Source organism: Streptomyces sp. ICC4, from assembly GCF_003287915.1.
Classification (GTDB): domain Bacteria; phylum Actinomycetota; class Actinomycetes; order Streptomycetales; family Streptomycetaceae; genus Streptomyces; species Streptomyces tritrimontium.
The window spans coordinates 4,354,627-4,581,676 of the sequence record NZ_CP030286.1 but is presented as its reverse complement, the minus strand read 5'-3'; the positions used below and the strand labels follow the sequence as shown (position 1 = coordinate 4,581,676).

The window sequence follows — 227,050 nt, the reverse complement described above, 5'->3', positions numbered from 1 at the left end:
GTAGGCGGCATCGTTGAACGACTGGTCGCCGCGGCCACCGATGTCGTACGCGATGGCGGCGCTGGGCTCCTTCGAAGAGGAATCCGAGGACGACTTTCCGCCACAGGCGGTGGCCGAGAGGGCCAGCGCGGAGGCTGCGATGCCCACGGTGGCGATCCTGGTGATCCGGCGCAAGGGGAGGCTCCTTCAAAACCTGACCGAAGCGCCACGGCCGGCGCTGGTTTCGCGGCGATCGTAACGCGCGTAGATGTCAGTTAAAGGCCCGTTCATGAGTCGTTATCGGATCGTCGTGAACCAGACAGTGACCGGCCGGTAACTCGCGACGCGTCCAGCCCTTGCGTACCAAGGGCTGGACGTACCCGCCGGATCATCCGCCGATGCGGTAGGGATTCCTACCCCGCGGACCCGGCCGGCCCCGCGGACCTGGCGCGCCGCCCTTCGAACGGCGCGCCGTCGAGCAGGGCCGCGGCCGTGAAGAACTCCACGCCGACCCCGATCGCGGCCTCGTCCACATCGAAGTCGCCCCGGTGCAGATCGCGCTTGGCCGTGTCGCCGGGGGTACGGACACCCAGGCGCGCCATGGCTCCGGGCACGTGCTCCAGGTACCAGGAGAAGTCCTCCCCGCCCAGGCTCTGCTCGGTGTCCTCGACCGAGTCGGAGCCGCGCCGGGCGCCCATCGCCTCGCGCAGCAGTTCGGTGACCACCGGATCGTTGACGACCGGGGGGACCCCGCGGACGTAGGTGATCTCCGATTTGGCGCGGTGCATCGAGGCGATCTCGTCGATGACGGCGTGGATCTGGTCCGGGGCCTCGTGCCAGGAGGCCAGGTCCAGGCACCGAACGGTTCCGGACAGCTCCGCGTGCATCGGGATGACGTTGCAGGCGTGCCCGGCCTCGATCCGGCCCCAGGTGACCGACATGCCCGAGCGGGCGTCCATCCGCCGGGCCAGCACGGCCGGCAGGTCGAGGGCGAGCCGGGCGGCGGCCGTCACCAGGTCGGTGGTCAGGTGCGGGCGGGCGGTGTGCCCGCCCGGGCCCTCGAGGGTGACCTCCAGGCGGTCGCAGGCCGAGGTGATGGGCCCGCTGCGCAGGCCGATCCGGCCCGCGTCGACCCGCGGGTCGCAGTGCACCGCGACGATCTTGCCCACGCCGTCCAGCACCGCGGAGTCGATGGCCTCGGTGGCGCCGCCCGGCAGCACCTCCTCGGCGGGCTGGAAGAGCAGCCGCACCGGGCGGGGCAGCAGCCCCTGGCGGTCGAGCTCGGCGAGGACCAGGCCGGCACCGAGGACGACGGCGGTGTGCACGTCGTGGCCGCAGGCGTGGGCGCGGTCCGGGACGGTCGAGCGGTACGAGACGTGCGTCTTGGCGTCCGGGATGGGCAGGGCGTCGATGTCCGCGCGCAGGGCCAGCATGGGGCGCACGCCGTCCCAGGTCCCCACGTCACAGATGAGTCCGGTGCCCGACTTCAGCACCTTCGGGCGCAGGCCCGCTTTCTCCAGCCGGGCCTTGATCGCCGCCGTCGTGCGGAACTCCTGGTGTCCTAGCTCGGGATGCATGTGCAAGTCCCGGCGGAAGGCGATCAGTTCGGCACGCAGGTGGTCCGGAAGCTTGCCGGGCAGCTCGGGCCGGTCGGGCGCGGCGGGCTGGGCGGTCTGGGACTCGCGGGACATCAACTGGTTCACCCGTTTAAGGGTAGGCCCACCCATGGCTCAACTGGCCGGAGATCACCAAAAGTTCATGCCGTTAGGGGAAAGAAACCCGGCCTCTGGACGCATGACCGGATGAGCCCGGGGGTAAACTCGCGCGCTCATCCGGCCGCAGGAGCCGCCTGAGCAGGAAGTCTGTGCGCGTCACGGGCGGTGTCGGTGACCCCGGCGAGGAAACCGCGGGCCCGGTCCGAGGCGGACGGCGTGAGCCAGCCCGGATCCACATCGCATACGGCCACCCTGACGCCCGTGCCGATCAGGGCGTACGGCAGCGTGTGGACGACCGTGGACGGGAAGCTGACGATCGTGCGGCCGACCGGGCCGCGCCGGGCGATCAGCTCCAGCGGCAGGTCCGGACGGACGATTTCCAGCCCGGTGGCCTCGCTCAGGGCGCGCAGCTTCTCCGGGGACTCCCGCCGGTGCGCGAAGTAGCGGGTGGCGCCGTGCTCCAGGGCCAGGGCGCGCACCGCGTCCAGATAGCGGTCCGGGTCGACCACGCCCGTCTCCACCAGCGAGGTCCCGACCAGGTCGGTGCCCTTGGTCAGGCGGGGCGGGCCGAAGCGGGCCCGGGTCCAGGCGAAGTCGTTGAGCCGGACGGTCATCGTGCCGTGCGCGGTGACCGGCATCGAGGTGAACACCTCGACGCGGCGGCCGGTCGCGGGGCCCGGGGTGAACCGGCGCCGGGCGGTCGCCGAGACCGGCGCGTACGCCAGCTCGCGCAGCCGGCCCGGCAGTCCGCCGCCGCCGGCCCGGTGCCAGCGCACGAGGCGCTCGCCGCGGGCCGTCTGGGCGACGAACTCCATGGTGGCGGTGCCGTCGTCCACGACGACGAGCTCCTCGGCCCGGACGAGAGTGAGCAGGAGCTGTACGTAGCGGGAGAACGGATCCCCTATGACCACCCGCCGGGCCGACCGCACGTCACGGGCGAGCGCGGCGAGCGCCTTGAGCGGTGCGAGCCGGCCGCCGCGCGCCTCCTGCCACCGGACCTCGTGGCCCTCGTCCCGGGCCAGGCCCGCCATCCGGCGCAGTTGGCCCCGGGACATGGGGTCGGTGGGCGGGAGCACGACGATCCGCAGGGCGGAGGGCTCCGCCGCGACCGCCGCCGGACCGGTGCCGCCGCCGCGGGCGGGCTGGCGCGGAACGGTTCCGAGGAGCCGGCCCCCGCCTTGGGCGTACGACCACTCCAGGACGTTGAGGAGCTGGACCGGGCTCTCCACGAAAGCCAGGGTCGGGGGCGGGGGGGGGGCCGGGTCAACGGGACCGCGCCGCCGCGCTCCTCGACCCGAGCTGGGGCGACGACCACATCAGGCCCGCCCTCTAGGGATGCCGTCGCGTCGGCTCCTGCCGTCCGCCCGCTGCCGTCCGCCCCCTTGGTTCCGCCGTGCGAAGTGCGAAGTGCGAGGTCGTAGAGCGTGTCATCACTGCCCGAGACTCCGTCCCGGTCCCTCACCGGGCCGCGGCGGACACGCGCGGAAGGTCCCGCGGACCTGGCGCTGCTGCCCGATCTGGTACGCGCCGTCCTCGCGCGGGACACGGCCGGCGCGGCGGGGGACCGGGACCGGGGCGGGGCCGCGGCCGGCTGGGCCGTGGAACCGGGCGCGTTCTGGTGCCACGTCCGGCCGGGGGACGCCGTCCGCCGCACCCAGGGGTGGAAGCTCCACGTCTCGGCCACCCCGCTCTCGGCCCCGCTGGTGCTGGCTCGGGCCGCCGAGGTGCTGACCGCCCACCGGGCGCCGTTCAAGTTCGCGGCGAGCCCCGCACGGGTGGCCGCCCTGGTCTCGGGGCGCTTCGCCCGGGGCGGGGCCGGCAAGTTCATCACGGTCTACCCGGTCGACGACGCCCAGTTCCGGCTGCTTGCCGAGGAGTTGCACCGGGCCACCGTGGGGCTGCCCGGACCCGCGGTCCTCTCCGACCGGCGCTACCTGCCGGACAGTCAGGTCTACTACCGCTACGGGGTGTTCGCGGCGGCCCCCGAACTCACGGCCGACGGAGCCTTCGCCGCCCGCCTGACCGACCCCGAGGGCCGGCCGGTGTCCGACGAGCGCAACGCCTGGTACAGCCCGCCGTCCTGGGCGGGCGAGCCGTTCCCGGGCCGCCCGGTCGCTCCGGCCCGCAGCACGGCCACCGCGAAGCCCGTGCTGCTGAACGGGCGCTACCTCGTGCGCGGGGCGATCCAGCACTCCAACAAGGGGGGCGTCTTCCGGGCCGAGGACACCGCCACCGGCGACCGGGTGGTCGTCAAGCAGGCCCGCCCCCATGTGGGCGCCGGCCTCGAAGGGCTGGACGTACGGGACCTGCTGCGCCGGGAGGCGGCCCTGCTGGACCACTTCGGCCGGCGGTTCCCCGACCGGGTTCCCCGGCTCGTCGAGGTGTTCGAGCAGCAGGGCAGCGCCTTCCTGGTCGCCGAGTCGGTGCCGGGGGCGACCCTGCGCCGGACCGTCGCCGAGCGGCTGGTCCGGGAGGGCTCCGCCTGCCCCGACGGGCCGACCGCCGGCCCCCTGGTCCGACAACTGCTCGAACTGGTCGCCACCGCCCACGAACTCGGCGTCACCCTGCACGACTTCAACCCGAACAACGTCATGGTCACCCCCGACGGGCAGCTGCGGCTGATCGACCTGGAGATGGCCGCCGCGCAGGGCGAGCGCTGGGTGCTCGGCGCCACCCGCGGCTATACCGCCCCCGAACTGCGCGCCGCCGACCCGGTGGCTCCCGCGTTCGGGCCCGCCGTGGACCTGTACGCCCTGGGCGCCACCATCCTGCACGCCCTGACCGGCGCCGATCCGCTCTTCGCGGCGGACCGGCCCGCAGCGGGGGCCCGCCCGGACGAGGAGCGGCTGTCCCGGCTCCTGGACCTGCTGGCCCGCGACCAGCCGCTCGTACGACGGTACGGGCCGCTGGTCCGGGGGCTGATGCGCGACGCGCCCGAGGACCGCTGGACCCTGGAGCGGGCCCGGGAGGCCCTCGACGGCGGCCCGGCGCCGACGACGGCACCCGGAGGCCCCGCGGGGTCCACGGGGTCCACCGGGTCCACGCGGTCCGCCGGGTCCACGGGGTCCGCCGGGTCCACGGACGCGGCGCGGGTGCGCGCACGGCTGCTGCACGACGGCATCGCCCACCTGCTGGCCACCATGCGCCCGGCGGACCCCGACCGGCTCTGGGCCGCGGACTCCTTCGGCGAGACCTGCGACCCGGTGGCCCTCCAGCACGGCTCGGCGGGCGGAGTGGGCGTGCTCGCCCGGGCCCTGCGCCACGCGGACGACCTCGCGGCCGGATCCCCGTACGCGACCGCCCCCGGCACCCGGGACGGCACCCGGGACGGCTCCCAGGACGGCTCCGGGGACGGCTCCGCGCGTGACTCCGCGTACGGGCCGCCCGTCACCCGGGAGGCCCTGCGCGCGGGGCTGCGTACGGCCGCGCTGTGGACGGCGGACCGGCAGGAGGCGCTGCCCGGCAACCTGCCCGGACTCCACTTCGGCCGGTCGGGCACGGCCTGGGCCCTGCTCGACGCCGCCCGGGCGCTGGGGGACGCGGCGCTCACCGAACGCGCCCTCGCCCTCGCCCTGGCGCTGCCCCTGGAGTGGCCCAACCCGGATGTCTGCCACGGCGCGGCCGGCGCCGGCCTGACCCAGCTGCACTTCTGGCGCACCACGGGGGACCGGCGCTTCCTCGACCGCGCCGTGCAGGCCGCCGAAGGGCTGCTGGCAGCGGCGCGGAGCACGCCCGAGGGCGTCTTCTGGCCGGTGCCCGAGGACTTCGACTCCGGTCTCGCGGGCGCCTGGCACTACGGGTTCGCGCACGGGGTGGCCGGTGTCGGCACCTTCCTGCTCCTGGCCTGGGAGGCGACGGGCGACGAGCGGCTGCGCGCCGCGGCCGTGGCGGCGGGCTCCACCCTGGCGGCGGCCGCCCGCCGCGGACCGGCGGGCACGCTGTGGCCGGTGGACCGGGCGCGGCACCTGTCGGGCTCCCCGGACCTGGCCAGGCACTGGTGCAGCGGCTCCTCGGGCGTGGGCACCTTCCTGGTCCGGCTCCGGTCCGCCGCCGGCCCCGGCGGCGAGGGCCTCGCCGACCTGGTGGAGGGCGCGGCCGCCGCCGTGCGGGCGGGCAGGGTGACCGATACGGCCGCCACCTGCCACGGGCTCGCGGGCAACGCCGAGTTCCTGCTCGACGCCGCCGAGCTGACGGGCGACGCGCGCCACCGGGCCGGAGCCGAGCTGCTGGTCGAGCACATGGCGGCCCAGGCGGTGCTGCGCGACGGCCGGCTGCTGGTGCCCGACGAGAACCGCACGTCCGTACTGGCCGAGTACGCCACCGGTCTGGCCGGGAGCCTCTCGCTGCTGCTGCGCCTGCGGTACGGCGGCCCGCGGGCCTGGCTGCCCGAGGGCGGACCGGGCCACCCATGAGTGTCCGGTGGCCGTCGGCCACCGGCTGCCGGACCCCTCCGGGGCCGGCGTTCCATCCGCAGTTCCATCCGCACAGAAGGAGACCGCCATGGCGGAGTTCGACATCGATGCCCTCCAGGTCCTGCCCGAGGACGTCCGTACCGAGGACGCCCGCGGCGAGGAGCACGCCGCCGCACTGATCACGGCCTGCCGCTGGCACACCAGCGGCTGCTGATCGCCCGCTGAACCGGCGGCGACCCCTGACGCCGCCCCAGGAGGGGACCGGAGCCTCACACCGGTCCCCTCCTCCGCGTCGCGGGCGTCGCGGGCGCCGCGGGATCCGGCGGGATCCGGCCGGGATGCCCTAACGGACCAGGGCGAAGGTGGCGGCCGCGACGGCCGCGCCCAGGGCGGCGCCCGCGATCACCTGGGCGACCGTGTGGTCCTTCAGCTCGATCCGGGACCAGCCGACGACGGCGACCACGGGGGAGGCGAGCAGGACCCAGGGCCCGTACGTCATCGCGAGCATGGCGAGGCTTCCGCACGACACCGCGGCGTGCACGCTGATCTTCCAGGCCCGGGTCACGGCGAGGAGCGCGGCGAGGGTGGCCAGCATGGCCGCGATCAGCGCGATCATGGTCCGGGGGGCGTCGAAGGCCCACAGCAGCAGGATGCCGGTGGCGACCGAGAAGATGATGAAGGTCATCACGACGAGGCGCTGCTGCCGCTGGCCGACGTGCCGGTCGGCCCAACGGCCGCGGCGGATGCCGTACTTGATGAAGGCCAGCGGGATGGCCGCGGCGAACAGGCAGCCGAGGAGGCCCCAGCCGATCCCGGCGAGGCGGCCGGTGTGCCAGCCGATGAGAACGGTGTCGGCGATGATCCACGTCTTGGGATCGAGCCCGTCGGTGACCAGGCGCGCGGCCCGGGACTCCTCCGACCGGATGAGCGTGGTCGTCACGCCGTGGCCTCCTGGCTGGTGGTGGTGAGGAACTCGTCGGCCACGGCGGAGTGGTAGATCCGCGCGATCTGGATGAGCTTGTCGACCTCGGTGGCGAAGTCGAGGTCGTCGATGCCCTCGGTGGCCGGCTCCTGCGTGCTCGCGACCGGCAGGGTGCCGCGGGCCTTGCCTTCGCGCGCGGCCCGCATCCAGAGGGCTTCGGCCGCGGGGCTCGTCGCCGGGTCGAAGCCCGCCCGCAGCGCGGCGCTCCGCGCCCGCTCGCGGATGTCGTCGGCGGCGTAGGCGTCGAGCGCCAGGGAGGCGTCACGGATCTCGATCACCCTGCGGTACAGCCGCAGGCGCGGGCTGCGCAGGAGTCCGGTCCTGAGGACGATGTCGGGGGTGACCGCGGTCAGGTCCTGCCAGAGCGGCTGGAGCCGGCGGAAGTGCCGGCCGTCCTGGACGGTCCGCCAGGCCACGCCGAACGCCGGGATGCTGCTTCCGACGAGGATGAAGCCGATCGCCATGTACTTCAGGGCGTCGGTGGCGTTGTCGACCGCGATGTCGCTGGTGCTGTCCGTGAGTCCGATGAGACGGGTCGTCATGTACCCGAACCGCAGCAGGGTGTAGAGCACGCCGACGGCGGTTCCGATGCCCATGAGCCGTACGCCGGTCCGCAGCCACCGGGCGCTGGCGTGCCGGGCGCTGCCCCAGAAGAGCCAGGTGGCGGTGGCCATGGCGATGCCGAGGTAGACGATGAAGACGAGGTAGTAGGCCGTCGCCCAACCGTTCCCCGCGTTCTTCTCGAAGAAGTCGGTCACTTCGCGGGGCCGCGGGACGAAGAAGAAGAACAGCACCGCCATGACCGCCATCGCCGTGAGGGCGACGTAGTGGCGGGTGCGCAGCCGGCGGCCGGTCTCCGGCCGGGCGATGGCGACGACGAAGTCGACGACCGCGCCGGCCGCGATCATGCCCAGCCAGTGTTTGACGAGGGTGGACAGGTTGTTGACCCCCGCCCATTCGTCCAGGGCGCGCATCACCCCGGGCAGACGGAGCGTCATGGAGAGCGTCAGGGCGGCGAACGCGGTCCACAGGGCCCGCTGCTTGACGGAGCGGACGGCTGAGGGAACCCGCCAGACCGTCACGGCCCAGAGCATGGTCAGGACGGCGATCTCGAGGTGTTTCACTTCACGACCAGGTGTTTCGAACGGGGTGCCCGAGGGCGTCATGGAGGCGCGCGAGGCGGTCCTCGGCCTCGCTGGAGATCGACTGCGTCGTGTAGCGGCCGGCCCGTTCGTGGATGAGCGTGGCCAGGGTCTCCGCCTGCCGTTCCTGCGGGCTCGCGAACTTGCTCCGCCCCATGAGGTGCGCGAGGCGGTTGACGTCGAGGCCGAGTTCCTCGTCGATGGACTCGGTCTCGCGGGCCACGCTCCTGATCCGGGCCGCCTCGGCGCGGATGATCGAGGCCACGGGAAGATCGGGGCTGTCGAGACCGGAGACGGCCGTCTGCGTGCGCGCCAGCAGGCGCTGGAAGTGCTCGGAGGCGCGGGCGATCTCGCGCTCCGACGGCTGCTCCGGCATCTCGAGCTCGGGGGCGACGTGTCCGAGCAGCATGTGCGATATCTCGTGCAGGACGATCTGCACCTTGAGGATCTCGGCGGCGACGGCGTCGTAGAACACGAGGTCGGCGACGTCCAGGCCGAGCCAGATCCCGCACGGCAGGGCCGGGTCTACAGGCCCGTCGAGGGGCAGCAGGATCAGGGGACGGCCGCGTTTCTCGGCTATGCCCTCACAGAAGGCCTCGAGGTCGAATGGCTGGGGGATGACGAGCTGGTCTGCGACGGCGGCGCACTCCGCATCGGCGCGCTTCCACCACCGCATGGTCGCCCTCCCCGCCCGTCGGCTCTCCGCGGCTCTCTGCGGCTCTGCGGCGCGAAGCCCAACTGCCCCATGCCGTCCGCCCATTTCGCACGCCTGAACGCTTGAGGGTAACCGGAAGCCTCACGGGCGGCCGGAAGACGTGTGCTGACAGGCCGAAACACCGTGGTCCACGCGAGTAGCATGACTGGTTTGCGCCTCAGGATCCCTTCCGGACTCCTCTCGGGGCTCCCCTCAGGGCTCCCTTCAGGATTCCTTGCGGCGGCGACGGCGCGGGTTCACGTCCGGAAGCCCTTCGGCCTTGCGGAGCTGCTTGATCAGGCCGGTGACGGACCTCATGGACCCGGCGGACAGCCCGCTGAGGCGGAAGGCGGCGGCTTTGACCTGCTCGTCCTCCAGGACCTGGGCGAACTCGTCGGCCGCGGCGGCCTTGCCCATCTCCTCGCGCAGCCGCGAGATCCGCTCCTCGATCCGCTGCTCGATCGCTTCGGCGTTCTCGCCGTCGGCGAGGTAGCCGACCGTGACGCCGAAGAAGTTGGCGATCGCGCGGATCGAGTCGATGCCGGGGTTCGGATTGTTGTTCAAGCGGATGGTCTGGACCGTGCCGTGCGAGACGGAGGGGCCGGGCAGGTTCCTGGTGCCCTCGGCGATCTCCTGGTACGTGTACGGACCGCGGCTCGCCGGGTGGATCGTCTCGATCAAGAAGCCGAGGCGGGCGCCCATGGTGTCCCGCCCGTCGGTGGGGGTCCCCTCACCCATCACCGTCACCGCTCCTGTCTACCGCTGGATCCCGTGACCGACCGCTGCACCGACCACCACCTGCATTATCTACTGGCCTAGACGGCTCTCACCACACAATGCAACGAACTGCATCTACCCGGCTAGCGGACACCGGCGAAAGTGACCCACGCCACTTCACCGGATGATCACCTCTCCGTTGCTTGACAGGGCACACGTGGGACGACGTATGTTCATCCCGTCATCTAGCCCACTAGATGCGCCGGTGCCCGACTTCTGGACGGTTCACGTCTAGCTTGCTGAGCTCCGGGGCTGCTGGGAGAGAAGGGCGCGGGGGAGGGGCGGTGATGCTGCGACAGCGTCGGGCGCCCCTGCGGCGGGGGCCGTGTTCGGAGGTTCCGGACCCCCCGGACGAACGGGGCGCGCCCGCTTTTCGGGGGTGCGGTGCAACGGGGGCCGGGTCGCCCCGGTCCCGTGGGCTGGGGCACGGGGGTGCTCGGCGCACGGGACCGGGGAGCTCGCCGGCGGGCCCGGACCCGGCCGATGGTCGGCCTCGGACCGGCCGTGAGTCCGGAACGTTCCCTTTCCGGCCGGCCCGTGCTAGAACTGGAATCCGCAGCCATTGGTCTAGACCGGATGGCGTACGTGCGGTGGACCGCATGACGGCACCGCACACATGAAATCGCAGTGGGAGTCAACGAAGACCAGCCAGGACCCTGCCACCCCAGGAACGCGCAATGTACTCTCCCGCACCTCCTCCGCAGCGCCGGATCGTCAGGTCGGCCCCCCGCTGGCACCTCTCCGCATGCAGGGAGTCCCCCCGTGCGGCGCGCCGGCAGGTGGTGGCGACGCTGACGACCTGGGACCTGGAGAACCTGGTCGACGACGCCGCTCTCGTCATCTCGGAACTCGTCACCAACGCCGCCACGCACGGCCTCGGCCCCATCTGGCACAAGGCTGGCCACGGTCACCCTCGACGACGCCACCACGGCCGTGCACATGGTCGTCGGCGACTCGGGCCCCGGATGGCGCGGCCGTGAACCGGGCCGCGCGACCTCACGGGACACGTCCGGTCGCGGACTCGACATCGTCGACGCGCTCGCCGCCCTCTGGGGCGCCGCCCACACGGCGGCCGGCCACCAGGTCTGGGCCGAACTGCCCACCCCGACGACCGGACTCCGAGAACCCGGCCGCGCCCGCCCGGGAGGGCGGATCGCCGCCGAACGGGAGCCCGTACAGGGTGTCGGGACGGGCTGCGCGGCGTAGCGCGGGCGAGTCGGAGCAGCGGTGGTCCGGCCGCCGTCTGTGACACGGTTGAACCTGTCGATGACCGGCGGCGCGAAGGGGGATGGCGTGCGACTGTCACGGGAGGTCACCGGGTGGGCGTTCATCGCCGAGGTGGAGGGGACCCGCCGGGCCGGCCTGGCGGTCGGCCTGGCCGACATCAGCCCCTTCACCGCGGGTGGCGGGGCCGGAGGCAGCCTGTTCGCGCGCGCGTACGCGCGGGGCCTCCCGGCGCTCCTCTCACTGGACGCGCTGCCGTTCGGCCGCCCCGCCGACCCCCGGTGGTGCGTCACGCAGGACGCGGGGGGTGTCCTGTCCGTCCTCGACCCCGATGGCGCGCCCTTCGCCCACGACCTCGACCTGGAAAGGCCGCCGGGGTGGCGCGAGGCGGCGGAGGCCTCGGGCTCGGTCATGCTGATCGTGTCCCACGTACTCCCCGCCACCGGCGATCCCCTGGACGCGCTGGTCTTCGAAACGGGGCGGGGGATGGTGTGCGCCGGCTCCGTGCGCTTCGGTGAGCCCGCCCGCGCGGCGGACGATCCGCCGACGGTCACGTTCGTCATCGACCCGGTCGGCGTGCTCATGGACCTGGCGCAGTACGTGTGCGATCGGATCATCTCCTTGGACGAGGCGAAGCGACGGGCGCGCCAAGTGGAGGAGACACGGCGGGCCTTGGCGGAGCACCACGCGCTGTCCGCCGGGGCGATGGTGGATCCGCTGTTCGGGGACGGGTTCCCCGAGCACGGCGGCCCGGCGGAGTTCATGTACGTCTACTGGCGACTGGTCGCCGAACTCGCCGACGCCTGCGGGAGGGAGGCCGCCTGGCGGGTCGCGGCGTTCCGGACCGTCGAGGCGGGCGTCCGACTGGTGGCGGACCGGTCCGACCGCGCCGTGTTCGAGGAGTCCGCAGCGGTGGCGGCCCGCCTGATCGACAGCCTGGGCGGCTCCGCCGGCCCGGAAGCCGGCCCGGAAGCCGGCCTGGTGGCCGCGCTGCTGGCCGCCGCCCGGTTGCGGCTGGCCACCCGCGGACCGGAGGACCTGGCCGCCGACGCGTACGCGCGCGAGCTGCTGACCACCTGGTTCGCCCGGCTGACCGCTGACCTGTACCGCACGTGGTCCACCGAAGAGGAGCCCTTCCAGAGGGAGTCCGCCCGGCTGGTGGCGGAAGCGGGACAGCTGGTGGTGCGGGCGCTGGAGCTGGACGGCGGCTCGATGAGGCCCCGACTGCTGGCGGTACTCGCGCAGATCCTCGCGGACGGGGAGGGAGTTCACCGTGACGCCGCCGACGCCGCGCTGTCGGCATGGAGTGCCGCGCCGGGCGCCGACGAGCCGGACCTCGCGCTGTTCCTTCTGCGGACGACGAGCAGGGTGTCCCCGGAGACGGCCGCCGGGCTGCTCGCGGGGGTGTTCGGGAGGCCGCTGGCCGATTTCGTCGCCGCCCACGGCACGACGATGACCGCGAAGGTGATCAACCAAGGCGTCAACCTGGCCCGGGAACGCGCCGACCGGCCGCTGCTGCGCACCGTGTTGGACTGGGCGGACCAGCTCGACGTCCAGTGGGCCCCCACCCACCGCAGGCAGCTGATCGAGGCCCGGCTCCACGCGCTGCCCGACGACCCGAGCGAGTGCCCGCGTCCCGGCCAGCCGCTCCCGGTGTCGTTCCCGGAGTCCTGGACGGCGGCGCAGCGATCCGCGGCTCTGCTGCACGCGGCCGCGCACGCCCGCGACCGGCGGCAGCCGGCGTGGGGGCTCACCCTGCTGCGGCAGGCGGGCAACGGCCTGAGCGAGGAAGTCCGGCTGCTCACGGCGGATCTGTACTACCAGGCGACGACGGCGGACGAGCCGCCCCCGGGCCCCGTCCCGTTCCCGTGGGGCTACTACACGTACGCGGCACTCGGCTACGCATCGCTCGGCTTCGAGGAACTGGCGCGGGCGAGCCTGGTGCCGTTCGTGATGCGGATCGGCAACCTGCACGGCGGCGAACTCGTCGACGCACTGCGCGCGATCATCGTGGACGCGCCGAACTTCGACACGAGCAGCTCGCCCGAACTCGGCGGGCTCCTGCGCGACCTCGTGCACTCGGCGGTCTGGCAGATCGTCTCCGAAAGCGAGACGCTGCCCATGGGCCTCCTCCTCGGCCTGCACCATGCGGGCAAGGGATCGGAGCTCGGCGCGTGGTGGCGCATTGACGGCCCGCTCGAACTCCCCGCGCACATCCAGCACTTCATCGCCAAACTGCGCGACCTGGAGGAGCCGGCCACCGACGGCGCCTTGCCGAACCCGCCGAACCTGCTGAACGTGATGGACACGGACCGCCGACCGAGCGGCCACGACAACGCGCAGATCGCCCGGAACCTGCGGTGGCGCATCTCGTCGTTCATCGACGACGAGCTGCGTCGCCGCTCGGCACCGCTCACCGACGACCAGCACATCTGGGCCAAGGTGCCCGATCTGCTGGACGATCGAACGGTGCTGCTGACGTGGTTCCTGCCCGCGGCGATGAACGGCGCGGCCGTGCTGCTCGCCGTCACCAGGCAGGGCCAGGAACTCGTGGTACGCCTAGGCGAGCGCGAGCAGGAGCAGTCGAACGAGAACGAGAACGAGAACGAGCAGGGGCAGGGGCAGGGGCAGGGGCAGGACGACCGGCACCCGGTGGCGGACCGGGTCGAGGCGATCCGGTCGGAGGTCGAACGCGACCCGCTGTTCGCCGATGTGACGCCGGAGGGCAGCCGGCTGCTGGAGTCGGCCGGCCTGCCGCTCAGCGGCAGCGAGCGGTGGGCCGAGTGGCGCGTCCAGGGCAAGGACCGCATCCTGGCCTGGCCGCACGGCGCCCTGCACTACCTGCCCCTCCCGCTGTGCCGCACGGGCGGCCGCCTGCTCGCCGACGACTGGACGGTCACCACGATCGCGGGCCTCGAAGCCCTGGCACCCGTCGAGGTCCCCGCGCGTGCGCGCCGCACCGCCGTACTGGCCTCCGCCGCCGGGGGCGTCCCCTTCGGCCTGCGGGCGGAGCCGGCGCTGGAGGAGCACGCGCGGAAGGTCGCCGGGGCGGTGGGCGCCGAAGCCCTCACCGGTCCCGCGGCCACGCGCGACAGGCTGCGCGCGGAGATGTCCACGGCGGACGTCGTCCACATCGCCGCACACGGGACACTGGACGAGGACGCACCGTGGATGCACTGCCTCTACCTCACGCAGGACGGCGACGACGACGGCCGCGTATTCGCCTACGACTTCCTCGACGTCGACCTGCGCGGCGTCCGCCTCGTCACGCTCGCCGCCTGCGAGTCGGCGCTGGGCCGGTTCGACCGCGGGGACAACATCCGCGGCATCCCGTCGGCACTGATCACCGCCGGGGCGCAGGCCGTCGTCGGGTGCCTGTGGCCCGTACGACCGGAGCCCGCCACGTACTTCTACCACCACCTGCACCAGGGGGTCGCGCGCGGCGCGGAACCGGAGCGAGCCTTCCGCGGCGCCCAACTCGCCACGCGCACGACGTATCCCCATTACCGTGACTGGGGAGCGTTCACCTACGTGCACGGCAGGAGCAAGGGAGCCGCCGCATGACCGAGATTCGACTGCACGACGTCGAACTCGTGCCGGAGCGTACGCTCGGCAGCCCGGCGGACGACGCACCGCTGCGCGGCAGGCTCACTTTCGGCTGGGACCTCCTGCCCGCCGACCGTGCGGGCGCGCCGGCCGACTGGCTTTCCTACCTCGGCGCCACACCAGACCGGGAGTTCCGGCACCTGCTGATGGTGTGCTCGTTCCGCCCGGAGACTCCGACGAGCAAAGGCGTCTTCCGCCACGCCTCCCTGGGCGTCGCACTGTCCACACCGGAGCCCGGCGTACAGCCGATGGCGCGCCTGATCGACCCGGGCGAGCGCACCCGTCCGGTCGCCGGACTCGGGACGGGTTTGAGCTTCACGGTCACGACGGGCGTGCTGGACGTGGGGGTGGAGAAGCCGGCTGGAGCCGGACCGGCGAGGGAGGAGTGGACCGTCCGGGGCCACGGGGCTTCCCAGCCGAACCCGCAGTGGGAGTTCCGACGGGTCAAGGGTTTCCCACTGGTCGGCGATCACCCGGTGGCCGCACTGGTGGAGCTCGTGCCCGGCCGCGTGAACACGGCCGAGGTACGGGTCGCGGCGGAACTGGAGCACCGCAACTGGGGCCTCCGCCGCTACCGCGCACAACTCGCGCCGACACCGCACACCATCGCACTGTCAGACTGACCCGCCCCGGGGGCCGTTCGCGAAGCTCGCCCGGATGTCGCTGTTCAGCTCTTGCGGGCCAACGGTTGCCCGGCGAAGCTCACCCCGTCCAGGCCATGGGCCATGAGGTTGCGAATGTTGCCGTGGTCGGTGTCGTTCGGCGTCGCCAGCACACCGCGATAGTGCTCACCGAACGCCAGCAGCGCTTCCTGGTCGCTCAGCCCTTCCAGCAGGGCCAGCCCCAGCGTCTTGCAGGAACCCTCGTTCGCACCTGCGGCATTTTCCAGTTCCCCGTTGCGGAACGCCTGCGGCTGATACTCGTAATGCGCGGCGATGAAGGCCAAGGTGTCGGCGAACTCGTGCTCACCTGACGCAAGGCTCGCCCGCAGCGAGTTCAGATCAGTCATGTGGGTTCCCCTGGGTTGAACAGACGATCCGATTGCCGTCCGTGACCGGACGACATTACCCCCTCGCGACACGTCGGAACGAGCAGCATCTCCGCAGGTCACGCTGTGCGCTTATGCGACCCATGGGGGCCGGTTCCGAAAGTTCGCAGGATCTAGTTGATCAAGGGCGTCGATGTGCCGGCTACAGCCAGTCGCGCTTCTTGAAGATGATGTACAGGCTGACGCAGACCACTGCCATCAGGAGGATGGCGAAGGGGTAGCCGCCGGCCCACTTCAACTCCGGCATGTCTTCGAAGTTCATGCCGTAGATGGTTCCCACGAGTGTGGGTGCAAACAGGATGGCGGCCCGCGAGGAGATTTTTTTGAAGTTGTCGTTCTCAACGCGTTGACCTGCGCGGATCGCTGCATGAGGCGTGCTGACCTGCGGCGTTACGTGTTTCCGATGCTTTCACGGTGACGCCGAATTGTGCGGTCGATTCTCCCCAGCCGCTCCCCAGCGCTGCTCATTCTCCCCAGATTCTCCCCAGCCGCAGCGGGTTCTCGACGGTGCTTCCGCTGGTGAGGCGGCCTTCCTGGGGCTTGCTGAGCCGCTTCGCACAGTATCGGAAGGGGCGTGCTCCGGGCCGCGCGGCGTCAGATCGTGCGTGACGATCTTGACGACCTCATCACGGACCTCGACAAGATCCACGGCCCGGCGGACCTGGAGGCGGTGGCGACGAAGCGGGCCAGGCTGACGGATCCCGAGCCCGGGGCCGAGGCGGCTGCGTGTGGGCTGAGGAGGCGATTCACGGGCCCCGCGTACGTGTCACCTCTCGGTCTGCTGCCAGACGGAGGTGAGCGCCGTGACGGGGTCGGTGTCGGCCGGCGCTGCCGGCCACCAGTCGCCGTCGTCATCCTGGAGGTAGGGGTACCAGCGGGTGTCGGGGCCCAGGCGCACCTGGATGCCGTGGCCGGTGAGAGTGAGGCGGTTGCGCCAGGCCCTGAGGGCGACCGGGGTGGTGGTCATTTCGGTGAGGGCCTCGGTCAGGGCGCTGCGGGCTGCTCTCATCGCCGTCGGGTCGGGGGTGTGGGGCTGTTCGGCGACGGTGATGCCGGTTGGGCCGCCATATCGCCAGGCGCGGGTGAGGCGGGCGAACGCGGTCGGTTCGGTACCGGTGTTCTGGATGAGGTGGTGGAACCACTCGGGTCCGCAGTTGCTCGCGGCGATCCGTGCCGCGTCCTCGCGCTGGGTCAGGTGCAGGCTGGTGGTGTCGCCCGTGAGCAGTCGGGCAGCGCGTGCGGCGGTGTCCGTCATGAGGCGTTCGAGGTCCGCGGTGGACAGACCGGTGCCGGGTGGCGGGGCGGCGGGCAGTGCGGCGGTGTGGGGGGCCGGTTCGGGGAGCTCCGGAAGGGGTGGAGGGTGTTCGGCCAGGGCAGCCCAGGCCGCATAGGCGCCGACGGCCGGGAGGCCGGCTGGGGCCGGTGGGGTGGAGGCCGCTTGGGCGGCCGCACGGCGGGCGCGCAGCTGGGCGAGGACCTCCTCCCGTCCGCGGCCGCGCAGCGCGAACACCACGAAGGGGTCGGCGTCGATGGTGGAGGCGATGGCGTAGCAGAGCGCGGCGGCGTGTTTGCAGGGGTAGCCCCAGTCGGGGCAGGAGCATTCGGGGTCGAGTTCGGTGGGCTGCGGGAGCAGGGGGATGCCAGCGTGGCGGGCGTCGTCGACGAGTTCGGCGGGCATATCGCCGTCGAGGAGTGCGGCGAGATGCCCGGCCCGGGCTGAGATGGTGTCGAGGAGGGTGTCCCACTGGGCGTCGGTGAGGACGGGCAGGTGGACGGCGGAGCGGTAGGGGCGGGGCCTGCTGCCCCTGACGGCTGCTTTGACCTGGCCGGGGGCGATCGCGGTCGGGCCTACCATGCCCTGGCGGGCGTAGGTGCGTCCGCGGGACAGGCGTCCCGAGTCCAGGGTGGAGTCCTCCAGGGCCGTCACCCATGCCTGGCCCCACCAGGTCGTGGCGAAGGCACGCCTGCCGCGGGCGGGCGTGCGGCGCGGGCCGGGGATCGAGGGGCTCATTCCTGCCTCCCCAGCGCTACGAGTTCGGCGAGATCGGCGTCGGACAGTTCGGTCAGAGCCGCCTCACCGGAGCCGACCACGGCGTCGGCGAGCGCGCGCTTGGATTCGAGAAGCTTCGCCACCTTGTCCTCCACGGTCCCCTCCGCGATGAGTTTGTGGACCTGTACCGGTCTATCCTGGCCGATGCGGTAGGCGCGGTCGGTGGCCTGGTCCTCAACCGCCGGGTTCCACCAGCGGTCGTAGTGCACGACATGGGTGGCACGGGTGAGGTTCAGGCCGGTGCCCGCGGCCTTCAGGGAGAGCAGGAACACCGGCACCTCGCCGCGCTGGAAGCGGTCCACCATCTCCTCGCGCGCGGTGACGGGGGTGCCGCCGTGTAGGAAGAGGGTGGGGACGCCTCGTTCCGCGAGGTGCTTCTCCAGCAGGCTCGCCATCTGCTTGTACTGGGTGAAGACCAACACCGACTCGCCTTCGGCGGTGATGGTGTCGACCAGTTCGTCGAGCAACGCCAGTTTGCCGGAGCGGCCGTGCAGCGGTGTGGACTGGCGCAGGCTGTGCTCTTTCAAATATTGGGCGGGGTGGTTGCAGATCTGCTTCAGTGCGGTGAGGAGCTTCAGGATCAGGCCGCGGCGGGCGATGCCCTCGGCTTCGTTGATCTTCGCCATGGTTTCGCGGACCACCGCCTCGTACAGACTTGCCTGCTCGGCGGTCAGCGGCACGACGCGGTCGGTCTCGGTCTTGGCGGGCAGTTCGGGGGCGATGCCCGGGTCGGACTTCCTGCGGCGCAGCAGGAACGGGCGGACGAGACGGGACAGCCGTTCGACGGCCTGCGGGTCCTCGCCCGACTCGATCGCGCGGGCGTGGCGGTCGCGGAAGGCGGTGAGCGGTCCGAGGAGTCCGGGAGTGGTCCAGTCGAGGAGCGCCCACAGTTCGGAGAGGTTGTTCTCCACGGGAGTGCCGGTGAGGGCGACGCGGGCGCGGGTGGGCAGGGCGCGCAGCTCGCGGGCGGTGACGGCGTAGGGGTTCTTGACGTGCTGGGCCTCGTCGGCGGCGATCAGCGACCAGGCGTTCTCGGCGAGGGTCTCCCGGTCGCGGCGCAGGACCCCGTAGGTGACCAGGACGATCTCGTCGTCGGCGAGGTCTTTCAGGTGGCGGTCGCCGCCGTGGTAGCGGCGCACGGGGGTGGACGGTGCGAACCTGGCTGCCTCGCGCTGCCAGTTGCCGAGCAGCGAGGCGGGGCAGACGACGAGCGTGGGGCCCGCGGTGGCGGGGTCGGTCTGGCGGTGCAGGTGCAGAGCGAGCAGGGTGATGGTCTTGCCCAGGCCCATGTCGTCGGCGAGGCAGCCGCCGAGACCGAGCTCGCACATCTCGGCCAGCCAGGCGAGGCCCCGTTTCTGGTAGTCGCGCAGCGTGGCCTTCAGTGCGGAGGGCTGCGGGGCGGGGGTGCGGGATTCGGGGTCGCGGACACGGGCGACGAGGCCGCCGAGCGCACCGACCGCCGTGCAGCGAAAGGTCTCCCCGTCCCGCTCCGCTTCGCCGGTCAGCGCGGCGCCCAGCGCCTCCATGGGAGTGAGCGGTTCCATCCGGCGGCGCCGGGCGCGGGCCACCAGCTTCGGGTCGGCGACCACCCACTGGTCGCGCAGCCGGACGAGGGGGCGACGCGTCTCCGCGAGGGCGTCCATCTCGGCCTCGGTAAGCGGGTCTCCGCCGAGCGAGAGCTGCCAGCGGAAGTCGAGGAGGGTGTCGGCGTCGAGCATGCCGCCCGTGCTGGAGCCGGGCGCGGTGCGTTGCCCGATCTCCGCGGTCGCGGTCAGTGCCTTGACGAGCTCGCGCGGCCAGTGCACGTCGACACCGGCGGCGCGCAGCGTGTCGGTGGCGTCGCCCAGCAGGTCGAAGGCTTCGTCGTCGGTCAGCCGCAGCTGGTCCGGAGCGGCGTCCTTCAGCAGCCGGTCGAGCGGTGGCCAGACGTGGGCGCCGCGGCGCAGTGCGAGCAGCGTCTCGGTTTCGGCGCGCGGGCCGAGCAGGCGCTCGGTCTCGGCCGGCTCGCTCCACAGCTGTGCGGCCTCCACGACGAGCGCCGGATCCGCAGCGGTGTGCAGCTGGAGGACGGCCCGGAAGTGCCGGCGGCGTCCCTCGGGTACGTCGACCCGCAGCGAGATCCGGACGTCGGCGGTGAACGCGGCGGCGGTCTCCTCGGCCCACTCGTGCAGGGTGGGCACGGCACGCGTCTCGCGCCAGGCGTACGGCAGGGTTCCCATGGCGAGCGGAGCGGCGGGGGTACGGACCAGGGCATCGGCGACCGCGTCGCAGAACCGGCGCACCAGCGCGGCCGGTTCGGCGATCCGCAGCGGGGCAGGACCCGGCTCCGGCAGGCAGTGGCCGTGGGGCGGGAAGGCGGCGGCGAGGGCGTCCAGCGTCCGACGCTGGGCTGCGGTGAAGGGGCCCGCCTGCCAGGTGTCGTAGCCGGCGGGGGTGAGGGCCGGGTGGAGGCGGCCGTCGGCGAGCAGCCGGAGCGCGAAGCGGGCGGCGGCCTGCCAGGCGGCGGCGGATGGATGTGGTGGCTGTGCCCCGGACAGCGCGGCGACAGCGAGGGCGACGGGCAGCGCGTAACCCTCCGCCCTGCGCCGTCTGACCGAGCGGCCGTGCGGCAGCACGAGCTCCGCCGCCTCGGCCTCGACGCCCGCGGGTGCCGTGCCCTCGGCGGCGGCTGCCCCGGCGGGCTGCCAGAGCAGCAACCGGCCGAGGCGGGCGGGCTCGCCGGGCAGGAAGACCGCCGCCCAGCCGTCGTCGAGCAGACTCCGGGCCCAGGCCGCCGACTCCGGTGTGGCCAATGGCGGCACGCTCCTCGTGCCCGTGCCCTGCTCCCGTACGAGGACTCGTGCCACTCTCTTTTTCGCCTCACCGTCGTCCAGGCGGTCTTCACCGCGTCTTCTTCCACCAGCAGGTTTCGCCCCTGCCGTCACCGGCGGGAGTGGGCCTTGTTCGCCGCGGTACGCATGCGTTTGGCCAGCCGCTTGTCGACGCCGCGCAGGCCCTCACCCAGTTCGGCGAGCACTTGGGCGGTGGCTGGGTGCTCCACTCGCCACAGCTCGTCCACCCGCTGTTCGAGCGCCTCCGGCGCCGTGTTCCAGTTCTCCAGGAAGCCGCGGGTCAGTTCCTCGCTCTCCTGAGCACCGGCGAGGATCGACAGTCCGTCGATGAGCAGCCACAGTCCGGCCTCCTCCGCCCGCTCCGGGTCCACGCGCGCTTCTGCCCCAAGGCGTGCGCCCAGGGTCGTGGTGGCCACCTGGCGGCACCCCTCGACGTCGGAGTCCGCTGCCTTGCGCAGCACGCGCAGTGCCCGGGGGTCGTCGAGGTCGGCCAGCACCAGTTGGGCCACGGCGCGCTTCGACGCTGCCTCGGAGCCGTCTCCCGCGCATGCGTCGAGCAGCCCTACCGCGGCATCCGTCGCCGAACGGTGTGCCAGCCACCCTTCGACCTCCCGGCGCATCTCGTCGGGGGAGTAGCCCAGGAGCCCCTGGAGCAGAGCGTCGGCGTCCGCTTCGGCGTACTCGCCGAGCAGCGGCGCGGGCACACCGCACTCCATCAGGTACGCGCGGAGCCCGTAGCGGCCGAGTGGGGTGAGCCGCATGCGGTGCCCGCGCTGGTCGTCCCACGACGGGGCCGACGCTGCCGTCGAGGTTCCCGAACCGCCGCCCAGCTCCTCTCCGACCATGGCGTTCAGGAATGTGCGCAGCGTCTCCTCGGCCGAATCGTCCCCGTCACCGGGCTCGTACTCCACCGCGCCCAGCAGGGCGAGCCTTTCCCCGAGTCCCTGGAAGGACGCCGCGAACATCGCCTGGAAGAGATCGAACTCCGGCCCGTTCTCGCCCACCTCGCGGGCCTTCGCACGCAGGTCGTCGACATCCACCCAGGCGTCGTCCGGGTCGTCGTACAGCAGGCCGACCAGTCCGTCGGCGATCTCGGCCGTCAGCTCGCCCAACTCACCGTGCCACCCGTTCAGCACCCCCGTCTCACCGATCTCCTCCAGCAGATCGCCCATCGTGGCGGCCCAGAAATCCAGGAGGCCCTCACCGGTGAAGTCGGTTGCCGCGCCACCCCACGCGCGGCCACCGCTGATCGTGATCATTCCGCCATCCACGGCGAGCCACCACGGATCATCGAGAACGGCCACGTCCTTGGCGCTGCGCAGCGATTTCAACGCACGAGCCCTCGCGACGGCATCGGCATACGGCGAGTCGTCGCCGGCCAGTTTCCACAGCTGGATCTCCTCGACGGCCTCACGGGCGAGCGCGGGCCGCAGTACCCGGCCAGCGGTGACCTGCCGTCCCTCGCGGCACCAGGCGGCGAGCCGCAGCGCAGCGTCGAAGAGCGGAACACCCCGCACGGCAGCGACAAGGTTCTCCCGCGGAGCCAGCGTCACCGGGCGCAGCACGGGCACATCCTCGGCCGGTCCGTCGACTCCGGCATCGACGGGATCGCCCACCCCGCACTGCCCACAGGTACACAACGCCACGTCCTCGGCGGTCAGCCGACGGACACCGCCGCGCCCGGCCCCTTCACCGGTCGGCGGCTTCGCATTGCCGGACACCGTGTCCGGCGTCAGCCGGGCCAGCCGCGCGGTGATCCCGTCCCGGTCGAAGGCCGCCGGATCGTAACCGGCCGCCCGCAGCTCGGCGACAAGCTCGCCGTACGGGCCATCCCCTGCCCCGTCCGGGGTGCCGAGGAACTCCAGCACCTCAGCCAGCCCCCGCACGCCGCCGATGTCCTCGGCCGGTACGTCGGCGCGACGGCCGCCGACGCAGCGCACCGCCCGCTCCGCGTCGACCGGGCACGGCAGTGTCTTCTCCAGCGTGATCCCGTGCTCCCAGTCGTCGCCGAAGTCGTAGACGTAGCGCAGCCGTGCCTTCTCCTCGGCCAGCACGTCGCCGAGCGCGGTGGCGTCCTCGTCGCCGACCTCGTGGCCGAAGCCGAGGTCGATGCCGGTGAGTCGGGCCGCATCGCCGTACCCCCGGCCGAACTCGTCGGTGAAGAGATGCAGATGGCCACCGTGCCATCCGAAGGCGACCTGGATGGCGTCGTGCAGCGTCCCGAGCGAGGTATCGGACGGCAGCACGAGGCGCCGCCACAGGGGCGGTCTTGTGCCGTGCAGCACGATCTTCAGCTGGAGATCGGACGGGGCCGTCTTCCCGTCTCGCCGCATCTGCTGCTCCTACCGCACCGGGGCCACTCGAACGGCCCCATCATGGCGCTGCCGGTATGCCCGGCTCAAACCCGGTTGTGGCGGCCACCGTCCTTCGGGGCACACACGGTCCCGACGCCGCCCGCAGCAGGTATCCTCTGCCCTCGCGACCTTTCGCGGGGCGGCAAAGGCGCTCGGGAGCGCATGGCCCTACCGGCCACGGCTGTCGCAGCCCTCGACATGTGCGGACGCGGCGTGATGCCGGGTTTCGTAGCCCGTCCGGGTGTCTGAGCCGCGTGAGTCGGAGCTCTCGGGGCTGGTCGGTCTCGTCGGCAGCCTGCAGATGCGGTCTCGTCCGGATTCGATCAGTCGATGTCCGGATCATCGGACTCTTCGGGGAGTCGGGCCGCGAGGTCATCGGCCCACTCCACGGCCCAGGTACGAAGGGCGGCGATGGTGGTCTCGTCCAGGCCGTAGGCGGCGAAGGCTTCGTCGTCGGTCCACTCGGCGCCCGTGAGGTTCGCCTGCAGGTCCTCGCGCTCGAAGCGGCCACGGGCGTGGCGGCGGCCGAACTCCTCAAGCTCGGTATTGGTCCAGCGGCGGGAGGCAGCGAACACGTCGATCAGGTCGCGGGGCGCTCCGCGGTCGGCGAGGGCGCGAACCTTGGTCCCGATCACGTCCTCCTCCGCGAGGACGGGCCCGTACGGGCTCTGGGAGACGGGCCGCCAGAAGACTTCCTTCAGGATGTCGACTTCACAGTCCTGCCCGGTGACCGGGTCGGTCACGGTGAAGCGAGCGGACAGCGGGGCAGTTTCCAGTGCATGCACTTTCCAGCCCCGAGCCTCGAGGCCGCGACAGACTGCGGCCGCGATGTCGGCCATGGGCGCCGGGTTCTCCGTGGCGACATCGAGGTCCTGGCTGGGACGGTTCACGAGGCGGTGCGCCCTCACGGCATACCCGCCGGTGAGGACTAAGGGATACGGCGAGCCGAGGGCAATCACATCCGCCAGGAGCCGCATGTGCAGATCCGGCATGTCCGTCACGCGGCTGCCCGGGTGCGGGAGGCGAGCTGGGGGAAGGCGTCCTCCCACACGGTGCGCACGGTGCGACCGACGAGGGTGCGCAGCACGGGCCACAGCTGGAGGAGCAGATCCTGATTGAGGTAGAGGGGCAGGTCGTCGTGCAGGCCCTCGTGCAGGACGGTGCGGTACAGGCCCATGCGCTGGCGAGGCTTGCCCAGGTCGTACGAGGTCATCCCGGACCAGGCCAGGTGCAGCGGCAGCTCTACGACACCGCGCGCCGGCCCATGCAGCTCGTCCAGCGATTCCGGCAGACGGCGCCGGAACTTCTCCCGGTACAGCGCGAGGTCCTCGGCTTCCGCGCCGGAGAGGCCCCTCGGCGCGGGCGCAGGATGCTGTGGGCTGGAGGACATGCCTCCATTATGGCGGCCGAAGAAGTGATGCGGGCCACGATGTGCGAGCCCGCGCCCGGAGTGAGTAGCGGCGGTGCGCCGGCTGTCGCAGCCCGTTCTTGCCCTGAGCAGGAGGCACGGGCTGTCGGCCGCTTGTGTATGAGACCTGGACGCGCAGACGCTGGGCTGACCTGAACACCACTCGTCACCACCAGCACTTCCCGCTTCATCCGGCCTCGCATCGACGAACGCCACCGATGGTGTCCTCGGCGGGACACCATCGGGTAGCAGACCACTCCGACAGACATGCTGACGTCGGCGGCCTTTGCGGGTGGTGGGTGGGGCCGGTTCAGCGCCGACAACGGGAGGCGTACAGAGCGGGCCGATGGTGCCGCCGTTCAGCAGCAATGCCACTGTCTGTGATCCGTTGCGGGTGCAGCAAGGGCCACGCTGAGATGTTGACCAGGAAAGCGGACAGGGCGAAACCGCAGACGCAGGACCTGGGTCGTCAGCCGATTCTCCCCGGATTCTCCCCAGCGACGTCAGGAGGGTAAAAGTCCTGTTCAGGGCCTTGCCGGAGGCAGGTAGACGAGATCACTTGCATCACTTCTCCCCAGGGGCTCCCCAGCGCCTCATACTAGTACCCATTCCGGAGATGCAACAGCAAACTATGTACGCTGCGCTGGTGGAGCCGGTCGACCCCTAGAGCCAGTCCCGACGCTTGAAAATCATGTACAAACTTACGCAAACCACGCCCATCAAGCCGACTGCGAAGGGGTAGCCGCCCGCCCACTTCAGCTCCGGCATGTCTTCGAAGTTCATGCCGTAGATGGTTCCCACGAGTGTGGGTGCAAAGAGGATGGCGGCCCACGAGGAGATTTTTTTGATTTCTTCGTTCTGTTCGAAGCCCGCTTCGGCCAATGCGCGCATTTCGGCGTTCTGTTGTTGGGACACCAGGGTGGCGTTGACCGTCAGGATTTCCGTGAGGGCCTGGCGGAAGCCGTCCACGCGTTCGCTGGTGTGGGTGACGTGGTCCGCCACGTCGCGGAGGTAGCGCTGGAGTTCCTCGTCCGTGCCGTACTTCGCGAAGCCCGCCATCAGGCTGTGGAGCATGCCGACCAGGGGGCGGGTGGCACGCTGGAACTCGACCATTTCGCGGGAGAGTTCGTAGATGCGGCGGGAGACCTCCGGGTCGCCGCTGAAGACCTCGGTCTCGATCTCGTCCATGTCGATCTGGACGCCCTCGACGACCGGGGCGTAGCCGTCGACCACCGCGTCGAGGATGGCGTAGAGGGCGGCCTCAGGGCCGAGGGAGAGGAGTTCGGGGGACTTCTCCATTCGCCGGCGGACGGCCGAGAGGTCCGGGGCGGCGCCGTGGCGGACCGTGATCAGGAAGTCGGGGCCCACGAAGATGTGGAGCTCGCCGAAGTCGACCTCCTCCAGTGCGTCCAGGTAGCGGGCGGCGCGCAGGACGACGAAGAGGGTGTCTCCGTAGCGCTCCAGTTTGGGGCGCTGGTGGGCCTCCAGGGCGTCTTCGATGGAGAGCGGGTGGAGGTTGAACTCGGCTGCCAGGGAGTGGAGTTCGGATTCCGTCGGGCGGTGCAGGCCGATCCAGGCCATGCCGTCCGGCTGTTCGCGGAGTTGGCGGAAGGTGTCGGCGAGGGTGACGGGGGAGGCGATGCGCACGCCGTCGCGGTAGACGGCGGAGTCGATCACGCTGCGGTGGTCGGCGGGGGTGCGGACCACCGAAGTACGTCCAGTACAAGCGGCGGCCCTCCGCCCGGGGGCCCCTCCCAGCGGTAGCTGGGGGAGATGCACCGCACCGGACACCGCGACCCGGCAAACCTTCCCGGCCACAGCACTAGTTCTGCGACCGGCACGCCGGGGCGTGGGGCAACTCCCGCACGCGGGAAAGCGCGTGTACGTTGGCCGGACCGGCGGATCCTGCGCGGGATCGGCCGAGCAGTCGACGAGACCGTGATCGAGATCGGGGTAGCAAGTGACGCATCGCGTACGAGGGGTCATCGCACGGAGCAAGGGCGCGCCGGTGGAGACCACGACGATCCTCGTGCCCGACCCGGGGCCCGGCGAGGTGCTCGTACGGGTCCAGGCCTGCGGGGTCTGCCACACCGACCTGCACTACCGCGAGGGCGGGATCAACGACGAGTTCCCCTTCCTGCTCGGCCACGAGGCGGCCGGGGTCGTCGAATCGGTCGGACCGGACGTCGCCTCCGTGGCCCCCGGTGACTTCGTCGTCCTCAACTGGCGTGCGGTGTGCGGCAATTGTCGGGCCTGCAAGCGCGGCCGCCCCTGGTACTGCTTCGCCACGCACAACGCCACCCAGTCCATGACCCTGGAGGACGGCACCCCGCTCTCCCCGGCGCTGGGCATCGGTGCCTTCGCCGAGAAGACCCTGGTCGCCGCCGGCCAGTGCACCAAGGTGGACCCGGCCGCCTCGCCGGCCGCCGCGGGACTGCTCGGCTGCGGGGTGATGGCCGGTCTCGGCGCGGCCCTGAACACCGGCAACGTCGGGCGCGGCGACTCCGTCGCCGTCATCGGCTGCGGGGGAGTGGGCAACGCCGCCGTGGCCGGGGCCCGGCTGGCCGGAGCCTCGCGGATCATCGCCGTGGACCTCGACGACCGGAAGCTCGAATGGGCGCGGGGCCTCGGCGCCACGCACACCGTCAACGGCGCGGCCGTGGACGTGGTCAAGGCCATCCAGGAGCTCACCGGCGGGAACGGCGCCGACGTGGTCATCGATGCCGTCGGCCGCCCCGAGACGTACCGCCAGGCGTTCTACGCGCGCGACCTGGCCGGCACGGTGGTCCTGGTCGGCGTCCCGACGCCGGAGATGCGCCTCGAACTCCCTCTGCTCGACGTCTTCGGGCGCGGCGGCGCCCTGAAGTCCTCCTGGTACGGGGACTGCCTGCCCGAGCGGGACTTCCCGCTGCTCGTCGACCTCTACCTCCAGGGGCGCCTCGACCTCGACGCGTTCGTCTCCGAACGGATCGCGCTCGACGGGGTCGAGGAGGCCTTCGCGCGGATGGAGCGGGGCGAGGTGCTCCGCTCGGTGGTCGAGTTCTGACCGAGCCCGGCGCCGGGACCCGGACCCGGCGCCAGGCGGCGGGGAGAGCCGAAGCAAGGGCCAGGATTCCCTGACGGTCCGTACTAGTGCTGTGACCGGAAAGGTTCACCGGACCACGGCGGTACGTCCAGTACGAGCCGCGGCCCTCCGCCCGGGGGCCCCTCCCAGCGGTAGCTGGGGGAGATGCACCGCACCGGACACCGCGACCCGGCAAACCTTTCCGGCCACAGCACTAGACTCGGCGGCACCGCCAATCCGCACCCCGGCCGCGACCCGGCCCGGGCAGAGGTACCCGAGGGGCCGTCCGTGACCGCCAGTGCCAGCTACCGCCAGCCCGGTGTCGTCCTCACCGACCACCGCTTCACCGTCCCGCTCGACCACGCCCGCCCCGACGGCGAGCGGATCGAGCTGTACGCGCGCGAGCTGGTCGCCGCCGGCAAGGACCCGGAATCCCTGCCCTGGCTGCTCTACCTGGAGGGCGGTCCCGGCTTCGGCGCGCGCCGGTTCATCGGCCGGCAGGCCTGGCTGGAGCGGGCCCTGTCCGAGTACCGGGTGCTGCTCCTGGACCAGCGCGGGACCGGCCGCTCCACCCCGGTCAACCGGCAGACCCTGCCGCTGCGCGGAACCCCGGAGCAGCAGGCCGAGTACCTCGTCCACTTCCGGGCCGACTCCATCGTGCGCGACGCCGAGACCATCCGGCCCCTCCTCACCGGCGGCAAGCCCTGGACGGTCCTCGGGCAGAGCTTCGGCGGGTTCTGCGTCACCCACTACCTCTGCGCCGCCCCCGAGGGGCTGACCGCGGCCCTCATCACCGGCGGGCTGCCGTCCCTCGACGCGACGGCGGCCGAGGTCTACGAAGCCGCGTACCCCCGCATGGAGCGCAAGAACCGCGCGCACTACGCCCGTTACCCCATGGACGTGGAGCGCGCCCGGCGGATCGCCGCCCACCTGAGCGAGCAGCCCGCGCGGCTCCCCGGCGGCTACCGGCTGACGGTCGAGGCCTTCCAGTCCCTCGGGATCCTCCTCGGCGGCTCGGACGGCAGCCACCAGCTGCACTACCTGCTGGAGGACGCCTTCGTCCCCACGCAGGCCGGGCCCGCTCTCTCCGACGCCTTCCTCGAGGCCGTCCACGCGCAGCTCTCCTTCGCCGGGCACCCGCTCTACGCCCTGGTCCACGAGGCGATCTACGCCCAGGACCCGGGCGCGCCCCTCGGCTGGGCCGCCGAGCGGGTGCGCGCGGACCACCCGCGCTTCGACGCCGCGAAGACCCTCGCGGGCGACGAGGCGATGTACTTCACCGGCGAGACCGTCCACCCCTGGCACTTCACCTGCGATCCGGCGCTCGCCCCGCTGCGCGAGACCGCCGAGCTGCTGGCCGCCCGTACCGGCTGGACGCCGCTGTACGACCGGGCGCGGCTCGCCGCGAACGAGGTGCCGGTGGCCGCCGCCGTCTACCACGACGACATGTACGTGGACACCGCCCACTCCCTGGCCACGGCCCGGGCGGTCCGGGGGCTGAAGACCTGGGTGACGGACGAGTTCGAACACGACGGCGTCCGGGCCGGCGGCCCCCGCGTCCTGGACCGGCTGCTGGCACTCGTGCGCGACGAGGTCTAGACGATCCCCTGACAGGCCGGATCCCGCGGTACGGCCGGCTCCACGAAGGCCCGGGTCAGGTGCGCGGTGGCCAGGAGGGCGCCGCGGCGCGCCGCCAGGGCCAGCAGCTCCTCCCGGGAGGCGCGGGCGGCGGCCCGGTCGCGCTCGTGGGAGTACGGGACGGCCGTATCGGCCAGCTGTACGGCGTGGACGAGCACGTCACCGGTGACCAGCACGTCCCGGACCCCGCCGCCCGCGCCGGACCCCTCCACCAGCACCGACTGGTGGCCCGGGGTGTGCCCGGGCGTCGGGAGCAGGGTCAGGCCGGGGGCGAGCCGGTGGACCCCGGACACCTCGTGCAGCTGCCCCGTGGCCCGCAGCGGTGCGACGACCCAGTCCCACACGGGATCCGCCCGGTCCAGGGCCGCGACCTCCGCGCCCTGTACGAGGTACCGCGCGGCCGGGAAGAACGGCAGGCCTGCCCGGTCCAGGGTCCAGCCCGTGTGGTCCTCGTGCAGATGCGTCAGGACCACCGCCTCCACGTCGCCCGGCGCGATCCCGGCCTCCTCGAGCGCGGCGGGCAGCCGGCCCGGGACCGGGGCCCAGCCGGCCGCGGGCCCGTGCGCCGGGCCGACCCCGGCGTCGACGAGCACCCAGCGGCCGTGCGGCCGGGCCACGGCGAAGCACCGGAAGTCCAGCAGCCAGGAGCCGTCGGGACCGGCGGCGCCGGGGTCCACGAGCGCGGCCGCCGCCCAGGCGGCGGCGCCCGCTCCGGGGAACGCCGTGCGGGCGGGCTCGAAGAACGCCCCGGAGGCGTCGAGCAGGGCCACTACCGGCCCTTGTCTGTCCATGCGCCTATTGTGCGAGACATGACTGAACAACTGGACGGGCCCGCGCCCTTGGAGCCCATGCCCACCGACTGGACGCGCGCGCTCGCCGTGGTGGCCCACCCCGACGACCTCGAGTACGGCTGCGCGGCGGCCATCGCGGACTGGACGGACGGCGGCCGGGAGGTCGTCTACCTGCTCGCCACGCGCGGCGAGGCGGGGATCGACGGAATCGCCCCCGCCGAGTGCGCCCCGCTGCGCGAAGCCGAACAGCGCGCGAGCGCGGCCGTCGTCGGAGTGTCCGCCGTGGAGTTCCTCGACCACCGCGACGGGGTGCTCGAGTACGGCCTCGACCTGCGCCGGGACATCGCGGCCGCCATCCGCCGGCACCGCCCCGAGCTGGTCGTCACCATGAACCACCGCGACACGTGGGGCGGGGCCGAGGGCGGCGGCTGGTGGAACACCCCGGACCACAAGGCGGTCGGCCGGGCCACCCTGGACGCTGCGGGGGACGCCGGCAACCGCTGGATCTTCCCCGAACTCCTCACGGAGCAGGGCCTGGAGCCGTGGAACGGGGTCCGCTGGGTCGCGGTGTCCGGAACCACGACGCCGACGCACGCGGCGGACGCCGGTCCGGGCATGGAGCGCTCGGTGAAGTCCCTGATGGAGCACAAGGCGTACATCGACGCGCTGACGGACGAGGACCCCGAGACGTACGTGCGCGGCTTCCTGACGGGCAACGCCCGGATGGCGGCGGCCCGGTTCGGCGGCCGCCCGGCGGTGGCGTTCGAGGTCTTCCCGCGTTGACGGGTGCGCCCTAGGGTGTCCGCGTGATCGACACCATCAGCACGGAGATCGCGGAGGGTGAGGAACGGATCCGGCTGCACGTGGCGGACGGGATCGCGGAACTCACCCTTTGCCGGCCGGACAAGCTCAACGGCTGGAGCTGGGAGTCCACGCGTCAGCTGGGCCTGCTGGCGGACCGGATCCGCTTCGACCCGGACGTGCGCGCGGTGCTGCTGCGGGCCGAGGGCCGGGCCTTCTGCGCGGGCATCGACGTGACCGCCCCCGGCGGGGCGATCACGGGGGAGTCGGCGGCGGGGCGCAACCGCAACTACTACGAGGGCATCCGCTGGGTCCACGAGCGCTTCGCGGTCCTGGCCCGCCTGCCGCAGCCGGTGGTGGCGGCGGTGCAGGGCTACTGCCTGGGATTCGGCTTCGAGCTGGCGCTGATGGCCGACATCCGGGTGGCGGCGCGGGACGCCGTCTTCGCGCTGCCCGAGGCCCAGTTGGGCGTCGCGGTGGACGCGGGCGGAGACCTGCGCATCGCCCGCGAGACGGGCGCGGGCTGGGCGAAGTACCTCGCCCTGACGGGCCGTCGCATCGACGCGGAGACGGCGCACCGGCTGAACCTGGTCCAAGAGGTCGTCCCGCCCGGGGAGCTGGAGGGCACCGCACGGGCCCTCGCTGCGGAGATCGCCGCGAACGCCCCGCTGGCCGTCCAGGGCATCAAACGCGCGATCGACTCCTACGCGGACGCCGCCCTCCCAGCGGCCCTGGACCGCGTCGCGATGACGGCGGCGCTCACCCTCACCTCGGAGGACGCGCGCGAGGGCTACAGCGCCAAGGCGGCGCGCCGGCCCCCGCGTTTCACGGGGGGCTGAAGGGGGCTGGAGGCGCTTGAGGGGATCGCGGGGCGGGCCGGGCCGTGAGCCCTGCCTACTGCGCCAGGCGCAGGAGGGCGAGGGCCCGGGCCGAGACGGCCGGCAGGGGCTCGTGGCCGCCTTCCGCCGCCCAGTGCTCGAGGGCGACCGTGACCGCGTCGATGAGGCAGGCCGCCAGGACACGGGTCTCCAGGGCGGATTCGGGCCGCCCCGTACGGGCCGCGAGGACCGGGACGAGCCGGTCCTGCATCGCGCGGGCGGCCGCGAGCCAGCGCAGGCGGATCTCCGGGACACGGCTCATCACCTGGATCAGCCGGACCGTCTGCCCCGGCTCCTCGTAGCGCGCGCCCGCCGTCGCGGTGGTGAAGGCGGCCTGGACCGCCTCGGTGACCGGCTCCGAGGCGGGGCGCAGGGCGAGCTCCTCGACCAGGGTGGCCACCCCGGCCGTCAGCACCGGGGTCATCGCGTCCTCCTTGGCCGGGCAGTACCGGTAGAAGGTGCGCAGCGAGATGCCGGCCGCCCGGGCGATGTCGTCGACCGTCGTGGCCTCGAACCCCCGCTCGGAGAACAGTGCGGCGGCGGCCTCCGCGATCTCGTAGCTCGTGGCCTCCCTGCGTCGCTGCGTCAGCGACGGACGTCCCGTACCGGCCGCGCCCGCCGTGCCGCCTGCGCCCGCCGTGCCGCCAGTGTCCGCCGTGCTGGCCGTACTCACCGTGCTCACCGCGGCACCTCCGGGGTCGTGGGGCTCACGTGGCCAATGTGCCACAAGACCACATCGTGGCGTGAGGTGCCATGGAGGCGCCCCCTGCCGTCGACCGTGTCACGCGGTGAACGGCCCGCGACCCAACTGCTCGCGGACCGGCACCACTTCGGGGTTGACCAGCGCCCGGCGCTGCCAGTTCGCGCCGTCCACCACCAGGGTGTGGCCGGTGATGAAGCGGGCGTAGGGCGAGGCGAGGAAGGTGGCGGCCCAGCCCAGTTCGCGCGGCGCGCCGACCCGCAGGGCGGGCTGCCGGGCGTCCTTGTCGTCCGGGGCGGCCCGCTCCAGGCCGCCCCGGATGTCCGCGGTCATGTCCGCGTGCGGCATGAGCCCGGGCACCAGGCCGTTGATCTGGATGCCGTACGGGCCCCACTCGACGGCGAGGGTCTCCACGAGGTTCTTCACCCCGGCCTTGGCGGCGGCGCTGTGCGCGAACCCCGGACCGCCCGTCCAGGCGTACGAGGCGCCGATGTTCACGATGGACCCGGCGGTGCCGGCCGCGAGGTGGCGGCGGCCGAACTCACGGGTCACGAACCAGGTGCCGGTCAGGGTGATGTCGACCACCGCCCGCCAGGCGTTGGGGGACAGGTCCTCGGCCGGACAGGGGAAATTGGCGGCCGCGTTGTTGACCAGCACGTCCGGCGTCCGGCCGCACGCGGCCTCGGCCGCGTCGAACACCTCCGCGACCCGCTCCGGGTCCCGGATGTCACAGACCGCGGCCGTCACCCGTCCCGCGCCGGGCACGGCCGCCAGTTCCTCCTGGCCGGCCTTCAGCTGCTCGATCCGGCGGCCCGCGATCACCAGGTCCGCTCCGAGCCGCGCGAATTCGGTGGCGATGGCCTTGCCCAGCCCGGTGCCGCCGCCGGTGACGAGCACCGCCCGGCCGGCGAAGGTACCGGGCGGCAGGGCGGCGGAGCCGAGGGGCGGCGGCGCGGGCAGCCCGCGCGAGTGGTTCTCCATGCGGCCCATCGATAGCGTGCGGACGCGCAGATCGCCATGCCCGCGCCGGTAACCGTGTCCTCCGACAGGTTCCCAGGAATGCAAGCGACCGCTTAGTATGCCCGCGAGGCGTGGTTCCCCGTCGGCGGCTGGAGGCCCCTGATGCAGGCATGGCGAGTACACACCCCCGGCGAGCCCCGCGAGGCCATGCGCCTCGAAGAGGTGCCCGAACCGGTGCCCGGCGAGGGCGAGGTGAGGCTCAAGGTGCTCGCCGCCAACGTCAACTTCCCCGACGCGCTGCTCGTGCGCGGCCAGTACCAGATCCGCCCCCCGCTGCCCTTCACCCCCGGCGTGGAGATCTGCGGCGAGACCGACGACGGCCGCCGCGTCATCGCCAATCCGAGCCTGCCCAACGGCGGTTTCGCCGAGTACGTCACCGCCCCCGCGCGGGCCCTGCTCCCCGCCCCGGACACCCTCGACGACGCCGAGGCGGCCGCACTGCACATCGGCTACCAGACGGGCTGGTTCGGCCTGCACCGCCGGGCACGCCTCCAGGCGGGCGAGACCCTCCTCGTGCACGCCGCCGCCGGCGGGGTCGGCAGCGCCGCCGTCCAGCTCGGCAAGGCCGCCGGAGCCACCGTCATCGGAGTCGTCGGCGGCAAGGCCAAGGCGGCCACCGCCGAGGAGCTCGGCTGCGACCTGGTCGTCGACCGCACGACGGAGGACATCGTCGCCCGCGTCAAGGAGTTCACCGCGGGACGCGGCGCCGACGTCGTCTACGACCCGGTCGGCGGCGACGCCTACACCGCCTCGGCCAAGTGCGTGGCCTTCGAGGGCCGCATCGTCGTCGTGGGCTTCGCGAGCGGAACCATCCCCGCCCCGGCACTGAACCACGCCCTGGTGAAGAACTACGCGATCCTCGGCCTGCACTGGGGCCTGTACGCCACCAAGGAGCCCGCCGCCATCGCCGCCTGCCACGCGGAGCTCACCCGCCTCGCCGCCGAAGGCACCGTCAGGCCGCTGGTCAGCGAGCGCGTCCCGCTCGCCGGTGCCGCCGACGCCGTACAGCGCCTCGCCGACGGGACCACCACCGGCCGGCTGGTCGTCGTACCGGCCCGGGACGGGGGCCGGCGATGACGGCCGCCGCGGTCACCGCCGCACAACTGCTCCTGCGCACACGGGAACTGCTCGCCGCGCACCCGCCCGCCACCACCGCGCGCGAGGACTTCCTGCGCGCCCGCTTCGACGCCGGACTCGCCTGGGTGCACTACCCCGAGGGCCTCGGCGGACTCGGCGCGCCCCGCACCCTCCAGGCCGTCGTCGACGCCGAACTGGAGGCCGCCGCGGCCCCCGACAACGACCCGCGCCGGATCGGCATCGGCCTGGGCATGGCCGCGCCCACGATCCTCGCGTACGGCACCGAGGAGCAGAAGCGGCGCTTCCTGCGCCCCCTGTGGATCGGGGAGGAGGTCTGGTGCCAGCTCTTCAGCGAGCCCGGCGCCGGCTCCGACCTGGCCGCACTCGGCACCCGTGCGGTCCGCGCCGCCGACGGGGACGGAGACTGGGTGGTGGACGGCCAGAAGGTGTGGACCTCCAGCGCCCACACCGCCCGCTGGGCGATCCTGATCGCCCGCACCGATCCCGCGCTGCCCAAGCACCAGGGCATCACCTACTTCCTGTGCGACATGCACGCCCCCGGCGTGGAAGTGCGCCCGCTGCGCCAGATCACCGGCGAGGCCGAGTTCAACGAGGTCTTCCTCACCGGCGTCAAGATCCCCGACGCCCACCGGCTCGGCGAGGTGGGCCAGGGCTGGGCCGTCGCCCGCACCACCCTGATGAACGAGCGGGTCTCCATCGGCGGCATGCGCATCCCCCGCGAGGGCGGCATGATCGCCCCGGTCGCCGCCGCCTGGCGCGGGCGCCCTGAGCTGCGCACGCACTCCCTGCACCAGCGGCTGCTGGAGCTGTGGGTCGAGGCGGAGGTCGCCCGCCTCACCGGGGAGCGGCTGCGCCAGCAGCTCGCCGCCGGAGCGCCCGGCCCGGAAGGCTCGGGGATGAAGCTCGCCTTCGCCCGCCTCAACCAGGAGATCAGCGGCCTGGAGGTGGAACTCCTCGGCGAGGAAGGGCTGCTGTACGAGGACTGGACCCTGCGCCGCCCCGAGATCGTCGATTTCACCGGCCGCGACGCCGGCTACCGCTACCTGCGCGCCAAGGGCAACAGCATCGAGGGCGGCACCAGCGAAATCCTCCTCAACATCGTCGCCGAACGCGTCCTCGGCCTGCCCGCCGAACCGCGCGACGACAAGGACCTCGCCTGGAAGGACCTGGCCCGATGAGCGCACCGAACCCCCCGAGCGCGGCCCCCCTGGACCTGCTGTACTCCGAGGCGGAGGAGGAACTCCGCACGGCCGTACGCTCCCTGCTCGCCTCCCGCTGCGACGCCGCCGCCGTCCTGGCCCGGATCGAGGGCGGCGCCCCGCACGACCCGGTGCTGTGGCGGGTGCTCGCCGCGGACATCGGCGCCGCGGGACTGCTCGTACCGGAGAAGCTGGGCGGCCAGGGCGCGAGCCACCGGGAGGCGGCCGTGGTCCTGGAGGAGCTCGGCCGGGCCGCCGCCCCGGTCCCCTACCTCACCAGCGCCGTCCTGGCGACGGAGATCCTGCTCGGCTGCGACGGCGCGGACTGTGCCGACCTCCTGCGGGAGCTCGCGGCGGGCCGGCGGGTCTGCGCGCCCGCGCTGCCCCTGACCCTGGCCCCCGGCGCACCCCTGCCGGCGCCGGTCCGGGACACCGGCGCGGGCCCCGGCGGCGGGACGGGCCCCGGCGGCGGCCACGGCGGCGGGACGGGCACGCGGACGCTGAGCGGCAGCGTCACCTCCGTCGCGGACGCGGCCGGCGCCGACGTGCTGCTGGTCCTCGCCGACACCGGGTTGTACGCCGTCCAGGCCGACTCGCCGGGGGTCTCTCGGACCCCCCTCGTGGCGCTGGACCTGACCCGCCCCCTGGCCACCGTCACCCTCGACGGGGCCGCCGGGACCCGGCTCGCCGACCCGGCCACCGCCCGCGCGGCCATCGCCGGGGCACTGCTCTCCGGGGCCGGACTGCTCGCCTCGGAACAGCTCGGGCTCGCCGAATGGTGCCTGGCGCAGACGGTGGCGCACCTGCGCACCCGCCACCAGTTCAACCGGCCCCTCGGCTCCTTCCAGGCCCTCAAGCACCGCCTCGCCCGGCTCTGGCTCGACGTGGCCTCCGCCCGGGCCGCGGCCCGGGCCGCCGCGGACGCCCTCGCGACCGGCGCCCCCGACGCGCCGCTCACGGTCGCCGTGGCCCAGGCCTACTGCTCGGGAGTCGCGGTCAAGGCGGCCGAGGAGTGCGTACAGCTGCACGGCGGCATCGGCATGACCTGGGAACACCCCGCCCACCTCTACCTCAAGCGGGCCAAGGCCGACTCCCTGGCCCTCGGCACGGCCGGCCACCACCGCGGCCTGGTAGCGGACTTCGCGGAACTCCCGTCCCCCTAGGCCGTCCCCCTAGTGCCGTGACCGGAAAGGTCCACCGGGTCGCGGCGCCCGGCACGGCACCTCGCCGCGTTGTCGGACCACGCGAGTACGTCCAGTACGCGACGTGATCCTCCGCCCGGGGGCCCCTCCCAGCGGTAGCTGGGGGAGATGCACCGCACCGGACACCGCGACCCGGCAAACCTTTCCGGTCACGGCACTAGCCGATGCCCGCCCGGTGCTGCTCCCGGCCCGTGCCCTCGACGCCGGCGGGGCTGGAAAACCCAGCCCCGCCGGCGTCGGGGCGCGGGGTACGGGCGTGATCCCACGGGGAGTGCCGGCCGAACGGCCGATGCGGTCGGCGCCGGGGCTGCGGCAGCCTTGACGGATTCCCCGTCGACCCCGCCCCGCGAAGGGAGCCGCGTCATGCTGCACGCCCTCTACCTGCTCGGCATAGCCGCCTTCGCCGCCTCCGGCGTCCTCGCCGCGCACCGCGCGAACATGGACCCCTTCGGCGGGCTCGTCCTCGCCTTCGCGGCCGCCATCTCCGGCGGGACCCTGCGCGACCTCATCCTCGACCGGCATCCGCTCTACTGGACGCACGACTGGCTGCTGCTCGTCCTCATCGCGTCCGTCGCCGTCGCCACCATGCTCTACCTGCGCCGCCGGGAGCTCCCGCACCGCTCCCTGATGGTCGTCGACGCCGTCGGCCTCTCCGTCGTCACCGTGATCGGCGCCCGCGCCGCCATCGACGCGCACGTCACCCCGGTCGCCGTGCTCATCCTCGCCGTCCTGACGGGAGTCACCGGCGAGGTCGTCCGCGACGTGCTCTGCGGGGAGTTCCCGCCCCTGCTGCTGCGCGAGGAGGTGTACGCGACGGCCGCGCTCGCCGGGGCGGTCTCCTACCTCGGCCTGCACCGGGCCGGAGCCCCGGACACCGTCAACATCGCCGTGTCCGCCGCCCTGGTCTTCGCCCTGCGCATGACCGCGGTCTTCCGCGACCTGCACCTGCCCCGCCTCCAGCGCGCCACCGGCTGATCCCTATCCTCGGCGGATGAGCGCTTCCATCACCCGGATCGACGCCGCCGATCTGTTCGCGTACCGCGACGAACTGGCCTCCCTCCTCCTGCGCGTGGTCCGCGACGGTGCCTCACTGGGCTTCCTCGCCGACATCGACCACGAGGCCGCCGTCGCCTGGTGGGAATCCCTGCTCCCCGCCGTGGAGGAGGGCTCCCTCGCCCTGTGGGTGTCGAGGGGGCCGGACGACTGGATCGACGGCACCGTCAGCTGGAGCCGGGAGACGAAGCCCAACGGCCGCCACCGCGCCGAGGTGCGCAAGCTCATGGTCCACCCCGGGGCCCGCGGCCGCGGCACGGGCCGCGCCCTCCTCGCCGAAGCCGAGGCGGCCGCCGCCCGCGCCGGGGTGGTGCTCCTGTTCCTGGACACCGAGAGCGGCAGCGGGGCCGAGCGGGTGTACCGGACCGCCGGCTGGACCGAGGCGGGCTCCATCCCCGACTACGCCGCCGATCCGGCCGGCCGCCTGGTGGCGACCACCTTCTACTACAAGCACACGGGGCAGTAGGGGGCTTCTCGGTGACCTCGTCCGCCGCGCCGCGTTAGACCCGTAGGCACCGGCCACCGAGCGAGGGAGACCGTATGTACGCAGTACCCGCCGCCGCACCACTCACCCGCCGCGCGGCCCTTCGTACGGCATTCACCGCGGCCCTGTTCGCCGGCACGGCCGCGGCCCTGGCCCCCGTACTGCGCGCCCGCCGGCCCCGGCAGACCCTCACCCCGGCCCCGCTCGCCGAGGAGACGTACCGCGGCCGCCACATCGCGGTGGACCTCGCCGGGGTCCGCATCGACGGCCGGGCGCTGCACGTCATGCGCCGAGCCGACGGCAGCTACCTCAGCGGGATCAACCACTTCCAGTCCTACGCCACCCCGCTGGAGCTCGCCCGCGCCGCCGTCGACGAACTGGGCACCAACCAGCTGGCCTTCGCGGCGTCCCACCACGGCGGACAGGAGTAGCGGGCCTTGTACACCCGACAGAACCAGAAGAACCTGACCAGCGCGCAGAAGAAGCGGTTCACGGCGGCCGTGCTGGAGCTCAAGCGCAACGGCACCTACGACGCCTTCGTGCGCACCCACGACAAGTACTTCGTCCCCGACCGCGACCGCAAGCTGCGCGTCGGGCACATGTCGCCGTCCTTCTTCCCCTGGCACCGGCGCTACCTGCTGGAGTTCGAGCGGCAGCTGCAGGGCGTCGACCCCGGCGTCTCCATCCCGTACTGGGACTGGACCACCGACACCAGCCCGGTCTCCTCCCTGTGGGCCGACGACTTCCTCGGCGGGACCGGCCGCGCGAGCGACCGCCAGGTGATGACCGGCCCGTTCGCCCACGACAAGGGCAACTGGACGGTGACGGTGGGCATCACGGAGGCCCGCTTCCTCACCCGCAACCTGGGCCGGCCGCAGAACCCGATCACCCTGCCGACCGCGGCCGAGCTCCAGTGGGCCATCGACGACCCGGTGTACGACACCTCGCCCTGGGACTCGACGGCCGCCGGCGGCGGCTTCCGCAACAAGCTGGAGGGCTGGGCCGCGCCGAAGAGCGAGAAGTGGCGCAACCACAACAAGGTCCACCAGTGGATCGGCGGCCACATGACGGGCGGCACCGCGCCCAACGACCCGGCGTTCTGGCTGCACCACGCCTTCGTCGACCTGCTCTGGGACCGCTGGCAGCAGCGGCACCCGGCATCGGGCTACCTGCCCGCCGCCCCGCTCGCACTCGGCGACCTCCAGCGGGGCAGGGTGATCGCCCTCGACGAGCCGATGCCGCCGTGGGACGTCACCCCGCGCCAGATGCTCGGCCACCAGGGCTCCTACCGCTACGAGTGACCCCGCCGGCCCGGGCGCACGGGCGCACGGGGAAGGGCCCCCGCCAAGTGGCGGGGGCCCTTCGTGGCACCGGGCGATCAGCCGCCGTAGTTGCCCTCGGTGTGGTGGCCGCCGCCGTGGCCCGACGCGTTGACGCAGGTGTTGCCGAACGCCGGGTTCAGCAGGCCGATCACGTTGACGGTGTTGCCGCAGACGTTGACCGGGACGTGCACCGGAACCTGGAGCAGGTTGCCCGACAGGACACCGGGGGAGCCGACCGCCGCACCGTGCGCTCCGGCATCGGCAGCCGCCAGACCCGCACCGGCGGCCAGGGCGCTACCGGCGGCAGCGGTGATGACGAATGCCTTCGCGATACGCGACATCAAGATCTCCTCGTGAGGATCGGGGTGCCGCAGAAACTGGAAGCTGCGGCGTTTGACATGGCATACAACGCGGGGACCGCCCAAGGGTCACGGCCGCTGGGCCGCCGGTGGTCCCGGACTACCCGGTGATCCCGAACCGGGCGGAGGCGAAGTACGGACGCACCGGCGTGACGGCTCCCGGCGCGAGCACCTGCACCGGGGAGCCCGCGCAGCCGGGCTCCCGGTAGAGCGCCACCGGGCCCCGGGTCTTGTTCGTCACGGCGCGCCCGCCGCCGCCCTTCGCGGCCAGGCAGCCCTTGGGGGCGGTGAAGCCGTGCGGCCGGTCGTCCGTGCCCAGGTACTGGAACTCGGGCCCGACGGCCGACGGGGTCCCGAGGGCGGCGGTCGGGCCGTCGGCGGCGTGGGCGCCGCTGCCGGCCGCCGCGGCGGCCGTGGCCGCCAGCAGCAGGGCCGGGACCGAGCCGGCCCGCAGGACGCTCCGAACGGTGTCGTGGAGAGAGAGGGATCGCATGCCCGGCCCAACCCGGCCCGACCCGGACGGGGTCACGCCTTGTCACCCGTCGCGTGCCTGTGCGACGGTGCGACCGGACGGAGCGCGGAACCCCGGATACCGGCGACCGGGCCGTCCTTGGCGGACCCGGCAGGCCGTCTCCGACGGACCCAGGAGGACACGATGCCCGCAGCGGCGAGCGACGCCCAGGACCGTGCCCGACCCCGGGCCCGGACGGCGCACGGAGTGGTCGAGGGCCGCAGCGGCCCCGGCGGCATCGCCGTCTTCCGCGGCATCCCCTACGCCGCCCCGCCCGTCGGCGCCCGCCGGTTCGCCGCGCCCGCGCCCCCCGAGCCGTGGGACGGCGTACGCGACGCGGGTGCGTACGGTCCCACCGCGCCCAAGGTGCCCTACCCCGACCCGTTCGCCGCGCTGCTGCCCGATCCGGACGTCCCCGGCGACGACTGCCTCAACCTGAACGTGTGGACCCCGGACCCCGCGGCCGGGCGGACGCCCGGGGCCCGGCTCCCGGTCATGGTCTGGATCCACGGCGGGGCCCTCACCCGGGGCTCCTCCGCCGTCCCCGTCTACGACGGCTCCGCCTTCGCCCGCGACGGCGTGGTGCTCGTCTCCGTCAACTACCGCCTCGGCGTCCTCGGCTACGGGCTCTTCCCCGACGCCCCCGCCAACCGCGGGCTGCTCGACCAGATCGCCGCCCTGACCTGGGTCCGGGAGAACATCGAGGCCTTCGGCGGAGACCCCGGGCGGGTGACCGTCTTCGGCGAGTCCGCCGGGGCCATCAGCATCGGCGCCCTCCTCGCCGCGCCCCGGGCCGCCGGGCTCTTCCACCGGGCCGCCCTGCAGAGCGGGCCTCCCGAGGCCCTGCCGTGCGAGCGGGTGCGCGCCATGGTCCGGCGGATGGCCGCGCTGCTCAAGGTCCCCGCCACCGCCGGGGCATTCGCCGCCGTCGCCCTGACCGACCTGCTCGCCGCCCAGGCCGCCGTGCTGCGCCGGTCCTCGCCGCTGGTCGGCGGCCCGGCCTTCGGGCTGGTCACCGACCCGGACACGCTGCCGGCGGACCCGCTCGAAGCCGCGGCGGCCGCGGCCGCGGACATGCCGCTGCTGCTGGGCTGGACCGCCGAGGAGCACCGGCTCTGGCTGGCCCCGACCGGCGGGATGCGGCTGCTGGACCGGCTGGGCCCGCTCGCCGTGGCCCTGGGCCGGATCCGCGGCGGCAAGGACCGCGGCGCCGTACGGGCGCTGCGCGCCGAGCGGCCCGGCGCCGGCCCCGCCGACCTCGCCGGGCACCTGCTCACCGACCGGCTGCTGCGCGACCCGCTGCGCGCCCTGGCCGGGGCGCCGGGGCGGGGCGCGCCGAGCTTCGTCTACGAGTTCGCGTGGCCGTCCGGGATCCCGGGCCTCGGGTCCTGCCACGCGCTGGAGCTGGGCTTCGTCTTCGACACCCTGGCCGTCCCCGAGGCGTCGTGGCTGGCCGGGCCCCACGCCCCGCAGGAACTGGCCGAGGAGATGCACGCGGCCTGGGTGCGCTTCGCCGTGGACGGGGACCCCGGCTGGGCGCCCTGGAACGGCGACGGCCCGCCGAAGGTGTTCGGCGGGCCGAAGCAGGTGGAAGCGCGGCTGGTTACTCCACGGGCCCTTCCATGACCTTGCTGATGTACTGGATCGGCCCCTCGCCCATGTTGGGGACGTAGGTCTTCGCGTTGTGCTGGCCGCCCTGGATGATCTTCAGCTCGGTGTGGACCGGCCCCTTGCCGTAGGCGGCGATGAACTTCTCCACGTTCGGTAGGGTGTTCTTGTTGGACTCGTTGGTGCCGACCTGGAAGGCCAGGTAGACGTCCGGGCCCTTCTTGTCGATCAGCGCCTTGGCCAGCAGCTCGGGGTTGTTCTCCGCCTTCTCCTTGTCGTGGCCCCTCCACAGCGAGGAGTCGGGCACGATGTCCGGGCCCGAGCAGATCGCGGCCTTGAACTTGTCCGGGTGCTTCAGCACGGCCTTCAGGCTGGCGAAGCCACCGGTCGAGGAGCCCATGTAGGCCCAGCCGTCACGGGACTTGACCGTGCGGAAGTTCGCGCGCACCAGGTCCGGGACGTCGTCGGTGAGCCAGGTGCCCATCTTGGGCTGGTCCGGGATGTCGGACCCGTCCCAGTAGACGCCCTTGTCGTCCGGACCCGGGTTCAGCACCGGCATGGCGAGGATGAAGGGCTTGCTCTTGCCCTCGGCGTACCACTTGCTGATGCTGGTCTGCAGGCCCAGGTCGGTGCCCATCCAGTAGTTGTTCGGGTAGCCGGCGCCGCCCGGGAGCGCGATCATGACCGGGAAGCCGCTCTTGGCGAACTTCGGGTCGTCGTACTCCTTGGGAGCCCAGACCCAGACCTTGCCCTTGAAGCCCGACTTCTTGCCGTCCAGCGTGGTGACGGCCACGTGCGTGCCGTCGGGCAGGGTCATCGAGTTCTTGAAATCGGCCTTCGGGCCCGTGGGCATCGACATCTTCGAGTTCGCCGGCGGTTTGACGGCCTCACCGGAGTCACCGGTGTGCGGCTTCCCGAACGAGACGGCCTCGCCCTTGTCCGTGAAGGGCGGTATCTCGTAGTGGTTCATCACGAGCGCCGCGACACCCGCCAGCGCGAGCACGGAGGCGCCCGCGATCACCCACCGCCGGACCCGCGAAGGCCGCCGCGGCTCACCGTGGGGGGGCTGCCCCTGCGGCGGGTGGGGAGGGTACGGCTGCTGCCCCTGCGGCGGGTACGGCTGCTGCTGGTAGGGCCCTTCCGACCGGTACGGCTGCTGCTGTCCGTCGGGTGAGTGCGACATGTGCGGTTGCTCTCCGGCTTGGTGCTGACCCCGTTGGGGCGGGGTGGGACTGCTTTCGATCAAAAGAGGAGCCTACGTGCTCACAGGTTCCGGATTTTTCCGACTCTTTGGGTTCCCGAGAGGAGGACATTGCCCGACGTCGAAACGGTCGGCGGAGTTCCCGATCTGTTCGCCGAGTATCTCTGGCCCCTGCACATGCCGATCGGTACGGTACCTCCGCGCCGCCCCAAGCCCCTGCCCGGAGGTAATTCCCGTGCCCGGCATGCCACTTCCACGGTCCCGTCGCAAGACCGCCCTCGCCACTGCCCGCGCCACCGCCTTCGGCGTCTCCACCGTCGGCGCCGCGCTGTGGGCGGGCATCGCCGCCGCCCAGCCGGGGGGAGTCAACCTCACCAACTCCTACGGCATCACGCACCCGAGCCGGCCCAACTGCCTGCAACTCTTCTCGGGCTCCCACCAGGGCGTGACCGGCGACAGCTGCTACACGCCGGGCTTCAGCTCCGCGCCCAACCTGGCCTCCGAGCTGATCGCCGCCCCGGGCACCCGCCCCGGGCGACGCGGTGCTCGTGCTACCGCGCCGGACGCCGCAGCCGTCTGATCCCACCCGCCGATCCCGAAAGGCCCCGCCCGTGCCCCTGAAGCGCCGGATCCTGATCCTCGTCTCCGCCGTCGTCCTGCTCGCCGCGATCGGGGCGCTCGCCGTCGTGCGGGCCTCCTCGCGCGCCGACGAGAAGGACCGGGCCCGGGCCGGCGGGCCGGCGATCACCCCGGGCGCGGTGTCCCTCGCCCCGGGCGACGGCGGCCGGCGGATCGTGTTCCGGAACATGGTCTGGGGGCCGCACCGCGACGAGCTGGCCACCGCACCGGCCGACGCGCCCGAAGGGCCCCGTACCGCCTCCGGGGTCAGCTGCCTGCGCTTCCACTCCGCCGCCGGCACGGGGGTCTGCCTCCAAGCCGACAAGGGCGGGGTGCAGGACAGCTACAAGGCCGTCGTCCTCGATGCCCGGCTCGAGGAGGTCTCCAGCCACCCGCTGGCCGGCATCCCGACCCGGGCGAGGGTCTCGCCCGGCGGCCGTCTGGCCGCCTGGACGGTCTTCGTGGGCGGGGACTCGTACGCGGGCACGAACTTCTCGACCCGGACCTCGCTGCTGGACCTGCGCACCGGGAAGTACGACGCCTCCCTGGAGGACTTCACGATCCACAAGGACGGCAAGGCGTACCGCAACGCCGACGTCAACTTCTGGGGAGTCACCTTCACCGCCGACGAGCAGGGCTTCTACGCCACGCTCGCGACCGGGGGCCAGACCTACCTGGTCCGCGGCGACCTCGCGGCACGCACGGTGACCACGCTGCGCGAGAACCTCGAATGCCCGTCCCTGTCGCCCGACGGGACCCGGCTGGTGTTCAAGAAGCGGGTGCCCGGCCTGTCGCCGGACGCGCCCTGGCGGCTGTACGTCCTGGACCTGGCCTCGATGGCGGAGGCCCCGCTCGCCGAGGAGCGCAGCGTCGACGACCAGGTGGTGTGGACGGACGACAAGACGGTCGTCTACTCCCTGCCCGGGGACTTCGGCGCAGACCTCTACTCCCTGCCCGCCGACGGCAGCGGCGCCCCGGCCCGGCTCATGACGTCGGCCCTCGCCCCCGCCTTCCTCGGCTGACACCGGGGAAGTGGGGGCGGGAGCCGCCCGCCGTCCGAACGGAAGGGCAGGGTGCGGCAGCGCAGAAGGACCGTTACGCCGGGATGAGCGTCTTGCGCCGCCGCTTGCGCTGCGCGGCCGCCGACAGCCTGAGCTCGATGACCGACCGCACGGTCGGCCACTCCTCGTCGAGGATCGAGTAGAAGGCCGTACTGCGGACCGCCCCGTCGAGGCCCCTCGAATGGGCCCGGCGGACCCCCTCGCTGGTGAACCCGAGCCGTTCCATGGCGGCGCGCGAGCGGCCGTTGCGGGCATCGGCGCGCAGCGAGATGCGCCGGACGCCCCAGGTCTCGAAGGCATGGCGCAGCAGGAGGAGCTTCGCCTCGGTGTTGATGCCGGTTCCCTGGGCCTGCGGGGACAGCCAGGTATTGCCGATCTCGGCGGCATCGGGGATCGCCGTCGCCGGATCGCCGAACGGGACCCCCGGCACGGCGGGCCACACCAGCGGCCCCTGCCAGTAGTCGAGTTCCAGGAACCGGGTCGAACCGACCACCCGGCCGTCGGTGGCTCTGACCACCGCGAACGGGAGCGATCGACCCGCCGCCTGATCGGCGAGGGCACGGTCGATGTACTCGTGTGACGCCTGCAACCCGTGGGGCACGGGAGTGAAGGCGTAAGTCGTACGATCCTCGGCCCCGGCCATGGCCAAGGCCTCGGTGTGGTGGGGGGCGAGGGGCTCAAGCCGCACGGAGCGGCCGGCGAGGAGTACGGGTACGGGCACGGAGCCTTCGGTCCTTCTGGGCGGTGGGGTGGTTGCACAGTCTGCGTCCCTGACGTCGCCCCCCGTGCAAAACACGGGTGAAAGGCAACGGGCTGTCAGGTGAACGCGAGTGGCTCAATGTAGCCCCTTAGAGTCCTCTCATGAACCCCCAAATTGGCAATGGCGTGACACTCTTTTTCGAGGACTTGGGTCCCCGTGACGGAGCCCCCGTAATCCTGATCCACGGACATCCGTTCAACCGCACGATATGGGACCCCCAGACGGCCGCCCTGACCGCGGCCGGTTACCGTGTCATCGCCCCTGACCTGCGGGGATACGGTCAAAGCCCGGTGGTTCCCGGCAAGACCCTGCTCGCCGCCTTCGCCGACGACCTGGCCGCCCTGCTCGACCGCCTGGGCGTCGAACAAGCGGTCGTCGGCGGTGTGTCCATGGGCGGGCAGATCGCCATGGAGATGCGGCTGCGCCACCCGGGTCTGGTACGGGCCCTCGTCCTGTCCGACAGCTCCTCCCCGGCGGAGACCGAGGACGGCAAGGCCTTCCGCCTGAACCTCGCCGAGCGGCTGCTGCGGGAGGGGATGAAGCCCTACACCGACGAGGTCATCGACAAGATGCTCGCGCCGTACAACGTGACCGGAATGCCCGAGGCCGCCGCCAAGGTGACCGCGATGATGTACGCGACCGCACCCGAGGGCGCGGCCGCAGCGCTGCGCGGGCGGGCCGAGCGGCCCGACTACGCCCCGGTGCTCGCGGCGCTGCCCGCCGAGGTGCCCTGCCTGATCATCGTCGGCCGGGACGACGTGTACACCCCGGTCGCCGAGGCCGAGTCCCTGCACGCACTGGTCCCGCACTCGGTGCTCACCGTCGTGGAGCGGGCCGGACACCTGCCGGGCGTGGAGCAGCCGGAGGCCTTCAACGCGGCGCTGCTGGAGTTCCTCGCGGCGCTCTGACAGCAGTACCGGGCCCCGCGACCGCCGCGCACCGTGGAGCCTCCGCTCCGGGGGTTTCCCGAAGCGGCGGCGGGCCCGGCGTGGGGCGCAGTTCGGTCGTAGGAGCCGGCCAAGGGTACGAGCAGCGGCCCGCCTGAGCAGGGGCGTCGCGGCGGGGCCCTTCGGCGGGCCGGCGGGTGCCGAAGGGCGCTACCGCGCGGCCGGACGGCGGTGTCAGTCTGTCTGCAGAGTGGTGCGCAGCCGGTAGCGGTCGCCGCTGTACTCCACGGTGGACAGCAGGAGCGGCCGCTGGTCGCGCGTGAACACGGTCTGGTCGAGGACGAGCACGGGCGCGCCCTCGGCGATGCCGAGGTGCCCGGCGAGTTCCCCGTCGGCCGTGCGCGCCTCGATCGTGGCCTCGGCGCGGTCGGGCTCGACGCCCCAGCGGCGCAGCTCCTCGAAGAGCGAGGTCTCGCGGAAGTCGGTGCGGGCGAGGTCGGGCGCGAGTTCGACGACGACGAGCGTCCGGTCGAGGGCGATCCGGACGTCGTTGAGCAGCCGGACCCGCTCCAGGAGCAGCAGCGGGGTGCCGGCGGGCACGCCGAGGCGGTCCGCATCGTCCAGGGACGCCGTGACCGTGTCGTGCCGCAGGACGACCGAGCTGGCGCGCATGTGCTTGCGGCGCGCGGTGGCGGTGAAGGACTCCAGGTCTTTGGGCCACTCGCGGGCGGGCGCGGGCGCCACGGGCGCCGCGACGAACCAGCCGCGCCCGTGGGAGGCGGTGACCAGGCCCTGCTCGACGAGGCGGCCGAGCGCGCGGCGCAGGGTGACGCGGGAGACGTCCAGCCGGGTGCACAGCTCGCGCTCGGGCGGCAGCTTGCTGCCGGCGGTCAGGCCGCGGCGCGCGATCTCCTCGCGGATCCGGTCCGCGGCCTGGGCCCACAGGGGGTCGGCGGCACGGACGACGGAGGAGGAGGTGGCGGCGTCGTCGGTGGCAGGATCGTCGATCATGGGATGAACCATACCACTTGCTACCACTTTGTTGTGGCTTCCGACCTCGGGATGGCGAGACCTTCGGCCTCATCTTGATGTTTTCCGTAAGACCACAAGAGACCACCGTTGACCAATCCAAAACCACTGGTTACCTTCGAGTCGTCCCCACCACCCGCTCGACGAGGAGTACCTGCGATGAGTACGGCCACAGCCCCGGCCACCGCACCGGCCGCCGGAAAGAAGCCGGGCCGGATCATGCCGGTCATGCAGCGCATCGGCCGCAGCCTGATGCTGCCCGTGGCCACGCTGCCGGCCGCCGCCCTGCTGACCCGGCTCGGCGGCCACGACCTGCTGGGCCGTGAGAACTTCCCGCTGATCGTGCAGAAGCTCGCGATGGTGCTGGCGGCCGCCGGTGACACGGTCTTCGCCAACCTGCCGCTGCTCTTCGCGGTCGGCGTGGCCATCGGCTTCGCCAAGAAGTCCGACGGCTCAACCGCCCTGGCGGCCGTGGTCGGCTACCTCGTCTTCAAGGCGGTGCTCGCCAGCCCGGCCTTCCCCAAGGGCGTGGACGGCGAGCCGCTCGACGCCAAGGTCCTCGGCGGCATCGTGATGGGCCTGGTCGCGGCCCTCCTCTACCAGCGCTTCAGCCGGACCAAGCTGCCCGAATGGCTCGGCTTCTTCGGCGGCCGCCGGCTCGTGCCGATCCTGAGCGCCTTCGCCGGCGTCGGCATCGGAGTGGTATTCGGAGTGGTCTGGCCGACCGTCGGCGGCTGGTTCTTCCACTTCGGCGAGTGGCTGGTCGGCACCGGCGCCTGGGGCGCGGGCCTCTTCGGCCTCGTCGTCCGGGCCCTCATCCCGATCGGGATGCACCACTTCTTCTCGGTCTTCCCCTGGTTCGAGGCCGGCTCCTTCGTGAACCCGACCACCGGCACCGAGGTGCACGGCGACATCGCCCGCTTCCTCGCCGGCGACCCGACCGCGGGCCAGTTCATGACCGGCGGCTTCCCGATCTACATGTTCGCCCTCCCGGCCGCCGCCATGGCCATCGCGCACACCGCACGCCCCGAGAACCGCACCATGGTCAAGGGCATGATGATCTCCGTCGCCCTGACCTCCTTCGTCACCGGCGTGACCGAGCCCATCGAGTTCGCCTTCATGTTCGTGGCCCCGGTCCTCTACGCGATCCACGCCTTCCTCTTCGGCGTCTCGATGGCCGTCTGCTACGCCCTCGGCATCCGTGACGGCTTCGGCTTCTCCTCCGGCGCCATCGACTACATCGTCAACTACGGCATCGCCACCAAGCCCTGGATGCTCATACCGATCGGCCTGGCCTTCGCCGCCATCTACTACGTGCTCTTCCGCTGGGCGATCGTGAAGTTCGACCTCCCCACCCCGGGCCGGGAACGCGACGAGGACGCGGAACGGAAGCCGGGAGCCAAGGCCGGAGCCTCCGCCTGATCCCGCCGCACCGCTCCGTCCGCTCGGACCGCTCACCCCGCACCACCTGTACCGCCCGCACCGCCCCGGCGCCGCGAAAAAGGGAGGGGGTCGGCGGCGGAGGCAGATGGGTATGAGAGACAGGGTGTGGAGATCGGCATGTTCGGCTCTCTCGCAGGTCACAGGACCCTTCCACCGTGCCCCGGGCCGGGCCGTGAGACCTCGGCCGGAGGTACGGAAGGCCCGCGCCGGCTCCATCTTTCGGACGACCCCGCGTCAGGGCGGGCTCAGCCGTCCCACCAGCCACTCCAGCGCCGGCGGGACCTCGCGGCCCCACGTCTCGTAGTGGTGCCCGCCGCTGCCCAGGACGATCGACGACACCCGCGCGGGCGCCCGCACCGCATCGATGAACTCCATCGTCCGCGGGTACTGGTGCTCGCCCTTCCGGCTGCTCGCCACCAGCAGCGACACCGGCGGCTGCGGCAGGTTCCGCAGCCGCCACAGCAGGTCCCTCTCCCGCCGCAGGCCCGCGTCGCCGCCGAACAGGTCGCCGGTGTCGGCGTCCCGCGCCGCCCCGTACGATGCCGAGAGCCCGGCAGCCGCCCGATAGGCGTCCGGCCCGCGCAGGGCCAGCTTCAGCGCGCAGTACCCGCCCACCGAGTTGCCCATCACGCCCCACCCCCGGGCGTCGCGCGTGAGCCCGTAGTGCGAGGCCACCGCCGCCCGCAGGTCGTGCGCGAAGAAGGTCTCCGCCTGCGGCCCGCCCGGCACGTCCACGCACTCCGTGTCCCGCGGGGGCGCCACCGTCGGCGTCATCAGCACCAGCACCGCCGGCCGCATCCGCCCCGCCCGCACCGCCTCCAGCGCCCTCTGCGGATACCGGAGCAGGTCGAGCAGCACCCGCGGCGTACTGGGGAACCCGCTCAGCGCCAGCACCACCGGGAACTCCTCCCGGCGCCGCGCCGTCGCGTACGCGTACTGCGGCGGCAGGTAGACGTACGCCTGCGCCGACAGCCCGCTGCGCGCCCCCCGCACCGTGACCGCCTCGATCCGGCCGACCGCCTCCGGATCGCCGGAGCCCCCGTACCGCCACGAGTGCGTGCCCCGCACCCGCAGGCCGTCCCGCCCCGACGGGTCCGCGCCCGAGGTGTCCGTGCCCGCCGGGATCGGATCGTCGCGGCGCAGGGACAGCAGATCGCCCCAGGAGCCGTAGAAGCCGTAGGAGGAGTTCGCCGCGAGCAGCAGCGGCACCGCCATCGTCAGGGTGATCGCCAGCTGCAGGGCGGACCGCCCCAGCACCGCCCCCGGCCCGCGCACCGAGAGCCGGGGCCACAGCAGCACCGTGCCCGCGAACACCGCGGTCGCCAGGAGGACGGCGAGGAGCAGCGCCGGGGCGCCGTCGATGCCGAGGGACACGGCCGCCGGGCCCGGATCAGCCGACCGGACCGCGCGGGGCGGCGGGCACCGCGCCGCTCTCCCAGGCCCAGGCGGCGATCTCCACCCGGTTGCGCAGCCCCAATTTGGCCTGCACCGAGACCAGGTGCGTCTTGACCGTGGACAGCGAGATGAACAGCCCGTCGGCGATCTCCTGATTGGTCAGCCCGCGCGCGACCAGCCGCACGACGTCCATCTCGCGCTCCGACACCGGCGGTTCGCCGGCGAACGCCCCCGGCGTCCCCGGCGGTGCGGGCTGCTCGCCGAGCCGCTCCAGCAGCCGCAGCGTCACGGCGGGGGAGACGAGCGCGTCCCCGCGCGCGGCCGCCCGTACGGCTTCCACCAGCAGGTTCGGCCCGGCGTCCTTGAGCAGGAAGCCGCTGGCGCCGCCGCGCAGCGCCCCGTACAGGTAGTCGTCCTGGTCGAAGGTGGTCACGATCACCACCCGCAGCGGGTCGGCGACCCCCGGCCCGGCGAGCAGCCGGGTCACCTCCAGCCCGTCGAGCCTGGGCATCCGTACGTCGACCAGGCACACGTCCGGGCGCAGCCGCCGGGCCAGTTCCACGCACTGCGCGCCGTCCGTGGCCTCGCCGACCACCTCGATGTCCGGTTGGGCGCCCAGGATCAGCGCGAAGCCGGTGCGGACCATTTCCTGGTCGTCGGCGATGAGGACGCGGATGTCGCTTTTCATACGTTCGATCCTGCCAGGCCGCCGCCGGGGCCGCCGTCGCCGCGGCCGCCGCCGTCCAGCAGCGGGAAGACTCCGGTCACCCGCCAGCCGCCGTCCGGCAGCGGGCCCGCGGCGAGCCGGCCGTCCACGGCCTCGACCCGTTCGCGCAGCCCGATCAGCCCGAGGCCGCCGCGGCCGCCGGGCGGGACGTGGCCGCGCCGGTGCCCGGGGTCGTGCGCGGGGCCGTTGTCGACCTCCACCGTCAGGCGTACTCCGTCGGTGGCCAGCCTCACCCGTGTGGCCCGCGCGCCCGGAGCGTGCCGCGTCACATTGGTCAGGGCCTCCTGCACCAGCCGGTGCACCGAGGTCTCCACTTCCGGCGCCAGCCGCACCCGCCGTACCGGTTCGGCCAGCTCCAGGGCGGCCCCCGGCCGGCCGGCCACCAGCAGGGCCAGCTCCGCGAGCAGGTCCTGCGGCCGCACCGACCCCGAGTCCTGCTCGCGCAGGACGCGGACCAGGCGCCGCATGGAGTCCAGCGTCTCGCCGCCGGCCCGCTCGATGGAGCGCAGCAGCGGCTCGAGCCGCTCGGGCGCGGTCTCCCGGATGGCCTGGGCGGCCTGCGCCTGGACGACGATGCCGGTGACGTGGTGGGCCACGAAGTCGTGCAGGTCGCGGGCGAGTTCGTGGCGCTCGTGCTCCCGTACGGCCACGACCGCTCGGGCCCGGCGCTGGTCCAGGATGCGCAGGTAGCCGCCGAATCCGGCGGCCCCGGCGGCCGCCAGGGTCAGCGCGAAGGCGGCGGTCTCGGCGGCGGCGTCGCTGGGCATCCGCAGCGGGGCCGCGGCGGCCGCCGCCCACAGCAGCAGTCCCAGCGGCACCACCCGGGGCGGGTCGGTGTGCCGGGCGCACCGGGCCAGCAGCACCAGCAGGGCGGCGGACTCCAGCAGCCCCCAACTCCCGCCGGTGCCCCGGTCCGGCAGCAGCATCGCGCCGGTGGCGGCGAGGGAGAGCGGGGCGGCGAGCAGCGCGCGGCCGTCGAGGGGGAGCCGGACCGCGCGGGCGGGCAGCAGGGCGATCGCGCCGACGACGGCGCCGCAGACGAGGACGGCCCAGGCGCGCGGCGGCTCCACCGTGATCCAGTCGAGGGCCCACACGAGGACACAGCCCGCCGCCACCAGCAGCGCGGGGAATCTCTCTCGGCGCATCGCATTTCCGCGGATCGGGGGAAGGGGGGCGGGAGGCACGGGGCAGACGGACGGGCGGACGGGCAGAAACGGGAAAACCCGTGGGGGGTACGAGGAAACCTCGTACCCCCCACGGGATCAACAGGGTGAGTGACGGGACTTGAACCCGCGGCCACCTGGACCACAACCAGGTGCTCTACCAACTGAGCTACACCCACCACGAAGGGTGGCGGACCACCCGTTCGACGTGCAAGCACAGCATAGCCGATCGGCGGGGTGCTCCCGCGACGTGTTTGTCGCGCGACGGCAGGTGGGAGGCGGGAGGCAACCCCGGCGCCGCGATCGCCCTCCCTCTCCTTATGGGAGCAAACCGTCTCACCGGGTTGGACGCCGCCCGCGGCGCCGCCGTCCTCGGCATGTTCGCCGTCCACGTCGGACCGCCGCCCGTGCCCGAGGGCGCGGGCTGGCTGCTGGTCGCCGCCGACGGCCGCGCGCCCGCCGTCTTCACGCTCATCGCCGGCTTCTCCCTCGCGCTCGCCCGCTCCCGTGCCGCGGGGCCGCCGCCGCTGCGGGCCACCCTGACCCGCTGCGCGATCCTCGCCGGGCTCGGCCTGTGCCTCGCCGCGCTCTCACCCGGGATCCTGGTGATCCTGGCCTTCTACGCCGTCTACTTCCTGGCAGCCGAACCCTTCACCCGGCTGCGCACCCGCACCCTGGCGGCCGCCGCGGGCGCCGCCGTCGTCCTGGGTCCGGTCCTCTCCTACACCCTGGGCCGGGCCGCGGGGCTGCGCACCGGCGGGCGCGGGGGCACACCGGTCCCGGCCGACCTGTTGAGCTGGAGCGGCGCCGCCGGGACGGTGCGGGAACTGCTGCTCTCGGGCGCGTACCCGCTGCTCACCTACTTCCCCTACATCCTGGTGGGCATGGCGCTGGGCCGCCTCGCCGACCTGCGGAGCAAGCGGTCGCTCGGACTGCTGGCCGGCGCCGGGGCGGCCGCCGCCGTCGCCGGGTACGGCGCCTCCTGGCTCGCGATGGGCCCGGGCGGCCGGCGCGCGTCCCTGCTGGACGCCGTCGCACGGGAGCACCCGTGGGCCGCCGCGGAGCCCGATCCGGTCGCCGCGGTGCTGGCCGAGCAGTTCGGCGCGATCCCCAGCACCTCCTGGGACTGGCTGCTGCTGGCCGGCCCCTACAGCCAGACCCCGCTGGAGACCCTCGGCAACGCCGGGACCGGGGCCGCCCTCCTCGGCCTGCTCGCCCTCGCCGCGCGGGTCGGGCGGGTGGCGAGGGCGCTGCGGCCGCTCGCCGCCGTCGGAGCGATGGCCCTGTCGGTGTACGTCGTGCACGCGGTGGCGCTGGCGATGTTCCTGCGCGGCTGGACCGGTTGGGACGCGCTGGCGGGGTTCTCGGCCTGCGCGATGGCCGGCTGCCTGGTCTGGGACCACTTCCTGCGCGGTACGCGGCTGGGCCGCGGGCCGCTGGAATGGGCCCTGCGGGCGGTGACGCCGGCGTGACGCGGAGCCCTGCGGTAGCCCTGCGGGGCCTTGCGGGGCCCGTCCCCGAGCCACCCTTCCTCCGTTCCCCGGGCTGCGCCCGGACCCGCCCGGGGCGGGTTCGACCGGCGCGGCCCCTGACTTCGGGGGGCGGGGCGCGGGAGGATCCCCGCATGGACCACGACTCCGCTCACGACGCCGATCCCTTCACGGCCGCCGACTACGCCGCACGGATGGCCGCCGCCGCGCGGTCCGCCGCCGACGCGGGCCTGGCCGGCCTGCTGATCGCCCCCGGGCCCGACCTCGCCCACCTCACCGGCTACCGCCCCGTGGACACCGAGCGGCTGACCCTGCTCGTCCTCGCGGCCGGGCAGGACCCCGTCCTCGTCGTCCCCTCGCTGGAAGCCCCCGACGCGGCGAAGGCCCCCGGCGCGGGCGCGCTGACCCTGCGGGACTGGGCCGACGGGAAGAACCCGTACACCGCGGCCGCCCCGCTGCTGGACGCCGCCGGCCGCTTCGGCGTCAGCGACAACACCTGGGCGCTGCACCTGCTGGGCCTGCAACGGGAGTTGCCGACGACCTCCTACGCCCCGCTGACCGACGTGCTGCCGATGCTGCGCGCCGTCAAGGACGAGCGCGAGCTCGCCCGGCTCGCGGCCGCCGGGGAAGCCGCCGACGCCGCGTACGCGCAGATCCTGCACGTCCCCTTCGCCGGCCGCCGGGAGAGCGACGTCGCCGCCGACCTCGCCGCGCTGCTGCGCGTACACGGCCACTCCCAGGTCGACTTCACCGTCGTCGGCTCCGGCCCCAACGGGGCCAATCCGCACCACGAGGCCGGCGACCGGGTCATCGAGAACGGCGACATGGTGGTCCTGGACTTCGGAGGGCTCAAGCACGGCTACGGATCCGACATCTCCCGGACCGTCCACGTCGGCGAGCCCACGGACGAGGAGCAGCGCGTCCACGACATCGTCCGCGAGGCCCAGCTGGCGGGCGTGGCGGCGGCCCGGGCGGGCGCCGCCTGCCAGGACGTGGACCGCGCGGCCCGCGCGGTGATCACCGAGTTCGGCTACGGCGAGCAGTTCATCCACCGCACCGGCCACGGCATCGGAGTCACCACGCACGAGCCGCCGTACATGGTGGAGGGGGAGGAGCAGGTCCTCGTCCCCGGCATGTGCTTCTCCGTGGAGCCGGGGATCTACCTCCCGGGGCGGTTCGGCGTCCGCATCGAGGACATCGTCACGGTCACCGAGACCGGCTGCCGCAGCTTCAACAACGCCTCGCGGGAACTGGCGATCGTCGAGTAGGCCCGTCCGTGCCCGCGCCGCTACGGGCCCAGGACCACCGCCGATTCGGCCGGCACGTGGATCCGCCCGTCCGCGTCGGGATGGTTCGCGGGGATCCAGGAGGCCAGAACCCGCATGCCGTTGCGGCCCAGCGCGATGGTCGTCGGCTCCGCGGAGAAGTTCACCACCACCCGGATGTCGCCCCGGCGGAACGTCAGCCAGCGCCGCTCCTCGTCGTGGGCGGTCCGGACCGAGGCCAGATCGGGATCGCGCAGGTCCGGATGGGTGCGGCGGAGCCCGACCAGGGTGCGGTACCACTCCAGCAGGCGGGCGTGGGGGTCCCGTGCGGGCTCGGCCCAGTCCAGGCAGGAGCGGTCCCGGGTCGCGGGGTCCTGGGGGTCGGGGATCTCCTCGGCCTTCCAGCCGTGTTCCGCGAACTCCCGCCGCCGGCCCGTGCGCACGGCCTCGGCGAGGGCGGGGTCGGGATGGTCGGTGAAGTACTGCCAGGGCGTTCCGGCCCCCCACTCCTCGCCCATGAACAGCATCGGCACGAACGGCCCGGTCAGCGCCACCGCCGCCGCGCACGCCAGCAGGCCGGGGGAGAGGGAGGCGGCGAGCCGGTCGCCCAGCGCCCGGTTGCCGATCTGGTCGTGGGTCTGGGTGTAGCCGAGGAACCGGTGCGCGGGGGTGCGGACGCGGTCCACCGGGCGGCCGTGGTGGCGGCCGCGGAAGGAGGACCAGGTCCCGTCGTGGAAGAAGGCCCGGGTCATCGTCTTGGTGAGGGCGCCGAGCGGGGCGGCCGCGAAGTCCGCGTAGTAGCCCTGGGATTCGCCCGTGAGCGTGCAGTGCAGGGCGTGGTGGAAGTCGTCGTTCCACTGCGCGTGCAGTCCGGTGCCGCCGGCGGGGCGGGGCGCGGTGGTGCGCGGATCGCACAGGTCGGACTCGGCGATCAGGAACAGCGGCCGTCCGCTCTCGGCCGCCAGGGCGTCGACCGCGCCGGCCAGCTCCTCCAGGAAGGTCAGCGCCCGGCCGTCGGCGAGGGCGTGCACCGCGTCCAGGCGCAGCCCGTCGATCCGGTAGTCGCGCAGCCAGGCGAGCGCGCTGGCGAGGAGGTAGGCGCGCACCTCGTCGGAGCCCGGCGCGTCCAGGTTCACCGCCGCGCCCCAGGGCGTGTGGTGGGTGTCGGTGAAGTACGGCCCGAAGGCGGGCAGGTGGTTGCCGGAGGGGCCGAGGTGGTTGTGCACCACGTCCAGTACGACGCCGAGTCCGGCGCCGTGCGCCGCCTCCACGAAGCGGACCAGCCCGGCCGGGCCCCCGTACGGCTCGTGCACGGACCAGGGCGCGACCCCGTCGTACCCCCAGCCGTGGCGGCCGGGGAAGGAGCACACCGGCATCAGCTCGACGTGGGTGACGCCGAGCGCGGTCAGGTGGCCGAGGCGGGCCGCGGCCGCGTCGAAGGTCCCCTCGGGGGTGAAGGTGCCGATGTGCAGCTCGTACAGGACGGCTTCCTGGAGCGGGACGCGCGGGGCGGGGGCCGGCTCCCCGGGGGTGAGGGCCGCGAAGTCGACGACCGCCGAGAGGCCGTCCGGGCCGTCGGGCAGGCGCCGCCCGCGCGGATCGGGGCGTACGGGCCCCTGGAGATCGCCCCCGGGCCCGTCCGGGCCGCCTCCCAGCAGGTATCCGTACCGGGAGCCGTCGGCGGCCGGGGCCTCGGCGAGCCACCAGCCGGGCCGCTCCGGATCGGGCGCCATCTCGTACGCGGCCTCGTCAAGTCGCAGCGCGACCCGACCTGTCAGCGGTGCCCACACCTCGAACTGCACGGACGGTCCCCTCGTCTTGCGGCGGTACCCCAACCTGCGTGACCGGCCCATCATCTCCGGCTCGGCGCGGGAGTTCTGGACACTCTGCCCCTGACGGGCCGACAATCACCCTGTGACGTCCAGTTTCGAGTTCCCCGCCTATCCCGCCCCGCGGCTGTCCGACGCCGAGCGCGACCGGGCGCTGGGCCAGCTCCGGGAGGGCGCTGCCCTCGGGAAGTTGTCGCACGACACCTTCCTGCGCCGTATGGAGCTCGCCCTTGTGGCCCGGCGCACCGAGGACCTCGCGGTGCTCACCGCGGACCTGCAGGGCCGGGAGGGCGCCGAAAGCCCTTGGACCCGTCGGCTGTTCGGCTGGGTGGGGCGGGCCTCGGCCGTGTCGGTGGGCGTGCGGCGGGCCTGGGCCGCCGAGAAGCTGCCCAAGCTGCTGCTTCCGCACCCCGGCGCCGGACCGCTGCGGATCGGCCGCGACCCCGGCAACGGGCTGCGGCTCAGCCACGAGACCGTCTCCCGGGCGCACGCGGAGCTCAGCACGCGCGACGGGGTGTGGGTGATCACGGACCTCGGCTCGACCAACGGGACCACGGTGAACGGGCGCCGGGTCACCGGCTCGGCCGTGGTGCGGGACGGGGACCAGATCGGCTTCGGACGGATGTCGTTCCGGCTGTCGGCGAGCTGAGAGCGGGCAGGTCCGGGGCGGGCTCGGCCGGTCCGGGGACCGGAGCCGAAGCCGTGGCCGGAGCCGAAGCCGGGACCGCGGCCGGGAGACCCCGCTGCGCGCCGGAGCGGGGGCACACGGAGGATGGGCCCATGGAACACCTCTCCGCCGCCCCCGTCGTACGGCCCGCACGCCCCGAGGACATGCCGCGCCTGGTCGGCCTCATGCGCGAGCACCAGGAGTACGAGAAGTCCGAGCCCCGCCCCGCTGGCCCCCTCGCCGACCGGCTCGGCCCGCAGCTCTTCGCCGATGACGCCCGGCTCTGGGTGCTGCTGGCCGAGACCCCGGACGGCGCGGTCGCCGGGTACGCCGCCTGCTCGGCCGAGTTCTCCTTCTGGGACGCCCGCCACCACCTCCACATGGACTGCCTCTACCTCGCCGCGGAGGCTCGCGGACACGGCCTGGGAGCCGCCCTGGTGGAGGGCGTGCGCGCACTCGCCCGGACCCTCGGCCTCGGCCACGTCGAATGGCAGACCCCCGACTGGAACGAGGGCGCGATCCGCTTCTACGACCGGCTCGGCGCGACCGGCCGCCCGAAGATCCGCTACGCGCTGGCGACGGAGCGGCCCGCCGGCCCGTCGTGATCTACCGGCCGGCCGCCACGAGCCGTTCGTACGCCGCCAGGACGACCCGGGACTGGTGTTCCACCTGGGTGGCCACCGGGACCCAGCGGGCCTCGAAGCGGGCCGCGAACTCCTCGCACCAGCCCGCGACGAGCCGGTCCACGGCCGGGGCCGTCGGATGGCCCTGGGCGCGCAGGACCCGCAGCAGCATCGCGGCGGCGCGCAGCGAGAGGCGCCGGCCGAAGGCGTCGATGCTCCCGATGTAGGCCGCCGTGGCCTCGGCGGGCGCCTCGGCGCCCGTCCACTCGACGGCGATCCGGGGGATCAGCGCGAGCGTCCAGTCGACCGCGCGCAGCAGCGCCGAGGCGGCCGGATCCGTGCCGGCGGCCGCGACCTCCCGCAGCCGCGCGACCCGCGCCGCGTCGGCGGTGAGCCGCCCGGCCAGCAGGCGCAGGGCGGCGCGCGGGTCCGGATGCGGTGCCGGATCGTCCACCAGGTCCGAGGCCCACATCGGGACTTCGATGATCGCGGTGGTCCCGGCGTGGCGGTGGGCGTGGTACCAGGTGCTGAGCCGGGTGTCCTCCGGGTGGAAGGCTCCGCCGGCCGCGGGCCCCGGCTCGGGCATCACGAAGATGCCCGCACCGGGTGAGGGCCATCCGGAGGCGTCGGAGGCGCTGGTCTCGACCGGGATGCGCAGCTCGGCGGCCGATTTGCCGAAGGGCTCGGCGAGGCCGGGTATGTCACGGGTCAGCTGGATCCACGAGCCGCCGAGGTCGGTGCCGTGGAGGGACACCTGGAGGGCGGGGCGCAGCTCGTCGATGAGGGCGGTCAGGGCCAGCGTCTCGGGCGGCAGCCGGTCGGGGGCCAGTAAAGACGGCGCCCACTCGGGCTGTTCGGGGCCCGGGGGCCGGAAGAAGTTCCGGTGGTAGTCGAGCAGGGAGTACGGGCGGGGCGTGCGGTGCAGGGCCGCGCCGTCCGGGTCGGCGCAGAGCAGGAAGTGCCAGTCGGCGCCGGCCGCCTCGTCGACGGGGCCGCGGACCAGGCGCCGGGCGAGCGCGAGGGCGGTGGCTCCGCCCACGGGCTCGTTGGCGTGGGCCCCGGCGACGACGAGCACGTTGCGCGGGTGTCCCGCGCCCACGGAGAGCAGCCAGAGCGGCTCCCCGGCCCGGGAGGTGCCGGCCTGGCGGAGCCCCACCGGGCCGGGGTGTTCGTCCACCAGCGCGCGGGCGGCCAGCGCGAGTTCGCGGGGGGTGGGGTAGCACATGTCGCGGATGAGTGTCACAAGGAGTGCCATGCCCGCCGCGCACCCCGCCTACTGCTCCGCGCGCCCCGCACTTGCCCGCCGGCCGGACGCAATCCCCTGGCCGAAGCCCTGCGCCCGGCCGGGCCCGCCGCCGCGCCGAGCCCTGCACCGACCCCTGCACCGCCCCCTGGGCTAAGCCCTGCGCACCAGGACCGCCACCGGTGACTCCGCCAGGAGGGCGGCCAGCGGGACCCCGCCGGTGAAGGACGGGCCCGGGGCGTCGAGGGGGGTCCAGCGGCCCGGGGGCAGTTCCAGGGCCGTGGTGCGCCAGCCGCCCGCCGCCGCGAGGCGCAGGGACAGCCGGGTCACCGCCACCACCAGGTCCGCGGAGCGCGCGTACGCCACGCAGTGCTCCGCGGCCGGACCCCGGGCCGGGAGCGGGGCGTAGCCGGTGAAGAGCTCCGGGCGGGAGCGGCGCAGCCGCAGCAGCGCCGCGGTCAGGGCGAGCTTGCGCGCCGCGAGGGTGCCCGGCTCCGGGTGGGGGTCCAGCTCGGCCGGTCGGCGGTTGTCCGGGTCGACCAGGGCCCGGTACTCGCTCTCGGAGCCCTGGTAGAGCTCCGGGACCCCCGGCATCGTCAGGTGCAGCGCGGTCATGGCCAGGACGTTGTCCCGGGCCGCCGCCGCGATCTCGGGCGGGTCCTCCCGCGGGTCCGGCACGTACCCCGCGACGTCCGCCTCGTACCGCTCGTCCCGGTCGGTCCAGCTCGTGTGCAGGCCCGCCTCGCGGACGGCCTTGAGCAGGGCCTCGGCCAGCCGCTCCTCGCGGTCGGGCGCGGAGCCCAGGCCGAAGGCGCTCTGCCGCGCCACCCAGGCCAGCTGCGGATCCGGCCCCGGCGGCGCCCCGTGCGGTTCCCGCGCCAGCTCGGGGGCCTGGGACAGCACCGCGATCCGGGCGCGTACGTCCGCACTGCGCTTGGTGTCGTGCGTGGACAGGACCGTGCCGGAGGCGGGCCAGTCGCGCTCCAGGCGCGCGCAGTACGCGTGGAACTCCCCGGGGGAGACCGCCGGACGGCCCGGATCGCCGCCCACCTCCGTGGCCGACAGGAGCGGGGCCCAGCGGTAGAACGCCCGGTCCTCCAGGGACTTGGCGCGCAGGGCCGCCGAGGTCTGCGCGAAGCGGGCAGCGAAGACGCCGTCCCGCCAGGTGAGTTCGCGGACGGCGGCGATGTCGTCCGGGCTCACTCCGGTGACCTCGGTGAACCCGTCGGCGCCCGGGTAGGGGCGGTACGCCGGGTAGGCGACGAGCAGTTCGCGCACCGCCCGGGCCGCGGCGGGGCCCGCGCGCCGCTCCAGCGCGGCCAGCTCCGCCGCCAGGTCCCCGGTCAGCACTTCCCGCGTGGACCGCTCCGCGGTCTCCGGCCAGTCCGCGGCTCCGGTGGACTCCCGGTAGCGCAGGGCCAGTTCCTCCGCGCCCGCGGGATCGACGAACAGGCCGTCCACGTGGCGCAGGGCGTCGTAGCCCGTGGTGCCGGCGACCGGCCAGGCGGCGGGCAGGCGTTCGCCGCGGGCGAGGATCTTCTCGACGACGATCCAGCAGCCGGGGCCGGTCGCGCTCCGCAGCCGGTCCAGGTACTCCCGGGGGTCCGCGAGGCCGTCCACGTGGTCGATGCGCAGCCCCTCGACGACCCCGTCCCGGACCAGCTCCAGGATCTTCGCGTGCGTGGCCGCGAACACCTGCGGGTCCTCCACCCGGACCCCGATGAGATCCGAAATGGTGAAGAAGCGGCGGTAGTTGAGGGCGGTGCGCGCCTCCCGCCACCAGGCGGGGCGGTAGAACTGCGCGGCCAGCAGTTCGGCAGGCTCCAGTGCGGCGGTGCCGGCCCGCAGCGGGAACTCCAGGTCCCCGTGGCGCAGTACGTCCCCGTCGGCCTTGAAGTCCGCGGGCCCGGCGGGCCCGGGGAGCACCGGCAGCAGCACCTGTCCGCCGCCCGCCTCCCAGTCGATGTCGAACCAGCGCGCGCAGGGGGAGCCGGGCCCCTCGCGCAGCACCTCCCACAGCTGCCGGTTCAGCCGCAACGGCGAGGGCACGGCCATGTGGTTCGGCACGATGTCGAGCACCAGGCCGAGTCCGTGCGCGCGGGCGGTGGCGGCCAGGGCCCGCAGGCCCGCCTCCCCGCCGAGCTCGGCCCGGACCCGGGAGTGGTCGGTGACGTCGTACCCGTGTGCGGAGCCGGGCACCGCCTCCAGGACGGGGGAGAGGTGGAGGTGGGACACACCGAGCGAGGCGAGGTACGGCACGGACTCCCGTGCGTCGGCGAACGTGAACTCGGGGCTCAGCTGGAGGCGGTAGGTCGACGCCGGGGTGACGGCCGGCGGAACATCGGATTCCGTATGCATGCGTGCGGGCGGCTGGCTCATGAGAACGTACGTACCCAGGATGCGGGATTCCGTGCCATTACCCAATGCATCCGGGTGACTGCGGCGGGTTAACGTTGCTCAAGTGTTCGGAATCGTCAACACCTATCGCAAGGTCATCGCCCTGACCGGGCCCCTACTCCCGCTCGTCTCCTTCCTCGCCCGACTGCCCGTCGCGATGTCGCAGTTCGGAAGCGTCCTGCTGGTCGCCGAGACCAGCGGCTCCCTCGCCACCGCCGGCATAGTCGGCGGCACCCTCTCCGCCGGACAGGTGGTCTTCGGACCCCTCCTGGGCCGGCTCGCCGACCGCCACGGGCAGCGCCCCGTCGTCCTGGGCGCCGCCGCGGTCAACGCCGTCGCGACCGCCGCTCTGGTGGCCGGGGCGCTCCAAGGGCTCGCCACCGCCCCGCTCGCCGCGATCGGAGCCCTCACCGGCGCCTCCGTCCCGCTGATCGGACCGCTCGCCCGTACCCGCTCCGTGGCCCTGGCCCACCGCGCCAAGGCCGACGAGTCCGTCGTCAGCGCCATCCACTCGCTCGAAGGCACCCTGGACGAGGTCTCCTTCGTCTTCGGACCGGCCCTCGTCGGCCTCGCCACGCTCGTCCTGCACCCCGCCGTCGCCCTCGGCGGCGCGGCCGCCCTCGTCGCCGTCTTCGGCACCCTCTACGCGCTGCACCCGACCGCCGCCGTCACGGCCGGGGCCTCCGCGCGGCTGCGCAAGGAGAAGGACCGCGCCCAGGTCCGCCCGCCCGGCGTGGTCTACGCCGTACGCGGCTCGCTCGCCCTGCAGGGCGCCATGTTCGGCGCCTGCCAGGCCGGAATCGCCGCCCTGACCGCACAGTTGGGCGTTCCCGGCCAGGCGGGCATCGTGTACGCCGCCATGGGAGTCGTCAGCGCCGTCGTCGGGCTCTCGCTCGGCGCGCTGCCCGCCCGTTTCGGGCTGCGGCTGCGCTGGCGGGTGGCCACGGCCGCCGCGCTCGTGTTCTCCGTACCGCTGCTCTTCACCGACACCCTGTGGCCGCTGTACGTGGTCGTCACCGTGCTCGGGGCCGCCTACGCCCCGCACCTGATCACCGCCTTCGCGCTCACCGAGCGGGCGGTGGAGCCGTGCCGGCTCGCCGAGTCCATGGCCATCGCCGCCAGCTCGCTCGTCGCCGGACAGGCCGCCTCCCTCGCCGTCTCCGGGCGGCTCGCCGAGTGGTACGGGCCTGCCGCGGCCTTCGCGGTGGCCGTCGGGGCGGCCGCCCTGTGCCTGACCCTGGCCCTCGTCACCCGGGTGCCGGCCGCCCGTACGCACGCCCTAGTGGTGCCCGCCCGGGACCGGGTCCCGGCGCAGGACGCCGGCGGAGCCGGCCGGGAAGCCGGTCAGGGTGCCGCCCTGGAGGGCGCCGTCTACGCCGGGCGCTGAAGCACCACCAGCGACCGTCCCGTCAGCGCCACCCGGTCGCCGGCCGCGAACTGCGGCCCGGTGCCGGGTGGCAGTACGTCCGCCCGCGCCGTGTCCACGACCAGCCGCCACTGCGCGCCGTGCCCGGCCGGGACGGTGAAGTCCTGCGACTCCGCCCCCGCGTTGAACATCAGCAGGAACGAGTCGTCGGTGATCCGCTCCCCGCGGGTGCCGGGCTCCGAGATGGCCTCCCCGTTCAGGAACACCGCCAGCGCCCGCGCGTGCTGCGCCTGCCAGTCGCGGGCCCGCATCTCCTCCCCGTGCGGGGTGAACCAGGCGATGTCGGAGAGCTCGTCGTGCGTCCCCTCCACCGGCCGGCCGTGGAAGAACCGGCGCCGCCGGAACACCGGGTGCTCGCGCCGCAGCCGCACCATCATCCGGGTGAACTCCAGCTGGGCGGGCGCCGGTTTGCCGGGCTCCGGCCAGGAGACCCACGACAGCGCGTTGTCCTGGCAGTAGGCGTTGTTGTTGCCGGCCTGGGTGCGGGCGAACTCGTCGCCGTGGCTGATCATCGGCACGCCCTGCGAAAGCATCAGCGTGGCCGTGAAGTTGCGCATCTGGCGCTCGCGCAGCTCGACGACCGCCGGATCCTCGGTCGGCCCCTCCACCCCGCAGTTCCAGGACCGGTTGTGGGTCTCGCCGTCCCGGTTGCCCTCGCGGTTGGCCTCGTTGTGCTTCTCGTCGTAGGAGACCAGGTCGTTGAGGGTGAACCCGTCGTGGCAGGTGGTGAAGTTGATGGAGGCCAGGGGACGGCGGCCGTCGTCCTGGTAGAGGTCGGAGGAGCCGGTCAGCCGTCCCGCGAACTCCGCGAGCGTGCGCGGCTGCCCGCGCCACAGGTCCCGCACGGTGTCGCGGTACTTGCCGTTCCACTCGGTCCACAGCGGCGGGAAGTTGCCCACCTGGTAGCCGCCCTCGCCCAGGTCCCACGGCTCCGCGATCAGCTTGACCTGGCTGACCACCGGATCCTGCTGGACCAGGTCGAAGAACGAGGACAGCCGGTCCACCTCGTGGAACTGGCGGGCCAAGGTGGCCGCCAGGTCGAAGCGGAAGCCGTCCACGTGCATCTCGGTGACCCAGTACCGCAGCGAGTCCATGATCAGCTGGAGCACGTGCGGGGAGCGCATCAGCAGCGAGTTCCCGGTGCCGGTGGTGTCCATGTAGTGCCGGGGGTCGTCCGCGAGCCGGTAGTACGAGGCGTTGTCCAGCCCGCGGAAGGACAGCGTCGGGCCCAGGTGGTTGCCCTCGGCGGTGTGGTTGTAGACCACGTCGAGGATCACCTCGATCCCCGCCTCGTGCAGCGCCCGGACGGCCGACTTGAACTCCAGCACCTGCTGCCCGCGGTCGCCCGAGGCGTAGCCGTTGTGCGGGGCGAAGAAGCCGATGGTGTTGTAGCCCCAGTAGTTGCTGAGACCGTCGTCCACCAGGCGGTGGTCGTTGACGAACTGATGGACCGGCATCAGCTCCAGCGCCGTCACGCCGAGCTTGGTCAAGTGCCCGATGACCGCCGGGTGCGCGAGCGCCCCGTAGGTGCCGCGCAGCTCCTCGGGGAGGTCGGGATGGCGCATGGTCAGGCCCTTGACGTGGGCCTCGTAGAGCACGGTCCGGTGGTACTCGTGGCGCGGCGGCCGGTCGTTGGCCCAGTCGAAGTACGGGTTGACCACGACCGAGCTCATGCTCTTGGGAGCCGAGTCCAGGTCGTTGCGGGAGTCGGGCCGCCCGAAGTGGTAGCCGTACACCTCCTCGCCCCAGTCGACGCTGCCGGCGACGGCGCGCGCGTACGGGTCCAGGAGCAGCTTCGCCGCGTTGCAGCGCCGGCCGCGCTCGGGCTCGTAGGGGCCGTGCACGCGGAATCCGTAGCGCTGCCCGGGCATCACGCCCGGCAGGTAGGCGTGCCGGACGAACGCGTCGGTCTCGCGCAGTTCGACCGCGGTCTCCGAGCCGTCGTCGTGCAGCAGACACAGCTCGATGCGTCGGGCGGCTTCCGAATAGACCGCGAAATTGGTGCCGGCGCCGTCGTACGTGGCACCGAGCGGATACGCCTGTCCCGGCCAGACCTGCATAGAAGACGACTCTTCCCGTGGGTGTTGGGCTGATGTTCGGGCTGATCCGGCGTGGACCTCATGTGCAGATCTTCCCCGAAAGAGGGCTCTCACGCGGGGACTTGGGAGGGTCCTACCGGGTGACCCGGAAAGCTGATAGGAGGTTTGGCGGACCACGGGTACATCTGACGAATCCGATGATGGGCGCATCGGATAATGGGTCAACAGCCTTCCGGCGTACGGTTCGTCGGGTCACCTGGGGCCGCATCGGGCTGCAGGGGGCCGTGCGCGCGGAGTACCCTTCCGTGATCACTGGAGACGGGCGTCCAGACGCAGGAGGCGGTGCACGGGTGAGCTCGGGAGGTCTGGAGCTGCCCCCTGGTGACAGCGGTCACGAGGGCGGCCCGGCGGACGCCGCAGGCGGGGCGCCCGGCGGGATTCCCGCCGGAGCGGTGTCGCTGGCCCCGCCGGAGGCCGGGAGGGCGCCGGCGGCCGGGGCGGGCGCCGAGCTGGACTGGGGCGCGGACGCCTGGAGCGAGGTCCGTACGCGGGCCCAGCGCGCGGGCCGTGCGTACATCTGGCTGAATCTGATCGAGCAGCGGCTGCGGTCCGTGGTCGGGGCGGTGCTCCGGCCGGTCTACGAGCCCGTGCACGGCGGGGGCGGGGACGACTGGGTGGTCGCGGCCGCCGGGCCCGCCGGGCAGGAGTGGGTGCAGCGCGCGGTCGCGGTGCGGGAGGTCAGCCGGCGCAAGGGCTACCTGCTGGACTCCGCCGACGACAACGTGCTCAGCTTCCTGACCCTGCCGCAGCTGCGCGAGCTCATGGTCCAGCACTGGCCCTGCTTCGAGCCGTACTTCGACGACCGGCGCGAGATCGAGCAGGCGCTGGACGAGCTGGAGGTCACGCGCAACGTCGTCTCGCGCAACCGTGCCCTGTCCCGGGCGGTCCTGGAGCAGGCCGAGCGGGCGTCGGCGCGGCTGCTGGAGGTGCTGGGCGGCGGAGCCGGCTCGCCGTCGGCGGACCGGCTGCCCATCGACGCGGTCGAGGACCTGGTCGGCGACCGGTACGCGGACGTCATCTCCGTCCACCCGGACCGGGTGCGGTTGCAGCGCCAGCTGCCGGCGGAGGATCTCTTCGGCGGCGCGCGGCGGCTCGACGCCATCGGCATAGGGCTCAACCTGCTGGTCCAGAACTTCTCGGGCCGAAGACTGGTACGCCTCGCGGAGGCCGGCTGCCGGGTGCGGCTGCTGTTCCTGAACCCGGCGAGCAGCGCCGTCAAGCGGCGCGAGCGGGAACTGGGGCTGCGCAAGGGCGAGCTGAGCCGCTCGGTGGAGATGAACATCCTGCACGTGCGACGGGTGCGGGCGGGGCTGCGCGACCCGTCGGGCTTCGAGATCCACGTCTTCGACGAGACCCCGCGCTTCACGGCGTACCTGGTGGAGGGCGAGTCCTCGGGGATCGCGGTGGTCCAGTCGTACCTGCGCCGGGCGCGGGGCATGGAGGCGCCGGTCCTGGTCCTGCGGGGCGGCGGGCGGGGGCCCGCGCGCGAGCGCGACGCGGAGCACGGGCTGTTCCCCACGTACCGCGAGGAATTCGAGTCGATCTGGCAGGACTCCCGGCCGGTGTCGTGACTGTCAGTGCCGCGTGACAGGCTGAAACCTGTTGACCGAAGGTACGGGGCACGGACGGGGGAGGGGTGCGGGGTGGAGGACTGGCACGGCATGGGGGACTGGCACGGCGGACCGATGGTGGCCTTCGACCTGGAGACCACGGGGACCGACATCGAGTGCGACCGCATCGTGACGGCGGCGGTCGTGGCGCTCGGGCCGGACGGGCAGGTGGCACGCGAGCGGACGTGGCTGGTGGACCCGGGGGTGCCCATCCCCGAGGAGGCCTCCGCCATCCACGGCATCTCCACGGACCGCGCCCGCGCGGAGGGGATGGCGGCGGCTCCGGCGATAGAGGAGATCACGCAGACGCTCTTCGAGGAGCTGGGCTCGGGGACCCCGCTCGTGGTGATGAACGCGCGGTACGACCTGACCCTGCTGGACCGCGAGTGCCGGCGGCACGGGATCCGGCCGCTGGGCGAGCGGTGGCCGGGCAGGCCCGCGCCCGTCATAGACCCCCTGGTCCTGGACAAGCACGCGGACCGGTACCGCAAGGGCAGGCGGACCCTCCAGGCCCTCTGCGAGCACTACGGCGTGACCCTCGACGAGGCGCACAACGCGGGCGCGGACGCGCTGGCGGCGGCCCGGACGGCGCGGCGGATGGGGGCGAGGCACGCGGCGATAGGGACGGTCGCGCTGGCCGAGCTCCACGACCTGCAGATCCGCGCGGCGGCCGAGCAGGCGGTGTCGCTGCAGAGCTACCTGCGCCGGACCTCGGACCCCGAGGCGATAGTCGAGCGGGCCTGGCCCGTCGTGCCCTACCGGGTCTGAGGGCGGACGCGGCAGGATCCGGCTCATGAGACTTCCCCGAAGCGCCCACACCGACCGTCCCTGGCGGATCCACGAGATCGCCCCCGACTTCCAGGTCGAGGACGTGTGGGAGCTGCCCACGCCGGGCGGCCCCGACGACCTCGCCCGGCTCGTGGAGCAGTTCGCGAACGGCACGGGCGAGGTCTCCTCGCCGGTCGGGCGCGCGCTCTTCGCGATCCGCCGGCGGCTCGGGGCGCTGCTCGGCTGGGACCGGCCGGCCGACGGGGTCGGCGGCCGGGTGGCCTCGCTGCGGGACCGGCTGCCGGAAGACCTCCGGGAGGGCCCCCGGGGACCGGAGTTCGGCGCGTTCCCGTTCACCTCCGTCTACCAGACGCACGACGAGTGGGCGGCGGAGACGGCCAACCGGACCGTGCACGGCGTGCTGCACATCGGCTGGGTCGAGGACGGCGCCGGCGGCCACCACGGGCAGATGGCCGTCCTGGTCAAACCCAACGGCCTGCTCGGCGGGCTCTACATGGCCGGCATCAAGCCCTTCCGGTACCTCGGGGTGTACCCGGCGATGATCCGCGGCATCGGCCGCGCATGGCGGGCCGGTCAGCAGGCCGGTCAGTAGTCGGGCCACTCGTCGCGGTAGACGACGTGGAGCCCCGAGCCGCTCCCGAAGTAGCCGTTCCCCTGGTCCAGCTCGACGCAGTAGTGCCGCCGGGCGGGGTGGGCGTAGACGTGGCCGGAGCCGTTGTGGGCGACGTCGGCGAAGACCCACGCGGTGTCGGCGAACAGCGTGGCGCTCCCCGTCAGGAACAGCGTTTCGGTGTGGACGCGGGTGTGGAACCGGTCCCGGTTCTCCTTGTGGTGCCGCTCCTGCGGGTAGTGGTCGACCGCGGGGTCGAAGGCGGTCGGCCCCGGTAGGTCCGCCGTCCGTGCCCGGCCGGCGCCGAGCTTGGCCCGCAGCTCCTTCCAGCGCGAGGGTGCGAACTGGAGCGAGTGGTGCAGCAGGACGAGGTCGAGTCCGGGCCGCCCCGTGGCGGGGTCGTCGCGCCGCAGCGGGACGTGGACCAGCGAGCGCGGCGAGGTGGCGGCGAGCGCCCACAGCCCGGCGATCAGCTGGGCGGCGCCCTGGTCGACCTCGGCGTCCAGGTACCAGCGGCCCTCCGACAGCACCGCGCGCTCCGGCGGCCGGGCCGGGCGGATCACCTTGAACTCCGCGGCACCGAGCCGGGCCTGGTGGATGGTGAGGGGAAGTTTCATATGCGGAGATTTGTACGGCAGTGCTAGAACGCGTGCCAGCGGATTTCCGGGTCGCCCTCGCGCAGGGAGGCCACCCGGCGGCGGAATTCGGCCAGGGCCCCGGGGTTGGTCGGGGCGTGCTGGGAGACCCAGGCGCAGCTGGCCGTTTCGCGGGCGCCGCGCAGGAGCGCGCAGCCCTCCCACTCGCGCACGTCCCAGCCGTACGCCGCCGAGAAGGCCCCGTAGGACTCGGCGGGCAGCCCGTACCGGTCGCGGGAGAGCGCCATCACCACCAGGTCGTGCTCGCGCAGGTCGGCGGAGACCGTCTCCAGGTCGACCAGGACCGGCCCGTCCGGACCCACGTGGACGTTGCGGGGCAGCGCGTCGCCGTGGATCGGGCCCGGCGCCAGGTGCGGGGTGAGGGCGGCGACCTGGTCGGCGTACCCGTCGCGGCGGGCCCGCAGGTACGCCGCGTCCGCCGGGTCGATCGCCTCGCCCGCCAGCCGGAGCCAGCGTTCGACCCCGCCCAGCAGGTCGCGCGGCGGCAGTGCGAAGGGCGGCGCGGGCAGGGCGTGGATCTGCCGCAGCAGCGCCGCGAGGTCCTCGGGGCCGGCCGGGCGGACCGCGTCCGGGAGCCGGTGCCACAGCGTCACCGGGTGGCCGTCCACCAGACGGGGCGCCGGCTCGGCCGCGCGGACCGCCGGGACCCCGGACTCCGCGAGCCAGCCCGCCACCGCGAGCTCCAGCTCGGCCCGCGGCAGCAGCGCCGCTTCCCGGCCGACCTTGGCGACCAAGCCTCCGCCGAGCGCGAAGACGGCGTTCTCGCCGAGGGCCAGCAGCTCGGGCGCCCCGGCCCGCGCCGAGGTGAGGCCCGCCGCCGTCAGTGCGTCCCTGGCCTGTGCCTCGTCCATGCCGTGCTCCGCAGTCCGTCCGTCCCGGTGGGTGCCGGGGTGATCGTGATGCGCCAAGTTTCGCACCGGGTCGGCGATCTCTTCGCCTTTTAGGTTGCACGAGACGTCTCGTCTCGTTATGGTCATCGCATGACCTCAGCCGCGAAGCCCGCCCACATCGCCATGTTCTCGATCGCCGCCGCCGGCCACGTGAACCCGAGCATCGAAGTGATCCGCGAGCTCGTCGCCCGCGGCCACCGCGTCAGCTACGCCGTTCCCGCCGCCTACGCCGGCAAGGTCGCCGAGACCGGCGCCACCCCGGTGATCTGGAACTCCACCCTGCCCACCGAGGACGACCCCGACGCGTGGGGCACCGAGCTCATCGACAACATCGAGCCCTTCCTCACCGACGCCGTCCAAGCCGTCCCGCAGCTCGCGGCCGCCTTCGAGGGCGACGAGCCGGACCTCGTCCTCCACGACATCACCGCTTATCAGGCCATGGTCCTCGCCCACCGCTGGGGCGTCCCCGCCGTCTCCCTCTCCCCGAACCTGGTCGCGTGGACCGGCTACGAGGAGGAGGTGGCCGAGCCGATGTTCGCCGCACTGCGCGCCTCCGAGCGCGGGCAGGCGTACTACGCCCGCTTCCGGGCCTGGCTCGACGAGAACGGCATCGACGAGGACAGCGACCGCTTCGTCGGCCGCCCCCGCCGCAGCATCGTGCTCATCCCGCGCGCCCTCCAGCCGCACGCCGACCGGGTCGACGAGGCCGTGTACACCTTCGTCGGCGCCTGCCAGGGCGACCGCAGCGCCACCCAGGGCACCTGGACGCGCCCCGCGGGCGCCGAGGGGAAGAAGCTCCTCCTGGTCTCCCTCGGCTCCACCTTCACCAAGCAGCCGGCCTTCTACCGGGCCTGCGTCGAGGCCTTCGGGGACCTGCCCGACTGGCACGTGGTGCTCCAGATCGGCAAGTTCACCGACGAGGCCGAGATCGGCGCGATCCCCGCCAACGTCGAAGTCCACCGCTGGGTTCCCCAACTGGACATCCTGCGCCGGGCCGACGCCTTCATCACCCACGCGGGCGCGGGCGGCAGCCAGGAGGGCCTGGCCACCGGCACCCCGATGGTCGCCGTCCCGCAGGCCGTCGACCAGTTCGGCAACGCCGACATGCTGGCGGGCCTCGGCGTCGCCCGGCACGTCCCGATGGACGAGGCCGACGCCGCCACCCTGCGCGAGGCCGTCCTCGCCCTGGTCGCCGACCCGGAGGTGGCAGCCCGGGCGGAGGCGATCCGCGCCCGGATGGCCACCGAGGGAGGCACGCGCCAGGCGGCGGACCTGATCGAGGCGGAGCTGGCCGGAGCGGCGGAAACGGCCGGGCGGCCCGGACCGGCCGCGCTGTCAGCGGACCGGCCTATCGTGCAGGCATGACCAAGACGAAGTACGCGGCGCTGCTCCGGGGCATCAACGTCGGCGGGAACAAGAAGGTCCCGATGGCCGAACTGCGCCAGGTCCTGCACGAGCTGGGCCACGAGGACGCTCAGACCTACCTGCAGAGCGGCAACGCCGTCTTCAGCAGCGGGAAGAAGACGACCCCCGAGGCCCTCGCCCGCGAGCTGGAGGCGGCCATCGAAGCCCACTTCGGCTTCCGCGTCCCCTGCCTGGTGGTCGACGGCGCGTACCTGCGCGCCGTCGCCGACGCCTGCCCGTTCCCGGCCGCCGACCTGGAGGGCAAGCAGCTCCACGCCACCTTCTGCTCCGAGCAGCCCGACGGTTCCCGCTTCGCGTCCATCGACGGACCCGCGTACCTCCCGGAGGAGTACCGGGTCGGCGACCGCGTCGTCTACCTCTACGCCCCGAACGGCCTGGGCCGCTCCGCACTGGGAGAGGCCCTCGCCAAGCCGGCCGTGGTCAAGGGACTCGACGTGACCACCCGAAACTGGAACACGGTCGCCAAGCTGGTGGAACTCACCCAGGATTGACGCATGGACTTTGCCGATCTCGCCGTGCCGGACGCCGAGCACCCGCCCGCGCCGGTCCCCGTCGACTGGCCGGCGGTCGAGGAGTGGCTCGGGCTCCGGCTCCCCGCCGACTACAAGCGACTGGCCGACGTCTGGGGGCCGGTGGCGTTCGGCGCGGACTGCGTGATCCCCACTCCCTGCGCCCAACCCGAGGACGGGGACGACCAGGACCGGTTCGACTACGGAGACTGGCTGCGCGACACCCACCGCGAGGCCCGCATCGACGCCCGGGCCCTGCCGGAGCCGCAGCGCCCGGCCGTCCACCCAGCCCCCGGCGGGCTGCTCGCCTGGGGCACGGTCCGGTCCATCGACACCCTGTTCTGGGACACCTCGGTCTCCCCGGACCCCGACCGGTGGACGGTCGTCATCCGACGCGCGTACCGGTCCGACCACCGCGCCCCCGAACGGTGGGAGGCCCACGACCTCACCCTGACCGAGTACCTGGCCGACGCCTGCACCCGCCCGGGGACCCCGCTGCCCGCCACCGTGCGACGCCCCTGGTTCGCGTCCCACCCCCGGCCCTGGACCCACCAGGCCCCGCCCCCCGACGAGGCGCCCGCGCCGACGCCCGCCGAGGACCGCAAGCACGTGGTCAGGCGCCGCTGGATCACCGCGATCATCATCCTGCTGCTCGTCGGGGTCCCGGCCGGCTACCTCGCCGTTTCCGCGCAGCAGAGCCGCCAGAGCGGCCGGGACAAGGCCGCCAAGGTCGGCGCGCACCAGGTGCGCTCCGGCTGGCCCTCCAAGGTGCAGCGCAGCATCTACGAGGTCCCGATCCCGCCGAAGGCCTGGCGGGTCGGCTTCCTGGAGACCAACAACTGGCGCACCAGCCGGCTCTACACCCAGTTCGCGGTCACCCCGCCGGAGCTGGACGCGTTCCTGGCCTCGGTCGGCACCAGCCGGGAGGCGCTGACCCCCGGGGTGTCGATCTCCGAGCACGACACCACGGTCGCGGGATGGAACTGGAAGCCCACGACCGAGTGGCTCGGGACCACCGTCGACGAGGACGCCGCGCGGCCCACCCGTGACATCACCGTCGACCTCACGGACCCCAAGGTCTTCAAGGTCTACGTGGTCTCCACGGCGGTCCCGTAAACCGCCGGGCGTTCCGGGGCCCCGCGCGGGTACAGTGCCCGTCGGGGGCGGGGTCGTAGCGCAGAGGTTGTCGCGCGCGGTCTCCAAAACCGCGAGGACGCCGGTTCGAATCCGGTCGGCTCCGCCTTCCCGTCGACTGTGCCGACTCCGCCGACGCGGCGGCGCTAGCCTTGGATCATGAAGCTCACCAAGCGGCTGCACTCCTGCGTCCAACTGGAGAAGGACGGGCGCGTGCTCGTCATCGACCCGGGCGCCTTCAGCGAACCGGACGCCGGCCTCGGGGCGGACGCCCTGCTGGTCACGCACGAGCACGCCGACCACTTCGAGGAGGGCCGGCTGCGGGCCGCCCTCGACGCGAATCCGGCGGCGGGGCTGTGGACCCTGCGCAGCGTCGCGGAGAAGCTCGCCCCCGCCTATCCGGGCCGGGTCCACACCGTGGGCCACGGGGACACCTTCACCGCCGCGGGGTTCGAGGTCCAGGTGCACGGCGAACTGCACGCCGTGATCCACCCGGACATCCCGCGGATCACCAATGTCGGCTACCTGGTGGACGCCTCCCTCTTCCACCCGGGGGACGCGCTGACCGTGCCCGAGGCCCCCGTCGAGACGCTCATGCTCCCGGTCCACGCGCCCTGGAACAAGATCGCCGAAGTGATCGACTACGTCCGCGAGGTCAAGCCGCGCCAGGTCGTCGCCATCCACGACGCGGGCCTGACCGAGGTGGTGCTCCCGATCTACGCCACCCAGATCGGGAAGCTCGGCGGCGCCGGATACGGCCGACTCACCGCCGGGGACAGCGCCGAACTGTGACTGTCGGTGCCGGGCGGTAGGTTGGACGGCATGCGTATCGCCACGTTCAACGTCAACTCGATCACCGCCCGGCTGCCGCGCCTGCTGGCCTGGCTGGAGAGCTCCGGCACCGATGTCCTGTGCCTCCAGGAGACCAAGTGCTCCGCGGAGCAGTTCCCCTACGAGGAGCTCCGGGCACTGGGGTACGAGTCGGCCGTCAACGCCACCGGCCGGTGGAACGGCGTGGCCCTGCTCTCCAAGGTGGGCCTGGAGGACGTGGTCGTGGGCCTGCCCGGCGGACCGGACTACGAGGGCGTCCAGGAGCCCCGCGCCGTCTCCGCGACCTGCGGCGGGGTGCGCCTGTGGTCGGTGTACGTGCCCAACGGGCGCGAGGTCGAGCACGACCACTACGGCTACAAGCTGGACTGGTTCCGGTCCCTGACCACCGCCATCGCCGAAGACGCGGCGGGGGAGCGCCCGTTCGCCGTGCTCGGCGACTTCAACGTGGCCCCGACCGACGAGGACGTCTACGACCCGACGGTCTTCGAGGGCCTCACCCACGTCACCCCGGCCGAGCGGGCCGCCCTGGAGCAGCTGCGCGCCGCCGGGCTCTCCGACGTCTTCCCGCGCGCGCTCAAGTACGACCGGCCGTACACCTTCTGGGACTACCGGATGCTCGCCTTCCCGAAGAACAGGGGCATGCGCATCGACCTGGTCTACGGGAACCCGGCCTTCGCCAAGGCCGTCACCGACTCCTACGTCGACCGCGAGGAGCGCAAGGGCAAGGGTGCCTCCGACCACGCGCCCGTCGTCGTGGACCTTGATCTTTAGGCGGATCTCGATCTGTCACGGTCCAGGCGCGCCCTGTCGCCCACCGGCGATCCGGGTGTCAGTCTGGGCTTATGAACATCCCTTTCCTGGCCAACTGGCTCAATCGGAATGAAACGGACCGGGGCGCGAGCGGGCTCGCCGCCGCCCTCGCGGATGACCCCGAGGGCATCAACGAGTTGTTCGCGGAATGCGAGATGCTGCGCGCCCACGCCCGGTCGGCGGGGCTCGAACTCGACGAGACCCCGCGCTCGTTGGAGGAGCTGGACCAGCTGATGCCGCGCTGGCGCCGGGATCCGGAGATCACCCCGTGGCTCGGCAACGACGCGGGCTTCTACCTCGGGACCGTGATCATCCGGTCCGTCCAGGGCGCCGGCTGGCAGGTGTGGCCGAACGGGCAGCCGATGATCCGGCTGGCCTCGGGCCGTGAGCTGAACGTGGTCGAGTCGGGCGTGTCCTGGGCGATGACCGGGTCCCCCGAACTCAGCCAGGCGTACGCCGAAGCCTCGGAAGGCTGACCTCGCCGGGCTTTATGCGGCTTTTAGGCGTGTCGCGGTGAAGTGCCCTTCCACGGCTGGATAGTTTGCGCTGACCTCGACACACCGACAAGTGGGCAGGGCAGCGTATGGCCGTCGATCCGTTGATCGAGCTGCGGGACGTCAACAAGCACTTCGGACAACTGCACGTCCTCCAGGACATCAACCTCACCGTCGGCCGCGGGGAGGTGGTGGTGGTCATCGGCCCCTCCGGCTCCGGGAAATCCACCCTGTGCCGTGCGATCAACCGGCTGGAGACCGTCGAATCGGGCACGATCACGCTCGACGGCAAACCGCTGCCGGCCGAGGGCAAGGAGCTCGCCGCGCTCCGCGCGGACGTGGGGATGGTCTTCCAGTCCTTCAACCTCTTCGCGCACAAGACCGTCCTGGCCAACGTCTCCCTCGCCCAGGTCAAGGTCAGGAAGCGCAAGAAGGACGAGGCCGACAAGCGCTCCCGGGAACTGCTGGAGCGGGTCGGGCTCGCCGACCAGGCCGAGAAGTTCCCCGCCCAGCTCTCCGGCGGCCAGCAGCAGCGCGTGGCCATCGCCCGCGCGCTCGCCATGAACCCCAAGGCCCTGCTCTTCGACGAGCCCACCTCCGCGCTCGACCCGGAGATGATCAACGAAGTGCTGGAGGTCATGCAGCAGCTCGCCTCCGAGGGCATGACGATGGTCGTGGTCACCCACGAGATGGGCTTCGCCCGCTCCGCGGCCAACCGCGTCGTGTTCATGGCCGACGGGAAGATCGTCGAGGACCGGACCCCGGAGGCCTTCTTCACGGCCCCCGAGAGCGACCGGGCCAAGGACTTCCTCTCCAAGATCCTCAAGCACTGAGGGCCGGCCCGATGAGACACCTGCCTGCGGCGATCCCGCGCACCCCGCTCCTGCCCGCCTGCGCCCTCGTCCTCCTGCTGCTGGGAGCCGTCACCGGCTGCGGCAGGTCCGGCAGCCCCCCGGTCAAGGGGCCCCAGCCCGAGGACCTGCCCGTCTACCAGGTGGCGACGGGCTTCCAGCTGCCCGAATCGCGCACCTGGGAGAAGGCCAAGAAGCGCGGCCACCTCGTCGTCGGAGCCAAGGAGGACCAGCCGTACATGGGGGAGAAGGACCCCGCGAGCGGCCGCTACTCCGGCTTCGACATCGAGATCGCCAAGATGATGTCGGCCTCGCTCGGCTTCGACCCCAAGACCATCGAGTTCAAGACGATCGCCTCCGCCAACCGCGAGACCGCCCTGCAGAACGGCCAGATCGACTACTACGTCGGCACGTACACGATCAACGACAACCGCAAGAAGCAGGTCGGCTTCGCGGGCCCCTACTACCTCGCCGGCCAGTCCCTGCTGGTGCGCAAGGGGGAGACGGACATCAAGGGCCCCGAAGACCTCGCCGGCAAGAAGGTCTGCTCGGCCGCCGGCTCCACCCCCTACCAGCGGCTCCAGAAGGAGTTCCCCCGCGCCGTCCTCGTCGCCTACGACACCTACTCGGTCTGCGTTGACAACCTGCTGACCTACCAGGTCGACGCCGTCTCCACCGACGACTCGATCCTCCTCGGCTACGCGGCCAAGGTCCCCGAGGAGCTCAAGGTGGTCGGCGAGCCCTTCTCCGAGGAGCCCTACGGCATCGGCGTCCCGCGCTCCGACAACGCGCTGCGCTTCGCCCTCGACGACGCCCTCGAGGAGAACGAGAAGAACGGCAACTGGAAGAAGGCCTACGAGGCCACGCTCGGCCTGTCCGGCGAGCCGGCGCCGAAGCCGCCCGCCATCGACCGCTACCCGGCGAGCTGAGGGGAGAGCGCACCGCCATGAACGTACTCACGGACAACTTCTCGCTCTACGGCAAGGGCTTCCTCGGGACCGTCGAGCTCACGGTCTACGCCTCGCTCCTCGCCCTGGTCCTCGGCTTCCTGATGGCCTCCTTCCGCGTCGCCCCCATCGGCTCCTTCCGGGTCTTCGGCGCCGTCTGGGTGGCCATCCTGCGCAACACCCCGCTCACCCTGCTCTTCTTCGCCGTCCTGCTCGGCCTGCCGCGCTTCGGCCTGGTGCTGCCCTTCCAGCTCTTCGCCGTCCTCGCGCTGGGCTGCTACACCTCCGCCTTCATCTGCGAGGTGCTGCGCTCCGGCATCAACACCGTGCCCAAGGGGCAGGGCGAAGCGGCCCGCAGCCTCGGCATGTCCTTCGGCCAGACCCTGGGCACCGTCGTGCTCCCGCAGGCCTTCCGCTCCGTCATCCCGCCCATCGGCTCCACGCTGATCGCCCTCGCCAAGAACTCCGCGATCGCGGGGGCCTTCAGCGTCACCGAGCTGCTGGGCACGTACAAGACCCTCAACGAGCTGGGCTACAGCATCATCTGGACCTTCGTCTGGATCGCGGTGGGCTACCTGATCATCACCCTGTCCATCAGCGCGCTGTTCAACGTGCTCGAGAAGCGCTACGGAGTCGCCCGATGACAGCGCACGCGCTCCACGGGGACACGCAGTCCACCGCCCTCTACGACATCCCGGGCCCCCAGGCCCGCCGCCGCCACTTCCTCTACGGGATCCTCTCGACGGCCGTCATCCTCGGACTCCTCGGCTGGCTGCTCTACCTGCTGTTCTCCACGAACCAGTTCACCGCCGCCAAGTGGACCCCCTTCGCGTACAAGGGCATCCAGGAGCTGCTGCTCAAGGGACTCTGGAACACGCTGAAGGCCTTCGCCTACGCCTCGGTGCTCTCGCTCGCGCTCGGCGCGGTCCTCGCCACCGGCAGGCTCTCCGTCCACCGGCCGGTGCGCTGGCTGTCCACCCTGTGCGTGGAGTTCTTCCGGGCCATGCCGGTACTGGTGATGATCTTCTTCATCTTCGTCGCGCTGAAGGTCCAGCCGCTGCCCGCGCTGGTCGCCGGGCTGACCCTCTACAACGGCTCGGTGCTGGCCGAGGTCTTCCGGACGGGCATCAACTCGGTGGAGCGGGGCCAGCGCGAGGCCGCGTACGCACTGGGCATGCGCAAGACCCAGGTGATGACCCACGTACTGGCCCCGCAGGCGGTACGGGCCATGCTGCCCACGATCATCAGCCAGCTGGTGGTCGCCCTGAAGGACACCTCGCTCGGCTACCTGATCACCTACGAGGAGTTCCTGCACGCGGGCAAGCTGATCGCCTCCAACCTCGACTACGACCTGCCCTTCATCCCGGTCGTGATGATCATCTCGCCGATCTACATCGGAATGTGCATGCTGCTGTCCTGGTTCGCCACCTGGGTGGCCAGACGGGAGCGGCGCAGCCCCAAGACGAAGGCGGTCGCCATCGACCCGGCCGAGCCGGGAGCGGCGCTGCCGGGCCAGATCTGACCCGCAGGGCCTGGGCCCCGAGAGCCACACCCGGCCCGGCGGCAGCCGTGGATCACTGCTCGCGCAGCGGTACCGAGACGTACGAGGGATCGGTGCGCGGCGAGGAGAAGGTCAGCTGCGCGCCGGTCGGGTTGTGCTCGATGTACAGCGGGTCGACGGTGTCCACGACGACGGCGAGGCGGTGCCCGGCCGGGACGTCGTAGGCGGTGGAGAAGAGCTCCAGGTCCACGCCGAAGGCCTGGCCGGCCGGCCGGTCGTGGAAGGTGTACGGGGCGTTGCTGACCAGCTTGCCGATGCCGAGCGGGCCCACGTCGTAGAGGTACGCGACGAAGGTGCCGTCGGACTTCGTGGGCGTGACGGTGGTGTGCAGCTTCACCGTGCCGCGCACCCGCCGGGCCTCGTCGTAACGCGGGGACTGCCAGACGGCGGCGAAGGCGCGGGGGAGCAGCGGGATCGAGGCGGTCGGGGGCGCCTGGAAGAACTGGTCCAGGACGCTGGACAGGAGGACGATCCCGCCGTTGGCGCCGGAGTCGACGCCCGCGAAGACGTGCTCGCTGTCGGAGAGCATCAGCTTCTCGGTGCCGCCGGAGCCGACCGACTTCCAGTCGGCGTAGCCCTCGTACCCGCTCTCGCTGCGGGACTTGATCTGCACCGGGGCCTCGGAGTCGACGCCGTTGCGCTCGCCCTTGAGGTAGCGGTCGAACCAGCGGTGGGCGTTGGTCCAGGTGTCGTTGGGCAGGCCCAGCAGGCCGGTGCCCTCGGCGGTGGCGTGGTCGCCGGGCCGGAACTCCAGCCGCTTGGGGCCGGTCAGCTTCTCGAAGAACTCCGCGTACTGGTTGGGCGGGAAGATGGTGTCGCCCCAGGCGTTGCCGAGCATGATCGCGGCGCCGTTGGCGTTGATCTGGTCGACCTTCTCGGAGGCGGAGCGCTTCTTGCCCCACTCGATCATCTGCGGTTCCCGGTCCAGCTTGGAGCCGAGGAAGTCGCCGAGGATCTGCCGGAGTTCGGGGCCGGGGCGGCCGGTGAGGTAGCCCGCGCCGCCGAGCAGGGCGGCGGCCTGCAGGTGCTGGGTGCGGCCGGAGTAGATGGACTCGATGAGGTCGGCCCAGCCGCTGAGCGCGACCACGGCCTTGATGCGCGGGTCGCGCGCGGAGGCGAGCAGGCTGATGCCCGCGCCGTACGAGACACCGCCCAGGCCGATGTGTTCCGCGTCGGCGGGGGTGTGGGCGAGCGCCCAGTCGATGACGGCGGAGACGTCGGCGGTGTCCGCCGGGCCGGCGGTCTCGATCTCGCCGCCCGAGAGCCAGAAGCCGCGGGAGGTGTAACTGACCACCACGTAGCCGGAGTCGGCGAGCTTCTTGGCCTGCGCGATGTATTCGATCTGCGGCATGCCCCAGCTGGTGGGCAGCACGATCAGCGGGTACTTCGCGCCGGCCCGGGCGCCGGCCGGGGTGAAGACGTTGCCCTTGAGGGTGATGCCGCCGGAGCCGGGGATGTCGTGGAACCGGAGTTCCGAAGAGGCGTCGGTGGCGGCGGCGGTCGTGGTGGCGGGGGCCGCCTGGGCCTGATGGGGGGCCAGGCCCAGGGCGGCTGCCGCCAGTACGGCTGCCATGGCAGCCGCGGTGCTGGTGGTGCGGACGGTGCGGACCATCGGTCGCTCCTCGCGTGCGCCGGGTGTCAAAGTGACCCGACGGTAACGGGAGGGGCTTACCGGAAGTAACCCATGGGTAAGTTACGTGCCGGTAACGATTGAACGATAGTCAGCACGTGGGGTCCGCACGCTCCGTCAGCCGCTCTGCGGGGCTCCGGCCTGGGCGCTCTTGGCCTGCCACTGCTCCCACGACAGGTTCCACTCGCCGTAGCCGTTGCCGATGTCCGCATTGCCCTTCGAGCCGTCGCCGACGACCTCGAAGGGGTCGCCGACCTGGGACTGGGCGAAGAAGGGCTTGGCGTTGGCGTCGCTCATGCCCACGCAGCCCGAGCTGGTGTTGGAGCGCCCGAAGTTGGAGGCGTTCCACGGCGCCGCGTGCACGTACATGCCCGACCAGGTCAGCCGGATCGAGTAGTCGACGTCCTTGTCGTAGGCGTTGCCGAGGCCCACGGTCTCGGAGTTCATCCGGATCGTGCCCTCCTTCAGCATCAGCACCATCTTCCCGCTCCAGGAGGCCTTCTGGCCGCCCGGGGTGCCGGCCGAGACCGGGATGGTGTCGACGGTCTGCCCGCCCTCGGTGACCGACATCTTGCTCGTGTCGAGGTCCACCTTCATCCGGCGGTCCTTGCCGATCTTGAACTCGGTGTTGTAGTCCTTCACGAACAGCCCGCCGCCGGGGCCGGAGTCGACACCGTTCAGGTTCATGTCGACCTTCACGTCGGTGCCGGACTTCCAGTACTCCTTGGGCCGCCAGTCCACCCGGTCCTTGCCCGAGTAGTCCTTGATCCAGCCCCAGGAGCCCTCGGTCTGGTTCGAGCTGGTGACCTTCAGCTGCTTCTCGACCTCGGCCTTGTTCTTCACCGGGTTGTCGAAGACGATCGAGACCGGCATGCCCACGCCGACCGTGCTGCCCTTGGTGATGTTGATCGTGACCTTGTTCACCTTGTCGGCGGCCGTGGTCTTGAACGTCGTCGCGGCGCTCTGGCTGTCGGTGTTCTGCGCCTCGACCTTGTACTCGGCGCCCGCCGAGGCGTTGCGCTCCGACTTCCAGGTCTTGCCGTCGGCGGATATCTGCCCGGCCAGCTCCCCGCCCTTGGCGTCCGTCACCTTCACCGAGGCGAGCTTGCCCTCCGCGATGGTCACGGTCACCGGCTCGCCGGCCTTGACCTGGTCACCGGTGAGGTTCACCGAGACCGCCATCTCCGGCTTCTGCTTGATCTCCGACTTGGCGTCGCCGCCCGAGGCGGCGCCGCCGCCGCCGCAGGCGGTCAGCGCGGCGGCCAGCAGTGCGGTGCCCGCCACCACGGCGTGGCGGCTGCGTACCCGAAAGACCCGGCGTGTGCGGCTCAACGAAAACCCCTCCGAAGTAATGATCGTCCACAAAAGGAGATGCGAACGACACGACTCTAGGTTGCACGAGATGCCGAAAAGATCGGGAATCCAGGTTGTGACGTACACCGCAGCGAGACGGTCATCGTCCGGTCACAATCGCCGCGCGAGCCCGTCATGGACAGCTGTGAGAGTCCTGTGCATCCGCTGAACCGGACGTACAGGAAGGCCGATCAACCGTGTGCGCACTGCTCGTGACACCCGCCCAGCAGCACCAGCCGCAGCATCAGGACAAGCGTGGAGGCAAGGTGCTCACGGTGCGCTCCCTGTCCGTACCCGAATACCAGGGTTTCCTTTCCCGGCACGGCCGGGCCAGTTTTCTGCAGTACCCGTCCTGGGCGCGGGTAAAGGACCTCTGGCGCTCGGAAAGGGTCGGATGGCACTACCCGGACGGGGAAATGGAGGGTGCCGCGCTCGTCCTCTACCGCCAATTCCCGGGGACCCGCAAATACTTCGCCTACCTCCCCGAGGGCCCCGTCGCCGACTGGGCCGACCCCGACCTCGACCGCTGGCTGACCCCCCTCACGCGCCACCTCAAGTCCTCCGGAGCCTTCGCCGTCCGCATCGGCCCCACCCCGGCCTACCGCCGCTGGGACGCGGCCGCCGCCAAGGCCGGCGCCGGCGCCGGCCGGCAGATATCCGACGTGCTCGCCACCGAGGTCGACCCCGTCGGCGCCGCGCTCGCCGACCGGCTGCGCACCCGCGGCTGGAAGCGCTGCGGAGGCGAGGACGACGGCGACGCCCAGCCGCGCCACGTCTTCCGCGTCCCGCTCGCCGGGCGCTCCGTCGACGACCTGTGGTCGGGGCTGAACCAGGAGTGGCGGCGCAATGTGCGCAAGGCCACGAAGGCCGGGGTCGAGACGGTCATCGGCACCGCCGCCGACCTGCCCGAGTTCTACCGGCTGCTGCGCATCACCGAGGAGCGCGACGGTTTCGAGCTCGGCCGCTCGCTCGCGTACTACCAGCAGCAGTACGAGGCCCTCAACGCCGAGGAACCCGGCCGCATGCGGCTCTACCTGGGAGTCCACCAGGGGGAGGTCCTCGCCGCGCACACCATGATCGTGGCCGGCTCCCGGGTCTGGTACCAGACGGGCGCCTCCGCCGACCACCGCCGCGAGGTCCGCCCCAGCAACGCCCTGCAGTGGCGCATGATGTGTGACGCACATGCACTCGGAGCGGACGAATACGACATGCGCGGGGTACCCTCCACCCTCGACCCCGACGAACGCTCCTTCGGGCTGCTGCGCTGGAAGCTCGGCACCGGCGGACAGGTCGTCGAAACGCTCGGCGAGTGGGAGACCTCGATGGACGGATACGCCAACACGGCCCTCTACAAGGCGTTCCAGGCGTACATGGCCCGCCGGTGACCGTCGCAGACCCCAGAACGGCCGGTGCCGGCAGCCCGGAACAGGACGTCACCGACCGCGCGGCACCGGGCAAGACCTCGGTGCTGCGCAGCGGCGCGCTCATGGCGGCCGGCTCGATCGTCTCCCGCGCCACCGGCTTCGTCCGCTCCGCCGTGATCGTCGCCGCACTCGGCACCGGGCTGCTCGGCGACGGCTACAGCGTCGCCAACACCGTCCCGAACATCCTGTACATCCTGCTCATCGGCGGAGCCCTCAACGCGGTCTTCGTCCCCGAACTGGTCCGCGCCGCCAAGGAGCACGCCGACGGCGGCGCCGCCTACACCGACCGGCTGCTCACCGTCTGCACGGCCGCGCTGCTGTGCCTGACCGCCGCCGCCGTACTGGCGGCCCCGCTGATCGTCTCGGCGTACACCGGCTACACCGGCGGCCAGGAGTCCACGACCGTGGCCCTGGCCCGCTACTGCCTCCCGCAGATCCTGTTCTACGGGCTGTTCACCCTGCTCGGGCAGGTGCTGAACGCCCGCGGCCGGTTCGGCGCGATGATGTGGACCCCGGTCCTCAACAACCTCGTCGTCATCGCCGTCTTCGGCCTCTTCATCCTGCTCTCGCACGACGCGGCGAACGGCCTGACGGCCGCCGACACCCGCCTGCTGGGCATCGGCACCACCCTCGGCATCGTCCTCCAGGCCCTCGGCCTGATCCCCTCGCTGCGCGCCGCCCGCTTCCGCTGGCGCCCCCGCTTCGACTGGCGCGGCAGCGGACTGGCCCGCCCGCTGCGCAACGCCGGCTGGCTCGTCCTGCTCGTCCTGACCAACCAGATCGCCTACTGGGTCGTGACCCGGCTCTCCACCGCCACCGGGCAGCGCGCCGTCGACGCCGGCCTCGCGGGCGGCGCCGGCTACACCGCCTACAGCAACGCCTACCTGCTGTGGATGGTCCCGCAGGGCATCATCACCGTCTCCCTCGTCACCGCCCTCATGCCCCGGATGAGCGCCGCCGCCACCGACGGCGACCTCGGACGCGTGCGCGCGGACGTCTCGTACGCGCTGCGCTCCAGCGCCGCCCTCGTCGTCCCGGCCGCCGCGCTCTTCGCGGCCCTGGCGCCCTGGGTGATCGGCAGCGTCTTCGAGTACGGGCGCACCGGCGCCGCCGACGTCGCCGTCATGGCCGGCATGCTGGCGGCCTTCGCGCCCGGCCTGATCGCCTACTCCGCGCAGTACGTGCTCTCCCGCGGCTTCTACGCCCTGTCGGACACCCGGACCCCCTTCTTCCTCAACCTGGTCATCGCCGCCCTGAACGCCGGGCTCTCGGCCGCCGCGTACCTCCTGCTGCCGCCCCGCTGGGCGGTCACGGGCATGGCCGCGGCCTGCTCGATCGCCTTCGCGGCGGGTGCCGCCGTCACCGCGTACGTCCTCGCCCGGCGGCTCGGCCCGCGCACGGGGACCCGTACGCAGCGGCGCACCACCGCGCTGCGCACCCACCTGCGGCTGCTGGCCGCCTGCGCCCCGGCGGCGGCCGCCGGGTACGCCGCCGCGCGCGCCGCCGACCGGTTCGGGAACTTCGCCGGCGTCACGGCGGGAACCGCGGCGCTCGTCCTCGTCGTCGTCGTCCTCGCCCGGCCCTTGCGGCTGACGGAGATCACCGACCTCCCCGACTCCGTACGACGCAGGGCCGCCCGCTGACAAGGACCGTCACCGGCCGTACGACAATGGCCGAAAGCATGAGTGCAACGATCTACGAGCTTGGAATACTGACCCGATGCCACGCGTACTGCTGATCGAGGACGACCCTTCCATCCGGGAGGGGGTGGGCCTCGGCCTGCGCCGCAGGGGCCACGACGTGAGCGCCGCCGAGACCGGCGAGGCCGGACTCGAGCTCATGGCGAGCTTCCACCCCGAGCTCGTGCTGCTCGACCTGATGCTGCCCGGCATGAACGGCGTGCAGGTCTGCCGCCGGATCCGCGAGAACAGCCAGGTTCCGATCATCATGCTCACCGCGCGCGGAGACGACTTCGACATAGTCGTCGGCCTCGAGGCCGGCGCCGACGACTACATCGTCAAACCCGCCCGCACCGAGGTCATCGAAGCCCGCATCAAGGCCGTGCTGCGCCGCCTCAGCGAGCCGACGGGCGGCCGCCTGGACGTGGAGTTCCACGGCGCGCTGGCCATCGACCGCTCGGGCCTGACCGTCGCCAAGAACGGCGAGCGCGTCCCCCTGGCCCCCAGCGAGCTCAAGCTCCTGCTGCACCTGTCGGCCTCGCCCGAGCAGGTCTTCTCCCGCCAGCAGCTCCTCGAGTACGTGTGGGACCACAGCTACCACGCCGACGCCCGGCTGGTGGACGCCTGCGTACGCCGCCTGCGCACCAAGGTCGAGGACCCCGACGCCACCCCCCGCTACATCCAGACCGTACGGGGCTTCGGCTACCGCTTCGGCCCCCTGTAAGCGGCGCGCATGAGACGTTTCGCACCGCTCGGCCTGCGCACCAGGCTGATCGCCGCCTTCCTGCTGGTCGCCGCCATCTGCGCGGTGACCACGGCCGCGCTCACCTACCAGCAGGCCCGCAACGCGATCCTCAAACAGAGCCAGGACACCGCCGTCAGCACCCTGCGCGACCTGGTCGAGGCCCAGAGCACCGTGCTGCCCGTGCAGCAGCGCGAACTGCAGCGCCTCGTCAGCGAGCTGGGCAAGCGCGGCCAGCCGCACCCCTGGACCGTGTACGGGGAGTACGGAAAGCTGCGCGCCTCCTCCAACCAGGGCGCCACCACGTCCACCGTCGTCAGCGAACAGCTGCGCGCCCAGGTGGCCTCCAACCCGCACGGGGCCTTCCAACGCACGAAGGACCGCCTCGGCAACCCCTACCTCGTCGTCGGCATGCCGGCCGTCTTCGAGCTCAACGGGGGCCGCGCGCCGACCGGCGCCGTCTTCTTCGCGGTGGTGTCGCTGGACACCGAGCAGACGACCGTGGACGCGATGGTCGGCGCCGCCAGGAAGGGCGCCGTCCCGGGCCTGGCGATCGCCGTCGTCCCCGCCCTGCTCGCGGCGCGCAGCGTCCTGCGGCCGGTACGGGACATGCGCAAGGCCGCCCAGCGGCTGGGGCGCGGCCGGCTCGACACCCGGATCGAGGTCCGCGGCGCCGACGAACTCGCCGGGCTCGCCCGCACCTTCAACGAGACGGCCCGCGCCCTCGAACAGTCGGTGAGCGAGCTCCGGGACGCCGAGGCCCGCGCCCGCCGCTTCGCCGCCGACGTCTCCCACGAACTGCGCACCCCGCTCGCCGGGATGCTCGCCGTCACCGAGGTCCTCGACGAGGGCGCCGAGGACCTCGACCCCGACACCGCCAAGGCCCTGCGCCTCGTCAGCGCCGAGACCGGGAAACTGGCCGTGCTCGTGGAGGACCTCATGGAGATATCCCGCTTCGACGCCCGCGCCGCCGAGCTCAACCTCGACGACGTCGATGTCGCCGAGGCCGTGACCAAGACCCTGGAACGCCGGCACTGGACCGACGGCCTGGTCCGCACCGACCTGCCCCCGGGAATCCGGGCCCGGCTCGATCCGCGCCGCTTCGACGTGGTCCTCGCCAACCTCGTGGGCAACGGGCTCAAGCACGGCGGGACCCCGGTCCGGGTCAGCGTCCGCAGCGCGTCCGGGCCCGAGGGCGCACGGCTGCTGATCGAGGTCGCCGACAGCGGGCCCGGCATCGCGCCCGAGGTGCTGCCGCACATCTTCGACCGCTTCTTCAAGGCCGACGCCGCCCGCACCCGGTCCACGGGCAGCGGTCTGGGCCTGGCCATCACCCTGGAGAACGTCCGCCTGCACGGCGGTACCCTGCACGCGGCCAACGGCCCCGCGGGCGGGGCGCTCTTCATCCTGGACATGCCGCTGGAGGCGGGCGCATGACCCGGCTCGGCACGGCCGCGGCGGCCGCCGCCGCCCTGATCGTCCCGCTGCTGTTCGCCACCGGCTGCGGCTCCATCGCCACCACCGGGGTGGTCGAGAGCGGCAGCGCCGCCACCGTGAAGCTGGCCTTCGGTGAGGAGACGGGACTGGTCTACTTCGTCACGCCCGAGGGCGGGATCGTGCCGGTGGCGATTCCCGACGGGCCCTCCCACCCCTCGCCCAACTACCTGATCTCGCGGCTGCTGGCCGGTCCGGACGAAACCGCCCGGGAGGCGGGCCTGACCAGCTCCCTCCCGCCGGCGGACGCCAACATGAACGGCAAGAGCGCGCTGACGTTCACCGACAACGGGGCGGGCATCCAGGTCAAGCTGCCCTACCCGGTCGACCCGCTGTCCGAGCCCGCCCGCCGCCAGGTGGCGTGCACGGCCGTGGCGGCGGTACGCATCACCCCGGCTCCCCAGGTGACCCTCATCGACGCCGCGGGCAAGAAGCAGCGCGCGCAGTGCGCGGCCGCCGACGGCTCGCGGGTGGCGACCGACGGCGGCTGACGGCGGCTGACGGCCGGTGGGCGGCCGGTGGGCGGCCGGTGGGCGCGGCCCCCTTGCGGGCCGGGCCCCCGCCCCGCCACCGTGTGGCGCATGGATCTTCCAGGCCGCCCAGGCCGCCCAGGCCGCCCGAGCCCCGCCGCCGCCCGGGAGCGGGCCGCGGACGCCCCCGACGTCTTCGACCCGCGCCTCTACGCCGAGGGCGTCCCGCACGAGCGCTACCGCCTGCTGCGCGACCACCGCCCCGTCTCCTGGCAGGACGAGCCGGAGATCCTCGGCTGGCCCGCCGGCCCGGGCTTCTGGGCCGTCACCCGGCACACCGACGTGGTCCGGGTCCTGCGCGACCACCGCACGTACTCCTCCCGCCTGGGCGCCACCCAGATCCGCGACCCCGACCCGGCCGACCTGCCCTTCCTGCGGCGCACCATGCTCAACCAGGATCCCCCCGAGCACGGCAGGCTGCGCCGGACCGTCGCCCGCGCCTTCACCCCGGCCCGCGTCGACGCCTTCGCCGCCCGGGTCCGCGACCGCGCCCGTACGCTGCTGCGCGCCGCCCGGGACGGCGCCGAGGGCGGCTCCGCCGACCTGGTGCGCACCGTCACCGACGAGTACGCGCTGCTGAACCTCACCGACCTGCTGGGCGTCCCGGCCGCCGACCGGGGGCTGCTGCTGGAGTGGACGGTACGGATCATCGGATATCAGGACGCCGAGGGCGCAGAGGACGCCCCGGCCCCGCGGCTCGGCCCGGACGGGAAGCCGCTGAACCCGCGCTCCCCGGCGCTGCTGGGGGAGATGTTCGCGTACGCCCGCGAACTGGCCGCCCACAAGCGCGCGCACCCCGGGGACGACGTGATGACCGCCCTCGCGCTCGCCGGCCTGGCGGAGGCGGAGCTGGAGATGTTCTTCTTCCTGCTCACCGTCGCGGGCAACGACACCGTGCGCTCCGCGGCCCCGGGAGGCCTGCTCGCCCTGGCCCGCGCCCCCGGCGCGTACGCCGAACTGGCGGCCGGTCGGGTCCCCGTGGAGCTGGCCGTCGAGGAACTCCTGCGCGTCCACCCGCCGGTGCTGAGCTTTCGCCGCACCGCCGCCGTCGACACCGAACTCGCGGGACAGCCGGTGCGGGCCGGGGACAAGGTGGTCGTCTTCCACGCCTCCGCCAACCACGACGAGCGCGTCTTCACCGCTCCGGGCCGCCTCGACCTCGGCCGCGATCCCAATCCCCACGTCTCCTTCGGGGACGGCCCGCACGTCTGCCTCGGTGCCCACTTCGCCCGGCTTCAGCTGCGGGTCCTCCACGAGGAGTGGCGTGCGCTCATGCCGGCGCCGGAACTGGCGGGCGACCCGCGCCGGCTGGTCTCCAACTTCATCAACGGGATCACACGGCTGCCGCTGCGGGTGTCCGGGCCGGGCCGGTGACGTCGGCGACCAGCTCCGTCACATCGGGGCCGTAGGCATCGGAGTTGACCACCTTGAGCAGGATGCAGAAGGACTCGTCGCCGTAGTCGTCGGCCAGCTGCCGGTGGTGTTTGGCCAGATAGCGGGCGGCGGCCTGATTGCTGATGGCGGTCTGCCCGCACAGCAGGAAGACCGGCCGGGACCCCTGCCCGGTCGTCAGCCGCGCCAGCAGCACGTGCTCGACGAGGCCCTTGACCCAGCGGTACGATTCCCCGCCGACGGTGATCGCCCCGCGGTCCGGCACGGGCTCGCTGGAGACGATAATCCGCACCCCGGGGAGCATGGAACCCAGGTGCGCCGTCGTCCGGGCGTTGGAGGACGGCCCGCCCACACAGAACTCGGCCCGTTCCCCGAAGCCCTGGCGGGCCTGGTCGTGCGTGACGATCTGCACGTTCGCCCCGCAGTCCTTGATCAGGGCGGATATCTCCAGCAGGGCGAAGGCGTCGTTGCGGTGCAGCGAGGAATCGGTGCCGCCCATCTGGCGGTTGGCCACGAACAGGCAGTCGGAGCCGGCCGGCAGCCCGAAGAAGGCCTGTTTGCGGCGCAGCGCGCGGCGCCACAAGTAGGTCCGGGCGAACCAGCCGAAGCCGCCGCTGATGGCGGTGGCCGCCACCCCCAGCACGATGTTGCGCACGTCGTCGTTCATGGCGCGGATGTTAACCGTTCCTGGCGAGGTTGGCCGATACCGGCCAGATCGCTGTGAACCGGGCTGGCCGGTTGTCTCCCCGAACGGTTTTGGGAGACGGGGAATAGCGCGAGCTGGTCGCTTCGGGCCCGGCAGGTCTTGGGCCCCTGGTGGGGTGTGCCTGTGGTCCTTGGCGGGCTCGCGGTCCCGCGTGCCCTCGGTGCGGTGACGGTCTGGCCGGTAGCTCTCCGCGCGACGATCCTCTGGTCGTGTGCGGTCACACCTGGCCGACGCCGAGTTCCGTGTCCGAGGGCACGCCTGCCGATCGCCACCGCCGCCGCATGGTGGCCGGTGGTGGTGGTGGTCTTCGATTGCTGTTGGAACGGAGCCTTCCAGTGTTGGGCGCCCCAACGGCTGGTGTAGGCGGGGTCGACCGCGACGACGATGAGGCCGGCGTGGTGGGCCATGCCGGACAGCCGGTCGCGGAACTTCGCGGTGGGTAGTCCGGCGACGGTGCGGCGGAACGTCCTGCCGCGTGTGCCCCGGCCCATCGTCTCGCGGCCGGTGGCGCGGGCATCGGTGAAGCCGAGGTTTTCGATGGCCAGACCGGTGCAGCCATGGAGTTCCGCGAGGTGGATGAGTTCGCTGATGGCTTGCCGGAGGCGTCCGTCACGTTGGGATGTGGGCCCGGTCAGGTCGGTAGGTATGGTGATCGGCTGGCCGACGGGGTTGCCGTGGGCGTCGATGACGCAGGCGGCGAGGTGCCCGGCGTTGAGGTCCACGGCCAGCAGCCGGGTGCCGGTTGCGGCCAGCTCTGCAGGGGTCGGGAAGGGCGTTGCCGGGGTGGACCAGGAGGCGTCGAGATACCAGCGGCCGCGTTCGGGGTCGCACACGATGTCGTAGCGCACCGCGCGGTTGGCTGTGACCCGGTCCAGCCATTCGCCTTGGCGGTGGTGGAACGTGACGGTGCAGGCGAGCCGGTAGCGGCCCCGGGGGGCGTTGGCGAGGTGTCTGAGCGGTTCGGGTAGGACGATCGTGAGCGTGCCATCGCCCGGATCGACGGTGATCGTGTAATTCCCGTACGGTGCCCCCGACTCCCCGTCAGCGGTCAGGAACATGCGCTGCGCGTCCCACCGCTCCCGCCACTCAGCCTCGGCGAGGCCGGCGGCGGCGAGATTGTGCCGCACTTTCGCCAGTTGGCGGCCACCCATCACAACCGTTGGATGTCCGGCCTCGATACGCCGCTCCACCTCCGCCAGGCGTGCGATGAGGACTTGCAACCGGGCCTGCTTCTGCGCCCGTTCAGCCCGGTACGGGTACCCCCGGACGCCATGCACACGCTGACCGCACGGAACGTCCAAACGCTTAGCGATCTCCGAGATGGACCGACGCAGCGAGGTCCGCTCATTAAACAGGCATCGCACACTGAGTTGGTACTGGTCCTCGGATGTGCGGGTGATCGCCCCCGCCCACCGGGACGACGACACCGTCGTCAGTGCACGTTTGCGATCCGTCCGCCTGTTCTCCTTCACCGGCACCCTGCCGATGCGGACCCGCTCAGCCAGATCGGCACGGGCATACCGGCCCAGGTGCCTGCCGACCATCCGCAAGACCTCGGCATCACGGGTGGACAGGCGTAGTCGATCCCTGATGCGCGCACCCGCTGGCGCCGGCACCGTGAACGGGACGGCCAGCGTACGCAGTACGCGCTCTCGCCGACCCCCACCAAGACCGCATGCCCGCATCACTACACATTCATCCAAACGAGCCGCCCGATGGCCAACCACGACCAACAAACGACTCAAGCCCCGCACCGGGCCGTCCTGACGCGGGGGGCGGGGTGAAGTTAAAGTGCCGGACTCAGGCCCGGGTCAGGGGGGTCTGACAGGCCGTCTACTGGAGGTACGGATGCGTCGTCCCGCCGCAGCACGTCAGTTAGCGCTCCTCGCACTCGCCGGTGCGCTCGTCTCCACCGGAGCGGCCGCGCCGCCGTCCGCGGCGGGCGGCTCCGGGACACCGGCCAAGGTTCCGGTCGCCGCCGGCTGGGGCGGGGCCGTGGCCAGTGTCGACGCGGACGCGAGCGCGGCCGGCATCGCCGTCCTGCGTTCCGGCGGCAACGCCGTGGACGCCGCCGTCGCGACGGCCGCCGCGCTCGGGGTCACCGAGCCGTACTCCGCGGGCATCGGCGGGGGCGGCTACTTCGTGTACTACGACGCCCGCTCCGGCCGCGTGCGGACCATCGACGGCCGGGAGACCGCCCCGGCGAGCGCCACCGCCACGCTCTTCCAGGAGAACGGCGTCCCGATCCCCTTCGCCGAGGGCCAGACCAGCGGCCGCGGCGTCGGAGTCCCGGGCACCCCGGCGACCTGGCAGAGCGCGCTGGGCGCCTGGGGCACCCGCCCGCTCGGCCAACTGCTCAAGCCCGCCGAGAAACTGGCCCGGGACGGCTTCTCCGTCGACGCCACCTTCCGCGCGCAGACCGAGCTCAACCAGGACCGCTTCAAGGACTTCCCCGACACCAGGAGGCTCTTCCTGCCCGGCGGCGCCCTCCCGGTGGTCGGATCCACCTTCAAGAACCCCGATCTGGCGGCCACTTACGCCGAGCTGGGCCGCAAGGGCGCGGGCGCGCTCTACCGGGGGCCGATCGCCGAGGACATCGTCCGCGCCGTCCGCAAGCCCCCCGTCGACCCGGCCGCCACCCGCGTGGTCCGCTCCGGCGACCTGACCGTCGGCGACCTGCGCGCGTACGCGACGAAGCGGCAGGAGCCGACCCGGGTCGGCTACCGGGGTCTGGACGTCTACAGCATGGCCCCGTCCTCCTCCGGCGGCACCACCGTCGGCGAGGCGCTGAACATCCTGGAGCGCTCCGACCTCGGCTCGCTCGAAGAGTCGCAGTACCTGCACCGCTTCATCGAGGCCTCCCGGATCTCCTTCGCCGACCGCGGCCGCTGGGTCGGCGACCCGGCCGCCGAGGACGTGCCCACCCGGGAGCTGCTCTCGCAGCGGTACGCCGACTCGCGCGGCTGCCTCATCGACCCGGGCAAGGCGCTGACCAGCCCGCTCGCCCCGGGCGACCCGCGCCACCCGGTCGCCTGCGGCGCCGGCGGGCAGGCCGCCCCGACCACGTACGAGGGGGAGAACACCACGCACCTGACCGTCGCCGACCGCTGGGGCAACGTGGTCTCCTACACCCTGACCATCGAGTCGACGGGCGGCAGCGCCATCACGGTGCCGGGCCGGGGCTTCCTGCTCAACAACGAGCTGACCGACTTCTCCTTCGCGCCGGCCGCCCCCGGCGTCCCCGACCCGAACCTGCCCGGTCCCGGCAAGCGGCCGCGCTCCTCGATGTCCCCGACCATCGTGCTGGAGGACGGGCGTCCCGTCCTCGCGGTGGGCTCCCCGGGCGGCGCCACCATCATCACCACGGTCCTGCAGACCCTGACCGGGCACCTGGACCGGGGGCTGCCGCTCGTCGACGCCATCGCCGCGCCGCGCGCCAGCCAGCGCAACCAGACCACCACGGAGCTGGAGCCGGGCCTGTGGAACAGCCCGGTCCGCGCCGAGTTGGAGGCCCTCGGCCAGGGCTTCCGGCAGAACCCGGAGATCGGCGCGGCCACCGGGGTCCAGCGGCTGCCCGACGGGCGGTGGCTGGCCGCCGCCGAGACCACCCGCCGGGGCGGGGGCTCGGCGATGGTGGTGCACCCGCACGGGAAGCCGTAGTAAACGCTCCTGGGCACGGCGCGGGCCGTGCCCAGGAGCGTCTAGCGCCGCGACCCGGTGAACCTTTCCGGTCACAGCACTAGAGGGCGGTGAGGATCCTCGGGCCGTCTGCGGTGATCGCGACCGTGTGCTCGGCGTGCGCGGCGCGGCTGCCGTCGACGGTCCGCAGGGTCCAGCCGTCCGCGTCGCAGGCGTAGTCGTCCCCGCCGCCCGCGATCAGCATCGGCTCGATCGCGATCACCGTGCCGGGGCGCAGCTTCGTGCCGCGCCCCGCCGGGCCCTCGTTGGGCACGCCGGGCTCCTCGTGCATGGAGCGGCCGACGCCGTGGCCGCCGAAGCCGTCCGGGATGCCGTACCCGGCGGAGCGGCAGACGGTGCCGATGGCGTGCGCGATGTCGCCGACGCGGTTGCCGGGCAGCGCGGCGGCGATGCCCGCGGCCAGGGCGGCCTCGGCGGTCTCGATGAGCCGCAGGTCGGCGGGGCGGGCCCGGCCGACGGTGAAGCTGACGGCCGCGTCGCCGACCCAGCCGCCCAGCTTCGCGCCGCAGTCGATGCTGACCAGGTCGCCGTCGCGCAGCCGGTACCCGTCCGGGATGCCGTGCACGATCGCGTCGTTGACGGAGGCGCAGACGACGGCGGGGAAGGGCACCGGCGCGAAAGAGGGCCGGTAGCCGAGGAAGGGGGAGGTCGCGCCGGCTTCCCGGAGGACCTCGCGGGCGACGCGGTCCAGCTCCAGCAGGGACACTCCGACGGCCGCCCGGTCCCGGACGGCCGCGAGGGCGTGCGCGACGACGCGGCCGGCGGCGCGCATCTCGTCGATCGATCGGTCTGATTTCAGTTCCACCATGCCAATAACTATACCGGTATAACTGTAACGGTATAAGTATGGGTCTCCGGGGTAGGATGGGGCCATGGTCCGCACCCCCCTCACCCCCGAAGAGCGCGAGCGCGGCGAGCGCCTGGGCGCCCTGTTGCGCACGGCCCGCAGCGGCCGGAGCATGGTCGAGGTCGCGGCCAGCGCCGGTCTCTCCGCCGAGACGCTCCGCAAGATCGAGACCGGCCGGGCCCCGACGCCGGCCTTCTTCACCGTGGCCGCCCTCGCCGGGGCCCTCGGGCTCTCCCTGGACGACGTGATGCGACGCTGCGCCCTCGTGCCCGTATGAGGGTGCCGTTAGGGCGGTAGGGCGCGCCGAACGGCGCAAGGGGCGGTGGGAGGCGCCGAGCACGGGGCAAGCGTGAAGGCGTGTCAGACATGAACGCATCCGCATCCAAGCGACTCGGTCTCGGAATCGTCGGCGCCCTCCTCGCGGGCGGCCTGCTGCTCGCGGCCTGCGCCGCGCCCGAGGGCCGGGCGCAGTCCCATGCCCCGGGCGACGTGGTCTTCCGCCACCCGGGCGTCGTCGTCAGCCACACCCAGCTCCAGCACGCGAAGCAGATGGTCGCGGCCGGCAAGGAGCCGTGGGCCTCGGCGTACCGGACGCTCCTGACGAGCCGCTACGCCTCCCTCGACTACACGCCGCACCCGGCCGACGTGGTGCCCTGCCCCTTCAACTCGGGCCCGCAGTCCTGCCTCGACGAACGGCAGGACGCGATCGCCGCCTACACGCACGCCCTGCTGTGGTCGGTCAACGGCAAGACCGCCCACGCCCGCAAGGCCGTGCAGATCATGGACGCCTGGTCGGACGTGATGAAGCGTCACGCCGAGGACAACGCCGGACTCCAGGCCGCCTGGTCCGGCTCCACCTGGGCGCGGGCCGCCGAGATCGTGCGCGCCGACTACCCGAACTGGGGCGAGCGGCAGGTCGCCCGGTTCAAGGAGATGCTGCGCACGGCCTACCTCCCGGCCGTCCGCGCGCAGGTGCCGACGTACAACGGCAACTGGGAACTGGCCATGACCGACGCCGCCATGGGCATCGCCGTCTTCCTGGAGGACCAGGCGGTCTTCCGGGAGTCCCTGGAACGGTTCCGCGAGCGCGTCCCGGCGTACTTCTACCTGGAGAAGGACGGCCCGCATCCGGCGGGCCCGCCGCGCACGGGCATCGACTCGGCGGACAAGGTCAAGGCGTACTGGTTCGGCCAGGGCACCTACGTCGACGGCGTCGCCCAGGAGACCTGCCGCAACCTCATGCACGTCGGCTACTCGCTCGCCGCGTCCGGACACATCGCGGAGACGGCCTGGCACCAGGGCGTCGACCTGTACGGGGAACAGGGCGAGCGGCTCAAGGCGGCGCTGGAGTTCCACGCGAGGTACCAGCTGGGGGAGGAGGCCCCCGACTGGCTGTGCGGGGGCGAGGTGGAGCGCACCATGGGCCCCGACCTGGAAGTGGCGCTCCAGCACTACGAGGTGCGGGCGGGCGCGAGGCTGCCGCACACCCGCGAGCTGGTCGAGAAGACGCGGCCGGCGGGGACGGACGACCTGTTCGTGGCGTGGGAGACCCTCAGCCACGGGGAGACCGCCCCGGTCGCCCCGGTCGCCGTGCCCGGCGCGGCCGGCTAGAACAGCCCGCCCAGGAATCCGAGGAAGGAGTGCACCAGCACGGCCAGGAGCACGAAGGCCCCGATGAGCACCACGGTGACCCAGGAGCAGCTGCCTCCGGGCCCCCCGTCGCCGCCGTCCCTGACGGACCGTACGCCGACCCGCGCCGGGGTCGGCGTACGGTCCGTCAGAGCCGGTGCACGCGTTCCCGGGCGAAGGCCAGCGGGTGGCGCCCGGCGGCCAGGATGCGCAGACCGGGGGCCACGGCCAGCAGGTCGCGCAGCCAGGCGAGCGTCTCGGCCGCGAGGTGGTCGGAGCCGTCGAGGACGAGCAGCATGTCGCGCTCGGCCAGCCACGAGGCCGCGTTCGACGTCCCGCACGGCAGGAAGGGCATGCCCGGTACGCAGCCCAGGGCGGCCGTCAGATCGCGGACCCCGAAGCGGTGCTCCATGGTGACCACGGCCACCCCGTCGAAGAAGTTGGACGCGAGCCGTTCCCCGATCTCCCGCACCAGCACGCTCCGGGGCTCCCGGAACCTTCCGGTGACGGTGAGCACCCGGCCCCGCCGTACGGCGGTGAGCAGGCGGGACAGCTCCACGGACGTCGCCGGAAACGTACCGGCGCCGGCGGATTTCCCCATCGGCACGATGCCCCCCATGCATGCGTGACCATTCGCGGCAAGAGGGTTGTTTCGAGCCGCATGAAGTTGATTATGCGCCAGTTTCGCCGTAAGGCCAGGGGAATGCCCCATTCCGGTGAAAGGCCCGCGCCGCCCGATGATCGCAGCAGTTGTACACGCGACATGCTCATGTCCATTCGCTCCGAGAAGAGGCAGTGGCGCGACGTCCGCTCACCGGAGCCCCCTCCCCGGAGAACAGTTGTCCGGGGAGCGGGAATCGGATGTACTGCGGTGCGGCCCGAAGTGCGGGCAGGTTTCGGGGAGGGGCACCACGATGGACGCGGACCAGCGGCCGGCCGGGCGGGGGAGGGGACCCGTGTCGCACCGCCGCCGTTCGGGCTTCCGGAGCCGCAGACCCTTCTGGGCCCTCTTCCTGTCCGCCTTCCTCCTCGTCGGCGTCTGCGCCGCGACCGGCCTCGCCTGGGACCCGAAGACGGTCGCCGGCCGGACGGACGGCCCCGGGCCCGGAGGCCACGGGGAAGGGCGAGGACGCCGCCAAGCCCGGTGCGGACGACGGGACGCGCCCCACCGGAGTCCTGCCCTTCGACATGCCGCAGCCCGCGGCCCTGCGCTCCGGCGCGGCGGCCAAGAAGCTGGTCTTCGCCCACTACTTCACGCCGTACCCGCTCTCCCTCGACAACGCGAGCGCCGACTCCGACTACTACACCCGCAACTACCTGGACCCGGACGGCGAGAGCGGCAAGCACCAGCGCTACGGCGGCCTGCTGCGCGACCGGCCCCTGCCCGTCCTGCCCAAGAGCGGCGACTGGGAGCTCGCCAACCTCCAGCAGGAGGTGCGCACCGCCCGCGCCGCCGGCATCGACGGATTCACCCTCGACCTGCTCTCCCTCTCGGGGAAGAACTGGGAGCGATCCAAGCTCCTGATGGCGGCGGCCCGTTCGGTGGACCCGGCCTTCAAGGTCATGCTGATGCCGGACATGACCTCCTTGAAGACCGACGACCCGGCCGTGCTCGCCGACGCCCTCGCCGACCTTGCCGCCGCCCCGGCCGCGCACCGGCTCCCCGACGGACGCCTGGTCGTCTCGCCGTTCAAGGCCGAGGCGAAGAGCCCCGCCTGGTGGAGCCAGGTCATGGACGTCCTGGAGTCCCGGCACGGCGTCCGCACCGCCCTCGTCCCGCTCTTCCTCGACTACGGCGCGAACGGCGAGCGGTTCGCGCCGATCAGCCACGGGTTCTCCGAGTGGGGCAGCCGCAGCTACGTCGGCCAGGACGGTGCCGCGGCCGATGTCCGCAAGGCGCACGGCATGGGCAAGATCTGGATGCAGCCCGTGTCCGTCCAGGACGCCCGCCCCAACCAGGGCATCTACGACGAGGCCGGCAACACCGCCACCCTGCGCACCACGTGGAACCGGGCCATCGAGGACGGCGCCGACTGGGTCCAGCTCACGACCTGGAACGACTACAGCGAGGGCACCCAGTTCGCGCCCTCCCAGCACAACGGCCACGCCTACCTCGACCTGTCCTCGTACTACCTCGCCAAGTTCAAGACGGGCAGCTGGCCGAAGATCGTCCGGGACACGCTGTACCTGACCTCGCGCACCCAGTTCGCCGCCGCCGACCCGACCGGCGACCAGTCCCTGGTGATGTCGCTGCGCAAGGGCAGCGCGGCCTCCCGGGACACGGTGGAGGTGCTCAGCTTCCTGACGCGGCCCGCGAGCGTCCTGCGGACCGTGGGGTCGGCCAAGGGTACGTACGAGGCCCCGGCCGGGGTCCACTCCGAGCTGCTGCCGCTGACCCCGGGGACCAGCTCGGCGACCGTCGTGCGCGACGGGAAGGCCGGGGCGGGCGTACGGCTGCTCTACCCCGCGGACCGCAAGGTCGAGGTCCAGGACCTCCAGTACTACGCCGCCACCAGCGGCCGGGAGTAGGCCGCGTGTCGGAAGTGCATCGTGTGCATAGGGTGTCGGCATGCCACTGGGTCACATGGTCCTCTTGTCCGGTCGTTCGATCCGGCTCACCGAGCTACGGATGTCTTCGACCTACGGGGGGATGCTGGAGGGCTACCCGTGCAAGCGCATCAACGACCTGAAGGTCAGTTGGCTCCAGCGGCAGGCCGAACGCGCGTTTCCCTCCACGCCGGTCCATCTCGTTCCGCCCTCCCGCGAGTACCCGGACGAGACCGCCCGTGCCTTCGGTCCTGTGGAGGTGCTGCCTTCCGTGGCTTGCGTCGGTGTCTTCGACTCCGCGCCGCTCGACCCGTCCACGGACGGTTCCGCCCTCGTCGTCGCCTGGTTCCAGCCGGCACCGGAGGTACCGGCGGGCGAGGACGCCGATCTTGCCCTTCGCAGCATTGACTGGGAGGAACTGGCCCAGGACTACGAGCTGTAGCGACGCGCGCGTGAGATCTCCCCGCTCCATGAGCAGAGATCGTTCATCGCTCAAGATCCACTTTCGCCACGCGACCTGGCAGGGAACCCCCAACAGCACCGACGCGGCGGCGCGTTACCCGGCCCGGGATCTTCACTCTCCGCTCTACCGCGGGCACGCTCCGCGCGTCATAGTGGAGCCAAGGGGAGCCGAACGCGGGGGATGTTTCGTGATCGAGCAGGCGTATGTTCAAGCCGGCGACAAGACCACACCGACGGTCAAGGACATCAGGGCGCGGATCTCGACGGCGGTGGACGCGACGACGGGCACCGCCCTCGAACGCCTCCAGCGCTGGCTGTAGATGCCGGCCGATTCCACGTTCGCGAAGATGTTGGACAGCGACTGCCAGGTGCGCGCCAAGAAGGTCGGCGGTCTGCTGAGCCCTGGGGCAGGAGGGCTGTGCGAGCCCAGCGACCTCTCGGTGGCGCTCGGTGTCCCGGCCAAGTGGACCGCCATCGACAAGGCCGTGAAGGCCGAGCGTGCCGTGTAGGAGTACCCGCCAGCGTTCGTCGCCGGGCGGGTGACCGGCATCGACCACGCGGCCGCCTCGGCGGAGCGCAGCCTGCGCCTGCTCCTCGACTCCCGAGTGCCCCATCAACTCCGCGTCACGGTGGACCCGTCGCTCCTGGACCCGCCCGCCATGGACGAGCTGGACGGCTGCCTCGCGGAACTGGGCGGGACCCCGACGCACCGGCAGACCGTACGCCCTCCGGCGGCGGCCGGTTATCTACACCTGTCAAGTAGCAGTGCAGGTCAGAACGTCGTCACGTCCTCAGCCACATTAGGCACATGATCAGCGGAATCCCGTCGCCCCCTGTGTGTGATATCCCGTGGGTTCAGCTGAGCGTCCGCCCCTCGGATCGACCGTGTTGTGCCAGGAGGCGGCCCCATCGACATAGGCGGCGCGAACGGATCATGACGGTTCCTCGGCATTCCTGAAGAACCGTCATGATCCGCCTGTCATCGTGCGGCTCGGCGAACCACGAGACCACTGTTCATAGCCGTGTTACGGCGAGCACCGGCCGATGGGAGCCCACGGTCTATCGCACGCTGAGACGGCCTGGGGCCCCGGCAGCCGGTGATCGGTTGCGTGGGAGGCGTGACAGGCCATCAGGGTGGGTGTGTCAGGTGTGGCACTGGTCGAGCTGGTCCCACCACCAGGCGATGTTCGGGTAAGGGGGCGGGGCGAGGCCGGGGGCGGACGGCTGCTCGGCGCGGACGGGCGCAGTGGTGGTGCCGGTCTTGTAGCGGGCGGTGGTGTGACACCAGTCGAGGACTCCGCTCAAGGCGTGCCCGAGGTTGTCCAGGTAGGTGCGGGTCGGGGCACTGACGCGGGGCGCGGTCTGTTCGCGCAGGCGCAGGAAGAGAACCATGATGCGGTCGCACAGTTCCACGGCCTGGACGCGGGCCTGCTGCTGACTGCTTCCCGTGGCGTGGGTGAGCACGTTGATGATGTTGTGATCGGTGGGGCCCTCCTTGTGGTGGGAGAACAGGTCTTGGTAGAGGTTCATCAGCACGCCGGCGGCTTGGGTCAGTGCGGTGACGGCTGTGCTCTCGCGTTCCTGCGCGGGGATCTCCTCTCCTCCGCCGCAGATCTCCAGGGTGACCGTCACCGCGCGTGCGGCGCCGACGTACATCCGGACGAACAGGTAGTCGTTGACGCCCGGCAGGCTCTGGTCCCGCGTGCTGTCCAGTTCCAGCGCGACCCCGAGCAGCCATGCGTGGATCGTGTCGACCCACAGGCGGACCTGGGCCGGGGTGGCGCACCGCTCGAGATAGCGGCGCATGTCCAGGAGCAGGGCGACGTGCGGCCCATCGTCGTCGGCTTGGGCGGCGGGCGATTCGACGGCCCTCATCAGGCGCGGAGCAAGCGTGCGGTAGTGGTGTGTGCGCTCCTCGGTCGTACCGGTGTCGAAGAGGTCGTCGACCGAAAAGCCCCAGTAGACGTAGGTGGCGTACAGCAGGAGCAGGTCTTCGGGGGCGCCGGGCATCATGCTGCCGGTGACGCGGGCACTGTCGGTTGCCAGCGCGCTCTCGCGGGGGATACCCGCGTCGCCGAACAGTCGGTGACGCTCGATCCAGTCGAACGCGCGGTTCTGGACCGATGCCGCCTTGGGGTGGAAGGCCCGCTCGATGGGGCAGTAGACGGGTGGCAGCACGGCGCTGGCCGTGTTCTGCGAGCTCTGGTGGGCCATGTGTGTCACGTGTGTCGATTCCCTCGGCTCAGGTTGCACGGGTGCTCGCTGCGGCTGCGAGGCCGAGCAGTACTGCCATGGCGGCGGGGTGGAAGCCGGCGTCGTCCAGTGCGCGGGCCGCCCGGGCATGCTGGTCGGTGATCATCTGCTCAACGGTGGCGACAGCGCCTGTGTCGGTCAGGACGGTGCGGATCTGGTCCGCGCCGTCCTCGTCGAGGTGCGGGTTGCCGAGGTGCTGTTGGAGGACGGCGAGTTGGGCGCTGTCGGCCAGTTGGAGGGCGGTCGCTGTAAGGACGGTGTGCTTGCCCTCACGCAGGTCGTCCAGGGCCGGCTTGCCGGTGCGGGCGGTGCTGCCGAACGCTCCAAGAAGGTCGTCGCGGAGCTGGAATGCCTCACCGAGCGGAAGCGCGTAGGCGGACAGGGTCCGGAGCTGGCCCGGGGTGGCTCCGGCGAGGAGGGCGCCGAGCTGGAGGGGCCGTTCGACGGTGTACTTCGCGGTCTTGTAGAGGATGGCCCGCCGGGCCGCGGCGGCGTCGTCGCTGTGCCGGCCGGTCGCGACCAGATCCAGGTACTGGCCGACAAGGGTCTCGGTGCGCAGCGCGTTCAGCACCGGCCAGACGGCGGCGAGCTGGCCGCTGGGGAGGCCGGGGCTTTGGAGAAGTTCGTAGGACCAGCCCAGGGCCAGGTCGCCGAGCAGGATCGCGGTGCTCACACCCAGGCTCTCCGCATCGGGGCGGCCGGCGTGCAGGGCGGCCAGGGTTCGGTGGGCCGTGGGACGGCCGCGCCGTAAGACTGAGCGGTCCATGATGTCGTCGTGAACCAGCGCGAAGGTGTGGAAGAGCTCGAGGGACGCGGCCATCCGCCACACCAGCGACGGCGCACGCTCCGTGCTGACGGCTTGCCAGCCGGCGACGCACATGGCTGGGCGCAGCCGTTTTCCGCCTGCGGCGAGCTGTTCGCGCAGCAGGCTGGTGAACAGGCCCAGTTCCGGCATCGCCGTCGCGGCAGCTAATCGGTCCTGATCGTCGAAGAACCGGTTCAAAAGGGCGTCCACGGTCTCGCGTACGCTCTCAGGGTCCGGTGAAGCTGCGGTAGCAAGGGGGTCGGACACGGGCACCGTCTGTCTCGAAGCTGGCGGGAATGGCGAGGCGGAGGCGGTCTGTGTTCGGCGTCTCGGCACCAGAAAGCCACACGGCCGCTGACGCGGCAGGAAAACCGCGGCCAAACCACCCCGGCGAGGGACAGTGGGCAGGACGCGTGAGATGGTCGCGCGGCGGCAGGCGCGCTAGCCCCGCAGTCCCTCGAGGCTCCCGACGCCTCCGCATTCGGCTTCGGCCAACGGCCGGAACGAGCGGGTGCGGGTAGGGCCGCGGGTTACCTGGTTCATCGCGGTTGGGCGGTCATGATGAGTCGGTGCGGGGTGAGGGTGCCTCTCGCGAGGAGGCGGGGCGGTGGTCCCGGGGTCGCGGTGAGGCGCCAGCGGGTGCTGATTCCGGCGAGGGCGATGAGGGCTTCGGTGATGCCGTAGACGTCGCCGATGCATTTGCGGGGTCCGCCACCGAAGGGGATCAGGGCACTTGGGTGTTCGCCTGGGCAGCGGTCAGGGATGAAGTGGTCCGGGTCGGGGAAGAAGCGGGCGTCGTGGTGGATCAGGTAGGGGCTGAAGAGCAGGGTGGTGCCCGCCGGGATGGGGTGGCCACCGAGATGCGTGTCGGTGGTGGCGGTGCGGGTGAGGATCCAGGCCGGCGGGTACAGGCGCAGTGATTCGGTGAGGACGCGTCGGGTGTAGTCAAGGCGGGGGATGTCGTTGAGGGTGGGCAGGCGGGGGCCGAGCACCGTGGTGATCTCGGTGTGCATCCGTTCCTGAGCTTGGGGGTGGCGGCCGAGGAGGTGCAGGGTCCAGGACAAGGTGGCCGCGGTGGTCTCGATGCCGGCCATCAGGAAGATGAGGGTCTGGTCGTGGACCTCTTGGCGGGTGAGGCTGTCCTCGCCTTCGCGGACGGCCAGCAGCATCCCCAGGATGCCGGCGGGACGGTCTCCTGTGGCATCCCCGTTCCGGCCTTGGCCGATGAACCGGTCGATGAACTGGTCGATGGCGCTGTGGAGATCCCTTTCGGCCTGGCGATAGCGGCGGTTGCCGGCGGTGGGCAGCTTCTCCCACAGCCCGAGCGATGTGATCCGCCGATAGACCCCCTCGGTGAGGATCGTCAAGGCACGCTGGAACACCATGACGGCCTGGTCGTCGAGGTGGCAGTGGAACAGAGTTCGTGCCGTGATCCGCGCGAACAGCCTGATCATCTCCGTCGAGATGTCGATTGGCCGGCCCACCTCCCACGACCCGGTCAACGAGGCGACTTCGTCGTGCATCACCGGGACGTACGACGCCAGCTGGGAGCGGGTGAAGGCCGGCTGGACCAGAGGGCGCTGCCGCAGGTGCTCCGCCCGCCTGCAGGTGAGCAGCCCGTTGCCCGTGATCTGCCGGCTCTTGTCGAAGAGGCGGCCGCCCTTGTCGAAGGTGGCGGGATCCCGGAGCATCTCGTGTACCAGGTCCGGGCGGCACAGCACGTACGCCCGGACGGGGCCGAGCCGGACCCGCACGAGGTCCCCGTGGCTTGGGAGGGAGGTGAGGAACTTCAGCGGACTGCTGCGCAGTACGGACAGGTGCCCGAGCAGGGGCCACGCGCCGGGCGCGTCCGCCACGCTGCTGGGGTCCTGAGCCGTGGTCATGTGCGTCCCATCGGAGAGGCGATCGCGGTCCAGCGGGCGATCCGGGGCGCCGACGACAGCCGCCACTGCGTGCGGACCGTCGACGGCGGGATCCCACGGCACACCGGGCCGGTGCTGGAGTGGGTAAAGCGGGGAGTGGTTTAGGCACATCGTGCTGCGAAGGCACTCCCGGGTCACATCTGATGCGTGGTGACTCCCGCCTCGCGCAAAACCACGGTAGCGGCCGCAGCGGCGCTCTTGCTGGGGCGTCACTCCATCGGGTGTCTTTGTGCGATATGCCGTTGATTCGCCCGGCTTTTAGAAGCGCTTCGTAGTCACGGATGCGGTCCGTGCGGCGCCAGGAAACTGTCCGACCGCACGCCACTGTCACAAGCGACCATTTCTGCGAAACGGGGGCGGGTCATTCGTTGTGGGGCTGTCCGGGTGGTGGCGGGCGTAACGCGTGGGGCGGGAGTGCATTGTCCCTGGCAGCCTTGCCGTTTCGCAGGGGTTGCCCGCTGTGGGAGGAATCCATGAAGTACGCACGTCTCGGTTCTGCGGTCGCTGCCCTGGCTCTGTCAGCCGGGGCTCTGCTGGGCGGGGCCGCTGGCCCGGCCCAGGCGCTGCAGGGCGACGGGCCCCGGCCGCTGCGGTGCGGTCCGTTCATCGGCAACCACGCCTACTTCCGAGCTACCGACGGTTCGGGGTTGCTGACCGGTGATGCCGAGACCGGCGCGCTGTACCACTGCGGGTCCGAGCTGGGGGTGCCCACCCGGCTGGGGTTCTGTGAGAAGTCGATGGCCGGGGACGGCTACGGACGTGACTACTGCGTGGGCGTGCGCGATGCTCCGTACCCTCCCGACGCGACGTGACGCATGGCCTTTGCCCGCTCGTTGAGAGGAGCGGCGGAGTTCGCCGCTGTTGCCGCCGGTCTGACGCGCGGGCTCCAGCAAGGGCGCCGACGCCGCTGGGGGACACCGCCCCGGCGACCGGTGACCAGCGCCGGGTCCGCGCGTTAGACCGGACAGCCGGGCCACGTCCTCGCCCGGGATCTCGTGGCCCTCGGCACGGAGCTGGGCGACGGCGGCGTCGATGTACAGGGTCGTCCAGAGGACCACGTTCTTCCTGCAGCCGGGCGCCAGGATGTTACAGGACTGATCGGTGGCCCTGGTTGCCTGTGAGGCGCCAGGGGAATGCTGCGGAGGTGCCCAGCCCGGTGGGACGGGGCTCGTATCGCGGGGCCGGGGAGCGTGGTGCCTCGACATCGTAGTGGCGGGTCTGCCGCTCCCACTGCAGATCCCCGGCCATGAACAGCCGGAGTTCCTCGACGTAGGCATCGGCGGCCGACCGGGCCGCAGAGCTCAGGGCAACCTGCTCCAGGCGTGCGGGCAGTTCCTCGTCCGCGATCCGCTCGAACTCCTGAATCCGGTTGGTGACCAGGCGGTTGACGAACGTGATGGCCTGCGACAGGTCGCAGTCGAGGAACTGGGCGAAGACGTGGACGCCGTTGTTCTGGGTGTCCGCGGTGTGCAGTTTCTCAAAGGCGCGGAAAATGTCGTTGCGCAGGGATCCGGCGTCGGCGAAGGCGTCGGCGAGGGCGCGCAGGGGCCGTGACTCGAAGAAGGCACGCGGCAGATGGTGTGCGTGAGCAGATTGGGCGAGGGCAAGGGCGAGGTCGGTACCGCTGCTCAGGCGGCGCATCTCGATGTAGTCGACCGGGTCCGGGGTGTGGCCGGCGGCGAGGTTGGAGACCTCCCACACCCAGCTGTGGCCGATCGCCAGGACACGGCCGGCGAACCATGCGCGCCAATGGAGCGGTAGCGCCGAAGCGGTGCGCTGCCACAGCTCGCACAGCCCCTTCTCCGCAGGATTTCGCGGCGTGGTCCCACGCCCGTCGGCCAGCAGGCAGCACGCGAGCCGTTGGACGAACCGGCGGGCACCCTTGACGTCCCGGGTCTTTTTGAAGGTCGTCAAGAAGTGGTCGTCGACGTGGTCAATCCATGTGTACCAGGTCGTCAGAAGTTCGAGGCGCTGCTGGGATGCGTCGGGGTGCGCGTGCCCGGCGAAGGACACGAAGTCGGCTGCTGCGTCGGTGTCGAAGGTGGCGGCGTCCCAGGGGTCGACTGCCGGGGTGTGCCGGTCCTGATGCAGCATCCCCATACGGCGCGCCCATCGCTTGCCGAACGACAGCGCAGCCTGGGCGTGGGGGTTCGTGCGGGCCCGGTACGGCATGTAGAAACTCGGAAGCTCCCAAGGGTTCCGCGAGGTGCCCACCGCGTTCTGCGAGCCATACGGATGGTTCGTCGTACCCGGCTTGAGCGTGGCGGGTCGCGCGGAGGAAATCCCCAGTCCCGAGGGGCCGCGCAACAGGTGCCTTAGCTCTTCGCCGTTTGCGTGGTGGCTGGAGTGCAGGTGCCATTCACGGTCACCGACCTGCCAGTTCCTCAGCGCGTCCACGTACGCGCGGATCTCGTCGCGGCCAGAGGCACTCAGGCGGCGCTCCGAGTCATCGGCCAGGGGTGTCTCACCCTCCGCTGCCGACCTTTTCCTTACTAGGTCACGCATACTGCCGAGCTACCCATCGCGGACCACCAGTATGTCGACCACGCCAAGCACGGCGGAAAACCCCAAGCCCAAAGCGGTGAGAGCGGTGAGAGAACGCCGCATCACGCAGGGGGACTTCTTCGAACGTGAGCACGGCCAGTCTGCGGCGCGTCCCGCACCGCCATCGATGCCGGATCACCCTGGAGCCGATACGCCCCGGCGACCACACCCGGTGGCATCCGACGCCGCCTGGAAGAAGCACGCGCGGACACGAGCGGGCTGCGCTCCACCAGGGCGTGACCGTACGACGCGGCCAGGGTTACACGCTGCGCGTCACCGCCGTACCCGCAGTCCGCCGCCGACTCCTCGCCCGCTGCCAGCCCCTCGACGGCACTCATGGCACCCCGGCGATCCCGGCACAGAGCAAGGCCCGCGCGAGTACGAGACCCGCGTCAGCGCACTTCCGGCTGCCAGCCTGCGTTGAGCGGATCGAGCACTACACCAGCAAAGATCAAGTGCTGGCGGCTCTTGGGCTTACCTCGGCGCTACCCCAACCCGGAACTGTTCGATCACCACCGGGACGGCTGTGACAGCCCGGTGCGGACGCTTCGCCGGGGAGCCGTCAGCCCAGGAGCTGGAGGAGTTCTTCCGGCTGGGCTTCCTTGCTGTGGGAGTAGGCGCCCTTCTTGCCGGATTCCTCGAACATCATCGAGGTCTTGTCGAACGCCTGGTTGTGGTCATCGTCGTCCCCGGGCGAGACGGACTGCTGGACGGGAGCGGCGGCCTGCGCGGGCGTGGCAGCCTGGACCGCGCCGGACAGGGACAGTACGCATGCCGCGGCGAGAGCGGTGATGGTCAGCGGGCGGATGAAGGTCTCCACGGTCGGACTCCCTTTCGGTGATGAGGGGATGGCCCCGAGTCGATCTGTCCCGGCCTGCGCGCACGGGCCGATGCCGGCGGGACTCCAGGAAGGTCGGCTGACGTGCGCAAAAAGGGGGGATCGCGTGTGATCAACGCGCTGCCGCCCAAGACGTTACGCCCAGCTCGGCGGCCGGAAAGGGACTTAGCCCCTACGGCGCCTGGCGGTGGTCGAGAGGACCACCGGCATCAGCAACTCCATCGCTAGGACAGCAACATCCTCCCGCACGCCCGTCTTGTCGGCGACAGCCTTGGGCACATCTCCGATCTTGGAGAGTTCTCCTGGCGTCAAGTCACCTCCCAGACCACCGAGGTCGGGCGCACCAGTTGGAGCTCCCCCGGTCGCGTCTCCCGAGGTCACTTCCGCGGGCAGGGCATCGACCGTGGCCTGAGAACTGGACCCTGACGGCCGCCCGCCCCACGCTGGCGGCCGTCGAGGTGCTGGCATGGATCACACGGCGGACTCCTGGTTCCCCGACCGGATCATGCGGCGCAGACTGGTCCGCGCCCCGGCGAGGTCGTCCTCCGTCTCGGTGAGTCGGCCCTGCAGTTCCTCGGCACGGGCCTTCTCCTGGGCAAGTTCGTCCTCGAGACGCTGGTTGGCGGCGGTGAGCTCGTCGACGCGGGCGCCGAGATCGGCGGCGCCGACATGGTCTATCTGCTGGCCCAGGGAGCGGCGCACGGCGGCCTTGAGGCGGTCGGCTTCTTCCCGCAGCCGCCGGTTGTCCTCCCGGGTGATCTGCACTTCGACCTGCCAGCCGGCCGGGGCCTTTCGGACGCCGTCCTCGCACGGCTGGCGAGCCTGGCGGCGCCGGGCCTGCTCGATGACCTCGCGCACGCCCTGCGCGTAGACCAGCCAGTGCGAAACCTTCGCCCGCCGGGCCACCGCGGTGAAAGTGACCGGCTCCTTCTCGGCGAGCATCTCCTCGACCACGGTCAGGACCCGGGCGCGCTTGTCGGGGGAGTCTTTCTGCCGGGCCTCGCGCAGGACCTGCGCGGGGGTTCGGGCCTCATCCATGGCACGTGCTCCTGTTGGGAAGGCCGACGATCGGCAGAAGGTTCGGTGGCTCCGCGGCGCGGACCTTGCGCAGCACGGCGGCCGCCTCCTCGATGTGGTGCCGCTCGGCTTCGGGCATCTCGGCGAGCGCGGTGCGGATGCCGGTGACCACCGCCTGGAAGGATTCGATCTGGTCAGTGAGGTTGCGGATGACGAACGCGGCCGCGCCCATGGCCACGGCGCTCTCCCGGTCGGCCTTCAGGCCGCGGATGTGGTCCTCGACGGCCGGGAGGAACGAGGGGTCCGGGCGGTAGAAGCCGCACCCCGAGCACTGGAAGCGGATCGGGCATTTCCCGCCGCCCGCTTTGACGTTGGACGGCTCGGTGCAGTTGCCGAACGGCGTCCCCACCGACCGGGCGTCGTACACGGTGGCCGACGAGGTCGGCATCGGGTGCCCGGACCGGTCGACGACGTGCAGCCGCATCGTCTCCAGGGCCTCGCGGCGCCGCTTCAGGGAGACCGTGGAGTATCCAAGAGTGGTGTCTGCCGACCGGTGGTCCATGAGGTCGCGCAGGGTGTGCAGGTCGGTGCCGGCGTCCGCGTGCCGCTGGGCGTAGGTGTGCCGGAAGGCGTACGCGAAGATCCGGCTGCGGTCGAACGGCAGCGGCAGGCCGTCCTCGTCGGCGGTGTCGGTGACCAGCTCGGGCAGCTGGTCGACCCACTGCCGGAGCATCTTGGCCACGGTGTTGGCGTCGATGCAGGCGTCGTAGGCGTGCCGGGCGGCGGGGAACAGGAAGGTCCTCGAGCGGGCCGGGATCTTCAGCGTGGCCCGGATCTTCAGCCACGCCAGGATTGCGAACGCGGTCTCCCGGCTGATCTCCAGCCGGCGCCGGTTGCGCCGCGACTTGTGGTTGTCCCAGATCAGGACGTACTCGCCGCCGTCGGTGTCCAGGCAGTCGATGCGCAGCCAGCGCACCTCCCAGGGGCGCCGTCCCGTGTCGCGCAGCAGGACGTAGACGGTGCGAAGCATGGCCTGCACCACCTTCGGCGGGAAGTCCCCGTAGGGGAAGTCGACGCCGATGCGGTCGGTGGCCGCGTCCAGTTGGGCGATGACGAGTTCGGGGATGGCCTTGCCGGCCATGTCCTCGCTGGCGTCCTCGTAGGGGATCTGGTGGTGGCGCTGGCGGGCGAACCCGGTGGCGAGGTCGTCGACGATCTGCAGGCGGCGGCCGAAGTCGAGCAGCTGGCAGAAGCTCGTGAGCAGCTCGTTGCGGGCGCCCGCGGACAGCGGTCCGGTGCCGTCCTCCCGCTGGCGGGTACGGATCTGTTCGACGACGGCGTCCATGTCGGTGACCTTCAGCGCGGACGGGTCGTGGCCGCCGCCCGGTCGCAGCTCCAGGGCGCGGGAGGCGGCGGAGCAGCCCTTGAAGAACCGCCGGAAGTCGGTGTTCTCGGGGGTGGTCTCCTTCACCCAGTCCGCCAGCAGGCGGCGCAGCCAGTCCTGCCGGATCACCGAGGTGTCCAACTGCCGGGGGACCGTGCGAACCCCGGACCGGGTGCGCGAGCGCAGACCCAGGTCGGCGAGCTCCCACACGGGTTTGTCGAGCGGGTCGATCCCCCGGAAGCGGTCGAAGGCCGCACGTACCAGGCGCAGGACGTCGTTCCAGTGGGCCTCGCAGTTGCGGTCGATGTACCCGAGGTCGGCGAGCTGCTGGGGCGGCAGGGCGGCGATGCTGTCGACGCCCTCCAGGCCGCGGACCAGGAGCCGCACCGCGACCGGGCTCAGTGTCGGCCGCTGGGCATCGCGCTGGACCAGGGCGTAGAGGACCTCGCGCCTCAGCAGCGGGTTCAGCGGCAGCAGGGTGAACTGGAAGCCACTGAGCCACGGACTCTGCACCGACGCCCAGCCGGCCAGATCCTCGCCGGACGCGTCCGTCGTGCCGAGCTCCTTGCGGTGCCGGCGCCAGCGCTCGCGGTGGTAAGTGCACAGCGCCGTCCGGCGGCCGTGAGCGGTGCCGTCACAGGCCCCCACCAGGCACGGACGACCGGGAGGAAGGGGCCCGGCCACGGTCGCGAGCCAGTCGGCGAGCTCCAGCTGTGTCTGCCCGCTCTTGTGCTCGTAGCGCCACTTCACGTAATGCGGAGTGCAGCTGCCCCGGGTGGCCGCTTCCAGCGCGCAGCGGATCCCCCCGGGTTCCGCAGAGCAGTGCGGGCGCGATCCCGGCAGGGCCCGGACCGTGGCCCGGCGGCCCACCGTCGCGAACTCCTCCCGGCTCAGCCCGCTCTCCACGAACTGCTCGTAGCAGGACCGGCACAGGTGCCGGCTCGCGCGGACCGCGACGTGGCAGCCGGCGCTGTTGCAGCGCCAGATCGCCGTCGTCGACTCGTCCGGGTCGCCGGTGAACAGCCAGTGCTCACCGGCCCATTCGTCGGGTCGCCACAACGGGTCGGTGTGCTCGTCCAGCCACGCCAGCCACCGCGGGCGGTCGAAGGGCAACGGCACCACGGTCGGATCGGCCGCAGGGGCGGCCAGGGTGTGCAGGCTCATCGGGCGATCTCCAGACGCCGGGCGGCGTAGCAGGCGACCAGCTCGGTGGTCACCGGGATGACCCGCGGCCGCCGCTACTTCGCCCAGGCGCCGTTGCTGTTCAGCCGGCGCCGCACGTGCAGGTGCGGGCCCTTCACCTGGCAGCCGAACGCCTGGGAGTCGGGGAGCAGGTGCATGTCCTCGCGGCGAAGCCCCAGTGCCTCGCCGATCCGCATTCCCGTGCCCCACAGCAGCAGCACCAGGAAGCGGTCCCGCGCGTGCCGGGCGACCTCCACCAGGCGCGCGATCTGCTCGATGGTCAGCCACTCGATCCCCGAGTCCAGCGAGGCCAGCTTGATCAGCCGGGACCGGACCGTCCGGTGCTGATCGTCCTCGCCCGGGTCGTAGCCCGTAGGCAGGTGGCGCAGGTACTTGGGCTCCGTCAGCTGGCCCAGCAGCTCCTTGGCCACCCAGCCCATCCGGACGCCGAAGGCCAGGAACTCGCAGACCGTGCCGACGATCGCGTTCGCGGTGTTGTCCCCGCGGAACCGTTCCGGCCCGCCACCTCGCCGGCTCCGCGACGCCAGCGGTTCCTCGACCAGCCAGTGCAGGAACCGCGACAGCTGCCAGACGGTCACCTCCGCCCAGTCGAGTCGCTGGTGGGCGCAGTACGAGAGGTACAGGGCCGTGCGGCCGGCGTACGTGCGCTCGGTGTTGTACGCCCGGCCCGCGTTCCGCAGTCCGACGAGGAAGAGCGATCCCTCGCGGTGCAGGGCGTAGTCGTCGGCTCCGATGACGACCCATGCGGCCCGGTCCTTTGTCACCTCCGCCCGCTCGGCGCGATAGGACGTGACGAATGTGCCTGTAATTCTGAACACCCCATGGATACCGATGACTGAGCCAGGTCGGCCGGTACATGCCTGACGTGGCTGCTCAAAAGATCATCGTGAAGATAAGTGAGCCCGCGGCTGCCTAGTGCTGTGGCACGGCGAATTCCGGCTGGTCCAGCAGGCGCAGCCAGCTGCCGTCGCTCTGGCGGCGGGCCACCTGGGCGCGGGCGCCCGTGCCGTCGCTCGGCGGCGTGGAGGTCAGCGCGATCCCGTCGCTGACCAGTGTCGGCAGCGGCGGCTCGGGCTCGAACACGGGCCGCTGCTCCAGCACCTTCTCCCACAGGGCCCGGATGGCCTCCCGCCCCACCGTCAGCTCGCCGGGCGGGAAGGCCATCACCGCGTCCTCCTCGTAGAGGGCGGCGACCCCGGCCGCGTCGCCGGCGTTGGACCGCTCGACGAACAGCCGGGTGATGTCCTCGGGGCGAAGGGCCTTCTCGTACGACGCGTAGTCGGTCATCGCTTCCTCCTGGTCGCGGGGTCTTCACGGGCTCAGGAGCGCTTCTCGGAGCGATTCCCGGTGTGCTTCCCGGAGCGCTTCCGGAGCGCTTACCGGTGTGCTTCCAGCCTCGCGGGCCTGTTGGTAGAAGTCCAACAGCTGGTTCTGCTGGGAACTAGAATCCCTGTTCATGGAACTGAGGCAGCTCGAATACTTCGTCGCCGTCGCCGAGGAGCGCAACTTCACGCGCGCGGCCGAGCGCGTCCACATCAGCCAGTCCGGGGTCAGCGCCCAGATCCGGCAGCTCGAACGGGAGCTGGGCGCCGAGCTCTTCGACCGGTCCGGCCGCACCGCCACCCTCACCGTCGCCGGGAAGGCCGCCCTCGGCCACGCCCGCACCGCCCTCGCCGCAGCCCGGGCCGTCGCCGAGGCGGTGGGCGAGGTGACCGACCTGATCAGGGGCCGCCTCACGGTCGGCATGGTCGTCGGCTGCACCGTCACCCCGCTCTTCGACGCCCTCGCCGCCTTCCACCGGGCCCATCCCGGCGTGGAGATCGCCCTCCTGGAGGACAACTCCGACCGGCTGGTCCAGGCGGTTCGCACCGGCACGGTCGACCTGGCCCTCGTCGGCACCGCCGCCACCACTCCCGACGGACTCGAGGCGCTGACCATCATCAGCGAGCGCCTCGTCGCGGCGGTACCGCCCGGGCACGCCCTGGCCGGGGCGGACCGGGTCACCCTGCGCGGCCTGGGTGGCCACCCCGTCATCTGCATGCCCCGGGGCACGGGGCTGCGTACCGTCTTCGACCTGGCCTGCGCCGCCCGGGGCCTGCACCCCGCGATCACCCTGGAAGCCGGGGCCGCCGACGCCATGGCCGACCTCGCCGCGCGCGGACTGGGGGTCGCCGTGCTCAGCGCCTCGATGGCCGAGTCCTACCGCGACCGGCTCGTCGCCCGGACCATCGAGGACGTGGAGATCCCGGCCCTGCTCTCCCTGGTCTGGCGCGATGCGCGCGGCCCCGCCGCGAGGGAACTGCTCCTGCACTGCCGGCGTGCCTTCTCGGCCGCGGCGCGGGAAGGGGGTGCCGCCGCGGGGACCGGCGGGGCATGATCGGGCCCGACAGCCGCGCCGCACCCACGGAGGTCCACATGACCGATCCAGTTCAGCCCGCTGAACCAGCCGAGTCCGCCGGGGCCCTGCGCCCCGCCGAATTCCCCTGCGGGCGGGACCTGTTCCGGCTCGACCCCGCGGTGAGCCACCTCAACCACGGATCCTTCGGAGCGGTGCCGCTCCCCGTGCAGGAGATGCAGGCCGCCCTGCGCGCACAGGCGCACGGCGACCCGGACGCCTTCTTCATCGGCGCCCCCGAGCGGCTCGCCGCGGCCCGGGGACGGATCGCGGCCCGGCTCGGCGCCGATCCGGAGGGGCTCGCCTTCATCTCCAACGCCACCGAAGGCGCCAACCTCGCGCTCGACGCGGTCCGTCTCGCCGACGGCGACGAGATCCTGGTCACCGACCACGGATACGGCACCGTCAGCGCGGCCGCCGCCCGCCGCGCCCCGCTCACCACCGTGGTCCTGGACCCGCACCTCCCCGACGAGGACGCCGTACGGGAAACCGTGCTGGCCGCGATCACCCCGCGCATCAGGGTCGCCGTACTCGACCACATCAGCTCGCCCACCGCCCGGCTCATCGCCTCGCCCGGGCTGCTCGCCGACCTAGCCGACCGCGGCATCACCACCATCGTCGACGGCGCCCACGCGCCCGGGCACCTCCCCGACCCCCTCGGCGGGGGCGCCGACTTCTGGTTCGGCAACCTCCACAAATGGGCCTACGCCCCGTCCGGCACCGCGCTCCTCTCCGTCGCCCCGCACCACCGGGACCGCGTCCGGCCGCTGGTGCCCTCCTGGGAGGACCACCACGGCTTCCCGCGCTCGGTCGAGAACCGCGCCACCGTCGACTACACGGGCTGGCTCGCGGCCCCGGAGGGGCTCGACCTGCTGGAGGAGCTCGACGCCGCCAAGGTCCGGACCCACAACAGCGCACTGGCCGGCTACGGCGCGGAGCTGCTCGCCGCGATCCCCGGGATCACCCCGCTCCCCTACACCGAGGGCCTCGCGATGCGCGCCCTGCGACTGCCGCCCGGGGTGGCCGAGACCCCGGAGTCGGCCGCCGCGCTGCGCGAGCGGATCGCGGCGCGGCAGCGGATCCGGGTGCAGATCTGGCCGTGGCCGGGCGGCGGCGGGATCCGGCTGAGCGGCCAGATCTACAACCGGGCCGAGGAGTACGAGCGGCTCGCCGAGGTCCTGCCCCGCCACCTCGGCTAGTGCTCCTTCGGATCTCGGCCGCCGTCCCGTACGGATCCTGCCGCGCTCAGCCGCGTCGGAGCAGGTACGTGTCCATGATCCAGCCCTTGCGGGCGCGGGCCTCGGTGCGCAGTTCCTCGATGCGGCCGGCGACGTCCGCCAGCTTCCCCGAGACCAGGATCTCGTCGGGGGTGCCCACGTAGGCCCCCCAGTAGATGTAGAGGTCCTGGTCGAGGTGGGCGGTGAAGGCGTGCCGCGCGTCCAGCATCACCACCACGTCGTCCACATCGGCCGGCCAGCCCTCCGCGAGCCGGCGCCCGGTGGTGATCTGGACCGGGCGGCCCACCCGGTTGAGGTTGGTGCGGTGCCGCGCCAGCAGCGAGGAGATGCTGCTGATGCCGGGCACCACCTCGTGCTCGAAGGCGACCCGGCCCTTCTCCAGCACCTCGTCCAGGATCGCGAGGGTGGAGTCGTAGAGGGACGGGTCGCCCCACACCAGGAACGCGCCCGTCTCGCCCTCCGCCAGGTCCTCGGCGATGAACCGCTCGAAGATCTCGGCCCGCGCGCTGCGCCAGCCGTCCACGGTGGGGGTGTAGTCGGAGGGCGTCCGGTCGCGGTCGGGATCGCGGCCCTCCACCAGCCGGTGTCCGGGGCGGGCGTGCGCGTCGAGCATCGCGCGCCGCAGCCCGGTCAGATCCGCCTTCTCCTCGCCCTTCTCCAGAATGAGGAATGCGTCCGCCGCGCCGATCGCCTTGACCGCCTGGAGGGTCAGGTGGTCCGGGTCGCCCGCGCCAATGCCGATCACTGAGAACTTCTTCACCCGGCTATTCTGCCCGTCATGCGTGTCGCCCTGTTCGTCACCTGCGTCAACGACGCTCTCCACCCCCGCACCGGCATCGCCGTCGTCCGCCTCCTGGAGCGACTCGGGGTGGGCGTGGACTTCCCGGCGGCCCAGAGCTGCTGCGGGCAGCCGCAGTACAACACGGGCTACCGGCGCGAGGCCGAACCCCTGGTGCGCCGGACCGCCGAGGCCTTCGCCGGGTACGAGTACGTCGTCACCCCGTCGGGCTCCTGCGCCGCCATGATCCGCGGCCACTACCTCCGGATCGGGCACGCCGCCGAGGCGGAGGGCCGGGGAGGCGCGCTGGCCGGGCTCGCCGAAGACCTCGTACCGCGCGTGTACGAACTCACCGAGTTCCTGGTCGACGTCCTCGGGGTGACGGACGTGGGCGCGTACTTCCCGCACACCGTCACCTACCACCCCTCCTGCCACGGCCTGCGGGCCCTCGGGCTCGGGGAGCGGCCCGCACGGCTGCTGGCGGCGGTGCGCGGCCTGGAACTGCGCGAGCTGCCCGGGGCCGAGGAGTGCTGCGGCTTCGGCGGGACCTTCGCCGTCAAGAACCCGGACGTCTCCGCCGCGATGGGCGCCGACAAGATCGCGGCCGCGGCGGCCACGGGCGCGGAGGTGCTCTGCGGGGCCGACAACTCCTGCCTCCTCCACCTGGACGGAATCCTGCGGCGCGAAGGCGCCCCGCTGCGGGCGCTGCACCTCGCCGAGATCCTGGCCTCGACCGAGGCGGAGCCGCTGCGATGACCGCCATCCACCTGGGAATGCCCGCCTTCCCCGCCTTCCCCGCCTTCCCCGCCTTTCCGGCGGCCGCCGGAAAGGCGGTGGCGGATCCGGTGCTGCGCGCCAACCTCCGCCGCGCCACCCACACCATCCGCGACAAGCGGGCCCGCGCCGTCGCGGAACTCGCGGACTGGGCCGAGCTGCGCGCCGCCGGCAAGGCGGTCAAGGACCACACCCTGCGCCATCTCGACCGCTACCTGCTGGAGTTGGAGGCCTCCGTCACCGCGGCGGGCGGCACCGTCCACTGGGCGGCCGACGCCGAGGAGGCCAACCGGATCGTGACGGAACTGGTCCTGGCCACCGGCGAGCGGGAAGTGGTCAAGGTCAAGTCCATGGCCACGCAGGAGATCGGCCTCAACGAGGCACTGGAGGCCGCCGGGATCGCCGCGTACGAGACCGACCTCGCCGAGCTGATCGTCCAGCTCGGCCACGACCGGCCCTCCCACATCCTGGTCCCCGCCATCCACTTGGGCCGCGCCGAGATCCGCGAGGTCTTCGCCGAGGAGATGGGCGGCTGGGGCCGGCCGGCGCCCGAGGGGCTGGGCGACGATCCGCGCGAACTGGCCGAGGCGGCGCGCCTGCACCTGCGCGAGAAGTTCCTGCGCGCCAAAGTCGCCGTGTCCGGCGCCAACTTCATGGTCGCCGAGACCGGGACCATGGTCGTCTTCGAGTCCGAGGGCAACGGCCGGATGTGCCTGACCCTGCCCGAGACCCTGATCTCGGTCGTCGGCATCGAGAAGGTGATCCCGACCTTCCGGGACCTGGAGATCTTCCTCCAGACACTGCCGCGCTCCTCGACGGCCGAGCGGATGAACCCGTACACCACGATGTGGACCGGACTGGGTCCGTCGAAGGGGGCGGAAGGCGACGGCCCCACCGCCTTCCACCTCGTCCTCCTCGACAACGGCCGCACCGACACCCTCGCCGACGAGGTCGGCCGCCAGGCCCTGCGCTGCATCCGCTGCTCGGCCTGCCTCAACGTCTGCCCGGTCTACGAGCGCGCCGGCGGCCACGCCTACGGCTCCGTCTACCCGGGCCCGATCGGGGCCATCCTCAGCCCCCAACTGCGCGGCACCGGCAGCGAGATCGACGCCTCGCTGCCCTACGCATCCACCCTGTGCGGGGCCTGCTACGAGGTCTGCCCGGTGGCCATCGACATCCCCGAGGTCCTCGTCCACCTCCGCGAGCGGGTCGCCCAGGGCGGGCCCGTGACCCGCGAGGGCATCCGCGTCCGGATCCGCCCGGCCCACGGCCACGCCGCCGAGCGGGCCGCCATGCGCGCCGCCCGGCTGCTGCTCAACCACGACGACTGGCCTGTCGCGCTGCGCGCGGGGGAGCGGCTGCTGGCCAGGGCCCGGCGGCTGCGACCGCGCCGGCTGCCGGGGCCCGGGCGGGCCTGGACGGACAGCCGCGAGCTGCCGGAGCTCCCGGCGCAGCCGTTCCGCGACTGGTGGGCGGCGCGGGACCGGGAGGGCCGGGCATGAGCAGCAGGGACCGCATCCTGGGCCGCATCCGCCGGGCGACGGCGGACGGCCGCCCCGGCCCAGGCCTCGAACCGGTCGCCCCGGGCCTCGACGCCGGCCCCGGCCTCGGCTTCGACTCCGGCTTCGACTCCGGCTTCGATCCCGGCGTCCCCCGGGACTACCTCCGGGTCCACGCGGAGCGCACCCCGGCCGAGACGGCGGACCTCCTCGCCGCCAACCTGGCCGAGTACCGGGCGAAGGTGCACCGGGTGGTCGGCGAGGACGGCCTCGCGGCGCTGCTGGGGCGGCTCCTCGCCGCACGGGGCGCACGGTCGGTCCTCGTGCCGGCCGGGCTGCCCGCGCACTGGCTCTCGGCGGCGGCCCCGGTCCGCGTGCCCGACCGGGCGGCCTCCACCCCCTGCGAACTGGACGCGGTGGACAGCGTGGTGACCGGCTGCGCCCTGGCGATCGCCGAGACCGGCACGATCGTCCTGGACGGCGGGCCGGGCCAGGGGCGGCGCCGGATCACGCTGCTCCCCGACCACCACATCTGCGTGGTCCGCGTCCCCGGCCAGGTGGTGGACTCGGTACCGCAGGCGATGCCGCTGCTGGACCCCGTACGCCCGCTGACCTGGATCTCCGGCCCCTCGGCGACGAGTGACATCGAGCTGGACCGGGTGGAGGGCGTACACGGTCCCCGCACCCTGGAGGTGGTGCTGCTCGGAGCACAATAGGCGCCATGTCCGCACACATCGCGCTCACCGCCCTCGTGGTCCACGACTACGACGAGGCCCTCGACTTCTACACCCGCGCCCTCGGCTTCGACCTCGTCGAGGACACCGCGCGCCCGGACGGCTCCCGCTGGGTCGTGGTCCGCCCGCGCGGTGCCAAGGAGTCCGCCCTGCTGCTGGCCCGGGCCAAGGACGACGCCCAGCGCTCACGGGTCGGCGATCAGACGGGCGGCCGGGTCGGCTTCTTCCTCTACACCGACGACTTCGCCGCCGACCACGCGCGGATGACGGCCGAGGGCGTCCGCTTCCTGGAGGAGCCGCGCCACGAGCCGTACGGCTCGGTCGCCGTCTTCCAGGACCTCTACGGCAACCGCTGGGACCTCCTCCAGCCGGCGTAGGCCCTGGCCGGGCGGGTACGGGTACTCCGCGCAGCCGGGGCTGCGGGACTGCCCGGCCGGGCGTCCGGCTCGCCGGCCCCGGCCCCGGGCCCGCAGGCCGCGTACGCGTACTCCCGCACCCGCCGGGGCGCCCGCAGGCCGCGTACTCCCGCGTGCGCCGGTCAGGCGGGGCCGGGGCGGCCCGTGAGGCGCGGGGCCTCGGCCGCCGCGTCGACGGCCGCGCCGGCCTCGACCCGCGCCGCCAGCTCCCGGGCCCACCGGACCAGCCCGGGCAGGTCCATCCCGTACGAGGGGCCGGTCCACGGCCCGACGGCAGGCTCCACCCCGGGGCCGGTCGGGGGGCCGGCAGAGGGATCAGTCCCAGGGTCGGTCCCAGGGACGGCCGAAGGGTCGGCCCGGGAGTCGGCCGAAGGGTCGGCCGAAGGGTCGGCCGAAGGGTCGGCCGAAGGGTCGGCCGAAGGGTCGGCCGAAGGGTCGGCCGAAGGGTCGGCCGCAGGGTCGGCCGCAGGGTCGGTCCGGGGGTCGGTCCCGGGGTCGGCCGCAGGGTCGGCCGCAAGGTCGGTCCGGGGGTCGGCCGCAGGGTCGGCCGCAGGGTCGGTCCGGGGGTCGGTCCCGGGGTCGGCCGCAGGGTCGGTCCGGGGGACCCCCGAGGGCGCCGCCCCGCTCCTCACCCACCTGGACCTCCTCGCGGGCGCCCCCCTCCTGCGCCCCGCTCCCGAGTCCATGGAGCGGCTCGGCCAGGACCACGGCCTGATCCACTACCGCACCACCATCACCGGCCCGCGCCCCGCCATGCCGATCAAGATCGACGGCCTCGGCGACCGTGCCTACGTCTTCGCCGACGGAGTGCCGCTCGGCATCCTGGACCGCAACGCCCCCGACGAGGGCCTCGACCTTCCCGTCGGAGAGACCGGAGTCGTCCTCGACGTCCTCGTCCGGGCCCAGGGCCGGGTCAACTACGGCCCGCTGCTCGACGACCACAAGGGCATCTCGCGCGCCGTGCGCCACGGCCACCAGCACCTGTTCGAGTGGGAGATACGCCCGCTGCCGCTCGCGGACCTCGCCGGGCTGGCGTGGTCCGAGGACGTCCCGGCGCCGGGCCGGCCCGCCTTCCACCGGTTCACCCACACCCTCACCGAGGCCCCGGCCGACGGCTTCGTCGACCTCTCCGGCTGGGGCACCGGCCTGATCTGGCTCAACGGTTTCCTCCTGGGCCACTACGACACCCCGCGCGGCCCGCAGCGCACGCTGTACGCGCCCGGTCCGCTGTGGCGGGACGGGGCCAACGAGATCGTCGTACTGGAACTGGAGCGCCCCGGCACCGAATTGGCCCTCCGGAACCAGCCCGACCTCGGCCGCCCCACGGTCGTCGACATCGACTACTGAGCGCCGGGCGCGCACGGGTCCGCACGGGTCCGCACGGCGCAGGTCCGCGCAGGTCCGCGCAGGTCCACACGAGTCCGCACGGAGTTGTCCACAGGCCCGTGTCCGGCCCGACCGGGCGGCCTAGACTGGCCGTCCAGTCGATCATCCCGGTCGGTCACCGTGCCGGACGAGTGCGGAGGAACGAAAGACATGCGCTATCTCCCCCTGGGCAGTTCAGGCCTCCAGGTGTCCGCGATCGGGCTCGGCTGCAACAACTTCGGCGGCCGGCTCGACGCCCGGGCCACCCGCGCCGTCGTCGACGCCGCGCTCGACGCGGGCATCACCCTGCTGGACACCGCCGACATCTACGGTGGCGGCGGCGGTTCCGAAACCCACCTCGGCGAGGTCCTCAAGGGCCGCCGGGACCAGGTCGTCCTCGCCACCAAGTTCGGCTACGACGGCGTGGACATGGGCTACGGACCCGCCGCCGGCTCGCGCGGCGGCCGTGCCTACATCCGCCGCGCCGTCGAGGAATCCCTGCGCCGCCTGCAGACCGACCGCATCGACCTCTACCAACTGCACAGCCCCGACGGGTCCGTGCCGATCGCCGAGACCCTCGCGGCGCTCACCGAGCTCGTCACCGAAGGCAAGGTCCGCTACGTGGGACACTCCAACCTCAGCGGCTGGCAGCTCGCCGAAGCCGCCCACGTGGCCCGCGAAACCGGCGCGGCACCCTTCGTATCGGCCCAGAACGAATGGTCGCTGCTCCAGCGGTCCGCCGAGCGCGAGCTCGTCCCGGCGGCCCTCCACTACGGGGTCGGGGTCCTCCCGTACTTTCCTTTGGCCAACGGTCTGTTGACCGGGAAGATCCGGCGCGGCGCCCCCGTGCCCGCCGGCTCCCGCCTCGAAGGCCGCGACGCCTACCTCACCGACGCCCGCCTCGACATCGTGGAGGCGCTCGCCGCGGTCGCCGACAAGCACGACCGCACCGTCCTGGAACTCGCCGTCGGCTGGCTCGGAGCCCAGCCCGGCTGCGCCTCCGTCATCGCGGGCGCCACTTCCGCCGAGCAGGTGCGCGCCAACGCGGCCGTCGCCGACCGGCCGCTGGACGCGGACCTGCTCGCCGAGGTCGACGCGGTCGCGGGGGCCGCCCTGTGACGGACCCCATGACGGACAACCTCATGGCAGCCGTGTCGCCCCGGTAGGCCTGGTAGGCCTCGCCTTCGGGACGGAGGTCGCTTCCGGCTCAGGAGACCGAGGCGGAGGCGCCGGCAGAAGCGGAATCGGACGGGCTCGCGGAGCCGCTCGGGGACGGGGACTGCGACGGGCTCGCGGAAGGGCTGGAGGACGGGCTCGCCGAGGCGCTCTGCGAAGCGCTGTCGGAGGGGCTCGCGGACGGGCTCGCGGAGGCGGACCCCGTCGGCGCGCCGGTCAGCACCTCCACCTGGCCGGTGTCCAGCGAGTAGTAGGCGCCGACCACGCCCAGGGAGCCCTTCCGCACCAGGGGCGCCAGGTCCGCGTTGGCCCGCAGCTCGTCCGCCGTCACCTTGACCTGGTTGCGGATCATCGTGTCCACCGGATCGGCGCCCGGGTCCTTGACCGTCAGGTCGTACGCCGGCACCAGCGCGTTCTGGATCGCCAGCAGGTTGCCGGGCAGCGAAGTACCGTCCTGCAGCGCCTTGTACGCGGAGGCGATGGCCCCGCAGCGCTGGTGTCCGAGGACCAGGATCAGCGGGGTGCCCGCCGTCATCGGACCGAACTCCACCGATCCGGTCACCACCGGGCCGACCGCCTGGCCGCCCGTGCGCAGCACGAACAGGTCGCCGAGCCCGGTGTCGAAGAGCAGCTCCGGCGGCACCCGGGAGTCGATGCACGCAAGGATCACGCCGAAGGGATCCTGCGCCTCGGCCACCAGCCGGCGCCGGTCGGGGTCCCGGTCGGGGTGCTTGAGGCTGCCGCTCACCCAGCGCTTGTTGCCCTCCATCAGTCGGCTGTACGCGGCCTCGGGGGTGCCGGGCCGGGGTTCCGGCGCGCCCGTGGTGGCCTTCGGGGCGCTCTTGGCCGAGCACCCCGAGAGCGCGGCCGCGGCGGCCGCCAGGCCGCCGGTCAGGACGAACCTGCGTGCCGGAAATCCTGCTCTGTCCATCGGTCGTACCCCTCAGTCCCGCTCGGACGCGCCGTACGTCCTGACCGGGGCGATTCTTGGGGTGCGCGGGCCGACCGGGCGGCAGGCGCACGCGCACGCACCCGGGTTGGCCACCGACGGCCGAACGGACCCCGCGCGTCAGACCCTGTGTCAGACCCCGTGCGTCACGACGTGATGTCCTTGCGCGCGAACCCGCGGAACGCGAGCGCGAACAGCACGATCGCGTACGACACCGACACCGCCGCACCCTTGACCATCCCGCCCCACTCCAGCTGCGGCTGCAAGGCATCGGCCCACGCGAACTGCCAGTGCGCCGGCAGGAACTCCCGATACGAGCCCAGCGCCGTCACCGCGTCCAGCACGTTGCCGACGATCGTCAGCCCGACCGCTCCGCCCACCGCACCCAGCGGCGCGTCCGTCCGGGTCGAGAGCCAGAACGCCAGACCGGCCGTCACCAGCTGCGAGACGAAGATGAAGGCCACCGCGATCGCGAGCCGCCCCACCGTGTCCCCGGCCGCCAGGGAGCCGCCCGCCGGCAGCTTCAGCGGCCCCCATCCGTACGCCGCCGTGCCCGCCGCCAGCGCCACCAACGGCAGCAGCACCATCGCCGCCAGGCTGAACCCGAGCGCCACGACCAGCTTGCTCCACAGCAGCCGCGCCCTCGGCACGGGCGAGGCCAGCAGGTAGCGCAGCGAGGACCAGTTGGCCTCCGAGGCCACCGTGTCACCGCAGAACAGCGCCACCGGCACCACCAGCAGGAACCCGGCCGACACGAACAGGCAGGTGGCGGCGAAGTTCGCGCCCGAGGCCGTCGCCGTGTCGATGAGGGTGATCCGGCCGTTTCCGCCGTCCCGGCTGCCCGGTCCGCCGCCCACCGCGAAGGCGATCATCAGGATGAACGGCAGCGCGGCGAGGATCCCGCCCATCACCAGCGTCCGCCGCCGGCGCCACTGGCGCAGCGCCTCCACGCGCAGCGGGAGCGTCCGGCTCGCCCGGTAACCCGGAGCCACCTCGCGGACGCCGCCGCCGCGGGCCCCACGGCTCCCACGGCTTCCGCCGCTCCCGCCGTTCTCCAGGTCCGTCACGGCACTCATGCCGCACCTCCGATCAGGGTGAGGAACGCGTCTTCCAGCCGCCGGTGCGGTCCCACTCCCGACACCGGCACCTCCAGGCGCACGAGTTCGGCGATGAGGATCGCCGCGCTCGCGCCGTCCAGCCGTACGAGCAGACCGTCCTCGACGCCCTCCACCGATTCCACTCCCTCCAGTGCGGTCACCTTCCCGACCGTGACCTCGTCCACCGGCCCGGCCAGCGTCACCAGCAGGGCGTCCCCGCCGCCGGTGATCTCGGCGACCGCGCCCGCCTGTACGAGGCGTCCCCGGTCCATGACGACCAGGTGCGTACAGGACTGCTCGACCTCCGACAGCAGGTGGCTGGAGACGATGACCGTCCGCCCGCCCGCCGCGTACCGGATCATCACGTCGCGCATCTCGCGGATCTGCGGCGGGTCCAGACCGTTCGTCGGTTCGTCGAGGATCAGCAGGTCCGGCATGCCGAGCATGGCCTGCGCGATCGCGAGCCGCTGGCGCATGCCCTGCGAGTACGTGCGCACCGCGCGCTCCAGCGCGTCGCCGAGCCCGGCGATCTCCAGGGCCTCGTCCATGTACGAGTCCTCGGCGGGCCGGCCCGTGGCCTGCCAGTACAGCTCCAGGTTGGCCCGCCCGGTCAGGTGCGGCAGGAAGCCGGCGCCCTCCACGAACGCCCCGACCCGCGACAGCACGGGCGCGCCCGCCCGCACCGCGTGCCCGAACACCCGGACCTCCCCGGCGTCGGGCGTGATCAGGCCCATCAGCATGCGCAGGGTGGTGGTCTTGCCGGCGCCGTTGGGCCCGAGCAGGCCCAGCACCTGGCCCTTCTCGACGCGGAAGGACAGGTCCCGTACGGCGTAGCGGTCCTGCGACTTGGCGTAGCGCTTGGTCAGCCCGGTGATTTCCAGCGGTACGTCGGCCAGCGCAGGTTCGGGCTGCGGTGCGCCCGCCCGGATCCCGCCTCGCCCCCGGCCGGTCCTCCGGATCCCCACCAGCCCCGCGGCCAGCAGTACCGCCCCGAGCGGCATTCCCCAGGTCCAGGCGGGCAGCCCGGAGGACGCCGTCCGCACGCCGTCCACGACGGGCACGGCCAGCGGGCCCTGCGCCGAGACGGTGTAGCTCGCCGGCGCGGCCGGGGACGCGTAGCCGAGATCGGTGGCGGCGACGACGAGCCGCAGCCGGTGCCCGGCTTCGACGGCGTGGTCGATCGCGGGCAGCCGCAGCTCGATGGTCTTGTCCTGCTGCGCGTCCGTCACCCGCACCGGTGCCACCAGCTGGCTCGGCAGCACCTGCCGGCGCCCGTCGGGCCCGACGTCGTAGACCTTGCCGAACAGCACGGCCGCACCGTCCGCAGCCGTCGACCTCACCTTCAGGGTGATGGTCGGGGTCCCGGTGATCCGCACCTCCTCGGTCAGCGGCTCCGAATCGAAATGGGCGTTCTGTCCGGGGAAGTCCAGCGAGAGCCCGGCTCCGAGCGCGGACAGCTGTCCGCCGATGCCCGGCAGCGCGGACAGGGCGGGCGGCGCCCCGCCGGCCGGATTGGCGAAGGTCTGCTCCCGGCCGGCCAGGGCGAACTCGCGCGGTCCGGACCGCAGCCCGGGATAGGTGGAGCCGTTCGCTCCGCGCAGTGTGACCTGGCCGTCGGTGGAGTCGATGCCACCGGCGCGCGAGACGCGGAAGGCGGGGCCGGTGTCCACGGCCGTGTCGTCCTTGAGGTGGCGGTCGAACCAGGACTTGACCCGGTCCTCGACGCGGTCGGCCTCGCGCATCCCGCCGTCGTGGCCGCCGGCGGCCCAGTCCACCGAGACGGGCGCACCGTTCGCGGCGATGGCCCTGGCCATGGCGTCGGCCTGGTCGAGGGGGAAGAGGGAGTCGTCCTGGCCCTGGGTGATCAGGGTCGGCACCTTGATCGCGGAGCCGACCGCCGACGGACTGCGCCGCTCCAGCAGCGCGCGGGCCTCCGCGTCGGGCGCGCCGGCCACCGCGACCCGCTCGTACATGGCGCACAGCTCGGGCTGGAACCGCCCGCAGCCGGGAGCGGCCTGCGCGGGGCCGGTCGCAGCCGGAGCGCCGGTCGCACCCTCAGCGCCGGTCGCACCAGGAGCGTCGGCGGTGCCCTGGGCACCCGGCTGGATGCCGCCGGCCGAACCGGTGGTGAAGAAGAGGCCGGCCCACAGCTTCTTGAACACGCCGCCCGGGAAGAGCGAGTCGGCGAGGTTCCAGTAGGTGATCGAGGGGGCGATCGCGTCCACGCGCGGGTCGTGGCCGGCCGCGAGCAGCGAGACGGCGCCGCCGTAGGACCCGCCCGCGACGCCGACGCGGGGATCGCCCGCCGCGTCGAGCCGCACCTCGGGCCGGGCCGCGAGCCAGTCGATGAGCCGGGAGACGTCCTTGACCTCGAAGTCGGGGTCGTTCAGCCCGATCTTGCCGCCGGAGCGGCCGAAGCCGCGCGCCGACCAGGTCAGCACGGCGTACCCGTCCCGGGCCAGCCGCTCGGCCTGCGGCCGCATGTCGTCCTTGCTGCCGCCGAAGCCGTGTGCGAGCAGCACGGCGGGACGTTTCTCCCCGCTGCCTCCGCCTCCGCCCCCGGAGGTGAAGTACGAGATGTCGATGCCCACGCCGGGCACGTCGGGGCCCGGCATTTCCAGAACACGGTCCTCGCGGCGCACGGACGGAGCGTCGCCGGCCGCGGCGGTGGCCGTCAGCGTGCCGGCCCCCGCGACGACGGCGAGCGCGGCGGCGCCCGCGAGCAGGCGGCTTCGGCGGCGCCGGGGCAGTCGGAGCTTCATACGGGAACCCTAAGCGCCAGGCCCGCGCCGCCCGCGCTCCCACAGACTGAACCGCACACCTTCTCAAGGACTACGCCGCCCGCCCGGCATACCGCGCCTGCGGTACGCGCGGCCCGCCCTCCACGCGCCGACCTGCGCCCGGCGCCGACCGGCGGGAGGATGGGCGCATGCTGCTGGCCGAGGTCGCGCGCGCGTCCCGGGAGGTCGCCGAGACCTCCGCCCGGTCCCGGAAGGCCGCCCTGCTCGCGGAGGTGTTCGCCGCCGCACCCGCCGAAGAGGCCGAGCTGGTGGTCTCCTACCTCGCGGGCCGGCTCCCGCAGGGCCGCCCCGGGATCGGCTGGCGCGCGCTCGCCCGGGAGGTGGAGCCGGCCGCGGAGCCCACCTTGACCGTGACCGCCGTCGACGACGCCGTGACCCGGCTCGCCGCCGTCGCCGGGGCGGGCGCGCAGGCCGAGCGCCGCCGGATCCTGGACGGCCTGCTCGGCGCCGCCACCGAGGCCGAGCAGCGGTTCCTGCGCAGCCTCGTCTCCGGCGAGGTCCGCCAGGGCGCGCTCGACGCCGTTGCCCTGGAGGGCGTGGCCGCCGCGGCCGGGGTGCCGGCCGCCGAACTGCGCCGGGCCGCGATGCTCGACGGATCCCTGCCGCGGGTGGCCGCGACCGCGCTCACCGCCGGGGCGGCAGCCCTGCGCGAAGTGACCCTGCGCGTGGGGCGGCCCGTCCAGCCGATGCTGGCGAGCACCGCCGGATCCGTCGCCGAGGCGCTGGCCGCGCTCGGGCCCTGCGCGGTGGAGGAGAAGCTCGACGGGATCCGCGTGCAGGTCCACCGCGAGGGGGACGACGTACGGGTGTACACGCGCTCCCTCGACGAGATCACCGACCGGCTGCCCGAGGTGACCGAGCTCGCCCGGTCGCTGCCGGGGGAGCGGTTCATCCTCGACGGGGAGGTCATCGGACGGTCCGCGGCGGACGGCAGGCCGGTGCCGTTCCAGGAGGTGGCGAGCCGGGTCGGCTCCCGGGTCGACGTCGAGGCGGCCCGCCGCACGCTCCCGGTGTCCCCCTTCTTCTTCGACGTCCTGGCGGTGGGCGAGGACGTACTCCTCGACGCGCCGGTCCGCGAGCGGTACGAGGCGCTGGCCGCCCTGGTGCCCGAGGAACGGCGGGTGCGCCGGCTCGTGGTGGAGGACCCGGAGGCGCAGTCGGCCGAGGCCCGGGAGTTCTGGGCGCAGACCCTGAGCCGGGGCCACGAAGGGGTCATGGTCAAGGCCCTCGACTCCGCCTACGCGGCCGGCCGGCGCGGCAAACACTGGCTCAAGGTGAAACCGGTGCACACCCTGGACCTGGTGGTGCTCGCCGTCGAGCGGGGCCACGGCCGGCGCACCGGGCTCCTGTCCAACCTGCACCTCGGCGCGCGGGCCGCCGACGGCACGTACGCCATGCTCGGCAAGACCTTCAAGGGACTCACCGACGAGATGCTGCGCTGGCAGACCGAACGGCTCGGCGAACTCGCGGTCGAGGACGACGGCTTCACGGTCCGGGTCCGCCCGGAGCTGGTCGTGGAGATCGCCTACGACGGCCTGCAGCGCTCCCCGCGCTACCCGGCCGGGGTCGCGCTGCGCTTCGCGCGGGTCCTGCGCCACCGCCCCGACAAGCGGGCGGAGGAGGCGGACACGGTGGAGACGGTGCTCGGCGACCGGGAGGCGGCGGCGGGCGGGGCCGTTCAGAAGATCATCGGTCCGGGTGCGGCGGATACCCTTGCGCAATGACGATGTGGAAGACCGTTCATGTGAGCGTCGACGCGATGATCGAGGACCTCAGGACGCTGGTCGAGGTCGAGTCCCCCTCGCGGGACCCCGACGCCCTGGCGGCGTCGGCCAAGGTCGTCGCCGCCGTCATCGAGAGCCGCCTCGGCGGGCAGGCCGTCCTCGTCGACAGTGAGGCGGGGCCGCACGTCCACTGGTCGGGCGGGGGCGATCCCAAGGTGCTGATCCTCGGCCACCACGACACGGTGTTCCCGATCGGATCGCTCGAACGCCGCCCGTTCACCGTCGAGGACGGGCACGCGACCGGTCCCGGGGTCTTCGACATGCTCGGCGGTCTCGTACAGGCCGTGCACGGCCTGGCGGCCCTGGAGAACCGGTCGGGCGTCGAGATCCTGGTGACCGCGGACGAGGAGGTCGGCTCCCGCTGCTCCAGGGCCCTCCTCGAAGAGCGGGCCCTGGCCTGCGGCGCCGTACTCGTGCTGGAGGGCGCCGCGGACGGCGGCGCCCTGAAGACCGGCCGCAAGGGCTGCGGCACCTTCCAGGTCTCCATCGCCGGCCGGGCCTCGCACGCGGGCCTCGAGCCGGAGGCCGGGGTCAACGCCCTGATCGAGGCGGCCCACCAGGTGCTGGACATCGCGGCCCTCGGTCGGCCGGACGCCGGCACGACGGTCACCCCGACCGTCGCGTCAGCGGGGACCCTGGACAACGTCGTTCCGGCGGAGGCGACCGTGATCGTCGACGTCCGCGTCGAATCGGACGCCGAGCGGGAGCGGATCGAGTCCGCGCTCGCCGCGCTGGCTCCCCACCTCGACGAGGCCCGGATCACGGTGCAGGGGGCCATCAGCCGGCCCCCGATGCCCGAATCGGGTTCGGCCGAGCTCTTCGCCGTGGCGCGGCGGCTGCTCCCCGGCATCGAGGGCAAGGCCGTCGGCGGCGGCAGCGACGGCAACTACACGGCCGCGCTGGGCGTGGCGACGCTCGACGGCCTCGGCGCGGTCGGCGGCGGCGCCCACGCGGACCACGAGTACGTGGTGGTCGAGGCGATGGCCGAACGCGCGGAACTCGTCGCCGGACTCGTCCACGCGATCCAGAACGGCTAGTTGAGGTCCCGCAGGACCTCAACGGCCTCGTCGAGCGGGACGCAATTTTGCCTCAGAGGCAACGGGAATTGCCACAGGGGTAAGGATCTGGCTCAATCGGGGCATGACAACCGGCCCTGCCCCCGGCCCCGACGACGCGGCCGGCCCCGACTCCGACTCCGACGACGACAGTGGCGCCGCCGGCGTCGAACTGCCCACCGTGGCCCCGCAGCTGCGCGAGCTGCGCCGCCGTGCCGGCCTCACCCTGGAGGCCGCCGCCGCGCGGGCCCGGCTCTCGCCCGCGCACCTGTCGCGGCTGGAGACCGGGCGGCGCCAGCCCTCGCTGCCGCTGCTGCTCGGGCTCGCCCGCACCTACGGTACGACGGTCTCGGAACTGCTCGGGGAGACCCCGGCGGTCGCCGACCCCATCGTACGGGCCGGCGGCCCGGGCGCCCGCGAGGCCGACGGGTGGACGTACTGGCAGGCCGGCGGCTCCGGCCGCGGGATGCAGGCGCTGCGGGTGCACGTCCCCCACGGCCGCAGCCAGGGGGAGCTGGTCCGCGTACATCCCGGGGAGGAGTGGCTGTACGTCCTCAAGGGGCGGCTGCGGCTGCACCTCGGGGACGTCGAGCACCTGTTGGAGGAGGGGGACAGTGCGCACTTCGACTCGCTCACCCCGCACCGGATCGGCGCGGCCTCGGCGGCCGGGGCCGACCTCCTGTTCGTCCACACCCTGCTGCAGAGCAGCCTCGCCGGGCTGTGCCTCGGCGGCGGGACCACCACGCACCACCGATAGCCGAGGAGCCGTACCCATGTCCCAGACAGAGCAGCAGCCCGAGGCGGGGGATCCCCGGCCGGCGGCCCTCATCCGGCGCATCGAGTCGAAATTCCCGCGCGGTCTCGTCATCCGGCTCATCGCCTACTTGTTCGTAGGCCACCTCTTCGCGTTCTTCGTCTACCTGCTCTTCGTCCTGGGCGCGCAAAACCAGTGACAGCGGGCCGGAATTTCCGCACGGTCCAGCATCGTGACCCGGCAAACCTCTCCGGCCACGGCTCTAGGAACCTGCAGGTCCTGAAGCTACCCTCCGCGCATGATTTCCACGGTTGTCTGGGGTACCGGCAACGTCGGCCGTTTGGCCATCCGTGCCGTAGAGGCCCATCCGGCGCTGAAACTGGCCGCCGTCATCGTTCACAATCCAGAAAAGGTCGGCCGTGACGCCGGTGAACTCGGCCGGCTCGACTACGAGGTCGGCGTCGCGGCCACCGATGACATAGAAGCGGTGCTCGCCGCCGGTCCGCAGGCGGTCGTCTACGCGGCCTCCGGCGACATCCGCCCCGACGACGCGCTCGCCGACATCACACGGGCGATCCGCAGCGGGGCCGTCGTCGTCAGTCCCGCCCTCTATCCGCTCTACGACCACCGCAGCGCACCACCGGAGTTCCTCGATCCGGTGACCGCCGCGATCGCGGAGGGCGGCGGTTCGCTCTTCGCTTCCGGCGTCGACCCGGGCTGGGGCAACGACGTGCTCCCGCTCCTGCTCAGCGGACTCGGCACCAGGATCGACGTCATCCGCTGCCAGGAGATATTCGACTACTCCACCTACGACCAGCCGGACTCGGTCCGCCTCCTCATCGGCATGGGCCAGCCCATGGACTTCGAGCCGATGATGCTCATGCCCTCCATCCCCACCATGGTCTGGGGCGGGCAGATACGGATGATGGCCCGGGCCCTCGGCGTCGAACTCGACGAGATCCGCGAGACCGTGGACCGCCGGGCCCTCGACACCACCGTCAGCACGCGGACGATGGGCGAGTTCGAGGCCGGCACCCAGGGGGCCGTCCGCTTCGAGGTGCAGGGCATCGTCGGGGGCGAACCCCGCATCGTCATCGAGCACGTCACCCGCATCCACGCGTCCTGCGCCCCCGACTGGCCGACCCCGCCCGACGGCGGCGACGGCGCCCACCGGGTGATCATCGAGGGCCGCCCGCACATCGAGGTCACCATCGAGGCCACCGACGAGGGCGAGAACCGCTCCGCCGGCGGCAACGCCACCGCCGTCGGACGCCTCGTCGGCGCCATCGACTGGCTGGTGGAGGCCGAACCGGGGCTCTACGACGCCCTGGACGTCCCGCTGCGCCCCGCCATCGGCAAGCTCGGAAGGAAACAGCCATGAGGATCGACGTACCCGAAGGACAGCACCCCATCGAGTACGTGTGGGGTGACCTGGTACCCGGCATCGGAATGGCCGCCGCCAACTTCTCGCTGTCGGTGTACGCCCACACCACCCTGGGGCTGCGGGAGTTCGAGGCCGCCCGGCTGCGCGTCGCGCAGATCAACGGGTGCGTCTTCTGCCTGGACTGGCGGACGGACCGGGACGGGGAGAAGGTCGAGGACGAGTTCCCCGAGGCCGTCACCGACTGGCGCACCACGGACCGCTTCGACGAGCGCACCCGGCTGGCGGCCGAGTACGCGGAGCGGTACTGCCTCGACCACCACGGGCTCGACGAGGAGTTCTGGGAGCGGATGACGGCGCGCTACAGCCAGGTGGAGATCGTGGAGCTGACGATGAGCATCGGGTCCTGGCTGGCCTTCGGCCGGCTCAACCACGTGCTCGGCCTCGACAGCGTGTGCGTCCTCCCCGGCCACTGAGACGCGGGGCGGGGTGCACACGGGTCCGGGGCCGTCGGTGAATCCGACGGCCCCGGCCCTTTGCGCTCGTACCGCTCGTACCGCTCGTGCCGCTCGTGCCGCTCGTACCGGTCCCACCGCTTGTGCCGGTGCTACAGGTCGGTGGCGATGATCTTCTCGATGTTGCGCTCCGCGAGCGCGGTGATGGTGACGAAGGGGTTGACGCTGGTGTTGCCCGGGATCAGCGCGCCATCGATGACGTACAGGCCGGTGTAGCCGTGCAGGCGACCGTAGTTGTCGGTGGCCTTGTTCAGGATGGCGCCGCCGAGCGGGTGGTAGGTGAGGTGGTCGCCCCAGATCTTGTTGGTGCCGAAGAGGTCGGTCCGGTAGATCGTCCCCTCCTTCTTGTTGATCTTGTCGAAGATGGTCTTGGCCATGTCGATCGAGGGCTGCTTCCAGGCCGTCTGCCAGTTCAGCTCGACGCCGCCCGAGGCCGCGTTGTACGTGAACTCCGCGCGGTGCGGGTTCTTCGTGATCGACAGGTAGAACGAGGCGTAGGTCTCGATGCCGGTCGGCAGCGGGGCCACCTCGGCGAAGGCGCCTCCCGCGTCCCAGTTGTCGATGCCGCCGCAGGGGATGGAGGCCTGCACCTTGCCGGTCGCGTCCCACATGTGGTTGGCACGCCCGCACATGACGTTGCCGTTGTCGCCCCAGCCCTTGCCGATCTCGTTGTTCAGGTTGGGCAGCGCGCCGGTGGCCTTGAGCCGGACGAGCAGCTTGCTGGTGCCGACGCTGCCGGCCGCGAAGAACACCTTGTCCGCGCGGACGGTCTTGGTGCCGGTGGTGTCGCCGGTGGTGTTGATCTGGTCGATGACGACCGTGTACCCGCCGCCGGAGGCCGGGGAGACCGAGGTCACCTTGTGCAGGGGGGAGATGGTGACGTTGCCGGTGGCCTTCGCCTGGGCGATGTAGGTCTGCTGGAGGGACTTCTTGCCGGCGTTGTTGCCGTAGAGGATCTCGCCGGCCACGGCGGACTTGGGGACGGTCCCGGCCGCCTCCTGCTTCATGTAGTCCCAGTCGTAGACGTCCGGGACGAAGACGAAGGGGAATCCGGCGCGTTGGGCGTGCTTGCGGCCGACTCGGGCGAACTGGTAGCAGTCCACGGTGTCGAACCAGGCCGGGTCGATCAGGCCGACGCCGAGGCCCGCGTTGGCCCGCGGGTAGTAGGTGCTGTACATCTCCTCGGCGTCCACGGACGGGAGGACGGCGGCGAAGTTCGAGCGCTTCGGGGTCACGGCCATGCCGCCGTTGACCAGGGAGCCGCCGCCGACGCCGCGGCCCTGGTAGACGATGATCCCGCCCATCTCCTCGGCGTCCAGGATGCCGGTGTAGCGCGGGACGTTCTTGTCGATGGGGAAGCCCAGGAAGTTGCTCAGGGGCGCCTTGGTCCTGGTGCGCAGCCAGTAGGCCCGGTAGTCCGGGGTGGTCGTGTTGCAGAAGATCTTGCCGTCCGAGCCGGGGGTGTCCCAGGCCATGCCCATCTCGATCATGTGGACGTCCACGCCGGCCTCGGCGAGCCGCAGCGCGGCGACGGATCCGCCGTAGCCGGTGCCGATCACCAGGGCGGGTACGTGGGCTCCGTTGTCGATGGGCCCGGCGGCGGCCGCGCCGGACGTGGCGGCTTGTGCCTGAGAGGGAGCGATCTGGGCCGAGAGCGCCATGGCCCCCAGAATGGAACCAGTTCTACCCAGAAATCCACGACGTGATACGCCGTTGGAGACGGTTTTGTGCAGGCCTTTGTCGCTCATGTGAGCTTCCTCACTCTAGGCGGAATGAGAACGAGTTCTACTGCCGAGTGCTTGTGAAGTCACTAGATGCGTCGAGGTATCTTTCGCCGGTCGCGGCCGCCGCGGACATCAACTGACCTCCCCCGGAAGGGCGTTGAAGGTCCCATTGGATGCTGGGAATGACGACCCGCTGTGGATGGCCGGTGGTCGCGCAGTGACGGTTGCGCCGAAGGTTCGAGGGGTGGCCGGCGGGGGTGTCCGCCCGAATCCGCCACGTCAGAAGTCGAACGCGTTACGGCGGCCCGCCCGGCCCGGGGGAGCCCGGCAGTCCGGCGGACCCCGCCACTCCGTCGTGGCTGCATCCCGTGGGGCACCCGGCCGAAAAGCGACAAACCGCAGGGTGGGACCATGATCCGGTCCGGAATCTTTTTACCTTCGCCGGGCGCTTCTGTTCGTCGCCTGTTTCGGTGTTACAGGCCCGGAGCGCGCCCTGCGGCGGCCTCTCGTACACAAGGGGAATCCACTCGGCGGCCGGTCCAGACCAGGATCGGCGTCGATGCGGCCGCCGCGAAGGCGCACCAGGGGGGCGAATTCGAGCCTCCACAGCGCCGCGCGGACGAGGGCTCCCGCGGCCATGAGCAGGCCGATGAGGCGCAGGAGGCGGTCTCCGGAGATCAGCAGGGCGCCGAGCGGCAGGTCCCGGGCCCGCCGGGTGCGGGCCAGGCCAGGCAGGCGATCCCGGTGGCGGTGATGGCCGCCCCGGCCGTCAGATGGGCCGTCGCCCTCCAGTGCATGGCGACTTGCCGATCCCACGGTAGGCCGCTTCGTCGCCGTCTGCCACGACACATAATCATGGAAGAATTCGACAAGCGAGAGAAGATTTCTGCACGACTCTTGCTGGGTTCGCGCGCAGAGTCCTACTGTCCCGGCTATGTCCCCCAGAAGAGCGGTTCCCGGAAGAGCCGTCCCCAGAAGAGCCGCCGCCAGAAGAGCCGCCGCCGCGCTGGCGGCGGTCACCGCGTCCACGCTCGCCCTCGGCGCCCTCGGCGCCCTGGCCGCCGGCGCGGCCGAAGCCCGGCCCGCGGCCCCGGACCCGGCCAAGGCCGCGTCCACAGCCGTCACCCGGGCCGCCCTCGATCCCGCACTGGTCGAGGGCCGCGGCGCCCGCGTGGACTTCGTCGAACAGGAGGCGGAGAACGCGGCCACCTCCGGCACGGTCATCGGCCCTGACCGCACCGCGTACTCCCTGCCCGCCGAGGCCTCCGGCCGCAAGGCCGTGAAGCTCCTGCCGGGCCAGTACGTGGAGTTCACCCTCCCCGCGGACGCCGACGCGCTCACCGTCCGCTACAGCCTCCCGGACGCCCCGGCCGGCGGCGGCATCACCGCTCCGCTCGACGTCACCGTGAACGGCAAGAACCGCCGTTCCATGACGCTGACCTCCCAGTACTCCTGGCTGTACAACCAGTACCCCTTCAGCAACGACCCGCGGGCCGAACTGCTGCACCCCGACTGGTGGATCACCGAGTGCGGCTGCGTCCCGGCCGCCACCACCCCGGCGCCGGTCATCTCCAAGCCGTTCCGGCCCACCCACATGTACGACGAGCAGCGCCTGCTGCTGGGCCGCACCCACCGGGCCGGCGACAAGGTCCGGCTCACCGTCCCGGCCGGGAGCCCCGCGGCCTGGACCGTGATCGACCTGCTCGACTCCCAGCGCGTCGGCGCCCCGCACATCGAGGCGGCCGCCGCCAACGCCCTCCTCTTCGGCGCCGACCCGACCGGCCGGCGCGACTCGGCCGACGCCATCGACCGTGCCATCGCCTTCGCCAAGCGCCACCGGCTCCCGGTCTACCTCCCGCCGGGCACCTATCGGGTCAATCGCCACATCATCGTGGACGACGTCACGATCACCGGCGCGGGCAGCTGGTACACCACCGTCAAGGGCAAGGGCGTCGGCTTCTACGGCAAGGAGGCGGCGGACGGCGGCAGCCGGAACGTCCACCTGTCCCGCTTCGCCATCGAGGGCGACGTCCGCGAGCGCGTGGACACCGACCAGGTCAACGGCGTCGGCGGAGCCATGAGCGACTCCACCGTCGACTCCCTGTACGTCCACCACACCAAGGTGGGCCTCTGGTTCGACGGCCCGATGAGCAACGTGAAGGTCACCCGCAACGTCATCACCGACCAGATCGCCGACGGCCTCAACTTCCACACCGGGGTCACCGACTCCCTCGCCCAGGACAACTTCGTCCGCAACACCGGCGACGACGGCCTCGCCATGTGGTCGGAGAAGACCGCGAACGCCCGCAACACCTTCGACCACAACACCGTGCAGAGCCCCACCCTGGCCAACGGCATCGCGATCTACGGAGGCACCGACACCACCGTCAGCGCCAACCTCGTCGCCGACCCGGTCCGCGAGGGCAGCGCCCTGCACGTCGGCTCCCGCTTCGGCGCGGAACCCTTCACCGGGAGCCTGCGGATCGACGGCAACACCACCGCGCGCGCGGGCACGTACGAGCTGAACTGGAACATCGGGCTCGGCGCGATCTGGTTCTACGCCCTGGACCGCAGCATCGACCGGGCCGACGTCCAGGTCACCTCCAACACCTTCCTCGACAGCACCTACAACGCCGTCATGCTGGTCAGCGACTGGCCGGTGAAGGACAAGGTGCGCATCGAGAACGTCCACTTCAAGGACGTCCGGGTGGACGGCACCGGCACCTCGGTGGTCAGCGCGCGGGCGGCCGGCTCGGCGAGCTTCGAGAACGTCGACGCCCGGGGCGTCGGGGCCGTCGGCGTCAACAACTGCGGCTCCTTCAACTTCCCCGCCACCGGATCGGAGTTCACCCTCGTCGACCGGGGCGGCAACGACGGCGGCGGCACGGCGGGCCCCTGGCTCGCCGGCTGGGAACTGCCCAACACCATCACCTGTGACGACCGCCCGCCGGTCGTCGCCCCGCCGGCGCCGAGCCCCTGGTAGGGGGCCCGCCCGCCGGCAGGGTCACCGCTCCGCCGCTCCCGGGGGTTCGAGCGGCGGGGCGGTGACCGCGCAGTTCGTACGGCACTGCGGGTGGCAGGCCCCGGGCGCGGGGGAGCGTACGGTCGCCCACGCCACGGCGGAGCCGGCCACCAGCACCCCCGCGCACCAGGGCATCGCCCGCCCGAAGGCCGCGTCGAAGGCGCCGGCCGAGAGGTAGGAGTCCGGCCCCATCCCGGCCAGCAGCGGCAGCGCCGCCACCGCGAGGAGCCCGGCGGCCCGCGCGGCGGCGTTGTTGATGCCGCTGGCCAGGCCCGCCCGGCCGGGGTCCACCGAGGCCAGGACGGTCGCCGTCAGCGGGGCCACCAGGGTCACCATGCCCATGCCCATGACGAGCAGCGCCGGCAGCACGTCCCCTACGTACGAGGCCTCCTGGCCCACCCGCAGCATCAGCAGCATCCCCGCCGCGCACAGCAGGGGCCCCGCGGTCAGCGGGATCCGCGGGCCGATCCGCTCGCCGAGCTCGGCCGAGCGGGCCGAGAGCAGCAGCATCAGGGCGGTGGTGGGCAGCAGGGCGGCCCCGGCGGCCAGGGCGGAGTAGCCGCAGACCACCTGGAGCTGGAGCACCACGAGGAAGAAGAAGCCGCCGAAGGCCGCGTACACGCACAGGGTGACCAGGTTGACGGCCGTGAACTGGCGCGAGGCGAAGATGTCCGGCGGCACCATCGGATCGGCCCGCCGCCGCTCGACCATCACGAAGGCGGCCGCCAGCAGGACGCCGGCGACGGCCGCGCCCGGTACCAGGGCGGAGCCGGACCCGGCCTCGATCAGCGCGTAGGTCACCAGCGCGAGCGAGGCCGCGCCGAGGAGGGCGCCGGCCACGTCGAACCGCCCGTGCGCCTGCGGATCCCGCGACTCCGGTACGTGCCGCAGGGCCACCGGGACGCACAGCGCGGCGACCGGCACGTTCAGCAGGAAGACCCAGCGCCAGCCCGGCCCGTCCACCAGCCACCCGCCCAGGAACGGCCCGACGGCCGCGCCCACCCCGCCGAACCCCGACCACAGCCCCACCGCGCGGGCCCGGTCGTCGGGATGGACGGACGCCTGGATCAGTGCGAGCGAGCCGGGGGTCAGCAGGGCGCCGCCGACGCCCTGCAGGGCGCGGGCCGAGATGAGGACCCCGGCGTTCGGCGCGATTCCGCAGAGCAGCGAGCCCACCGCGAACCAGACCACCCCGAGCACGAAGATCCGGCGCCGCCCGAACCGGTCGCCGAGGGCCCCGCCGACCAGGATCAGCCCGGCGAGCGTCAGCAGGTAGGCGTTGACCGTCCACTGGAGCACGGCCAGATCCGCGCCGAGATCCCGCCCGATGCGCGGGAGGGCGACGTTGACCACGGTCGAGTCGAGCAGCGCCATGGCGGACCCGAGCACGGTGGTCAGCACGATCCACCGGCCCTGCGCGGTCCCGAGCCGTACCCCGGGGGACGGCGGCGGGGAGACGGGATCGGTCATCCCCCCAGGCTGGCCCGCATGGCCGGGAACAGCCACCCGGCGGCGGCGGTACGGCTCATTAGGCCCTCTTGTACGGAGCATGACACCTCCCGCACCATGGCCCGCGCACGTCACGCACACCCTTTCCGCACGACCTGCACACGGCGTACGAGGAGACCACACGTGGCACAACGCGACAGCCGACGAACCGCACCATCACGCTCACGCACGCGATTACGACCCGTGCGGGCCGCACTGACCGCGCTCGCCGCGGCCCTGCTCCTGCCCGTCGGCGCGGGGGTCGCCGCCGCCGCTCCGGACCCCGGCCCCACCCCGGGCGCGGCCGAGCGCAAGATCGAGCCGAGCCTGCGCGCCCAGCTCGACGGCTCCGCGAAGGCGGTGTTCTGGGTCTACCTCGACAGTGCGGCCGACCTCACCGCCGCGGGTGGGCAGCAGACCCGCGCCGCCAAGGCGGAAACGGTTCTGCGGCTGAAGAAGGACCATGCCTCGCGCAGCCAGAGCGAGGTGGTCAAAGCCCTCGACGGCGCGAAGGCCGAGTACACCTCGTACTGGATCGTGAACGCGGTCCGCGTCGTCGGCACCGAGAAGCTCGCCGGGGCCCTGGCCCAGCGCCCCGAGGTCTCCCGGATCGACGCCGACGACAAGATCGACCTGCCGAAGCCCGCGGACGGCGAGCGGGAGAAGGCCGTGGCCGACGCCGTCGAGTGGAACATCGACCGGATCAAGGCGCCGCAGGTCTGGGACCAGCTGGGCGTGCGCGGCGAGGGCATCGTCGTCGCCAACATCGACAGCGGCGTCGACCACACCCACCCGGCCGTGGCCAACCAGTACCGCGGCAAGAACGCGGACGGGACCTACGACCACAACCACAACTGGTTCGACCCGGCCGGCGTCTGCCCCACCGCGGCCCCCTGCGACAACAACGACCACGGCACCCACACCATGGGCACCATGGTCGGCGACGACGGCGGCGCCAACAAGATCGGTGTCGCCCCGGGAGCGAAGTGGATCGCCGCCAAGGGCTGTGAGACCACCTCCTGCTCCGAGGCCTCGCTGCTGGCCGCCGGCCAGTGGATCGTCGCCCCGACCGACGTGAACGGCCAGAACCCGCGCCCCGACCTGGCCCCGCACATCGTCAACAACTCCTGGGGCGGCTCGGGCGGCGACACCTGGTACCAGCAGATCGTCGACACCTGGCGCGCGGCCGGCATCTTCCCGGCCTTCTCCAACGGCAACGCCGGCCCCGGCTGCACCACCAGCGGCTCACCCGGTGACTACGCGAGCTCCTACAGCTCCGGCGCCTTCGACGTCAACGGCGCGATCGCGTCGTTCTCCTCGCGCGGCGCGGGCCCCGGCGGGATCGTCAAGCCGAACATCGCGGCTCCCGGCGTGAACGTGCGCTCCTCCGTCCCCGGCGGCGCGTACGCGTCGTTCTCCGGCACCTCCATGGCCTCGCCGCACACGGCCGCGACCGTGGCCCTGCTCTGGTCCGCCGCGCCCGCCCTCGAAGGCGACATCGCGCAGACCACGGCCCTGCTGGACGGCACCGCGCTGGACACCGACAGCAGCCAGTGCGGCGGCACCGCCGCCGACAACAACGTCTTCGGCGAAGGCAAGCCCGACGCCCTGGCCGCCGTCACCGCCGCCCCGCGCGGCGCGGTGGGCGCCATCGACGGCACCGTGCGCGCCGGCGGGCAGCCCGTCGCCGGTGCGAAGATCGTCGCCGACGGCCCGATCGACCGCACGACGACCACCGCGGCCGACGGCACGTACCGCTTCACCGCCCTGTCCGTGGGCGACTACGCGCTGACCGCCTCGAAGTTCGGCTACGGGCAGCAGGGCGCGACCGTGTCGGTGACCGAGAACGCCACCGCCACCGGCGACATCACCCTCACCGCGGCCGCCTCCGGCAAGGTCACCGGCACCGTCTCCTCGGCCTCCGGCCCGCTGGCCGGCGCCGCCGTCGCGATCGCCGAGACCCCGGTGACCGCGACCACCGACGCGCAGGGCCGCTTCGAGGTCACCCTGCCGCACGGCACGTACGACGTGAGCGCCACCCACGCCTCGCGCTGCCTCACCGGCGGCACGGCCAAACTCACCGTCGCCGGGGACACCACCGTCGCGGTGAACCTCCCCGAACGCACCGACGGCTACGGCTACGCCTGCGCGGCCTCCGGCGGCAGCCCGTACCAGGCCGGGGACCGGCAGCTCGCGCTGACCGGCGACAACACCACCGAGCGCGTCGACCTGCCCTTCCCGCTGCCGCTGTACGGCAAGACGTACGGGCAGGCCTGGATCGGCACGAACGGCACCGTCAGCTTCGGCGGCAACAACACCGGCGACATCAACGGGGACATCCCGAGCGCGGCCACGCCCAACGCGGCGCTGTACCCGTTCTGGGACGACCTCGTCGTCGGCGCGGCCGGCAGCGGGTCCGGCGTCTTCACCTCCGTCACCGGCACGGCGCCGCACCGGACCTACGTCATCGAGTGGCGCGAGGTCTCGCACTGGTCGGCGCAGTCCGACAAGTTCTCCTTCTCCGCGGCCATCGGCGAGGACGGCACCGTGCGGTACTCCTACAAGGGGACCGGCGGCACCGGCATCAAGGGCGGCTCCACCGCCACCGTCGGCGTGGAGAACGCGACGGGCACCGACGCCTTCAAGTACTCCTTCAACACGCCCGTGATCACGGACGGGCTGTCCATCGCCTTCCGCACCACCAAGAGCGGTGTGGTGGCGGGCCGGGTGCTCGACGCGAACGACGGCAACGGCATCGCCGGGGCCACCGTGACCGTCGGCACGGGAGCCGCGGCCGTCTCGGCCGTCACGGCCGCCGACGGCGGGTACGTGGTCCAGAGCCCGTCGGGCGCACGCGAACTCGCGCTGACCGCGGCGCAGTACGAGCCGGTGGCGGCCACCGTGGACGTCAAGGCGGCCGACGTCACGTCGGTGACCCGGTCCCTGCGCACCGGCAAGGTGACGCCGGCGAAACCGGCGGTCGAGCTCGTCCTGCCCCCGGGCCAGAAGCGGACGAGGACCCTCGACCTCACCAACCCGGGTCTCGGCACCGCCTTCACGGCGGCCGAGGACGCGGCCTGGCTGACGGTCACTCCGGGCTCGGGGGACCTCCCGACGGGCGGGAAGGCCCCGCTCACGCTGTCCGTGGACACCACGGGCCTGGCCCCGGGCACCGTGCTCACGGCCGATCTGAAGATCACCTCGGCCAGTGGCCGCACTCCCGTGCTCACCGTTCCCGTCAAGCTCGTCGTCCCGCGCTACCAGGTCGCCCTGGACGCGGGCTCCACGAGCGCGAGCACGGACTCGCTGGGCGACGGATGGTCCCCCGACCGCAAGTACACGGCGGGCTCGTACGGCTACCAGGGCAACGGCTCGACCCAGTCCACCAGCCGCACGATCGCGGGCACGAGCGACCAGAAGCTGTTCCGCAACGCCCGCGAGGGCATGTACGAATACCGCTTCGACAACGTCCCGAACGGCACCTACACCGTGGAACTGGGCTTCGCGGAGCTCTCCTCCACCAAGCCCAACAAGCGCGTCTTCGACGTGCTGGCGGAGGGCACCCAGGTCCTGCCCTCCCTGGACGTCTCCCTGGAGGCGGGCACCTACACGGCCCTGACCCGCACCTACACGGTCACGGTCACCGACGGAGTCCTCAACGTCCGCTTCGTCACCCACAGCGGCTTCGGCAAACCCCTGCTGAACTCCCTGCGCGTCACGGACCGCCCCGACAAGGGCTGACCTGCTCCTGGTCCAACGGGCGGGGCGCCTTCGGGCGCCCCGCCCTTCCGGTTCACGGGCCGCGCGCGGATCACCGGAGGAACTCCCGGTCGCGGGCGGCGAAGGAGGGCAGCGGGGCCGCCGCGCGCAGCACCACGTCCAGGGCCCGCTGCGGATCGCAGGCGTAGGTGCCGCTGGCCCACGCGGCATTGGCCTCGATCACCGACCAGCGGCCGCCGGCCAGGCCCACGTCGACCACGATCGCCGACGGGAGGCCGGCGAAGGGCAGGCCGGCGGCGAAGGCGAGCGCGTCGGCAGAGGCGGGACCCAGGCTCAGGCGGCCGTCCTCGGCGTAGCGGCTCGCGGTGTGGACGGCCCCGTCCAGCAGGAACATCCGGTGCTCCGAGGCGAACCGCACCACGTCGCTGACCAGCACCGGCGTCTGCCCGTCCACCGCGTCCGGCCCCGGCAGGCGCGAGCCGTCGGCGTAGACGAGGGCCGGGATGTCCTTGTCGTTCGGGGACTTCACGAAGACGGGCCGGCGCAGCCCGTACGCCTCGCGGATCGGCATCAGCAGGACCTCCCGCCCGGTGAACTCCAGGGGCAGCCGCGCCAGCCAGTCGGACGGCGCCTCCAGCACCCCGATCCCGATCCCGGGGGCCACGGCGTCGGCGAAGCGCGGACCGGCGTGCAGATGCCCGGCCCGCAGCCCCTCGGGCACGGCGAACCCGTCCAGTCGTACGGTGTCCAGCCCGCGCGCGCGGGCGGCGTCCCGGATCCGGGCGGCGGAAGCGGTCAGGCGGGGCGGGAGCAGCAGGGTCATGCGGTGATCCTGCCGAACGCCCCGGCCGGGCGTCACCCGGATTTGGCGGTCCGGGTCGGCCGGTGCAGGTCCGTGCAGGTCCGTGCAGGTCCGTACAGGTTCGGCCCCTCGGGTCGGGCGCTGCCGGGCCCCGCTCCGCGGGGGCTTCAGCTCCGGCGGTAATGGTCCGCGGAGATGGTGACGGCGCCGTCGGGGGAGGCCTCGACCAGCCGCACGATCGCGATCTCGCTCCGGTCCGGACTGTGCACGCAGAACGGCCTCGCCTTCGCGAGCGCGCCGAAGGGCAGGGCGGCGGCCGGCCGCGTCTCGATCCCGCGGACGCAGGCGTCCACCGACAACTCCCCGGCATCGGCCACGAAGGCGTCCGACTCCTCGGACGGCAGGAAGGCCTGGCCGTCGCGCGCCAAATACCAGGCGGCCGTCTCCGCGGAGACCACCTTGCCGGTCTTCAGGTCGAACTTGTATCCGGTGTCGGGGGAGGTGGGCTCGGCCTTCCGGTAGCACCATGCCGTGTCCGCCCCGTCCGCCCCGGCCGCTCCGGCCGAGGCCGCCGCGCCCGCCCCGGAGCACGCCGCGTGAGCGCCGCCGGATCCACCGGGCGCGCGGCGCCGGAGCAGGCGCCGTCCTGGGCACGCCCGGCCGCGCCCGCCGCGGCCGGGACCGCCGGTCGGCTGCTGCTCGCGGCGTTCGCCGTCGCCGCCGCCCTCGACCTCGGCTCGCTGCTCGCCGGCTGGCACCCGGGACACGTCCTCGCCAAGCCGCTGCTCATGCCCCTGCTCGTCGGGTACGTGATCACCCGCCGGGCCCCCCGGCTGCTGGTGGCGGCCCTGCTGTTCGGCTGGGGCGGGGACCTGGCCCTGCTCTTCGACGCCGATCCCGCCTTCCTGATCGGCATGGGCTCCTTCGCCGCCGGGCACGTCTGCTACCTCGTGCTCTTCGGCCGCCGCCGCAGCGGTCCGCTGCTCGGGGCCGCGTACGCCGCCGCGCTGCTGGGCACCGTCACGCTGCTCTGGAGCGACCTGCCCGCGGAGCTGCGGATCCCGGTCGCCGGGTACAGCCTGCTGCTCACCGCCATGGCCTACCGCTCCAGCGCCCTCGGCCGGCGGGCCGGGCTCGGCGGGGCGTTGTTCCTGCTCTCCGACACGCTCATCGCCACCGGGGTCGCGGAGTGGCCGCAACCGCCCCTCCCGGACTTCTGGATCATGGCCACCTACCTGGCGGCCCAGTACCTGCTGGCCACCGGAGCACTCGCTCCGCGACGGGCGTACGGTGAGGAGGCCCTACAGGGCTCAACCGCTTCCTAGCCGGAGGGCTGCACCACCATGCGCGCCACCGTCATCCACGCCCCGCACGACATCCGCGTGGAGGAGGTGCCCGACGCTGCGATCCAGCGACCCGAGGACGCCGTCGTCCGCGTCCTGCGCTCCTGCATCTGCGGCAGCGACCTGTGGGCCTATCGCGGCGAGGCCAAGCGCCGGCCGGGCCAGCGGATCGGGCACGAGTTCCTCGGCGTCGTCGAGGAGACCGGCTCCGCCGTCTCCGGGCTGCGCGCCGGCGACCTCGTCGTCGCCCCCTTCATGTGGTCCGACGGCACCTGCGCCTACTGCGCCGAGGGGCTGTACACCTCCTGCGAGCACGGCGGCTTCTGGGGCGCGGTCGGCCACGACGGCGGCCAGGGCGAGGCCGTCCGGGTCCCGCACGCCGACGGCACCCTGGTGAAGCTGCCCGCCGACGCCGTCTCCGACGACCACCTGCTGACCGCGCTGCTCGCGCTGTCCGACGTCATGGGCACCGGCCACCACGCCGCCCTGGGCGCGGGCGTGCGCGAGGGCGCCACGGTCGCCGTCGTCGGCGACGGCGCGGTCGGCCTGTGCGGCGTCCTCGCCGCCAAGCGCCTGGGGGCCGAGCGGATCATCGCACTGGGCCGCCACACCGTCCGTACGGACATCGCGAAGCTCTTCGGCGCCACCGACGTGGTCGCCGAGCGCGGCGAGGCGGCCGAGGCGGCCGTCCGCGAGCTCACCGGCGGCCGGGGCGCCCACTGCGTCATCGAGGCGGTCGGCACGGAGCAGTCCATGCGCACCGCCGTGAACATCACCCGCGACGGCGGGGCCGTCGGCTACGTAGGCGTCCCGCACGGCAGCGGCACCGGCCTCGACCTCGGTGTCATGTTCGACCGCAACATCAGCCTGCGCGGCGGCGTCGCGCCGGTCCGCGCGTACATCCCCGAGCTGCTCGCGGACGTGCTCAGCGGGGCGATCGACCCGTCGCCCGTCTTCGACAGGGCCGTCTCCCTCGAAGAGGTCCCGGACGGCTACCGGGCGATGGACGACCGCAGCGCCCTCAAGGTGCTGATCAAGAACTGATCCCGGGCGCGAAAGGGCCGGGCGGGGTGATCCCCGCCCGGCCCCTTCATCGTTCGGTCCGGTGCGACCGGCCGGTTGCCCTGCGACCGGCGGTGCCCTGTGACCGGCGGTGCCCTTTGACCGGCGGTGCCCTTTGACTACTTGACGGCCTTCAGCGCGTCGACCACGCCGTGGCCGTAGTAGCCGGTCTGGCCCCACTTGCTGTTGCAGGTGGTGGCGTCGACCAGCGCGCCCGTGGCGTCGTAGACCTTCTCGGGGCAGGCGGTCTTCGTCGCCTGGCCCTTGAGCATGGCCTGGAGCTGCGAGGGGGTCGCCCACGGGTGCTTGCTCTTGAGCAGGGCCGCGACACCGGCGACGTGCGGGCCGGCCATCGAGGTGCCCTGCTTGTAGCCGTAGCCGCCGCCCGGGAGGGTGGACAGCACGCGGCCGTTGGCGTCCGGGGTGGCGGGGACCTGCCACTTGTCGCCGCCGGGGGCCGCCACGTCGACGACGCCCAGGCCGTAGGTGGAGTAGTAGGACTTGAAGCCCTGGTCGCCGGTCGCGCTCACCGTGACCACGCCCGGGAGCTGGGTGGGCAGGTCCAGGCAGACGCGCGGGTCGATGGTGCGGGGCACCGGGGTGGTGTCGTTCGGGCTGGTGTCGTCCACGATGGCGTCGGACGCCAGGTCGTGGTTCGAGTTGCCGGCCGAGGCCACGCTGAGCACGCCCTTGCGCTCGGCGTACTTCGTCGCCCGGCCGAGGGCCTCCACCAGCGCCTTCTGGTCGTCGTCCGCCTTGCAGTTGTAGAGCCAGGGGTCGACGTAGTAGCTGTTGTTGGTCACCTCGATCCCCTTCTCGGCGGCGAACATGAAGCCGCAGACGACCGCCTCGGTGTAGAAGAGGCTGGTCGCGGGCTCGCTCACCTTGATCGCGGCGACCTGGACGCCGGGCGCCACACCGCTGATGCCGATGCCGTTGCGCGCGGCCGCGATGGTGCCCGCCACGTGGGTGCCGTGGTCGCTGCCGTCCGCGTACGGACGCCACGCGCCCTCGGTGGTGTCGGCGACGCCGCCGACGCAGTTCGCGGACTGGCCCTTGGAGAAGTTCGGGGCGAGATCCGGGTGGGTGTCGTCGACACCCGTGTCGATGACGCCCACCGTGACCTTCCGGCTGCCATCGTTGATCTTGTGAGCCTGGTCGGCCTTGATCGCCCGCAGGTCCCACTGGTTCGACTCCAGGGGCTCCTGCCCCGGTGCGGCCTGCGCCGCCGCCTTGGCGGCGTCCGCGTCGCTCAGCCGCTGCGTCGTGCCCTCCTCGGTGGTCTGCACCACCGAGAGGGGAGCCGTACGGGTGGCGCCCACCGATACGAACAGGCTGCGCTGACCGCGCAGCTGCTTGGCGAACTCGGGGTTCTGGGAGTGGGCGACGACCACCCCGATCTGCTCATACGCGATCACCACCGTGCCGCCGGCCCGCTCGACGGCCTTCTTCGCCTGCTTCACCGTGCCGTACGCGCTCAGGTTCGCGACGTACGACAGCTTGGGGCCGGAGGTGTCGGGCTTGGCGGTGGCCGCCGCGTCCGCCGTGGTGCCGAGCGGCGCGGCACTGGCCGCGACCGAGGGCAGGAAGGCGAGCGAGGCGGTGAGTGCCAGACCGACCGGAAGGGCGAGTGCGCGCCGCCGGTGACCGGTTCCCAGATGAGCCATGGGTTCTCCACATCATCGTGAAAGAGCCGCGCGGGCGCGGTCGCGCCCGACGGGTTCATGTCACGTGAACCTAGTGCCGTCGTTCGACTTTCCGCCATCAGTTCGAGAAATCAGTTCCCAGAGAAACCGCGGGTGTTGAACCGTCCCGACGCGCCGGCCGTGCCGTTGACAGGGGGGATCAGCGCCACCGTCCCCCCACACGGAGGTTGTTTTGTCCGTCGTCCCCACCGCACCCGCGTCCCAAGGAGGGTCCCCCGTGACCGCCGAAACAGCGCCGCCCCCGGGCAGCGCGGAAGCGCCGCCGGCGACCCCCGCGGCCGAAGAGTTCGTACGCGTCCAGCAGAGCGCGGAGTTCGCCGAACTGCGCCGCGCCCAGCGCTCCTTCGCCTTCCCGCTCACCGTGGCGTTCATCGCCTGGTACCTGCTCTACGTCCTGCTCTCCAGCTATGCGGGCGGCTTCATGGGGACGAAGCTCTTCGGCAACATCAACGTCGCCCTCGTCCTGGGCCTCGCCCAGTTCGCGACGACCTTCCTCATCGCCTGGCTGTACTCGCGCCACGCCGCGTCCAAGCTCGACCCCAGGGCCTCGGCCATCAAGGCGCGGATGGAGGCCGGAGCATGAGCGCCCCGCTCCTGGTGGCCGCGGGCACGGCGGCCACGGCGGGCACGACCGTCGCCGCGGGCGCCTCCGACCACCGCCCGCTGATCATCACCCTGTTCGGCCTGTTCGTCGTCGCCACCCTGGCCATCACGATCTGGGCCGGCCGTCAGACCAAGGACGCCGCCGACTTCTACGCGGGCGGCCGCCAGTTCACCGGTTTCCAGAACGGGCTGGCCATCTCCGGCGACTACATGTCCGCCGCGTCCTTCCTCGGCATCGCCGGAGCCATCGCGCTCTTCGGCTACGACGGCTTCCTCTACTCGATCGGCTTCCTCGTCGCCTGGCTGGTCGCACTGCTCCTCGTCGCCGAGCCGCTGCGCAACTCCGGCCGCTACACGATGGGCGACGTGCTCGCGTACCGGATGCGCCAGCGCCCCGTGCGCACCGCGGCCGGCACCTCCACGATCGTCGTCTCGATCTTCTACCTGCTCGCCCAGATGGCCGGCGCCGGCGTGCTCGTCTCGCTGCTCCTCGGCATCACCAGCGACCTCGGCAAGGTCGTGATCGTCTCGCTGGTCGGCGTCCTGATGATCCTCTACGTGACCATCGGCGGGATGAAGGGCACCACCTGGGTCCAGATGATCAAGGCCGTGCTGCTCATCGCGGGCACCCTGCTGATCACCTTCCTGGTGCTGGTCAAGTTCAACTTCAACATCTCCGACCTGCTCGGCAAGGCCGCCGACAACAGCGGGCAGGGCGTGAAGTTCCTGGAGCCGGGCCTGAAGTACGGCAAGGACTCGATCACGAAGCTGGACTTCATCTCGCTCGGCCTCGCCCTGGTCCTGGGCACCGCCGGCCTGCCGCACATCTTGATCCGCTTCTACACGGTTCCCACGGCCAAGGCCGCCCGCAAGTCCGTGAACTGGGCCATCGGCATCATCGGCGCCTTCTACCTGATGACGATCGTCCTCGGCTTCGGCGCCGCGGCCCTGCTCGACCGGGCCGAGATCATCACGTCCAACAAGGCGGGGACCACGGCGGCCCCGCTGCTCGCCCAGGAGATCGGCGGCGGCGCCGACTCCACGGGCGGCGCGATCCTGCTCGCCGTGATCTCCGCGGTGGCCTTCGCGACGATCCTCGCGGTCGTCGCGGGCCTGACGCTGGCCTCCTCCTCGTCCTTCGCCCACGACATCTACGTGAACGTGATCCGCAAGGGCAAGGCGACCGAGAAGGAGGAGGTGCGGGCGGCCCGCTGGTCCACCGTGGTCATCGGCGCCGTCGCCATCGGCCTCGGCGCCCTGGCCCGCGACCTCAACGTCGCCGGCCTCGTCGCCCTCGCCTTCGCGGTGGCGGCCTCCGCCAATCTGCCGACGATCCTCTACAGCCTCTTCTGGAAGCGCTTCACCACCCAGGGGGCCCTGTGGTCCATCTACGGAGGCCTGGTCTCCTCGGTCGTCCTGGTGCTCTTCTCCCCCGTCGTCTCCGGGAAGCCCACCTCGATGTTCAAGGGCGCCGACTTCTACTGGTTCCCGCTGGAGAACCCCGGCATCATCTCCATCCCGCTCGGCTTCCTGCTGGGATGGCTGGGAACCGTGCTCTCCAAGGAGAAGGCCGACCCCCAGAAGTTCGCGGAGCTCGAGGTCCGGTCACTGACCGGGACCGGCGCCCACTGACATACTGCGCCCGAGCGAAATGATCCGAACACCGAGCGTGGCCGTGTCGTACATCCCTACGACGCGGCCACGCTCCGTCTCGTTCTTTCGGGCACCCCTACGCGCCAGGGCCGTCGCGTAGGCTCGGATATAGCGCGAGTGCTCTACCCGAAGCATCGCGAACCTCTACAAACCGGACAGGGGAGGGGGCCCACAGTGCTTCTCGACACCTACGGCCGCGTGGCCACGGACCTGCGCGTCTCGCTCACCGACCGGTGCAATCTGCGCTGCACCTACTGCATGCCCGAAGAGGGCCTGCAGTGGCTCGGCAAGTCCGACCTGCTCACCGACGACGAGATCGTCCGGCTGATCACCATCGCCGTCACGCGGCTCGGCATCGAAGAGGTCCGCTTCACCGGCGGCGAGCCCCTCCTGCGCCCCGGCATCGTCGGGATCGTGGAGCGCTGCGCGGCCCTGGAGCCCCGCCCCAAGATGTCGCTGACCACCAACGGCATCGGCCTCAAGCGCACCGCGCAGGCCCTCAAGGCCGCCGGCCTGGACCGGGTGAACGTTTCCCTGGACACCCTGCGGCCCGAGGTCTTCAAGACCCTCACCCGCCGCGACCGCCACAAGGACGTCATCGAGGGCATGGCCGCCGCCCGCGAGGCCGGCCTCACCCCCGTCAAGGTCAACGCCGTCCTCATGCCCGGACTCAACGACGACGAGGCCCCCGACCTGCTCGCCTGGGCCGTGGAGAACGAGTACGAGCTCCGCTTCATCGAGCAGATGCCGCTCGACGCCCAGCACGGCTGGAAGCGCGACGGCATGATCACCGCCGGGGACATCCTGGAATCCCTGCGCACCCGTTTCACGCTCACCGAGGAAGGGTCCGAGGAGCGCGGCTCCGCCCCGGCCGAGCGCTGGGTCGTGGACGGCGGCCCCGCCACCGTCGGGGTCATCGCGTCCGTCACCCGCCCGTTCTGCGGCGCCTGCGACCGTACGCGCCTGACGGCCGACGGCCAGATCCGCACGTGCCTGTTCGCCACCGAGGAGTCGGACCTGCGCGCGGCCCTGCGCTCGGACGCCCCCGACGAGGAGATCGCCCGCCTGTGGAAGGTGGCGATGTGGGGCAAGAAGGCCGGGTCCGGCCTCGACGACCCGACCTTCCTGCAGCCCGACCGCCCGATGTCGGCGATCGGCGGCTGACCGCCCCCGCTCACGAACGACGGTCCCGAGGGCTCGCAGCCGCTACTGGCGCTGCGAGCCCTCGGGCTGTACCCACTCGTCGAGCTTCACGACGTCCTTGAGGAAGCCGCGCACGCTCAGGAACTGGGACAGGCTCTCGCGGTGCTCCGCACACGCCAGCCAGGTCTTGCGGCGCTCGGGGGTGTGCAGCTTGGGGTTGTTCCACGCCAGGACCCAGGCGGCCGCGTCGCGGCAGCCCTTGGCGGAACAGGTGGGTGCGTCGTTCCCGGCGGAAGGCGTGCCGGCGGTGTCGAATGCGTCGTCAAGGGGAGTCACGGCTCAACCCTAAGACGGAAAGGCGACGCCGAGCAGCCACGGGGGGAGCTGCCCGGCGTCGGTCCGTCGCTCCGACGGGGGATGCGGAGCGCGTAGGCAGTATGTCACGCAGGACCCGGTGCGGTGCACTGGAACTTCATGATTGATCTGAGCTTTTCTTGAGGTTTCCCTCACCCAGCGCGGGGTGCACCGGAGCCGGGATGAAGTGCGACGGCAGCGAGGGCGTCGACTCGCGCCCGGCGTTGGCGATGACCACCGCCACGTACGGCAGGAGGGCGCCCGCGACGAGCGTCACGACGGCCACGGGCCGCGACACGTTCCACAGGACGACCGTGGCGATGACCGACAGGGTCCTGATCACCATCGAGATCACGTACCGGCGCTGGCGCCCCCGTACGTCCTCGTCGAGGCCCATGCGCGCCCCCGTGATCCGGAAGACCTCGGAACCGTTGCGCTTCGTCCGCACCACAACCCACCACCCGATCGCCCCCGGACACTCCCCGGCCCGGACGCTTCCACCGTACGCCGCCCGCCCGCGACCGGGCAGAGGGGGTGTCCCCCGAATGGAGCTGTCCGAAATGCGGGCTGGGCCGTACGGGTCGAGACTGGGCCCACATGCGCACAACGCGCCAGGAGGAGGCTCGACATGGGTTGGTTGTGGGCGATCATCGTCGGTTTTGTGCTGGGCCTGATAGCCCGGGCGATCCTGCCGGGCAAGCAGCACCAGCCCCTGTGGCTGACCACCGTCTTCGGCATCATCGGCGCCGTGCTCGGCAACGCGGTGGCCACGTGGATCGGCGTCAACGAGACCAGGGGCATCGACTGGATCCGGCACTTGCTGCAGCTTGCCGGAGCCGTCGTGATCGTCGGCCTCGGCGACCTGGTGTACAGCTCGCTCCGCGGCAACAAGCGGCAGATGACCTAGTGCTGTGACCTTTCCGGCCACAGCACCAGCCGGACCTCGACGGAACGGACCATGACGGAGGGGCCGGCCCGGACGCACTGTCCGAACCGGCCCCTCCGTCATGCGCGTGCGGTCCCGGCTAGCCGGTGACCTCGACCGCGGCCAGGTTCTTCTTGCCGCGGCGCAGCACCAGCCAGCGCCCGTGCAGCAGGTCCTCCTTGGCGGGGACCGCGTCCTCGGCGGTGACCTTCGCGTTGTTCACGTAGGCACCGCCCTCCTTCACGGTCCGGCGGCCCGCCGACTTGCTGGCGACCAGGCCGGTCTCCACGAGGAGGTCCACGACCAGGCCCGGCTCGGAGACCTGCGCGTGCGGCAGCTCGGACAGGGCCGCGGCCAGCGTGGCCTCGTCCAGCTCCGCCAGATCGCCCTGGCCGAACAGCGCCTTGGACGCCGCGATGACGGCCGCGCACTGGTCCGCGCCGTGCACCAGCGTGGTCAGCTCCTCCGCGAGCGCCCGCTGCGCGGCACGCGCCTGAGGCCGCTCGGCGGTCTGCGCCTCCAGCGCTTCCAGCTCCTCACGGGACTGGAAGGACAGGATGCGCATGTAGGTGGAGACGTCCCGGTCGTCCACGTTCAGCCAGAACTGGTAGAAGGCGTACGGGGTGGTCATCTCCGGGTCCAGCCAGACGGCGCCGCTCTCGGACTTGCCGAACTTGGTGCCGTCCGCCTTGACCATGAGCGGGGTCGCGATGGCGTGGACGTGTGCGTCCGGCTCCACGCGGTGGATCAGGTCGAGACCGGCCGTCAGGTTGCCCCACTGGTCGGACCCGCCCTGCTGCAGCACGCAGCCGTGGCGCCGGTACAGCTCCAGGAAGTCCATGCCCTGGAGCAACTGGTAGCTGAACTCCGTGTAGCTGATGCCCTGGTCGGACTCCAGCCGCTTGGCGACCGAGTCCTTCGTCAGCATCTTGTTGACACGGAAGTGCTTGCCGATGTCCCGGAGGAACTCGATGGCGGACATGCCCGCCGTCCAGTCCAGGTTGTTCACCATGAGCGCCGCGTTCTCGCCCTCGAAGGACAGGAACGGCTCGATCTGCGTGCGCAGGCGCGTCACCCAGTTCGCGACGGTCTCCGGGTCGTTCAAGGTGCGCTCGGCGGTCGGCCGCGGGTCACCGATCTGCCCGGTGGCCCCGCCGACCAGCGCCAGCGGGCGGTGGCCCGCCTGCTGGAGCCGCCGCACGGTCAGCACCTGCACCAGGTGCCCCACGTGCAGCGAGGCGGCCGTCGGGTCGAAGCCGCAATAGAACGTGACGGGACCGTCCGCGAAGGCCTTGCGCAGCGCTTCTTCATCGGTGGACTGGGCGAAGAGCCCGCGCCACTTCAGTTCGTCGACGATGTCCGTCACGGTTCTGGGTCTCCTTGAAGAGGTGGAACAGAGAGCTGAGGGGTTCCCCGCCAGTCTAGGCGGGGAACCCCCGGACCTCTGACGTTTTGTTGATCAAACTCCCTTGCTGACCGAACTCATGTTGAAGTCCGGGATCCGCAGGGCCGGCATCGCGGCCCGGGTGAACCAGTCGTTCCACTCGCGCGGCAGGGTCTTCTCGGTCCGGCCGGCCTCCGAGGCCCGCGACAACAGGTCCACGGGGGACTCGTTGAACCGGAAGTTGTTGACCTCTCCGACGACTTGCCCGTCCTCCACCAGATAGACGCCGTCCCGGGTCAGACCCGTGAGCAGCAGCGTGGCCGGGTCCACCTCGCGGATGTACCACAGGCAGGTCAGCAGCAGCCCCCGCCCGGTCGCGGCCACCATCTCCTCCAGGGACTTCTCGCCGCCCCCGTCCAGGATCAGGTTCCCGAACGACGGGGACACCGGCAGCCCCGTCAGCTCCGCGCTGTGCCGGGTCGTGGTCAGCCGGGCCAGCTCACCGTCCTTGATCCACTCGGTCGCCGGGACCGGCAGGCCGTTGTCGAAGACGGACGCGTCGTCGCCGGAGCTGTGCGCGATCACGAACGGCGCGGACTCCAGGCCCGGCGCGTTCGGGTCGCTGCGCAGCGTCAGCGGCAGCGCGGAGAGCCGCTCGCCGAGCCGGGTTCCGCCGCCGGGCTTGGAGAAGACCGTCCGGCCCTCCACCGCGTCCCGGGCCGCCGCCGACCACATCTGGTAGATCAGCAGGTCGGCCACGGCCGTGGGCGGCAGCAGCGTCTCGTACCGCCCGGCGGGCAGGTCGATCTTCCGCTCCGCCCAGCCGAGCCGCACGGCCAGCTCCGCGTCCAGCACGGTCGGGTCCACGTCCTTGAAGTCCCGCGTCGCGCGCCCCGCCCACGCGGAGCGCAGCCGGTCCGGGGACTTGGCGTTGAGCTCCAGGGTGCCGTTGGGCTGGTCGTGGCGCAGGCGCAGCCCCGTGGAGGTGCCGACGTACGTGGACACCAGCTCGTGGTTGGCGAAGCCGTAGAGCTCGCGGCCGCCCGCGCGGGCCCGGGCGAAGGCCTCGCCGAGGGCCGGGGCGAAGTCGGCGAAGACCGCCGAGGAGGTCTCGCCCGGCGCGTCCGTGAAGTCCGGGGACGACGGGGTGCCGGTGACCAGCGGCTGCGCGTCCTCCGCCGGGCCGGCGCCGCGGGCGGCCGCCTCGGCGGCCCGGACCAGCGGCTCCAGGTCGGCGGCCGTGACGGCGGAGCGCGAGACGACCCCCGAGGCCGTGCCCTCCTTGCCGTCGACGGTGGCGATGACCGTGAGGGTCCGGCCGCGCGTGACCCCGTTCGTGGTCAGGGCGTTGCCCGCCCAGCGCAGGTTCGCCGTCGACTGCTCGTCGGCGATGACGACGCAGCCGTCGGCGGTGGACAGTTCGAGGGCCCGCTCGACGATCTCGTGGGGCTTGGTGGTGCGCATCGACGAGCTCATCGCCCGGCCTCCTGCGTGGTGTTCAGGATGTTCACGTCGCGGAACAGAGCGGAGGGGCAGCCGTGCGAGACGGCCGCGACCTGGCCCGGCTGGGCCTTCCCGCAGTTGAAGGCGCCGCCCAGGACGTAGGTCTGCGGACCGCCGACCTTCTCCATCGAGCCCCAGAACTCGGTGGTCGTGGCCTGGTAGGCCACGTCGCGCAGCTGCCCGGTCAGCTCGCCGTTCTCGATGCGGAAGAAGCGCTGCCCGGTGAACTGGAAGTTGTAGCGCTGCATGTCGATCGACCAGGAGCGGTCGCCGACCACGTAGATCCCGCGCTCCACCCCGCCGATCAGGTCCTCGGTCGAGAGCCCGCCCGGATCCGGCTGCAGCGAGACGTTCGCCATGCGCTGGACGGGCACGTGCCCGGGGGAGTCGGCGTAGGCGCAGCCGTTGGAGCGGCCGAGGCCGGTCAGCTTCGCGATCCGCCGGTCCGTCTGGTAGCCGGCCAGGGTGCCGTCCTTGACCAGGTCCCAGCTCTGCGCCTCGACGCCCTCGTCGTCGTAGCCGATGGTGGCCAGCCCGTGCTCGGCCGTCCGGTCGCCCGTCACGTTCATGATCGTGGAGCCGTAGGCGAGCTTGCCCAGCTGGTCGAAGGTGGCGAAGGAGGTCCCCGCGTACGCCGCCTCGTAGCCCAGCGCCCGGTCCAGCTCGGTGGCGTGGCCGATGGACTCGTGGATGGTGAGCCACAGGTTGGACGGGTCCACGACCAGGTCGTAGCGCCCGGCCTCGACGCTCGGCGCCCGCATCTTCTCGGCGAGCAGCCCGGGGATCCGCTCCAGCTCGGAGTTCCAGTCCCAGCCGGTGCCGGTCAGGTACTCCCAGCCGCGCCCGGCCGGCGGGGCGATGGTGCGCATGGAGTCGAACTCGCCGGTGGTGGCGTTCACGGCGACGGCGGTGAGCTGCGGGTGGACGCGCACCCGCTGCTGGGTGGTGGAGGTGCCCGCGGTGTCGGCGTAGAACTTGTTCTCGTGGACGGCCAGCAGCGAGGCGTCCACGTGGGCCACCCCGTCGGCCGCGAGCAGCCGCGCGCTGAAGTCGGCGAGCAGCGCCGCCTTCTCCGTGTCGGGCACGTCGAAGGGGTTCACGTCGTAGGCGGAGACCCAGGTCTTGTCCGCGTGCACCGGCTCGTCGGCGAGCTCGACCCGCTCGTCGGAGCCGGCGGCCTTGATCACCTTGGCGGAGAGCTGGGCCATGGCCACGGCCTGCGAGGCCACCTTGGCGGCCCCGTCCATGGTCAGGTCCACTCCGGAGGCGAACCCCCAGCTGCCCCCGTGCACCACGCGGACCGCGTACCCGAGGTCGGTGGTGTCGGACCCGCCGGAGGGCTTGGCGTCCCGCAGCCGCCAGGAGGCGCTGCGGATCCGCTCCAGACGGAAGTCGGCATGGTCGGCGCCCAGCGCGCGGGCCCGGGCGAGCGCCGCGTCGGCGAGCGCCCGCAAGGGCAGCGCGGTGAAGGCCGCGTCGATGGAATGGGGCACGGGGGTCCTCCCGGGGTCGGGGCAGATGGCACGATCATGTCGCTTCGCGGGTTGCCGTGCCTACATCTTTCTGTAGGGACTCGACAGAGCCCGTACCGAGGCGCTGTCGGAGCCCGATTCTCCGTATGGGGTGCATGACCTATAGGTTTTTGGTATTCAGACCGCTAGTCGAAAGGGTGATCCGTTGAGCCGCTCGGTTCTTGTCACCGGAGGTAACCGGGGCATCGGCCTCGCCATCGCCCGAGCCTTCGCGGAGGCCGGCGACAAGGTCGCGATCACGTACCGGTCGGGTGAGCCCCCGGCGGAGCTCACGGCCCTGGGCGTGCTGGCGGTTCGTTGCGACATCACCGACTCCGACCAGGTGGACCAGGCGTACAAGCAGGTCGAGGACGCGCACGGCGCGGTCGAGGTCCTGGTCGCCAACGCGGGCATCACCAAGGACACGCTGCTGATGCGCATGTCCGAGGAGGACTTCTCGTCGGTCGTCGACACCAACCTCACCGGCACCTTCCGCGTGGTCAAGCGCGCGAACCGCGGCATGCTCCGCGCCAAGAAGGGCCGCGTCGTCCTGATCTCCTCGGTCGTCGGACTGCTCGGCTCGGCCGGCCAGGCCAACTACGCGGCCTCCAAGGCCGCGCTGGTCGGCTTCGCCCGCTCCCTCGCCCGTGAGCTGGGCTCCCGCAACATCACCTTCAACGTCGTCGCCCCGGGCTTCGTGGACACCGACATGACGAAGGTGCTCACCGACGAGCAGCGTGCGGGCATCGTCGGCCAGGTGCCCTTGGGCCGCTACGCGCAGCCCGAGGAGATCGCGGCCGCCGTCAGCTTCCTGGCGTCCGACAACGCCGCGTACATCACAGGAGCCGTCATTCCCGTTGACGGCGGATTGGGCATGGGTCACTGATCACCATGAGCGGAATTCTCGACGGCAAGCGCATCCTCATCACCGGGGTGCTGATGGAGTCGTCCATCGCCTTCCACACCGCCCGGCTGGCCCAGGAGCAGGGCGCCGAGGTCATCCTCACCGCGTTCCCGCGGCCGACGCTGACCGAGCGCATCGCCCGCAAGCTGCCCAAGCCCACCAAGGTGATCGAGCTCGACGTCACCAATGACGAGCACCTGGCCCGCGTGGAGGAGCTCGTCCGCGCGGAGCTCGGCGGCCTCGACGGCGTCGTCCACTCCATCGGCTTCGCGCCGCAGGACGCGCTCGGCGGCAACTTCCTGAACACCCCGTTCGAGTCGGTGGCCACCGCCATGCACGTCTCGGCGTTCTCGCTGAAGTCGCTGACCATGGCGTGCAAGCCGCTGTTCCCGGAGAACGAGGGCGGCGCGGTCGTCGGCCTCACCTTCGACGCGCAGTACGCGTGGCCGCAGTACGACTGGATGGGCCCGGCCAAGGCCGCGCTCGAGGCGACCAGCCGCTACCTCGCCCGCGACCTGGGCAAGGAGAAGATCCGCTGCAACCTGATCTCGGCGGGCCCGATCGGCTCGATGGCCGCGAAGTCCATCCCGGGCTTCTCGGACCTGGCGGACATCTGGAACCAGCGCTCCCCGATGGAGTGGAACATGGCCGACCCGGAGCCGGCGGGCCGCGGCGTCGTCGCCCTGCTGTCGGACTGGTTCCCGAAGACCACCGGCGAGATCGTCCACGTGGACGGCGGCCTGCACGCGATGGGTGCCTGACCTGCCCGGTCGAGCTCCCGTTCCCTTCGTACGGCGGCGGCCGCGTCTCCCTCCCGGGAGGCGCGGCCGCCGCCGTTTCGCGTGCGCGGGCGTGCGCCGTGCGGGGCGACTCGATCAGATTTTCGCCGTCCCGCCGGATCTTCCCGAGTCGAAAATCAGGACATTTCCCTGCAAACTGACCTCGTCGGGATCTTCCCGGTTCCTGCGGGAGGGGGTACGGGAGTGCGAGCGAGGCGGAGCCGAGCGGTAGCGCTGCTGGTCACCTCGGTGGTTCTGACCGGATTCCTGGTCCCGGGAGCCGTCGCGCGGGGCGAGGGCGCCGATCCGGCGTCCGGCGCGGAGGCCACGGCCCCGGCCGCCGTCGACCTGGACCGGATCCCCGCCGAACCGCCCGTACAGCCCGCACCGCCCGCCGCCCGGGAGCTCTTCGGCGCCGACTGCGACACCGAGATCGAGGGCTCGCAGGTGGTCGCGTACTGCCACAACAGGTATCCGCAGACCGATCTGGTCCGCCTGCACGTGGAGTGCGACCGGTGGTGGGACGTGGACGGGGACGGGGCCGCCGTGGCCCTCGGCCCGGCCGGCCGGGTGGAGCTCACCAGCCGCTGCTGGAAGGAAGTCCGCTCGGCCTGGGTCAGCCACCAGCGGCAGTGACGCCCCGCGGCTCCCCGGCGGCCTCGCCGGACTCCAGGTCGCTGCCGGCCTCCGGGTCCTCGCCGTCCGTCAGATCCTTGCCGGCCTCCAGGTCATTGCCGGGCTTCCGGTCCCTGCCGAGGCAGACGAACGGATAGCCGGCCGCCTCCGAGGCCGCCGCGACCCCGTCGCCGCGCCGGATCGCCTCGATCAGCCGGGCGTGGTCCAGGTGCGAGGCGGGATCGAGCTCGGAGCCCACGTCGGTGCGCAGCCAGTCGGCCACCAGATCGCCGAGGTCCGCGTACAGCTCGATCAGGACGTCGTTGTGCGAGGCCGCCACCACCGCCATGTGCAGGGCCACGTCCGCCGCGATGAACACCTCCGCCTCCCCGCCCGACCAGGCCTCCTCGCGCCGCGCCAGCAGCGCGTCCAGCTGTACGAGGTCCCGCGCGGTCCGGCGCTCCGCCGCGAGGCGGGCCGCCGAGGACTCCAGCGTCGAGCGCAGCTCCGCGATGTGTCGGGGGTCGGCGCCGGCGAAGCGGCGGTGCATCACGCCGGCCAGCTCGCTGGTGGCGATGACGTACGTCCCCGAGCCCTGGCGGATGTTCAGCAGCCCGTTGTGCGCGAGGGCCCGGACCGCCTCCCGCACGGTGTTGCGGGCGACCCCCAGCAGCTCCACGAGCTCGGGCTCGGTGGGGATGCGGGACCCGACGGACCATTCACCGGTGGTGATCTGGTTCCTGAGCTGGGCGATCACCTGGTCGACGAGCGCGGATCGCCGGGGCGAGGTCAGCGGCATGCGGTCGGGGTTCCTCTCGGGACGGGCACGAAACTGCTGCGGGGTGGACAACCAATCATCCCATGATTCTATGATGGTTGAATGTCCGACGAAGAAATCCAGACCCTGAACCGGCCCCAGGCCGTGCGCACGGCACTCCCGCAGCCCCTTCCCGCCACCGCCACCCCGCAGCCGGCGTGGCTCGGACCCGTGCTCCTCGTCGGCATCGTGCTGGCCGCCCTCAACCTGCGGCCCGCCATCACCAGCCTCGGCGCCCTCTTCGAGGAGACCCGCACGGGCCTCGGCATGAGCGGCACCGTGGCCGGGCTCATCACCTCCGTACCCGCCCTCTGCTTCGCCGTCTTCGGCGTCACCGCGCCCCGGCTCTCCCGCCGCTTCGGGCCCGCCGCCGTCGTCTGCGCCGGCATGGCCGCCGTCACCGCGGGCCTGCTGATCCGGCCCTTCGCACACAACGCCGCCGGGTTCCTCGCCGCCAGCGCCCTGACCCTGGCCGGCATAGCCCTGACCAACGTGCTCCTCCCCGTCATCGTCAAGCGATGGTTCCCCGACCGGGTCGGCACCATGACCGGCCTCTACTCCATGGCCCTGGCCGCCGGCACCTCGCTCGCCGCCGCCGCGACCGTCCCGATGACCCAGGCCCTCGGCGGCAGCTGGCGCACCGGCCTGCTGATGTGGGCCTTCCTCGCCGTGGCCGCCGTACTGCCCTGGCTGGCGATCGCCGCCGCCGCCCGCAAGGAGAAGGCGGCCGCGGCCGCCGGGTCGAAGGGCCCGGCCGTCCGCGCCGACACCGGCCCGCGCGTCGTCCGCAGCCGCACGGCCTGGGCCCTGGCCTGCTACTTCGGCCTCCAGGCCACCGGCGCCTACATCACCATGGGCTGGCTCCCGCAGATCTTCCGCGACGCCGGAGTCTCCGCCGGCACCGCGGGCATCCTGCTCGCCGTCACCATGGTCATGGGCGTCCCGCTCGCCTTCGTCATCCCCGGCCTCGCCGGCCGGATGAGGAACCAGGGCCCCATCGCCGTCGTCCTCGGCCTCTTCGGCCTCGCCGGCTACCTCGGCCTCTACTTCGCCCCCGCCGCCGGGGCCTGGGCCTGGGTGCTGCTGCTCGGCGTCTCCAACTGCGCCTTCCCCCTCGTCATCACGATGATCGGACTGCGCGCCAAGACCCCGGCCGGAGTCGTCAAGCTCTCCGCCTTCGCCCAGAGCACCGGCTACCTCATCTCCATCCCCGGACCGCTCCTCATCGGGGCCCTCTACCAGCACAGCGGCGGCTGGGACCTGCCGCTCGCCCTCATGGCCGGACTCCTCGTCCCGCAGATCGCGCTCGGACTGCTCGCGGGCCGGGACCGCACGATCGAGGACGAATGCGGCATGCGAGACTGAACGGCATGTCGCCCGTACTCGAACCGAACCCCCAGAACGGCCACAAGAAGCTGGGCATCGTGCTGGGCGCGATGCTCCTCGTGACCGTCGTCATCTCCGTGATCGCGACCATCGCCTCCCCGTAGCGGCGGGCGCGCGCCTCCGGGGTGGGGTTATCCCCCCATCCCCTAGGGGGCCAGGCTCAGGGACAAGTGGGGTGCGTCCCCGATGGGAACCGCGGGCTCGAATCCTTAGATTCGAAGAGCAAGAGCGAGCCCGTCCCACGCGCACCCCACGGAGGCGGCCATGTCGGCCCCCACGCACCTCTCAGCTCCCCGGACCGTCGGAGCCGATGCCCGCCTGCACTGGTGGGCGCTCGCCCTGCCCGCCCTCGGCTTCGGCCTCATGCTGTTCCTCCTTGCCGGATCCGGCGAGGCCCACGCCGCCTCCGGTGAGGGCTCCGCGCTCCTCCAGGTCACCGAGCAACTGCTGCGCACCGTCGGCTGACACCACGCCGGCGGCGGGGAGCGCGCGCACGCCACCGCACGCCGGGGCGCGCCCCGCAGCAGCCACCGAGCCCCCTCAACACCCTGCGCCCCGTGGCTCGATCCGTGCGAAGCTGGGAGCCATGAGCGCCGACACACCCCGCAGGATCGTCCTCCTCCGGCACGCCAAGGCCGAATGGTCGGACGGCACGGACCACGACCGCCCCCTGGCCGAGCGCGGCCGGCACGACGCCCCCGCCGCCGGCCAGAAGCTGGCCCAGACGGGCATCACCTTCGACCTGGCCCTCTGCTCCAGCGCGGCCCGTACCCGCGAGACCTGGAAGCTCGTCGTCCAGGAGCTGCCGCACCGGCCGAAGACCTCCTACGAGGAACGGCTCTACGAGGCTTCGCTGGGCGAGCTCATCGCCCTGGTCAACGAAACCCCCGACGAGGTCAGGAACCTGCTGGTCATCGGCCACAACCCCGGTGTGCACGCCCTCGCCGACGCCCTCGCCGGCAGCGCGGAGGGCGATGCGCTGCCCCGGATGAACCGCAGCGGCTTCCCCACCTCCGCCCTGGCCGTCGTCTCCTTCACCGGCTCGTGGAAGTCCGTGGAGCACGGCGTCGGCACCCTGCTGGACTACTGGACCCCGCGCGCCTGACGGCACGCCCACGGCGAACGGAGCGGGCCCCGGCACCTGCACAGTGCCGGGGCCCGCTCCGTTCGCGAAAGGGATCGCGGGGACGGCCTACGCCAGGTCGGCGGCCTCGACCTCTTCCCGGGTGATCCCCAGCAGGTACAGCACGGCGTCCAGGAACGGCACGCTCACGGCGGTGTCCGCGGCCTGGCGGACCACCGGCTTGGCGCAGAAGGCCACGCCCAGCCCGGCCGCGTTCAGCATGTCCAGGTCATTGGCGCCGTCGCCGATGGCCACCGTCTGCGCCAGCGGTACGCCGGCCTCCGCGGCGAAGCGGCGCAGCAGCCGGGCCTTGCCCGCCCGGTCCACGATCTCGCCGGTGACCCGGCCGGTCAGCTTGCCGTCCACGATCTCCAGGGTGTTGGCGGAGGCGAAGTCCAGCCCCAGCCGCTCCCGGAGATCGTCCGTCACCTGGGTGAACCCGCCGGAGACCACGCCCACCTGGTAGCCGAGGCGCTTGAGGGTGCGGATCAGGGTCCGGGCACCGGGGGTGAGGCGCACCTCGGAGCGGACCTTGTCCACGACGGAGGCGTCCAGACCGGCCAGCAGCGCGACCCGGGCGTGCAGCGACTGCTCGAAGTCCAGCTCACCGCGCATGGCCCGTTCGGTCACCTCGGCGACCTCGGCCTCGCAGCCCGCGTGCGCGGCGAAGAGCTCGATGACCTCGTCCTGGATCAGGGTCGAGTCCACGTCCATGACGACCAGGCGCTGGGCGCGCCGGTGCAGCCCGGCCGAGACCACGGCCACGTCGACGCCGATCTGCGCGGCGGCGGTGGCCAGGACCGTGCGCAGCGCCTCGGTCTCGGCGCCGGAGACGGCGAACTCGACGGCCGTCACCGGATACTTCGCGAGCCGGAAGATGCGGTCGATGTTGCCGCCGGTCCCGGTGATCCGCGCGGCGATGGCGGCCGTGGACTCGGCGGTGAGCGGGTGCCCCAGCACGGTGACGTGCGAACGGCCACTGCCGCGCGGCCGGTTGTCACCGGTACCGGAGAGGATCTCCGCCTGCAGCTTGAGCGAGTCGGCCCAGCTGTGGACGGTGGCCCGCAGCTCGCCCTCGGTGCTGCCGGAAGGGTGGGTGACGAGGGCGCACAGGACGATGCGGCCCCGCGTGACGACCTGCTCGATGTCGACGACGTCGACGGAGTAGGCCGCGAGGGTGTCGAACAGCCCGGCGGTGATCCCGGGACGGTCCTTGCCGAAGATCTTGACGAGGAGGGTGGGGACGTCGGAGGTCTGCGAAGCGCTCATGGTGCCTTCACCGTATCCCCCCGGCCTCCGCGCACGGACCCCCGTCCCACCTGCCGGAACCGTTTCGCTCCGGACGGGCGCCGGGGCGGCCCGTCCCGGGACGGGGGCCGGGGTGCCCCGGCGTGCGCCGGAGCGCCGGGAGGGGCGGGCGGGAAGTCCCGAATCGCACGCTCCGGACCTTTTCGACCCCCTCGCCGGGGTCCCGGAGGCGCCGCCGGGCGGCCCGGATTCCCCTTGTGGCCGTGCGCCTGAAATAGTTCCCCCGGATGTTCGCCATCCCTAGACTCCCAGACGTCATGGGGGATTCTCGGGGGACTTAAGTGGGGCTGGAGTGCCGGAACTCGTACTGGAATTGAATGGAAGGACCTGGACGCTCGATCCGTCCAGGTCGTACTCGCTGGGGCGCGACCCCCAGGGAGACGTGGTGATCGATGACGCCCGGGTGTCGTGGCGGCACGCCACCATCGCCTGGAACGGGCGGGGTTGGGGGATCGAAGACCACGGCAGCACCAACGGCACGTATGTGCGCGGGGCGAGGGTCCAGCAGGCCGAGCTCGTCCCCGGCACGCCGGTGCACCTCGGCAACGCCACCGACGGGCCGCGGCTGAATCCCGTCGCCGGCGCGGCCGCGGCCGCCCAGGCGCCGCAGCCGGCCGTGGCGCAGCAGTCGCCCGCGCAGGCGTACGCGCAGCAGCCGCAGCACCAGCAGCCGCAGCAGTCCTGGGAGCACCAGGCGCCGCCGCAGCAGCCTCAGCAGCCGCAGCAGGTACCGCACCAGCAGGCACCGCAGGCGCCACAGGCCCAGCCGTTCCCGCAGCAGCAGGGCGGCGGCGGGGCCCCGGGCTACGGCGACCACCGCAGCCCGACGACGTTCCACCAGCTCGCGCTGGGCCACGTCATCCGGATCGGCCGTGCGCTGGAGAACGAGCTGGTGGTCTCCGACCTCCAGGTCTCCCGCAACCACGCCGAGTTCCACTCGATGCCGGGCGGCCGCTTCGAGATCCGCGACCTCGGCAGCCACAACGGCACCTACGTCAACGGTCAGCCGCTGGCGAAGTCCGGCACGGCGCTGCTCGGCCCGAACGACATCGTCGGCGTCGGCCACTCCACCTTCCGGATCGTCGGCGACCGGCTCGAGGAGTTCGTCGACACCGGCGACGTCTCGTTCTCGGCCCGCCACCTCACGGTCACGGTCGAGGGCGGCAAGCAGATCCTCAAGGACGTCACCTTCGGCGTCCCGGAGAAGTCGCTGATCGGCGTCATCGGGCCGTCCGGCTCGGGCAAGTCGACGCTGCTCAAGGCGCTGACCGGCTACCGGCCGGCCAACGAGGGCGACGTCCTCTACGACAACCGCAACCTGTACAAGCAGTTCGCGGAGCTCCGCCAGCGCATCGGCCTGGTCCCGCAGGACGACATCCTGCACAAGGAGCTGCGGGTCCGCACGGCCCTGAAGTACGCGGCCAAGCTCCGCTTCCCGGGCGACACCGCCGAGTCCGAGCGCGCCGCCCGCATCGACGAGGTGCTGCGCGAGCTCAAGCTCGACATCCACAAGGACAAGAAGATCACCGCGCTCTCGGGTGGTCAGCGCAAGCGCGTGTCCGTGGCCCTGGAGCTGCTGACCAAGCCGTCGCTGATCTTCCTGGACGAGCCGACCTCCGGCCTCGACCCGGGCATGGACCGCGACGTCATGCAGCTGCTGCGCGGCCTCGCCGACGACGGCCGCACGGTCCTCGTGGTCACCCACTCCGTCGCCGAGCTGGCCATCTGCGACAAGCTGCTGGTCATGGCGCCGGGCGGCTCGGTCGCGTACTTCGGTCCGCCGGACGAGGCGCTGAACTTCTTCGGCTACACGACCTGGGCCGATGTGTTCTCCGCCTTCGAGAGCTACCGGGACTACGACTGGGCCGGCCGCTGGAAGGGCTCGCAGCACTACCAGCTGTACGCGGCCGACATCGACGCGGTCGCCCCGCAGTCGGTGCAGCCCGCCGTGCAGCAGACCCGGCCGCCGAAGCCGCAAGCCTGGGGCTCCCAGCTCTGGACGCTGATCCGCCGCTACGTGTCGGTCATCGCGTCCGACAAGGGCTTCATCGGGCTGATGCTGATCCTCCCGGCGGTCCTGGGCGTGGTCTCCACGGTCATCCCGGCGAAGTTCGGCCTCGCGGCCCCGCCGACCGGCTTCAACACCGCGGCGGGCACGATCGTGCTGATCCTCGCGGTCGGCATGTGCTTCTCGGGCGCCGCCAACTCCGTCCGCGAGCTGATCAAGGAACGGGTGATCTACGAACGGGAACGCGCGACCGGCCTGTCCCGGTCGGCCTACCTGATGTCGAAGGTGATCGTCCTCGGCGTCATCACGGCCGTCCAGGGCGTGATCATCTGCGGGATCGGCTTCTTCCCGCGCGATCTGCCGACCGAGGGCCTGTTCATGCCCCCGGCCGTGGAGGTCTGCCTGTCGATCACCGCGCTCGGCTTCACGTCGATGATGTTCGGCCTGGTCATCTCCTCGCTGGTGAAGACCTCCGAGAAGACGATGCCGCTGCTGGTCATGTTCGCGATCGTCCAGGTCGTCTTCACGGGCGTCCTCTTCCAGCTCTACGACTCCCCGGGTCTGGAGCAGGCCGCCTGGCTGATGCCGTCCCGCTGGGCCGTCGCCGCCGCCGGCACCACGCTGCACCTCACCGAGCTCATGGCGCCGTGGGACCGGGAGCACCCGGAGAACACCGACCCGCTCTGGGACGCCACGGTCGCCCAGTGGAGCTTCGACATCATCGTCCTGGTCCTGCTCGGCATCGCCTGCGGCTTCCTGGTCGCGCGCCTGCTGCGCCGCCACGAGCCCGAGGTCATGCGCAAGTAGCGCGTGACGCCGCCGTACGGACGCCCACGGGCGCGCACGGCACGCACGAACGCCTCAGGGCGGCCCCGGGACACCGGGGCCGCCCTGAGGCGCATGGGGGGCTTGGGAGGACGGCAGCGGCCTAGTAGGCGCTGTTGACGTTGTCCATGGAGCCGTAGCGGTCGGCGGCGTAGTTGCACGCGGCGACGATGTTCGCGACCGGGTCGTACTGGTCGAACTTGGTGCCCTTGACGTGGTACGCCTTGAAGGTCGGGGCGATGACCTGGAGCAGACCCTTGCTGGGGATGCCGTTCTGGGCGTTGATGTCCCAGTTGTTGATCGCCATCGGGTTACCGCTGGACTCACGCATGATGTTCTTGTGGATCCCGGCGTAGCTGCCCGGAATGCCCTCCTTCTTCATGATGAAGAGGGCTTCCTTGATCCAGCCGTCCAGGTTGTTCGCGAAGACGGGGGTGCGGGCGGCGGAGCGGCTCGCGGCCTCCTTCTGCGCGCGGTCCTTCTTCGCGTCCGCCTCGGCCTTGGCCTTGGCGGCGTCCTTCGCGACCTTGGCCTGCTTGTCGGCGACGACCTGCTGAACGGTGAGGTGCTCCTGCACGGCCTGCGTCTGCGCGCCGTCGACGACCTTGGACCAGGCGACGGGGGCGGTGGCCACGACCGTCTCGGTCTCAGCGGCGCCGGCCGGGACGAGGGAGAAGGCGAGGGAGGCGGCCCCCAGGGTGGCTACACCCGCGAGGGAAAGCTTGTGCGCCTTCGTCAGACGACGACTGTGGCCGGGAGTGCTGGTCTCGGACATGCGTAGCAACCTCTTCGAATAGCGGGAGCCGCAGGAAAGCACCGTTGGGATCCGGGATCCGCGGTGCTGTGCGGCGAGAGCAATTCTTAGCGGCGGCAAAAACTTGTGGCAAAGGTGTGACGTACGATCCCGCTTAGTGGATCACGGCCTGGCACCGGGCCCGGAATGACGGCCTCGGCGCTAGGTGCAGCAGCACTGACAGGCTCTTTATGTGTCCACTAGGCAACTTCGTAAGTGATGTGCGTCCTATGTGCGGGCTCACATCGGCCGCGTATCAATCTCACCGAGAGTTGCGCCAGCAATTCAATGGGTGAGCGTTCTCATCCTTGAGTAGCAGAGCCACGCCCCCGAACGGGTGAGGCTGCGGGAGACCCCTGAGTCCCCGGAGGCAACCCGTGTCCGTACCCACCCGAACCGTCCGATTCCGTCGCGGCCTCACCGCGGTGCTGCTTTCCTGCGCACTGCTCGGCGGGGCCACCGCCTGCGGCTCGGGCGGCGGCAACGACGCCGCCGCCGGCCAGAGCGACGAGTCCTCGGCGGCCACGGTCGCGTTCCCCGAGGCCCCCGCCCCCGCCCCCGCGCCGCGGGAGGGGGAACGGCCCGGTTGTCGGCGGGCGACAGTAGGGTGGCTGGCATGGCCGACCCTTCCAGCTACCGTCCCGAGCCGGGACAGATCCCCGACTCCCCGGGGGTCTACAAATTCCGCGACGAGCACCGCCGGGTGATCTACGTCGGGAAGGCCAAGAGCCTGCGCCAGCGGCTGGCCAGCTACTTCCAGGACATCGCCGGGCTGCACCCCCGTACCGCCACCATGGTGACCACGGCCGCCTCCGTCGAGTGGACCATCGTCTCCACCGAGGTCGAGGCGCTGCAGCTCGAGTACTCCTGGATCAAGGAGTTCGACCCCCGGTTCAACGTCAAGTACCGGGACGACAAGAGCTACCCCTCCCTCGCCGTCACCATGAACGAGGACTACCCGAGGGTCCAGGTCATGCGCGGCCCCAAGAAGAAGGGCGTCCGCTACTTCGGCCCCTACGGGCACGCCTGGGCCATCCGCGAGACCGTCGACCTGATGCTCCGGGTCTTCCCCGTCCGCACCTGCTCCGCCGGGGTGTTCAAGCGCTCCGCCCAGATCGGCCGCCCCTGCCTGCTCGGCTACATCGGCAAGTGCTCCGCGCCCTGCGTCGGCCGGGTCACCCCCGACGAGCACCGCGAACTGGCCGAGGACTTCTGCGACTTCATGGCCGGCCGCACCGGCACCTACCTCTCCCGCCTCGAACGCGAGATGCACGAGGCCGCCGAGGAGATGGAGTACGAGAAGGCAGCGCGGCTGCGCGATGACATAGGGGCCCTGCGCCGGGCGATGGAGAAGAACGCGGTCGTGCTCGCCGACGCCACCGACGCCGACCTGATCGCGGTCGCCGAGGACGAGCTCGAAGCCGCCGTGCAGATCTTCCACGTGCGCGGCGGCCGGGTCCGCGGCCAGCGCGGCTGGGTCACCGACAAGGTCGAGGCCGTCGACACGGCCGGGCTCGTCGAGCACGCCCTGCAGCAGTTGTACGGGGAGGAGAAGGGCGAGGCCGTGCCCAAGGAGGTGCTGGTCCCGGCGCTCCCCGAGGACGCCCCCGCGCTCGCGCTGTGGCTCGCCGAGCGGCGCGGCTCCCTCGTCAGCCTGCGCATCCCGCAGCGCGGGGACAAGAAGGCGCTGATGGAGACCGTCCACCGCAACGCCCAGCAGTCCCTCGCCCTGCACAAGACCAAGCGCGCCGGCGACCTCACCACCCGCTCGCGGGCCCTGGAGGAGATCGCCGAGGCGCTGGAGCTGGACGGCGCGCCGCTGCGCATCGAGTGCTTCGACATCTCGCACCTGCAGGGCGACGACGTGGTGGCCTCGATGGTCGTCTTCGAGGACGGACTGGCCCGCAAGGGCGAGTACCGGCGCTTCCAGATCAAATCCTTCGAGGGGCAGGACGACGTCCGCTCCATGCACGAGGTGGTCTCGCGGCGCTTCCGCCGCTACCTCCAGGAGAAGCTGAAGACGGGGGAGTGGTCCCCCGAGGACGCCGAGGACGCCGAGGGCGGGCAGCCGGCCCCGGCCGAGGACGACGGGCGGCCCAAGCGCTTCGCCTACCCGCCGCAGCTCGTCGTGGTCGACGGCGGGCAGCCGCAGGTGGCCGCCGCCAAGCGGGCGCTGGACGAGCTCGGCATCGACGACGTCGCCGTGTGCGGCCTGGCCAAGCGCCTCGAGGAGGTCTGGCTGCCGGGGGAGGACGACCCGGTGGTGCTGCCCCGCACCAGCGAGGGCCTGTACCTGCTCCAGCGGGTGCGCGACGAGGCCCACCGCTTCGCCATCCAGTACCAGCGCAACAAGCGCGGCAAGCGCCTGAAGTCCGGCCCGCTCGACGAGGTGGCCGGGCTCGGCGAGAGCCGCAAGCTGGCCCTGCTCAAGCACTTCGGTTCGATGAAGAAGCTCCGGCAGGCGACAATCGACCAGATCTGCGAGGTCCCGGGCATAGGCCGCAAGACGGCCGAGACCGTGGCCGTGGCCCTCGCCCAGGCGGTTCCCGCCGGTCCCGCCGTCAACACGGCGACCGGGGAGATCATTGAGGATGAGATCCCCGCACCAGCGGGAACGGCATCCGAACGGGGGACCGAGCAATGACCGAGCACGATTCCGCATCCGAGCACGATTCCGCATCCGAGTACGACCGAGACGGAGCACAGGTGAGTACGGGCACGACAGTGGAGCCCGGAGATACCGCCGAGGCGGCCATCCCCGAGCTGGTGATCATCTCCGGAATGTCCGGGGCCGGCCGCAGTACGGCGGCCAAGTGCCTGGAGGACCTCGGCTGGTTCGTCGTCGACAACCTCCCGCCGGCGCTCATCACCACCATGGTGGAACTGGGCGCCCGCTCGCAGGGCAACGTGGCGCGCATCGCCGTCGTCGTCGACGTCCGCGGCCGCCAGTTCTTCGACGCCCTGCGCGAGTCCCTCGCCGACCTCGAGAGCCGCGGGGTCACCCGGCGGATCGTCTTCCTGGAGTCCTCGGACGACGCCCTCGTACGCCGCTTCGAGTCGGTCCGCCGTCCGCACCCGCTGCAGGGCGACGGCCGCATCGTCGACGGCATCGCCGCCGAGCGCGACCTGCTGCGCGAGCTGCGCGGCGACGCCGACCTGGTCATCGACACCTCCAGCCTGAACGTGCACGAACTGCGCGCCAAGATGGACGCCCAGTTCGCGGGCGACGAGGAGCCCGAGCTGCGGGCCACCGTCATGTCCTTCGGCTACAAGTACGGCCTTCCCGTCGACGCGGACCTCGTCGTCGACTGCCGCTTCATCCCCAACCCGCACTGGGTCCCGGAGCTGCGCCCCTTCACCGGGCTCAACGAGGAGGTCTCGGCCTACGTCTTCAGCCAGCCCGGGGCCAAGGAGTTCCTCGACCGCTACACCGAGCTGCTCCAGCTCATCGCCGCCGGCTACCGCCGCGAGGGCAAGCGGTACGTGACCATCGCGGTCGGCTGCACCGGCGGCAAGCACCGCAGCGTCGCGATGTCCGAGAAGCTCGCCGCCCGCCTCGCCTCCGAGGGAGTCGAGACCGTCGTCGTCCACAGGGACATGGGGCGCGAGTGACCGGACGCACGCTGCGGCTCCGTCGACTGCGCCGGCTCACCTCCGGCAAGGACGAAGTCGGCGGCCGCACGGGCCTGCGCCGCGGCGAGGCCCCCAAGGTCGTCGCGCCCAAGGTCGTGGCGCTCGGCGGCGGCAGGGGCCTGTCGGCCTCGCTGACCGCCCTGCGCCGGATCACCGGCGACCTCACCGCCGTCGTCACCGTCGCCGACGACGGCGGCTCCAGCGGACGCCTGCGCGAGGAGCTGGGCGTGCTGCCGCCCGGCGACCTGCGCAAGGCGCTGGCCGCGCTGTGCGGGGACGACGACTGGGGCCAGACCTGGGCGCGGGTCATCCAGCACCGCTTCCAGTCCCAGGGCGCCCTGCACGAGCACGCCGTGGGCAATCTGCTGATCGTCGCCCTGTGGGAGCAGCTCGGCGATCCGGTCCAGGCCCTGGACCTGGTCGGCAAGCTGCTGGGCGCCCACGGCCGGGTGCTGCCGATGTCGGCGGTCCCGCTCGAGCTCCAGGCCCTGGTCAAGGGCCACGATCCGGCCAGACCCGACGACGTGGACACCGTGCGGGGACAGGCCACGGTGGCGCTGACCCCCGGCGAGGTGCTCTCCGTACAGGTGGTGCCGGCCGACCCGCCGGCGGTGCCCGAAGCGGTCGCGGCGGTGCTCGACGCGGACTGGGTGGTGCTCGGTCCGGGCTCCTGGTTCTCCTCCGTGATCCCGCACCTGCTGGTGCCGGAACTGCTCGACGCGCTGGTCGAGACGAAGGCCCGGAAGGTCCTCTCGCTGAACCTCGCTCCGCAACCCGGCGAAACAGAGGGCTTCTCTCCGCAGCGTCATTTGGAGGTTTTGGCCCGACACGCCCCTAAACTCGCCCTGGACGTGGTGCTGGCCGATCAGGCCGCCGTGCCCGACCGCGAGTCCCTCGCCGATGCCGCAAAACGGTTCGGCGCCGCGGTCGAGCTGGCGCCGGTTGCCAGGAAAGACGGCTCTCCGAAGCATGATCCGGAGCTGCTCGCCGCCGCGTACGACCGTATTTTTCGGATGCATGGAAGGATCGGCCCATGGCGATGACGCCCGCGGTGAAGGATGAGATCGCCCGCCTGCCCGTCACCCGCACCTGCTGCAGGAAGGCGGAGGTCTCGGCGATCCTTCGGTTCGCGGGCGGGTTGCACCTGGTGAGCGGCCGGATCGTCATCGAGGCGGAACTGGACGCGGGAATCGCGGCCCGCCGCCTGCGCAAGGACATCCTGGAGATCTTCGGCCACTCCTCGGACCTGGTGATCATGGCCCCCGGCGGCCTGCGCCGGGGCAACCGGTACGTGGTCCGCGTGGTCGCCGGCGGTGACCAGCTGGCCCGCCAGACCGGCCTGGTGGACGGCCGCGGCCGCCCGATCCGGGGTCTTCCCCCGCAGGTGGTCTCCGGGGCCACCTGCGACGCCGAGGCGGCCTGGCGCGGGGCCTTCCTGGCCCACGGCTCGCTCACCGAGCCGGGGCGGTCCTCCTCGCTGGAGGTCACCTGCCCCGGTCCGGAGGCCGCGCTGGCCCTCGTCGGCGCCGCCCGCCGGCTCTCGATCGCCGCCAAGGCCCGCGAGGTACGCGGCGTGGACCGGGTCGTCGTACGGGACGGGGACGCCATCGGCGCCCTGCTGACCCGGCTCGGCGCCCACGACTCGGTGCTGGCCTGGGAGGAGCGGCGGATGCGGCGCGAGGTGCGCGCCACCGCCAACCGCCTCGCGAACTTCGACGACGCCAACCTGCGCCGCTCGGCACGGGCCGCGGTGGCCGCCGGGGCCCGGGTGCAGCGCGCCCTGGAGATCCTCGCCGAGGAGGTCCCCGAGCACCTGGCGGCGGCCGGCCGGCTGCGCATGGAGCACAAGCAGGCCTCCCTGGAGGAGCTGGGCGCGCTCGCCGACCCGCCGCTGACCAAGGACGCGGTCGCGGGCCGGATCCGCCGCCTGCTGGCGATGGCGGACAAGCGGGCGCAGGACCTGGGGATCCCCGGCACCGAGTCGAACCTGGACCTCAGCGACAGCGAGGAGCTGGCCGACAACATGGCCGGCTAAGACCGCCCCGGGCCGGATGGCGGCCGACTGGCGGAATCGATGACTCCGGAAGGGGTCCGCGCGATCACTCGTGCGGGCCTCTTTCCGTAGGCCCCATTGACATGAGCATGGGCTGGTCGTGAGCCTGTCGTCCGAAGCTTTCGTGGCAGACGACGCCCAGGGGGGCACATGAGGCACCGCGCGAGATCGATCCTCGCCGCAAGCGCACTCGTCTTCGGCACCACACTGGCCGCACTACCCGCGGCGGCCCACGCTCAGGCCGAAGCGGCCGGGAAGACCGCCGCCGACGAGGTGCGGGTCTACGACGCCGACATCACCAAGGAACAGGTCCCGATCGTGCTGGCCGCCGGCCAGGACGCGCACGAGCTCTCCGAGCGCGCCCCGGACACCGGGACCGCACACGTCGAGCTCTTCCTCACCGGCGGGCAGGCCAAGGAGCTGGCCGCCCAGGGCGTCAAACTCGCCGAGCGCAAGGTCCCGGCCAAGGCCGCGGCGCGCTCCCTGGCGGCCGGCGACGGGGTCTTCCGCCCCTACAGCGGCAAGGGCGGCCTCCAGGAGGAGATCCTGCGCACGGCGCAGGAGAACCCCGGCCTGACCAAGGTCGTCTCCATCGGCAAGACCGTCCAGGGCAAGGACATCCTCGCCCTCAAGGTCGCCAAGGATGCCAAGAAGTCCAGGGACGGCAGCAAGCCCTCCACGCTCTTCATGTCGAACCAGCACGCCCGCGAGTGGATCACCCCCGAGATGACCCGGCGGCTGATGCACCACACGCTGGACAACTACGGCAAGGACCCGCGGATCACCAAGCTGGTGGACTCCACCGAGCTGTGGTTCCTGCTCTCCGCCAACCCGGACGGCTACGACTACACCTTCGCCGCCGACGGCCAGCGGCTGTGGCGCAAGAACCTGCGCGACAACAACGCCGACGGGAAGATCACCGCGGGCGACGGCGTCGACCTCAACCGCAACTTCGCCTACAAGTGGGGCTACGACAACGAGGGCTCCTCGCCCAACCAGTCGAGCGAGACCTACCGGGGCGCCAAGGCCGCCTCCGAGCCCGAGACCGTCGCCCTCGACACGTTCCAGAAGCGCATCGGCTTCGACTACGCCGTCAACTACCACTCGGCCGCCGAGCTGATCCTGTACGGCGTGGGCTGGCAGGTGGCCACCCCGACCCCCGACGACGTCGCCTACAAGGCGCTCGCCGGCACCCCGGAGAACCCGGCGATCCCGGGCTACTACCCGCAGGTCTCCTCGGAGCTCTACACCACCAACGGCGAAGCGGACAGCCAGGCCGCCAACGCCAACGGCATCATGATGTTCACGCCGGAGATGACCACCTGCCAGACGGCCTCCGCGATCGACCCGAACGACGCGTGGAAGCCCGAGGACTGCGCCTCGGGCTTCAACTTCCCGGACGACGAGAAGCTCATCCAGGCGGAGTTCGCCAAGAACGTCCCCTTCGCGCTCTCGGTGGCCGAGAGCGCCGAGCGCCCGGACCAGCCGAAGTCCTCCTTGGGCCTGACCGCCGCGGACTTCACGCCGGACCCCTTCACCACCTCCTACGCGGCCCGCGGCGAGGACCAGAAGGTCGCCGTCACGGCCCGCAAGGCGCTGAAGGACAAGGAGCTGAACTACCGGGTCAACGGGGGACGCACCCACGACGAGGACCTCAAGGCCTGGAAGGGCGGCGAGGTCTACGGCGGCGAGGACAACAACTGGTTCGACGAGTACCGGGCCGAGGTCGAGGGCACCAAGCCCGGCGACAAGGTCGAGGTCTGGTTCACCGGCCGCGACCGCTCGGGCAAGCAGGTCTCCAGCGAGCACTTCACGTACACGGTGGCCGAGCGGCCGCGCGCCGAGGTGCTGGTGGTCGCCGAGGAGGGCGCCCCGGCCAAGCACGCGCAGGAGTACGTCGACGCCCTGCGCGCCAACGGGAAGAGCGCGGCTGTCTGGGACGTGGCCGTGCAGGGCGCCCCGCACCACCTCGGCGCCCTCTCCCACTTCCGCACGGTCGTCCACTACACGGGGGCCAAGTCCCCGGGCGGTGACACCCAGCTGGCGGTGCGCGACTACCTGAACGAGGGCGGCAAGCTGATCGAGGCCGGTGAGCTGGCCGGCGGCAACGCCCAGGTCGGCCGCGCCGTGACCAACGACTTCAGCCAGTACTTCCTCGGCGCCTACGGCCGCGCGAACGTCGCCGGCCCCACCGGCTTCGCCGGAGCGGGCGCCCTGGGCGGTGCCAAGGGATCCCTCGGCGGGGCCGCGGACAACCCGCTGGACCGCCCCGGCTCCTACCAGGTCACCTCCGACACCCTGCCCGCGGCGCAGTTCCCGCAGTTCAAGAGCGCGCAGGCGGGCCAGTACACCGGAGTCCTGAACCCCTACGCCCCCCTCGTCGGCAGCTGGATGGCCTCGGCCACCCACGATGACGACGACTGGAAGCGCCTGACCCGCACCATCGACCTCACCGGCGTCAGCGCGGCCGACAAGCCGCAGCTCAAGCTGGCGCTCAACTGGAACACCGAGGAGGGCTACGACCACGCGGTGCTGGAATCCCGTACCGCGGGCGGCGACGACTGGACCACGCTGCCCGACGCGGGCGGTCTGAGCGGCACCACCGTCCCGGAGGAGTGCGGGGCCGGCTTCTTCATCAACGACCACCCGTTCCTGCGCCGCTACCTCACGCTCGACTCCGGGGGCTGCGCCCCGCAGGGCACCAGCGGCACCTGGAACTCCTTCACCGGCTCCTCCAACGGCTGGAAGCAGGTCTCCTTCGACCTGAGCGCCTACGCCGGCAAGAGCGTCGAGGTCTCCCTCTCCTACATCACCGACCCGGGCTCGGGCGGCCGCGGCGTGTTCGCGGACGAGGCGCGGCTGTCCACCGGCGGGACCGACCAGGCGGCCGAGGGCTTCGAGACCTCGCTCGGCGTCTGGACCGCCCAGGGCGCACCCGCCGGAAGTCCCGATGTTCCGGGCGACTGGTCCCGGACGGGGGAGCTGTTCAAGTCCTACGCGTCGGTGACTACGCGTGACACCGTGCTCCTCGGCTTCGGCCTGGAACACGTGCCGGCGGCGGCGGACCGCGCGCTACTCGTCGGTAAGGCTCTGCGCTCGCTGAACCGCTGATCAGAGGCACCCTCCGCGCTCACCCTGAGTGACCGGGCACAAAGTCCCCGAGGTCCCGTACCCGTCCCGGAGTGCGGGCCCTCGGGGCGTGTCAGACGATGGTCGATGTCACTCCGAAGCTCACGGAGAGGTAGGGTCGTAAGCGGTCGGGGACATCCCATACAGCTCGCCGGCGGACAGGCCGGCGCACCAACGAGGAGATCGGTTCGTGACGATCCGCGTAGGCATCAACGGTTTTGGCCGAATTGGCCGCAACTACTTCCGTGCGCTCCTGGAGCAGGGAGCGGACATCGAGATCGTCGGTGTCAACGACCTGACTGACAACGCCACCCTGGTGCACCTGCTCAAGTACGACACGATCCTGGGCCGCCTCAAGGCCGAGGTCAGCCACACCGACGACACCATCACCGTCGGCGGCAACACCTTCAAGACCTTCGCCGAGCGCGACCCCGCGAACCTCCCCTGGGGTGAGCTCCGCGCCGACATCGTCATCGAGTCGACCGGCATCTTCACCAAGAAGGCCGACGCCGCCAAGCACATCGCGGCCGGCGCGAAGAAGGTCCTCATCTCGGCTCCGGCCAAGGACGAGGACATCACGATCGTGATGGGCGTCAACCAGGAGAAGTACGACGCGGCCAACCACCACGTCATCTCCAACGCCTCCTGCACCACCAACTGCGTGGCGCCGATGGCCAAGGTCCTCCTGGAGAACTTCGGCATCGTCAAGGGCATGATGACGACGGTCCACGCGTACACGAACGACCAGCGCATCCTGGACTTCCCGCACTCGGACCTGCGCCGCGCCCGCGCCGCCGCCGAGAACATCATCCCGACCACCACGGGTGCCGCCAAGGCCACCGCGCTGGTCATCCCGGAGCTGGCCGGCAAGCTCGACGGCATCGCGATGCGCGTCCCGGTTCCCACCGGTTCCGTGACCGACCTGGTCATCGAGCTCGAGCGCGAGGTCACCAAGGACGAGGTCAACGCCGCGTTCCAGAAGGCCTCCGAGGGCCAGCTCAAGGGCATCCTGGACTACACCGAGGACGCGATCGTCTCCTCCGACATCGTGAACTGGCCGTTCTCCTGCACCTTCGACTCCTCCCTGACCATGGTCCAGGGCAAGAGCGTCAAGGTCATCGGCTGGTACGACAACGAGTGGGGCTACTCCAACCGCCTCGTCGACCTGACCGTGTTCGTCGGCGGTCAGCTCTAAGCACCAAGGCAGCAGGCACGACAATGTGAGCACCGGGGCTCGGGCAGCGCGACGAAGCGCTGTACGGGCCCTGTTGCTTGCCTTGTACCTCTCACCCCGCACGGATACAGGATCCGGCCGGGGAAAAGGAGTAGAAACAGCAATGAAGACGATCGACGAACTTCTCGCCGAGGGCGTGTCCGGTAAGCGGGTCTTCGTCCGCGCCGACCTCAACGTGCCGCTTTCGAACGGCGAGATCACCGATGACGGCCGCATCCGCGCCGTGCAGCCGACCATCGCGAAGCTCGCCGAGGCCGGCGCCCGCGTGATCGTGGCCTCCCACCTGGGCCGCCCCAAGGGCGCCCCGGACCCGGCCTTCTCCCTCGCCCCCGCCGCGGCCCGCCTCGGCGAGCTGCTGGGCACGGACGTCGCGTTCGCCACCGACACGGTCGGCGCCTCCGCCAAGGAGACCGTCGCCTCCCTCGCCGACGGCCAGGTCGCCGTCATCGAGAACCTGCGCTTCAACGCCGGTGAGACCGCGAAGGACGACGCCGAGCGCGGCGCCTTCGCGGACCAGCTCGCCGAGCTGGCCGACGTCTACGTCGGCGACGGCTTCGGCGCTGTCCACCGCAAGCACGCCTCGGTCTTCGACCTCCCCGCGCGCCTCCCGCACGCGGCCGGCTACCTCATCGCCACCGAGGTCGGCGTCCTGAAGAAGCTGACCGCCGAGGTCAAGCGCCCCTACGTCGTCATCCTCGGCGGCGCCAAGGTCTCCGACAAGCTCGCCGTCATCGACGAGCTGCTCGGCAAGGCCGACCGCCTCCTCATCGGCGGCGGCATGGCGTACACCTTCCTCCACGCCAAGGGCTACGAGGTCGGCATCTCCCTGCTCCAGAAGGACCAGGTGGACGTCGTCAAGGAGTACATGACGCGCGCCGAGGCCAACGGCGTCGAGCTGGTCCTGCCGGTCGACATCCTCACCTCCAAGGACTTCCCGGACCTGAAGACCAAGGCCCCGGCCGAGTTCATCACGGTGGACGCGGACAAGATCCCCGCGGACCAGGAGGGCCTGGACATCGGCCCCAGGACCCGCGAGCTGTACGCCTCGAAGATCGCCGACGCCGAGACCGTCTTCTGGAACGGTCCCGTGGGCGTCTTCGAGCACCCCGATTACGCCGGCGGCACCCGCGCCATCGCGCAGGCCCTCGTCGACAGCAGCGCCTTCACCGTCGTCGGCGGTGGCGACTCGGCCGCCGCCGTGCGCACGCTGGGCTTCGACGAGAACGCTTTCGGCCACATTTCGACCGGTGGCGGCGCCTCCCTCGAGTACCTCGAGGGCAAGACGCTCCCCGGCCTCGCCGCACTGGAGGTCTGAACCGAATGACCACGCGTACCCCGCTGATGGCGGGCAACTGGAAGATGAACCTCAACCACCTCGAGGCCATCGCCCACACCCAGAAGCTCGCCTTCGCGCTGGCGGACAAGGACTTCGACGCCGTCGAGGTCGCGGTCCTGCCGCCCTTCACCGACCTGCGCTCCGTCCAGACCCTGGTCGACGGCGACAAGCTGAAGATCAAGTACGGCGCCCAGGACATCTCGGCGCACGAGTCCGGTGCCTACACCGGTGAGATCTCCGGCCTGATGCTGTCGAAGCTGAGTTGCGCCTACGTGGCCGTCGGCCACAGCGAGCGCCGCCAGTACCACGGCGAGAGCGACGAGATCTGCAACGCCAAGGTCAAGGCCGCCTACAAGCACGGGATCACGCCGATCCTGTGCGTCGGCGAGGGCCTGGACGTCCGCAAGGCCGGCCAGCAGGTCCAGTACACGCTGAAGCAGCTCGACGGCGGCCTCAAGGACGTCCCGGCCGAGCAGGTCGAGTCCATCGTGATCGCGTACGAGCCCGTCTGGGCGATCGGGACCGGCGAGGTCGCCACCCCCGACGACGCGCAGGAGGTGTGCGGCGCCATCCGTGCGCGCCTCGCGGAGCTGTACTCGCAGGAGCTGGCCGACAAGGTCCGCATCCAGTACGGCGGCTCGGTCAAGTCCGGCAACATCGCCGCGATCATGGCCCAGCCCGATGTCGACGGCGCCCTGATCGGCGGCGCGGCGCTGGACGCGGACGAGTTCGTGAAGATCGTCCGCTTCCGCGACCAGTGAGCAACGCCGTGAGTATGCGGTAGGGCGGATCCGTCGTACCCTTGCGGGGGCCAGCAGGCTGCACCACGAGCCGCTGGCCCCCGCGCTCGTTTCGCAATGCGGGAAAGCCCCCAGAAAGCCAGAAAGTAGGAATCAGCCGTGATTATGGGGTTCTCGATCGCCCTGGTCGTCTTCAGCGCCCTGCTGATGCTGCTCGTGCTGATGCACAAGGGCAAGGGCGGCGGTCTTTCCGACATGTTCGGCGGCGGTATGCAGTCGTCGGTCGGCGGCTCCTCGGTCGCGGAGCGCAACCTGGACCGCATCACCGTGGTCATCGGTCTGCTGTGGTTCGCGTGCATCGTCGCGCTCGGCCTGCTCATGAAGTCCAGCGTCAGCTGAAGCGTTCTGGCCATTCCGGCAGTCCGGTCGGCTCTCCCCGGCCTATCATGAGGTCCGGCGTCCACGTCTGGAATGGGTAACTCCGTTCACTGGACGCGCGTTGGGCCTTACGTAGACTTGGGCGCCCGCGACGGAATCAACTCACGTTTCGCGGCACCATCACGCAGGGAGTTACGACCGTGGCAAGTGGCAACGCGATTCGTGGCAGTCGGGTCGGAGCGGGGCCGATGGGTGAGGCCGAGCGCGGTGAGTCCGCGCCCCGCCTGCGCATCTCCTTCTGGTGCTCGAACGGGCACGAGACGCAGCCGAGCTTCGCCAGCGACGCGACCGTGCCGGACACCTGGGACTGCCCGCGCTGCGGGTTCCCGGCCGGCCAGGACCGGGACAATCCGCCTGCGCCGCCGCGCACGGAACCGTACAAGACGCACCTGGCGTACGTGCGGGAGCGGCGCACCGACGCCGACGGCGAGGCGATCCTCGCCGAGGCGCTCGCCAAACTGCGCGGCGAGATCTGACGCGCCCCGGACAACGACCGGCATGACTTCGGGCCCGGCCCGCAGGAGGCTTCTTCTCCTGCGGGCCGGGCCGCTTTGTGTCGGTTGCGCCGCTTCCCATCCCTTAGGTTGGAGAACGGCGGGGCACGACAGGACGGAAGAAGTGGGTTGATGTCCGAGATGAACGCAGACAGCCGCACGAAGCTCAACCGGACCCCCGAGTGGCTCGCACTCGGAAAGCACCGGGAAGAGCTGGGACAGACGCATCTGCGGGAGCTGTTCGAGGAGAATCCGGGCCGGGGCACCGGCTACACCCTGCGGGTCGCAGACCTGCACATCGACTACGCGAAGCACCTCGTGACCGACGAGACGCTGACGCTGCTGCGCGAACTGGCCGCGGCGACCGGCGTGGCCGAACTGCGCGAGGCCATGTTCCGCGGCGAGAAGATCAACACGACCGAGGACCGGGCGGTCCTGCACACCGCGCTGCGCGCCCCCAAGGACGCGGTCGTCGAGGTGGACGGCGAGGACGTCGTGCCCGCCGTCCACGCGGTCCTCGACAAGATGGCCGCCTTCGCCGACCGGGTCCGGTCGGGGGAGTGGACCGGGTTCACCGGCAAGCGCATCGAGAACGTCGTCAACATCGGCATCGGCGGCTCCGACCTCGGTCCGGCGATGGCGTACGAGGCGCTGCGCGCCTTCACCGACCGCGGCCTGACCCTGCGCTTCGTGTCCAACGTGGACGGGGCCGACCTGCACGAGGCCGTGCGCGACCTGGACCCGGAGCAGACGCTCTTCATCATCGCGTCGAAGACCTTCACCACCATCGAGACCATCACCAACGCCACCTCGGCGCGCCAGTGGCTGCTCGCGGGCGTCGGCGGCGACCAGGCGGCCGTGGCGCGGCACTTCGTGGCGCTGTCGACCAACGCCGAGAAGGTCACCGAGTTCGGCATCGATCCGGCCAACATGTTCGAGTTCTGGGACTGGGTCGGCGGACGGTACTCCTTCGACTCCGCCATCGGCCTCTCGCTGATGGTCGCGATCGGCCCGGCCGCCTTCCGGGAGCTGCTGGACGGCTTCCACACCATGGACGAGCACTTCCGCACGGCGCCCCCCGAGGAGAACGCGCCGCTGCTGCTGGGCCTGTTGGGGATCTGGTACGGGGCGTTCTTCGACGCGCAGTCGCACGCGGTGCTCCCCTACAGCCACTACCTGTCCCGGTTCACCGCGTACCTCCAGCAGTTGGACATGGAGTCCAACGGCAAGTCCGTCGACCGCGACGGCAACCCGGTGGAATGGCAGACCGGCCCGGTGGTGTGGGGCACGCCCGGCACCAACGGCCAGCACGCGTACTACCAGTTGATCCACCAGGGCACGCGGGTCATCCCCGCGGACTTCATCGGCTTCGCGCGGCCGGTGGGCGAACTGCCGCCGGCGCTGGCGGCCCAGCACGACCTGCTGATGGCGAACTTCTTCGCGCAGACGCAGGCGCTGGCCTTCGGCAAGACGGCCGACGAGGTCCGCGCGGAGGGCGTCGCCGAGCCGCTCGTCCCGCACAAGACCTTCGCGGGGAACCACCCGACGACGACGATCCTGGCGCAGGAGCTCACGCCGTCGGTGCTGGGCCAGCTGATCGCGCTGTACGAGCACAAGGTGTTCGTCCAGGGCGCGGTGTGGAACATCGACTCCTTCGACCAGTGGGGCGTGGAGCTCGGCAAGGTCCTGGCCAAGCGCATCGAGCCCGCGCTCGCCGCGGGCGAAGAGGTGCCCGGCCTGGACGCGTCCACGCGCGCGCTGGTGGCGACGTACCGCTCGCTGCGGGGCCGCTGACCCCATGACGCCGCAGGGCCCGCCCTCCGTGGGGAGGGCGGGCCCTGTCGCGTCGTACGGGGATCAGGAGGAGGCCGGCGGGTACATGGCCGGCGGGAGCTTCGCGGCCGCCGCCCGGTCGAGCAGCCACAGGGTGCGGGAGCGGCCGTACGCCGCCGCTGCCGGGGCCTGGACCCCGCCCGCGCCGCCCAGCGCGATCGCCACCGCGCCGGCCTTGTCCTCGCCGGCCGCCAGCAGCCAGACCTCGCGGGCCGCCCGGATCGCCGGGAGGGTGAGCGAGATGCGGGTCGGCGGCGGCTTCGGCGCGCCGTGCACGCCGACCACCGTGCGCTCGCTCTCGCGGGAGGCCGGGTGCTCCGGGAACAGCGAGGCCACGTGCGTGTCGGGGCCGACGCCCAGCATCAGGACGTCGAAGCGGGGGACCGGGCCGTGGTCCTCGGGGCCGGAGGCCTTCCGCAGCTCCGCCGCGTACGAGGCGGCCGCCGCGTCCACGTCGGCCCCGTACGGGCCGTCGGAGGCGGGCATGGCGTGTACCCGCGCGGGGTCCACCGCGACGGCGTCCAGCAGGGCCTCGCGGGCCTGTACGTGGTTGCGCTCGGGGTCGTCGGCGGGCACGTACCGCTCGTCGCCCCACCAGAGGTCGATCCGGGACCAGTCGACGGCGTCCCGGGCCGGGGCCGCGGCCAGTGCGGCGAGCAGGCCGTTGCCGTTGCGGCCGCCGGTGAGGACCACCGACGCGCTGCCGCGGGCCGCCTGCGCGTCCACGATCTTCGTGATCAGCCGGGCCGCCGCGGCCTGGGCCATCAGCTCCTTGTCCCGGTGGACGACGACCTGGGGAGTCGTCATACCCATGTGCTGCCGCCTTGTCGGTAGTGCGCGGGTGCGGGTGCGAAGACCGCTGCGCGGAGCCTTCCCGGGGCGGGGAGGGCTCCGCGCAGCGGCGTTGTCCGTGCTACTTGGCCGCGGCCTTCTTCGTCGGCTTGGCCGGGGCCGGCTTCGCGGCCGGGGCCTCGGACTCCGTCTTGGCCGGAGCCGGGGCCGGAGCCGACTTCGCGGGCGCGGCCTTGGCCGGGGCGGCCGCCTGCTCCGCCGGAGGCGTCAGCCGGGCCACGCCGAACTTCAGCGAGGCCTCGTACGTGTTGTCCGGGTCCAGCCGGCGCAGCTCCTCCGCCAGCAGCTCGGCCGTGTCGCGGCGCTTGAGCGCCACCGCGCGGTCGGGCTGTCCCGGCATGCACAGCGTGGCCAGCGCGCCGTCCGCCCGGTCCAGGACGATCTCGCCGCCCTGGGTCTCCAGGCGGACCGCCGTGAGGCCGGGACCCGCCGAGGAGGTGCGCTTGACGGGGACCTGGAGCCGGTCCGCGAGCCACATGGCCAGCAGTTCGCAGCTCGGGTTGTCGTCCTCGCCGTCCACGGTCGCCGAGGACACGGAGTGCGTCTGCTGGTCCAGCGCGGCCGCCAGCATGGAGCGCCACGGGGTGATCCGGGTCCAGGACAGGTCCGTGTCACCGGGCGCGTACGCCGCCGCCCGGCTGCCGAGGGCCTCGATCGGGTCCTCAGCGGAGTAGGTGTCCGTGATCCGGCGCTGACCGAGCGCCCCGAGCGGGTCGCCCGCCAGGTCCTGCGGAGCGCCCTCCGGCCACCAGACGACGACGGGCGCGTCCGGGAGGAGCAGGGGGAGGACCACCGACTGGGCGTGGTCGACCAGCTCGCCGTGCAGGCGGAGCACCACCGTCTCGCCGCTGCCGGAGTCCGCCCCGACGCGGATCTCCGCGTCGAGACGGGCGTCGCGGCGGCTGCGCGGCGAGCGGCTGGCCCGCTTGATGACGACGATGATCCGCGAGGGGTGCTCGTGGGAAGCGTCGCCCGCCGACTTGAGCGCGTCGTACGCGTTCTCCTCGTCGGTCACGATCACCAGCGTGAGGACCATGCCGATGGCCGGCGTGCCGAGGTCCCGGCGTGCCTGCACCATCGCGGCATTGATCTTGCTGGAGTTGGTCTCCGTGAGGTCGATCTTCATGGCCGGCGCCAGCTCCGTCCGTCTCGTGCGAGCATCTCGTCCGCCTCGACCGGTCCCCAGGTGCCCGACGGGTACTGCGCGGGCTTGCCGTGCGTGTCCCAGTACCTCTCGATCGGGTCGAGGATGTTCCAGGACAGCTCGACCTCCTGGTGGCGCGGGAAGAGGTTCGCGTCACCCAGCAGGACGTCGAGGATCAGCCGCTCGTACGCCTCGGGGCTCGACTCCGTGAAGGACTCGCCGTAGGCGAAGTCCATCGTCACGTCCCGGACCTCCATGGAGGTGCCCGGAACCTTGGAGCCGAAGCGCACCGTCACGCCCTCGTCCGGCTGGACCCGGATGACCAGGGCGTTCTGCCCCAGCTCCTCGGTCGCGCCCGACTCGAACGGGAGGTACGGGGCCCGCTTGAAGACGACGGCGATCTCGGTCACCCGGCGACCCAGGCGCTTGCCGGTCCGCAGGTAGAACGGGACGCCCGCCCAACGGCGGTTGTTGATCTCCAGGCGGATGGCCGCGTAGGTGTCGGTCTTCGACTTGGGGTCGATGCCGTCCTCTTCGAGGTACCCGACGACCTTCTCGCCGCCCTGCCAGGCCGCCGAGTACTGGCCGCGCACGGTGTGCTTGCCCAGGTCCTCGGGCAGCTCCACGGCGGTCAGCACCTTGAGCTTCTCGGCCACCAGCGCCTTGGGGTGGAAAGAGCCGGGCTCCTCCATCGCGGTCAGCGCCAGCAGCTGGAGCAGGTGGTTCTGGATGACGTCGCGGGCCGCGCCGATGCCGTCGTAGTAGCCGGCCCGGCCGCCGATGCCGATGTCCTCGGCCATGGTGATCTGCACGTGGTCGACGTACGACCGGTTCCAGATCGGCTCGAACATCGTGTTGGCGAAGCGGAGCGCCAGGATGTTCTGGACCGTCTCCTTGCCCAGGTAGTGGTCGATCCGGAAGACCTCGTTGGGCGGGAAGACGTCGTGCACGAGCTGGTTGAGCTCCTGCGCACTGGTCAGGTCGTGCCCGAACGGCTTCTCGATGACCGCGCGCCGCCAGGAGCCCTCCTTCTGGTCCGCCAGCCCGTGCTTCTTGAGCTGGGCGACGACCTTCGGGAAGAACTTCGGCGGGACGGACAGGTAGAAGGCGAAGTTGCCGCCCGTGCCCTGCGCCTTGTCCAGCTCCTCGATCGTCGACTTCAGCGTCTCGAACGCCTGGTCGTCGTCGAAGTCGCCCTGGACGAAGCGGCAGCCCTGCACCAGCTGCTGCCAGACCTCTTCACGGAAGGGCGTGCGCGCGTGCTGCTTGACCGCGTCGTGGACCTCCTGCGCGAAGTCCTCGTCCTGCCACTCGCGTCGGGCGAAGCCGATCAGCGAGAAGCCCGGCGGAAGCAGGCCGCGGTTGGCGAGGTCGTAGACGGCAGGCATCAGCTTCTTGCGCGACAGGTCACCCGTAACGCCGAAAATGACCAGGCCGGACGGCCCCGCGATGCGCGGGAGCCGCCGGTCCTGTGCGTCACGAAGCGGGTTCGCTCCGTTTACAGACAAAATGTTCAGGCCTCCGTGGGGGCGAGGCGCAGAAGCTCCGCCTCGGTCGACTTCAGCAGATCGTTCCAGGACACCGCGAACTTCTCGACGCCCTCCTCTTCGAGCAGCTGCACCACATCGTCGTACGAAATGCCCAGCTTCGCGACCGCTTCGAGCTCGCCGCGCGACTGGTCGTAGGTGCCGCGGATGGTGTCGCCGGTGACCTCGCCGTGGTCGGCGGTGGCCTCCATGGTGCCCTCCGGCATGGTGTTGACCGTGCCGGGCGCGACCAGGTCCACCACGTACAGGGTGTCCTTGTACGCCGGGTCCTTGACGCCGGTCGAGGCCCAGAGCGGGCGCTGCTTGTTGGCGTGCGCCTTGTCCAGGGCGGCCCAGCGCTCGGTGGAGAAGACCTCTTCGTAGGCCTCGTAGGCCAGACGGGCGTTGGCGAGCGCCGCCTTGCCCTTGAGGGCCTTGGCCTCGTCGGTGCCCAGCGCGTCCAGGCGCTTGTCGATCTCGGAGTCCACGCGGGACACGAAGAAGGAGGCGACCGAGTGGATCTTGGAGAGGTCCAGGCCCGCGGCCTTGGCCTTCTCCAGGCCCGCCAGGTACGCGTCCATGACCTCGCGGTAGCGCTCCAGCGAGAAGATCAGCGTCACGTTGACGCTGATGCCCTTGCCGATGACCTCGGTGATCGCCGGCAGGCCGGCCTTGGTCGCCGGGATCTTGATCAGCGTGTTCGGGCGGTCCACCAGCCAGGCCAGCTGCTTGGCCTCGGCGATGGTCGCCGGGGTGTTGTGGGCCAGACGGGGGTCGACCTCGATCGAGACGCGGCCGTCCTGGCCGTCGGTCGAGTCGTAGACCGGCCGCAGGATGTCGGCGGCGTCGCGGACGTCCGCCGTCGTGATCATGCGGATCGCCTCTTCGACGGTGACCTTGCGGGCGGCCAGGTCGGCGAGCTGCTGCTCGTACCCCTCGCCGCCGCTGATCGCCTTCTGGAAGATCGCCGGGTTGGTGGTGACACCGACCACGTGCTGCTGGTCGATGAGCTCGGCCAGGTTGCCGGACGTGATGCGCTTGCGGGACAGGTCGTCCAGCCAGATCGCGACGCCCTCGTCGGAAAGGCGCTTCAGTGCGTCTGTCATGGGAATTGCATCTCCTACTGGTCTGGGTACGGGCGTCAGCGCGCGGCGGCGGCGAGGCGCGTTTCATTGAGAGTGGCGCGTGCGGCGGCGGTCACGGCTTCGGCGGTCAGGCCGAACTCGCGGTAGAGCACGGCGCCGTCGGCCGAGGCACCGAAGTGCTCCAGCGAGACGATCCGGCCGGCGTCGCCGACGTAGCGGTGCCAGGTCAGGCCGATGCCGGCCTCGACCGCGACGCGCGCCTTGACCGACGGCGGCAGGACGCTGTCCTTGTACTCCTGGGACTGCTCCTCGAACCACTCCACGGACGGCATCGAGACGACGCGCGCCGGGACGCCCTCGGCCTGCAGCGCCTCGCGCGCGGCGACGGCGAGCTGGACCTCGGAGCCGGTGCCGATGAGGACGACCTGCGCGTCGCCCCCCTCAGCCTCGAAGAGCACGTACCCGCCCTTGGCGGCGTCCTCGTTGCGCTCGTAGGTCGGCACGCCCTGGCGGGTCAGCGCCAGGCCGTGCGGGGCGCCCTTGCCGAACACCTTGGTGTGGCGGCGCAGGATCTCGCGCCAGGCGATGGCGGTCTCGTTCGCGTCGGCCGGGCGGACCACGTTCAGGCCGGGGATGGCGCGCAGCGAGGCGACGTGCTCGACCGGCTGGTGGGTCGGGCCGTCCTCGCCGAGGCCGATGGAGTCGTGCGTCCACACGTAGGTGACCGGCACGTGCATCAGCGCGGAGAGGCGCACGGCGTTGCGCATGTAGTCGGAGAACACCAGGAAGGTGCCGCCGTAGATGCGGGTGTGGCCGTGCAGGGCGATGCCGTTCATGGCCGCGGCCATGGCGTGCTCGCGGATGCCGAAGTGGATGGTGCGGCCGTACGGGTCGGCCTCCGGCAGCGGGTTGCCCACCGGCAGGAACGAGGAGTTCTTGTCGATGGTGGTGTTGTTGGAGCCGGCCAGGTCGGCCGAGCCGCCCCACAGCTCCGGGATGACCGCGCCGAGCGCCTCGAGGACCTTGCCGGAGGCGGCGCGGGTGGCGACGCCCTTGCCGGTCTCGAAGACGGGGAGCTTGTCCTCCCAGCCCGCGGGCAGCTCGCCCGCGTTGATGCGGTCGAACTCGGCGGAGCGCTCCGGGTTGGCGGTGCGCCAGGCGGAGAACTCCTTCTCCCAGGCGGCCTTGGCCTCGCGGCCGCGGTCCCCGAGGGCGCGGGTGTGCGCGATGACCTCGTCGGAGACCTCGAAGGTCTGCTCCGGGTCGAAGCCGAGCACGCGCTTGGTGGCGGCGACCTCGTCGTTGCCGAGGGCCGAGCCGTGCGAGGCCTCGGTGCCCTGGGCGTGCGGGGCCGGCCAGGCGATGATCGAGCGAGCGGCGATGAAGGAGGGGCGCCCGGTCTCGGCCTTGGCGGCCTGGAAGGCGGCGAACAGCGCCTTCGGGTCGAGGTCGCCGTTGGCCTGCGCGGCCACGCGCTGGACGTGCCAGCCGTACGCCTCGTAGCGCTTCAGGGTGTCCTCGGAGACGGCCGTCTCCGTGTCGCCCTCGATGGAGATGTGGTTGTCGTCCCACAGGAGCACCAGGTTGCCGAGCTTCTGGTGGCCGGCCAGCGCGGACGCCTCGTGGGAGATGCCCTCCTGGAGGCAGCCGTCGCCCGCGATCGCGTAGACCATGTGGTCGAACGGCGACGCGCCTTCGGGGGCCTCGGGGTCGAACAGTCCGCGCTCGTAGCGGGCGGCCATGGCCATGCCCACCGCGTTGGCGATGCCCTGGCCCAGCGGGCCGGTGGTGGTCTCGACGCCCTTGGTGTGGCCGTACTCCGGGTGGCCGGGGGTCTTCGAGCCCCAGGTGCGGAAGGCCTTCAGGTCGTCCAGCTCGAGGCCGAACCCGCCGAGGTAGAGCTGGGTGTAGAGCGTCAGGGACGAGTGCCCCGCGGAGAGCACGAAACGGTCGCGACCGACCCACTCCGGGTCCGCCGGGTCGTGCCGCATCACCTTCTGGAAGAGGGTGTACGCGGCGGGGGCCAGGCTCATCGCCGTACCGGGGTGGCCGTTACCGACCTTCTGGACCGCATCGGCGGCCAGGATCCGGGCGGTGTCGACAGCACGCTGGTCCAGTTCGGTCCAGTCGAGCTCTGTGGTCGTCGGCTTGGTGCTCACCGTGGGTCAGGGCTCCTCTCCACATGTCTGGTACCGGTGACAAACGGTGCACCGGCGCGATTCCGAGCCTACCCCTGCCACGGCGTGCAGCTATTCGAGTACCCGCAGTCGGGTTGTGACGTCTGAGCGCCGATCGGACCAACACGAGGCGACCCCCGCGCGGGGCGAGGTAAGGGCTACGTCTAGAGTGGCGTGGTACGCGCAAGTCTCACCGGACCCCCTTTTACCGCGGTGTCCGAGTCGGGGCTTGCTGGATTCTCTGTCAGGGGTGTGCGTGACGGCCGTCGAATCCCGTCCAGCGGGGGTGCTCGGGACCCCTCCCGTTCACCGGCCGTTCGGGGCCCGGGTCATGGCTTTCGTGGCTTTGACCAAGCCGCGGATCATCGAACTTCTGCTGATCACCACAGTGCCGGTGATGTTCCTCGCCGAGCAGGGCGTGCCGTCGCTGTGGCTGGTCCTCGCGACCTGCTTCGGCGGCTATCTGTCCGCGGGCGGCGCCAACGCGCTGAACATGTACATCGACCGCGACATCGACGCGCTCATGGACCGGACCTCGCAACGCCCCCTGGTGACCGGCATGGTCAGCCCGCGGGAGTGCCTGGTGTTCGGCATCTCCCTGGGCGTGCTCTCCACACTGTTCTTCGGCCTGCTGATCAACTGGCTGTCGGCCGCGCTCGCGCTCGGCGCGCTCCTCTTCTACGTCGTGGTCTACACGATGCTGCTGAAGCGGCGCACCTCCCAGAACATCGTCTGGGGCGGCATCGCGGGCTGCATGCCGGTGCTCATCGGCTGGTCGGCCGTCAAGAACGAGGTCTCCTGGGCAGCGGTCATCCTCTTCCTCGTCATCTTCTTCTGGACGCCGCCGCACTACTGGCCGCTGTCGATGAAGGTCAAGGACGACTACGCGCGCGTCGGCGTGCCGATGCTGCCGGTCGTGGCGGGCAACAAGGCCGTGGCCAAGCAGATCGTCATCTACAGCTGGGTGATGGTGGCGGTCTCGCTGCTGCTGACCCCGCTGGGGTACACCGGCTGGTTCTACACGGCCGTCGCCCTGGTGGCCGGCGGCTGGTGGCTGTGGGAGGCGCACGCGCTCAACGCGCGGGCCAAGTCGGGCCTGACGGGCGCGAAGCTCAAGGAGATGCGGCTGTTCCACTGGTCGATCACCTACGTGTCGCTCCTCTTCGTCGCCGTCGCCGTGGATCCCTTCCTCCGCTGACGCTTCCTCCGCTCGTTACCGGCCGGTAGCATGCCTGCCATGGCAGAAACCGAGGAGACCGTGAACACGGCGGACAAGAAGCAGGACCGCAGGGCCGCCCGGCTGGCCAAGCAGATCGGCGCGTTCGCCAAGCAGCACGGCGGCGCCGAAGGCCAGCTCGCGCACATCGGCCAGGCCGGCACCCGGATCGTGCTCGTGGGCACGGACGGCGGCTGGGGAGACCTGGTGGCCCCGACGTACGACACCGCGCGGCTCGCGGCCGAGAAGGCCGGGCTGACCCTCCACGACGAGTTCGACGGAGAGTTCGCCGCGCGCGTGAAGACGGGGCCGTACGAGTGGACCCGCATGGCCGGCATGCAGCTCGGCGGAACCGCGAACCCGGCGGCCTGAGCGCGGCCGGCGCGGCGGCGCCGCCGGTCGGTCACACGGGCTGCAACCCGGTCCGCAACCCGGGCCGTCACCCGGCCGTCACCCTCTCGGTCAACAGCGCGAGCAACACCTCATACCCCGCTCACCCGTTAGGACGTGTGGAAGCCCCTTCCTCACGTCCGCAACGGGATGCCCGGATGATCGAAACGCCGCCCCTGGTGGACCAGTACTGCCAGGGAGTGCTCCGCACGGAGCTGGGCCTCGCCACCTTCGAGGCCCAGCTGATCCACTCGGCCGGCCCGCCCGCGGCCGGCACCACCTTCTTCGACACCCAGACCGGCTTCGCGCTGCGCCGCTGGTGTCCGCCGCTGCTCGGGCTGGAACCGCACTGCGCCCCCGCCCGCTACCTCGCCCGGCGGCGCGAGCTGGGTGCCGCCGAATCGGCCCGCAGGCTGCTGCGCGGCTCCGGGGTGGCCGCCCGGCTCGTCGACACCGGGGTGCCCGGGGACCTCACCGGGCCCAAGGAACTGGCCCTGGCCGGCGACGCCGAGGCCTTCGAGCTGGTGCGCCTCGAGCTGCTGGCCGAGCAGGCCGCCGACACCTCCGGGTCCGCCGCCGTCTTCCTGGCCAACCTCGCCGAGGCCGTCCACCACGCCGCCACCGGGGCCGTGGCCTTCACCTGCGGCCCCGGGCCGGGCTACGCGGACGCCGTCGCCGGCGCGCCCGAGCCGCCCGGTCCGGGGCCGCAGGTGCTGTCCCTTATACCCATCCCCGAGCCCACGAGCCAGGCAGAAATATCGTCACCGCCCCCTCCTTCGGTCCGGTCCACAACCGCCCCGCCGGCCGCCCCTGCCGCTGCGGCAAGCACCACCAAGAGGACGCCTCCGAACTCGGCACCGCCCTCGACCCGAACAACTACGACTACGCCGCCGCCGTCCTCTTCAACAACCACGCCAGCGGCCTGTGGGCACGCTTCGCCAACCGGCTCCGGCGGGAGATCGCCATCCGGGCCGGCCTCACGCGGCGCGAGCTCTCCGACGTCTGCCGGGTCTCCTTCGGCAAGGTCGCTGAGTTCCAGAGGCGCGGGGCGATCCACTTCCATGCCGTGATCCGCCTCGACGGACACGACGGGCCGGACTCCCCTCCGCCCTCCTGGGCCAGCACCCACCTGCTGACGGAAGCCATCCGAGCCGCCGCCGCCCACACGTACACCTCGATCACCGTCCCGGCCGCCGCAGACCAGCCCGCCCGCACCTTCCGCTGGGGGACCCAGCTCGACGTACGCCCCATCAAGGCCTTCGGGGACGGCTCCGACATCACCGAACAGGCGGTCGCCTCGTACGTCGCCAAGTACGCCACCAAGGCAGCCGAGAACACCGGCACCCTCGACCGCCGCATCGGCAACCGTGAGGCCCTGGTCCTCCTCGACGTCCCCGACCACACCGCCCGCCTGATCGGTGCCTGCCTCGACCTCGACCCGCTCTACCCGGACCGCCGCCTCGCCGCCTGGTCCCACATGCTCGGCTTCCGCGGCCACTTCTCCACCAAGTCCCGCCAGTACTCCACCACCCTCAGCGCCCTCCGACAGACCCGCGCCGACTACCGCGCCGCCCAAGAACGCGAAGCCCGCGGCCTCACCGACGCCGAGCCGGACACCGTGCTCGTCCTCGCCTCCTGGCAGTACGCCGGCCACGGCCACAGCCCCGGCGAGTCCGTCCTCGCCGCCACCATCGCCCGCGGCATCCAACTCAACCGCCAGACCGCCCGCGAAGCCCTGCACGAGCAACTCGCACCGGAGGGAACGGCATGACCACGACCGTGCTCCAGCCCAAGTGGCACACGACCGCCGAGGTCGCGACCCTGCTCCACTTCGGCCTGTCCAAGACCAAGATGCTCGTGCTGACCGGGGAGATCCGGTCGGTGAAGATCGGCCGCAACCGCCGCATCCTCCCGGCCTGGGTGGACGAGTACGTCGAGCGCATCACCGCCAGCGAGGAGGGGTGGGCGGCATGAGCGGCAAGCGCGGCAACGGCGAGGGCTCGATCTACCCCTACAAGAACGGCTACGCCGCCTACGTCTGGGTGACCAAGCCGGACGGCAAGCGCGCCCGGAAGTACGCCTACGGCAAGACCCGCGAGGAGGTCCACGAGAAGTGGCTCAACTTGCACGCGGAGGCGAAGAAGGGGCCCGTCGCGACTCGGCACCGGACGCTCGCCGCCTTCCTCTCGTACTGGCTCGACTCGATCGTCAAGCCCAATCTGGCGCCGCTGTCGTACGTGTCGTACGAGGGCTATGTGCGGCTCTACATCGCCCCGCACCTCGGCACGAAGCGGCTGGACAAGCTGACCGTCCGGGACGTCCGCGAGTGGCTGACCAAGCTGTCGGCCATCTGCCAGTGCTGTGCTCAGGGCAAGGACGCGAAGCGCGCCACCGCAAGACGGCGGTGCTGTGCCATCGGGGAGTGCTGCGAGTCGTACCCGTCCCGGCGCGTGATCCAGGGCTCGCGTGATGCCCTGCGGGCCGCCCTGACGCACGCCGTCACCGAGGAGGAGATCGGCAAGAACGTCGCCTCGCTCGTGAAGGTCCCCAAGCCTCGCCGCAAGCGGATCAAGCCGTGGTCCGTGGTCGAGGCGGGCCGCTTCCTGGCCGACGGGCTCGTCCGGGAAGATCACCTCTTTGCCGCGTGGATGCTCGTCCTGTGCCTCGGGCTGCGGCGCGGTGAGGTGCTGGGGCTGACCTGGAAGTCGATCGACTTCGACGCCGGGGAGCTCTACGTGGATCACCAGATCCAGCGGGCGGGGCGGCAGATCCTGCACCGGGAGACCAAGACCGAGGACTCAGACGACTTCCTCCCGCTGCCCTCCCTGTGCCTCAAGGCCCTGCGGATGCGGCAGGCCCAGCAGACCGGGGACCGGAAGGCGGCCGGGGAGCTGTGGCAGGACAGCCACGGCTTGGTGTTCACGACGAAGTACGGGACGCCGATCGAGCCGGGGAACCTGACGCGGATGTTCGCGCTGCGGGCCCGTCGCGCCGGTCTCCGGGTGATCCCGCTCCGGAACACCCGGCACACGTGCAGCTCGCTCCTGGTCGCGCTCAAGGTCCACCCGAAGGTGGCGCAGCGAATCCTGCGGCATTCGCAGATCGCCATGACGATGGAGGTCTACGCCGAGGCAAGCGAGGAAGAGGTGCGGGACGCGATCGGCAAGCTGTCCGAGGCAATGGGCGGTGCCGGCGGCTGAGGGGGTTGCTGTACTTCGCTGCTGTACGGCGGAAACGCCAGAGGGCCCGGACTTTCGTCCGGGCCCTCTGAGCTGCTGTGCACTCGGCAGGATTCGAACCTGCAACCTTCTGATCCGTAGTCAGATGCTCTATCCGTTAAGCTACGAGTGCTTGGCTGGCCGGGGTTTTGCGCCCCGTTGGCCTTGCGAGAACAACAATACATGGACCTCGCCGGGACGCGAAATCCATTAGCTCCACCCATGCTGACCTGCGGAAACGGCCTGGAAGAAGATCATCCGGTTGGCCTCGGGGCGCGGTCGGCGCGAGCCGTCATGGGCAGATCGCGCCACCGACCCGCAGCGCATCGGACCCCGAACGCACCGAAGCCCCGGTCCGCAAGGACCGGGGCTTCGTGAAGTGCGGAGGCGGAGGGATTTGAACCCTCGATGGGGGGTAAGCCCCAAACCGCATTAGCAGTGCGGCGCCATAGACCGGACTAGGCGACGCCTCCAGCACACCCTCGCGTACGAAGGTGCGTGCAGATGATGACACAGGCCAGGGGCCGGTCACCAATCCGCTCCCACGGTACAAGGAGGGCGGCCCGCAGGGCAAAGCCTTAAGCCTTCTCAGCACGCAACGTCGGAGGCCGCCCGTCGTTGGTCTGTCGTACGACGTACGGACGACCTGGAGTGCCCCATGCTGCGTCTCGCCGCTTTCGCCGTCACCTCCGCCCTGGCTGCCGCGGCGGCGGGGCCCCTGCCCCCGCTGCCGCCCCTGGGGCGGCTGCTGGCGGCTCCCGACCGGCTCACCATCACCATCTCCGACACCGGCAACCCCCGGGCGGACGGCGAGTACCGGCTCGAGTGCGACCCGGTCGGCGGGAACCACCCCCGGGCCCGGGACGCCTGCGTCCGACTCGAAGCCCTCGCCCGCGAGGGCAAGGACCCGTTCGCCCCCGTGTCCAAGCGGCAGCTCTGCACCATGGTCGACGGCGGCCGGGCCACCGCCCGGATCACCGGAACCTGGCACGGCCACAGGGTCGATTCCGAGTTCCGCAGGACGGACGGATGCGAGATCAGCCGGTGGAACGAGTTGGAACCTGTGCTTCCGCGTGGGCGTTCCTGACCTGGGAGGATGCGGCAATCACGCGGCATCCGCGGAACATCGGCCCTCCCACCGGGGGCCCGTGCCCTTAGACTCCTCCCGTGACATGCCGGTAGTTGTGGTCAGGGAGGAAGCTCGTCGTGAGCAGCAGGCCATCCCGAGGCGCTGCTCGCCTCGCAGCAATACTCGACGCTCTTCCGGACGCGCTGTTGCTCGTCAACGCCAACGGCACGGTCGTCAACGCGAATTCGATCGCCCTCGAGGTCATGGAGAGCCCCGGCACCGGGCTCGTCGGCCGGGGCGTACTCGACCTCCTGCCCGAATTCGACTCCAAGCTGATCCCCGGCTCCATGCGGCGGCCCGGTGAGGACGAAGGCGGCCGGGCGCGCCCCAAGCGGATGGTGGCGCGCCGAACCGACGGCAGCGAGTTCCCCGTCGAGGTCACCGCAGCCCACCTCGACGGCCGCGACGCCTACCGCGAGCCGCAGCCCTCGTACACCGGCGACGAGCTGCTGATGCTCGTCGTACGGGACCTCTCGCAGACCGTGGACACCGAGGCCGAGCTGGCCCGCTCCCAGCGGCAGACCGAGATGATCCTGCGCGCCGCCGCCGAGGGCGTCGTCGGCACGGACACCGACGGCCGGGTCGTGCTGGTCAATCCGGCCGCGGCGCAGATCCTCGGCTACCGCGCCACCGACCTCGGCAACCGCGAGCTGCACGGGCTGGTCCAGCACTCGCGCGCCGACGGCTCGCCGTTCCCCTTCGAGGAGTCCCCGCTCGCCGACACGCTGCGCAGCGGGCGCAAGCACCGGGTCCGCGGCCAGGTGCTGTGGAACAAGGCCGGGCAGCCCGTCGCCGTCGACCTCACCACCTCGCCCGTACGGGACGGGGAGCAGCTCGTCGGCGCCGTCATGACCTTCACCGACCGGCGCTCCTACGACGCGCTGGCCGCGCGCCACGCCCAGCTGCTGTCCGTGCTCGAGGACTCCCTGCGCGGACCGCTGGAGGAACTGCGCGGGGAGCTGGCCACGCTGGCCGCCGACGACGCGGGACAGCTGTGGCCCGAGGCCAACCAGCTGCTGCACCACCTGGCCGCCGGCTACTCCCGGATGACCACGCTCGTCGACAACGTGCTCGGCTTCCAGCGTCTGGACGCGGGCGGCGACAAGCTCAACAAGAAGAAGGTCCTGATCGACGGGGTCGTCGCGGCCGGCGTCGACGGCGCGGTCGAGCTGATCGGCCCCGGGCGGGCGCAGTTCGCCGTGCACGCCCCGACCATCGAGGCCGAGGTGGACGCCGAGCGGATCGCGACCGCCCTCGCGCACCTGGTCGCGGACGTCGCCGGGGTGGACGCCACCGGCAAGACCCGCCAGGGCAGCGGGTACATGGACTCGACGATCGTAGTGGCCGCCGCGCAGCGCGGTGACGTCGTACGGATCGAGGTGCGCGGGCCGTACGAGGGCGGCAACCCGGTGCACGAGCCGATCGTGCGGGGCATCGTGGCCGCGCACGGCGGTGTGCTGCAGACCGTGGAGGTGCCGGGCGCGCCCGGCGGGGCGTACGTGCTGGAGCTGCCGCTGGGTGCGGGGGCCGGGACGGTCACCCTGCCCGAGCCGGTGCCGGCGGCGGAGCGGGAACCGGGCACCGAGGGCGGTCCGGGGCAGGTCTCCGGCGGTCGGCGGGCCCGGCGCGGCGTGGACGCCTTCCTCGACGACGCGGACGCGGGCCCCGGCGGGGACGCCTCCGGCGCGGGCCGGGCCGCGGCCGCGGAACCGGCGGTCGACGGCGGGGCCGCGCACGCGCTGCCCTCCGGGCGGCGCCGGGGCGGCGAGGCCGGTCCGGGCGACGGCGGTCCCGCGGAGCTCGCGCAGTCCCCGGTCAACCCTGCGGGCCTGGGCGGCCCCGGATCGGGCCCCGGTACGGGTCCCGGCTCAGGCCTCGGTACGAGTCCCGGCGCGGCCCCCGGCACGGTCACCGGCACCGGACGCCGCCGCGGCCAGAACGGCGACGGCGGCAGCGACAACCGCGTCGACAGCGGTCCCGGGCGGCCCGTGCCCCCGCAGGGCACCGCCATGCCCGCGCTTCCGCCCATGCCCGTGGGCCCCATGCCCGTGCCCCCGGTCCCCGTGCTGCCGGTTCCGCTGACCGAGCACCCCGCCGGGCGGCGACGTGCCCTGGGCGCGGCGGGGCCGGCGCAGCCCGGCGGTCCCGTGCAACCCGGCGGTCCGGTACATCCCGGGGGTCCCGTGCAACCCGGCGGTCCGGTTCGTCCCGGCGGTCCCGTGCAAGCCGGCGGGCCCGTGCCCGCGGCCGGGTTCGCGGCCCCCGCCGCGCAGCGGCCCATCGCTCCCGAGGGCGGTTTCGCGCTGCCCGCCGGCCCGACCGCGGTCCCGGCGGCGCAGCCCCCGCAGCCACCCGCCATGGCCGGTCCCGTCCCCGCTCCCGGCGACGCCGACGGCGAAGGCCCGGGCGGGCGTCGTGGGCGACGGGTGCTGGGCGCGCCCCCCGCCGAGGCCGAAGCCCCCGCCGGGCAGGCCGACGCGGGCGCGCAGGGCCTCGTAGACCCCGAGACGCACCCCACCGGGCGGCGCCGTGCGCTGCCCGCCACTCCGGCCTGGCCCGTTCCCTCGGCGCGCACCGCGCCGGAGGAGGAGGCCGCCGGGCAGATCGCCGTGCCCGGGGCCCGGCAGCCGCAGGACACCCCGGCGGAGTCCGCCGGGGCGCCGATCAGCGTGCGCGCGCTGGGCGCCCTCGGCCAGGGCACCTCCTCGACCGACACCAACGGCTCCGGCCGCCGCCGGCGCCTCGCGGAGCCCGCGCCCCAGGGCCGCGCCTTCGCCATAGGAGCCCCCGGGGCGGGCTCCGCCGAGGGCCCCGAGCCGCTGGACGGCCCCGGCGGGGCCGTCGAGGTGGTCAACCGGCCCGTGCCGGCTCCGGTGGACGACGAGCTGCCGCCCGAGCCGCTGGACAACCCGCGCCGGCTCCTGGTGTGGCCCGCTCCCGACGTGCAGACGCAGGCCGCGCTCAGCGACCGCGGCTACCGCCCGGTGATCGTGCACTCCCGCGAGGAGGTCGACGCGCAGATCGCGGCGTTCCCGGCCGCGCTGTTCGTGGACCCGCTGACCGGGCCGATCACCCGGACCGCCCTGCAATCGCTGCGCCAGGCCGCGGTGGCCGCCGAGGTCCCCGTGCTGGTCACGGCCGGGCTGGGGCACGCCACGCGCGAAGCCGCGTACGGCGCCGATCCGGCCGTCCTGCTCAAGGCGCTCGCGCCGCGCGACAGCGATCAGCACCCCTCTCGGGTGCTGCTGATCGAGGAGCACGACGAGATCGCGACCGCGCTGACCGCCGCCCTGGAGCGGCGCGGCATGCAGGTCGCGCGCGCCGACGCCGACACGGACGCCGTGGAGCTGGCGACGCGGATGCGGCCCAACCTGGTGGTGATGGACCTGATGCAGGTGCGCCGCCGCCGGGCCGGGATCGTGGACTGGCTGCGCGCCAACGGGCGGCTGAACCACACCCCGCTGGTCGTCTACACGGCCATGGGGATCGATCCGGCCGAACTGCCGCGACTGGCCTCGGGCGAGAGCGTGCTCTTCCTCGCCGAGCGGTCCACCACGCCCGATGTGCAGGGCCGCATCGTGGACCTGCTGGCCAAGATCGGCACCAACTAGTCATTCTGGCGGCATGGCCGTCATCGACACGAGTGAGCAGACCGTCCCGGAAGACAGCGGGGAGGTCAGCCTGCTGATCGCCCGCCAGGTGGAGCCGGGGCACGAGGAGAACTTCGAGGCCTGGGCCCACGGCATCCTGGAGACGGCCGCGACCTTCCCCGACCACCTGGGCTACGGGCTGTTCCGCCCGGCCAGGGAGGGCGGTCCGTGGTTCCTCGTGCACCGCTTCCGCGACCACGCGGCCTTCCAGCGGTGGCAGGACTCCGCCGAGCGCGCCGAGTGGTTCTCCAACTGCCTCGGCCACCACCACACCGAGATAGCCCGGCGCGAACTGCACGGCATGGAGACGTGGTTCGCGAAGCCGGGTACGGCCCGGCCCGCGCCGCCGCGCTGGAAGATGGCGATCAGCTCCGGGCTGGCCATCTTCCCGATCTCGCTCGCGGGCAACGCGCTGCTCGGGCCGTACCTGGTGAACCTGCACTTCGTGTTGCGGACGGCCGCCTTCGCCGTCGTCTTCAGCACCCTGATGACCTACGTGGCCATGCCCGCGATCAGCAAGCTGCTGCGGCCCTGGCTCACGCGGGGCCAGTAGCCCCCGAGGGGGTCAGTCGAGCTTGGTGACGTCTAGTGCGCCGTCCGCGTACTGCTTGCGGATCACCTTCTTGTCGAACTTGCCGACGCTCGTCTTCGGGACCGCCTCGATGACCGTCCAGCGCTCGGGCAGCTGCCACTTGGCGATCGACCGGCCGAGGAAGGCGCGCAGCCCCGCGTAGTCCACGGTGGCGCCCTCCTTGAGGACGACGGTGGCCAGCGGGCGCTCGCCCCACTTCTCGTCGGGCACGGCGACGACCGCCGCCTCGGCGACGTCCGGGTGGGCCATCAGCGCGTTCTCGAGCTCCACGCTGGAGATCCACTCGCCGCCGGACTTGATGACGTCCTTGGCCCGATCGGTGAGGGTGAGGTAGCCGTCGGGGCTGATCACGCCGACGTCGCCGGTCTTGAGCCAGCCGTCCGCGCTGAACTTGTCCTCGGGGCGGGTCGGTTCCCCGGACGCGCCGCCGTAGTAGGCGCCGGCGATCCAGGTGCCGCGGACCTCCAGCTCGCCCGCCGACTCGCCGTCCCAGGGCAGTACGTCGCCCGCCGGGCCGACCAGCCGCGGCTCGACGCCCGCCGGGAACCGGCCCTGGGTGAGGCGGTACGGCCACTCCTCCTCGGCGCTGAGCCCGGCCGGCGGGTGCGCCATGGTGCCCAGCGGGGAGGTCTCGGTCATGCCCCAGGCGTGGCAGACCCGGACGCCCAGCTTGTCGTACGCCTCCATGAGGGAGGGCGGACAGGCGGAGCCGCCGATGGTGACCTGCTTCATCGAGCTCAGGTCGCGCGGGTTGGCGGTGACCTCGGCGAGCAGTCCCTGCCAGATGGTGGGGACGGCCGCGGCGTGCGAGGGCTTCTCCCGTTCGATCATCTCGGCGAGCGGGGCGGGCTGCAGGAAGCGGTCCGGCATCAGCATGTTGATGCCGGTCATGAAGGTGGCGTGCGGCAGGCCCCAGGCGTTGACGTGGAACTGCGGGACGACGACGAGGGTGGTGTCCTTGTCGGTCAGGCCCATCGACTCGGTCATGTTGACCTGCATCGAGTGCAGGTAGATCGAGCGGTGGGAGTAGACGACGCCCTTGGGCTCGCCGGTCGTGCCGGAGGTGTAGCACATGGCCGCGGCCTGGCGCTCGTCCAGCTCGGGCCAGTCGTAGGTGTCGGGGCGGCCCGCCAGGAGCTCCTCGTACTCGTGCACGCGCACGCCGAGGCCCTCCAGCGCGGAGCGGTCGCCGACGCCCGCGACGACCACGTGCTCGATGGTCGGCAGGTGCGGCAGCAGCGGCACGAGGAGCGGCAGCAGGGAGCCGTTGACCAGGACGACCCGGTCGACGGCGTGGTTGACGACGAAGACCAGCTGCTCGGGAGGGAGCCGCAGGTTCAGCGTGTGCAGGACGGCGCCCATGCAGGGGATCGCGAAGTACGCCTCCACGTGCTCGGCGTTGTTCCACATGAGGGTGGCGACGCGGTCGTCCTGCCGGACGCCGAGCTCGTCGCGCAGGGCGTTGGCCAGGCGGGTGGCACGGACTCCGATCTCGGCGAAGCTGCGGCGGTGCGGCTCGGCCTCCCCCGTCCAGGTCGTGACCTGTGACTTCCCGTGGATCGTCATCCCGTGCTGCAATATGCGGGTGACGAGGAGTGGTACGTCCTGCATGGTGCTCAGCAAAGCGTCCTCCCGGTGAGCGCTGCGGCGCTGCGGCGGCTACGGATGCTGCCGATTCTGCGCACGTACCGGTCGGCATGTCACTACCCAGCGGTAGAAACAGCGGGAGAAAGAGCCCGGAGAGCCCGGATGAGCCCCGATGTTTCACGTGAAACATCGGGGCGGCGGGACCCGGCTCAGCGTTTCACGTGAAACATCGGGGTGGCGGGACTCGGCTCAGCGGACCGGGGTCAGTTCCGGGTCCTCGCGGAGCTTGACGAGCGCCCGCGAGACGGCGCTCTTGACCGTTCCGACGGAAACTCCGAGCAGCTCGGCGGTCTGGACCTCGCTCATGTCCTCGTAGTAGCGCAGCACGACCATCGCCCGCTGCCGGTCGGGCAGCCGGGTCACCGCGCGCCACATCGCGTCGCGCAGCGCCTGTGCCTCGGCGGGATCGGCGGCGGGCGGCTCGTCGGACTCGGGGAGCTCGTCGCAGACGAACTCGTCGACCTTGCGCTTGCGCCACTGGCTGGTGCGGGTGTTGACCAGGGCCCGGCGTACGTAGCCGTCGAGGGCGCGGTGGTCCTCGATGCGGTCCCACGCGACGTAGGTCTTGGCCAGCGCGGTCTGGAGGAGGTCCTCGGCGTCGCAGGGGTTGGCCGTGAGTGAGCGCGCGGTGCGCATCAGGACCGTGCCGCGGGTCCGTACGTACGCCGAGAACGACGGGTACGGCGTCGGATTCGAGGCGAGCGTGCACACAGGCGTGGTCATGGCTCCACGCTAGGAGCGGAGCGGCTCCGTGGGATCGGCCGCAAGTGCCGAAGAGGGGTCCGCCTCAGGTTGTAGGGGTGGGGCCAGCCCCACCTCCTGAAGGTGGAGGAGGCGGGGCTTCCGGCAGGATCCGAACGGTCGCACGGAGCTTCGCGTGCCGTGCGGGGCGGGTCAGCCGTCGGCGGCGAGGATCAAGCCGGAGGTCGGGACCCCGGTGCCGGCGGTGACCAGGGCGTGCGCGGCCCCGGAGACCTGGTTGACGGAGGTGCCGCGCAGCTGGCGTACCGCCTCGGCGATGCCGTTCATGCCGTGCAGGTACGCCTCCCCGAGCTGGCCGCCGTGGGTGTTGAGCGGCAGCGCGTCCGCGGCCACGAAGTCGGCGGCCTCGCCCGGGGCGCAGAAGCCGAACTCCTCCAGTTGCATCAGCACGAACGGCGTGAAGTGGTCGTAGAGGATGCCGACGTCGATGTCGGAGGGCCGCAGTCCGCTGGTCCGCCACAGCTGGCGGGCGACCACGTCCATCTCGGGGAGCCCGGTGAGGCCGTCGCGGTAGAAGGAGGTCATGCCCTCCTGGCGGCGCCCCGCGCCCTGCGCGGCGGCGGTGATCACGGCCGGCTTCTGCCGCAGGTCCCGGGCCCGCTCGGCGGTGGTGACGACGATGGCCTGGCCGCCGTCCGTCTCCTGGCAGCAGTCCAGCAGCCGCAGCGGCTCCACGATCCAGCGCGAGGCCGCGTGGTCGGCGAGGGTGATGGGCTTGCCGTGGAAGTAGGCGGCCGGATTGTTCGCGGCGTGCCGCCGGTCGGTGACCGCCACGTGGCCGAAGGCCTCGGGGGTCAGGTTGTAGGTGTGCAGGTAGCGCTGGGCGGTCATGGCCACCCAGGAGGCCGGGGTGAGCAGCCCCCAGGGCAGCGACCAGCCGAGCGCGGCGCCCTCCGCCGAGGGCTCGCGCTGCTGGACGCCGGAGCCGAAGCGGCGGCCGGAGCGTTCGTTGAAGGCGCGGTAGCAGACGACGACCTCCGCGACCCCGGTGGCCACGGCGAGGGCGGCCTGCTGGACGGTGGCGCAGGCGGCGCCGCCGCCGTAGTGGATGCGGGAGAAGAAGGAGAGCTCCCCGATGCCGGCCGCCTGGGCGACGGTGATCTCGGGGCTGGTGTCCATCGTGAAGGTGACCATGCCGTCGACGTCGGCCGGGGTGAGCCCGGCGTCGTCGAGGGCGGTGTGCACGGCTTCGACGGCCAGCTTGAGCTCGCTGCGGCCGGAGTCCTTGGAGAACTCGGTGGCGCCGATGCCGGCGATGGCGGCCCGGCCGCCGAGCCCGTCGCGGTTGCGGACGCTCATGCCGTGGCCTCCGGGGCGCCCAAGGTGACGGTGACCGTGACCGTGCCGGTGACGTGGTGGCCGATGCCGTTGGCGCCGACGACGCGGATCTCGGCGGTGTCGCCGTCCAGCGCGGTGACGGTCCCGGTGAGCGTCATGGTGTCGCCGGGGTAGTTCGGGGCGCCGAGGCGGATGGCCACCTTGCGCAACACGGCGGCCGGGCCCAGGTGGTCGGTGATGTACCGGCCGACCAGGCCGTTGGTCGTGAGGATGTTCATGAAGACGTCCGGGGAGCCCTTCTCCCGCGCGAGCACCGCGTCGTGGTGCACGTCCTGGTAGTCGCGGGAGGCGATCGCGCCCGCGACGATCAGGGTGCGGGTGACCGGTATCTCCAGCGGCGGCAGTGTGTCGCCGATGTTCATGCCTGCTCCTCTCCTTCTGGTGCGCCTGCTGCCGCGGGGGTGCTCGCTGGGTGTGGGCCCGGTGCTGGTGCGCCCGGTGCCGGTGCGCACGCCGCGAGGGATGCGCCCAGTTCGGCCAGGAGCTCGCTGCCGCAGCCCAGGTAGGCATCGAGCTGGCGCCCCCACAGGAAGTGCCGGTGGACGGGGTGGTCGAGGTCGGCGCCCATCCCGCCGTGCAGGTGCTGGCCCGCGTGGACGACCCGCTTGCCCGCCTCCGAGGCCCACCAGGCCGCCGTCAGCGCGTGATCACCCACCGGGAGCCCCTCGTCGACGCGCCAGGCCGCCTCGTACGCGGTGACCCGGATCGCCTCGGTGTCCATGTACGCGTCGGCGGCGCGCAGCATGACCCCCTGGTTCGTGGAGAGCGGCCGGCCGAACTGCTCGCGGGTGCAGGTGTACTCCACCGCGCGGGCCAGTGAGCCCGCGCAGACGCCCGCCTGGAGGCCGGCGAAGGCCGTGCGGGCCACGGCCAGCACGTCCGCGTAGGCCTCCGGGCCCGGGCCGGCGCCGACCCGTTCCGCCTCGGCACCGGTCAGGGTCAGGCTCCCGGCGGACCAGTGCGCGGTGGTCTCCACCGGCGAGGTGCGCACCCCCGGCGCGTCCGTGCGTACGAGCCACAGGGCCCCGGCGGTGTCCGGGACCAGGACGTGCGTGGCCTCGCGCAGCCAGGGCACGGCGGGGGCGCTTCCGCTGAGGCGGCCGTCGGCCGACGCCGTGATCCGGCCGCGGTCCGGGAAGGCCCCGGTCGCGATCGCCTCGCCGGAGCCGAGTGCGGGCAGCAGCCGGGAGCGCTGCTCGGCGCTGCCGTGCCGGGCCAGCGCGAGGATCCCGTACACGCACGTGACGGCGTACGGGACCTGCGCGGTGGTGCGGCCCTGCTCCTCCAGGAGGAGCACCAGTCCGAGCAGGCCGACGTCCTCGACGGCGGCGGTCAGTCCGGCGGTGGTGAGGGCCTTCCACAGCTCGGCGTCACTGCCGGTGCCGGCGGCGGCCAGGCGGTCGTGGGTGGCGAGGTCGCCGAAGATCTGGGCGGCGAGCCCGGCCGCGGCGGCCTGCTCCTCGGTGGGGTGGAAGTCCATCAGGCCTCGCTCCCCCGGAAGACGGGCAGTTCCAGTTCCTCGTCCACGCGCAGGAACTCCAGTTGGACGGGCAGCCCGATGCGGACCTTGTCGTACGGGACGCCGGTGATGTTGCTGACCATCCGGACGCCCTCGGCGAGCTCGACGAGCGCGACGGCGTACGGCGGGTCGAAGGCCGGGAAGGGGGGATGGTGCATGACGACGTAGCTGAACACCGTGCCGGCGCCGGAGGCCTCGACGGTGTCCCACTCCGGGCTCGCGCAGGCGTTGCAGCCGGGGAGCCAGGGGAAGCGGAGCGTCGCGCAGGCGGTGCAGCGCTGGATCAGGAGCTTGTGCTCGCGCACCCCGTCCCAGAAGCCCTGGTTGTCGCGGTTGACGACGGGGCGGGGGCGCTGGGGGGCCTTCTTCGCGGGCTGGGCCGCGGGGGCTGACTGCTGGGCTGACTGCCGGGTCGGCTGCTGGGCCGGCTGCGCCGTTCTCCTCGCCGCCGGGACGTACTTGAGGATCCGGAAGCGGTGGGTGCCGGCGGGTTCGCCGTTCGCCCGGACGTCCATGCGGGTGGTCACGAAGTGCCCGGTGCCCAGCTTGGTCGTCTTGCGCGGCGACACCGACTCGATGACGGCGTCGAAGGTGATCGCGTCGCCGGGGCGCAGCGGGCGCAGGTACTCCTGCTCGCAGTCCGTGGCGACCACGGAGGTGCAGCCCGCCCCGTCGAGGAGCGCGAGGAGCTCGTCGTAGCCCGAGGAGCGCTCGCCGTGTCCGGAGAGTCCGCCCATCGTCCAGGCCTGGAGCATGGTGGGCGGGGCGATGGCGTCCGCTCCGGTGTAGGCGGGGTTGGTGTCGCCCATCGCCTCGCACCAGTGGCGGATCATCGGCTCGTTGACCGCGTCCTTGCCCTGTCCGGCGGTGGCGGCGGGCTGCCCTTCGAAGGCTTTGAGCAGCGCGTGGAACCGGACGGCCTCGGTGGCCTCGGCAGCCTTGGCAACCTCGGCCTGCGCGACCTCGGCCTGCGCGACCTCGGCCTGCGCAACCTCGGCCTGCGCGACCTCGGCCGCCCGGTCCTCCCGGCGCTCCCCCGTGGCGGTCATCGCTTCCTTCCCTTCATGCCGAGCCGCATCATCGCGACGATCTCCCTCTGGACCTCGCTGACGCCGCCGCCGAAGGTGTTGATCTGGGCGGCCCGGTTCATCCGCTCCAGCTCGCCGCCGGCGAAGGACCCGTGCCCCGGTCCCCGTACGAGCGCCTCCTCCCCCACCACCTCCTGGCAGATCCGGTACACCTCGACGGTGGACTCGGTGCCCAGGAACTTCACGCCGCTCGCGTCTCCCGGGGCCAGGGTGCCGGCGCCGACGTCCTGGACGAGGCGCCAGTTGAGGAGGCGCACGGCGGCGAGGCGGGCGTGCGCCTCGGCGAGCCTGGACTGCACCCAGGGACGGTCGGCCGGGCGCTGCCCGGTGGCCGGGTCGGGGGTGCGGGCGTGGTCGAGCGCGGCCTCGTAGAAGTCCTCGGCCTGCATCCCGATGGCGGCGAGGGCGACGCGCTCGTGGTTGAGCTGGTTGGTGATCAGGCCCCAGCCGCCGTGCTCGGGACCGACGAGGTTGCCGGCGGGCACGCGGACGGAGTCGTAGTACGTGGCGGTCGTGGTCAGCCCGCCGACCGTCTCGATCGGGGTCCAGGCGAAACCGGGGTCGTCGGTGGGCACCAGGATGATGGAGATGCCCTTGTGTTTGGGGGCGTCGGGGGCGGTGCGGCAGGCGAGCCAGATCCAGTCGGCGTTCTGGGCGTTGGAGGTGAAGATCTTCTGCCCGTCGATCAGCCAGTCCCCGCTCTCCTCCCGCACGGCCCTGGTCCGCAGCGAGGCGAGGTCGGTGCCCGCTTCCGGCTCCGAGTAGCCGATGGCGAAGACGAGTTCGCCCTTGAGGATCCGGGGCAGGAAGTAGTCCTTCTGCTCCTGCGTCCCGTACTTCATCAGGGTCGGGCCGACGGTGTTGAGCGTGACCATGGAGACGGGGGCACCGGCCCGGTAGGCCTCGTCGAAGAACACGAACTGCTCGTCGGGGCCGCGGCCCTGGCCTCCGTACTCGACGGGCCAGCCGAGGCCGAGGAGTCCGTCGGCGCCGATCCGGCGCAGTAGTGCGCGTTGAGCGGCCGGGTCTTCGGGCAACCCGTCCGGCAGCAGGTTTCCGAAGTACTCCCGCAGTTCGGCGCGGAGCCGCAACTGGCCTTCGGTCGGGGCGAGGTGCACGGCGCTGGCCTCCCGGCATCACATCATCGAGTGGACCTGACTGTCCGTCAGATTCTGGGTCGATGTCAAGGCCGGGGCACTGTGACGAGGGTCGGGACGCGGTGACGGGGTGCCGGGACGCGGTGACGGGGTGCCGGGACGCGGTGACGGGGTGTGGTGACGAGGTGCCGGGAAACGCCCGAGGGCGCCTGCGCTACCGGACCCCAGCCGGTCCGGTCGCACAGGCGCCCTCAACAGTCGGTGCGGCTCAGGCCGCGGTCACCACCAGGGGTAGAAGTTCACCGCGACATTGGAGTTGTGCTGTTCGATCGCGGTGAAGGCCGATCCGTTGACCTGCGCGGTGTTGTTCTGGTTGGACGCACCGGAACCGGTGGCGACCTGCTGCGAGGTGGAGGAGTTGCCGTGGTTGCTGCCGCCGACGCCGCTGCCGATGATGCTGGCGACGCTCGCGTTCGATCCGTCGTTCGCGAAGGAGCCGTTGTCGGCCGAGGCCACGCCACCGAAGAGTGCGACGGCGAGGGGGAGAGCGGCGACGGCGGCGATGACGCGGGCGGTACGGATGCTTGCCATGTCTTTATCCTCCAGAAAAGCGAAGTGGGGTTTCACTCCAAGGCAGTTGGCCGACCGCCTCGGTCATTCCGTGTGGTGACGACGTCGCGAAACCAGAGTTGCCCACCGAATCCCCGGCGAACCACCCCGGAGACCCTGATTCCCCCGCAAGCATGACCAACATCGGATAAACCTCATTCGCGCCCCCGACGCCCCCGGTCAGCGCCCCGGGAACCCGTGAAACCGCCGCCGCTCAAGGGGCGAAGCGTTCCGCCAAACCGCCCCGTCCCGGGCACACCCCGGACATGCCGAAAGGGGCCGCTGCGTCCGGGAACCCCAAGGTCTCCCGGGCCTGCGGCCCTGCCCCACCAAGCTTCACGCCCCCTGCACGCCCCCGGCGCCCGCCGGGGCCATTCCTCTGTGCCCCGCTCCGGGGCACCCACGCGGCGCGATCCACGGTCGCGGCCTGCTCACACCGACCGACCGGGCTCCAGCGCCTGCTGTCTCGCTCGTGCGTACTGCGTCATGCATGTCATGTCATGCGGTACTGCGTCATGTGACGCGGTGCTGCGTCACGTCGTGCGGTGCTGCGTCATGTGATGCCGTGCTGTCCACTGCCGCGCTGCGCCGTACGGTCCGGTGCCGCGCTGTGATGAGCTGCGATGCGCTGTGATGCGCCGTGCTGAGCCGTACGCTTCCGTTTCCCTACGCGGCGAGCGCCATCTCCCGGCGGGCTGCTCCGACCCGGACGGCGGCGGCGATCGCGGCGGCGCGGTCACTCTCGGCCACACCGGAGACGGAAGGGGAAGCGGAGGGGGCAGTCGCGGCGGCGAGGGCGGCGGCGGTGGTCGAGCGGCGGACGGACGGGGTCTTGCCGTGCGCCTCGGCGCGGATGCGCTGCTTGATGGTGGGCGGGAGCGAGCCGCCGCGCATCATGGCCCGCCAGGTCCGCCGGGCCATGAGGGCCGGCCGGGTCGCGGTGGCGGCGGTGGTGGGGGCGGTGGAGGACGAGGCGGAGGAGGCGGCGACGGGAGCGGCCTTGCCACCGAGGCCGAGGGCCGCGAAGAGGGCCACGAGCGCTGCGAGGACGGTGGTCCAGATCGACGTGATGGTGCTGCGGTGAGCCATGACGGTTCCCTCATTTCGCGATGTTCCGACGGGCGGATCTGAATACATTCGTCATGATGCGAGCGCAACCGGAGCGACTCCATGCCCCGCGCCGATCTTCCGACAAACACCACCCAAAGGGACTAATCTCCCGATTTGCACCCTAGAGATCACTCCCGCGAGCCCGTCGCGCCCGACCGAAAACGAACCCCATCTCCCCACCCCTGGCTGGATGTTGACATCCACTCACAAGCCCGCACTCGACGGAGCCGGCGGCGTCGAGGTGGTGTTTCGACAGCGGCACGCACCGCGTCTTCGACCTGGTCGTCGGCGCCGACGGCCTGCACTCCAACACCCGGGCACTGGTCGAAGGGCCGCACCGCCCTGGTCGGCGACTCCGCGTACTGCGCCTCATCCGCGTCGGGACAGGGCACGAGCCTGGCCCTGCTCGGCGCGTACGTCCTCGCACGGGAACTCGCTGCCGCCAGCGGAGACCACCGGACGGGCTTCGCGTGATACGAGCACGAGATGCGCCATCCAGAAGGCCGGGAAATCGATCACGCTCAAGGACTACTGCCCGCCCCGTTCCGCTCCAGGCGTCTCCGTGACCTGCCCGGTCGGCCCGGACCCGATGCTTCCGAGAACCCGGGCATCGCCGCCCGCACGGCCGCGATCAGGTCTCGTACCACCCTTCCGAGCCGGAAAACTCCTCGCGGGCCTGCATCCGGTGGCGAACAATTCCGGGCATGGGAACTGACATCTACGGGTTCATCGAGTGCCGATGGGACCGCTGGCTGGACGAGGACGACCGCAGCTGGAACAAGGCCGCCGACATCTCGGACCTCTACAACGGCCGCTCCTACGTCGCCTTCGGATCCCTGTTCGGTGTGCGCGACACCACCTCCTTCCGCCCGCTCGCCGACTGCCGGGGCCTCCCTCCGGACGCGTCCGCGGAAAGCCGCGCCGCCGTCGAGTCGTGGGGCTCGGATTCGAGGGGCGCGTCCTGGATCACCTGGGCCGAGCTCGCGGCCGTGGACTGGGACGAGGTCGCGAACGAGGTCGACGATTGCGTCCACGAGTACCACCGCGGCCCCGACGGCGGCTGGGAGCTGTACGGCAGGAACAGCGACCTCGCCCGCTTCGCCGTGCTCGCCGGCATCACCGACCCGCAAGCCCTCTACCGCGCGGGCCGCACCTACCCGGAGGGCACCGAGTGGCCCGACGACGACCGCCTCTTCCGCGTAGCCCGCCTCCGGCGCAAGGACGCCGTGCCAGACAGCGACTGGGGCGCCGTCTGGGCGGTCATGCGCACCCTGGCGGGCCTGCACGGAGACGAGGGCGTCCGCCTCGTCGTCTGGTTCGGCTGACTCCAGCGGACGACCGCACGCAGAAGGGGTGCCACCTGATCGGTGGCACCCCTTCCGAGCCGGGCCTCGGCCCCGCCTGCTGCGGTGGGTGTGGGATTTGAACCCACGGTGACTCGCGCCACGACGGTTTTCAAGACCGTTCCCTTAGGCCGCTCGGGCAACCCACCTGGCGGGTACAGAGTACCGGGCGGTGGGGGTGGGTGGCGCTGGGGATTTCGAGGGCGTCAGGCGGTCTGGGCCTTGTCGTAGGCGGCCTTCGCCTCGTTGCCGAAGTACGGGCCGTACATGCGGTTGGGCAGGAAGGTGTAGCCGAAGCTGTTCACCGAGGCCTGCGTGCCCAGGCCCGTGGCCTCGTTGAAGTCCTGGAACCAGGGGCCGCCGCTCGAGCCGCCGGTCATGTTGCAGGACATGCTGTGGTCCTTGGTCAGCAGGAAGTCCTTGCCCGTGTTGGCGCTGCAGTAGACGAGCTTGGTGCCGTCGTACGGGGCCGCCGCCGGGAAGCCGAACGAGTACATCTTCTTGTTGTAGCCCCCGTTGAACACGATGCCCTGGGCGCCGACGACCTGGCTGAGCTTCTGGCCGTTCAGCGGGGCGACGACCGCGAGGCCGACGTCCATGTTCATGTCCTCGCTCGCCGCCCACTGGTCGGTCGCGAAAGTCTTGGTGGCCGGCCACTGGCCGTAGGGCGCGTTGCCGTTGTTGTACGCCGGAACGAAGATCCAGTTGGTGTGCCAGGCGCCCTGATACTTCACGCAGTGGCCGGCGGTGATCACCGTGCTGCCGTTGGCGCTGGTGATCGAGTCGCCGGAGCAGGAGGCCGTGCGGTCACCGAGGGTGAAGAAGACCCGGCCCGAGGTCTTCACGACCGCCCCGCCGCCCGTCCAGGGGCCGCCCGCCTGCGGGAAGGCCGTGGGGGAGGCCGGGGGTGAGGCCGTGGCGAAGGCTCCTGAGGCGGCGCTCGGCGGCGTCGGGGCGATCGTCGTGGCGCCGGCCGCGGCGGTCGGCGCCACGCGGCCGGTGCCCGGGGCCGCCGTGAGGTCCAGCGGGGTGGCGGCGCGCATGCGCGCCGCGGTCCAGAACCCCTGGGTCTGCTGCTGCCGGAACGAGGACGGGTGCTCGGCGGCGGCCGAGGCGGAGGCCGGCGTCAGGGCTCCCGCGATCAGGGCGCCCGCCGCGAGTAAGACCGATACGGCTGTCCGATGACGATTCACGCAATGACTCCTTCTGCCGTGCCCGGATGAAGAGTTGTCGGTGCGGATCGGGGGCAGAGTGGCACGCCGGGGTCGAGATGTCAGGCAGCAGTCGGAACGTTCGGTCGGTTCCGGCCAGGAATTGGCCAACTCCGTTCCGTTCCGGGCTCACGCGGTGAGGAGGACCCCCGCGTACGAGACCCCGGCCACCATGATCCAGGCCCCGAGGCCCAGCAGGGCGGCCCGGCCGCCGGTACGGGACAGGGTGGGCAGGTGGACCGCGCTGCCCAGGCCGAACAGGGCGGCCGCCAGCAGCAGCTCCTGCGCGGTGTGCGCCCACTCCAGTGCCGCGTCGGGCAGCACCCCGGTGGCGCGCAGCACGGCCGCCGCCAGGAAGCCGGCCACGAACAGCGGTACGGGGGCCGGCCGGCGGCCCGAGGCGGTGCGCACCCCGCGCCTGCGGGCCCGTACGGAGAAGGCCACCGCGGCCACGAGCGGGGCCAGCATGGCCACCCGCATCAGCTTGACCAGCACCGCTTCGCCGAGCGCTCCCGGGCCGGCCGTCTGGGCGGTCGCGACCACCTGGCCGACGTCGTGGACGCTCGCTCCCACCCAGCGGCCGAACTCCGGGTCCGAGAGTCCCAACGGGGCTTGCAGGAGGGGGAGCACGGCGATGGCAAGGGTGCCGCACAGGGTGACCAGGGCGACGGAGGAGGCCACGTCCTCCTCGTCGCTGCCGGACACCTCGCTGACCGCGCCGATGGCCGAGGCCCCACAGATCGAGTACCCGGTGGCGATCAGCAGGGGCTGGTCGCCGGGGAGTCCCAGTCGGCGGCCGAGCCAGAGGGTGCCGAGGAAGGTGGCGGCGACCACGCCGGCCACCATCGCCACCGTGGCCCAGCCCAGCCGGAGCACCTGGTCCAGGCCCAGCGCCAGGCCCAGCAGGACGATGCCGATCCGCATCAGCCGGCGCCCCGCCAAGGAGAGGCCCGGGCGCGCGGAGCCCCGTACGAAGCTCCGGAGCCGCGGGAGGTGCGCCGCGGCGATCCCGAGCACGACCGAGGCGGTCAGCATCGGCACCCCGGGCACGAGCCGGTGCAGCGACCAGGCGACCAGCACTCCGGCTCCCGCGAGCCCCAACCCGGGCCACGGTGTGGATGTTTCACGTGAAACAACGCGCCGGGTCAGCGATCCCGCCCCGCTCACCGGGCGGTTCAGCAGGGCCATCAGTCGGCCGGGAGCGTGTAGACACGGCGGACGCTGCTGCCCAGGCGGGCGACGTCGGCGCCGTACACGTGGAGGGATATCGCCTTCGTGGCGCAGGAGTTGCGGACCCTGTGGATGTCGCCGGGCGGGGCGAAGCCGCAGACGTCGCCGATTCCGTTGACCACCTGCTCGGTCGCCACCAGCCGGGCGCCCCCGGTCGCCGTGGCGGGGGCGAGGCGGTAGCGGAGCTCGCTTTCCTCGCCCTCGTGCACCCCGGCCACGCACCACGAGACGTGGTCGTGGATGGCGGTCTCCTGACCCGGCAGCCACACCAGGGCCACCACCGAGAAGCTGCCGTCCGGCTCCGCGTGCAGGATGTGCTGCCGGTAGCGGTCGGGGTGGCCCTCGCGCTGCGCGGGGGTGAGCAGACCGGTCGTCCCCAGGTGCGGGGCGAGCCGTTCGCCGACCAGGTAGGCGGTCAGGTCCGGGGCGAGCCCGCGGTTCACGACCGTGCGGATCTCACTGACGAGGGCGGCCGTCCTCGCGGTCGTACGGGCCGGCGTGGTGGTGGTCATACCCGGAGCGTCGGTGAGCCTGCCCATCACGTCCAACGACAGTTCTGAGCCGAACTCCGAAGATCTGCTTATGGGTTGACGCGTCCGCGGGGACGGGAAGGCGCGGTGGCCCGCTCAGCAGCCCACGCGGTTCGAGGCCACCCGGCGCAGGGCGTCGAGCACCGCCGCCGTCGCCGGGATCCGCGCGTGGTCGCGGTACACGTAGGCGGCGATGTGGCGGCGTGCGGCCGGCTCCAGCACCCGCCCGCACGCCCTGCTCAAGGAGAGCGAGGGCAGCACCAGGGCGGGCATCATGGCCACGCCGAGGCCCTGCGCGACCAGGCTCTGCACCACCAGGTTGTCATCGGTGGCGAAGCGGATGTCGGGGACGAAGCCCAGCTCCGCGCACTCGTGCAGGAGGTTCGCCCGGCAGCGCGGGCAGCCCGCGATCCACCGCTCCCCGGCGAGGTCCGCGAGGTGCACGGCCCGCCGGCGGGCCAGCGGGTGGCCGGTCGGCAGCAGCACCGTCAGTTGGTCCTCCAGCAGCTTGACCTCGGAGACCTCGTCGGGGACCTGCTCGTGCAGCCCGGGATAGGTGAAGGCCAGGGTGATGTCGCACTCGCCGCGCTCGAGCCTGCGCAGGGAGTCCGGCGGCTCCTGCTCCAGCAGTTCGACCTGGATGCCCGGGTGCTCCTTGGCCAGGCTGCTGAGGGCCTCCGGGACCAGGGTGACGTTGGCGCTGGGGAAGCCGCACAGCCGGACGCGGCCGGTGCGCAGCCGGGCGTACGCCTGGAGCTGGGCCTCGGCGGCGGAGAGGCCGGCGAGTATGGACTCGGCGTGCCGGGCCATGGACTCCCCGGCCTCGGTGAGCTGCATGCGGCGCCCGACGCGGGTGAACAGCGGGGTGCCCGCGGCGCGTTCGAGCGCCTTCATCTGCTGGGTGATCGCGGGCTGGGTGTACCCCAGCACTCGGGCGGCGGCCGAGTAGGACCCGGAGGTGACCACCTCGTGGAACGTCCGTATGTGCCGCGTATCGAACACGCTGGAAGCATAAGCGGATGTTGGGAGGGGCCGCAGGCGGAATCCCGCCTGCGGCCCCTCCCATCAAGCCAGTTGCGTGTCGCGTACGGACTACTTGTCGCCCACCCGCGAGCCGAGGGTGATGTCGACCGTGGTCGGCTTGCCGCCGCGCAGGTAGGTCAGCTTCACCGTGTCGCCCGGCTTGTACGTCCAGATCTCGCTGATCAGGGTCGGGCCGCTGTCGATCGGCTTGCCGCCGAGCTCGGTGATGATGTCGCCGGGCTTCAGGCCCGCCTTGCCGGCCGGGCCGTTCGGGTCGACCAGCTCGTTGGCGGCCGCGCCCGTCTCGGAGATCTTGGCGCCGTCGGTCTTGGCCGCGAGGTCCACGGAGACCGAGATGATCGGGTAGACCGGCTTGCCGGTCTTGATCAGCGATTCGGCGACGTTCTTCGCCTGGTTGACCGGGATGGCGAAACCGAGGCCGATGGAGCCGGCCTGGCCGCCGCCGAAGCCGCCGTTGCCCGCCGACTGGATCGCGGAGTTGATGCCGATGACCGCGCCGCGGCTGTCGAGGAGCGGGCCGCCGGAGTTGCCCGGGTTGATGGAGGCGTCCGTCTGCAGGGCGCTCATGTACGAGTTCTTGCCGCCGGAGCCGTCACCGGAGGCGACGGGGCGGTTCTTGGCGCTGACGATGCCGGTGGTGACCGTGTTCGACAGGCCGAACGGGGCGCCGATCGCGATGGTCGAGTCGCCGACCGCGACCTTGTCGGAGTCGCCGAGCGGCAGCGGCTTGAGCCCGGACGGCGGGTTCTTCAGCTTGATGACGGCGACGTCGTACCCCTGGGCCCGGCCGACGACCTCGGCGTCGTACTTCTTGCCGTCGGAGAACGTGGCGCTGAGCTTGCCGCCGTTGGCCGCGGAGGCGACGACGTGGTTGTTGGTGAGGATGTGGCCCTGCTGGTCGTAGACGAAGCCGGTGCCGGTGCCGCCCTCGCCGTCCCCGGCCGAGGCCTCGATGGTGACGACGCTTGGCAGCGCGCCGGCGGCCAGCCCCGCGACGGAGCCCGAGTCCCGCTTGAGGTCCTTGGGGGTGTTGCCGGCGCTGACCGTGGTCGAGCCGGAGCCGTCGGAGCTGCGCTCCGCGGCCCAGTAGCCGACGCCGCCGCCGACGCCGCCCGCGAGGAGGGCCGCCGCGAGCACGCCGGCGATCAGGCCGCCCTTGCCCTTCGGCTTGGGCTGCGGGCTGCCTTCGGCGGTCAGGGGCACGCCCCAGGCGCCGCCGCCCTCGCCGCCGCCGGTCCCGTACGCGGGGGCCGCGGGCGGCGGGGGAGGCCAGCCCTCGCCCCCCGCGGCCCCCGCGCTCTCCCTTAGACACATATGACGCTCCCGCCGCACCTCCCTGCGTATATCCCGGTGGGACGCGGTGTCTCGTGGGCCCGGAGATGAGTATAAAGGACAGGCCCGCGCCTCGGCAGCCGGTCAGCAGTACGCCGCCGGCGGCGAGCGCGGCGATCAGCCTGCCGTACGTTCTCCTGCGGCCCCCATGGAGCTTCATTCCGTCTCCCTTGAACGTCATCGGTGCTGGATGTGACGTTCGGGAAGGGGAGTTGGACCACTCGATGGCGTTGCGAACGGGTATCGAACCGACAACGGCCGCGCGCGGGGGCGGCGGTGCCGGGACGCGGACTGGGCCAGTAGAGTGATCGCCCGTGGCATCACGACCGTTGAACGAGATCGTCGAGCCGGGCTGGGCCCGCGCTCTGGAGCCGGTGGCGACGCAGATCGCCGCCATGGGCGACTTCCTGCGCGCGGAGATCGCGGCGGGCCGGACCTACGTCCCGGCCGGAGCGAACGTCCTGCGTGCGTTCCAGCAGCCCTTCGACGAGGTGAAGGTGCTGATCGTCGGGCAGGACCCGTACCCGACACCGGGGCACGCGATCGGCCTCTCCTTCTCGGTGGCGCCCGAAGTGAGCCCGTGGCCACCGAGCCTGGACAACATCTTCCGCGAGCTGCACGCCGACCTCGGGACGGGCCGGCCCCGGAGCGGGGATCTGACCCCGTGGACCCGGCAGGGCGTCCTGCTGCTCAACCGCTCGCTCACCACGGCCCCGCGCAAGCCCAACGCCCACCGCGGCAAGGGCTGGGAGGCCGTGACCGAGCAGGCCATCCGCGCGCTCGCGGCGCGCGGGAAGCCCTTGGTGTCGGTGTTGTGGGGGCGCGAGGCCCGCAATCTGCGGCCGCTGCTGGGCGAGCTGCCGGCCGTGGAGTCGGTGCACCCCTCCCCCATGTCCGCGGACAACGGGTTCTTCGGCTCCAGGCCGTTCAGCAGGACCAACGACCTGCTGGTCCGCCAGGGCGCGCAGCCCGTGGACTGGCGGCTGCCCGCCGCCGGTTGACCGGACGGGTGACCGGGCGGGTGACCGGGCGGGCCGCCTGGGTGACCGAACGGTTGAAGCGTATACGACATTCCTTGGATAAATACGGACAGATGCCGCCCGATAAGGCCCTGCCCGAACACCCGGTTCCGATAAGCCAGTAGCATGCGGCGCCATGAGCTCCCCCACTGGGCCCGCAAATGGCCTGCCCGTACGAATGCCGCGACCCCGCCAGACCGGACGGCACCGCCGGCCCGAGCCCGCGGTGGCGCCCGAGGGCGCGCCCGCGCTGGTGCTCGCCGTGCCCGGTGCCCCTTCGGCCTCCTCGTTGGGGCTCGCGGAAGAGATCATCAGCATCGGCCGGTCCGAGCTGCCCGGCCTGGACGCGCGCGTCGGTTTCCTCGACGGTGACGACGCCACCGAGTTCCCGTCCCTGTCGGGCGTGCTGACCGCCGTCGCGCGGGACCGTGCCGCACGCGCGGAGTTCGCCCGCGCCGCCGGGCACGAGGTGCCCGCGCCGACCGGACCCGACGCCGTGGTCGTGCCCCTGCTGGCCGGCCCCGACGGGGACCTGCTGCGCCGCATGCGCCAGGCCCTGATGGACTCCTCGGCCGCCGCCGAGCTGGCCGACGCGCTCGGCCCGCACCCGCTGCTCGCCGAGGGCCTGCACGTGCGGCTCTCCGAGGCCGGGCTCGCCCGCGCCGACCGGGCCCGGCTCTTCAGCGTGACCACGGCCGCCGACGGCATCGTCCTGGGCACCACCGGTGGCGAGGAGGCCGTCAAGGCCGCCGGGATCACCGGCATGCTGCTGGCCGCCCGCCTCGCGGTGCCGGTCATGGCCGCCGCGCTGGACGAGGAGGGCTCGGTGGCCGCCACGGCCGACCAGCTGCGCCGCGAGGGCTCCACCCAGCTGGCGCTGGCCCCTTACCTGATCGGCCCGGAGGCGACCGAGGGGCTCCTCGACACCGCCTGCAAGGAGGCCGGCTGCGGCGCCGCCGAGGTGCTCGGCGCCTATCCCGCGCTCGGCAAGCTCGCCGTCGCGCAGTACTCCGCGGCCCTCGGCATCCCGCAGGGCGCCGCCCACTGACGCCCGCCCGCTCATGCCGTACGCATCGGCCCGCGCCCGGGAGTTCCGGGGCGCGGGCCGATGCGCGCGTACGGGGCCGGACCCGGGGCCGGGACCGGTCCCGGCCTCAGCCGAAGACCACGCAGGTGGCGGCGGGGACAGCCACCGAGCCGGCCCGGCGCGGCTGCCCGGTCAGCTGGTCCACGTCGAACCAGGTGACGTCCCCGGAGCGCTCGTTGGCCGCGTAGAGCCTGCGCCCCGACGGGTCGGCGGCGAGGTCGCGCGGCCAGCTGCCCCCGCACGGCACGGTGCCCGTGAGCTCCGGCTTCTCGGCGCCGCCGGCGAGGGAGAGGGTGGCGATGGTGTCGGCGCCGCGGACGGCGGCCCACACGAAACGGCCGTCGGGCGAGGCCACGACCGCCGAGGGGTAGGCCGCTCCGGCCCCTGGAGCGCCCGTGGAGGCGACCGGAACCTCGGCGACCGGTTGGAGCTCGCCGGACTCCGCGTTCCAGCGGCAGACGGTCAGCTGCGGATCCAGCTCGTGCAGTACGTAGACCACCGCGCCCAGTGGGTGGAAGGCGAGGTGCCGGGGGCCGGTCCCGGCGCGCAGGGCGGTCTCGGCGTGCACGCGCAGCGCCCCGGTGGCCGGGTCGAGCGCGCAGACCCGTACCGAGTCGGTGCCGAGGTCGACGCTGAGCACCCAGCGGCCGGTGGGGTCGGGCAGCACCTGGTGGGCGTGCGGGCCCCGTTGCCGGCCGGTGTCGGGGCCCGAGCCGTGGTGGGCCAGTACGGAGGCCGGCCCGTGGACGGAGCCGTCGGCGGCGAGCGGGAGGCTACTGACGCTGCCGGAGGTGTAGTTGGCGGTCAGCAGCCGGCGCCCGGCCACGCTGAGGTGGGTGGGGCCGGCGCCGCCGACGCGGACGGCGGCGCCGAGGGCGGTCAGTCCCCCGTCGGTGGTCCGGAAGGCTCCCACCGCGCCGCGTTCGGTCTCGCTCACGGCGTAGAGCACGCCGGCGCCCGGGTCGTGGGCGAGGTACGAGGGGTCCGCGACGGCGTCCGTGGCCGAGAGCGGGGTCAGCGCTCCGGTGGCCGGATCCACGGCCGCGGTGGTGACACCGCGGCCGCCCCCCGAGGTGAACGAGCCGATCCAGGCCCGGTGTCCGCCGCCGGGGGGCGTGCGGTCCGTGCCGCCCCCACCACTGTTCGCGTCGCCCACGGGAGACCCCTCTCAGCCGTTCCGGATCCTCCCCCAGCTACCGCTGGGAGGTGCCCCCTGGGAGCGACGGTAACAGAAGGGTCTAGACCAAGTCCCGTCCCTGGGCCCGTTCCTGCGCGCCGGGATGGTGAACGTACGCCGTCGCGCTCGGGTTGTCCTCGAACGTGCGGTGGAACACCGGGGTGGCCGAACCGGAGATCGGCGGCACGATCCAGGACCAGTCCGCGCCCACGTCGCGCCCCTTGCGCTCCTCCTTCTCCACGTGGGTCAGGAACCGCCTGGACTCGGTGTGGTGGTCGGCGATGGTGACCTTGGCCCGGTCGAAGGAGTGCAGCACCGCGCGGTTGAGCTCGACGAGCGCGCGGTCCTTCCAGAGCGAGCGGTCGCTGGCGGTGTCGAGGCCCATGCGCCGGGCGACGGCCGGCAGGAGGTTGTAGCGGTCGGTGTCGGCGAGGTTGCGGGCGCCGATCTCGGTGCCCATGTACCAGCCGTTGAAGGGGGCAGCCGGATAGTGGATGCCGCCGATCTCCAGGCACATGTTGGAGATCGCGGGTACCGCGTGCCAGCGCAGGCCCCAGTCCGTCCAGCCGTCCCCGCCGTCCGTCCCGTCGGGGTGCTCGATGGGCACCTCCAGTACGGCGTCCGCCGGGACGTCGAACCATCGGGGTTTGTCGTCGACCCCCTGGACGACCAGCGGGAGGAGGTCGAAGGGGGTGCCGGCGCCGCGGGACCAGCCCAGCTCGAGGAGCGCGCTGGTGAGCGGGGCGTTGCGGGCGTCGCCGACGGTTATGGAGGGGTGGTCCCCGTAGCCCGCGTAGCGGACCAGCTGCTCGCTCCAGATCACCGGTCCGGGACGGTCCGGGGCGTCGGGGGCGAAGACCGTGATGGTGGGCCGGACCCGGCCGCCGTTGGTGGCCTCCCGCAGGTGCTCGAAGCACTCGTCGGCGATCTCCCCCGCGTCGGTGAGCCCGCGGCGGTCGCGGACCCTCAGCGAGTTCCAGTACAGCCTGCCTATGCAGCGGTTGCTGTTGCGCCAGGCCACTCGGGCGCCGTGCACCAGCTCCTCGGGAGTGTGCCGGTACGTGCCCGTGTCGGCCAGCTCGGCCCGCACGGCGGCGAGCCGCTCGCGCGGATCACCCGCGTCCGGATTCTCCCGGTGGAACAGGCGGATGAACTCCTCGGCCGCTTCCCACACCTGAGCGGTGGTGGAGCGCTGTTGAAGTATTTCCATTCCGGGCGGTTACCCCCTGTCCGACCAGATCCACCCCGCGTGACATGAAGGGGCCATGCCGGATGAATGTGCAATGAACAATCACCCGTTGTACAGGCCGCAGGTCAGCGCTGTGCGGGAGGCGAGCCCGGAACACTCCTCCGTGTGATCTTCACCGGTATGACTGCGGACGGAGCGCGGCGCGGCGTACCATCCGCCCGTCTTCCCGCTCTCCCTCCCGCTCGTGGCCGCGGGCCCCCGACCCCACGTCGCGCGGTCCGCCGCGCCCTTCGGTCAGGCGCCGACCAGCGGGGAGCGCGAGGGGCTGCGCAGGGGTCCGTCGAGCTGGGCCAGGAGCCGCTCCAGGCCGTGCAGATGCGCCAGCGCGGGCTCGGCCGCGGGCCGCCCGGGGCCCGCCGCGGCCGTCTGCCGGTCCGCCGAACCGCGTTCGGCTTCCGCTTCCGGCGGGAGCAGCGCCTCGACGGCCGCCTCGACCCGCCAGCAGGCCGCCGCGAGCCGGGCGTCGTGGCTGGCGTCCGGGTCCGCGGCCACCGAGACGAGCCCGCGCACCTCGACGGCGCATTCGTCGAGCAGCGCCAGCACGCGGCGGGCCCTGGCCTTGCGCCCGCGGTAGGGGCTGAGCGGATGGACCAGCGGGGCCAGCGAGAGCCTGACGCGGCCCAGGCAGAGCTCCAGCTCCGCGGCGTGCGGGGCGGGGTCGGCGACGGGTGAGCCGGCGAGCCGCGCGGCGGCCTCGGCCGTGCAGGTGCGCACGCAGCGCAGCGCGCGCCGGATCCACAGGTCGTTCGTCGCGTGGGTGGTGACCGGCAGGACCAGGACCACGGCGAGCGCGGCGCACACCGCGCCGACGGCCGTCTCCTCCAGGCGCAGCACGAGCAGGCCGGGGTCGAGCACGCCCAGCAGTCCGTAGAGCAGGCCCGCCATCACGGTGACCGCCAGCATCATCCAGCTGTAGGAGACGGCGGCGGTGTAGAAGATCGCGAAGACGCACACGGCCACGAGGGCGGCCGTGGGCGCGGGCGCCCCGTGCAGCGGGATGGCGATCAGGAGGCCCGCGCCGATCCCGATCACCGTGCCGAGGACCCGGCGGAAGCCGCGGACCAGCGTCTCGCCGCGCGAAGCGGTGTTGACGAAGATCCACCAGGCGGTGCCGACCGCCCAGTACCAGCGGTCCTCGGAGAGCACTTGGCCCACGGACAGCGCGACGGCGCAGGCGGCGGTGGCCTGGAAGGCCTGCCGGGTGGTCGGCCGGGCCAGCCCCGTACCGGGCGGCGCGGGCGGGGCGGCCGGGGGCGGGGTGCGCTTCTCGATCGGCCACAGTACGAAGCGCACCGCTCCGGCCGAGAGCAGCGCCAGTCCGACGGCCGCGTACAGCTCGGGCAGTTGCCCGGGCCGGGCGTGCAGGAACTGGGTGATGAAGAAGTTCATGAAGGCGAAGATGCCGAGGGCGTGCCCCCGTGCTCCCCACCGCCGCGCGTAGACGCCGGCGAACACGACGGCCACGAAGGCCGCGTCGCGGGCCAACGGCGCCCCGTGCAGGGTGGTGGCCAGGGCCAGGACGGGGAAGCCGGCGGCCGGGAGCAGGACGGTGGTGATCCGCTGGGCGCGCACGGTCGCGTCGGTGACCGTGAAGAGGGCCAGCAGGGCGGCCAGTCCGCCGGTGATCGACGCGACGAGCGAGAGCCCGCAGAGCTCGGCCGCCAGCACGGCGAGGGCGACGCCGATGACGGCCCGGGACGAGTTCCTGAGTCTTGCCCGCCCCGGATCCGGAGCCACGAACATCCTCTTCACGGCGGTGTGCCGCCCCCCTTGCGATGGAACACGCCGGACCGCCTGTCGCCCGGGGGTGGTGGGCGGCGAAGGGCACGGCGAAGGCGCCACGGTCCGGAGCGGCTTCGTTGCCGTCCGGCGCTGCGTGGCGCCGTAGATACATGGATAAGACACAGATAACCATCCGGAGGCCTGTTGGCTCAACTCTCCGCTCATGGGGTGGGCCATTGGCACAGTCCGGCCTCGCGATCTTCGGCCAGTGGATGCCACTGGACCAGGCCGGCGCGGGACAGCGCGCGAAGGGTGGCCGCGGCCTCCGCTACGGTCTCGGGCCCTGCTCGGTCGGGACGCACAGGACCGGGACCGGGGAGAGGTGCAGGAGCTTGTGCGGGGTGGAGCCGAGGAGGGCGCCGCGGATCGGGCTGTCGCCCCAGCTGCCGACGATGATCACCCGCGCCTGGTGGCGCTCGGCGGCGTCGAGGAGGGCCTGGGCCGGCTTCTCGTCCACGACCTCGACCGTGGACGGGACCCCCGCCTCGTCGGCGGCCTCGACGGCCCGGGCGAGCGCGCTGCGGCCGGCCTCGCGGACGGCCTCGCGGTGCGCGCGGTACTCCTCGCCCGTGGAGCCCGGCGCGGCGGCCCCGTAGACGAGGACGAGCGGCTCGCCGAAGGCGGTGGCCACCTCCAGGGCGACCCGCAGGGCGCGCTCGGCGCCGGGCGACTCGTCGTAGCCGAGGACGACGGACATCGGGGCTCCTCCCCCTCAGGGCTTCTTGATCGCGTGGACGAGGTCCGGGTCGGCGACACTGCGCCGCTCCTGCCAGAAGCGGCCGTCGCGGACCCGCCAGAAGCACATCACCAGCACGCCCACGACGGCGATGCCGATCCCGATGACCAGCGGCGGTCCGAGGCCGAACCAGGAGACCCCGCTCGCCGAGTTCGACGGGTCCGACATGTCGGCGACGGACTCCACCAGCAGCCAGGCCAGCAGAACGGCGCCCAGGACCGGCCCCAGACCGATCAGCAGGAAGTTGTGCACGCTCTCCAGCAGGTGGCGGCGGTAGTAGACGGCGCAGGCCAGGCCGGTGAGCGCGTAGTAGAAGGCGATGAGCAGGGAGAGGGCGGTCAGCGAGTCCAGGAGCGCGTTCTCGCTGATCTGGTTGACGACGAGGTACCAGGCGATGGCGATGGCGGCCACCCACCAGGTGCTCACGTCCGGGGTCCGGAACCTGGGGTGGATGTGCGCGAGGTGCGGCGGCAGCGCGTGCCGGCGGGCCATGGACAGGGCGGTGCGGGACGCGGGGATGATCGTGGTCTGGGTGGAGGCGAGGGCGGAGGTGCAGACGGCCAGGAGGACGATCCAGTCCCAGCCGCCCATGACCTCGTGCGCGAGGACGGCGAACACGGCCTCCTCCTCGCCCGCGTTCTGGGCGAGGAACTCCGTCCCGGCGTAGCCGACGACCGCGAAGCCGACGGACAGGTACGTCACCAGGAGCACGACGGTGGACCAGATGCCGGCCTTGCCCGGTGCGGTGGCGGAGTCCTCGACCTCCTCGGTGAGGTTGACCGCCGATTCCCAACCCCAGTAGATGAAGACGCCGAGCAGCAGCCCGCCGGTGAGGGCCGCCCCGCCCGCGCCGAAGGGGTTGAGCCATTCGAGGGCGGGCCTGGTCCCGTCGAGGCTGCTGGTGCCGGCGTAGACGCGGTAGAGGGCGACGACGGAGAAGACCAGCAGGAAGAACACCTGGGCGAGGATCAGCACGTCCTGGAGGCGGGCCGACATCTCGGTGCCGATGACGCAGACGGCCGTCATGGCCAGGATCACGACCACGGTCAGGCCCTGGCGGATCAGCTCGTTGGCGGCCCAGCCGTCGAGGCCGGCGGCGAGCAGGCCGAAGTGGACGGCCACGTCCGCGAGCGAGCCGATGACCAGGACGCCGGTCATCGCGATGGCCCAGCCGCCGAGCCAGCCGGCCCAGGGGCCCATGGCGCGCGTGACCCACGAGAACGTCGTCCCGCAGTCCTGGTCGACCTTGTTGAGGTAGTAGAAGGCGGCGGCGATCAGCAGCATCGGCACGAAGGAGGCCAGCATGACGCCCGGCGCGTAGATGCCGGCGAGCGCGACGATAGGCCCGATGACCGCGGCCAGGGAGTAGGCGGGGGAGGTCGAGTTCAAACCGATGACGAGCGCGTCGAGGAAGCCGATCGCGTTGGCTTTGAGCCCCGCTTCCGCTTCCGCGCCGGCGCCCGCGCCCGCATCTTCCTGGGCCATGTACGCATCGTCACGCAGACCGGGTCGGCGCGCGAGGCGGGGCGCGCTCGGTGCGTCCCGGGGGACGTCTGAGGAGATGTCTCAGGGGATGTCTCAGGGGCGGGTGTTCCAGCCGGCGACGACCGGGAGGCCGTGCTCCGTGGACAGCCGGCTGAAGGTGCCCGTACGGAGCAGGAAGAGCCGTCCGGCCTCGGGCGGAAGACCGAGGTAGCGGGCGGTCAGCACCCGCAGCAGGTGCGCGTGGGCGACCAGGACGACATTCCCCGCGTCCGCGCGCAGTACGTCGGCCGCCCGGGCCAGTACCCGGTCCGCGCGGGCGCCGACCTGGGCGGCGTTCTCGCCGGGGTGGTCCTCGTCGCCGGGCGGTACCCCGTCGGTCCACAGCGACCAGCCGGGGCGCCCGCGCAGGATCTCGGCGGTGGTGATCCCCTCGTAGCCGCCGTAGTCCCATTCGTACAGGTCGGGGTCGGTGACGCCGCCGCTCAGCCCGGCCAGCCGGGCGGTCGCGGCGGCCCGGCGCAGCGGGCTGGTCAGCACCAGGGCCGGGTGGCGGTCCTGGAAGTACGGGGCCAGCGAGATGGCCTCCTCGACCCCGCGCGCGTTCAGCGGTACGTCGGTGCGCCCGGTGTGCCGCCCGGTCGCGCTCCAGGCCGTCTCGCCGTGCCTCACCAGCAGCAGGTCGCTCACCCTGCGGACCCTAGTGCCTGCGGCATGTCGGCGCCGGGCGGGCGGGCCGGACCTGTCACTGTCTGGCCTCATGAACCTGGGTGCCCGTCCGCCGCGACCGCCGCTGACCGTCCTGTTCCTGGTGCTGACCGGTGTCACCGGGCTGATCGAGGCGGTCAGCCTGCTGGCGCTCGGGCCCGTCTTCACGGCGATGCAGACGGGCAACGTGCTGTTCCTGGCCTTCGGGGTGGCCCACGCGGGCCCGGTGCCCGCGCTGGCACCCGCCGTCTCGCTGACCGCGTTCGCCCTCGGAGCGGTGTGCGGGGCCCGCCTGGAGGCCTTCACGGAGGACCGGGGCCGACGCTGGTTCGTGACCGGGCTGTCGGCCGAGGCGGTGCTGCTCCTGTCGGCCGCGGCCGCCGGATGGGGGGTGGCGCCGCGCTTCGGGGCTCCGACGGGCCGCCAACTGGTCGTCTCCGCGCTCCTGTCACTGGCGATGGGGATGCGGAACGTGACGAGCCTGCGGGTGAACCTGCCCGGGGTGCCGACCACCCTGGTGACCCGCTCCATGACGGCCTTCCTCGGCGGTTCGGCCATCGGCCGGGACCGGGCCTTCGGATACGGAACGGTGGCCTGGCGGCGCCCGGTGTTGTCGGTCGCGTCGATGTTCGCGGGCGGCCTGGCCGGGGCGCTGCTCGTGCGGACCGGGTGGGCCGTGGGGTGGCTGCTGCTGCCCGCCGGCGTGCTGGTGCTGGCCGTGGCGCTGGTCCACCTGTCGCAACCGACGCTGCACACCGGTTCGGGCGGTGCGGCGGGCTGACGTCGGGGAAATCGATGCGCAAGCGATGCAAGTTGGCCGGGGCGTCCGCTCTCGCGAGGCTCGGGGCATGGACGACCAGGACGACGAGCGGCCCGTCGCATCCACCGAACCGGGGTCCGGCGCGCCGGCCGACACACGCGTCGCGGCGGGTTTCGCGGCCGGCGACGAGGAGTGCGTGGCCGCGGTCTACCGCCGCTGGCGGCCGCTGGTGCACGCGCTCGCCCGGCGCTCGCTCGGCGACGAGCGGGAGGCCGAGGACGTGACGCAGCAGGTCTTCCTCGCCGCCTGGCGGGGCCGCCGCGGCTACCGGCCCGGACCGGGCGGCTTCGGGGCGTGGCTGACCGGCATCACCCGGCACAAGGTGGCCGACGCCCTGGAGGCGCGGACCCGGCGGGCCCGGGCGGCCGAGGCCGCCGCGCGCGTCTGCGCCCAGGCCCGGTGCGAGGCGGAGCCGGGGCCGGAGCGGGCCGTGGAGCGGGTGCTGGTGCTCGGTGAGCTGGCCCGGCTGCCGTCGGCGCAGCAGCGGGTGCTGCGGCTCGCCTTCTACGCGGACCTGACCCAGTCGCAGATCGCGGACCGCACCGGGCTCCCGCTCGGCACCGTCAAGAGCCATATGCGGCGGGCGCTCCACGTCCTGCGGCAGTCGATGGAAACCGGCCCGCCGCAACCGCTTCGATGACGGCCACCCCCGAGCGGAGCCCGAACAGCCGCTCGGTGCGCGGGAGCGGCGCGGCGGACGCGGACGCGGACGCCGATCCGGCGGACCAGCCCGGCCCGGCGAGCAGCAGCGCCGAGTGTCCCCGGGCGCCGCGCGGCCCCCACTCGATGCCCGCGACCGACCTGGCCAGGGACGCGTCCGCGGTCGTACGGGACTGCGCCCACAGGACGACGGCCCGCGGGCCGGTCCGCCGCACGGCCTCGTGCAGGGCGTCCGAGGGCAGGGCCGGGCCGAACATCCGGACCGGCAGGGCCCGTTCGCCGAGGGCCGCGGTCAACGCCTCCATCGGCAGGCTGTGCTGCTCCCCCGGCGCGCAGGCCAGGAGCACGGGCGGGGCCGGGAGGCGCTCCGGAGCGGGGCGGATCCGGCGCAGGGCGGAGGAGACGTGCCAGGACAGCAGGTGCTCCACTTCGACGTAACGCTCCCCGGCGGAGGCCCACTTGCGGCCGACCGCGTGCAGGGTCGGCGCGATGACCTCCTCCCAGGCGGTGAGCAGGCCCAGCTCCGCGAGGGTCGCGGCCAGCAGGTCCTCCACGGCGGGCGCGTCCAGTCGTACGGCGGCCCGCGCGAGCCCCCGGCACTCCGGGCGGACGTCCCCGAGGCGCAGCGCACGGGGCCCGCCCGGTGTGGCGGCGCCCGACGGCCCGGCGGGGGCGGCGGCCGGCGTGCCCCGCGCGACCCGGGCGGCTTCGGACGGGGGCACGCCCTGGGCGGTGAGGCGGCACATCAGCTCCAGGCGGGCGACGTCCCCGGGGGTCCAGCGCCGGTGCCGGCCGTCTTCGCGGCGGGCCGGGCCGAGGGCGTAGCGCCGCTCCCACGAGCGCAGCGTGGTCGGGGAGACCCCGAGGTGCCGGGCGACGGCTCCGGTGGCGAGCGCGGCGGGCGGGGGCTGCGGGGGGTCGGGCTCCACCCGTCCACCGTACGGCGCGGCGGGGCCGGGGGCCGTCATCCCGACCGGCCCCTGCGGAAGCGGTCGAGGCCGTCGGCGAGTTCGACCACCGGGTCGGGGTAGTCGTAGCGGGCCCGCTCCAGTCCCCCCAGCCGCCAGGGCCCGTGCACGCGCGGCGCGGGGAGTCCGGCGAGCCCGGGGACCCAGCGGTGCACGTAGGCGCCGGTGGGGTCGTAACGCAGGCCCTGGCGGACCGGGTTGAGGACCCGGTTGGGGCGGGAGTCGGTGCCCGTGCCCGCCACCCATTGCCAGTTGAGCTGGTTGTTGGCGAGGTCCCCGTCCACGAGGAGGTCCATGAAGTGGCGGGCGCCGACGCGCCAGTCGACGTACAGGGTCTTGGCGAGGAAGCTCGCGGCGAGCAGCCGGCCCCGGTTGTGCATCCAGCCCTCGTGGGCCAGTTGGCGCATGGCCGCGTCGACCACCGGGTAGCCGGTGCGGCCGTCCTTCCAGGCCTGGACCTCTTCGTCGGCGGCGGGTCCGGTGCGCCACCGGTCGTGGCGGGGACGGTAGTCCCGGGCGGCCGCGCCGGGCCGGGCGGCGAGCACCTGGTGGTGGAAGTCGCGCCAGCACAACTGGCGTACGAAGGCGTCCGCGCCGGGCCCGCCGGCCGCGCGGGCCCGGTGGACGGCCTCGGTGGCCGACAGCGTGCCGAAGTGCAGGTGCGGGGAGAGCCGGGAGGTGGCGTCCCCGGCGAGGTCGTCGTGCGTCTCGGCGTAGCGGGAGATGCCGGGGCGCAGCCAGCCGGCCAGCAGCCGGCGCGCCTCGTGCTCGCCGCCGGGGGCGAGGCCCGGGGAGGTGTCGGTGACGGCGGCGCGCTCGGGCAGCGGCTCCGAGGAGACGGCGGCCGGTACCCGGATCGCGCGCGGGGCCGGGGCGGCGGCGCGCAGCGGCTGCTGCTCCCAGCGGCGGTGGTAGGGGGTGAAGACGGCGAAGTGGTCGGAGCGGCCGGCCGGGAGGACGGCTCCGGGGGCCACGGCGGTGATCACGGCGTCGTGCACGTAGAGCCGCCGGCCTTCGGCTTCGAGGGCGGCCCGCAGCCTCTCCTCGCGGGCGTGGGCGAAGGTGCTGACACCGGCGGCCATGTGCACCTCGTCGGCGTCGGCCTGCCGTACGAGGGCGGCGGTCGCGGCGACGGTGTCGCCGGAGCGGACGACGAGGCGGCCGCCCCGGGCGCGCAGACCCGCGTCGAGGTCGGCGAGGCAGTCGGCGAGGAAGGCCAGCCGGTTGGGCGGCGCCGCGACCGCGGGGTCGCGCACGAAGAGCGGGACCACCCGGCCGCAGGAGGACAGGGCGGCGCGCATCGGCGGATGGTCGTGCAGCCGCAAGTCGGACGTGTAGAGGACCACCGCGACGTTCATGGGGCTCGCTCCGCAGAGGGGTGGGGGACGGTTCTTCACAAGTGATTCGCCCGCGGCCCCCGGCCCGGATGCGATCCGGGCCGTCTCGTCCGGGTGCCGTCTCGTCCGGGCCGTCTCGTCCGGATGCCGGCCCTCGCGCGGTGTCGCCTTGCGCGGTGTCGCCTTGCGCGGTGCCGGCTCCTACGGGGTGTCCGCGTGGCGCTCCGCCGCGCGGGCGATGTTGCGGGCCATGCCGCCGAAGACGACGGCGTGGAACGGGGACACGCTCCACCAGTACAGGTGGCCCAGCAGGCCGCGCGGGTGGAACAGCGCCCGCTGCCGGTAGCGGGAGCCCGCGCCCGCCGGGGACGGCGGGTCCGCGTGGAGTTCGAGCCAGGCCAGTCCGGGCAGCCGCATCTCCGCGCGCAGGCGCAGCAGCCGGCCCGGGACGATCTCCTCGACCCGCCAGAAGTCGAGGGAGTCCCCCACGCGCAGCCGGTCCGCGTCGCGGCGCCCGCGGCGGATGCCGACCCCGCCGACGAGCCGGTCCAGCCAGCCCCGTACGGCCCAGGCCAGGGGGAAGGAGTACCAGCC

The 227,050-nt window shown here is 72.4% G+C and carries 200 protein-coding genes, 5 tRNA genes and 4 pseudogenes (2 of these 209 running past the window's edge); 111 read left to right on the top strand and 98 right to left on the bottom strand.

Annotated elements, in window-relative coordinates; translation table 11 throughout:
• From DRB89_RS21215 to DRB89_RS21205, 3 genes are all read right to left on the bottom strand, one after another.
• Window positions 1–174 carry the beginning of a BMP family ABC transporter substrate-binding protein gene (locus DRB89_RS21215; protein ID WP_112449717.1) on the bottom strand. The gene continues 870 nt to the left of window position 1, outside the view, so 174 of the gene's 1,044 nt are visible here — the first part of the coding sequence; its start codon is at window positions 172–174; its stop codon lies off the left edge, out of view.
• Window positions 175–392: 218 nt separating this feature from the next.
• Entirely contained in the window at window positions 393–1,670 is a 1,278-nt protein-coding gene (locus DRB89_RS21210; RefSeq protein ID WP_112449718.1) for an amidohydrolase, read from the bottom strand.
• Window positions 1,671–1,807: 137 nt separating this feature from the next.
• Window positions 1,808–2,932 carry a hypothetical protein gene (locus DRB89_RS21205; protein WP_112463383.1) on the bottom strand — a complete coding sequence of 375 codons (1,125 nt, stop codon included), beginning with the start codon at window positions 2,930–2,932 and terminating at the stop codon, window positions 1,808–1,810.
• Window positions 2,933–3,118: 186 nt separating this feature from the next.
• Between DRB89_RS21205 and lanL the strand changes: the two genes are divergently transcribed.
• Window positions 3,119–6,106, top strand: coding sequence for a class IV lanthionine synthetase LanL (gene lanL, locus DRB89_RS21200; protein WP_112451308.1), 2,988 nt, complete (start codon window positions 3,119–3,121; stop codon window positions 6,104–6,106).
• 88 nt (window positions 6,107–6,194) lie between these two features.
• Window positions 6,195–6,320: an ALQxL family class IV lanthipeptide gene (locus DRB89_RS43760; protein WP_189745961.1), complete on the top strand. Its 126-nt coding sequence runs from the start codon at window positions 6,195–6,197 to the stop codon at window positions 6,318–6,320.
• Between the two features lie 129 nt (window positions 6,321–6,449).
• Here DRB89_RS43760 and DRB89_RS21195 read toward each other — a convergent pair whose 3' ends face one another.
• From DRB89_RS21195 to DRB89_RS21180, 4 genes are all read right to left on the bottom strand, one after another.
• A complete protein-coding gene (locus tag DRB89_RS21195) occupies window positions 6,450–7,046 on the bottom strand; it encodes a hypothetical protein (RefSeq protein ID WP_239516265.1) in 597 nt (198 codons plus the stop codon).
• Window positions 7,043–8,212 (bottom strand): MAB_1171c family putative transporter, encoded by a 1,170-nt coding sequence (locus DRB89_RS21190; protein WP_112451307.1) that lies wholly within the window; start codon window positions 8,210–8,212, stop codon window positions 7,043–7,045. Before DRB89_RS21190 ends, DRB89_RS21195 begins: the two co-directional genes overlap by 4 nt.
• Before the next feature lies 1 nt (window position 8,213).
• Entirely contained in the window at window positions 8,214–8,906 is a 693-nt protein-coding gene (locus DRB89_RS21185) for a hypothetical protein (protein ID WP_112451306.1), read from the bottom strand.
• Between the two features lie 243 nt (window positions 8,907–9,149).
• On the bottom strand, window positions 9,150–9,662 hold the full coding sequence (locus tag DRB89_RS21180) for an XRE family transcriptional regulator (RefSeq protein WP_112451305.1): 513 nt from the start codon (window positions 9,660–9,662) through the stop codon (window positions 9,150–9,152).
• Between the two features lie 978 nt (window positions 9,663–10,640).
• Here DRB89_RS21180 and DRB89_RS21175 point away from each other — a divergent pair.
• From DRB89_RS21175 to DRB89_RS21165, 3 genes are all read left to right on the top strand, one after another.
• Complete coding sequence (locus DRB89_RS21175; protein ID WP_112451304.1) at window positions 10,641–10,907, top strand: hypothetical protein; 267 nt, start codon at window positions 10,641–10,643, stop codon at window positions 10,905–10,907.
• A gap of 87 nt (window positions 10,908–10,994) precedes the next feature.
• Window positions 10,995–14,489, top strand: coding sequence for a CHAT domain-containing protein (locus DRB89_RS21170; RefSeq protein WP_162688672.1), 3,495 nt, complete (start codon window positions 10,995–10,997; stop codon window positions 14,487–14,489).
• Window positions 14,486–15,154 carry a hypothetical protein gene (locus DRB89_RS21165; RefSeq protein ID WP_112451302.1) on the top strand — a complete coding sequence of 223 codons (669 nt, stop codon included), beginning with the start codon at window positions 14,486–14,488 and terminating at the stop codon, window positions 15,152–15,154. The genes DRB89_RS21170 and DRB89_RS21165 overlap by 4 nt, the downstream gene beginning before the upstream one ends.
• A 44-nt stretch (window positions 15,155–15,198) precedes the next feature.
• Here the strand turns inward: DRB89_RS21165 and DRB89_RS21160 are convergent, their stop codons facing one another.
• The 8 genes from DRB89_RS21160 to DRB89_RS21125 all read right to left on the bottom strand — a co-directional run bounded on the left by DRB89_RS21160 (window position 15,199) and on the right by DRB89_RS21125 (window position 25,929).
• Window positions 15,199–15,540, bottom strand: a complete 342-nt coding sequence (locus DRB89_RS21160) for a HopJ type III effector protein (protein WP_112451301.1) — start codon at window positions 15,538–15,540, stop codon at window positions 15,199–15,201.
• Between the two features lie 181 nt (window positions 15,541–15,721).
• Window positions 15,722–15,859 carry a CorA family divalent cation transporter gene (locus tag DRB89_RS44720; protein ID WP_239516264.1) on the bottom strand — a complete coding sequence of 46 codons (138 nt, stop codon included), beginning with the start codon at window positions 15,857–15,859 and terminating at the stop codon, window positions 15,722–15,724.
• A 486-nt stretch (window positions 15,860–16,345) separates the two neighbouring features.
• Complete coding sequence (locus tag DRB89_RS21150) at window positions 16,346–17,590, bottom strand: SWIM zinc finger family protein (RefSeq protein ID WP_112463382.1); 1,245 nt, start codon at window positions 17,588–17,590, stop codon at window positions 16,346–16,348.
• Complete coding sequence (locus DRB89_RS21145; RefSeq protein ID WP_239516263.1) at window positions 17,587–20,421, bottom strand: DEAD/DEAH box helicase; 2,835 nt, start codon at window positions 20,419–20,421, stop codon at window positions 17,587–17,589. Before DRB89_RS21145 ends, DRB89_RS21150 begins: the two co-directional genes overlap by 4 nt.
• 128 nt (window positions 20,422–20,549) lie before the next feature.
• The gene (locus DRB89_RS21140) at window positions 20,550–22,793 is read right to left on the bottom strand and encodes a plasmid pRiA4b ORF-3 family protein (protein WP_112452030.1); all 2,244 of its coding nucleotides are present in this window, start codon (window positions 22,791–22,793) and stop codon (window positions 20,550–20,552) included.
• Between the two features lie 344 nt (window positions 22,794–23,137).
• On the bottom strand, window positions 23,138–23,806 hold the full coding sequence (locus DRB89_RS21135; protein ID WP_204357893.1) for a nucleotidyl transferase AbiEii/AbiGii toxin family protein: 669 nt from the start codon (window positions 23,804–23,806) through the stop codon (window positions 23,138–23,140).
• A 5-nt stretch (window positions 23,807–23,811) separates the two neighbouring features.
• Window positions 23,812–24,204 (bottom strand): hypothetical protein, encoded by a 393-nt coding sequence (locus tag DRB89_RS21130; RefSeq protein WP_112452028.1) that lies wholly within the window; start codon window positions 24,202–24,204, stop codon window positions 23,812–23,814.
• A 681-nt stretch (window positions 24,205–24,885) separates the two neighbouring features.
• On the bottom strand, window positions 24,886–25,929 hold the full coding sequence (locus DRB89_RS21125) for a magnesium and cobalt transport protein CorA (protein ID WP_239516262.1): 1,044 nt from the start codon (window positions 25,927–25,929) through the stop codon (window positions 24,886–24,888).
• Window positions 25,930–26,182: 253 nt separating this feature from the next.
• Between DRB89_RS21125 and DRB89_RS21120 the strand changes: the two genes are divergently transcribed.
• Both DRB89_RS21120 and DRB89_RS21115 read left to right on the top strand, forming a co-directional pair.
• Complete coding sequence (locus tag DRB89_RS21120; RefSeq protein WP_112452585.1) at window positions 26,183–27,268, top strand: S-(hydroxymethyl)mycothiol dehydrogenase; 1,086 nt, start codon at window positions 26,183–26,185, stop codon at window positions 27,266–27,268.
• 306 nt (window positions 27,269–27,574) lie between these two features.
• On the top strand, window positions 27,575–28,885 hold the full coding sequence (locus DRB89_RS21115) for an alpha/beta fold hydrolase (RefSeq protein ID WP_239516261.1): 1,311 nt from the start codon (window positions 27,575–27,577) through the stop codon (window positions 28,883–28,885).
• On the opposite strand, the gene DRB89_RS21110 is transcribed toward DRB89_RS21115, so the two are convergent.
• Window positions 28,882–29,715, bottom strand: coding sequence for an MBL fold metallo-hydrolase (locus DRB89_RS21110; protein ID WP_112452583.1), 834 nt, complete (start codon window positions 29,713–29,715; stop codon window positions 28,882–28,884). The genes DRB89_RS21115 and DRB89_RS21110 overlap by 4 nt on opposite strands.
• Before the next feature lie 18 nt (window positions 29,716–29,733).
• On the opposite strand from DRB89_RS21110, the gene DRB89_RS21105 reads away from it, so the two are divergent.
• Window positions 29,734–30,498 (top strand): PIG-L deacetylase family protein, encoded by a 765-nt coding sequence (locus DRB89_RS21105; RefSeq protein WP_112452582.1) that lies wholly within the window; start codon window positions 29,734–29,736, stop codon window positions 30,496–30,498.
• Between the two features lie 23 nt (window positions 30,499–30,521).
• A complete protein-coding gene (locus DRB89_RS21100) occupies window positions 30,522–31,355 on the top strand; it encodes an enoyl-CoA hydratase/isomerase family protein (RefSeq protein ID WP_112452581.1) in 834 nt (277 codons plus the stop codon).
• Window positions 31,356–31,410: 55 nt separating this feature from the next.
• Here DRB89_RS21100 and DRB89_RS46010 read toward each other — a convergent pair whose 3' ends face one another.
• The gene (locus DRB89_RS46010) at window positions 31,411–32,076 is read right to left on the bottom strand and encodes a TetR family transcriptional regulator (protein WP_162688671.1); all 666 of its coding nucleotides are present in this window, start codon (window positions 32,074–32,076) and stop codon (window positions 31,411–31,413) included.
• A 99-nt stretch (window positions 32,077–32,175) separates the two neighbouring features.
• Window positions 32,176–33,075 carry an SDR family oxidoreductase gene (locus tag DRB89_RS21090; protein ID WP_112450739.1) on the bottom strand — a complete coding sequence of 300 codons (900 nt, stop codon included), beginning with the start codon at window positions 33,073–33,075 and terminating at the stop codon, window positions 32,176–32,178.
• Between the two features lie 141 nt (window positions 33,076–33,216).
• On the opposite strand from DRB89_RS21090, the gene DRB89_RS21085 reads away from it, so the two are divergent.
• From DRB89_RS21085 to DRB89_RS21055, 7 genes are all read left to right on the top strand, one after another.
• Window positions 33,217–34,191 (top strand): NADPH:quinone oxidoreductase family protein, encoded by a 975-nt coding sequence (locus DRB89_RS21085; protein WP_112450738.1) that lies wholly within the window; start codon window positions 33,217–33,219, stop codon window positions 34,189–34,191.
• Window positions 34,188–35,390: an acyl-CoA dehydrogenase family protein gene (locus DRB89_RS21080; RefSeq protein WP_112450737.1), complete on the top strand. Its 1,203-nt coding sequence runs from the start codon at window positions 34,188–34,190 to the stop codon at window positions 35,388–35,390. The genes DRB89_RS21085 and DRB89_RS21080 overlap by 4 nt, the downstream gene beginning before the upstream one ends.
• Window positions 35,387–36,574 carry an acyl-CoA dehydrogenase family protein gene (locus tag DRB89_RS21075; protein WP_112463381.1) on the top strand — a complete coding sequence of 396 codons (1,188 nt, stop codon included), beginning with the start codon at window positions 35,387–35,389 and terminating at the stop codon, window positions 36,572–36,574. Before DRB89_RS21080 ends, DRB89_RS21075 begins: the two co-directional genes overlap by 4 nt.
• Before the next feature lie 402 nt (window positions 36,575–36,976).
• The gene (locus DRB89_RS21070) at window positions 36,977–37,588 is read left to right on the top strand and encodes a trimeric intracellular cation channel family protein (RefSeq protein WP_112450735.1); all 612 of its coding nucleotides are present in this window, start codon (window positions 36,977–36,979) and stop codon (window positions 37,586–37,588) included.
• 16 nt (window positions 37,589–37,604) lie between these two features.
• The gene (locus DRB89_RS21065; protein WP_112450734.1) at window positions 37,605–38,132 is read left to right on the top strand and encodes a GNAT family N-acetyltransferase; all 528 of its coding nucleotides are present in this window, start codon (window positions 37,605–37,607) and stop codon (window positions 38,130–38,132) included.
• A 74-nt stretch (window positions 38,133–38,206) separates the two neighbouring features.
• Window positions 38,207–38,581 carry a tyrosinase family oxidase copper chaperone gene (locus DRB89_RS21060; protein WP_112450733.1) on the top strand — a complete coding sequence of 125 codons (375 nt, stop codon included), beginning with the start codon at window positions 38,207–38,209 and terminating at the stop codon, window positions 38,579–38,581.
• A gap of 6 nt (window positions 38,582–38,587) precedes the next feature.
• Window positions 38,588–39,451 (top strand): tyrosinase family protein, encoded by an 864-nt coding sequence (locus tag DRB89_RS21055; RefSeq protein WP_112450732.1) that lies wholly within the window; start codon window positions 38,588–38,590, stop codon window positions 39,449–39,451.
• Between the two features lie 77 nt (window positions 39,452–39,528).
• Here the strand turns inward: DRB89_RS21055 and DRB89_RS21050 are convergent, their stop codons facing one another.
• Both DRB89_RS21050 and DRB89_RS21045 read right to left on the bottom strand, forming a co-directional pair.
• Window positions 39,529–39,813: a chaplin gene (locus DRB89_RS21050; RefSeq protein ID WP_112450731.1), complete on the bottom strand. Its 285-nt coding sequence runs from the start codon at window positions 39,811–39,813 to the stop codon at window positions 39,529–39,531.
• 118 nt (window positions 39,814–39,931) lie between these two features.
• Window positions 39,932–40,324 (bottom strand): hypothetical protein, encoded by a 393-nt coding sequence (locus DRB89_RS21045; protein ID WP_162688670.1) that lies wholly within the window; start codon window positions 40,322–40,324, stop codon window positions 39,932–39,934.
• Window positions 40,325–40,486: 162 nt separating this feature from the next.
• Between DRB89_RS21045 and DRB89_RS21040 the strand changes: the two genes are divergently transcribed.
• Window positions 40,487–41,968 (top strand): carboxylesterase family protein, encoded by a 1,482-nt coding sequence (locus tag DRB89_RS21040; protein ID WP_112450729.1) that lies wholly within the window; start codon window positions 40,487–40,489, stop codon window positions 41,966–41,968.
• On the opposite strand, the gene DRB89_RS21035 is transcribed toward DRB89_RS21040, so the two are convergent.
• Window positions 41,946–43,133 (bottom strand): alpha/beta hydrolase-fold protein, encoded by a 1,188-nt coding sequence (locus tag DRB89_RS21035; RefSeq protein ID WP_112450728.1) that lies wholly within the window; start codon window positions 43,131–43,133, stop codon window positions 41,946–41,948. The two genes, DRB89_RS21040 and DRB89_RS21035, sit on opposite strands and share 23 nt — an antisense overlap.
• Before the next feature lie 262 nt (window positions 43,134–43,395).
• Here DRB89_RS21035 and DRB89_RS21030 point away from each other — a divergent pair.
• A pseudogene (locus DRB89_RS21030) lies at window positions 43,396–43,668 on the top strand (acid phosphatase); the annotation flags it as partial.
• 94 nt (window positions 43,669–43,762) lie between these two features.
• The gene (locus tag DRB89_RS21025) at window positions 43,763–44,791 is read left to right on the top strand and encodes a PD40 domain-containing protein (protein WP_112450727.1); all 1,029 of its coding nucleotides are present in this window, start codon (window positions 43,763–43,765) and stop codon (window positions 44,789–44,791) included.
• Between the two features lie 73 nt (window positions 44,792–44,864).
• Here DRB89_RS21025 and DRB89_RS21020 read toward each other — a convergent pair whose 3' ends face one another.
• Window positions 44,865–45,551: a GNAT family protein gene (locus DRB89_RS21020; RefSeq protein WP_112450726.1), complete on the bottom strand. Its 687-nt coding sequence runs from the start codon at window positions 45,549–45,551 to the stop codon at window positions 44,865–44,867.
• A gap of 140 nt (window positions 45,552–45,691) precedes the next feature.
• On the opposite strand from DRB89_RS21020, the gene DRB89_RS21015 reads away from it, so the two are divergent.
• A complete protein-coding gene (locus tag DRB89_RS21015; RefSeq protein WP_112450725.1) occupies window positions 45,692–46,498 on the top strand; it encodes an alpha/beta fold hydrolase in 807 nt (268 codons plus the stop codon).
• Window positions 46,499–46,711: 213 nt separating this feature from the next.
• Here the strand turns inward: DRB89_RS21015 and DRB89_RS21010 are convergent, their stop codons facing one another.
• Entirely contained in the window at window positions 46,712–47,488 is a 777-nt protein-coding gene (locus DRB89_RS21010; RefSeq protein ID WP_112450724.1) for a GntR family transcriptional regulator, read from the bottom strand.
• 177 nt (window positions 47,489–47,665) lie between these two features.
• Here DRB89_RS21010 and DRB89_RS21005 point away from each other — a divergent pair, with 177 nt between their 5' ends.
• Entirely contained in the window at window positions 47,666–48,928 is a 1,263-nt protein-coding gene (locus DRB89_RS21005) for a PTS transporter subunit EIIC (protein ID WP_112450723.1), read from the top strand.
• Between the two features lie 255 nt (window positions 48,929–49,183).
• Here the strand turns inward: DRB89_RS21005 and DRB89_RS21000 are convergent, their stop codons facing one another.
• The 4 genes from DRB89_RS21000 to DRB89_RS20985 form a co-directional block, all read right to left on the bottom strand.
• Entirely contained in the window at window positions 49,184–50,323 is a 1,140-nt protein-coding gene (locus DRB89_RS21000) for an alpha/beta hydrolase-fold protein (protein WP_239516260.1), read from the bottom strand.
• A 16-nt stretch (window positions 50,324–50,339) separates the two neighbouring features.
• Entirely contained in the window at window positions 50,340–51,032 is a 693-nt protein-coding gene (locus DRB89_RS20995; RefSeq protein WP_112450702.1) for a response regulator transcription factor, read from the bottom strand.
• On the bottom strand, window positions 51,029–52,216 hold the full coding sequence (locus DRB89_RS20990) for a histidine kinase (protein ID WP_112450701.1): 1,188 nt from the start codon (window positions 52,214–52,216) through the stop codon (window positions 51,029–51,031). Before DRB89_RS20990 ends, DRB89_RS20995 begins: the two co-directional genes overlap by 4 nt.
• Window positions 52,217–52,340: 124 nt before the next feature.
• Window positions 52,341–52,413 (bottom strand) — tRNA-His (locus DRB89_RS20985).
• Window positions 52,414–52,554: 141 nt separating this feature from the next.
• Between DRB89_RS20985 and DRB89_RS20980 the strand changes: the two genes are divergently transcribed.
• The gene (locus DRB89_RS20980) at window positions 52,555–53,706 is read left to right on the top strand and encodes a heparan-alpha-glucosaminide N-acetyltransferase domain-containing protein (protein ID WP_112450700.1); all 1,152 of its coding nucleotides are present in this window, start codon (window positions 52,555–52,557) and stop codon (window positions 53,704–53,706) included.
• Window positions 53,707–53,858: 152 nt separating this feature from the next.
• The gene (locus DRB89_RS20975; RefSeq protein WP_162688669.1) at window positions 53,859–54,992 is read left to right on the top strand and encodes an aminopeptidase P family protein; all 1,134 of its coding nucleotides are present in this window, start codon (window positions 53,859–53,861) and stop codon (window positions 54,990–54,992) included.
• 20 nt (window positions 54,993–55,012) lie between these two features.
• Here the strand turns inward: DRB89_RS20975 and treZ are convergent, their stop codons facing one another.
• Window positions 55,013–56,791 carry a malto-oligosyltrehalose trehalohydrolase gene (gene treZ / locus DRB89_RS20970; RefSeq protein ID WP_112450698.1) on the bottom strand — a complete coding sequence of 593 codons (1,779 nt, stop codon included), beginning with the start codon at window positions 56,789–56,791 and terminating at the stop codon, window positions 55,013–55,015.
• A gap of 112 nt (window positions 56,792–56,903) precedes the next feature.
• Between treZ and DRB89_RS20965 the strand changes: the two genes are divergently transcribed.
• Together DRB89_RS20965 and DRB89_RS20960 are read left to right on the top strand one after the other, a co-directional pair.
• A complete protein-coding gene (locus tag DRB89_RS20965; RefSeq protein WP_112450697.1) occupies window positions 56,904–57,467 on the top strand; it encodes a DUF1707 and FHA domain-containing protein in 564 nt (187 codons plus the stop codon).
• A 131-nt stretch (window positions 57,468–57,598) separates the two neighbouring features.
• Window positions 57,599–58,090 carry a GNAT family N-acetyltransferase gene (locus tag DRB89_RS20960; RefSeq protein WP_112463380.1) on the top strand — a complete coding sequence of 164 codons (492 nt, stop codon included), beginning with the start codon at window positions 57,599–57,601 and terminating at the stop codon, window positions 58,088–58,090.
• Between the two features lies 1 nt (window position 58,091).
• Here the strand turns inward: DRB89_RS20960 and DRB89_RS20955 are convergent, their stop codons facing one another.
• Both DRB89_RS20955 and treY read right to left on the bottom strand, forming a co-directional pair.
• Window positions 58,092–59,363, bottom strand: coding sequence for a M14 family zinc carboxypeptidase (locus DRB89_RS20955; RefSeq protein WP_239516259.1), 1,272 nt, complete (start codon window positions 59,361–59,363; stop codon window positions 58,092–58,094).
• A gap of 141 nt (window positions 59,364–59,504) precedes the next feature.
• Complete coding sequence (gene treY / locus DRB89_RS20950; protein ID WP_239516258.1) at window positions 59,505–61,730, bottom strand: malto-oligosyltrehalose synthase; 2,226 nt, start codon at window positions 61,728–61,730, stop codon at window positions 59,505–59,507.
• Between the two features lie 82 nt (window positions 61,731–61,812).
• Between treY and DRB89_RS20945 the strand changes: the two genes are divergently transcribed.
• A complete protein-coding gene (locus DRB89_RS20945; protein ID WP_112450694.1) occupies window positions 61,813–63,135 on the top strand; it encodes an MFS transporter in 1,323 nt (440 codons plus the stop codon).
• On the opposite strand, the gene glgX is transcribed toward DRB89_RS20945, so the two are convergent.
• Window positions 63,120–65,234 (bottom strand): glycogen debranching protein GlgX, encoded by a 2,115-nt coding sequence (gene glgX / locus DRB89_RS20940; protein ID WP_112450693.1) that lies wholly within the window; start codon window positions 65,232–65,234, stop codon window positions 63,120–63,122. The genes DRB89_RS20945 and glgX overlap by 16 nt on opposite strands.
• Before the next feature lie 329 nt (window positions 65,235–65,563).
• Here glgX and DRB89_RS20935 point away from each other — a divergent pair, with 329 nt between their 5' ends.
• The 3 genes from DRB89_RS20935 to DRB89_RS20925 all read left to right on the top strand — a co-directional run bounded on the left by DRB89_RS20935 (window position 65,564) and on the right by DRB89_RS20925 (window position 68,264).
• Entirely contained in the window at window positions 65,564–66,844 is a 1,281-nt protein-coding gene (locus DRB89_RS20935) for an SAV2148 family HEPN domain-containing protein (RefSeq protein ID WP_112463379.1), read from the top strand.
• A gap of 90 nt (window positions 66,845–66,934) precedes the next feature.
• A complete protein-coding gene (locus DRB89_RS20930; RefSeq protein ID WP_112454296.1) occupies window positions 66,935–67,651 on the top strand; it encodes a 3'-5' exonuclease in 717 nt (238 codons plus the stop codon).
• Between the two features lie 25 nt (window positions 67,652–67,676).
• Window positions 67,677–68,264 carry a DUF2867 domain-containing protein gene (locus DRB89_RS20925; RefSeq protein ID WP_112452608.1) on the top strand — a complete coding sequence of 196 codons (588 nt, stop codon included), beginning with the start codon at window positions 67,677–67,679 and terminating at the stop codon, window positions 68,262–68,264.
• Here DRB89_RS20925 and DRB89_RS20920 read toward each other — a convergent pair.
• On the bottom strand, window positions 68,258–68,899 hold the full coding sequence (locus DRB89_RS20920) for a hypothetical protein (protein WP_112452609.1): 642 nt from the start codon (window positions 68,897–68,899) through the stop codon (window positions 68,258–68,260). The genes DRB89_RS20925 and DRB89_RS20920 overlap by 7 nt on opposite strands.
• A gap of 23 nt (window positions 68,900–68,922) precedes the next feature.
• Window positions 68,923–69,789: an aminoglycoside phosphotransferase family protein gene (locus DRB89_RS20915; RefSeq protein WP_112452610.1), complete on the bottom strand. Its 867-nt coding sequence runs from the start codon at window positions 69,787–69,789 to the stop codon at window positions 68,923–68,925.
• Between the two features lie 129 nt (window positions 69,790–69,918).
• On the opposite strand from DRB89_RS20915, the gene mgt reads away from it, so the two are divergent.
• The 11 genes from mgt to DRB89_RS20860 all read left to right on the top strand — a co-directional run bounded on the left by mgt (window position 69,919) and on the right by DRB89_RS20860 (window position 78,351).
• Entirely contained in the window at window positions 69,919–71,193 is a 1,275-nt protein-coding gene (mgt, locus tag DRB89_RS20910) for a macrolide-inactivating glycosyltransferase (RefSeq protein ID WP_112452611.1), read from the top strand.
• Window positions 71,190–71,744: a DUF1697 domain-containing protein gene (locus DRB89_RS20905; RefSeq protein WP_112452612.1), complete on the top strand. Its 555-nt coding sequence runs from the start codon at window positions 71,190–71,192 to the stop codon at window positions 71,742–71,744. Before mgt ends, DRB89_RS20905 begins: the two co-directional genes overlap by 4 nt.
• A gap of 3 nt (window positions 71,745–71,747) precedes the next feature.
• A complete protein-coding gene (locus tag DRB89_RS46360; protein ID WP_343234827.1) occupies window positions 71,748–72,878 on the top strand; it encodes a hypothetical protein in 1,131 nt (376 codons plus the stop codon).
• Between the two features lie 49 nt (window positions 72,879–72,927).
• A tRNA-Trp gene (locus tag DRB89_RS20895) sits at window positions 72,928–73,002 on the top strand.
• A 53-nt stretch (window positions 73,003–73,055) separates the two neighbouring features.
• The gene (locus DRB89_RS20890) at window positions 73,056–73,688 is read left to right on the top strand and encodes an MBL fold metallo-hydrolase (RefSeq protein ID WP_112448464.1); all 633 of its coding nucleotides are present in this window, start codon (window positions 73,056–73,058) and stop codon (window positions 73,686–73,688) included.
• A 30-nt stretch (window positions 73,689–73,718) separates the two neighbouring features.
• Window positions 73,719–74,498 carry an exodeoxyribonuclease III gene (locus tag DRB89_RS20885; protein ID WP_112453360.1) on the top strand — a complete coding sequence of 260 codons (780 nt, stop codon included), beginning with the start codon at window positions 73,719–73,721 and terminating at the stop codon, window positions 74,496–74,498.
• Window positions 74,499–74,569: 71 nt separating this feature from the next.
• A complete protein-coding gene (locus DRB89_RS20880; RefSeq protein WP_112448463.1) occupies window positions 74,570–75,013 on the top strand; it encodes a DUF6278 family protein in 444 nt (147 codons plus the stop codon).
• A gap of 107 nt (window positions 75,014–75,120) precedes the next feature.
• Entirely contained in the window at window positions 75,121–75,864 is a 744-nt protein-coding gene (locus DRB89_RS20875) for an amino acid ABC transporter ATP-binding protein (RefSeq protein WP_112448462.1), read from the top strand.
• A gap of 11 nt (window positions 75,865–75,875) precedes the next feature.
• The gene (locus DRB89_RS20870; protein WP_112448461.1) at window positions 75,876–76,811 is read left to right on the top strand and encodes a glutamate ABC transporter substrate-binding protein; all 936 of its coding nucleotides are present in this window, start codon (window positions 75,876–75,878) and stop codon (window positions 76,809–76,811) included.
• A gap of 17 nt (window positions 76,812–76,828) precedes the next feature.
• Window positions 76,829–77,473, top strand: coding sequence for an amino acid ABC transporter permease (locus DRB89_RS20865; RefSeq protein ID WP_112448460.1), 645 nt, complete (start codon window positions 76,829–76,831; stop codon window positions 77,471–77,473).
• On the top strand, window positions 77,470–78,351 hold the full coding sequence (locus DRB89_RS20860; protein ID WP_112448459.1) for an amino acid ABC transporter permease: 882 nt from the start codon (window positions 77,470–77,472) through the stop codon (window positions 78,349–78,351). The genes DRB89_RS20865 and DRB89_RS20860 overlap by 4 nt, the downstream gene beginning before the upstream one ends.
• Before the next feature lie 52 nt (window positions 78,352–78,403).
• Here the strand turns inward: DRB89_RS20860 and DRB89_RS20855 are convergent, their stop codons facing one another.
• Window positions 78,404–80,002, bottom strand: coding sequence for an alpha/beta fold hydrolase (locus DRB89_RS20855; RefSeq protein ID WP_112448458.1), 1,599 nt, complete (start codon window positions 80,000–80,002; stop codon window positions 78,404–78,406).
• A 135-nt stretch (window positions 80,003–80,137) separates the two neighbouring features.
• A complete protein-coding gene (locus DRB89_RS20850) occupies window positions 80,138–81,352 on the bottom strand; it encodes an Ig-like domain-containing protein (RefSeq protein WP_239516257.1) in 1,215 nt (404 codons plus the stop codon).
• A 296-nt stretch (window positions 81,353–81,648) separates the two neighbouring features.
• Between DRB89_RS20850 and DRB89_RS20845 the strand changes: the two genes are divergently transcribed.
• The 6 genes from DRB89_RS20845 (at window position 81,649) to DRB89_RS20820 (ending at window position 88,616) form a co-directional block, all read left to right on the top strand.
• Complete coding sequence (locus tag DRB89_RS20845) at window positions 81,649–82,758, top strand: peptidoglycan bridge formation glycyltransferase FemA/FemB family protein (RefSeq protein WP_239516823.1); 1,110 nt, start codon at window positions 81,649–81,651, stop codon at window positions 82,756–82,758.
• An 80-nt stretch (window positions 82,759–82,838) separates the two neighbouring features.
• The gene (gene murJ, locus DRB89_RS20840; RefSeq protein ID WP_239516822.1) at window positions 82,839–84,440 is read left to right on the top strand and encodes a murein biosynthesis integral membrane protein MurJ; all 1,602 of its coding nucleotides are present in this window, start codon (window positions 82,839–82,841) and stop codon (window positions 84,438–84,440) included.
• 76 nt (window positions 84,441–84,516) lie between these two features.
• On the top strand, window positions 84,517–85,200 hold the full coding sequence (locus DRB89_RS20835; protein ID WP_112448456.1) for a response regulator transcription factor: 684 nt from the start codon (window positions 84,517–84,519) through the stop codon (window positions 85,198–85,200).
• Window positions 85,201–85,209: 9 nt separating this feature from the next.
• Window positions 85,210–86,655, top strand: a complete 1,446-nt coding sequence (locus DRB89_RS20830; protein WP_112448455.1) for a HAMP domain-containing sensor histidine kinase — start codon at window positions 85,210–85,212, stop codon at window positions 86,653–86,655.
• Entirely contained in the window at window positions 86,652–87,203 is a 552-nt protein-coding gene (locus tag DRB89_RS20825) for a hypothetical protein (RefSeq protein ID WP_112448454.1), read from the top strand. Before DRB89_RS20830 ends, DRB89_RS20825 begins: the two co-directional genes overlap by 4 nt.
• A gap of 90 nt (window positions 87,204–87,293) precedes the next feature.
• Entirely contained in the window at window positions 87,294–88,616 is a 1,323-nt protein-coding gene (locus tag DRB89_RS20820; protein ID WP_112448453.1) for a cytochrome P450, read from the top strand.
• Here DRB89_RS20820 and DRB89_RS20815 read toward each other — a convergent pair.
• Together DRB89_RS20815 and DRB89_RS20810 are read right to left on the bottom strand one after the other, a co-directional pair.
• Entirely contained in the window at window positions 88,576–89,301 is a 726-nt protein-coding gene (locus tag DRB89_RS20815) for a hypothetical protein (protein ID WP_112448452.1), read from the bottom strand. The two genes, DRB89_RS20820 and DRB89_RS20815, sit on opposite strands and share 41 nt — an antisense overlap.
• Complete coding sequence (locus tag DRB89_RS20810) at window positions 89,298–90,884, bottom strand: hypothetical protein (RefSeq protein ID WP_239516256.1); 1,587 nt, start codon at window positions 90,882–90,884, stop codon at window positions 89,298–89,300. The genes DRB89_RS20815 and DRB89_RS20810 overlap by 4 nt, the downstream gene beginning before the upstream one ends.
• Window positions 90,885–91,188: 304 nt before the next feature.
• Between DRB89_RS20810 and ggt the strand changes: the two genes are divergently transcribed.
• Window positions 91,189–93,000: a gamma-glutamyltransferase gene (gene ggt, locus DRB89_RS20805; protein WP_112448450.1), complete on the top strand. Its 1,812-nt coding sequence runs from the start codon at window positions 91,189–91,191 to the stop codon at window positions 92,998–93,000.
• A gap of 79 nt (window positions 93,001–93,079) precedes the next feature.
• Here the strand turns inward: ggt and map are convergent, their stop codons facing one another.
• Window positions 93,080–93,847, bottom strand: a complete 768-nt coding sequence (map, locus tag DRB89_RS20800; RefSeq protein WP_112448449.1) for a type I methionyl aminopeptidase — start codon at window positions 93,845–93,847, stop codon at window positions 93,080–93,082.
• A 64-nt stretch (window positions 93,848–93,911) separates the two neighbouring features.
• Here map and DRB89_RS20795 point away from each other — a divergent pair, with 64 nt between their 5' ends.
• A complete protein-coding gene (locus tag DRB89_RS20795; protein ID WP_112448448.1) occupies window positions 93,912–94,163 on the top strand; it encodes a helix-turn-helix transcriptional regulator in 252 nt (83 codons plus the stop codon).
• 89 nt (window positions 94,164–94,252) lie between these two features.
• Window positions 94,253–95,497, top strand: coding sequence for an alginate lyase family protein (locus tag DRB89_RS20790; protein WP_112448447.1), 1,245 nt, complete (start codon window positions 94,253–94,255; stop codon window positions 95,495–95,497).
• Between the two features lie 166 nt (window positions 95,498–95,663).
• On the opposite strand, the gene DRB89_RS43065 is transcribed toward DRB89_RS20790, so the two are convergent.
• Entirely contained in the window at window positions 95,664–96,116 is a 453-nt protein-coding gene (locus tag DRB89_RS43065) for a hypothetical protein (RefSeq protein ID WP_162688668.1), read from the bottom strand.
• Window positions 96,117–96,703: 587 nt separating this feature from the next.
• Between DRB89_RS43065 and DRB89_RS20780 the strand changes: the two genes are divergently transcribed.
• The 5 genes from DRB89_RS20780 (at window position 96,704) to DRB89_RS20765 (ending at window position 99,336) form a co-directional block, all read left to right on the top strand.
• Window positions 96,704–98,044: a glycoside hydrolase family 71 protein gene (locus DRB89_RS20780; RefSeq protein ID WP_112453609.1), complete on the top strand. Its 1,341-nt coding sequence runs from the start codon at window positions 96,704–96,706 to the stop codon at window positions 98,042–98,044.
• 40 nt (window positions 98,045–98,084) lie between these two features.
• Window positions 98,085–98,504 carry a hypothetical protein gene (locus DRB89_RS20775; RefSeq protein ID WP_112449890.1) on the top strand — a complete coding sequence of 140 codons (420 nt, stop codon included), beginning with the start codon at window positions 98,085–98,087 and terminating at the stop codon, window positions 98,502–98,504.
• A gap of 208 nt (window positions 98,505–98,712) precedes the next feature.
• Entirely contained in the window at window positions 98,713–98,844 is a 132-nt protein-coding gene (locus DRB89_RS46005) for a hypothetical protein (RefSeq protein WP_275431982.1), read from the top strand.
• A 27-nt stretch (window positions 98,845–98,871) separates the two neighbouring features.
• The gene (locus tag DRB89_RS20770) at window positions 98,872–99,033 is read left to right on the top strand and encodes a hypothetical protein (RefSeq protein WP_162688667.1); all 162 of its coding nucleotides are present in this window, start codon (window positions 98,872–98,874) and stop codon (window positions 99,031–99,033) included.
• Between the two features lie 30 nt (window positions 99,034–99,063).
• Window positions 99,064–99,336, top strand: a complete 273-nt coding sequence (locus DRB89_RS20765; RefSeq protein ID WP_112449888.1) for a hypothetical protein — start codon at window positions 99,064–99,066, stop codon at window positions 99,334–99,336.
• A gap of 331 nt (window positions 99,337–99,667) precedes the next feature.
• On the opposite strand, the gene DRB89_RS20760 is transcribed toward DRB89_RS20765, so the two are convergent.
• The 3 genes from DRB89_RS20760 to DRB89_RS20750 all read right to left on the bottom strand — a co-directional run bounded on the left by DRB89_RS20760 (window position 99,668) and on the right by DRB89_RS20750 (window position 103,465).
• A complete protein-coding gene (locus tag DRB89_RS20760) occupies window positions 99,668–100,738 on the bottom strand; it encodes a terpene synthase family protein (protein ID WP_112449887.1) in 1,071 nt (356 codons plus the stop codon).
• A gap of 28 nt (window positions 100,739–100,766) precedes the next feature.
• Window positions 100,767–101,792, bottom strand: a complete 1,026-nt coding sequence (locus tag DRB89_RS20755; RefSeq protein WP_162688665.1) for a polyprenyl synthetase family protein — start codon at window positions 101,790–101,792, stop codon at window positions 100,767–100,769.
• 329 nt (window positions 101,793–102,121) lie between these two features.
• Window positions 102,122–103,465: a cytochrome P450 gene (locus DRB89_RS20750; RefSeq protein ID WP_162688664.1), complete on the bottom strand. Its 1,344-nt coding sequence runs from the start codon at window positions 103,463–103,465 to the stop codon at window positions 102,122–102,124.
• Between the two features lie 512 nt (window positions 103,466–103,977).
• Here DRB89_RS20750 and DRB89_RS20745 point away from each other — a divergent pair.
• Window positions 103,978–104,316, top strand: a complete 339-nt coding sequence (locus tag DRB89_RS20745; RefSeq protein ID WP_112449884.1) for a hypothetical protein — start codon at window positions 103,978–103,980, stop codon at window positions 104,314–104,316.
• 274 nt (window positions 104,317–104,590) lie between these two features.
• On the opposite strand, the gene DRB89_RS20740 is transcribed toward DRB89_RS20745, so the two are convergent.
• The 6 genes from DRB89_RS20740 to DRB89_RS20710 all read right to left on the bottom strand — a co-directional run bounded on the left by DRB89_RS20740 (window position 104,591) and on the right by DRB89_RS20710 (window position 111,777).
• Entirely contained in the window at window positions 104,591–105,901 is a 1,311-nt protein-coding gene (locus DRB89_RS20740; RefSeq protein WP_162688663.1) for a terpene synthase family protein, read from the bottom strand.
• Window positions 105,902–106,610: 709 nt separating this feature from the next.
• Complete coding sequence (locus DRB89_RS20730) at window positions 106,611–106,868, bottom strand: hypothetical protein (protein WP_112449882.1); 258 nt, start codon at window positions 106,866–106,868, stop codon at window positions 106,611–106,613.
• Window positions 106,869–107,357: 489 nt separating this feature from the next.
• Window positions 107,358–107,924: a DUF6262 family protein gene (locus DRB89_RS20725; RefSeq protein ID WP_112449881.1), complete on the bottom strand. Its 567-nt coding sequence runs from the start codon at window positions 107,922–107,924 to the stop codon at window positions 107,358–107,360.
• The gene (locus DRB89_RS20720; protein WP_112449880.1) at window positions 107,917–110,451 is read right to left on the bottom strand and encodes a site-specific integrase; all 2,535 of its coding nucleotides are present in this window, start codon (window positions 110,449–110,451) and stop codon (window positions 107,917–107,919) included. Before DRB89_RS20720 ends, DRB89_RS20725 begins: the two co-directional genes overlap by 8 nt.
• 74 nt (window positions 110,452–110,525) lie before the next feature.
• On the bottom strand, window positions 110,526–111,254 hold the full coding sequence (locus tag DRB89_RS20715; RefSeq protein WP_239516255.1) for a tyrosine-type recombinase/integrase: 729 nt from the start codon (window positions 111,252–111,254) through the stop codon (window positions 110,526–110,528).
• Between the two features lie 148 nt (window positions 111,255–111,402).
• Complete coding sequence (locus DRB89_RS20710) at window positions 111,403–111,777, bottom strand: nuclear transport factor 2 family protein (RefSeq protein ID WP_112449879.1); 375 nt, start codon at window positions 111,775–111,777, stop codon at window positions 111,403–111,405.
• 169 nt (window positions 111,778–111,946) lie between these two features.
• On the opposite strand from DRB89_RS20710, the gene DRB89_RS20705 reads away from it, so the two are divergent.
• Complete coding sequence (locus DRB89_RS20705; protein ID WP_112449878.1) at window positions 111,947–112,867, top strand: LysR family transcriptional regulator; 921 nt, start codon at window positions 111,947–111,949, stop codon at window positions 112,865–112,867.
• A 38-nt stretch (window positions 112,868–112,905) separates the two neighbouring features.
• Window positions 112,906–114,084: an aminotransferase class V-fold PLP-dependent enzyme gene (locus tag DRB89_RS20700; protein WP_112453607.1), complete on the top strand. Its 1,179-nt coding sequence runs from the start codon at window positions 112,906–112,908 to the stop codon at window positions 114,082–114,084.
• A 46-nt stretch (window positions 114,085–114,130) separates the two neighbouring features.
• Here DRB89_RS20700 and cobF read toward each other — a convergent pair whose 3' ends face one another.
• On the bottom strand, window positions 114,131–114,883 hold the full coding sequence (cobF, locus tag DRB89_RS20695) for a precorrin-6A synthase (deacetylating) (RefSeq protein WP_112449877.1): 753 nt from the start codon (window positions 114,881–114,883) through the stop codon (window positions 114,131–114,133).
• 18 nt (window positions 114,884–114,901) lie between these two features.
• Here cobF and DRB89_RS20690 point away from each other — a divergent pair, with 18 nt between their 5' ends.
• Genes DRB89_RS20690 through DRB89_RS20675 form a run of 4 tightly spaced genes read left to right on the top strand, consistent with a single transcriptional unit; the run spans window position 114,902 to window position 118,285 of the window.
• On the top strand, window positions 114,902–115,657 hold the full coding sequence (locus DRB89_RS20690; protein ID WP_112449876.1) for a (Fe-S)-binding protein: 756 nt from the start codon (window positions 114,902–114,904) through the stop codon (window positions 115,655–115,657).
• Entirely contained in the window at window positions 115,654–117,177 is a 1,524-nt protein-coding gene (locus DRB89_RS20685; RefSeq protein ID WP_112449875.1) for a lactate utilization protein B, read from the top strand. The genes DRB89_RS20690 and DRB89_RS20685 overlap by 4 nt, the downstream gene beginning before the upstream one ends.
• The gene (locus DRB89_RS20680; protein WP_112453606.1) at window positions 117,174–117,890 is read left to right on the top strand and encodes an LUD domain-containing protein; all 717 of its coding nucleotides are present in this window, start codon (window positions 117,174–117,176) and stop codon (window positions 117,888–117,890) included. Before DRB89_RS20685 ends, DRB89_RS20680 begins: the two co-directional genes overlap by 4 nt.
• Window positions 117,891–117,895: 5 nt before the next feature.
• Entirely contained in the window at window positions 117,896–118,285 is a 390-nt protein-coding gene (locus DRB89_RS20675; protein WP_112449874.1) for a VOC family protein, read from the top strand.
• 161 nt (window positions 118,286–118,446) lie between these two features.
• Here DRB89_RS20675 and DRB89_RS43060 read toward each other — a convergent pair whose 3' ends face one another.
• Window positions 118,447–118,608, bottom strand: a complete 162-nt coding sequence (locus DRB89_RS43060) for a hypothetical protein (protein ID WP_162688662.1) — start codon at window positions 118,606–118,608, stop codon at window positions 118,447–118,449.
• A 400-nt stretch (window positions 118,609–119,008) separates the two neighbouring features.
• Here DRB89_RS43060 and DRB89_RS20670 point away from each other — a divergent pair, with 400 nt between their 5' ends.
• Together DRB89_RS20670 and DRB89_RS20665 are read left to right on the top strand one after the other, a co-directional pair.
• Window positions 119,009–119,671 carry a hypothetical protein gene (locus tag DRB89_RS20670; RefSeq protein WP_112463375.1) on the top strand — a complete coding sequence of 221 codons (663 nt, stop codon included), beginning with the start codon at window positions 119,009–119,011 and terminating at the stop codon, window positions 119,669–119,671.
• A 189-nt stretch (window positions 119,672–119,860) separates the two neighbouring features.
• Window positions 119,861–120,808: an aldo/keto reductase gene (locus tag DRB89_RS20665; RefSeq protein ID WP_112449405.1), complete on the top strand. Its 948-nt coding sequence runs from the start codon at window positions 119,861–119,863 to the stop codon at window positions 120,806–120,808.
• Window positions 120,809–120,896: 88 nt separating this feature from the next.
• Here the strand turns inward: DRB89_RS20665 and DRB89_RS20660 are convergent, their stop codons facing one another.
• The 3 genes from DRB89_RS20660 to DRB89_RS20650 form a co-directional block, all read right to left on the bottom strand.
• On the bottom strand, window positions 120,897–121,796 hold the full coding sequence (locus tag DRB89_RS20660) for a carbonic anhydrase (protein WP_204357762.1): 900 nt from the start codon (window positions 121,794–121,796) through the stop codon (window positions 120,897–120,899).
• A gap of 164 nt (window positions 121,797–121,960) precedes the next feature.
• Window positions 121,961–122,890 (bottom strand): ABC transporter permease, encoded by a 930-nt coding sequence (locus DRB89_RS20655; protein WP_239516254.1) that lies wholly within the window; start codon window positions 122,888–122,890, stop codon window positions 121,961–121,963.
• Window positions 122,887–125,673: an alpha/beta fold hydrolase gene (locus DRB89_RS20650; RefSeq protein ID WP_112449404.1), complete on the bottom strand. Its 2,787-nt coding sequence runs from the start codon at window positions 125,671–125,673 to the stop codon at window positions 122,887–122,889. The genes DRB89_RS20655 and DRB89_RS20650 overlap by 4 nt, the downstream gene beginning before the upstream one ends.
• 167 nt (window positions 125,674–125,840) lie before the next feature.
• Between DRB89_RS20650 and DRB89_RS20645 the strand changes: the two genes are divergently transcribed.
• The 6 genes from DRB89_RS20645 (at window position 125,841) to DRB89_RS20620 (ending at window position 131,162) form a co-directional block, all read left to right on the top strand.
• On the top strand, window positions 125,841–127,436 hold the full coding sequence (locus tag DRB89_RS20645; RefSeq protein WP_112463374.1) for an ATP-dependent DNA ligase: 1,596 nt from the start codon (window positions 125,841–125,843) through the stop codon (window positions 127,434–127,436).
• Window positions 127,433–128,533: a M20 family metallopeptidase gene (locus DRB89_RS20640; protein WP_112449402.1), complete on the top strand. Its 1,101-nt coding sequence runs from the start codon at window positions 127,433–127,435 to the stop codon at window positions 128,531–128,533. The genes DRB89_RS20645 and DRB89_RS20640 overlap by 4 nt, the downstream gene beginning before the upstream one ends.
• 103 nt (window positions 128,534–128,636) lie before the next feature.
• Window positions 128,637–129,308 carry an XRE family transcriptional regulator gene (locus DRB89_RS20635; protein ID WP_239516253.1) on the top strand — a complete coding sequence of 224 codons (672 nt, stop codon included), beginning with the start codon at window positions 128,637–128,639 and terminating at the stop codon, window positions 129,306–129,308.
• Window positions 129,309–129,324: 16 nt separating this feature from the next.
• Complete coding sequence (locus tag DRB89_RS20630; protein WP_112449401.1) at window positions 129,325–129,504, top strand: DUF6126 family protein; 180 nt, start codon at window positions 129,325–129,327, stop codon at window positions 129,502–129,504.
• A 99-nt stretch (window positions 129,505–129,603) separates the two neighbouring features.
• The gene (locus DRB89_RS20625) at window positions 129,604–130,686 is read left to right on the top strand and encodes a dihydrodipicolinate reductase (RefSeq protein ID WP_112449400.1); all 1,083 of its coding nucleotides are present in this window, start codon (window positions 129,604–129,606) and stop codon (window positions 130,684–130,686) included.
• A complete protein-coding gene (locus DRB89_RS20620; RefSeq protein ID WP_112449399.1) occupies window positions 130,683–131,162 on the top strand; it encodes a carboxymuconolactone decarboxylase family protein in 480 nt (159 codons plus the stop codon). Before DRB89_RS20625 ends, DRB89_RS20620 begins: the two co-directional genes overlap by 4 nt.
• Before the next feature lie 131 nt (window positions 131,163–131,293).
• Here DRB89_RS20620 and DRB89_RS20615 read toward each other — a convergent pair whose 3' ends face one another.
• Together DRB89_RS20615 and DRB89_RS46355 are read right to left on the bottom strand one after the other, a co-directional pair.
• On the bottom strand, window positions 131,294–132,949 hold the full coding sequence (locus DRB89_RS20615; RefSeq protein ID WP_112449398.1) for a GMC oxidoreductase: 1,656 nt from the start codon (window positions 132,947–132,949) through the stop codon (window positions 131,294–131,296).
• 408 nt (window positions 132,950–133,357) lie between these two features.
• Window positions 133,358–133,741, bottom strand: coding sequence for a DUF6629 family protein (locus tag DRB89_RS46355; RefSeq protein ID WP_343234532.1), 384 nt, complete (start codon window positions 133,739–133,741; stop codon window positions 133,358–133,360).
• A gap of 118 nt (window positions 133,742–133,859) precedes the next feature.
• Here DRB89_RS46355 and DRB89_RS20605 point away from each other — a divergent pair, with 118 nt between their 5' ends.
• On the top strand, window positions 133,860–135,908 hold the full coding sequence (locus DRB89_RS20605; protein WP_112449397.1) for a glycosyl hydrolase family 28-related protein: 2,049 nt from the start codon (window positions 133,860–133,862) through the stop codon (window positions 135,906–135,908).
• Between the two features lie 21 nt (window positions 135,909–135,929).
• Here DRB89_RS20605 and DRB89_RS20600 read toward each other — a convergent pair whose 3' ends face one another.
• Window positions 135,930–137,417, bottom strand: coding sequence for an MFS transporter (locus DRB89_RS20600; protein ID WP_112449396.1), 1,488 nt, complete (start codon window positions 137,415–137,417; stop codon window positions 135,930–135,932).
• Window positions 137,418–137,639: 222 nt separating this feature from the next.
• Between DRB89_RS20600 and DRB89_RS20595 the strand changes: the two genes are divergently transcribed.
• Entirely contained in the window at window positions 137,640–141,176 is a 3,537-nt protein-coding gene (locus DRB89_RS20595; RefSeq protein ID WP_239516252.1) for a S8 family serine peptidase, read from the top strand.
• A gap of 70 nt (window positions 141,177–141,246) precedes the next feature.
• On the opposite strand, the gene DRB89_RS20590 is transcribed toward DRB89_RS20595, so the two are convergent.
• Together DRB89_RS20590 and DRB89_RS43055 are read right to left on the bottom strand one after the other, a co-directional pair.
• Window positions 141,247–141,978 carry an ATP-grasp domain-containing protein gene (locus DRB89_RS20590; RefSeq protein WP_112449394.1) on the bottom strand — a complete coding sequence of 244 codons (732 nt, stop codon included), beginning with the start codon at window positions 141,976–141,978 and terminating at the stop codon, window positions 141,247–141,249.
• Between the two features lie 146 nt (window positions 141,979–142,124).
• Window positions 142,125–142,415: a hypothetical protein gene (locus tag DRB89_RS43055; RefSeq protein ID WP_162688661.1), complete on the bottom strand. Its 291-nt coding sequence runs from the start codon at window positions 142,413–142,415 to the stop codon at window positions 142,125–142,127.
• 234 nt (window positions 142,416–142,649) lie between these two features.
• Between DRB89_RS43055 and DRB89_RS20585 the strand changes: the two genes are divergently transcribed.
• Window positions 142,650–143,282 (top strand): lysoplasmalogenase, encoded by a 633-nt coding sequence (locus tag DRB89_RS20585; protein ID WP_239516821.1) that lies wholly within the window; start codon window positions 142,650–142,652, stop codon window positions 143,280–143,282.
• Window positions 143,283–143,300: 18 nt separating this feature from the next.
• Window positions 143,301–144,344, top strand: coding sequence for a zinc-dependent alcohol dehydrogenase family protein (locus DRB89_RS20580; RefSeq protein WP_112450386.1), 1,044 nt, complete (start codon window positions 143,301–143,303; stop codon window positions 144,342–144,344).
• A gap of 137 nt (window positions 144,345–144,481) precedes the next feature.
• Here DRB89_RS20580 and DRB89_RS20575 read toward each other — a convergent pair whose 3' ends face one another.
• Window positions 144,482–146,029, bottom strand: a complete 1,548-nt coding sequence (locus DRB89_RS20575) for a S8 family serine peptidase (RefSeq protein WP_112450387.1) — start codon at window positions 146,027–146,029, stop codon at window positions 144,482–144,484.
• Between the two features lie 256 nt (window positions 146,030–146,285).
• On the opposite strand from DRB89_RS20575, the gene DRB89_RS20570 reads away from it, so the two are divergent.
• From DRB89_RS20570 to moaA, 3 genes are all read left to right on the top strand, one after another.
• Entirely contained in the window at window positions 146,286–146,651 is a 366-nt protein-coding gene (locus tag DRB89_RS20570) for a DUF485 domain-containing protein (RefSeq protein ID WP_112450388.1), read from the top strand.
• Window positions 146,648–148,303, top strand: a complete 1,656-nt coding sequence (locus tag DRB89_RS20565; RefSeq protein ID WP_239516251.1) for a cation acetate symporter — start codon at window positions 146,648–146,650, stop codon at window positions 148,301–148,303. The genes DRB89_RS20570 and DRB89_RS20565 overlap by 4 nt, the downstream gene beginning before the upstream one ends.
• A gap of 195 nt (window positions 148,304–148,498) precedes the next feature.
• Window positions 148,499–149,488 carry a GTP 3',8-cyclase MoaA gene (gene moaA, locus DRB89_RS20560; RefSeq protein WP_112450389.1) on the top strand — a complete coding sequence of 330 codons (990 nt, stop codon included), beginning with the start codon at window positions 148,499–148,501 and terminating at the stop codon, window positions 149,486–149,488.
• 42 nt (window positions 149,489–149,530) lie between these two features.
• Here moaA and DRB89_RS20555 read toward each other — a convergent pair whose 3' ends face one another.
• Together DRB89_RS20555 and DRB89_RS20550 are read right to left on the bottom strand one after the other, a co-directional pair.
• The gene (locus tag DRB89_RS20555; RefSeq protein WP_112450390.1) at window positions 149,531–149,803 is read right to left on the bottom strand and encodes a hypothetical protein; all 273 of its coding nucleotides are present in this window, start codon (window positions 149,801–149,803) and stop codon (window positions 149,531–149,533) included.
• A 136-nt stretch (window positions 149,804–149,939) separates the two neighbouring features.
• On the bottom strand, window positions 149,940–150,272 hold the full coding sequence (locus tag DRB89_RS20550; RefSeq protein ID WP_112450391.1) for a DUF3099 domain-containing protein: 333 nt from the start codon (window positions 150,270–150,272) through the stop codon (window positions 149,940–149,942).
• Window positions 150,273–150,449: 177 nt separating this feature from the next.
• On the opposite strand from DRB89_RS20550, the gene DRB89_RS20545 reads away from it, so the two are divergent.
• Window positions 150,450–150,728: a GlsB/YeaQ/YmgE family stress response membrane protein gene (locus tag DRB89_RS20545; RefSeq protein WP_112450392.1), complete on the top strand. Its 279-nt coding sequence runs from the start codon at window positions 150,450–150,452 to the stop codon at window positions 150,726–150,728.
• 118 nt (window positions 150,729–150,846) lie between these two features.
• On the opposite strand, the gene tyrS is transcribed toward DRB89_RS20545, so the two are convergent.
• The 3 genes from tyrS to DRB89_RS20530 form a co-directional block, all read right to left on the bottom strand.
• Entirely contained in the window at window positions 150,847–152,112 is a 1,266-nt protein-coding gene (gene tyrS / locus DRB89_RS20540) for a tyrosine--tRNA ligase (RefSeq protein ID WP_112450393.1), read from the bottom strand.
• 93 nt (window positions 152,113–152,205) lie between these two features.
• Complete coding sequence (locus DRB89_RS20535; RefSeq protein WP_204357809.1) at window positions 152,206–153,606, bottom strand: metallopeptidase TldD-related protein; 1,401 nt, start codon at window positions 153,604–153,606, stop codon at window positions 152,206–152,208.
• The gene (locus DRB89_RS20530; protein WP_112450394.1) at window positions 153,603–155,126 is read right to left on the bottom strand and encodes a TldD/PmbA family protein; all 1,524 of its coding nucleotides are present in this window, start codon (window positions 155,124–155,126) and stop codon (window positions 153,603–153,605) included. The genes DRB89_RS20535 and DRB89_RS20530 overlap by 4 nt, the downstream gene beginning before the upstream one ends.
• Before the next feature lie 184 nt (window positions 155,127–155,310).
• Here DRB89_RS20530 and fabG point away from each other — a divergent pair, with 184 nt between their 5' ends.
• The 3 genes from fabG (at window position 155,311) to DRB89_RS20515 (ending at window position 157,463) form a co-directional block, all read left to right on the top strand.
• Window positions 155,311–156,030, top strand: a complete 720-nt coding sequence (gene fabG, locus DRB89_RS20525; RefSeq protein ID WP_112450395.1) for a 3-oxoacyl-[acyl-carrier-protein] reductase — start codon at window positions 155,311–155,313, stop codon at window positions 156,028–156,030.
• A gap of 5 nt (window positions 156,031–156,035) precedes the next feature.
• A complete protein-coding gene (fabI, locus tag DRB89_RS20520; protein ID WP_112450396.1) occupies window positions 156,036–156,809 on the top strand; it encodes an enoyl-ACP reductase FabI in 774 nt (257 codons plus the stop codon).
• A gap of 222 nt (window positions 156,810–157,031) precedes the next feature.
• Entirely contained in the window at window positions 157,032–157,463 is a 432-nt protein-coding gene (locus DRB89_RS20515) for a hypothetical protein (RefSeq protein ID WP_112450397.1), read from the top strand.
• Here the strand turns inward: DRB89_RS20515 and DRB89_RS20510 are convergent.
• The gene (locus DRB89_RS20510) at window positions 157,444–158,241 is read right to left on the bottom strand and encodes a FadR/GntR family transcriptional regulator (protein ID WP_239516250.1); all 798 of its coding nucleotides are present in this window, start codon (window positions 158,239–158,241) and stop codon (window positions 157,444–157,446) included. The two genes, DRB89_RS20515 and DRB89_RS20510, sit on opposite strands and share 20 nt — an antisense overlap.
• 81 nt (window positions 158,242–158,322) lie before the next feature.
• Between DRB89_RS20510 and DRB89_RS20505 the strand changes: the two genes are divergently transcribed.
• The 4 genes from DRB89_RS20505 (at window position 158,323) to DRB89_RS20495 (ending at window position 160,750) form a co-directional block, all read left to right on the top strand.
• Complete coding sequence (locus DRB89_RS20505) at window positions 158,323–159,624, top strand: MFS transporter (protein WP_112450398.1); 1,302 nt, start codon at window positions 158,323–158,325, stop codon at window positions 159,622–159,624.
• 5 nt (window positions 159,625–159,629) lie between these two features.
• The gene (locus tag DRB89_RS46000; RefSeq protein WP_251072844.1) at window positions 159,630–159,749 is read left to right on the top strand and encodes an SGM_5486 family transporter-associated protein; all 120 of its coding nucleotides are present in this window, start codon (window positions 159,630–159,632) and stop codon (window positions 159,747–159,749) included.
• A 160-nt stretch (window positions 159,750–159,909) separates the two neighbouring features.
• Window positions 159,910–160,110, top strand: a complete 201-nt coding sequence (locus tag DRB89_RS20500; RefSeq protein ID WP_112450399.1) for a hypothetical protein — start codon at window positions 159,910–159,912, stop codon at window positions 160,108–160,110.
• Between the two features lie 121 nt (window positions 160,111–160,231).
• The gene (locus tag DRB89_RS20495) at window positions 160,232–160,750 is read left to right on the top strand and encodes a histidine phosphatase family protein (protein WP_112450400.1); all 519 of its coding nucleotides are present in this window, start codon (window positions 160,232–160,234) and stop codon (window positions 160,748–160,750) included.
• A gap of 87 nt (window positions 160,751–160,837) precedes the next feature.
• Here the strand turns inward: DRB89_RS20495 and serB are convergent, their stop codons facing one another.
• A complete protein-coding gene (serB, locus tag DRB89_RS20490; RefSeq protein WP_112450401.1) occupies window positions 160,838–162,037 on the bottom strand; it encodes a phosphoserine phosphatase SerB in 1,200 nt (399 codons plus the stop codon).
• Between the two features lie 331 nt (window positions 162,038–162,368).
• On the opposite strand from serB, the gene DRB89_RS20485 reads away from it, so the two are divergent.
• Window positions 162,369–164,891, top strand: coding sequence for an FHA domain-containing protein (locus tag DRB89_RS20485; protein ID WP_204357939.1), 2,523 nt, complete (start codon window positions 162,369–162,371; stop codon window positions 164,889–164,891).
• A 121-nt stretch (window positions 164,892–165,012) separates the two neighbouring features.
• Here the strand turns inward: DRB89_RS20485 and DRB89_RS20480 are convergent, their stop codons facing one another.
• Window positions 165,013–165,684 (bottom strand): transglycosylase SLT domain-containing protein, encoded by a 672-nt coding sequence (locus DRB89_RS20480; RefSeq protein ID WP_112452817.1) that lies wholly within the window; start codon window positions 165,682–165,684, stop codon window positions 165,013–165,015.
• Between the two features lie 634 nt (window positions 165,685–166,318).
• Here DRB89_RS20480 and uvrC point away from each other — a divergent pair.
• The 11 genes from uvrC to pgi all read left to right on the top strand — a co-directional run bounded on the left by uvrC (window position 166,319) and on the right by pgi (window position 180,553).
• Window positions 166,319–168,346: an excinuclease ABC subunit UvrC gene (gene uvrC, locus DRB89_RS20475; RefSeq protein ID WP_112449753.1), complete on the top strand. Its 2,028-nt coding sequence runs from the start codon at window positions 166,319–166,321 to the stop codon at window positions 168,344–168,346.
• Entirely contained in the window at window positions 168,343–169,314 is a 972-nt protein-coding gene (gene rapZ, locus DRB89_RS20470; RefSeq protein WP_112449752.1) for an RNase adapter RapZ, read from the top strand. Before uvrC ends, rapZ begins: the two co-directional genes overlap by 4 nt.
• The gene (yvcK, locus tag DRB89_RS20465) at window positions 169,311–170,378 is read left to right on the top strand and encodes a uridine diphosphate-N-acetylglucosamine-binding protein YvcK (protein ID WP_112449751.1); all 1,068 of its coding nucleotides are present in this window, start codon (window positions 169,311–169,313) and stop codon (window positions 170,376–170,378) included. Before rapZ ends, yvcK begins: the two co-directional genes overlap by 4 nt.
• Window positions 170,369–171,370 carry a DNA-binding protein WhiA gene (gene whiA, locus DRB89_RS20460; protein WP_112449750.1) on the top strand — a complete coding sequence of 334 codons (1,002 nt, stop codon included), beginning with the start codon at window positions 170,369–170,371 and terminating at the stop codon, window positions 171,368–171,370. Before yvcK ends, whiA begins: the two co-directional genes overlap by 10 nt.
• Before the next feature lie 168 nt (window positions 171,371–171,538).
• Window positions 171,539–174,499, top strand: a complete 2,961-nt coding sequence (locus tag DRB89_RS20455; RefSeq protein WP_112449749.1) for a M14 family metallopeptidase — start codon at window positions 171,539–171,541, stop codon at window positions 174,497–174,499.
• Between the two features lie 208 nt (window positions 174,500–174,707).
• Window positions 174,708–175,712 carry a type I glyceraldehyde-3-phosphate dehydrogenase gene (gap, locus tag DRB89_RS20450; RefSeq protein WP_112449748.1) on the top strand — a complete coding sequence of 335 codons (1,005 nt, stop codon included), beginning with the start codon at window positions 174,708–174,710 and terminating at the stop codon, window positions 175,710–175,712.
• Between the two features lie 142 nt (window positions 175,713–175,854).
• Complete coding sequence (locus DRB89_RS20445) at window positions 175,855–177,066, top strand: phosphoglycerate kinase (RefSeq protein WP_112449747.1); 1,212 nt, start codon at window positions 175,855–175,857, stop codon at window positions 177,064–177,066.
• Between the two features lie 5 nt (window positions 177,067–177,071).
• Complete coding sequence (gene tpiA, locus DRB89_RS20440) at window positions 177,072–177,848, top strand: triose-phosphate isomerase (RefSeq protein ID WP_112449746.1); 777 nt, start codon at window positions 177,072–177,074, stop codon at window positions 177,846–177,848.
• A gap of 144 nt (window positions 177,849–177,992) precedes the next feature.
• Window positions 177,993–178,226, top strand: coding sequence for a preprotein translocase subunit SecG (gene secG / locus DRB89_RS20435; RefSeq protein WP_112449745.1), 234 nt, complete (start codon window positions 177,993–177,995; stop codon window positions 178,224–178,226).
• A gap of 179 nt (window positions 178,227–178,405) precedes the next feature.
• Window positions 178,406–178,741, top strand: coding sequence for an RNA polymerase-binding protein RbpA (locus tag DRB89_RS20430; RefSeq protein ID WP_078950560.1), 336 nt, complete (start codon window positions 178,406–178,408; stop codon window positions 178,739–178,741).
• 159 nt (window positions 178,742–178,900) lie between these two features.
• Window positions 178,901–180,553: a glucose-6-phosphate isomerase gene (gene pgi, locus DRB89_RS20425; protein WP_112453590.1), complete on the top strand. Its 1,653-nt coding sequence runs from the start codon at window positions 178,901–178,903 to the stop codon at window positions 180,551–180,553.
• Window positions 180,554–180,616: 63 nt separating this feature from the next.
• Here the strand turns inward: pgi and pgl are convergent, their stop codons facing one another.
• From pgl to tkt, 5 genes are all read right to left on the bottom strand, one after another.
• The gene (pgl, locus tag DRB89_RS20420; RefSeq protein WP_112449744.1) at window positions 180,617–181,399 is read right to left on the bottom strand and encodes a 6-phosphogluconolactonase; all 783 of its coding nucleotides are present in this window, start codon (window positions 181,397–181,399) and stop codon (window positions 180,617–180,619) included.
• A gap of 106 nt (window positions 181,400–181,505) precedes the next feature.
• A complete protein-coding gene (gene opcA, locus DRB89_RS20415; RefSeq protein WP_112449743.1) occupies window positions 181,506–182,570 on the bottom strand; it encodes a glucose-6-phosphate dehydrogenase assembly protein OpcA in 1,065 nt (354 codons plus the stop codon).
• Window positions 182,567–184,099 (bottom strand): glucose-6-phosphate dehydrogenase, encoded by a 1,533-nt coding sequence (gene zwf / locus DRB89_RS20410; protein WP_112453589.1) that lies wholly within the window; start codon window positions 184,097–184,099, stop codon window positions 182,567–182,569. Before zwf ends, opcA begins: the two co-directional genes overlap by 4 nt.
• 2 nt (window positions 184,100–184,101) lie before the next feature.
• Window positions 184,102–185,220, bottom strand: a complete 1,119-nt coding sequence (tal, locus tag DRB89_RS20405) for a transaldolase (protein WP_112449742.1) — start codon at window positions 185,218–185,220, stop codon at window positions 184,102–184,104.
• A gap of 35 nt (window positions 185,221–185,255) precedes the next feature.
• Window positions 185,256–187,358, bottom strand: coding sequence for a transketolase (gene tkt, locus DRB89_RS20400; RefSeq protein ID WP_112449741.1), 2,103 nt, complete (start codon window positions 187,356–187,358; stop codon window positions 185,256–185,258).
• A 268-nt stretch (window positions 187,359–187,626) separates the two neighbouring features.
• Here tkt and DRB89_RS20395 point away from each other — a divergent pair, with 268 nt between their 5' ends.
• The 6 genes and pseudogenes from DRB89_RS20395 to DRB89_RS20370 all read left to right on the top strand — a co-directional run bounded on the left by DRB89_RS20395 (window position 187,627) and on the right by DRB89_RS20370 (window position 192,182).
• Window positions 187,627–188,574, top strand: a complete 948-nt coding sequence (locus DRB89_RS20395; RefSeq protein WP_112449740.1) for a heme o synthase — start codon at window positions 187,627–187,629, stop codon at window positions 188,572–188,574.
• Window positions 188,575–188,613: 39 nt separating this feature from the next.
• On the top strand, window positions 188,614–188,964 hold the full coding sequence (locus DRB89_RS20390) for a hypothetical protein (protein ID WP_204357780.1): 351 nt from the start codon (window positions 188,614–188,616) through the stop codon (window positions 188,962–188,964).
• A gap of 176 nt (window positions 188,965–189,140) precedes the next feature.
• Window positions 189,141–189,686: pseudogene (locus tag DRB89_RS20385) on the top strand (amidohydrolase); the annotation flags it as partial.
• Window positions 189,620–190,753, top strand: a pseudogene (locus DRB89_RS20380) (replication initiator); the annotation flags it as partial. The pseudogenes DRB89_RS20385 and DRB89_RS20380, both read left to right, overlap by 67 nt.
• Window positions 190,750–190,956 carry an excisionase family DNA-binding protein gene (locus tag DRB89_RS20375; RefSeq protein WP_112446757.1) on the top strand — a complete coding sequence of 69 codons (207 nt, stop codon included), beginning with the start codon at window positions 190,750–190,752 and terminating at the stop codon, window positions 190,954–190,956. The pseudogene DRB89_RS20380 and the gene DRB89_RS20375, both read left to right, overlap by 4 nt.
• A complete protein-coding gene (locus DRB89_RS20370) occupies window positions 190,944–192,182 on the top strand; it encodes a site-specific integrase (protein WP_204357630.1) in 1,239 nt (412 codons plus the stop codon). The genes DRB89_RS20375 and DRB89_RS20370 overlap by 13 nt, the downstream gene beginning before the upstream one ends.
• Before the next feature lie 78 nt (window positions 192,183–192,260).
• On the opposite strand, the gene DRB89_RS20365 is transcribed toward DRB89_RS20370, so the two are convergent.
• Both DRB89_RS20365 and DRB89_RS20360 read right to left on the bottom strand, forming a co-directional pair.
• A tRNA-Arg gene (locus tag DRB89_RS20365) sits at window positions 192,261–192,333 on the bottom strand.
• A gap of 249 nt (window positions 192,334–192,582) precedes the next feature.
• Window positions 192,583–192,673 (bottom strand) — tRNA-Ser (locus DRB89_RS20360).
• 185 nt (window positions 192,674–192,858) lie between these two features.
• Between DRB89_RS20360 and DRB89_RS20355 the strand changes: the two genes are divergently transcribed.
• From DRB89_RS20355 to DRB89_RS20345, 3 genes are all read left to right on the top strand, one after another.
• Entirely contained in the window at window positions 192,859–193,287 is a 429-nt protein-coding gene (locus DRB89_RS20355; protein ID WP_112446758.1) for an SSI family serine proteinase inhibitor, read from the top strand.
• A 119-nt stretch (window positions 193,288–193,406) separates the two neighbouring features.
• Window positions 193,407–196,940, top strand: coding sequence for a PAS domain-containing protein (locus DRB89_RS20350; protein WP_112463372.1), 3,534 nt, complete (start codon window positions 193,407–193,409; stop codon window positions 196,938–196,940).
• Window positions 196,941–196,953: 13 nt separating this feature from the next.
• Window positions 196,954–197,532 carry an antibiotic biosynthesis monooxygenase gene (locus tag DRB89_RS20345; protein WP_112446760.1) on the top strand — a complete coding sequence of 193 codons (579 nt, stop codon included), beginning with the start codon at window positions 196,954–196,956 and terminating at the stop codon, window positions 197,530–197,532.
• A 12-nt stretch (window positions 197,533–197,544) separates the two neighbouring features.
• Here DRB89_RS20345 and DRB89_RS20340 read toward each other — a convergent pair whose 3' ends face one another.
• From DRB89_RS20340 to DRB89_RS43050, 9 genes are all read right to left on the bottom strand, one after another.
• Window positions 197,545–199,194: a long-chain fatty acid--CoA ligase gene (locus DRB89_RS20340; RefSeq protein ID WP_112446761.1), complete on the bottom strand. Its 1,650-nt coding sequence runs from the start codon at window positions 199,192–199,194 to the stop codon at window positions 197,545–197,547.
• 213 nt (window positions 199,195–199,407) lie between these two features.
• Window positions 199,408–199,941: a SigE family RNA polymerase sigma factor gene (locus DRB89_RS20335; RefSeq protein ID WP_112446762.1), complete on the bottom strand. Its 534-nt coding sequence runs from the start codon at window positions 199,939–199,941 to the stop codon at window positions 199,408–199,410.
• 171 nt (window positions 199,942–200,112) lie between these two features.
• Window positions 200,113–201,279: a lipid-transfer protein gene (locus DRB89_RS20330; RefSeq protein WP_112446763.1), complete on the bottom strand. Its 1,167-nt coding sequence runs from the start codon at window positions 201,277–201,279 to the stop codon at window positions 200,113–200,115.
• The gene (locus DRB89_RS20325; RefSeq protein WP_112446764.1) at window positions 201,276–201,680 is read right to left on the bottom strand and encodes a MaoC family dehydratase; all 405 of its coding nucleotides are present in this window, start codon (window positions 201,678–201,680) and stop codon (window positions 201,276–201,278) included. Before DRB89_RS20325 ends, DRB89_RS20330 begins: the two co-directional genes overlap by 4 nt.
• Entirely contained in the window at window positions 201,677–202,798 is a 1,122-nt protein-coding gene (locus DRB89_RS20320; RefSeq protein WP_112446765.1) for an acyl-CoA dehydrogenase family protein, read from the bottom strand. The genes DRB89_RS20325 and DRB89_RS20320 overlap by 4 nt, the downstream gene beginning before the upstream one ends.
• The gene (locus tag DRB89_RS20315; protein ID WP_112446766.1) at window positions 202,798–203,886 is read right to left on the bottom strand and encodes a bifunctional MaoC family dehydratase N-terminal/OB-fold nucleic acid binding domain-containing protein; all 1,089 of its coding nucleotides are present in this window, start codon (window positions 203,884–203,886) and stop codon (window positions 202,798–202,800) included. The genes DRB89_RS20320 and DRB89_RS20315 overlap by 1 nt, the downstream gene beginning before the upstream one ends.
• Window positions 203,883–205,043, bottom strand: a complete 1,161-nt coding sequence (locus DRB89_RS20310; protein WP_112446767.1) for an acyl-CoA dehydrogenase family protein — start codon at window positions 205,041–205,043, stop codon at window positions 203,883–203,885. Before DRB89_RS20310 ends, DRB89_RS20315 begins: the two co-directional genes overlap by 4 nt.
• A 258-nt stretch (window positions 205,044–205,301) precedes the next feature.
• A complete protein-coding gene (locus DRB89_RS20305; RefSeq protein ID WP_112446768.1) occupies window positions 205,302–205,613 on the bottom strand; it encodes a hypothetical protein in 312 nt (103 codons plus the stop codon).
• A gap of 684 nt (window positions 205,614–206,297) precedes the next feature.
• A complete protein-coding gene (locus DRB89_RS43050) occupies window positions 206,298–206,720 on the bottom strand; it encodes a DUF6344 domain-containing protein (RefSeq protein ID WP_162688407.1) in 423 nt (140 codons plus the stop codon).
• Between the two features lie 135 nt (window positions 206,721–206,855).
• Between DRB89_RS43050 and DRB89_RS43755 the strand changes: the two are divergent.
• A pseudogene (locus tag DRB89_RS43755) lies at window positions 206,856–207,212 on the top strand (FAD-dependent monooxygenase); the annotation flags it as partial.
• 233 nt (window positions 207,213–207,445) lie between these two features.
• Window positions 207,446–208,066 (top strand): hypothetical protein, encoded by a 621-nt coding sequence (locus DRB89_RS20285; RefSeq protein ID WP_112446772.1) that lies wholly within the window; start codon window positions 207,446–207,448, stop codon window positions 208,064–208,066.
• An 82-nt stretch (window positions 208,067–208,148) separates the two neighbouring features.
• Here the strand turns inward: DRB89_RS20285 and DRB89_RS20280 are convergent.
• The 6 genes from DRB89_RS20280 to DRB89_RS20255 form a co-directional block, all read right to left on the bottom strand.
• Window positions 208,149–208,233, bottom strand: a tRNA-Ser gene (locus DRB89_RS20280).
• 57 nt (window positions 208,234–208,290) lie between these two features.
• Window positions 208,291–209,277, bottom strand: a complete 987-nt coding sequence (locus DRB89_RS20275; RefSeq protein ID WP_112452675.1) for a peptidase — start codon at window positions 209,275–209,277, stop codon at window positions 208,291–208,293.
• A 147-nt stretch (window positions 209,278–209,424) separates the two neighbouring features.
• Complete coding sequence (locus DRB89_RS20270; protein ID WP_112452674.1) at window positions 209,425–210,483, bottom strand: putative sulfate exporter family transporter; 1,059 nt, start codon at window positions 210,481–210,483, stop codon at window positions 209,425–209,427.
• On the bottom strand, window positions 210,483–211,037 hold the full coding sequence (locus tag DRB89_RS20265; RefSeq protein WP_112452673.1) for a cysteine dioxygenase family protein: 555 nt from the start codon (window positions 211,035–211,037) through the stop codon (window positions 210,483–210,485). Before DRB89_RS20265 ends, DRB89_RS20270 begins: the two co-directional genes overlap by 1 nt.
• Before the next feature lie 114 nt (window positions 211,038–211,151).
• Entirely contained in the window at window positions 211,152–212,057 is a 906-nt protein-coding gene (locus DRB89_RS20260; RefSeq protein WP_112452672.1) for a LysR family transcriptional regulator, read from the bottom strand.
• Between the two features lie 90 nt (window positions 212,058–212,147).
• Entirely contained in the window at window positions 212,148–213,413 is a 1,266-nt protein-coding gene (locus tag DRB89_RS20255; RefSeq protein WP_112463371.1) for a trypsin-like peptidase domain-containing protein, read from the bottom strand.
• 332 nt (window positions 213,414–213,745) lie between these two features.
• On the opposite strand from DRB89_RS20255, the gene DRB89_RS20250 reads away from it, so the two are divergent.
• Both DRB89_RS20250 and DRB89_RS20245 read left to right on the top strand, forming a co-directional pair.
• Window positions 213,746–214,432 (top strand): uracil-DNA glycosylase, encoded by a 687-nt coding sequence (locus tag DRB89_RS20250; protein ID WP_112449700.1) that lies wholly within the window; start codon window positions 213,746–213,748, stop codon window positions 214,430–214,432.
• Window positions 214,433–214,586: 154 nt separating this feature from the next.
• On the top strand, window positions 214,587–215,498 hold the full coding sequence (locus DRB89_RS20245) for a hypothetical protein (protein ID WP_112449699.1): 912 nt from the start codon (window positions 214,587–214,589) through the stop codon (window positions 215,496–215,498).
• 106 nt (window positions 215,499–215,604) lie between these two features.
• Here the strand turns inward: DRB89_RS20245 and DRB89_RS20240 are convergent, their stop codons facing one another.
• The 6 genes from DRB89_RS20240 to DRB89_RS20215 form a co-directional block, all read right to left on the bottom strand.
• Window positions 215,605–216,693, bottom strand: coding sequence for a lactonase family protein (locus DRB89_RS20240; RefSeq protein WP_112449698.1), 1,089 nt, complete (start codon window positions 216,691–216,693; stop codon window positions 215,605–215,607).
• Between the two features lie 82 nt (window positions 216,694–216,775).
• The gene (locus tag DRB89_RS20235) at window positions 216,776–217,924 is read right to left on the bottom strand and encodes a nitric oxide synthase oxygenase (protein WP_112449697.1); all 1,149 of its coding nucleotides are present in this window, start codon (window positions 217,922–217,924) and stop codon (window positions 216,776–216,778) included.
• Window positions 217,925–218,197: 273 nt separating this feature from the next.
• The gene (locus DRB89_RS20230) at window positions 218,198–219,706 is read right to left on the bottom strand and encodes an FUSC family protein (protein WP_112449696.1); all 1,509 of its coding nucleotides are present in this window, start codon (window positions 219,704–219,706) and stop codon (window positions 218,198–218,200) included.
• Window positions 219,707–220,013: 307 nt separating this feature from the next.
• Window positions 220,014–220,442: a universal stress protein gene (locus tag DRB89_RS20225; protein WP_112449695.1), complete on the bottom strand. Its 429-nt coding sequence runs from the start codon at window positions 220,440–220,442 to the stop codon at window positions 220,014–220,016.
• Between the two features lie 15 nt (window positions 220,443–220,457).
• The gene (locus DRB89_RS20220) at window positions 220,458–221,966 is read right to left on the bottom strand and encodes an APC family permease (RefSeq protein WP_112449694.1); all 1,509 of its coding nucleotides are present in this window, start codon (window positions 221,964–221,966) and stop codon (window positions 220,458–220,460) included.
• Window positions 221,967–222,059: 93 nt separating this feature from the next.
• Entirely contained in the window at window positions 222,060–222,653 is a 594-nt protein-coding gene (locus DRB89_RS20215) for a histidine phosphatase family protein (protein ID WP_112449693.1), read from the bottom strand.
• Between the two features lie 70 nt (window positions 222,654–222,723).
• On the opposite strand from DRB89_RS20215, the gene DRB89_RS20210 reads away from it, so the two are divergent.
• Together DRB89_RS20210 and DRB89_RS20205 are read left to right on the top strand one after the other, a co-directional pair.
• On the top strand, window positions 222,724–223,452 hold the full coding sequence (locus DRB89_RS20210) for a YoaK family protein (RefSeq protein ID WP_112449692.1): 729 nt from the start codon (window positions 222,724–222,726) through the stop codon (window positions 223,450–223,452).
• A 67-nt stretch (window positions 223,453–223,519) separates the two neighbouring features.
• Window positions 223,520–224,131 carry a sigma-70 family RNA polymerase sigma factor gene (locus DRB89_RS20205; RefSeq protein ID WP_112463370.1) on the top strand — a complete coding sequence of 204 codons (612 nt, stop codon included), beginning with the start codon at window positions 223,520–223,522 and terminating at the stop codon, window positions 224,129–224,131.
• Here DRB89_RS20205 and DRB89_RS20200 read toward each other — a convergent pair.
• The 3 genes from DRB89_RS20200 to DRB89_RS20190 form a co-directional block, all read right to left on the bottom strand.
• On the bottom strand, window positions 224,055–225,080 hold the full coding sequence (locus DRB89_RS20200) for a MerR family transcriptional regulator (RefSeq protein ID WP_239516249.1): 1,026 nt from the start codon (window positions 225,078–225,080) through the stop codon (window positions 224,055–224,057). The genes DRB89_RS20205 and DRB89_RS20200 overlap by 77 nt on opposite strands.
• 35 nt (window positions 225,081–225,115) lie before the next feature.
• Window positions 225,116–226,477 (bottom strand): deoxyribodipyrimidine photo-lyase, encoded by a 1,362-nt coding sequence (locus DRB89_RS20195; RefSeq protein ID WP_112463368.1) that lies wholly within the window; start codon window positions 226,475–226,477, stop codon window positions 225,116–225,118.
• A gap of 180 nt (window positions 226,478–226,657) precedes the next feature.
• Window positions 226,658–227,050 carry the final stretch of an SDR family oxidoreductase gene (locus tag DRB89_RS20190; protein WP_112449688.1) on the bottom strand. It continues 1,101 nt past the right edge of the window, so 393 of the gene's 1,494 nt are visible here — the last part of the coding sequence; its start codon lies off the right edge, out of view; it ends in the stop codon at window positions 226,658–226,660.

What these genes read in the sequence shown, in the direction of transcription:
- DRB89_RS20625 (WP_112449400.1), top strand. Translation starts at nt 129,604, where the DNA reads ATGATTTCCACGGTTGTCTGGGGTACCGGCAACGTCGGCCGTTTGGCC.
- DRB89_RS20640 (WP_112449402.1), top strand. Translation starts at nt 127,433, where the DNA reads ATGACGATGTGGAAGACCGTTCATGTGAGCGTCGACGCGATGATCGAG.
- DRB89_RS20860 (WP_112448459.1), top strand. Translation starts at nt 77,470, where the DNA reads ATGACAGCGCACGCGCTCCACGGGGACACGCAGTCCACCGCCCTCTAC.
- DRB89_RS20315 (WP_112446766.1), bottom strand. Translation starts at nt 203,886, where the DNA reads ATGACCGCCACGGGGGAGCGCCGGGAGGACCGGGCGGCCGAGGTCGCG.
- DRB89_RS21075 (WP_112463381.1), top strand. Translation starts at nt 35,387, where the DNA reads ATGAGCGCACCGAACCCCCCGAGCGCGGCCCCCCTGGACCTGCTGTAC.
- DRB89_RS20375 (WP_112446757.1), top strand. Translation starts at nt 190,750, where the DNA reads ATGACCACGACCGTGCTCCAGCCCAAGTGGCACACGACCGCCGAGGTC.
- DRB89_RS20745 (WP_112449884.1), top strand. Translation starts at nt 103,978, where the DNA reads ATGAAGTACGCACGTCTCGGTTCTGCGGTCGCTGCCCTGGCTCTGTCA.
- tpiA (WP_112449746.1), top strand. Translation starts at nt 177,072, where the DNA reads ATGACCACGCGTACCCCGCTGATGGCGGGCAACTGGAAGATGAACCTC.
- map (WP_112448449.1), bottom strand. Translation starts at nt 93,847, where the DNA reads ATGGTGGAACTGAAATCAGACCGATCGATCGACGAGATGCGCGCCGCC.
- pgi (WP_112453590.1), top strand. Translation starts at nt 178,901, where the DNA reads ATGAACGCAGACAGCCGCACGAAGCTCAACCGGACCCCCGAGTGGCTC.
- treY (WP_239516258.1), bottom strand. Translation starts at nt 61,730, where the DNA reads ATGAGCCAGCCGCCCGCACGCATGCATACGGAATCCGATGTTCCGCCG.
- DRB89_RS20510 (WP_239516250.1), bottom strand. Translation starts at nt 158,241, where the DNA reads ATGCCGCTGACCTCGCCCCGGCGATCCGCGCTCGTCGACCAGGTGATC.
- DRB89_RS21150 (WP_112463382.1), bottom strand. Translation starts at nt 17,590, where the DNA reads ATGAGCCCCTCGATCCCCGGCCCGCGCCGCACGCCCGCCCGCGGCAGG.
- DRB89_RS43065 (WP_162688668.1), bottom strand. Translation starts at nt 96,116, where the DNA reads ATGGGGAAATCCGCCGGCGCCGGTACGTTTCCGGCGACGTCCGTGGAG.
- DRB89_RS20600 (WP_112449396.1), bottom strand. Translation starts at nt 137,417, where the DNA reads ATGACCGATCCCGTCTCCCCGCCGCCGTCCCCCGGGGTACGGCTCGGG.
- DRB89_RS20605 (WP_112449397.1), top strand. Translation starts at nt 133,860, where the DNA reads ATGTCCCCCAGAAGAGCGGTTCCCGGAAGAGCCGTCCCCAGAAGAGCC.
- DRB89_RS20305 (WP_112446768.1), bottom strand. Translation starts at nt 205,613, where the DNA reads ATGGCAAGCATCCGTACCGCCCGCGTCATCGCCGCCGTCGCCGCTCTC.
- DRB89_RS46000 (WP_251072844.1), top strand. Translation starts at nt 159,630, where the DNA reads ATGTCGCCCGTACTCGAACCGAACCCCCAGAACGGCCACAAGAAGCTG.
- DRB89_RS20345 (WP_112446760.1), top strand. Translation starts at nt 196,954, where the DNA reads ATGGCCGTCATCGACACGAGTGAGCAGACCGTCCCGGAAGACAGCGGG.
- DRB89_RS43760 (WP_189745961.1), top strand. Translation starts at nt 6,195, where the DNA reads ATGGCGGAGTTCGACATCGATGCCCTCCAGGTCCTGCCCGAGGACGTC.
- DRB89_RS20505 (WP_112450398.1), top strand. Translation starts at nt 158,323, where the DNA reads ATGTCCGACGAAGAAATCCAGACCCTGAACCGGCCCCAGGCCGTGCGC.
- DRB89_RS21070 (WP_112450735.1), top strand. Translation starts at nt 36,977, where the DNA reads ATGCTGCACGCCCTCTACCTGCTCGGCATAGCCGCCTTCGCCGCCTCC.
- DRB89_RS21040 (WP_112450729.1), top strand. Translation starts at nt 40,487, where the DNA reads ATGCCCGCAGCGGCGAGCGACGCCCAGGACCGTGCCCGACCCCGGGCC.
- DRB89_RS20255 (WP_112463371.1), bottom strand. Translation starts at nt 213,413, where the DNA reads ATGTGTCTAAGGGAGAGCGCGGGGGCCGCGGGGGGCGAGGGCTGGCCT.
- DRB89_RS46360 (WP_343234827.1), top strand. Translation starts at nt 71,748, where the DNA reads ATGGACTTTGCCGATCTCGCCGTGCCGGACGCCGAGCACCCGCCCGCG.
- DRB89_RS20690 (WP_112449876.1), top strand. Translation starts at nt 114,902, where the DNA reads ATGCGTGTCGCCCTGTTCGTCACCTGCGTCAACGACGCTCTCCACCCC.
- DRB89_RS20455 (WP_112449749.1), top strand. Translation starts at nt 171,539, where the DNA reads ATGAGGCACCGCGCGAGATCGATCCTCGCCGCAAGCGCACTCGTCTTC.
- DRB89_RS20590 (WP_112449394.1), bottom strand. Translation starts at nt 141,978, where the DNA reads ATGACCCTGCTGCTCCCGCCCCGCCTGACCGCTTCCGCCGCCCGGATC.
- DRB89_RS20670 (WP_112463375.1), top strand. Translation starts at nt 119,009, where the DNA reads ATGGAGCGGCTCGGCCAGGACCACGGCCTGATCCACTACCGCACCACC.
- DRB89_RS20575 (WP_112450387.1), bottom strand. Translation starts at nt 146,029, where the DNA reads ATGGCTCATCTGGGAACCGGTCACCGGCGGCGCGCACTCGCCCTTCCG.
- DRB89_RS20915 (WP_112452610.1), bottom strand. Translation starts at nt 69,789, where the DNA reads ATGGACGAGGCACAGGCCAGGGACGCACTGACGGCGGCGGGCCTCACC.
- DRB89_RS20665 (WP_112449405.1), top strand. Translation starts at nt 119,861, where the DNA reads ATGCGCTATCTCCCCCTGGGCAGTTCAGGCCTCCAGGTGTCCGCGATC.
- opcA (WP_112449743.1), bottom strand. Translation starts at nt 182,570, where the DNA reads ATGAAGATCGACCTCACGGAGACCAACTCCAGCAAGATCAATGCCGCG.
- DRB89_RS20285 (WP_112446772.1), top strand. Translation starts at nt 207,446, where the DNA reads ATGGGAACTGACATCTACGGGTTCATCGAGTGCCGATGGGACCGCTGG.
- DRB89_RS20920 (WP_112452609.1), bottom strand. Translation starts at nt 68,899, where the DNA reads ATGAAACTTCCCCTCACCATCCACCAGGCCCGGCTCGGTGCCGCGGAG.
- serB (WP_112450401.1), bottom strand. Translation starts at nt 162,037, where the DNA reads ATGAGCGCTTCGCAGACCTCCGACGTCCCCACCCTCCTCGTCAAGATC.
- rapZ (WP_112449752.1), top strand. Translation starts at nt 168,343, where the DNA reads ATGACCGAGCACGATTCCGCATCCGAGCACGATTCCGCATCCGAGTAC.
- DRB89_RS21180 (WP_112451305.1), bottom strand. Translation starts at nt 9,662, where the DNA reads ATGGGTGAGGGGACCCCCACCGACGGGCGGGACACCATGGGCGCCCGC.
- DRB89_RS20810 (WP_239516256.1), bottom strand. Translation starts at nt 90,884, where the DNA reads ATGGTCGGCAGGCACCTGGGCCGGTATGCCCGTGCCGATCTGGCTGAG.
- DRB89_RS21050 (WP_112450731.1), bottom strand. Translation starts at nt 39,813, where the DNA reads ATGTCGCGTATCGCGAAGGCATTCGTCATCACCGCTGCCGCCGGTAGC.
- pgl (WP_112449744.1), bottom strand. Translation starts at nt 181,399, where the DNA reads ATGACGACTCCCCAGGTCGTCGTCCACCGGGACAAGGAGCTGATGGCC.
- DRB89_RS20245 (WP_112449699.1), top strand. Translation starts at nt 214,587, where the DNA reads ATGAGCTCCCCCACTGGGCCCGCAAATGGCCTGCCCGTACGAATGCCG.
- DRB89_RS20700 (WP_112453607.1), top strand. Translation starts at nt 112,906, where the DNA reads ATGACCGATCCAGTTCAGCCCGCTGAACCAGCCGAGTCCGCCGGGGCC.
- whiA (WP_112449750.1), top strand. Translation starts at nt 170,369, where the DNA reads ATGGCGATGACGCCCGCGGTGAAGGATGAGATCGCCCGCCTGCCCGTC.
- DRB89_RS21185 (WP_112451306.1), bottom strand. Translation starts at nt 8,906, where the DNA reads ATGCGGTGGTGGAAGCGCGCCGATGCGGAGTGCGCCGCCGTCGCAGAC.
- DRB89_RS20620 (WP_112449399.1), top strand. Translation starts at nt 130,683, where the DNA reads ATGAGGATCGACGTACCCGAAGGACAGCACCCCATCGAGTACGTGTGG.
- DRB89_RS21085 (WP_112450738.1), top strand. Translation starts at nt 33,217, where the DNA reads ATGCAGGCATGGCGAGTACACACCCCCGGCGAGCCCCGCGAGGCCATG.
- DRB89_RS20995 (WP_112450702.1), bottom strand. Translation starts at nt 51,032, where the DNA reads ATGAAAAGCGACATCCGCGTCCTCATCGCCGACGACCAGGAAATGGTC.
- DRB89_RS20960 (WP_112463380.1), top strand. Translation starts at nt 57,599, where the DNA reads ATGGAACACCTCTCCGCCGCCCCCGTCGTACGGCCCGCACGCCCCGAG.
- DRB89_RS20330 (WP_112446763.1), bottom strand. Translation starts at nt 201,279, where the DNA reads ATGAGCGTCCGCAACCGCGACGGGCTCGGCGGCCGGGCCGCCATCGCC.
- DRB89_RS20565 (WP_239516251.1), top strand. Translation starts at nt 146,648, where the DNA reads ATGAGCGCCCCGCTCCTGGTGGCCGCGGGCACGGCGGCCACGGCGGGC.
- DRB89_RS21105 (WP_112452582.1), top strand. Translation starts at nt 29,734, where the DNA reads ATGACTGAACAACTGGACGGGCCCGCGCCCTTGGAGCCCATGCCCACC.
- DRB89_RS20825 (WP_112448454.1), top strand. Translation starts at nt 86,652, where the DNA reads ATGACCCGGCTCGGCACGGCCGCGGCGGCCGCCGCCGCCCTGATCGTC.
- DRB89_RS20775 (WP_112449890.1), top strand. Translation starts at nt 98,085, where the DNA reads ATGCCACTGGGTCACATGGTCCTCTTGTCCGGTCGTTCGATCCGGCTC.
- DRB89_RS21135 (WP_204357893.1), bottom strand. Translation starts at nt 23,806, where the DNA reads ATGCCGGATCTGCACATGCGGCTCCTGGCGGATGTGATTGCCCTCGGC.
- secG (WP_112449745.1), top strand. Translation starts at nt 177,993, where the DNA reads ATGGGGTTCTCGATCGCCCTGGTCGTCTTCAGCGCCCTGCTGATGCTG.
- DRB89_RS20645 (WP_112463374.1), top strand. Translation starts at nt 125,841, where the DNA reads ATGCTGCTGGCCGAGGTCGCGCGCGCGTCCCGGGAGGTCGCCGAGACC.
- DRB89_RS20835 (WP_112448456.1), top strand. Translation starts at nt 84,517, where the DNA reads ATGCCACGCGTACTGCTGATCGAGGACGACCCTTCCATCCGGGAGGGG.
- DRB89_RS20990 (WP_112450701.1), bottom strand. Translation starts at nt 52,216, where the DNA reads ATGCGCCGAGAGAGATTCCCCGCGCTGCTGGTGGCGGCGGGCTGTGTC.
- DRB89_RS20880 (WP_112448463.1), top strand. Translation starts at nt 74,570, where the DNA reads ATGAACATCCCTTTCCTGGCCAACTGGCTCAATCGGAATGAAACGGAC.
- DRB89_RS20230 (WP_112449696.1), bottom strand. Translation starts at nt 219,706, where the DNA reads ATGTTCGTGGCTCCGGATCCGGGGCGGGCAAGACTCAGGAACTCGTCC.
- DRB89_RS20225 (WP_112449695.1), bottom strand. Translation starts at nt 220,442, where the DNA reads ATGTCCGTCGTCCTCGGCTACGACGAGTCGCCCGGCGCCGAGCGCGCC.
- DRB89_RS21110 (WP_112452583.1), bottom strand. Translation starts at nt 29,715, where the DNA reads ATGGACAGACAAGGGCCGGTAGTGGCCCTGCTCGACGCCTCCGGGGCG.
- DRB89_RS20680 (WP_112453606.1), top strand. Translation starts at nt 117,174, where the DNA reads ATGAGCAGCAGGGACCGCATCCTGGGCCGCATCCGCCGGGCGACGGCG.
- DRB89_RS21045 (WP_162688670.1), bottom strand. Translation starts at nt 40,324, where the DNA reads ATGCGATCCCTCTCTCTCCACGACACCGTTCGGAGCGTCCTGCGGGCC.
- DRB89_RS20655 (WP_239516254.1), bottom strand. Translation starts at nt 122,890, where the DNA reads ATGAGTGCCGTGACGGACCTGGAGAACGGCGGGAGCGGCGGAAGCCGT.
- DRB89_RS21175 (WP_112451304.1), top strand. Translation starts at nt 10,641, where the DNA reads ATGGTCGTCGGCGACTCGGGCCCCGGATGGCGCGGCCGTGAACCGGGC.
- DRB89_RS20815 (WP_112448452.1), bottom strand. Translation starts at nt 89,301, where the DNA reads ATGAACGACGACGTGCGCAACATCGTGCTGGGGGTGGCGGCCACCGCC.
- DRB89_RS20615 (WP_112449398.1), bottom strand. Translation starts at nt 132,949, where the DNA reads ATGAGCGACAAAGGCCTGCACAAAACCGTCTCCAACGGCGTATCACGT.
- DRB89_RS20925 (WP_112452608.1), top strand. Translation starts at nt 67,677, where the DNA reads ATGAGACTTCCCCGAAGCGCCCACACCGACCGTCCCTGGCGGATCCAC.
- DRB89_RS20975 (WP_162688669.1), top strand. Translation starts at nt 53,859, where the DNA reads ATGGACCACGACTCCGCTCACGACGCCGATCCCTTCACGGCCGCCGAC.
- DRB89_RS21005 (WP_112450723.1), top strand. Translation starts at nt 47,666, where the DNA reads ATGAGTACGGCCACAGCCCCGGCCACCGCACCGGCCGCCGGAAAGAAG.
- DRB89_RS20885 (WP_112453360.1), top strand. Translation starts at nt 73,719, where the DNA reads ATGCGTATCGCCACGTTCAACGTCAACTCGATCACCGCCCGGCTGCCG.
- DRB89_RS20875 (WP_112448462.1), top strand. Translation starts at nt 75,121, where the DNA reads ATGGCCGTCGATCCGTTGATCGAGCTGCGGGACGTCAACAAGCACTTC.
- DRB89_RS20660 (WP_204357762.1), bottom strand. Translation starts at nt 121,796, where the DNA reads ATGGACAGAGCAGGATTTCCGGCACGCAGGTTCGTCCTGACCGGCGGC.
- DRB89_RS20855 (WP_112448458.1), bottom strand. Translation starts at nt 80,002, where the DNA reads ATGGTCCGCACCGTCCGCACCACCAGCACCGCGGCTGCCATGGCAGCC.
- DRB89_RS21080 (WP_112450737.1), top strand. Translation starts at nt 34,188, where the DNA reads ATGACGGCCGCCGCGGTCACCGCCGCACAACTGCTCCTGCGCACACGG.
- DRB89_RS20220 (WP_112449694.1), bottom strand. Translation starts at nt 221,966, where the DNA reads ATGGCCCAGGAAGATGCGGGCGCGGGCGCCGGCGCGGAAGCGGAAGCG.
- DRB89_RS20320 (WP_112446765.1), bottom strand. Translation starts at nt 202,798, where the DNA reads ATGGACTTCCACCCCACCGAGGAGCAGGCCGCCGCGGCCGGGCTCGCC.
- DRB89_RS21015 (WP_112450725.1), top strand. Translation starts at nt 45,692, where the DNA reads ATGAACCCCCAAATTGGCAATGGCGTGACACTCTTTTTCGAGGACTTG.
- DRB89_RS20270 (WP_112452674.1), bottom strand. Translation starts at nt 210,483, where the DNA reads ATGGCCCTGCTGAACCGCCCGGTGAGCGGGGCGGGATCGCTGACCCGG.
- DRB89_RS21160 (WP_112451301.1), bottom strand. Translation starts at nt 15,540, where the DNA reads ATGACTGATCTGAACTCGCTGCGGGCGAGCCTTGCGTCAGGTGAGCAC.
- DRB89_RS20535 (WP_204357809.1), bottom strand. Translation starts at nt 153,606, where the DNA reads ATGAGCTCGTCGATGCGCACCACCAAGCCCCACGAGATCGTCGAGCGG.
- DRB89_RS20205 (WP_112463370.1), top strand. Translation starts at nt 223,520, where the DNA reads ATGGACGACCAGGACGACGAGCGGCCCGTCGCATCCACCGAACCGGGG.
- DRB89_RS43050 (WP_162688407.1), bottom strand. Translation starts at nt 206,720, where the DNA reads ATGGCTCACCGCAGCACCATCACGTCGATCTGGACCACCGTCCTCGCA.
- DRB89_RS20980 (WP_112450700.1), top strand. Translation starts at nt 52,555, where the DNA reads ATGGGAGCAAACCGTCTCACCGGGTTGGACGCCGCCCGCGGCGCCGCC.
- DRB89_RS20795 (WP_112448448.1), top strand. Translation starts at nt 93,912, where the DNA reads ATGGTCCGCACCCCCCTCACCCCCGAAGAGCGCGAGCGCGGCGAGCGC.
- DRB89_RS20820 (WP_112448453.1), top strand. Translation starts at nt 87,294, where the DNA reads ATGGATCTTCCAGGCCGCCCAGGCCGCCCAGGCCGCCCGAGCCCCGCC.
- DRB89_RS20705 (WP_112449878.1), top strand. Translation starts at nt 111,947, where the DNA reads ATGGAACTGAGGCAGCTCGAATACTTCGTCGCCGTCGCCGAGGAGCGC.
- DRB89_RS21035 (WP_112450728.1), bottom strand. Translation starts at nt 43,133, where the DNA reads ATGTCGCACTCACCCGACGGACAGCAGCAGCCGTACCGGTCGGAAGGG.
- DRB89_RS20760 (WP_112449887.1), bottom strand. Translation starts at nt 100,738, where the DNA reads ATGGCCCACCAGAGCTCGCAGAACACGGCCAGCGCCGTGCTGCCACCC.
- glgX (WP_112450693.1), bottom strand. Translation starts at nt 65,234, where the DNA reads ATGCAGGTCTGGCCGGGACAGGCGTATCCGCTCGGTGCCACGTACGAC.
- DRB89_RS20210 (WP_112449692.1), top strand. Translation starts at nt 222,724, where the DNA reads ATGAACCTGGGTGCCCGTCCGCCGCGACCGCCGCTGACCGTCCTGTTC.
- DRB89_RS20750 (WP_162688664.1), bottom strand. Translation starts at nt 103,465, where the DNA reads ATGACCACGGCTCAGGACCCCAGCAGCGTGGCGGACGCGCCCGGCGCG.
- DRB89_RS20780 (WP_112453609.1), top strand. Translation starts at nt 96,704, where the DNA reads ATGCCGCAGCCCGCGGCCCTGCGCTCCGGCGCGGCGGCCAAGAAGCTG.
- DRB89_RS20355 (WP_112446758.1), top strand. Translation starts at nt 192,859, where the DNA reads ATGCTGCGTCTCGCCGCTTTCGCCGTCACCTCCGCCCTGGCTGCCGCG.
- DRB89_RS20710 (WP_112449879.1), bottom strand. Translation starts at nt 111,777, where the DNA reads ATGACCGACTACGCGTCGTACGAGAAGGCCCTTCGCCCCGAGGACATC.
- DRB89_RS20955 (WP_239516259.1), bottom strand. Translation starts at nt 59,363, where the DNA reads ATGGCACTCCTTGTGACACTCATCCGCGACATGTGCTACCCCACCCCC.
- tal (WP_112449742.1), bottom strand. Translation starts at nt 185,220, where the DNA reads ATGACAGACGCACTGAAGCGCCTTTCCGACGAGGGCGTCGCGATCTGG.
- DRB89_RS21090 (WP_112450739.1), bottom strand. Translation starts at nt 33,075, where the DNA reads ATGGAGAACCACTCGCGCGGGCTGCCCGCGCCGCCGCCCCTCGGCTCC.
- DRB89_RS20500 (WP_112450399.1), top strand. Translation starts at nt 159,910, where the DNA reads ATGTCGGCCCCCACGCACCTCTCAGCTCCCCGGACCGTCGGAGCCGAT.
- DRB89_RS20890 (WP_112448464.1), top strand. Translation starts at nt 73,056, where the DNA reads ATGAAGCTCACCAAGCGGCTGCACTCCTGCGTCCAACTGGAGAAGGAC.
- mgt (WP_112452611.1), top strand. Translation starts at nt 69,919, where the DNA reads ATGACCTCAGCCGCGAAGCCCGCCCACATCGCCATGTTCTCGATCGCC.
- DRB89_RS20830 (WP_112448455.1), top strand. Translation starts at nt 85,210, where the DNA reads ATGAGACGTTTCGCACCGCTCGGCCTGCGCACCAGGCTGATCGCCGCC.
- DRB89_RS20195 (WP_112463368.1), bottom strand. Translation starts at nt 226,477, where the DNA reads ATGAACGTCGCGGTGGTCCTCTACACGTCCGACTTGCGGCTGCACGAC.
- DRB89_RS21165 (WP_112451302.1), top strand. Translation starts at nt 14,486, where the DNA reads ATGACCGAGATTCGACTGCACGACGTCGAACTCGTGCCGGAGCGTACG.
- DRB89_RS20390 (WP_204357780.1), top strand. Translation starts at nt 188,614, where the DNA reads ATGGCAGAAACCGAGGAGACCGTGAACACGGCGGACAAGAAGCAGGAC.
- DRB89_RS20445 (WP_112449747.1), top strand. Translation starts at nt 175,855, where the DNA reads ATGAAGACGATCGACGAACTTCTCGCCGAGGGCGTGTCCGGTAAGCGG.
- DRB89_RS20865 (WP_112448460.1), top strand. Translation starts at nt 76,829, where the DNA reads ATGAACGTACTCACGGACAACTTCTCGCTCTACGGCAAGGGCTTCCTC.
- fabI (WP_112450396.1), top strand. Translation starts at nt 156,036, where the DNA reads ATGAGCGGAATTCTCGACGGCAAGCGCATCCTCATCACCGGGGTGCTG.
- DRB89_RS20630 (WP_112449401.1), top strand. Translation starts at nt 129,325, where the DNA reads ATGTCCCAGACAGAGCAGCAGCCCGAGGCGGGGGATCCCCGGCCGGCG.
- DRB89_RS20480 (WP_112452817.1), bottom strand. Translation starts at nt 165,684, where the DNA reads ATGTCCGAGACCAGCACTCCCGGCCACAGTCGTCGTCTGACGAAGGCG.
- DRB89_RS20265 (WP_112452673.1), bottom strand. Translation starts at nt 211,037, where the DNA reads ATGACCACCACCACGCCGGCCCGTACGACCGCGAGGACGGCCGCCCTC.
- DRB89_RS20545 (WP_112450392.1), top strand. Translation starts at nt 150,450, where the DNA reads ATGGGTTGGTTGTGGGCGATCATCGTCGGTTTTGTGCTGGGCCTGATA.
- DRB89_RS20770 (WP_162688667.1), top strand. Translation starts at nt 98,872, where the DNA reads ATGTTGGACAGCGACTGCCAGGTGCGCGCCAAGAAGGTCGGCGGTCTG.
- DRB89_RS20870 (WP_112448461.1), top strand. Translation starts at nt 75,876, where the DNA reads ATGAGACACCTGCCTGCGGCGATCCCGCGCACCCCGCTCCTGCCCGCC.
- DRB89_RS21210 (WP_112449718.1), bottom strand. Translation starts at nt 1,670, where the DNA reads ATGTCCCGCGAGTCCCAGACCGCCCAGCCCGCCGCGCCCGACCGGCCC.
- DRB89_RS20235 (WP_112449697.1), bottom strand. Translation starts at nt 217,924, where the DNA reads ATGGAAATACTTCAACAGCGCTCCACCACCGCTCAGGTGTGGGAAGCG.
- DRB89_RS21010 (WP_112450724.1), bottom strand. Translation starts at nt 47,488, where the DNA reads ATGATCGACGATCCTGCCACCGACGACGCCGCCACCTCCTCCTCCGTC.
- DRB89_RS20650 (WP_112449404.1), bottom strand. Translation starts at nt 125,673, where the DNA reads ATGAAGCTCCGACTGCCCCGGCGCCGCCGAAGCCGCCTGCTCGCGGGC.
- DRB89_RS20685 (WP_112449875.1), top strand. Translation starts at nt 115,654, where the DNA reads ATGACCGCCATCCACCTGGGAATGCCCGCCTTCCCCGCCTTCCCCGCC.
- DRB89_RS20790 (WP_112448447.1), top strand. Translation starts at nt 94,253, where the DNA reads ATGAACGCATCCGCATCCAAGCGACTCGGTCTCGGAATCGTCGGCGCC.
- DRB89_RS20720 (WP_112449880.1), bottom strand. Translation starts at nt 110,451, where the DNA reads ATGAGCCTGCACACCCTGGCCGCCCCTGCGGCCGATCCGACCGTGGTG.
- DRB89_RS21130 (WP_112452028.1), bottom strand. Translation starts at nt 24,204, where the DNA reads ATGTCCTCCAGCCCACAGCATCCTGCGCCCGCGCCGAGGGGCCTCTCC.
- DRB89_RS21065 (WP_112450734.1), top strand. Translation starts at nt 37,605, where the DNA reads ATGAGCGCTTCCATCACCCGGATCGACGCCGCCGATCTGTTCGCGTAC.
- DRB89_RS20725 (WP_112449881.1), bottom strand. Translation starts at nt 107,924, where the DNA reads ATGGATGAGGCCCGAACCCCCGCGCAGGTCCTGCGCGAGGCCCGGCAG.
- DRB89_RS21060 (WP_112450733.1), top strand. Translation starts at nt 38,207, where the DNA reads ATGTACGCAGTACCCGCCGCCGCACCACTCACCCGCCGCGCGGCCCTT.
- DRB89_RS20930 (WP_112454296.1), top strand. Translation starts at nt 66,935, where the DNA reads ATGGGGGACTGGCACGGCGGACCGATGGTGGCCTTCGACCTGGAGACC.
- DRB89_RS20905 (WP_112452612.1), top strand. Translation starts at nt 71,190, where the DNA reads ATGACCAAGACGAAGTACGCGGCGCTGCTCCGGGGCATCAACGTCGGC.
- DRB89_RS20675 (WP_112449874.1), top strand. Translation starts at nt 117,896, where the DNA reads ATGTCCGCACACATCGCGCTCACCGCCCTCGTGGTCCACGACTACGAC.
- DRB89_RS20335 (WP_112446762.1), bottom strand. Translation starts at nt 199,941, where the DNA reads ATGACCACGCCTGTGTGCACGCTCGCCTCGAATCCGACGCCGTACCCG.
- DRB89_RS21140 (WP_112452030.1), bottom strand. Translation starts at nt 22,793, where the DNA reads ATGCGGCGAGACGGGAAGACGGCCCCGTCCGATCTCCAGCTGAAGATC.
- DRB89_RS20635 (WP_239516253.1), top strand. Translation starts at nt 128,637, where the DNA reads ATGACAACCGGCCCTGCCCCCGGCCCCGACGACGCGGCCGGCCCCGAC.
- DRB89_RS20325 (WP_112446764.1), bottom strand. Translation starts at nt 201,680, where the DNA reads ATGAACATCGGCGACACACTGCCGCCGCTGGAGATACCGGTCACCCGC.
- DRB89_RS20495 (WP_112450400.1), top strand. Translation starts at nt 160,232, where the DNA reads ATGAGCGCCGACACACCCCGCAGGATCGTCCTCCTCCGGCACGCCAAG.
- DRB89_RS20580 (WP_112450386.1), top strand. Translation starts at nt 143,301, where the DNA reads ATGCGCGCCACCGTCATCCACGCCCCGCACGACATCCGCGTGGAGGAG.
- ggt (WP_112448450.1), top strand. Translation starts at nt 91,189, where the DNA reads ATGCGTCGTCCCGCCGCAGCACGTCAGTTAGCGCTCCTCGCACTCGCC.
- uvrC (WP_112449753.1), top strand. Translation starts at nt 166,319, where the DNA reads ATGGCCGACCCTTCCAGCTACCGTCCCGAGCCGGGACAGATCCCCGAC.